General features: G+C 71.0%; 184 protein-coding genes and 1 pseudogene (1 of these 185 cut by a window edge). 113 read left to right on the top strand and 72 right to left on the bottom strand.

Annotated elements, in window-relative coordinates:
- The 4 genes in view from FCN18_RS03120 to FCN18_RS03135 are tightly spaced (at most 6 nt apart) and all read left to right on the top strand, a layout consistent with a single transcriptional unit that may run on beyond the window.
- Window positions 1-961: the 3' portion of a nitrate- and nitrite sensing domain-containing protein gene (locus tag FCN18_RS03120; RefSeq protein WP_112266309.1), read on the top strand. Its footprint begins 1,496 nt before the window's first position; the window shows 961 of its 2,457 coding nt (coding positions 1,497-2,457); the start codon falls outside the window, past its left edge; it ends in the stop codon at window positions 959-961.
- A 6-nt stretch (window positions 962-967) separates the two neighbouring features.
- On the top strand, window positions 968-1,378 hold the full coding sequence (locus tag FCN18_RS03125; protein ID WP_110334565.1) for a roadblock/LC7 domain-containing protein: 411 nt from the start codon (window positions 968-970) through the stop codon (window positions 1,376-1,378).
- Window positions 1,375-1,746, top strand: a complete 372-nt coding sequence (locus FCN18_RS03130; RefSeq protein WP_112266311.1) for a DUF742 domain-containing protein — start codon at window positions 1,375-1,377, stop codon at window positions 1,744-1,746. The genes FCN18_RS03125 and FCN18_RS03130 overlap by 4 nt, the downstream gene beginning before the upstream one ends.
- Window positions 1,727-2,323 (top strand): GTP-binding protein, encoded by a 597-nt coding sequence (locus FCN18_RS03135; protein WP_112266313.1) that lies wholly within the window; start codon window positions 1,727-1,729, stop codon window positions 2,321-2,323. Before FCN18_RS03130 ends, FCN18_RS03135 begins: the two co-directional genes overlap by 20 nt.
- Before the next feature lie 241 nt (window positions 2,324-2,564).
- Here the strand turns inward: FCN18_RS03135 and FCN18_RS03140 are convergent, their stop codons facing one another.
- The 4 genes from FCN18_RS03140 to FCN18_RS03155 are packed head-to-tail and all read right to left on the bottom strand — an operon-like array spanning window position 2,565 to window position 5,192.
- Window positions 2,565-3,116, bottom strand: a complete 552-nt coding sequence (locus tag FCN18_RS03140; RefSeq protein ID WP_112266315.1) for a DUF305 domain-containing protein — start codon at window positions 3,114-3,116, stop codon at window positions 2,565-2,567.
- 59 nt (window positions 3,117-3,175) lie between these two features.
- Window positions 3,176-3,544: a hypothetical protein gene (locus tag FCN18_RS03145; protein ID WP_113642652.1), complete on the bottom strand. Its 369-nt coding sequence runs from the start codon at window positions 3,542-3,544 to the stop codon at window positions 3,176-3,178.
- A 53-nt stretch (window positions 3,545-3,597) separates the two neighbouring features.
- Window positions 3,598-4,275 carry a 2OG-Fe dioxygenase family protein gene (locus FCN18_RS03150; protein ID WP_228713631.1) on the bottom strand — a complete coding sequence of 226 codons (678 nt, stop codon included), beginning with the start codon at window positions 4,273-4,275 and terminating at the stop codon, window positions 3,598-3,600.
- Window positions 4,276-4,322: 47 nt separating this feature from the next.
- Window positions 4,323-5,192 (bottom strand): helix-turn-helix domain-containing protein, encoded by an 870-nt coding sequence (locus FCN18_RS03155; RefSeq protein ID WP_112266321.1) that lies wholly within the window; start codon window positions 5,190-5,192, stop codon window positions 4,323-4,325.
- Window positions 5,193-5,576: 384 nt separating this feature from the next.
- Here FCN18_RS03155 and FCN18_RS03160 point away from each other — a divergent pair, with 384 nt between their 5' ends.
- The gene (locus FCN18_RS03160) at window positions 5,577-6,011 is read left to right on the top strand and encodes an SH3 domain-containing protein (RefSeq protein WP_112266323.1); all 435 of its coding nucleotides are present in this window, start codon (window positions 5,577-5,579) and stop codon (window positions 6,009-6,011) included.
- A gap of 28 nt (window positions 6,012-6,039) precedes the next feature.
- On the opposite strand, the gene FCN18_RS03165 is transcribed toward FCN18_RS03160, so the two are convergent.
- From FCN18_RS03165 to FCN18_RS03180, 4 genes are all read right to left on the bottom strand, one after another.
- Complete coding sequence (locus FCN18_RS03165; protein ID WP_112266325.1) at window positions 6,040-7,326, bottom strand: (Fe-S)-binding protein; 1,287 nt, start codon at window positions 7,324-7,326, stop codon at window positions 6,040-6,042.
- A complete protein-coding gene (locus FCN18_RS03170) occupies window positions 7,323-8,435 on the bottom strand; it encodes an FAD-binding oxidoreductase (protein ID WP_137093142.1) in 1,113 nt (370 codons plus the stop codon). Before FCN18_RS03170 ends, FCN18_RS03165 begins: the two co-directional genes overlap by 4 nt.
- Window positions 8,432-9,883, bottom strand: coding sequence for an FAD-linked oxidase C-terminal domain-containing protein (locus tag FCN18_RS03175; RefSeq protein ID WP_137093144.1), 1,452 nt, complete (start codon window positions 9,881-9,883; stop codon window positions 8,432-8,434). Before FCN18_RS03175 ends, FCN18_RS03170 begins: the two co-directional genes overlap by 4 nt.
- Window positions 9,884-10,063: 180 nt before the next feature.
- On the bottom strand, window positions 10,064-10,504 hold the full coding sequence (locus tag FCN18_RS03180) for an Hsp20/alpha crystallin family protein (protein WP_112266331.1): 441 nt from the start codon (window positions 10,502-10,504) through the stop codon (window positions 10,064-10,066).
- A 102-nt stretch (window positions 10,505-10,606) separates the two neighbouring features.
- Here FCN18_RS03180 and FCN18_RS03185 point away from each other — a divergent pair, with 102 nt between their 5' ends.
- From FCN18_RS03185 to FCN18_RS03195, 3 genes are read left to right on the top strand one after another with little or no spacing between them, the layout of a single operon-like run.
- Entirely contained in the window at window positions 10,607-11,209 is a 603-nt protein-coding gene (locus FCN18_RS03185; RefSeq protein ID WP_137093147.1) for an HSP18 transcriptional regulator, read from the top strand.
- Window positions 11,210-11,246: 37 nt separating this feature from the next.
- Entirely contained in the window at window positions 11,247-12,104 is an 858-nt protein-coding gene (gene ku, locus FCN18_RS03190; protein ID WP_112266335.1) for a non-homologous end joining protein Ku, read from the top strand.
- A gap of 48 nt (window positions 12,105-12,152) precedes the next feature.
- Window positions 12,153-12,359, top strand: a complete 207-nt coding sequence (locus FCN18_RS03195; RefSeq protein ID WP_110334578.1) for a hypothetical protein — start codon at window positions 12,153-12,155, stop codon at window positions 12,357-12,359.
- Window positions 12,360-12,411: 52 nt separating this feature from the next.
- On the opposite strand, the gene FCN18_RS03200 is transcribed toward FCN18_RS03195, so the two are convergent.
- Both FCN18_RS03200 and FCN18_RS03205 read right to left on the bottom strand, forming a co-directional pair.
- A complete protein-coding gene (locus FCN18_RS03200; RefSeq protein WP_137093149.1) occupies window positions 12,412-13,719 on the bottom strand; it encodes a cytochrome P450 in 1,308 nt (435 codons plus the stop codon).
- Window positions 13,716-13,922 (bottom strand): hypothetical protein, encoded by a 207-nt coding sequence (locus FCN18_RS03205; protein WP_112266339.1) that lies wholly within the window; start codon window positions 13,920-13,922, stop codon window positions 13,716-13,718. Before FCN18_RS03205 ends, FCN18_RS03200 begins: the two co-directional genes overlap by 4 nt.
- 153 nt (window positions 13,923-14,075) lie before the next feature.
- On the opposite strand from FCN18_RS03205, the gene FCN18_RS03210 reads away from it, so the two are divergent.
- Complete coding sequence (locus FCN18_RS03210; RefSeq protein ID WP_137093151.1) at window positions 14,076-14,561, top strand: hypothetical protein; 486 nt, start codon at window positions 14,076-14,078, stop codon at window positions 14,559-14,561.
- Here the strand turns inward: FCN18_RS03210 and FCN18_RS03215 are convergent.
- The gene (locus tag FCN18_RS03215) at window positions 14,507-14,920 is read right to left on the bottom strand and encodes a DUF6401 family natural product biosynthesis protein (RefSeq protein ID WP_112266343.1); all 414 of its coding nucleotides are present in this window, start codon (window positions 14,918-14,920) and stop codon (window positions 14,507-14,509) included. The genes FCN18_RS03210 and FCN18_RS03215 overlap by 55 nt on opposite strands.
- 77 nt (window positions 14,921-14,997) lie before the next feature.
- A complete protein-coding gene (locus tag FCN18_RS03220) occupies window positions 14,998-15,849 on the bottom strand; it encodes an alpha/beta fold hydrolase (RefSeq protein ID WP_113642648.1) in 852 nt (283 codons plus the stop codon).
- Between the two features lie 29 nt (window positions 15,850-15,878).
- Between FCN18_RS03220 and FCN18_RS03225 the strand changes: the two genes are divergently transcribed.
- The gene (locus tag FCN18_RS03225) at window positions 15,879-16,430 is read left to right on the top strand and encodes a CGNR zinc finger domain-containing protein (RefSeq protein ID WP_137093153.1); all 552 of its coding nucleotides are present in this window, start codon (window positions 15,879-15,881) and stop codon (window positions 16,428-16,430) included.
- Here the strand turns inward: FCN18_RS03225 and FCN18_RS03230 are convergent.
- From FCN18_RS03230 to FCN18_RS03245, 4 genes are read right to left on the bottom strand one after another with little or no spacing between them, the layout of a single operon-like run.
- Complete coding sequence (locus FCN18_RS03230) at window positions 16,421-16,975, bottom strand: TetR/AcrR family transcriptional regulator (RefSeq protein WP_137093155.1); 555 nt, start codon at window positions 16,973-16,975, stop codon at window positions 16,421-16,423. The genes FCN18_RS03225 and FCN18_RS03230 overlap by 10 nt on opposite strands.
- Complete coding sequence (locus tag FCN18_RS03235) at window positions 16,972-18,354, bottom strand: amidase (RefSeq protein ID WP_137093157.1); 1,383 nt, start codon at window positions 18,352-18,354, stop codon at window positions 16,972-16,974. The genes FCN18_RS03230 and FCN18_RS03235 overlap by 4 nt, the downstream gene beginning before the upstream one ends.
- 37 nt (window positions 18,355-18,391) lie before the next feature.
- Window positions 18,392-19,090, bottom strand: coding sequence for a DUF998 domain-containing protein (locus tag FCN18_RS03240; protein WP_112266353.1), 699 nt, complete (start codon window positions 19,088-19,090; stop codon window positions 18,392-18,394).
- Between the two features lie 59 nt (window positions 19,091-19,149).
- Window positions 19,150-19,917: a hypothetical protein gene (locus FCN18_RS03245; protein WP_137093159.1), complete on the bottom strand. Its 768-nt coding sequence runs from the start codon at window positions 19,915-19,917 to the stop codon at window positions 19,150-19,152.
- A gap of 67 nt (window positions 19,918-19,984) precedes the next feature.
- On the opposite strand from FCN18_RS03245, the gene FCN18_RS03250 reads away from it, so the two are divergent.
- Together FCN18_RS03250 and FCN18_RS03255 are read left to right on the top strand one after the other, a co-directional pair.
- On the top strand, window positions 19,985-20,194 hold the full coding sequence (locus FCN18_RS03250; RefSeq protein ID WP_110334589.1) for a helix-turn-helix domain-containing protein: 210 nt from the start codon (window positions 19,985-19,987) through the stop codon (window positions 20,192-20,194).
- Entirely contained in the window at window positions 20,194-20,727 is a 534-nt protein-coding gene (locus tag FCN18_RS03255) for a Clp protease N-terminal domain-containing protein (protein WP_137093161.1), read from the top strand. The genes FCN18_RS03250 and FCN18_RS03255 overlap by 1 nt, the downstream gene beginning before the upstream one ends.
- Here FCN18_RS03255 and yczE read toward each other — a convergent pair.
- A complete protein-coding gene (gene yczE, locus FCN18_RS03260) occupies window positions 20,722-21,363 on the bottom strand; it encodes a membrane protein YczE (RefSeq protein ID WP_112266359.1) in 642 nt (213 codons plus the stop codon). The two genes, FCN18_RS03255 and yczE, sit on opposite strands and share 6 nt — an antisense overlap.
- 62 nt (window positions 21,364-21,425) lie before the next feature.
- Between yczE and yczR the strand changes: the two genes are divergently transcribed.
- Window positions 21,426-22,880, top strand: a complete 1,455-nt coding sequence (gene yczR / locus FCN18_RS03265) for a MocR-like transcription factor YczR (RefSeq protein ID WP_206077791.1) — start codon at window positions 21,426-21,428, stop codon at window positions 22,878-22,880.
- A 532-nt stretch (window positions 22,881-23,412) separates the two neighbouring features.
- Here the strand turns inward: yczR and FCN18_RS03270 are convergent.
- Both FCN18_RS03270 and FCN18_RS03275 read right to left on the bottom strand, forming a co-directional pair.
- Window positions 23,413-24,507: a hypothetical protein gene (locus FCN18_RS03270; protein WP_137093163.1), complete on the bottom strand. Its 1,095-nt coding sequence runs from the start codon at window positions 24,505-24,507 to the stop codon at window positions 23,413-23,415.
- 115 nt (window positions 24,508-24,622) lie between these two features.
- On the bottom strand, window positions 24,623-25,825 hold the full coding sequence (locus tag FCN18_RS03275; RefSeq protein WP_113642643.1) for a pyridoxal phosphate-dependent aminotransferase: 1,203 nt from the start codon (window positions 25,823-25,825) through the stop codon (window positions 24,623-24,625).
- Between the two features lie 29 nt (window positions 25,826-25,854).
- Here FCN18_RS03275 and FCN18_RS03280 point away from each other — a divergent pair, with 29 nt between their 5' ends.
- Entirely contained in the window at window positions 25,855-27,150 is a 1,296-nt protein-coding gene (locus FCN18_RS03280) for a DUF445 domain-containing protein (protein ID WP_112266367.1), read from the top strand.
- 4 nt (window positions 27,151-27,154) lie between these two features.
- A complete protein-coding gene (locus FCN18_RS03285; protein WP_113642642.1) occupies window positions 27,155-27,871 on the top strand; it encodes a 5-formyltetrahydrofolate cyclo-ligase in 717 nt (238 codons plus the stop codon).
- An 80-nt stretch (window positions 27,872-27,951) separates the two neighbouring features.
- Here FCN18_RS03285 and FCN18_RS03290 read toward each other — a convergent pair whose 3' ends face one another.
- The gene (locus FCN18_RS03290) at window positions 27,952-28,413 is read right to left on the bottom strand and encodes a CGNR zinc finger domain-containing protein (RefSeq protein WP_137093166.1); all 462 of its coding nucleotides are present in this window, start codon (window positions 28,411-28,413) and stop codon (window positions 27,952-27,954) included.
- An 82-nt stretch (window positions 28,414-28,495) separates the two neighbouring features.
- On the opposite strand from FCN18_RS03290, the gene FCN18_RS03295 reads away from it, so the two are divergent.
- The gene (locus tag FCN18_RS03295; protein WP_137093168.1) at window positions 28,496-28,867 is read left to right on the top strand and encodes a VOC family protein; all 372 of its coding nucleotides are present in this window, start codon (window positions 28,496-28,498) and stop codon (window positions 28,865-28,867) included.
- 121 nt (window positions 28,868-28,988) lie between these two features.
- Here the strand turns inward: FCN18_RS03295 and FCN18_RS03300 are convergent, their stop codons facing one another.
- Together FCN18_RS03300 and FCN18_RS03305 are read right to left on the bottom strand one after the other, a co-directional pair.
- Window positions 28,989-30,173 (bottom strand): mandelate racemase/muconate lactonizing enzyme family protein, encoded by a 1,185-nt coding sequence (locus FCN18_RS03300; RefSeq protein ID WP_137093170.1) that lies wholly within the window; start codon window positions 30,171-30,173, stop codon window positions 28,989-28,991.
- Window positions 30,174-30,175: 2 nt separating this feature from the next.
- On the bottom strand, window positions 30,176-31,276 hold the full coding sequence (locus tag FCN18_RS03305; RefSeq protein WP_137093172.1) for a M24 family metallopeptidase: 1,101 nt from the start codon (window positions 31,274-31,276) through the stop codon (window positions 30,176-30,178).
- A 71-nt stretch (window positions 31,277-31,347) separates the two neighbouring features.
- Here FCN18_RS03305 and FCN18_RS03310 point away from each other — a divergent pair, with 71 nt between their 5' ends.
- From FCN18_RS03310 to FCN18_RS03320, 3 genes are read left to right on the top strand one after another with little or no spacing between them, the layout of a single operon-like run.
- Window positions 31,348-32,271, top strand: a complete 924-nt coding sequence (locus tag FCN18_RS03310; RefSeq protein WP_228713603.1) for a LysR substrate-binding domain-containing protein — start codon at window positions 31,348-31,350, stop codon at window positions 32,269-32,271.
- Complete coding sequence (locus tag FCN18_RS03315) at window positions 32,264-32,671, top strand: TFIIB-type zinc ribbon-containing protein (protein WP_112266379.1); 408 nt, start codon at window positions 32,264-32,266, stop codon at window positions 32,669-32,671. Before FCN18_RS03310 ends, FCN18_RS03315 begins: the two co-directional genes overlap by 8 nt.
- Window positions 32,672-32,681: 10 nt before the next feature.
- Window positions 32,682-33,347, top strand: a complete 666-nt coding sequence (locus FCN18_RS03320; RefSeq protein ID WP_199542827.1) for an AAA family ATPase — start codon at window positions 32,682-32,684, stop codon at window positions 33,345-33,347.
- On the opposite strand, the gene tgmC is transcribed toward FCN18_RS03320, so the two are convergent.
- A complete protein-coding gene (gene tgmC / locus FCN18_RS03325) occupies window positions 33,286-34,425 on the bottom strand; it encodes an ATP-grasp peptide maturase system methyltransferase (protein WP_112266383.1) in 1,140 nt (379 codons plus the stop codon). The two genes, FCN18_RS03320 and tgmC, sit on opposite strands and share 62 nt — an antisense overlap.
- 107 nt (window positions 34,426-34,532) lie before the next feature.
- On the opposite strand from tgmC, the gene FCN18_RS03330 reads away from it, so the two are divergent.
- From FCN18_RS03330 to FCN18_RS03355, 6 genes are all read left to right on the top strand, one after another.
- A complete protein-coding gene (locus FCN18_RS03330) occupies window positions 34,533-34,982 on the top strand; it encodes a helix-turn-helix domain-containing protein (protein ID WP_112266385.1) in 450 nt (149 codons plus the stop codon).
- A gap of 5 nt (window positions 34,983-34,987) precedes the next feature.
- Window positions 34,988-35,671: a hypothetical protein gene (locus FCN18_RS03335; protein WP_112266387.1), complete on the top strand. Its 684-nt coding sequence runs from the start codon at window positions 34,988-34,990 to the stop codon at window positions 35,669-35,671.
- 240 nt (window positions 35,672-35,911) lie between these two features.
- Entirely contained in the window at window positions 35,912-36,208 is a 297-nt protein-coding gene (locus FCN18_RS03340; RefSeq protein ID WP_112266389.1) for a DUF2516 family protein, read from the top strand.
- Window positions 36,209-36,236: 28 nt separating this feature from the next.
- Window positions 36,237-36,776 (top strand): YbaK/EbsC family protein, encoded by a 540-nt coding sequence (locus tag FCN18_RS03345; protein ID WP_112266391.1) that lies wholly within the window; start codon window positions 36,237-36,239, stop codon window positions 36,774-36,776.
- Window positions 36,777-36,793: 17 nt separating this feature from the next.
- Window positions 36,794-37,240 (top strand): SRPBCC family protein, encoded by a 447-nt coding sequence (locus FCN18_RS03350; protein ID WP_112266393.1) that lies wholly within the window; start codon window positions 36,794-36,796, stop codon window positions 37,238-37,240.
- On the top strand, window positions 37,237-38,250 hold the full coding sequence (locus tag FCN18_RS03355; RefSeq protein WP_113642637.1) for an NADP-dependent oxidoreductase: 1,014 nt from the start codon (window positions 37,237-37,239) through the stop codon (window positions 38,248-38,250). Before FCN18_RS03350 ends, FCN18_RS03355 begins: the two co-directional genes overlap by 4 nt.
- A gap of 149 nt (window positions 38,251-38,399) precedes the next feature.
- On the opposite strand, the gene FCN18_RS03360 is transcribed toward FCN18_RS03355, so the two are convergent.
- The gene (locus FCN18_RS03360) at window positions 38,400-39,341 is read right to left on the bottom strand and encodes a methionyl-tRNA formyltransferase (RefSeq protein ID WP_112266397.1); all 942 of its coding nucleotides are present in this window, start codon (window positions 39,339-39,341) and stop codon (window positions 38,400-38,402) included.
- A 168-nt stretch (window positions 39,342-39,509) separates the two neighbouring features.
- Here FCN18_RS03360 and FCN18_RS03365 point away from each other — a divergent pair, with 168 nt between their 5' ends.
- From FCN18_RS03365 to FCN18_RS03380, 4 genes are read left to right on the top strand one after another with little or no spacing between them, the layout of a single operon-like run.
- A complete protein-coding gene (locus tag FCN18_RS03365; protein ID WP_112266399.1) occupies window positions 39,510-40,847 on the top strand; it encodes a lysine N(6)-hydroxylase/L-ornithine N(5)-oxygenase family protein in 1,338 nt (445 codons plus the stop codon).
- A 25-nt stretch (window positions 40,848-40,872) separates the two neighbouring features.
- Complete coding sequence (locus tag FCN18_RS03370) at window positions 40,873-41,913, top strand: iron-siderophore ABC transporter substrate-binding protein (RefSeq protein ID WP_112266401.1); 1,041 nt, start codon at window positions 40,873-40,875, stop codon at window positions 41,911-41,913.
- 19 nt (window positions 41,914-41,932) lie between these two features.
- The gene (locus FCN18_RS03375; RefSeq protein WP_137093176.1) at window positions 41,933-55,375 is read left to right on the top strand and encodes a non-ribosomal peptide synthetase; all 13,443 of its coding nucleotides are present in this window, start codon (window positions 41,933-41,935) and stop codon (window positions 55,373-55,375) included.
- Complete coding sequence (locus FCN18_RS03380) at window positions 55,372-55,566, top strand: MbtH family protein (protein WP_137093179.1); 195 nt, start codon at window positions 55,372-55,374, stop codon at window positions 55,564-55,566. Before FCN18_RS03375 ends, FCN18_RS03380 begins: the two co-directional genes overlap by 4 nt.
- Here FCN18_RS03380 and FCN18_RS03385 read toward each other — a convergent pair.
- The 3 genes from FCN18_RS03385 to FCN18_RS03395 all read right to left on the bottom strand — a co-directional run bounded on the left by FCN18_RS03385 (window position 55,563) and on the right by FCN18_RS03395 (window position 60,009).
- Complete coding sequence (locus FCN18_RS03385; protein ID WP_137093181.1) at window positions 55,563-56,180, bottom strand: LysE/ArgO family amino acid transporter; 618 nt, start codon at window positions 56,178-56,180, stop codon at window positions 55,563-55,565. The two genes, FCN18_RS03380 and FCN18_RS03385, sit on opposite strands and share 4 nt — an antisense overlap.
- Before the next feature lie 404 nt (window positions 56,181-56,584).
- Window positions 56,585-58,336, bottom strand: coding sequence for an ABC transporter ATP-binding protein (locus FCN18_RS03390; RefSeq protein ID WP_137093183.1), 1,752 nt, complete (start codon window positions 58,334-58,336; stop codon window positions 56,585-56,587).
- A complete protein-coding gene (locus FCN18_RS03395; RefSeq protein WP_137093185.1) occupies window positions 58,333-60,009 on the bottom strand; it encodes an ABC transporter ATP-binding protein in 1,677 nt (558 codons plus the stop codon). The genes FCN18_RS03390 and FCN18_RS03395 overlap by 4 nt, the downstream gene beginning before the upstream one ends.
- Before the next feature lie 120 nt (window positions 60,010-60,129).
- Between FCN18_RS03395 and FCN18_RS03400 the strand changes: the two genes are divergently transcribed.
- From FCN18_RS03400 to FCN18_RS03410, 3 genes are read left to right on the top strand one after another with little or no spacing between them, the layout of a single operon-like run.
- Window positions 60,130-61,185: a FecCD family ABC transporter permease gene (locus FCN18_RS03400; protein ID WP_137093187.1), complete on the top strand. Its 1,056-nt coding sequence runs from the start codon at window positions 60,130-60,132 to the stop codon at window positions 61,183-61,185.
- A complete protein-coding gene (locus tag FCN18_RS03405) occupies window positions 61,182-62,237 on the top strand; it encodes a FecCD family ABC transporter permease (protein ID WP_228713605.1) in 1,056 nt (351 codons plus the stop codon). The genes FCN18_RS03400 and FCN18_RS03405 overlap by 4 nt, the downstream gene beginning before the upstream one ends.
- Window positions 62,234-63,070, top strand: a complete 837-nt coding sequence (locus FCN18_RS03410; protein ID WP_112266412.1) for an ABC transporter ATP-binding protein — start codon at window positions 62,234-62,236, stop codon at window positions 63,068-63,070. Before FCN18_RS03405 ends, FCN18_RS03410 begins: the two co-directional genes overlap by 4 nt.
- On the opposite strand, the gene purU is transcribed toward FCN18_RS03410, so the two are convergent.
- The 7 genes and pseudogenes from purU to FCN18_RS03445 form a co-directional block, all read right to left on the bottom strand.
- Window positions 63,023-63,862: a formyltetrahydrofolate deformylase gene (purU, locus tag FCN18_RS03415; protein WP_170200509.1), complete on the bottom strand. Its 840-nt coding sequence runs from the start codon at window positions 63,860-63,862 to the stop codon at window positions 63,023-63,025. The genes FCN18_RS03410 and purU overlap by 48 nt on opposite strands.
- Before the next feature lie 46 nt (window positions 63,863-63,908).
- Window positions 63,909-64,553: pseudogene (locus FCN18_RS03420) on the bottom strand (maleylpyruvate isomerase family mycothiol-dependent enzyme); the annotation flags it as partial.
- Window positions 64,450-65,235, bottom strand: coding sequence for a DedA family protein (locus FCN18_RS03425; protein ID WP_137093191.1), 786 nt, complete (start codon window positions 65,233-65,235; stop codon window positions 64,450-64,452). The pseudogene FCN18_RS03420 and the gene FCN18_RS03425, both read right to left, overlap by 104 nt.
- Window positions 65,228-65,911 (bottom strand): lysophospholipid acyltransferase family protein, encoded by a 684-nt coding sequence (locus FCN18_RS03430; RefSeq protein WP_206077800.1) that lies wholly within the window; start codon window positions 65,909-65,911, stop codon window positions 65,228-65,230. The genes FCN18_RS03425 and FCN18_RS03430 overlap by 8 nt, the downstream gene beginning before the upstream one ends.
- Before the next feature lie 68 nt (window positions 65,912-65,979).
- The gene (locus tag FCN18_RS03435; protein WP_137093193.1) at window positions 65,980-66,711 is read right to left on the bottom strand and encodes a GNAT family N-acetyltransferase; all 732 of its coding nucleotides are present in this window, start codon (window positions 66,709-66,711) and stop codon (window positions 65,980-65,982) included.
- A gap of 189 nt (window positions 66,712-66,900) precedes the next feature.
- Entirely contained in the window at window positions 66,901-67,725 is an 825-nt protein-coding gene (locus FCN18_RS03440) for a class I SAM-dependent methyltransferase (protein WP_137093195.1), read from the bottom strand.
- Window positions 67,704-68,207: a DUF2505 domain-containing protein gene (locus FCN18_RS03445; protein WP_113641978.1), complete on the bottom strand. Its 504-nt coding sequence runs from the start codon at window positions 68,205-68,207 to the stop codon at window positions 67,704-67,706. The genes FCN18_RS03440 and FCN18_RS03445 overlap by 22 nt, the downstream gene beginning before the upstream one ends.
- 25 nt (window positions 68,208-68,232) lie before the next feature.
- On the opposite strand from FCN18_RS03445, the gene FCN18_RS03450 reads away from it, so the two are divergent.
- Window positions 68,233-69,282 (top strand): UDP-N-acetylmuramate dehydrogenase, encoded by a 1,050-nt coding sequence (locus tag FCN18_RS03450; RefSeq protein ID WP_170200498.1) that lies wholly within the window; start codon window positions 68,233-68,235, stop codon window positions 69,280-69,282.
- A gap of 12 nt (window positions 69,283-69,294) precedes the next feature.
- On the opposite strand, the gene FCN18_RS03455 is transcribed toward FCN18_RS03450, so the two are convergent.
- On the bottom strand, window positions 69,295-70,026 hold the full coding sequence (locus FCN18_RS03455; RefSeq protein WP_137093197.1) for an SDR family oxidoreductase: 732 nt from the start codon (window positions 70,024-70,026) through the stop codon (window positions 69,295-69,297).
- A gap of 74 nt (window positions 70,027-70,100) precedes the next feature.
- Here FCN18_RS03455 and FCN18_RS03460 point away from each other — a divergent pair, with 74 nt between their 5' ends.
- The 17 genes from FCN18_RS03460 (at window position 70,101) to FCN18_RS03540 (ending at window position 86,490) form a co-directional block, all read left to right on the top strand.
- A complete protein-coding gene (locus tag FCN18_RS03460) occupies window positions 70,101-71,258 on the top strand; it encodes a L,D-transpeptidase (protein ID WP_137093200.1) in 1,158 nt (385 codons plus the stop codon).
- Window positions 71,259-71,353: 95 nt separating this feature from the next.
- On the top strand, window positions 71,354-72,196 hold the full coding sequence (locus FCN18_RS03465) for an alpha/beta fold hydrolase (protein ID WP_112266425.1): 843 nt from the start codon (window positions 71,354-71,356) through the stop codon (window positions 72,194-72,196).
- Window positions 72,197-72,200: 4 nt separating this feature from the next.
- Complete coding sequence (gene mshA, locus FCN18_RS03470) at window positions 72,201-73,496, top strand: D-inositol-3-phosphate glycosyltransferase (protein WP_112266427.1); 1,296 nt, start codon at window positions 72,201-72,203, stop codon at window positions 73,494-73,496.
- A complete protein-coding gene (locus FCN18_RS03475) occupies window positions 73,493-74,005 on the top strand; it encodes a type III secretion system chaperone family protein (RefSeq protein ID WP_137093202.1) in 513 nt (170 codons plus the stop codon). The genes mshA and FCN18_RS03475 overlap by 4 nt, the downstream gene beginning before the upstream one ends.
- 747 nt (window positions 74,006-74,752) lie before the next feature.
- Complete coding sequence (locus FCN18_RS03480) at window positions 74,753-75,502, top strand: phosphoglyceromutase (RefSeq protein ID WP_112266431.1); 750 nt, start codon at window positions 74,753-74,755, stop codon at window positions 75,500-75,502.
- A gap of 380 nt (window positions 75,503-75,882) precedes the next feature.
- The gene (locus tag FCN18_RS03485) at window positions 75,883-77,094 is read left to right on the top strand and encodes a sensor histidine kinase (protein WP_228713607.1); all 1,212 of its coding nucleotides are present in this window, start codon (window positions 75,883-75,885) and stop codon (window positions 77,092-77,094) included.
- Window positions 77,091-77,783, top strand: coding sequence for a response regulator transcription factor (locus FCN18_RS03490; RefSeq protein ID WP_112266433.1), 693 nt, complete (start codon window positions 77,091-77,093; stop codon window positions 77,781-77,783). Before FCN18_RS03485 ends, FCN18_RS03490 begins: the two co-directional genes overlap by 4 nt.
- 46 nt (window positions 77,784-77,829) lie before the next feature.
- Complete coding sequence (locus tag FCN18_RS03495) at window positions 77,830-78,801, top strand: Ppx/GppA phosphatase family protein (protein WP_112266435.1); 972 nt, start codon at window positions 77,830-77,832, stop codon at window positions 78,799-78,801.
- A gap of 52 nt (window positions 78,802-78,853) precedes the next feature.
- Window positions 78,854-80,161, top strand: coding sequence for a hypothetical protein (locus tag FCN18_RS03500; RefSeq protein WP_137093204.1), 1,308 nt, complete (start codon window positions 78,854-78,856; stop codon window positions 80,159-80,161).
- Window positions 80,162-80,164: 3 nt separating this feature from the next.
- Entirely contained in the window at window positions 80,165-80,959 is a 795-nt protein-coding gene (locus tag FCN18_RS03505) for a sugar phosphate isomerase/epimerase family protein (RefSeq protein ID WP_112266439.1), read from the top strand.
- 66 nt (window positions 80,960-81,025) lie between these two features.
- Window positions 81,026-81,952, top strand: coding sequence for a proline dehydrogenase family protein (locus tag FCN18_RS03510; protein WP_112266816.1), 927 nt, complete (start codon window positions 81,026-81,028; stop codon window positions 81,950-81,952).
- Entirely contained in the window at window positions 81,949-82,773 is an 825-nt protein-coding gene (locus FCN18_RS03515; RefSeq protein ID WP_112266441.1) for a thioesterase family protein, read from the top strand. The genes FCN18_RS03510 and FCN18_RS03515 overlap by 4 nt, the downstream gene beginning before the upstream one ends.
- A gap of 10 nt (window positions 82,774-82,783) precedes the next feature.
- Window positions 82,784-83,596: a pyrroline-5-carboxylate reductase gene (gene proC, locus FCN18_RS03520; RefSeq protein ID WP_112266442.1), complete on the top strand. Its 813-nt coding sequence runs from the start codon at window positions 82,784-82,786 to the stop codon at window positions 83,594-83,596.
- A 180-nt stretch (window positions 83,597-83,776) separates the two neighbouring features.
- Window positions 83,777-83,992: a helix-turn-helix domain-containing protein gene (locus FCN18_RS03525; protein WP_110334643.1), complete on the top strand. Its 216-nt coding sequence runs from the start codon at window positions 83,777-83,779 to the stop codon at window positions 83,990-83,992.
- A gap of 229 nt (window positions 83,993-84,221) precedes the next feature.
- Window positions 84,222-84,323: a 30S ribosomal protein bS22 gene (locus tag FCN18_RS03530; protein WP_005453035.1), complete on the top strand. Its 102-nt coding sequence runs from the start codon at window positions 84,222-84,224 to the stop codon at window positions 84,321-84,323.
- 167 nt (window positions 84,324-84,490) lie between these two features.
- On the top strand, window positions 84,491-85,525 hold the full coding sequence (locus tag FCN18_RS03535) for an NAD-dependent epimerase/dehydratase family protein (RefSeq protein ID WP_113641986.1): 1,035 nt from the start codon (window positions 84,491-84,493) through the stop codon (window positions 85,523-85,525).
- A complete protein-coding gene (locus tag FCN18_RS03540) occupies window positions 85,522-86,490 on the top strand; it encodes a lysophospholipid acyltransferase family protein (protein WP_137093206.1) in 969 nt (322 codons plus the stop codon). Before FCN18_RS03535 ends, FCN18_RS03540 begins: the two co-directional genes overlap by 4 nt.
- Window positions 86,491-86,575: 85 nt before the next feature.
- Here the strand turns inward: FCN18_RS03540 and FCN18_RS03545 are convergent, their stop codons facing one another.
- From FCN18_RS03545 to FCN18_RS03555, 3 genes are all read right to left on the bottom strand, one after another.
- On the bottom strand, window positions 86,576-87,529 hold the full coding sequence (locus FCN18_RS03545; RefSeq protein ID WP_137093208.1) for an HAD family hydrolase: 954 nt from the start codon (window positions 87,527-87,529) through the stop codon (window positions 86,576-86,578).
- A 60-nt stretch (window positions 87,530-87,589) separates the two neighbouring features.
- Complete coding sequence (locus FCN18_RS38975; RefSeq protein ID WP_158303027.1) at window positions 87,590-88,666, bottom strand: DUF5667 domain-containing protein; 1,077 nt, start codon at window positions 88,664-88,666, stop codon at window positions 87,590-87,592.
- A 75-nt stretch (window positions 88,667-88,741) separates the two neighbouring features.
- Window positions 88,742-89,395 carry a sigma-70 family RNA polymerase sigma factor gene (locus FCN18_RS03555; RefSeq protein ID WP_112266449.1) on the bottom strand — a complete coding sequence of 218 codons (654 nt, stop codon included), beginning with the start codon at window positions 89,393-89,395 and terminating at the stop codon, window positions 88,742-88,744.
- A gap of 192 nt (window positions 89,396-89,587) precedes the next feature.
- On the opposite strand from FCN18_RS03555, the gene FCN18_RS03560 reads away from it, so the two are divergent.
- From FCN18_RS03560 to FCN18_RS03590, 7 genes are all read left to right on the top strand, one after another.
- Entirely contained in the window at window positions 89,588-91,108 is a 1,521-nt protein-coding gene (locus FCN18_RS03560) for an AMP-binding protein (protein ID WP_137093210.1), read from the top strand.
- A 7-nt stretch (window positions 91,109-91,115) separates the two neighbouring features.
- Window positions 91,116-91,361 (top strand): glutaredoxin family protein, encoded by a 246-nt coding sequence (locus FCN18_RS03565; protein ID WP_137093212.1) that lies wholly within the window; start codon window positions 91,116-91,118, stop codon window positions 91,359-91,361.
- Window positions 91,362-91,418: 57 nt separating this feature from the next.
- Window positions 91,419-92,969 (top strand): molybdopterin-dependent oxidoreductase, encoded by a 1,551-nt coding sequence (locus FCN18_RS03570; protein WP_137093214.1) that lies wholly within the window; start codon window positions 91,419-91,421, stop codon window positions 92,967-92,969.
- Between the two features lie 294 nt (window positions 92,970-93,263).
- Window positions 93,264-94,100 (top strand): redox-sensing transcriptional repressor Rex, encoded by an 837-nt coding sequence (locus tag FCN18_RS03575; RefSeq protein ID WP_112266453.1) that lies wholly within the window; start codon window positions 93,264-93,266, stop codon window positions 94,098-94,100.
- Window positions 94,097-95,428 carry a glutamyl-tRNA reductase gene (locus FCN18_RS03580; protein WP_137093216.1) on the top strand — a complete coding sequence of 444 codons (1,332 nt, stop codon included), beginning with the start codon at window positions 94,097-94,099 and terminating at the stop codon, window positions 95,426-95,428. The genes FCN18_RS03575 and FCN18_RS03580 overlap by 4 nt, the downstream gene beginning before the upstream one ends.
- 58 nt (window positions 95,429-95,486) lie before the next feature.
- A complete protein-coding gene (gene hemC, locus FCN18_RS03585; protein WP_112266822.1) occupies window positions 95,487-96,413 on the top strand; it encodes a hydroxymethylbilane synthase in 927 nt (308 codons plus the stop codon).
- 84 nt (window positions 96,414-96,497) lie between these two features.
- A complete protein-coding gene (locus tag FCN18_RS03590; protein WP_112266457.1) occupies window positions 96,498-98,030 on the top strand; it encodes a bifunctional uroporphyrinogen-III C-methyltransferase/uroporphyrinogen-III synthase in 1,533 nt (510 codons plus the stop codon).
- Window positions 98,031-98,108: 78 nt separating this feature from the next.
- Here FCN18_RS03590 and FCN18_RS03595 read toward each other — a convergent pair whose 3' ends face one another.
- The gene (locus tag FCN18_RS03595) at window positions 98,109-99,227 is read right to left on the bottom strand and encodes a M20 family metallopeptidase (protein ID WP_137093218.1); all 1,119 of its coding nucleotides are present in this window, start codon (window positions 99,225-99,227) and stop codon (window positions 98,109-98,111) included.
- A 64-nt stretch (window positions 99,228-99,291) separates the two neighbouring features.
- Here FCN18_RS03595 and FCN18_RS03600 point away from each other — a divergent pair, with 64 nt between their 5' ends.
- The 8 genes from FCN18_RS03600 to FCN18_RS03635 all read left to right on the top strand — a co-directional run bounded on the left by FCN18_RS03600 (window position 99,292) and on the right by FCN18_RS03635 (window position 105,146).
- Entirely contained in the window at window positions 99,292-100,221 is a 930-nt protein-coding gene (locus tag FCN18_RS03600) for a nucleoside hydrolase (RefSeq protein WP_137093220.1), read from the top strand.
- Between the two features lie 82 nt (window positions 100,222-100,303).
- On the top strand, window positions 100,304-101,275 hold the full coding sequence (gene hemB / locus FCN18_RS03605) for a porphobilinogen synthase (RefSeq protein WP_112266463.1): 972 nt from the start codon (window positions 100,304-100,306) through the stop codon (window positions 101,273-101,275).
- A gap of 11 nt (window positions 101,276-101,286) precedes the next feature.
- Entirely contained in the window at window positions 101,287-101,805 is a 519-nt protein-coding gene (locus FCN18_RS03610; protein ID WP_112266465.1) for a hypothetical protein, read from the top strand.
- The gene (locus FCN18_RS03615) at window positions 101,802-102,242 is read left to right on the top strand and encodes a hypothetical protein (RefSeq protein WP_137093222.1); all 441 of its coding nucleotides are present in this window, start codon (window positions 101,802-101,804) and stop codon (window positions 102,240-102,242) included. Before FCN18_RS03610 ends, FCN18_RS03615 begins: the two co-directional genes overlap by 4 nt.
- Window positions 102,239-102,586, top strand: coding sequence for a hypothetical protein (locus FCN18_RS03620; protein WP_112266469.1), 348 nt, complete (start codon window positions 102,239-102,241; stop codon window positions 102,584-102,586). The genes FCN18_RS03615 and FCN18_RS03620 overlap by 4 nt, the downstream gene beginning before the upstream one ends.
- 24 nt (window positions 102,587-102,610) lie before the next feature.
- Window positions 102,611-103,912: a glutamate-1-semialdehyde 2,1-aminomutase gene (gene hemL / locus FCN18_RS03625; RefSeq protein WP_137093224.1), complete on the top strand. Its 1,302-nt coding sequence runs from the start codon at window positions 102,611-102,613 to the stop codon at window positions 103,910-103,912.
- Complete coding sequence (locus tag FCN18_RS03630; protein ID WP_112266473.1) at window positions 103,909-104,541, top strand: histidine phosphatase family protein; 633 nt, start codon at window positions 103,909-103,911, stop codon at window positions 104,539-104,541. Before hemL ends, FCN18_RS03630 begins: the two co-directional genes overlap by 4 nt.
- On the top strand, window positions 104,538-105,146 hold the full coding sequence (locus FCN18_RS03635) for a TlpA family protein disulfide reductase (protein ID WP_137093226.1): 609 nt from the start codon (window positions 104,538-104,540) through the stop codon (window positions 105,144-105,146). The genes FCN18_RS03630 and FCN18_RS03635 overlap by 4 nt, the downstream gene beginning before the upstream one ends.
- Here FCN18_RS03635 and FCN18_RS03640 read toward each other — a convergent pair.
- Window positions 105,051-106,115 carry a hypothetical protein gene (locus tag FCN18_RS03640; protein WP_228713608.1) on the bottom strand — a complete coding sequence of 355 codons (1,065 nt, stop codon included), beginning with the start codon at window positions 106,113-106,115 and terminating at the stop codon, window positions 105,051-105,053. The two genes, FCN18_RS03635 and FCN18_RS03640, sit on opposite strands and share 96 nt — an antisense overlap.
- Window positions 106,116-106,333: 218 nt before the next feature.
- Between FCN18_RS03640 and FCN18_RS03645 the strand changes: the two genes are divergently transcribed.
- The 4 genes from FCN18_RS03645 (at window position 106,334) to FCN18_RS03660 (ending at window position 110,968) form a co-directional block, all read left to right on the top strand.
- Window positions 106,334-107,083, top strand: coding sequence for a cytochrome c biogenesis CcdA family protein (locus FCN18_RS03645; RefSeq protein ID WP_112266824.1), 750 nt, complete (start codon window positions 106,334-106,336; stop codon window positions 107,081-107,083).
- On the top strand, window positions 107,080-108,696 hold the full coding sequence (resB, locus tag FCN18_RS03650; protein ID WP_137093228.1) for a cytochrome c biogenesis protein ResB: 1,617 nt from the start codon (window positions 107,080-107,082) through the stop codon (window positions 108,694-108,696). Before FCN18_RS03645 ends, resB begins: the two co-directional genes overlap by 4 nt.
- Window positions 108,696-109,664 carry a c-type cytochrome biogenesis protein CcsB gene (gene ccsB / locus FCN18_RS03655; protein ID WP_112266493.1) on the top strand — a complete coding sequence of 323 codons (969 nt, stop codon included), beginning with the start codon at window positions 108,696-108,698 and terminating at the stop codon, window positions 109,662-109,664. The genes resB and ccsB overlap by 1 nt, the downstream gene beginning before the upstream one ends.
- An 86-nt stretch (window positions 109,665-109,750) precedes the next feature.
- Entirely contained in the window at window positions 109,751-110,968 is a 1,218-nt protein-coding gene (locus tag FCN18_RS03660; RefSeq protein ID WP_112266495.1) for a MinD/ParA family ATP-binding protein, read from the top strand.
- Between the two features lie 30 nt (window positions 110,969-110,998).
- On the opposite strand, the gene FCN18_RS03665 is transcribed toward FCN18_RS03660, so the two are convergent.
- Together FCN18_RS03665 and FCN18_RS03670 are read right to left on the bottom strand one after the other, a co-directional pair.
- Window positions 110,999-111,184, bottom strand: coding sequence for a hypothetical protein (locus FCN18_RS03665; protein ID WP_112266497.1), 186 nt, complete (start codon window positions 111,182-111,184; stop codon window positions 110,999-111,001).
- Window positions 111,185-111,321: 137 nt separating this feature from the next.
- Window positions 111,322-111,531, bottom strand: coding sequence for a BldC family transcriptional regulator (locus tag FCN18_RS03670; protein ID WP_112266498.1), 210 nt, complete (start codon window positions 111,529-111,531; stop codon window positions 111,322-111,324).
- Window positions 111,532-111,723: 192 nt separating this feature from the next.
- Here FCN18_RS03670 and FCN18_RS03675 point away from each other — a divergent pair, with 192 nt between their 5' ends.
- Genes FCN18_RS03675 through cds1 form a run of 3 tightly spaced genes read left to right on the top strand, consistent with a single transcriptional unit; the run spans window position 111,724 to window position 113,548 of the window.
- The gene (locus tag FCN18_RS03675) at window positions 111,724-112,182 is read left to right on the top strand and encodes an Lrp/AsnC family transcriptional regulator (protein WP_112266500.1); all 459 of its coding nucleotides are present in this window, start codon (window positions 111,724-111,726) and stop codon (window positions 112,180-112,182) included.
- A gap of 11 nt (window positions 112,183-112,193) precedes the next feature.
- On the top strand, window positions 112,194-112,478 hold the full coding sequence (locus FCN18_RS03680; protein ID WP_112266502.1) for a DUF4229 domain-containing protein: 285 nt from the start codon (window positions 112,194-112,196) through the stop codon (window positions 112,476-112,478).
- Window positions 112,475-113,548: an L-cysteine desulfhydrase Cds1 gene (gene cds1 / locus FCN18_RS03685; RefSeq protein WP_112266504.1), complete on the top strand. Its 1,074-nt coding sequence runs from the start codon at window positions 112,475-112,477 to the stop codon at window positions 113,546-113,548. The genes FCN18_RS03680 and cds1 overlap by 4 nt, the downstream gene beginning before the upstream one ends.
- On the opposite strand, the gene FCN18_RS03690 is transcribed toward cds1, so the two are convergent.
- The 4 genes from FCN18_RS03690 to FCN18_RS03705 form a co-directional block, all read right to left on the bottom strand.
- Window positions 113,541-114,413 carry a 1,4-dihydroxy-2-naphthoate polyprenyltransferase gene (locus tag FCN18_RS03690; protein WP_113641998.1) on the bottom strand — a complete coding sequence of 291 codons (873 nt, stop codon included), beginning with the start codon at window positions 114,411-114,413 and terminating at the stop codon, window positions 113,541-113,543. The two genes, cds1 and FCN18_RS03690, sit on opposite strands and share 8 nt — an antisense overlap.
- Before the next feature lie 73 nt (window positions 114,414-114,486).
- On the bottom strand, window positions 114,487-115,599 hold the full coding sequence (locus tag FCN18_RS03695) for a hypothetical protein (RefSeq protein ID WP_137093230.1): 1,113 nt from the start codon (window positions 115,597-115,599) through the stop codon (window positions 114,487-114,489).
- A 75-nt stretch (window positions 115,600-115,674) separates the two neighbouring features.
- A complete protein-coding gene (gene menE / locus FCN18_RS03700; protein WP_113642000.1) occupies window positions 115,675-116,814 on the bottom strand; it encodes an o-succinylbenzoate--CoA ligase in 1,140 nt (379 codons plus the stop codon).
- Window positions 116,814-117,737: a 1,4-dihydroxy-2-naphthoyl-CoA synthase gene (locus FCN18_RS03705; protein WP_112266512.1), complete on the bottom strand. Its 924-nt coding sequence runs from the start codon at window positions 117,735-117,737 to the stop codon at window positions 116,814-116,816. The genes menE and FCN18_RS03705 overlap by 1 nt, the downstream gene beginning before the upstream one ends.
- A 48-nt stretch (window positions 117,738-117,785) precedes the next feature.
- Between FCN18_RS03705 and menD the strand changes: the two genes are divergently transcribed.
- The 3 genes from menD (at window position 117,786) to FCN18_RS03720 (ending at window position 121,623) form a co-directional block, all read left to right on the top strand.
- Window positions 117,786-119,456, top strand: coding sequence for a 2-succinyl-5-enolpyruvyl-6-hydroxy-3-cyclohexene-1-carboxylic-acid synthase (gene menD / locus FCN18_RS03710; RefSeq protein ID WP_113642001.1), 1,671 nt, complete (start codon window positions 117,786-117,788; stop codon window positions 119,454-119,456).
- Between the two features lie 186 nt (window positions 119,457-119,642).
- The gene (locus FCN18_RS03715; RefSeq protein ID WP_137093232.1) at window positions 119,643-121,151 is read left to right on the top strand and encodes a M1 family metallopeptidase; all 1,509 of its coding nucleotides are present in this window, start codon (window positions 119,643-119,645) and stop codon (window positions 121,149-121,151) included.
- A 22-nt stretch (window positions 121,152-121,173) separates the two neighbouring features.
- Entirely contained in the window at window positions 121,174-121,623 is a 450-nt protein-coding gene (locus tag FCN18_RS03720; protein WP_228713610.1) for a DUF3592 domain-containing protein, read from the top strand.
- A gap of 60 nt (window positions 121,624-121,683) precedes the next feature.
- Here the strand turns inward: FCN18_RS03720 and FCN18_RS03725 are convergent, their stop codons facing one another.
- On the bottom strand, window positions 121,684-122,526 hold the full coding sequence (locus FCN18_RS03725; RefSeq protein ID WP_112266517.1) for an inositol monophosphatase family protein: 843 nt from the start codon (window positions 122,524-122,526) through the stop codon (window positions 121,684-121,686).
- A 175-nt stretch (window positions 122,527-122,701) separates the two neighbouring features.
- On the opposite strand from FCN18_RS03725, the gene FCN18_RS03730 reads away from it, so the two are divergent.
- From FCN18_RS03730 to nuoN, 18 genes are all read left to right on the top strand, one after another.
- Window positions 122,702-123,820 carry a glycosyltransferase family 4 protein gene (locus tag FCN18_RS03730; RefSeq protein ID WP_206077792.1) on the top strand — a complete coding sequence of 373 codons (1,119 nt, stop codon included), beginning with the start codon at window positions 122,702-122,704 and terminating at the stop codon, window positions 123,818-123,820.
- Window positions 123,820-124,923 (top strand): glycosyltransferase, encoded by a 1,104-nt coding sequence (locus FCN18_RS03735; RefSeq protein ID WP_112266518.1) that lies wholly within the window; start codon window positions 123,820-123,822, stop codon window positions 124,921-124,923. The genes FCN18_RS03730 and FCN18_RS03735 overlap by 1 nt, the downstream gene beginning before the upstream one ends.
- A 10-nt stretch (window positions 124,924-124,933) precedes the next feature.
- Entirely contained in the window at window positions 124,934-125,650 is a 717-nt protein-coding gene (locus FCN18_RS03740) for a demethylmenaquinone methyltransferase (RefSeq protein ID WP_137093234.1), read from the top strand.
- Complete coding sequence (locus FCN18_RS03745; RefSeq protein ID WP_137093237.1) at window positions 125,647-126,915, top strand: geranylgeranyl reductase family protein; 1,269 nt, start codon at window positions 125,647-125,649, stop codon at window positions 126,913-126,915. Before FCN18_RS03740 ends, FCN18_RS03745 begins: the two co-directional genes overlap by 4 nt.
- 429 nt (window positions 126,916-127,344) lie before the next feature.
- Window positions 127,345-127,740, top strand: coding sequence for an NADH-quinone oxidoreductase subunit A (locus FCN18_RS03750; RefSeq protein ID WP_112266521.1), 396 nt, complete (start codon window positions 127,345-127,347; stop codon window positions 127,738-127,740).
- Window positions 127,741-127,745: 5 nt separating this feature from the next.
- A complete protein-coding gene (locus tag FCN18_RS03755; protein ID WP_112266522.1) occupies window positions 127,746-128,294 on the top strand; it encodes a NuoB/complex I 20 kDa subunit family protein in 549 nt (182 codons plus the stop codon).
- Complete coding sequence (locus FCN18_RS03760) at window positions 128,294-129,061, top strand: NADH-quinone oxidoreductase subunit C (RefSeq protein WP_113642045.1); 768 nt, start codon at window positions 128,294-128,296, stop codon at window positions 129,059-129,061. Before FCN18_RS03755 ends, FCN18_RS03760 begins: the two co-directional genes overlap by 1 nt.
- Window positions 129,062-129,095: 34 nt before the next feature.
- The gene (locus FCN18_RS03765) at window positions 129,096-130,469 is read left to right on the top strand and encodes an NADH-quinone oxidoreductase subunit D (RefSeq protein ID WP_112266523.1); all 1,374 of its coding nucleotides are present in this window, start codon (window positions 129,096-129,098) and stop codon (window positions 130,467-130,469) included.
- A complete protein-coding gene (gene nuoE / locus FCN18_RS03770) occupies window positions 130,466-131,326 on the top strand; it encodes an NADH-quinone oxidoreductase subunit NuoE (protein ID WP_112266524.1) in 861 nt (286 codons plus the stop codon). Before FCN18_RS03765 ends, nuoE begins: the two co-directional genes overlap by 4 nt.
- The gene (gene nuoF, locus FCN18_RS03775) at window positions 131,323-132,606 is read left to right on the top strand and encodes an NADH-quinone oxidoreductase subunit NuoF (RefSeq protein ID WP_112266525.1); all 1,284 of its coding nucleotides are present in this window, start codon (window positions 131,323-131,325) and stop codon (window positions 132,604-132,606) included. Before nuoE ends, nuoF begins: the two co-directional genes overlap by 4 nt.
- On the top strand, window positions 132,603-135,110 hold the full coding sequence (locus FCN18_RS03780) for an NADH-quinone oxidoreductase subunit G (protein WP_137093239.1): 2,508 nt from the start codon (window positions 132,603-132,605) through the stop codon (window positions 135,108-135,110). Before nuoF ends, FCN18_RS03780 begins: the two co-directional genes overlap by 4 nt.
- 29 nt (window positions 135,111-135,139) lie before the next feature.
- Entirely contained in the window at window positions 135,140-136,438 is a 1,299-nt protein-coding gene (nuoH, locus tag FCN18_RS03785; protein WP_112266830.1) for an NADH-quinone oxidoreductase subunit NuoH, read from the top strand.
- A complete protein-coding gene (gene nuoI / locus FCN18_RS03790; RefSeq protein ID WP_112266528.1) occupies window positions 136,425-136,991 on the top strand; it encodes an NADH-quinone oxidoreductase subunit NuoI in 567 nt (188 codons plus the stop codon). Before nuoH ends, nuoI begins: the two co-directional genes overlap by 14 nt.
- The gene (locus tag FCN18_RS03795; RefSeq protein WP_112266530.1) at window positions 136,991-137,875 is read left to right on the top strand and encodes an NADH-quinone oxidoreductase subunit J; all 885 of its coding nucleotides are present in this window, start codon (window positions 136,991-136,993) and stop codon (window positions 137,873-137,875) included. Before nuoI ends, FCN18_RS03795 begins: the two co-directional genes overlap by 1 nt.
- Window positions 137,872-138,171, top strand: a complete 300-nt coding sequence (gene nuoK, locus FCN18_RS03800; protein WP_112266532.1) for an NADH-quinone oxidoreductase subunit NuoK — start codon at window positions 137,872-137,874, stop codon at window positions 138,169-138,171. Before FCN18_RS03795 ends, nuoK begins: the two co-directional genes overlap by 4 nt.
- 10 nt (window positions 138,172-138,181) lie before the next feature.
- Window positions 138,182-140,080: an NADH-quinone oxidoreductase subunit L gene (nuoL, locus tag FCN18_RS03805; protein ID WP_112266534.1), complete on the top strand. Its 1,899-nt coding sequence runs from the start codon at window positions 138,182-138,184 to the stop codon at window positions 140,078-140,080.
- Window positions 140,077-141,624, top strand: a complete 1,548-nt coding sequence (locus FCN18_RS03810) for an NADH-quinone oxidoreductase subunit M (protein WP_137093242.1) — start codon at window positions 140,077-140,079, stop codon at window positions 141,622-141,624. Before nuoL ends, FCN18_RS03810 begins: the two co-directional genes overlap by 4 nt.
- Before the next feature lie 8 nt (window positions 141,625-141,632).
- On the top strand, window positions 141,633-143,201 hold the full coding sequence (nuoN, locus tag FCN18_RS03815) for an NADH-quinone oxidoreductase subunit NuoN (RefSeq protein ID WP_112266538.1): 1,569 nt from the start codon (window positions 141,633-141,635) through the stop codon (window positions 143,199-143,201).
- On the opposite strand, the gene FCN18_RS03820 is transcribed toward nuoN, so the two are convergent.
- The 4 genes from FCN18_RS03820 to FCN18_RS38980 are packed head-to-tail and all read right to left on the bottom strand — an operon-like array spanning window position 143,194 to window position 146,291.
- A complete protein-coding gene (locus FCN18_RS03820; protein WP_228713612.1) occupies window positions 143,194-143,874 on the bottom strand; it encodes an ESX secretion-associated protein EspG in 681 nt (226 codons plus the stop codon). The two genes, nuoN and FCN18_RS03820, sit on opposite strands and share 8 nt — an antisense overlap.
- Window positions 143,875-143,876: 2 nt before the next feature.
- Window positions 143,877-145,199 carry a PPE domain-containing protein gene (locus FCN18_RS03825; protein WP_137093244.1) on the bottom strand — a complete coding sequence of 441 codons (1,323 nt, stop codon included), beginning with the start codon at window positions 145,197-145,199 and terminating at the stop codon, window positions 143,877-143,879.
- A 1-nt stretch (window position 145,200) separates the two neighbouring features.
- Window positions 145,201-145,842 (bottom strand): DUF3558 domain-containing protein, encoded by a 642-nt coding sequence (locus FCN18_RS03830; protein ID WP_158303028.1) that lies wholly within the window; start codon window positions 145,840-145,842, stop codon window positions 145,201-145,203.
- The gene (locus FCN18_RS38980; protein WP_158303029.1) at window positions 145,839-146,291 is read right to left on the bottom strand and encodes a hypothetical protein; all 453 of its coding nucleotides are present in this window, start codon (window positions 146,289-146,291) and stop codon (window positions 145,839-145,841) included. The genes FCN18_RS03830 and FCN18_RS38980 overlap by 4 nt, the downstream gene beginning before the upstream one ends.
- Window positions 146,292-146,522: 231 nt before the next feature.
- Between FCN18_RS38980 and FCN18_RS03835 the strand changes: the two genes are divergently transcribed.
- Complete coding sequence (locus FCN18_RS03835; RefSeq protein WP_112266545.1) at window positions 146,523-147,542, top strand: polyprenyl synthetase family protein; 1,020 nt, start codon at window positions 146,523-146,525, stop codon at window positions 147,540-147,542.
- A gap of 16 nt (window positions 147,543-147,558) precedes the next feature.
- Window positions 147,559-148,812, top strand: a complete 1,254-nt coding sequence (locus FCN18_RS03840) for a sunset domain-containing protein (RefSeq protein ID WP_113642009.1) — start codon at window positions 147,559-147,561, stop codon at window positions 148,810-148,812.
- Window positions 148,813-148,910: 98 nt separating this feature from the next.
- Here FCN18_RS03840 and FCN18_RS03845 read toward each other — a convergent pair whose 3' ends face one another.
- From FCN18_RS03845 to FCN18_RS03855, 3 genes are all read right to left on the bottom strand, one after another.
- Window positions 148,911-149,975, bottom strand: a complete 1,065-nt coding sequence (locus FCN18_RS03845) for a 2-oxoacid:ferredoxin oxidoreductase subunit beta (protein WP_137093246.1) — start codon at window positions 149,973-149,975, stop codon at window positions 148,911-148,913.
- Window positions 149,975-151,891: a 2-oxoacid:acceptor oxidoreductase subunit alpha gene (locus FCN18_RS03850; protein ID WP_112266549.1), complete on the bottom strand. Its 1,917-nt coding sequence runs from the start codon at window positions 151,889-151,891 to the stop codon at window positions 149,975-149,977. Before FCN18_RS03850 ends, FCN18_RS03845 begins: the two co-directional genes overlap by 1 nt.
- Window positions 151,892-152,035: 144 nt before the next feature.
- Window positions 152,036-152,482: an Lrp/AsnC family transcriptional regulator gene (locus tag FCN18_RS03855; protein WP_112266550.1), complete on the bottom strand. Its 447-nt coding sequence runs from the start codon at window positions 152,480-152,482 to the stop codon at window positions 152,036-152,038.
- A gap of 73 nt (window positions 152,483-152,555) precedes the next feature.
- Here FCN18_RS03855 and ddaH point away from each other — a divergent pair, with 73 nt between their 5' ends.
- Entirely contained in the window at window positions 152,556-153,404 is an 849-nt protein-coding gene (ddaH, locus tag FCN18_RS03860) for a dimethylargininase (protein ID WP_228713614.1), read from the top strand.
- A 61-nt stretch (window positions 153,405-153,465) separates the two neighbouring features.
- Here ddaH and FCN18_RS03865 read toward each other — a convergent pair whose 3' ends face one another.
- Genes FCN18_RS03865 through FCN18_RS03880 form a run of 4 tightly spaced genes read right to left on the bottom strand, consistent with a single transcriptional unit; the run spans window position 153,466 to window position 156,959 of the window.
- On the bottom strand, window positions 153,466-154,344 hold the full coding sequence (locus FCN18_RS03865) for a metal ABC transporter permease (RefSeq protein ID WP_137093248.1): 879 nt from the start codon (window positions 154,342-154,344) through the stop codon (window positions 153,466-153,468).
- Window positions 154,331-155,218, bottom strand: a complete 888-nt coding sequence (locus tag FCN18_RS03870) for a metal ABC transporter permease (RefSeq protein ID WP_113642013.1) — start codon at window positions 155,216-155,218, stop codon at window positions 154,331-154,333. Before FCN18_RS03870 ends, FCN18_RS03865 begins: the two co-directional genes overlap by 14 nt.
- Window positions 155,215-155,964 carry a metal ABC transporter ATP-binding protein gene (locus FCN18_RS03875; protein WP_112266553.1) on the bottom strand — a complete coding sequence of 250 codons (750 nt, stop codon included), beginning with the start codon at window positions 155,962-155,964 and terminating at the stop codon, window positions 155,215-155,217. Before FCN18_RS03875 ends, FCN18_RS03870 begins: the two co-directional genes overlap by 4 nt.
- Complete coding sequence (locus FCN18_RS03880) at window positions 155,961-156,959, bottom strand: metal ABC transporter solute-binding protein, Zn/Mn family (protein WP_137093251.1); 999 nt, start codon at window positions 156,957-156,959, stop codon at window positions 155,961-155,963. Before FCN18_RS03880 ends, FCN18_RS03875 begins: the two co-directional genes overlap by 4 nt.
- Window positions 156,960-157,182: 223 nt before the next feature.
- Between FCN18_RS03880 and FCN18_RS03885 the strand changes: the two genes are divergently transcribed.
- Genes FCN18_RS03885 through FCN18_RS03925 form a run of 9 tightly spaced genes read left to right on the top strand, consistent with a single transcriptional unit; the run spans window position 157,183 to window position 166,545 of the window.
- Window positions 157,183-158,418 carry a class I SAM-dependent methyltransferase gene (locus FCN18_RS03885; protein ID WP_137093253.1) on the top strand — a complete coding sequence of 412 codons (1,236 nt, stop codon included), beginning with the start codon at window positions 157,183-157,185 and terminating at the stop codon, window positions 158,416-158,418.
- Window positions 158,415-159,212 carry a sugar phosphate nucleotidyltransferase gene (locus tag FCN18_RS03890; protein WP_112266556.1) on the top strand — a complete coding sequence of 266 codons (798 nt, stop codon included), beginning with the start codon at window positions 158,415-158,417 and terminating at the stop codon, window positions 159,210-159,212. Before FCN18_RS03885 ends, FCN18_RS03890 begins: the two co-directional genes overlap by 4 nt.
- Window positions 159,209-159,856, top strand: a complete 648-nt coding sequence (locus FCN18_RS03895) for a PIG-L deacetylase family protein (protein WP_112266557.1) — start codon at window positions 159,209-159,211, stop codon at window positions 159,854-159,856. Before FCN18_RS03890 ends, FCN18_RS03895 begins: the two co-directional genes overlap by 4 nt.
- A gap of 3 nt (window positions 159,857-159,859) precedes the next feature.
- Complete coding sequence (locus FCN18_RS03900) at window positions 159,860-160,882, top strand: NAD-dependent epimerase/dehydratase family protein (RefSeq protein WP_137093255.1); 1,023 nt, start codon at window positions 159,860-159,862, stop codon at window positions 160,880-160,882.
- Window positions 160,883-160,893: 11 nt separating this feature from the next.
- Window positions 160,894-162,177, top strand: coding sequence for a DUF4910 domain-containing protein (locus FCN18_RS03905; RefSeq protein ID WP_113642047.1), 1,284 nt, complete (start codon window positions 160,894-160,896; stop codon window positions 162,175-162,177).
- A gap of 3 nt (window positions 162,178-162,180) precedes the next feature.
- Entirely contained in the window at window positions 162,181-163,449 is a 1,269-nt protein-coding gene (locus FCN18_RS03910; RefSeq protein ID WP_137093257.1) for an MATE family efflux transporter, read from the top strand.
- Entirely contained in the window at window positions 163,446-164,669 is a 1,224-nt protein-coding gene (locus tag FCN18_RS03915; RefSeq protein ID WP_137093260.1) for a polysaccharide pyruvyl transferase family protein, read from the top strand. Before FCN18_RS03910 ends, FCN18_RS03915 begins: the two co-directional genes overlap by 4 nt.
- Window positions 164,666-165,214 carry a dTDP-4-dehydrorhamnose 3,5-epimerase family protein gene (locus FCN18_RS03920; protein ID WP_113642019.1) on the top strand — a complete coding sequence of 183 codons (549 nt, stop codon included), beginning with the start codon at window positions 164,666-164,668 and terminating at the stop codon, window positions 165,212-165,214. Before FCN18_RS03915 ends, FCN18_RS03920 begins: the two co-directional genes overlap by 4 nt.
- A 5-nt stretch (window positions 165,215-165,219) precedes the next feature.
- Window positions 165,220-166,545, top strand: coding sequence for a glutamate-1-semialdehyde 2,1-aminomutase (locus tag FCN18_RS03925; protein WP_112266567.1), 1,326 nt, complete (start codon window positions 165,220-165,222; stop codon window positions 166,543-166,545).
- Here the strand turns inward: FCN18_RS03925 and FCN18_RS03930 are convergent.
- Complete coding sequence (locus tag FCN18_RS03930; RefSeq protein WP_137093262.1) at window positions 166,517-167,194, bottom strand: phosphatase PAP2 family protein; 678 nt, start codon at window positions 167,192-167,194, stop codon at window positions 166,517-166,519. The genes FCN18_RS03925 and FCN18_RS03930 overlap by 29 nt on opposite strands.
- 113 nt (window positions 167,195-167,307) lie before the next feature.
- On the opposite strand from FCN18_RS03930, the gene FCN18_RS03935 reads away from it, so the two are divergent.
- From FCN18_RS03935 to FCN18_RS03955, 5 genes are read left to right on the top strand one after another with little or no spacing between them, the layout of a single operon-like run.
- On the top strand, window positions 167,308-167,559 hold the full coding sequence (locus FCN18_RS03935; RefSeq protein ID WP_137093264.1) for a PqqD family protein: 252 nt from the start codon (window positions 167,308-167,310) through the stop codon (window positions 167,557-167,559).
- The gene (locus FCN18_RS03940; RefSeq protein ID WP_137093266.1) at window positions 167,540-168,709 is read left to right on the top strand and encodes an asparagine synthase-related protein; all 1,170 of its coding nucleotides are present in this window, start codon (window positions 167,540-167,542) and stop codon (window positions 168,707-168,709) included. Before FCN18_RS03935 ends, FCN18_RS03940 begins: the two co-directional genes overlap by 20 nt.
- A complete protein-coding gene (locus FCN18_RS40480) occupies window positions 168,706-168,831 on the top strand; it encodes a hypothetical protein (RefSeq protein WP_267285351.1) in 126 nt (41 codons plus the stop codon). Before FCN18_RS03940 ends, FCN18_RS40480 begins: the two co-directional genes overlap by 4 nt.
- Window positions 168,828-169,247: a lasso peptide biosynthesis B2 protein gene (locus tag FCN18_RS03950; protein WP_228713618.1), complete on the top strand. Its 420-nt coding sequence runs from the start codon at window positions 168,828-168,830 to the stop codon at window positions 169,245-169,247. The genes FCN18_RS40480 and FCN18_RS03950 overlap by 4 nt, the downstream gene beginning before the upstream one ends.
- A 5-nt stretch (window positions 169,248-169,252) precedes the next feature.
- The gene (locus FCN18_RS03955) at window positions 169,253-170,194 is read left to right on the top strand and encodes a hypothetical protein (protein WP_137093268.1); all 942 of its coding nucleotides are present in this window, start codon (window positions 169,253-169,255) and stop codon (window positions 170,192-170,194) included.
- Window positions 170,195-170,392: 198 nt separating this feature from the next.
- Here the strand turns inward: FCN18_RS03955 and FCN18_RS03960 are convergent, their stop codons facing one another.
- Window positions 170,393-172,165, bottom strand: coding sequence for an ABC transporter ATP-binding protein (locus FCN18_RS03960; RefSeq protein WP_137093270.1), 1,773 nt, complete (start codon window positions 172,163-172,165; stop codon window positions 170,393-170,395).
- A 190-nt stretch (window positions 172,166-172,355) separates the two neighbouring features.
- On the opposite strand from FCN18_RS03960, the gene FCN18_RS03965 reads away from it, so the two are divergent.
- Both FCN18_RS03965 and FCN18_RS03970 read left to right on the top strand, forming a co-directional pair.
- Complete coding sequence (locus tag FCN18_RS03965) at window positions 172,356-172,493, top strand: lasso RiPP family leader peptide-containing protein (protein WP_112276666.1); 138 nt, start codon at window positions 172,356-172,358, stop codon at window positions 172,491-172,493.
- 279 nt (window positions 172,494-172,772) lie between these two features.
- Window positions 172,773-173,942, top strand: coding sequence for an asparagine synthase-related protein (locus tag FCN18_RS03970; RefSeq protein WP_228713620.1), 1,170 nt, complete (start codon window positions 172,773-172,775; stop codon window positions 173,940-173,942).
- On the opposite strand, the gene FCN18_RS03975 is transcribed toward FCN18_RS03970, so the two are convergent.
- The 4 genes from FCN18_RS03975 to FCN18_RS03990 form a co-directional block, all read right to left on the bottom strand.
- Entirely contained in the window at window positions 173,897-175,027 is a 1,131-nt protein-coding gene (locus tag FCN18_RS03975) for a nucleotidyltransferase family protein (RefSeq protein ID WP_158303030.1), read from the bottom strand. The genes FCN18_RS03970 and FCN18_RS03975 overlap by 46 nt on opposite strands.
- Window positions 175,028-175,031: 4 nt before the next feature.
- Window positions 175,032-175,892: a class I SAM-dependent methyltransferase gene (locus FCN18_RS03980; RefSeq protein ID WP_206077793.1), complete on the bottom strand. Its 861-nt coding sequence runs from the start codon at window positions 175,890-175,892 to the stop codon at window positions 175,032-175,034.
- 77 nt (window positions 175,893-175,969) lie between these two features.
- Window positions 175,970-177,637 carry a right-handed parallel beta-helix repeat-containing protein gene (locus FCN18_RS03985; protein ID WP_137093274.1) on the bottom strand — a complete coding sequence of 556 codons (1,668 nt, stop codon included), beginning with the start codon at window positions 177,635-177,637 and terminating at the stop codon, window positions 175,970-175,972.
- Between the two features lie 35 nt (window positions 177,638-177,672).
- The gene (locus FCN18_RS03990) at window positions 177,673-178,914 is read right to left on the bottom strand and encodes an O-antigen ligase family protein (protein ID WP_137093276.1); all 1,242 of its coding nucleotides are present in this window, start codon (window positions 178,912-178,914) and stop codon (window positions 177,673-177,675) included.
- 168 nt (window positions 178,915-179,082) lie between these two features.
- On the opposite strand from FCN18_RS03990, the gene FCN18_RS03995 reads away from it, so the two are divergent.
- Window positions 179,083-180,051: a glycosyltransferase family 2 protein gene (locus tag FCN18_RS03995; protein ID WP_112276676.1), complete on the top strand. Its 969-nt coding sequence runs from the start codon at window positions 179,083-179,085 to the stop codon at window positions 180,049-180,051.
- 20 nt (window positions 180,052-180,071) lie between these two features.
- Here FCN18_RS03995 and FCN18_RS04000 read toward each other — a convergent pair whose 3' ends face one another.
- The 8 genes from FCN18_RS04000 to FCN18_RS04035 all read right to left on the bottom strand — a co-directional run bounded on the left by FCN18_RS04000 (window position 180,072) and on the right by FCN18_RS04035 (window position 192,902).
- A complete protein-coding gene (locus FCN18_RS04000; RefSeq protein ID WP_137093278.1) occupies window positions 180,072-181,274 on the bottom strand; it encodes a glycosyltransferase in 1,203 nt (400 codons plus the stop codon).
- Window positions 181,271-183,256 carry a heparinase II/III family protein gene (locus FCN18_RS04005; protein ID WP_137093281.1) on the bottom strand — a complete coding sequence of 662 codons (1,986 nt, stop codon included), beginning with the start codon at window positions 183,254-183,256 and terminating at the stop codon, window positions 181,271-181,273. The genes FCN18_RS04000 and FCN18_RS04005 overlap by 4 nt, the downstream gene beginning before the upstream one ends.
- On the bottom strand, window positions 183,256-185,421 hold the full coding sequence (locus FCN18_RS04010; protein ID WP_137093283.1) for a bi-domain-containing oxidoreductase: 2,166 nt from the start codon (window positions 185,419-185,421) through the stop codon (window positions 183,256-183,258). Before FCN18_RS04010 ends, FCN18_RS04005 begins: the two co-directional genes overlap by 1 nt.
- Entirely contained in the window at window positions 185,418-187,322 is a 1,905-nt protein-coding gene (gene asnB, locus FCN18_RS04015; protein ID WP_137093285.1) for an asparagine synthase (glutamine-hydrolyzing), read from the bottom strand. Before asnB ends, FCN18_RS04010 begins: the two co-directional genes overlap by 4 nt.
- Window positions 187,322-188,923 (bottom strand): Wzz/FepE/Etk N-terminal domain-containing protein, encoded by a 1,602-nt coding sequence (locus FCN18_RS40485; protein WP_112276687.1) that lies wholly within the window; start codon window positions 188,921-188,923, stop codon window positions 187,322-187,324. The genes asnB and FCN18_RS40485 overlap by 1 nt, the downstream gene beginning before the upstream one ends.
- Window positions 188,920-190,275: a YveK family protein gene (locus FCN18_RS04025; protein WP_137093287.1), complete on the bottom strand. Its 1,356-nt coding sequence runs from the start codon at window positions 190,273-190,275 to the stop codon at window positions 188,920-188,922. The genes FCN18_RS40485 and FCN18_RS04025 overlap by 4 nt, the downstream gene beginning before the upstream one ends.
- A gap of 139 nt (window positions 190,276-190,414) precedes the next feature.
- Window positions 190,415-191,605 carry a glycosyltransferase family 4 protein gene (locus tag FCN18_RS04030; protein ID WP_137093289.1) on the bottom strand — a complete coding sequence of 397 codons (1,191 nt, stop codon included), beginning with the start codon at window positions 191,603-191,605 and terminating at the stop codon, window positions 190,415-190,417.
- Window positions 191,586-192,902 (bottom strand): nucleotide sugar dehydrogenase, encoded by a 1,317-nt coding sequence (locus FCN18_RS04035; protein ID WP_112276693.1) that lies wholly within the window; start codon window positions 192,900-192,902, stop codon window positions 191,586-191,588. The genes FCN18_RS04030 and FCN18_RS04035 overlap by 20 nt, the downstream gene beginning before the upstream one ends.
- Window positions 192,903-193,170: the final 268 nt, after the last annotated feature.

Raw genomic sequence — 193,170 nt, forward strand, 5'->3', positions numbered from 1 at the left:
CACGGCCGAGACCGAGGACTACAAGCGCGTCAAGGTGGGCAAGCTACCGGCGATCGCCGTCGCGGGCCCGGTGGTCGGTGACCTCGTGCACCTGCTCGCCGAGCTCATCGACAACGCCACGTCGTTCTCGCCGCCGTCGTCGCGGGTGGAGATCCGGGGCGAGATCGTCGGCCGCGGTGTGGTGATCGAGGTGGAGGACCAGGGCCTCGGCATCGAGCCGGAACGCTGCGACGAGCTCAACGAAATGCTGCGCAACCCGCCCGACTTCAGCTTCATGGCGCTGTCGGAGGAGCCGCGGCTCGGCCTGTTCGTGGTGGCGCGGCTTGCGGCCAAGCACGGCATCGTGGTGACCCTGCGCGAGTCGGCCTACGGCGGCACGCGTGCGATCGTGCTGGTGCTCTCGGACCTCCTCGGTCCCGTGCCGGAGCCCGAGGACGGCACGCGGACCGCCGTCGAGGAGGCCGTGCCCGCCCAGCAGACGCCGGTGCTGCGGCGCAGGCCGAGGGCCACGCCGAAGACCGAGCCACCCGCGCAGAACGGTTCGGGCCCGAGGGAACTGCCCAAGCGCAGGCGCGAGACGCCCCCGGCCGAGGCGGCGCCGCCGCGGGAGCTGCCACAACGGGAGAGTGTGTTCCGCGAGAACGGGGTTCTGGAGAACGGCGTGAGGGAGAACGCTCCACGGGAGTCCGCACCGAGGGAACTGCCGCAGCGGCAACGCCCCGCGCAGGACGCCCGCCCGCAGCAGCCCGGCGGGACGATGTCACCGGGAAGGCCGCCGCTGCCGCGGCGCCGCAGGCAGCAGAACCTGGTGCCGCAGTTGATGGAAACGGGTCCATCCACGGAGCAGACGGAGGTGGTCACCGAGCCGGAGCAGGCCAGGAGCCGGCTTTCCGCCTTCCAGCGCGGGACCCGGCAGGCACGCGCGCACGACCCGAGCCTCGACGAGCATTCTGGAGACTGAGACGCCATGGTGAACACGGGAGTCAACGAACTGGACTGGCTGCTGGACGACTTGGTGCAGCAGGTGGCCGGAGCCGATCGCGCCGTCGTGCTGTCCGCGGACGGCCTGCTCATCGGCAGGTCGAGCAACCTGTCCGAAGAGGACGGTGAGCACCTTTCCGCGGTGGCGTCGGCGTTCCAGAGCCTCGCGCGAGGAACCGGACGGCACTTCGGCGGGGGCCAGGTGCGCCAGACCGTCGTCGAGATGGACCACGCGTTCCTGTTCGTCACGGCTGCGGGCAGGGGAGCGTGCCTCGCCCTGCTCACGTCGGAGGACGCGGACATGGGCCTCGTCGCGTACGCGATGAACATGATGGTGAAGCGGGTCGGCGCGGTACTCAGCGCGGCTCCCAGGGTTGAGCAGCACAGTGCGCCATGAGCGGCCAGGACGAGGCGTGGTTCGACGAGGCGGCGGGGCCTCTGGTCCGTCCCTACGCCGTCACGGGCGGCCGCACGCGCTCGGACCAGTTCGGCCTCGAACTGATCACACTCGTCGTGGCGCTTCCCTCGGTCGCCGAGGCGGCCTCGCTCCCGCCTGAGTACGCGAAGATCGTGCGGTTGTGCCAGCGGCCGATGTCCGTGGCGGAGGTCGCCGCGCTGATCGACCTACCCCTGCCGGTGATCAAGGTACTGCTCAGTGATTTGATCGAGCAGAACTACGTGATCTTCCGTAGAGCTGCGCCCATGAGTGAAGCCCCAAACCAACACGTACTGCAGGCGGTTCTCGATGGCATCCGGAAACTCTGACCCGCGGCGTCGGCTCACCGCGACGGCGGTGAAGCTGTTGATCGCCGGTGGCTTCGGGGTCGGCAAGACCACGATGGTCGGCTCGGTCAGCGAGGTCCCGCCGCTGCGCACGGAGGAAGTGCTGACGTCCGCGTCGGAAGGCGTCGACGACCTCGCCGGCGTCGAGCGCAAGACCACAACCACCGTGGCGCTGGACTTCGGGCGCATCACGATCAACCAGGACCTGATCCTGTACCTGTTCGGCACTCCCGGCCAGGACCGGTTCTGGTTCATGTGGGACGAGCTGGCGACGGGCGCGCTCGGCGCCGTTGTGCTGGCCGACACCCGCAGGCTCGAGAGTTGTTTCCCCGCGGTGGACTTCTTCGAGCGACGCGGGCTTCCGTTCGTCGTGGGGGTCAACTGCTTCGACGGAGCCCACCGCTACGGCACCGAGGAGGTGCGCGCCGCGCTGGACGTGGACCCGACTGTTCCGCTGCTGCTGTGCGACGCTCGCGACCGGGAGTCGACCAAGCAGGTGCTGGTGACCCTCATCCAGCACGTCATGCGCAACGCCGACCTCGTTCCGGCCAGCAGCTGAGGACGTTGTGGAGAGCGACAGACCCTCAGCGGAGGTCCGCGAGCCGGGAACTGGCCGACAGCTCGGACGGTTCGGACGGCTCGGACGGCGAGGGCATCGTGGGTCGCACGATGCCCTCGCCGATGCCGGTGGCCGGTCGCTCGTGGTGGAGCGGCCGACGTTCGCGTTCTCCCTGGCGGAGTTCGTCAGGGCTCGCGCGCTGGTGCGGGCCGCACGCGGGTCTTGTGGAACGGGCCGCTGATCAGCCGTTGCCGAGCAGGCCCTGCATGGTGTCGATCTCGGCCTGCTGGGTGTTGATGACCTGCTGTGCGAGCCGCTTGAGCTCGGAGTGCACGCCATGTGCCAGCTGTGCGCGGGCCATCTCGATCGCGCCCGCGTGATGCTCGATCATCAGCTCGAGCCAGCGCCGGTCGAACGTGGCGCCGCTCATCCTGCCCAGCTCGGCCAGGTGCTCCTCGGTCATCATGCCCGGCATGGCGTGGCCGCCGCCGTGTCCCTCGTGCTCACCGGGAACCGCCTCGCCCCACTGCTGTAGCCACTCGGAGAGCTGTTCGATCTCCGGCTGCTGCGCCTGGCGGATGTCGTCGGCCAGCCCGCGCAGCCGTTGGTTCCCGGTGCGTTCGGTCACCAGCCCCGCCATCTCGATCGCCTGGCGGTGGTGGGGAATCATCTCGCTCGCGAACGTCACGTCCGCGTCGTTGTGGTCCGCTTGCTCGGTTGCGGTGCCGCAGCCCGCGAGCAGCACGATGGCGGCGATCGCGGGCAGCACGAATCGCCTCACGTTCTTGAACATGGTTCGTCTTTCCTGGCCTGAGAAATCGGATGGGTGGACGCTCGGGAGAAAGCGCCTCATCACACCCGGATCACGCAGGCGAGGTGCAGGATGTCGCGCCCGCCGCGCGGCGGGGCACGGGCCCCGGCCCGCAGCGGGATCGCGCGGCGGACGGGCGGCACGGAGCGGGCCACGCGGCCGAGGAACCACGCCGCGAGCAGGAGCCCGCCCACCGCGGCCAGTACGGCGAGGCAAAGGTGGAAGAGGTCGTGGGAGCCGTGGTCCGGTGCCGGATGGCCGTCTGCGACGGTGGCAGCGGCCACGGCCGGCATGCTCTCCGGCCCGTGCGCGGGCGGGGCGGAACCCACGTGGTGCATGGCGACGACGGCGAGCGCGAGCGCGCACAGCAGCGCCCACCTCGGCAACGGTCCCATCTCCCGCCGGAGCATGGCACCAATTTAACCGAGCGTGCCCGGGACTCGGTGAGCCCCGGGCACGACGGTCACCAGTCGAGCGCGTAGGTGTGGGCGTAGTTGACCGTGCACACGAGCGCGTCGCGCCGCGCCGCGCCGCCCGGAGGGTTCTCCAGCGGTGTCACGGTGTGCCGGAACCGGGCGTCCTCGAACACCATCAGGTCACCGGGGCTGAGCGTGCCCCGGAAGATCGGTTCGTGATCGTCCTCGCCGGGTCCGTAGAGCCAGGTCTCGGCGCCGTGCCCGACCTTGTCCACGACGTAGATGAAGATGAACCGCTCACCATCCTGGTGCGGCTTGGTGACGACGTTGGTGAACGTGCGGAAGAGGTTCACGCCGAACGTGCCCCTAGGGTCCCGCCAGTGCTCCGGCAGCAGTGCCAGCGCCTTGCGGATCCACGTTTCGAACAACCCGTCGGCGAGTACCTCGACGCGCCCGTACTCGCGGGCTTCCGGCCGCTCACCGCGATTCTCGATGGTGATGGTGTCGTGTTCGGACAGTCGGAGCTCGGTTCCTTCCCACTCGAAGCGGACGACGTCACGCGCCCGCTCCCTGTCCACGGGGAGGTCCTTCTCGTATCGGCGCAGCACTCCACTGTGGAAGAACGCACGGTGAAGGTGTGCGCGATCTTCGGCGGAGAAGCCGAACTCGGATTCGCTGAGGACGACATAGCCGTCGGTGCTGAGTTTCTTGTGACTCAACTTCACAGCTTCGGATGCCATTCAAAGAGTCCAATGCGGGGTTTGGGAAATGGCTAGGAGAACTGCTCGTTCCTGACAGTCCGGATGAGCGCCCTCGTCTCCTCGGGTGTCAGGGAACTGCGGTAGAGGGCGTCGTGGTACTCGCGGTACTTCTCGACTGCCTTCGTCCGCTCGATGTGCCGGATGCCGGCGTGGGTCTCGATGTGCACGACGTCGCGATCGATGTCCTCGCTGAACTCGAAGTAGGCGTACATGCACGTGCTCGTGAACAGCGGCTGCGTGGCGAAGGGGAATACGCGCAGCTCGATGTTGGGGGCGGTCGAGCTCTCGATGAGGTGGTCCAGCTGGGCGCGCATGATCTCGGGGCTGCCGACCAGTTGGCGGATGCTGGACTCGTGGGTCACGGCGACCAGCGTGAGCGGGGGTTGCCCCTCACGCTGGCGCAGGGCTCGCTGGCGTTTCATGCGCAGCTCGACGAGCTGCTCGATGTCGTCGGACGTGCGCCACGGCTCGGTACTGCGGTAGTAGGCGCGCGCGTAGTCGGCCGTCTGCAACAGGACCGGGATCGCGGGGATGGTGTAGACCCTGGCGACCGACGCCTCGGTCTCGTAGGCGACGTGCGCGCCGAGCTCGTCCGAGATCTGCCCGCTGTAGTCGGTCCACCAGCCCTGTGACTGGGACGCCTTCGTCCAGCGTTCGAGGCGGCTGGCGACCTGCGTGCCCTCGATCCCGTAGAAGCGGACGAGGTCCCGGATGTCGCGAAGCTGGGGACGGCCCTGCGCGTTCTCGAGGCGGGACAGCTTCGAGGTGGAGATCAGGAGAGCTTCGGCGACCTCTTCGAGGGTACGGCCTGCCTCGCCGCGGAGCCTGCGCAGCTCCTCGGCGATGCGGCGCCGCGGTACCACGGGGCCTGGATCAGCCATCGGACCTCGATCCGGGTGCTTAGAACCACGGGTGTTCCAGTGCGGGATGTCCTCGTGGGAATCCCAGACCGCAGATTGTAGGCCATGGCCGCAAGTCCTTCTCGGAGCGGCTTCAACCATGCAGGCGTATTGCGCTGAACGGGTGATAGCGAGGCCCCCTGGAGCGGCTTCGGAGGGCTGCCGCGCCGCGGTTCACTAGGCCACAAGAGTGGACTGCGTGGGATCGCAAAAATGGGAATTGCATGACGGTTGCCCATCACGGGACACTCAACATGTAGTTCCCAGAAGATCCCACCACGTCGCACAGGAAGGAGACGTCAGCACGAACGTCGGAGCGATCGAGGAGGGGACGCGGCAAACCCGTCGAGCAGAGGGAGGTCGACAATGTTCGTGTCGTTGCGAGTGGGCTTGTTCGTCCGTGTCCTTGTGGTGGCAGCGATGGTGGCCGCGGGGCTGATGCTCGTCCTCAGTTCCCGAGCGGAGCAGGGTGCCCCGCAGGGCGGTGACCGCCGAGCCGGGACCGAGCAGATCCAGGCGAGCGAGGCGGCGGAGACTCGCTACCGCGTTTCCGGGACCGATGGGGCAGGCCTGAACGTGCGGGCATGTCCGGACGCCGACTGCGTCAAAGTCGGCTGGCTCGACGAGGGCGCGCCCTTCGTCGGCACCTGCTGGGAGCCGGGCACGGCGGTTGCCAGCAACACGATGTGGGTCAGCGGCACCGTCGACGGCCGCACCGGGTTCGTCTCGGCCCACTACCTCCGACCCGAGTCCGGAGTGGGCGCACCCGCCTGCGAGGACCCGGTCGATCTCGCCCGGTGACCCCGGGCGCCCTGAGGGCGCCGGTCCCTCAGGGCAAAGGGCGACCCCGCAACGAGGCGTCGAGCACCTGCACCGGGTGGAACATGGGGACGTCGCCGTCCAGGTACCGGCCGATCTGCAACAGGCAGCCAGGGTTCGCGGTCACGAGCAGGTCCGGGTTCACGGCGCGGATGTTGCCCGCCTTGCGCTCGCCCAGCTCCGCCGCGGGTTCCGGCTGCACCATGTTGTAGATGCCGGCCGAGCCGCAGCACAATTCCGCTTCCGGCAGGTCGACGACGTCGAGCCCGGGGATCGTCCGCAGCACGGCCCTCGGCTGGGCCCGCACACCCTGGGCATGCCCGAGGTGGCAGGCATCGTGGTAGGCGACCTTCGCCTTCATCGGATGCCGCTTCGCCCGGGGCTCCAGCTCAGCCAGCAGCTCGGTGACGTCCCGCACCTTGGCGCTGAACGATTTCGCCCGCTCCGCCCACTCCGGATCGTCGGCCAGGAGGTCGGCGTACTCCTTCATCGACGAGCCGCAGCCTGCGACGTTCACGACGATGTTGTCCACCGGCAGCTTCTCGAACGTCTCGATGGTGCGCTTCGCGTGCTTGGTGGCGTGGTCCTCTCGCCCAGCGTGCAGCCCGAGCGCGCCGCAGCAGCCCTGGTCTCTCGGCGTCAGCACCTCGCAGCCCTCGGCCGCGAGCACCCGCTGGGTCGCGACGTTGACCTCGTGGAAGAACACGTCCTGCACACAGCCCGAGAGCATCGCGACCCGTCGGCGAACGGGACCGTCCGGCTTCACTCGGCGAGGCAGCGACGCGAACGCGTCCCGCAGCTTCACCGGCGGCATGAGCGCCTGTGTCGCGCGCAGCCGGGGCGGTAGCACCCGCTCGGCCACGCGGTCCAGCCGCAGTTTCTGGTAGACGAGCCCGAAGATCGCCGCCGCCCGCAACCGCCGCCGGTAGGGGAACAACGCGAAGATGCCGCCCCGGAAGAGCCGGTCGGAGCGCGATCGCTCGACGTTGCGCTCGATCTGCGGGCGCGTGGCCTCCAGCAGACGGTTGTACTGCACCCCGGACGGGCACGCCGTCACGCACGCCATGCAGCCAAGGCACGCGTCGATGTGCTCCGTGAAGGCGCCCTGGAGCTCGATCTCGCCACGCTCGGCCAGGTCCATCAGGTAGATCCGGCCACGCGGGGAGTCCATTTCCTCGCCCCACAGCTGGTAGGTCGGGCACGTGGGCAGGCAGAACCCGCAGTGCACGCAGTCGTCGAGCAGCTCCCGCGATGGTGGGTGCAGTGCGTCGAACCCCGGCTCCGTCCGCTCCGTCACGGGTTCTCCTCCCTGTTGCCGAACTCCCCGAACCACGACTCGAACCGGCCCGGGCTAAGCCGCCCGTGCGGATCCAGCTCGTTCTTCAGCGCTCGCAGCACCCGAATCGCCGAGGGCATCCGGCCCCACGCGCGCACCCCGCTCGGCGGTCGCTGGTGCGTCACCGACGTCCCGCCGATCGCCGTCACGGCGTCGTGCATCCCGTTGACCTCCGCGAACGGCAGCCCCACCGTGCCGATGCCCGTGCCCAGCCCTGCCACCGCGGGCCCACCGGGTGCGCCGATCAACCCCGCGAGCCTGCTGGGCCTGCAGCCGACACGGACCACTGCCGCGCCGGTCAGCTCCGCGTGCCTGGCCCACGCGGCGTCGGCGTCGTCCTCGGTGAGCACCGAGCCACCGATCAGTCCGGCGAGCTCCCTCGCCCTGGCCTCGGTGCCATCGGGTGTCCCTTCGAGCCGCGCGAGCAACGTGCCCTCGGCCCACTCCAGGCACACCGGTTCGAGCGCGCTGCCGAGCACCAGTGCGGCCCGTTCCGCGCCGACGTCCAGCGGGCACTCGAGCGACACCGTGCGCGCGGACGCGGGAACGGGGTGCAGCCGCAGCACGACCTCGGCCAGCAGCGCGAACCCGCCGTAGGAGCCGTGCAGCAGCTTCGCGAGGTCGTAGCCCGCGACGTTCTTGATCACGTGCCCGCCTGTGCGGGCGACCGTGCCGTCGGCGAGCACCACGGTCGCGCCGATCACCAGGTCTCGCAACGATCCGTACGCGAGCGCGAGCGGGCCCGAGTCGGCCGTGGCGACGAGCCCGCCGACCGTCGCACCCCGGGCGACGCGAGCGGCGTCGAACGCGACACGCTGGCCGTTGGCGGCGAGCTCGGCCTGCAACTCCGAGAGTGGGGTACCGGCCCGCACGGCGACCGTCATGTCGGAGGGGTTGTAGGCGAGTACGCCGGTCATCCGCGTGGTGTCGAGCACCGTGTCGGTGGGGAGCGCTGCGCCCGCCCACCCGGCCGCTGTCCCGGCGCCCTGGAGCTGGACGGTGCCCTCGGTGTCGGCGAGTGCTTCGTGCGCGCCCCGCAGATCCGTGGGCGCCAGCATGGTGGCGGTCATAGCCGTTCGATCACTCCCGCCTCCTCCAGCGGATGCGGCCGGTACCGGCCGGGACGCTCACCGCACAGGCGTGGGGTGGGCAGCAGCTTGCCGGGGTTGCACAGCTTGCCCGGGTCGAAGGCCGAGCGGACCCGGTCCATCGTCGCGAGGTCGTCGACGCCGAACATGCGCGGCATCGAGCACGCCTTGTCGGTACCGATCCCGTGCTCGCCCGACAGCGAACCGCCCAACTCTACGCACAACTCGGCGATGTCCTTCGACAGTTCCTCGGCTCGCTCCAGCTCGCCGGCGTCCTCGTCGAAGAGCACCAGGGGATGCAGGTTGCCGTCGCCCGCGTGGAAGACGTTCGCGACCCGCAGCCCGGCCGCCTGTCCCATCTCCTCGATGCGCCCGAGCACCTCCGCGAGCCGGGTCCTCGGCACCACGCCGTCCTGCACGATGTAGTCGGGGCTGATCCGGCCGACGGCCGCGAAAGCGGCCTTGCGCCCCATCCAGATCTTGGCCCGTTCGCCCGCGTCGCCCGCGATGTGCAGCCGCGTGCAGCCGTGCCGGTCGCAGATGGCCTTGACCTGTTCGAACTGGCTGCCACACTCGGCGGCGGGCCCGTCCAGCTCGACGACGAGCGCCGCGGGGGTGTCGAGCGTGTAACCGGCGCCGACCGCCTTCTCCGCGGCCTGGATGGCGAGGTTGTCCATCATCTCCACCGCGGCCGGGACGATCCCCGCGGCGACGATGTCGCTGACCACCTCGCCCGCCGCGCGCACCGACGGGAAGTCGGCGAGCAGCGTCCGCACGGTCTCGGGCACCCGCAGCAGCCGCACGGTGATCTCGCAGACGATGCCGAGCGTGCCCTCGGAGCCGATGAACACCCCGCGTAGGTCGGGCCCGAGCTGGTCGCCGGTGTCGCCGCCGAGCGTCACCACCTCGCCGTCGGGGAGCACGACGGTCATCGACAGCACGTGGTTGGTCGTGAAGCCGTACTTGAGACAGTGCGCGCCACCGGAGTTCTCGGCGACGTTCCCTCCGATCGTGCAGACCTGCTGACTCGAGGGATCCGGCGCGTAGTAGAGGCCCTGCGGCGCCGCCGCCTTCGTGATGTCGAGGTTCGTGACGCCAGGCTGCACCACCGCGCGCCTGTCGACGGGATCCACCTCCAGCACCTGCCGCAGCCGCTGCAGTGAGATCACCACGCCGTCCGCGACCGGCATGGCCCCACCGGAGAGCCCGGTGCCCGCTCCGCGCGCGACGAAGGGGACGCCGTGCTCGTGGCAGACCCGCACCGCAGCGGCCACGCTCTCGGTGTCCAGCGGCAGCACGACGAGCGCGGGTATCTGCCGGAAACCGGTCAGTCCGTCACACTCGTAACTGCGGAGCTGGACGGGATCGGAGAGCACGTTGCGCGCTCCGACCGCGCTGGCCAGCGCATCACGCACGGCCGCGTTGAGCATCCTTGCCCACCTTTTCGCTTTACGGAATCTGAATACCGTCTCGAGGAAAACGGTACAACTGTCCTGCGGGACCAAGGCAACCCTTCCCTGTCCCGCCGGTCAGGTGATGGCTCCGGTCGGGCGCCCCGGCCGGAGCCACCTTCGGGCGAGGAACCGAACGCGAACCGCTTGCGCGCTGGCTCAGGCGCTGATCTCCTTGTGCCCGCTGTCGCCACTCTCGATGGCGATCTTGCGCGGCTTCGCCTTCTCGGCGACCGGGATGCGCAGGGTCAGCACGCCCGAGTCGTACGACGCCTTGATGTTGTCGGCGTCGAGGGTGTCACCGAGGAACAACTGCCGGGAGAAGGCGCCGAGCGGGCGCTCGGACACCTGCATCTCGACATCCTCGTCGTGGGGCAGCGGGCGCCGTTCGGCCTTTACCGTGAGCACGTTGCGCTCCACGTCGAGCTCGATCGCGTCGGCGGAGACGCCGGGCAGGTCGAAGCACACGACGAACTCGTCGCCTGAGCGGTACGCGTCCATGGGCATCGGGGTCGGGCGGGACCACGTGCCCTGGGTGTGGCCGAACATCTGCTGGGTGAGCCGGTCCAGCTCTCGGAAGGGGTCGGTGCGCATCAACATCGTTCTTCCACCTCCTGCTTGTCGTTGCGGTCCTCATGCCGACGCGCACTTCATTTATAGCGCGTCGTCGTTCCGTTGACAAGAGGTGATGTCGTCGGCAAGATGACAAGCGTGAACAGATACGAACGACTGCGGGCGGCCGTCGAGGGAGCGGCCAACGGCGACGAGCTCGACGGCAACCAGGTGCTGGCCGCCCTCGTGCTCCTGCGGGAGCTGAGGGACGACCTCGCGGACTGGGAGCCGCAGCTCATCGCCGCCGCGAGAGAGCTGGGCACCAGCTGGGCGGAACTCGCGCCCGCCCTCGGGGTCGCGAGCAGGCAGGCCGCCGAACGCCGGTACCTGCGGCTGCGGCAGTCCGACTCGGGGGAGCCGACCGCCGACGGGCGCGTGCGTGCGGAACGCGACCGGCGCGCGGGCGATCGGGCGGTGGCCGAATGGGCGAGGGACAACTCGGCGACGCTGCGCAGGCTCGCGGCCATGGTCAGCGCGGCGGAAGGGCTCGGGGCACCCGCGCGGGGGTACGTCGATCGCGTGGAGAAGGCGCTCGGGGAGAGCGAACCGGTGATCCTGCTACAGCCGCTCGCGGGGGTGAGTCCGCATCTGAGGGACACCCATCCGGCGCTCGCCCAGCAGGTCGACGACATCACCGCGCGTTCCGAGCAGGTGCGCAGGGAGACGGTCGGCCGCAGAGAGGGAAAACGGTAACTGTCGATGAGCTGCGCAAACGCGTACCTTCACTCTCATGCGGGTTATGTGGAAGGGTGCGGTGTCGTTCGGGCTCGTCACGATCCCGATCCACCTCTACGCGGCCACCGAGAGCAAGAACGTCTCGATGCGTCAGGTCCACGAGGCCGATGGCGGGCGGATCCAGTACAAGCGGTTCTGCACGGTCGACGGCCAGGAGGTGCCGTACGCCGATATCGCGAAGGGCTACGAGCTCTCGGACGGTGGCATGGTCGTGCTCACCGACAAGGAGTTGGCCGAACTTCCGCTGTCGACGTCGCGCACCATCGACGTGCAGGAGTTCGTGCCGCTCGAAGCCATCGACCCGATCTACTACGACAAGAGCTACTACCTCGAGCCGCAGAAGGCCGCGCTCAAGCCGTACGTGCTGCTTCGGGACGCGTTGCAGAAGTCCGGGCAGGTCGCCATCGCCAAGGTCGCGATCCGCCAGCGCGAGGCGCTCGCGGTGCTGCGTGTGCTCTCCGACGTCATGGTGCTCACCACGATGCTGTGGCCGGACGAGGTGCGGGAGCCGGACTTCCCGTTCCTCAAGGAGGACGCCCCTCAGGTCCGCTCGCAGGAGATGACGATGGCGGCCTCGCTCATCGACTCGTTGTCCGACAGCGTCTTCGAGCCGTCGAAGTACGAGGACAGCTACCGGGAGGCGTTGCTGGCGCTGATCGAGTCGAAGATCGCGGGCGAGGAGACCACCAAACCGAAGGCGGCGACGGCTGAGGCCGAGGTGACTGACCTCATGGCGGCGTTGCAGGCAAGCGTCAGCGCGGCCAAGAAGTCGCGGCAACCAGCCAAGACGGCCAAGTCACGCAAGACGCCCGCAGCCAAGCGGGCGCCGAGGAAGCCGGCCAAGGAAGCCTGAGGGCGTGTCGCTCCCGGCATTGTCGGGGCGTGGTGGTACCAACAGGCTATGACGTGCACACACTGCCAGAGCGGACTCGACCACTGCCACGGCACGCTGGTGCAGCACGTTGCCGGTGGTGCTGAGTGCACCGACCAGGGTTGCACCGATTTCGAGCTGGTGCGCCACACCCTGGTCATCGAGTGCGAGTCGGTCGACGGCGGCTGTGCGTGCACCGAGCCCGTGTACTACGAGGAGCTGCTCCGGGCCTCGTAGGAGCCCGGTCACTCCTCGGAGGGCACGCCGCGCCTAGGCGGGCATGCCGCGCCTATTTCGGGGCTATGACCTTCGGGTCCACGGCGAAACGAAGGCCGAAGTTGTCGAGCGTCGCGGGCAGCGGGCGCTGCGGGCTCAATGTCCTCGGCGACAGCAGGCGGTAGTCGCCACGGCGCAACAGTTCTGCGAGCATCGTGCTGGTCACGAACAGCACCAGGTTTTCCCCTGGGCATCTGCCCGGGCCGTCGCTGAACGGCACGAGGGCGGGATGCTGCTCGGCGCGCCCGTCGAGCCACGCCTGAGGCTCGAACTCGTCGGCGAAGGGGATCGCCTCGGGATCGCGGTGGAAGTACGGCGTGAAGACGAAGAAGGTCGTGCCGGGCGGTAGCTGGGTGCCGTGCCAAGACGTCGCCGTGGCGCTCTCCCTGAGCAGCACCGGAGTGGTGGGCCACAGGCGCACGGTGTCCAGCACGCAGCCGCGCAGGTAGGAGAGCGCCGGGTCGTCGAGGTCCGCGTGTGCGTCGGTGTTCTGGCGCGGATGGGTGGCCAGCAGCGCGAGCGTGCGGAGGGTGGCCATGCCAGCGGCGTCGAAGGCGAACAGCCAGTGCGGCACCTGGCCTGCCGGGTCGATCCCGCTCTCGGTGGGCAACTCGGCGATCTTCGCCGCGAGGCTGCCGCTCTCGGCGCGGGCGAGCAGGTCGCCGATCCGTTGGTGCAGTGACTGCCGCGCGCGCTTGGACTTCGGCCACAGGTAGGCCCAGTTGGCGCGGAGGCGGAGGCGGGCGAGCTCGTCGGTGACGGCGTGCTCGTGGCGTGCGCCGTCGCCGAAGACGATGCGCCGGACGATCCGCCACCACGCGGTGTTGAAGGTGGCCCAGTCCAGCTCGGTCGTGTTCGCCAGGAGCCGCTCGGTCTCCTCGCGGACCACCGTGCGGGCCTGCCCGGCCAGCGAGTGCAGCTCGTGACCGGTCTCGAGCACGGCCTCATTGTACCGACGCCTCGGCTCACGCTCCGTGCTCTTCGTGGCGAGCACGGCGTGGGGCTGGAAGTGGTTGAGCGCGGCCCGCTTCTCGAGGCTCGCTGGATGGAAGGGGGACGGAGTATTCGCCAGTACCCGCTCGACGTCCTCGGCGTCGAGCATGAGCGCGATGGACCTGCCCGGCACGCGCAGTAGCAGCGGGCCAGGCCCGTGACGCGCGTGGAGCCTGCGCAGCAAGCCGACGGCGGTGCGGTCGAGCTGAAGCCGCTCCGCGAGCGCAATGACTCGCGGGCGGCGCTTGAGGACGCCACCCGCGAGCGTGGGCAGCACTACCCCACCCGCCACCCTGGCGGTGTCGGGAATGGTGGCCTGCCGCGTCATCGGTCGCGCTGAGTGGGGATCCGCCTGCCCTCTTCCGGGCTCAACCCGAGCGCCTCCAGCAGTTCGGCGCACTCGGTGGCGTCGGAGGCGGCGGAGGCGATGGCGCGGACCGCCCTGCGGCGCTGCTCCGCTGTCGGTTCCTCCGTCCGAGGCAGAGCGGGTTGTGGGTTCTGACTCGGAGCGGTCGGGCTGTATGCGTTCACGGCTACTCCCGAGGTCGAGATCACTTGGATCCCGCAGTTACCCCATAGGCAGGGCCCTTACACGTTCGGTTTCCGGTGATCGGCGCTCGGGTATCCCACCGGACGTGGCCCCGTGTCACGCAGCGAACCGTGTCACGCAGAAAGGAGTCTGAGGTGCCAACCGACGCTTATCTCGCGTTCCTCGGCCTGGGCCTCGTCATGATCGTCGCCGATGGGCAGATCCTCTACCACAGCGGTAAGCGGTATTTGTCCGATGTGGACACCGACATGTCGACGGCGGGCTCTCAGACCCGGCTCATCGCGGTGCTCTTCCACATCGTGATGCTGGGCTTCATGATGCTGCTGTCGGTGTTCAACTTCGACTTCGGCGGCGGGACGATCCGTGCGGTCGTCGGCAACCTCGGTGTACTGCTGCTCGTTCTCGGGCTCGTGCACGCGGTCACCATGGCCGTGTTGTCGAACATGCACGACAGCAAGATGGTCGAGGAGAGCATCAACAAGTCCGCTACGGCGTCCGGCGTACCGACAGCACGGACCACGAACGGCGAGCTCCAACGCGGCCCGGTGGTGGCTCCCGTGCCGGGTCAGCCGGGACGCGACCCACGGATGAGCCCGACGATCGAGAACCAGTCGCTGTGACGGCGAGCCGGTCTCGGCCCGCGCGGCTCGCGTGACGCGAGTTCGTAGCAGGCGAGCAGGCGCAGGCCGTACCATTCGTCGCTGGTCCAGTCGGCCTCCGTACTCGGGGGCTGCCAACCTTCACGAAGGGCCTGTCTGCGGATGTCGTAGGCGTGGCCGGCGATCAGCACCAGCTGCGTGGTGGGGACGGCGCGCTCGATCAGCTGCTCCTCATCACGCAGCGTGTCGGCGACCGCGTCGAGATGCTGGTCGAACAGTCGCCGAAGGGCCGGCTGCGCGAGCGCCTGCCAGCCGGACTGGAGTTCCTCGCCCATCCGGCCCAGCCAGCGGCGCGCAGAACGGTCCGTCGCCGAGTCCAACCAGCCCACACCTGATGATGCACACAGCGAGCGATTGATCGCTACTGGTACCTGCCAGTGGGTGACAACGATCGGGGTCACTCAGCCGCGAGGAACTTCCGCAGGTGGTCCACCACCGCCTCGGGCTGCTCCTCGGGCAGGAAGTGCCCGCAGTCGGCGATGGCCGCGGCGGTCACGTTGTCGGCGTACTCCCGCCAGATCTCCGCGCTCGGCAACGTGCCGAGCAGGCCCTTCTCTCCCCACAGTGCGAGCACCGGCAGCCTGAGCCTGCGTCCCGCGTCCGCGTCGGCGTCGTCGTGCTCGGCGTCGGTGGGAAACGAGGCCCGGTAGTCGTCGAAACCCGCCCGCAGCGCGCCCGGTGCCGAGAAAGCGCGGACGTACTCGGCGATCGCCTCCGGTTCCAGCCGGTCCCGCCGGTGGGTCCAGCGCTCGAAGAAGTAGCCGAGGTACCCGGCGACGTCCTGGCCCGCCAGCCGCTCCGGGAGATCCGGTTGCAGGTGGAACAACCAGTGCCAGTAACCGCGCGCGACTCCGCCGTCCAGCCGTCGCCACATCTCCCTGGTGGGGATGATGTCCAGCACCGCGAGCCGCTCGACCTGCTCCGGCCGGTCGAGCGCCCAGCGATGACCGACCCGGCCGCCCCGGTCGTGCCCGACGACGCTCACCCGGTCGAAGCCCAGCGCATCGATGAGCGCCGCGACGTCGGCGGCCATCGTGCGTTTGTCGTAGCCCTCGCGCGGCTTGTCGGTGAGCCCGTAGCCGCGCAGGTCCGGCACCAGCACCGTGTGCTCCCGCGCCAGCGGCTCGACCACCTTGCGCCAGCAGTGACCCGTCTGCGGCCAGCCGTGCAGCAGCACGACGGGCGGGCCGGAGCCCGCACGTCGGTAGTGCATTCGGATGCCGTTGACCTGCTCCATCCCGGTGTCCATGCCTGATTCTAACCAGTTAAGGTGGTTAGATGACCACGGCCGAATGGGTGTTCGACGGCGGCAGGCCCTGCCTCCACCTGGTCAACACGCTGCGCGATCGGCACAGGGGCGGCAGGGAACTGCTCACCACGCCCTCCGCGCTCACCGAATGGCTGGGCCTAGCCGGTTACGGCGGCAGGGCCACGGCGGCGGACCTGGCGACCGCGCGACAGCTGCGCGAGGCCGTCGATCGCGTCACCCGCGCGGTATCGGCGGGAGAGCGGCCCGGACGGGCGGACGTGGCCGTGCTCAACTCCGTGGCCGTCTCGGCGCCCGCGCCGGCGCTGCGCGTCGACGCCGACGGAACGCCTCACCGCACCGCTCAGGGCAGCGCCGGGCGGGTCGCGGCGTCGCTCGCCGCGCTCGCCGTCGACGCGATCGAACTGGTCACGAGCTCGCCGTGCGTGCGCGTCTGCGCGGCTGACGACTGCGGGCTCCGGTTTGCCGACTCGTCGCCGAAGCGCAACCGGCAGTGGTGCTCGATGGCCCGCTGTGGCAACCGCGCGAAGGCCCGCGCGCACTACGCCAGGCGTCAGCGCTGATCGCCGCCGATGAGCATCAGCAGCGCATCGCCCGCCGGCGTCGCCGGAGGAGCACCCGTGGCGAGCCTGCGCAGCTGCAGGCCTGCGATCAGCGCAACCACCGGCCCGGCGAGGCGCTCCGGGCCGGGCACCCCGAGTGCTCGCAGGATCGTCACAGCGAGGTCGTCGTAGGCGGCGAAACAGCGCCGGGTCGCGTCGCGCAACTCCGGATCCCGTCCCGCCTGCAGGTACAGCTCCAGCGACGCGATCTCGTCGATGCTCATCGGCATCGCCTCGAGCACCCGCTCGACCGTCGCGGCGGCGTCGGCGAGGCTCAGGTCCTCGGCGCGCTGCGCCTCGGCCAGCCCGGCGAGCCTGCCCGTCTCGTCCTCGACGAAGAGCAGCAGTGCCTCGCGCAGCAGTTCGGTCTGGCTGGGGAAGTGGTAGGTCAGCGAGCCGAGCGAGACCCCGGCCTCCGCGACGATCCGCCGGTTGGTCAGCCCGGCCACGCCCTGCTCGCCGATCACGCGCAGTGCGGCGCGCAGGATCGCCTCCCTGGTGTTCACGGTGTCCGATCGTGCCAGCGCTCGACGCCTTCCAGCTGCGCGGCCAGTGAGATCAGCAGGTCCTCCGAGCCGGCAGGCCCGGCGAGCTGGGCGCCCATCGGCAGCCCATCGGCCGTGAGACCGGCGGGGACGTTCACGGAGGGCCAGCCGAGCACGTTCCACGGCCACGCGAACGGGCAGGCGGCGACGATCGCGCGGTCGGTGCGCCAGTTCGGCAGGTCGGCGAACACGTCGGCCCGGGGCGGTGGGGTGGCTGTGGTGGGCGTGAGCAGCACGTCGACGCCTTCGCTGTCGGAGAACACCTTGCCGACCCGCCTGCTCCACAGCGGTTCCAGCCGCCGCGAGAGGGCGAGCAGCGGCCGCAGACGGGTGCCCGTGCGCCGGTTGGCGAGCGTGCGCGGGTCGAGCAGTGCGGGATCCGGCACGCGGTCGGCCCAGTCGGCGACGCCCGCGAGTGAGCGCGGGAGGAAGTCCAGCCCGATCAGCCCGTAGCGCGGTTCGGTCTCGACCACCTCGTGGCCGAGGTCGGTGAGCACGCCCGCGAGCCGGACGACCGCGGCGCGGACGCGTTCGTCGAGCCGCGTGTAGAGCGCCGTGAACGGAACGTTCAACGCGAGACCGATGCGCAGCGGGCGTGGTTCGCGCGCCGCCGCGGTGCGGAACCGGTTCGCTGTGCCGGCGAGGACATCGAGCAACAGCGCCGCGTCGCCCACGGTCCTCGCCAGTGGGCCGTGCCCGGTCAGGCCGTGGAACAGCTCCGGTTCGGGTGCGGTGGGCACCAGACCGCGGGTGGCCTTGATGCCGACGAGGTTGGTCCACGCCGCCGGGATGCGGATCGATCCGGCGCCGTCCGAGCCGACCGCACCCGCGACGATCCCCGCGGCGACGGCCGAGGCCGAGCCGCCGGAGGACCCGCCGGGCGTGTGGGCGGTGTCCCAGGGGTTGCGTGTCACGCCGAACCCCGTGCCCTCGGTGAACGGCCACTGGCCGATCTCCGGCGTGTTGGTCTTGCCCACGATCACGGCGCCCGCCCGGCGCAGGCGCGTGACGATCTCCGCGTCGGCGTCGCGAACGGGGAAGTCGCCGCGGCAGCCGAAGGCCGTGGGGAGGCCCGCGATGTCAGTGTCGTCCTTGATCGCCACGGGGACGCCGAGCAGCGGAGCCCGCTCGCCATCGGCGAGGCGGCGGTCGGCGGCCTCGGCCTCCCGGCCCGCCTCGGCCGCGCGGACGTGGCGGAAGGCGTTGAGCGTCGGCTGCGTCTCGGCGATGCGGCCGAGCACCGCCGAGGTGAGCTCTACCGCGCTGACGCGGCCTTCGGCCAGCAGCGTGGCCTGCCCGGTGAGGCCCGCGAATGCGATGTCCTGCTCGGTGTGTCGCATGGCGGCTCCACGTTGTTCGTTCGAACGAACGAGGATATCACCGACCGTCCGTCTGCTGTAGTCGCGCGGTGCGGATGGCGGTCACGAGCAGGGCCGCGAGCAGTAGGAAGTCCACGACGAACACGATCCGCTGGGTGAATCCCACCGGCAGGAGGGTCATGATCGTGGTGATCGCCGGAGTGGTCGGCAGTGCGTCCGCGACGTAGCTGACGCCGAACAGCCCGAGGCTCGCGAGGCCGATCCAGAGCAACCGCACCAGCATCACTCGGCTGGGGGTGAGCCCGGGCACCTCCTTGAACCGGTCGAGCAGCGAGAAGGCGATCGCGGGCAGGCACAGGAACGCGATGAGGCTCGCGTACTGGTGAATCCGGCCGCTGACCGGATCGATCTCGGGCGTGAACGTGGCCGGGAAGAGCGCGGCGCCGACGAGGCCGGTCGCCGTGGCGTAGATGAGCACAGACGTCGTGCGGGGGAACGTGATGCCCGAGGCGAGCAGGGCCCCGCGCACGGCGATCACCCCGACCGCGAACGACAGCAGGCTCGCCTCGAGCATGCCGCCGCCGTGGTCGCTGAAGGCGTAGCGGCTCAGCGGGTCGGCGAGCGGGTCGAAAGAGCTGACCAGGTGCAGGATCGTCAGCGTGAACAGCGCCCAGCCGAGGGACGCCCAGGCCGCGATCGCCCACACACGAGTGCGAGCGACCGCATTGGTGGCTGTTTTGGTCCCCAGGTTGGCCATGACTAAAGCTTGGCCCTACTTGGTCGACTTCGGATCCGGGGAAGACCCTGAGTCACCCCCTAATCGGGGGTGAAGTCGATCACGGCGAACGCCTGGTCGTCGTGGCGTTTCGTGCGCGGCCAGCGGGTGCCGTCGGGGTCAGCCTCCTCGGCCTCGCGTACGGCGTCGAGCACCGCCTGCGCGCCGTGTTCGCGGGCGATGCGGAGCACGGCGGGCCAGTCGAAGAGACCGTAGTCGTCGATTCCCACCGAGACGCCGTCCGTGGCGAGCAGTACCGTCTCGACATCGGCGAGCGCCCAGCTCGCGCGGAGCGCGTGCTCGGCGGCGGCCGGGTCCGCTTCGGCGACCCAGAAGCCGTTCTCCGCGTTGCGCAGCCGGTTGACGTCGGCGCGGGTGCGCAGGTGCCCGCCGTCGCGCAGGCGGCTGAGGCGCTGGTCGGCGAGCACACTGGTGCCCGTCCGTCCGAACGCGACGATCGGGCTGTCGGCGAGCACGAGCGCGTCCACACGCTCGGCGGTCCAGCGCAGCATGGCGACCGTGCTCGACGGTGAGTGACCCGGCCGCAGCCCGTGTTCGCTCGCGACGCCGGAGATCGCGGCGGCGAGCAGGTCACCGAGCTCGGCCTCGGGCGCGTCCGTCAGGCCGGCGTGGAGGTGTTCGGCGAGCCGGGACGCGTACCAGCCACCGCTGGGCAGCTCGACGCGGAACTCGGTGGCGCCGTCCAGCAGCACCACCGCGTTGGCGGTGGTCACCACGTGGTCCTCGGTCGGTCTCGGCCTGCCGTCGAGGCCGACGCCCGGCCGCTCGGCGATATCGATCTCGGGCACGGGATCGACACTAGCCAATCGTCAACTAGAGTTGACATCGGCGAGCATGTCAACCTAGATTGACGATATGACCGAAGCAACCGATCTGGCCGCGAGAGCGGGTGACCGCGACCCCAGGGTCGGCCTGCGTGCCGTGGCCGCGCTGCGAAGGCTGCTGGAGCAGCTCGAGGCCGTGCAGGTGCGCAGCGCGCGCGTGCACGGCTGGTCGTGGCAGGACATCGCCGACGAGCTGGGGGTCAGCAGGCAGGCCGTCCACAAGAAGTACGGGAGACGCTGATGTTCGAGCGGTTCACGAAAGACGCCCGCGCCGCGGTCAAGATGGCCGTGTGCGAGGCGCAGACGCTGCGTTCGCCGGAGATCGACCCGCTGCACGTGCTCGTGGCGCTCACCCGGTTCCCCGACGGCGGGGCCGGCCGGCTGCTCGCCACGCTCGGCGTCGCGCTCGACGACCTGGCCGCCCAGGCGCAGGAGGTCCGCCGCCGGGGCGGGGTGACCGAGTTCGACGCCGCCGCACTCGGCGGGCTCGGCATCGACGTCGACGCGATCGTGTCGCGAGTGGAGCAGGAGCACGGCCCCGGTGCGCTCGCGGGCGGCTGGCGGTGCGCGGGCGGGCACATCCCGTTCTCCGACAGCGGCAAGCGGGTCCTCGAACGGACCCTGCGTGAGGTGATCATGTTGCGGGGCAACGCGATCGGCGGCGAGCACATCCTGCTGGCGCTGGCCGCGGTGCCCGGCCCGGCGGCGGACGTGCTCGCCGGGCAGGGACTCTCGCCGGAGGCGATCAGGAACGCGCTGCGCGCGGCCTCATGACCGCGCTGAGCGCTGTCGCCACACGACGTAGGGCAGGAACAGCTGCGCCAGCGGGCCGATGGCCAGCGCATAGAGCACCGTGCCGAGGCCGACCGTGCCGCCGAGCAGCCAGCCGACGCCGAGAACCGTGAGCTCGATCAGGGTGCGGACGAGGCGCACCGAGCGGCCCGTTCGCGCCGCGAGGCCGGTCATGAGCCCGTCGCGCGGCCCGGGGCCGAGCCGGGCGCCGACGTAGACCGCCGTCGCGAGTCCGTTGAGGACGATGCCGCTCAGCAGGAACGTGACCTGCCAGCCCAGTGCGTGCTGGTCGGGCAGCACCAGCCGGGCCAGGTCGACCGTGATGGCGATGACGACCACGTTCGCGACGGTGCCGATTCCTGGCCGCTGCTTCAGCGGGATCCACAGCAGCAGCACGACCCCCGAGGCGAGCGCGGTGACCGTGCCGAACGTCAGGCCGGTCCGGTTCACCACGCCCTCGTGCAGCACGTCCCAAGGGTTCAGGCCGAGTCCGGCCCTGGTCATCAGCGCCATGCTCGTGCCGTAGAGCGCGAGGCCGAGCAGCAGCTGCGTGAGCCTGCGGGTGGGGCTGGCGGTGACGGGGACGGGACGGAGGTCGATCTGTTCTAGCTGAGCCACACAATCCAATATCTGTGACCAATGGCTGGTATGACCATAGCCAATCGGCAACAATTGGACTGATGAACGGTCAGTTCCCACTAGGTGGACGGATATCGGGCGGCCGGTTGGCCACGACGCTCGGCGATTGGCGGCAGAGCGGCTCCCGGCGCGGCGCCGCCGACCTGGCCTCCGCGATCGAGCTGCAGGTCCTCGACGGCCGGCTCCCGGTGGGCACCCGGCTGCCCGCGGAGCGGGAGCTGGCCGACGCGCTCGGCGTCAGCAGGACCCTCGTCGGCGCCGCGCTCGATCGGCTCCGCGAGCACGGGCTCGTCGCGAGCAGACAGGGCGCGGGCTCGTGGATCACGTTCCCGCAGGGTGGCCGTGGCCTGCGGCTCGCCCCCACCGACCGGCTCGACCTCATCGATCTCTCGCACGCCTCGCCGCCCGCGGTGCCCGCGCTTCCGCCGGCCTTCGACGCCGTGCGCGGGGTATTCGCGGCGGAGCTGCTCGACCACGGCTACCACGTGCGTGGCCTGCCGGTGCTGCGCGAGCGGATCGCGGACCGTTACACCGCGCGCGGCCTGCCGACGAGCCCGGAGCAGGTGCTGATCACCAACGGCGCCCAGCACGCGCTCGCGCTCGTGCTGCGCGCGCTGGTCGGCCCCGGCGACCGCGTGCTCCTCGAGCAGCCCTGCTACCCGAACACGGCGGGGGCCATCCGCGCCGCGCACGCGCTGTCGGTTCCCGTGGCCGTCGACCCGCATGACGGCTGGGACGTGCCCGGCATCGACGCCGCCCTGCGCCAGGCCGCGCCCCGGCTCGCCTGCCTCGCCGTCGACTTCCAGAACCCCACGGGTCACCTGCTCGGCGCCGAGGATCGCGAACGCCTCGGCGCCGCTCTGGCCAGGGCGAGGACGCCCGCCGTCGTCGACGAGACCCTGGCCGAACTCGACCTGCGCGACGGCGCGGAACCGGTGCCGCCGCTCGCCGCGTTCGCGCGCGACTGGGCGATCACCGTCGGCTCGGCGGCGAAGTCGTACTGGGGCGGGCTGCGGCTGGGCTGGATCAGGGCGCAGGAGGACCTGATCGACCGCCTGGCCGCCGCCAGGTGCACGCTCGACCTCGGTTCGCCGGTGCTGGAACAGCTGGCGCTCGCGGAGCTGCTCGCCGATCCGGAACCCGCGCTCCGTGCGCGCCGGACCGAGATCCGCGGGATGCGCGACGCCCTCGTGGCGGCGATGCGGGAGCACTGTCCGGAATGGACGTTCCGCGTGCCGGACGGTGGGCTGTCGCTGTGGTGCAGGCTGCCGGAGCCGATGAGCACGCGGCTGAGCGTGGCTGCCGCCAACCACGGGGTGCTCGTTGCGGAGGGCGCCCGATTCGGTGTGCACGGCGGACTCGAACGCTGGCTGCGGCTGCCGTTCTCGCTGCCGCCTGGACGACTGCGCGAGGCGGTGCGCAGGCTCGGCGTCGCGGCGGCCTCGGTGCTCTCGGCGGCGCCGGCGATCGAGACTTCGGCCGGTGCGGTGACCTGACCCCGGTGGTGCCTGCCGCGGTGGCACCAACTGCAGTGAAGGCCACCTTCACTGCGTTCAACGCAGTCAAGGTGGCCTTCACTGCAGTGTCGGGGTGACGTAGAGAGAGCCGGTGCGCTGGATGCGGGGGTGCCGTCACTCCAGGGATACGGGACGGTCGATCATCCAGCGCACCGGCTCCGGCCGTGCCCTGTTCGGGCACGGGCGCCGAGGGCCCTGCCCGGCATCGCCCCTCGCCATGCCGGGTGGGCCGCTCGGCTCAGGAGCGCATCGGGTGGCTGTTCCTGTTCGGCGCGGTGAACAGGAACACCCGACGCTGCTCCCGATCGGGTCCCGACGCCGCAGGGGCAGGGCGACGCCGGGACCAGGCCCCGTCACGACCGGGCGCGGTCGGTCGAGCGGGAAGACTTGAATGCACGGAAGAACCCCTAGGCAAACGACTGCGACCTGAACGTCGTCATGACCGGTGAACGGCGAACAACCAGAAGTTGATCTTGGTTTGGACGCACTGCTCCCGGTTTACCGGGCCGGGTCAGTCCGGGGTGGTGGTGGGCAGGGCGGCTTCCCTGCCAGCGCCGTCGGCGTCGTGATCGCGGCTGGCTCCGATGAGCCGGAGCTGGGTCAGGGTGGGCGCCCAGCTCAGGATGCCGTGGACCGACCGGCCCGCGGCGTTGTCCTGAGGGGCGGCGATGCTGCAGGAGCCGGTGGCGAAGCTGACAGGGCCCGCGGGCAGCGGGTTCAGGGGACCGCCTCCGCCGGGCGCCCCGCCGCCACCGGCCTCGGGGGCGTCGGTGGCGTTCGACTCGGCCGACGACGGCACCGGCGTGGTCGCCAGAAGCGTGGCGTCGGACTGCGCGGTCGCCTGCGGGGCCGCGGTCGCTGGCCGGTCCTGCGCGGGCGCACGCACCGGGGTAGGCCTGTCGGGCACGGTCGCGGGAACCGGATCGGCGGGCACCGCGATGACCGCGCCGTCGCCGCTGCCGGCCTCGGGCACCGAGGGCAGCGTGAGGTCGACCTCGGGCAGCGTGATGCCCAGCTCGGGCAGCGTGCCGGGCACGTCGACGATCGGGGCGATGCCCTCGATCGTGCCGTTGAGGGCGCCGGTGACGCCGTTGACGGTGGTCTGCACCGTCTGGGGCACGGTGCCGACCGTGTTGTGCACCGTGGTGGTGACGGTGCCGACGAGGTTGTTGACGGTCTTGTTGACCGTGCCGAGTAGCCCGCCGACCGGGTTCTGCGGGGTGTAGGTCTGCCGCGGCTCGGGAGCCACCGGAGCGGGAGGCTCGACTTGAGCGTCCAGGGGCGAAGTCTGCTCGGGCTCAGGCTCCGGTGCGGGCGGAGGGCCATCGACGGGCCCAGGCACGGGAGCCTGTTCCACCGGCCCGTCCGCGGTGGCGGCGTGCTCGGCCGCCTCCTCCGGCAGCACCGGTTCGGCTTCCTCGCGGGGCTCCGCAGGCTCGTCCTCGGAAACCGCGCTGGTCACGCCGGTGCCGTGGGCACAGGGCTCGTCGGTGCTCGCCAGCGCGGCGGAGGAAAGCAAGGCCGTCAGCAGCCAGCCTCCCGCGGCGACGCCCACGACGATCAGGAAGCGCGGCAGGGCAGCCGAAAGGAGTTCGGATGCGCGCACGCCACCCAATCTCCTCACCGGAACCACCGCCGTCTGCCAGTTGATCTTCCTGCGCCCCTCTGACCAGGCCGTGCCTAGGCCGGGACTGCTATTTCTAGCACCGGTGGGGAGTGTTTCACCTCGTGCGCGTTCGATCCACCCCGGACGGCCCAATCGTCGCGAGCCCATGGAGTCGTTCGATCGCTTCGTCGAGCACCTCGTCGCGCTTACAGAACGCGAAGCGGAGCACGTGATTCCACCCTTCCGGGTGGTCGGTGAACACCTTGACGGGCACCGCGGCGACCCCGACTCGCTCCGGGAGTTGCCAGGCCAGCTCGGCGGCGTCGGTGAACCCGAGCGGCCGGACGTCGGCGCACACGAAGTACGTGCCCGCGCTCGGCCACACCGCGAAACCGGCCTCGGCCAGGCCCTTCGTGAGCCGGTCGCGCTTCGCGGCGAGTGCCGTGCGCAGCTGCTCGACCCAGTCCAGCTCGTGTTCGAGCGCGTACGCGACGGCGGGCTGCAGCGGGCCGCCGGAGACGAACGTGAGGAACTGCTTGGTGGCCTTCACCGCGGCGACCAGCTCCGGGGTCGCGCACACCCAGCCGATCTTCCAGCCCGTGCAGTTGAAGGTCTTGCCCGCGCTGGAGATCGACACCGTGCGCTCGCGCATGCCCGGCAGGGTCGCCAGCGGCACGTGCTCGTTGTCGTCGAAGACGAGGTGTTCGTAGACCTCGTCGGTGATGGCCACGAGGTCGTGCTCGACGCACACCTCGGCGATGGCGGACAGCTCCGCGCGCGTGAACACGGTGCCGGTGGGGTTGTGCGGCGAGTTGACCAGTATCGCGCGGGTCGCGGGCGTGACGGCGGCACGCAGCGCGTCGGTGTCGAGTGCGAACCGGCCTTGCGCCGACACCAGCGACACGACGCGCCTGGTGGCGCCCGCCATGGCGACCGAGGCGGCGTAGGAGTCGTAGTACGGCTCGATGACGATCACCTCGTCACCCGGCTCGGTCAGCGCGAGCAGGCTCGCCGCGATGGCCTCGGTCGCGCCAGCCGTGACGAGGATCTCGGTGTCCGGGTCGTAGTGGGTGCCGTAGCGGGTCCGGTGCGCCGCGATGGCCGCGCGCAGCTCCGGCCTGCCCGGGCCGGGCGGGTACTGGTTGGCGCCGCCGAACAGCGCGTCCCTCGCCGCGTCGAGCATGCCCGAGGGGCCGTCGGTGTCGGGGAAGCCCTGGCCGAGGTTGACGGCTCCCGTCCGCACGGCCAGCGCCGTCATCTCGGCGAAGATGGTCGAGGTGAAGGGCTGCAGGCGGGGGACGAGTATCGGTTCACGCACGATCGCCCATCCTCACGGACAATGAGGGTGTGGAGCAACCGAGGTCCGTCACCGCGCCGGCCCAACCGCCAGGTGGGCTCGCGCGCGAGGAGAGCAAGCGGCGCGGTCTGCGCAGGATGAAGCTGGTCGCACTGTCGTTCCTGCTCGGCGCGACGGTGATCTTCCTGCTCACGAGCTGGGCGCAGTCGGCGGGCTGGGGTCCGTGGGTCGGCTACGTGCGGGCGGCCGCCGAGGCCGGCATGGTGGGTGCGCTGGCCGACTGGTTCGCCGTCACGGCGCTGTTCCGGCATCCGCTGGGGATCAAGATCCCGCACACGGCGATCATCCCGAACAAGAAGGACGTGCTCGGCGACAGCCTCGGCGATTTCGTCGGCTCGAACTTCCTCTCCGAGACCGTGGTTCGCGACAAGCTGCGCCGGGTCGAGATCGCGAGCAGGACGGGAGAGTGGCTCGCCAAGCCGGAGAACGCCGAGCGCGCCACCGCCGAGTTGTCCAACATCGTGCGCGGCGCGGTGACGATCCTGCGCGACGACGACGTGCAGGCCGTGCTGGAGCAGGCGGTGGTGCGCAGGGTGGTCGAGCGTGACTGGGGCCCGCCGCTGGGCAAGCTGCTGGAGCAGGTGCTCACCGATGGCGCCCACTACCGGCTCGTCGACCTCATGTGCGACCGCGCGTACGAGTGGGTGCGCACCAACCACACCACGGTGCTGCGCGTGGTGTCCGACCGCGCGCCGTCGTGGTCGCCGAGGTTCGTCGACGAGATGCTCGCCGACAAGGTCTACGGCGAGGTGCTGGCGTTCGCGTGGGCCGTCAAGACCGATGTCAACCACCCGATGCGGCTGGCGCTCGACAAGTTCCTCGGCGAGTTCGCGCAGGACCTGCAGAAGGACGCCGAGACGATGGCGCGTGCCGAGCAGGTCAAGCAGCAGCTGATCCAGCACCCCGAGGTGCAGAAGCTGATCGGCTCCGCGTGGTCGACGGCCAAGGACATGCTGCTCACCGCGGCCGAGGACCCGTCGAGCGAGCTGCGAAGGCGCGTACGGGAAGGGCTGCTCACGCTGGGTACGCGGCTGCAGTCCGACCCCGCGCTCGCGGGCAAGGTTGACGGCTGGGTGGAGAGCGCCGCGGCTTACGTGGTGACCCACTACTCCAAGGAGATCACCACGATCATCACCGACACCGTCGAGCGCTGGGACGCCGACGAGACGTCGCGCAAGGTCGAGCTCCAGGTGGGGCGCGACCTGCAGTTCATCCGCATCAACGGCACGGTGGTCGGCGCGCTGGCCGGGCTGCTGATCTACACGGTCGCCCAGATGTTGTTCTGACGCCATGGGCGACGTCGAGTCCGCGAAGCAGGAGGTCCGGCAGCGGGTGTGGGAGCTGCTGGAACGCGAGAAGCTCGCGCGGTTCCCCGGCGCGCGGGGCCGGATCCCGAACTTCGTGGGCGCCGACGAGGCGGCCGCCGCGCTGGCGGGGCTGCGCGAGTGGGCGACGGCCTCGGTCGTGAAGGCCAACCCGGACAGCCCGCAGCTGCCGGTGCGCTCACGGGCGCTCGCGGCAGGCAAGCTGCTCTACATGGCGGTGCCGAAGCTGACGGACGCGCGCCCGTTCGTGCTGCTGGACCCGGCGAAGGTGAGCGAGTCGTCCCGAAGGGCGGCGGCGAAGGACCGTGCGCTGCGGATGGGCTCCCCGGTGTCGGTGCCCGAGATGCGGCGGGTGGATCTCGTGGTGTGCGGGACGGTCGCCGTGAACCGCGAGGGTGTGCGCGTCGGCAAGGGCGGCGGGTTCTCCGACATCGAGTTCGGTCTGCTCGTCGAGGCCGGGCTGGTCGGCGACGACACGGTGATCGCCACGACGGTGCACTCGCGGCAGGTGCTCGACGAGCCGCTGCCGGAGACCGACCACGATTTCCGCGTGGACGTGGTGGTGACGCCGGACGAGGTGATCCGGGCGCCGCGCAGGAAGCGGAGCACGGGGATCCTGTGGGATCACCTGCCCGAGGAGAAGATCGCGGAGATTCCCGCGCTGGCGGCCCGCCGACCGTAGAGGGATCCCCCGGCCGAGGACACCCGGCTGGGGGAGGTTATCCACAGTTGGGGAAGTTATCCACCGAGTTATCCACAGGGTCATCGCTCTGTGGAGCGTTCGCGGAAGGCCCGCGCCTTCTGCCGGTTGCCGCACACCTTCATCGAGCACCACGTGCGTGAGCGGTTGCGCGACTGGTCGTAGAACGCCCACCGGCAATCATCGGCGGGGCAGATCTTCAGGCGGTCCCACTCGCCTCGAACGGCAAGGCGCGCCGCGGCGGCGAACACCGCGCCCACGGCCGAGGCGGCTGCCAGTTCCGGCCCCGCCGCCGACAGCGTGACCTCGACCGGTGCGCCGACCTCCGCGGGCATGGCGTCCGGGTCGCCGAGCGCGGCGCGGAGGGCGCCCCGGGCACGCACCGCGTCGGCGAGCGCGTCGGGGCGGAGGTCCCGTTCACGTGCCCACGCGTGCCAGTCCGGCTCCGTCCGCAGCACGTCGGTGTCCTGCTCGACGTCAACGGTGTTCAGGAAGCCGAGAACGAGGGAAACATCAGGGGACACGTCACCAGTGTATTGCCGACGGTGGTTGCCCAGGACGGGAAGTAACCACCATACTGCGTTGACAAGTTATGAGGAGGTAGTGATGAGTGCAGGTGTCAAGTTCGGTTGCGTGGCGCTCGACTGCCCGGACCCTTACGGGCTGGCGGGGTTCTACGGTGAGCTGCTCGGCTGGAAGATCCACGACGAGAACAAGCCGGGCGACCGATGGGTCACGCTCGTCAACCCCGACGGCGGCGCTGACATCTGTTTCCAGGAGGACCCCGCGTACCGGCCGCCGACGTGGCCGTCCAACGAGCGCGCGCAGATGCTGCACCTCGACTTCGACGTGCCCGACATCGACGCCGAGCACCACCGCGTGCTGGACCTCGGCGCCCGGCTGCTCGACGACGAGCCGAAGACGTTCCGCGTCTACGCCGACCCGGCAGGCCACCCCTTCTGCCTCTGCGCCTGCTGACCCTCACTGCGACCAAGGCCACCTTTGGTGCGTGGAATCGACACAGTGGCGCGTCAGCGTCTCCGTTTGGGCGGTGGGGGGAGACGGGCGGGCGCAACAAAGGTGGCCTTGGGGAGCGTTCTCAGAACTTGGGGAGGGCGTGCGAGCGCGTCAGCGCCAAGGAGTCGGTGAAGGCGAAGCTCGCGCCTTCCGCGCGGTACAGCTCCGCGTAGCGGGCGACCCGATCCGCGTCGAGGGTCACGCCCAGGCCGGGCGCCGTCGGCACCGGGACGCGGCCCCCTTCGTATCCGTCGATCCCGCCGCCGAAGCCCACCGTCACGTCGTCGGCCAGCAGCGCCCCGTACGCCTGGTTGGCGTAGGTGAAGTTCGGCGTCGCCGCGATCGCGTGCACGGCCGCCGCCAGCGCCACGCCCAGCTCGCCGAGGCTGTGCTTGACCACCGGCAGCCCGGCGGCCTCCGCGATACCGGCCGATCGTTTGAGGTTCAGCAGCCCGCCGTCCAGCTGGTTGTCCACGGACAGCGCGTCGGCCGCCCCCGCTCTGATCACCGCGAGCTGGTCGAAACGCGTCCAGCTCGCCTCGTTCGCCAGCAGCGGCACGTCGATCCGGCTACGCACGTAGGCCATTTCCGCCAGGTTCCGTCCCGACACGGGCTGCTCCACGAGCTCGAGCCCGAACCGCGCCAGCTCGCCGATCACGCGCACCGCCGTGCCCGGCGCCCACGCCTCGTTGGCGTCCACGCGCAGCCGTGCCTCGGGTCCCGCGCCGTCGCGCAGCGCTTCCACGCGCTCGACATCGGCATGCGGGTCGTCGGAGCCCACCTTCAGGTAGCAGGTGGAGAAACCGGACTTCACCGCGAGCCGCGCCTCGGCGGCCACCTGCTCCGGTTCCCCGCGCGCGACGTAGTAGAAGCACTCGACGCGGTCGCGGAACCGTCCGCCCAGCAGGTTCACCAGCGGCTGCCCGCACACCTTGCCCGCGAGGTCCCAGCACGCCATCTCCACCGCCGCGATCGCCGGACTCGTCGCCTTCAAGTGGTGCCACGTGCCCACCAGTTCGATCCGGCGCACCAGCCGTTCCACCGCGAACGGGTCCTCGCCGAGCACGAGCGGCTCGATGCCGCGCAGCACCGCGAGCACGATGTCCGCCGACGGGTACGCGGCCGCCTCGCCGAGCCCCGTGACGCCCTCGTCGGTTTCCACCTCGACGAGCACGCTCACCTGGCCGCGCCGTCTGCCGAACGCCCAGATCTCCTCGGCGCGGTACGGCACGGCCACCGGGGTCGCGCGGATCGCCGTGATACGCATCGTCAGCTCACCACCGTGAGGTCGCGGGAGGTACGGGTCAGGAACTCGGTGTGCTCGCTCGTGACGAGCGCGGTGTCGGAGACGACATGGCCAGGCACCCACGACATGAGGTGGAACGTCATGCCCGCCCGCACGCGGGTGTCGCCGCCGGGTCGGATGCCGAGCACCTCGCCACCACCGACCCAGCTCGGCGGGAACCCGATGCCGACGAGGTAGCCGCAGTGGTGCCGGGGCACGGTCACCCCCGCCGCCGCGTGCCAGGCCGCGTACACGTCGCCCGTGCGCACTCCCGGCCGGAGCGTCGCGCGCGCGGCCTCCAGTCCCGCGAGCGCGGCCGCGTGCGCCTCCGCCGCGCCCTCGGGTGGGTCGCCGACGTAGACCGTGCGGCTCAGCGGCGCGTGGTAACGCCGGACGCACCCCGACAGTTCGAGGAACAGGCCCGTGCCGCGGGTGAGCGTGCGCGGCCCCCACGACACGTGCTCCTGTTCCAGCATCCACAGTGGACGGATCATGGGGACGAAGCCAGGCTGCTGCCCTCCGGTGGAGTAGAGCGCGTGGTGCACGGCCGCGGCCACGTCGTGCTCGGCGGTGCCCTCGCGGGCGCGCGCCGTCCCGGCCGCCATCGCGGCGTCGGAGATCGCGGCGGCCGCGCGCACCAGCTCCACCTCGTCGGCCGTCTTCACCGCCATCGTGCCCGTGAGCAGCGGCGTGGCGTCGGTCCACCGCCGTCCCGGCAGCGCGAGGCGGGCGCGAGCGTGGATGGCGGGCGGGAAGAAGATCGCCGCGTCCTCGGTGGCGATGCGGCCACCCGCAGGCACGTCCGCGAGCGCGCCCGCCACCGCGGTCGCGGGGTCGGTGCCGTCGCCGAAGGTCACGTGGCGGCACTGCGGCACCTGGGCGCGTACGGTCGGCCGCTCCATCTCGCGCGTCACGAGCGCGAGATCGCCGTCCCTCGGCACCACAAGCAGCGTGAACGCGAAGTAGCCGTGGTGGTCGAGGCCGGTCAGGTAGTAGATCAGCTCGGGGCTGGCGAGCGCGACGGCGTCGAGGCCGTGCTCCGCCATCCGCGCCCGCAGTGAGGCGACTCGGGATTCGGGGATCACGACGTCAGGATGCGAGCGCCGCGGCGTAAGAACCAGTGACGATTCCTCAGGGTCGGAGTTAGTTTTTCTACATGCCCGCCGAGTTGTACGACGTGCGCAGGCTCCGGCTGCTGAGGGAGCTCTCACAGCACGGCACGATCGCCGCGACCGCCCGCGCCTGCTCGCTGACGCCGTCGGCGGTGTCCCAGCAGCTCTCCCTGCTGGAACGCGAGGTCGGCAGCAGGCTGCTCGTCCGCGACGGGCGGACGCTCGTGCTCACCGAGGCCGCGCGCGTGCTCGTCGAGCACACCGAGGGCATCCTCGCCGGGCTGGAGGCGGCGAGGGCTGGCGTCGCCGAACTGGCCTCCAGCGTCAGCGGGGTGCTGCGGCTGGCGGCGTTTCCCACCGCGGCCAGGGCGCTCGTGCCCGGAGCGATCGCGCGCTGCCGCGCCGAGCACCCCGACCTCCGGGTCCGGCTCACCGAGCTGCCGATGCCGGAGGCCGTCGCCGCCGTCAAGGCGGGCCACGTCGACCTCGCGCTCGTCTACGGCTACAGCCTCCTGCCGAAGCTGCGCGACCCGGGCGTGGAGACGGTGCCGCTGCTGCGGGAGCCGCTGCTCGCGGCGCTGCCCGCGGGCCTTGACGACGGCGAGGGCCCGCTCCCGCTGGCCCGGCTCGCCGACGAACCGTGGATCGCAGCCGACCGGGACGACGACCTGCACGAGCTGTTGCGCCGGGCGTGCGGCGTGGCGGGGTTCGTGCCGAGGCTCGACTTCACCAGCTCCGACTACACCGTGATCTTCGCGCTCGTGGAGGCCGGGCTCGGGGTGTCGCTCGTGCCGAGGCTGGCCTTCGAGTCGCTGTCGGCCGACGTCGTGTTGCGCGAGGTCAGCGAGCCGAGCGTGGAGCGGACGGTGTCCGTGGCGGTCAGGGCGGGCAGCGCGCGACAACCGCCCGTCGCGGCCGTGCTCGCGGCGTTGCGCGGGATCGCCGCCGAGGCAGGCGGATATGCGTAATCTGTCATCCGTGATTTGTCCCAAGTGCCAGAACCACATGACGACGGTCGACAAGAGCGGCATCCACATCGAGCAGTGCAACGGCTGCCGCGGCATCTTCCTCGATCGCGGTGAGCTGGAGCAGATCGTCAGCGCGGAGAACGCCTACTACGGAGGTCCCGCTGGTGCGCCGCCGCCGTACCAGGGCTCCGGCGGCCACGGGCCGACGAAGCACTACGCCGACTCGCCCCGTGGTTACCGCGGCCACGGCGGTGGCCACTACCGGGACTCCCCGCGCCCGTACGGGGGTCATGGCGGGCACGGCGGGTACCGCGACTCGCCGCGTCCCTACGGCGGGCACGGTTACGGCCACGGGAAGGGCCACCGCAAGCGCAGCTTCATCGAGAACCTCTTCGGCTGATCGAACGACCTTGCTCGACCTGAAGATCTGCCCGGGGTGCGGCGACCGTGCCGACGTTCCGACCGTGGAGCAGGGGCGGCTGGTGTGCCTGCGGTGCGAGCACCGCTGGGCGTTCCATCGGCTGCCCCTCTTCGCGCTGACCGGCCCGAGTGGCGGCGGCAAGTCGACCGTGGGGCCCGCGCTCGCGCGGCGCCTCGCGGGCGAGGCCGTTGTGCTGGAGCAGGACGTGCTGTGGACCGGCGGCCTCCGCGACGACGTTGACGGGCATCCCCTGTTCCGCTCCACGTGGCTGCGGATGGCCGCGATGATCCACCAGAACGGGCGGCCCGTCGTGCTGTGCGGCACGGTGGTGCCGCCCGAGTTCGAACCGTTGCCGGAGCGGGTGTTCTTCTCCGGCATCCACTACCTCGCGCTCGTGGCCGAGCCCGAGGTGCTCACCGCGCGGCTGCGGGCGAGGCCGGCGTGGCGCGAATGGGACGAGCCGCGCATCGCCGAGATGCTGGAGTTCAACGACTGGCTGCGCGCCGAGGCGGCGACGATGTCCCCTCCGGTGGCACTCTTCGACACCACCGACGCCCCGCTGGAAGCCGCCGTGGACCACGTCGCCGCGTGGGTCAGGCGAGTGGCCAGCGCTGCTCGCCGAAGCGGATCTCCTGGCGCTGCCCTGAAACGCTGACCCGGAACTCCTCGCGCGCCGGGCGGCCGAGCGACCGCCAGCGCTCGTAGGCGTGCTCGACGAGGTCCCACAGCCTGCGCCTGCCGCCCTGCTCCACCAGGAACTCGTCGTTGACCGTGCGGTGGCCTGCCCACGAGCCGTCGGGGTGCACGAGGAAGCACGTGTCCCCGCCGTCCGGGTCGAACGCCGCCGTGACGCCGGGCAGTTCGAGGCTCACGAAGAACTCGAACGGGCTCGCCGGGTCCAGGACCGTGTCCAGCGACAGCGTGGTCACACCCTTCGCGGAGGGCGGCCCGCGATGGCGCAGTACCGCGGTGCTGTCGGCGAGCCGGTGCGCGCGCATGGGCATGAAGCGGCCGTCGCGGGCGAGCACCTCGCCCTCGCCCGTCGCGCCCTCGCCGGCGACGAGGCGGATCAGCCCCGCGCCGATCGGGCGGTTGAGCGTGGTCAGCACCAGCCCGCCCGGTCGCGTCTGCTCAAGCCACGCGGGCGGGATGTGCGAGACCGAGCACGTGCAGAGCACGCGGTCGTAGGGCGCGCCCGGTTCGAACCCCTTCTCACCGTCGGCGACCTCGCACTCCGGTGCGTAGCCGATCGCGGCGAGCGCGGCCTTCGCGGCGAGCGACAGTGCCGGGTCGATGTCCACTGTGGACACATTCGCGTCTCCGAGGCGGTGGCACAGCAGTGCGGCGTTGTACCCGGTGCCGGTGCCGATCTCGAGCACGCGGTCGCCGTCGCGTACCCGCAGCTCCTCCAGCATCACGGCCATGATCGCGGGCATGCTCGACGACGACGTCGGCGTGCCGGTCACCGGGCCCTCGCGGCGGGCGACAGTCCAGCGCTCGGGGTCGTCGTCGAGCTGGGTCACGAGCACGCTGTCGGAGTAGACGGTGGTGAGCCAGCCGGGGTCGTCGCGGTCGAGCGCGGCCCAGAGCGGCCCCTTCGGGACGAAGAACCGGGGGAGGAAGACGTGCCGGGGCACCCGGCGGAAAGCGTCGATCCACCAGGGATCGGTCAGTGCGCCATCGCGGCGGAGCCGTTCCGCGAGGCGTCTTCGCTCTCGAGCCGCGGAGCTCATCTCGTAAGAGTAGTGCTTGCGACGATCGAGTGGCTGCAAGCAGAGTGCTTGCAATAGCTAGCACTCGCGCGTACCGTTGGTGGTGTCGCAAGGAGGTGGCACGGAGCTTGACCGAAGAACCACCGGTGGATGGCAACGGTGCGACAGGGCCGATCGACAAGGTGGCCGACCTGGGCCGCGACATCGGCGCCTACATCCGCCAGCAGCGCAACACCGCCAAGATCTCCCTGCGACAGCTGTCGAAGCTGGCGGGCGTTTCCAACCCGTACCTGAGCCAGATCGAACGCGGGGTCCGCAAACCGAGTGCGGAGATCCTGCAGCAGATCGCCAAGGGGTTGCGAATCTCGGCGGAGGCGCTCTACGTGCAGGCGGGGATTCTCGACCTGCCGGCAGGGGGGCCGGTGCCGGACGCGATCCGCGCCGACGCCGAGCTGTCCGAGCGCCAGAAGCAGGTGCTGCTGGACGTGTACGAGTCGTTCCGAAGGCAGAACAGCCAGAACAGCCAGAGCGCAGCCGAGCAAGCCGAGACCGAGAACGAACCCGAACTCAAGGAGTGAGCACGATGGCGAATGCCAGTTCCGAGGACGTCCGCAAGATCCTCAACACCGCTTTCGAGCAGGTCAAGACCTCCCTGCTGGCCGCGCTGGGCGCGGGCCAGCTCGCCAGCCAGGCCGTCACCGACGCGGTGGGCAAGGCCAAGGAGCGCGTGAACGAGAGCAGCGAGGTCGCCCGTCGCAACATCGAGGAGCTGCCCTCCGACGTGGACACGCTGCGCGAGCGCCTCGACCCGGCCGAGCTGCGCAAGCTGCTCGACGAGTACACCGAGGCCGCGCTGAAGCTGTACCACAAGCTCGCCGAGTCCGGTGAGCAGACGTGGGAGAAGTTCCTCGCCCAGCCGCAGGTCAAGAAGAACGTGGAGCAGCTGGAGGAGGCTCTGCAGACCGCGCAGGGCCGGGTCGACGAGCTCTCCCACGACGTGCGGGAGCGCGTCGACGAGGTCCTCTCCCGCGTGACCGGCCGCACTCGCGAAGCCGGTGAGGAGGCCGCGATCAAGGTCGAGGACGCCGCCGCCAAGGTCGAGCAGGTGAGCAGTGACGTGGCCGACAAGATCGAGGAGGCCTCGCCCGCGTCGCCGAAGACCACCACCAAGGCGACGCCGCGCACCGCGACCACCCGGCGCACCACCAGCACGGCCGCGAAGAAGCCGGCGGGCGGCAGCACCGCGCCGAAGAACAACACCAAGTAACCGCACGTCGCAGGGCCCCGGTACCCGCCAGGTGGGTGCCGGGGCACTGGCGTTTCCGGCAACGCCCGTTGCCTGGCGCGCGAGGCCCGGCGTGGCGGCCGGCCACGTTGCCGGGCAGGCCGGGGACGCCCGGTGCCGCCTGCCCTCCGCCTCGCCGGGCACCACGCCGGTCCCCGCTCGAGAGGCGTGGGTCACCGGACACGCCCTGGCCGGGTTGAGCCGCTGACGTAGTCTGGTGGGGTGCCGCTCCTCGCGCTATGGATCGTCTGGGTCATCGACTGGGCCGGGACCTTGGCTGGCCTGGTCGCGTTCGCCCACGCCCTCCTGCAGAGATCGGACGCCTACACCGCGGCCGACCGCATGACCAAGCCTGTCTGGCTCGCCATCACCGGCGGGTCGACCGCCGCCATGCTGCTGTTCGGCTTCTACGGTGCCGGCATGATCTTCTGGCTGGCGGGAATCGTCGCCTCGCTCGTCTACCTCGTCGACGTCCGCCCCAAGCTGATCGAGGTGCAGCGGGGCGGCCAGAGCTGGTGACGCCGGGACGCTGAGTACCGTTGCTCTCGTGAGCAACTGGAGCATCGCTGGAACACTGACCGTGGTGCCTGCCGCGCAGCGCACCGACCTCGTCGCGGAGCCGGTCGCCAAGGCACTCACCGCGATCTCCGAGCCGGTGGGGCTCGCCGAGATCGACCCCGGCCTCGCCGACACCGCCGAGTTCTGCGCCGCCTACTCCTCCCCGCTGTCGGCCTCGGCCAACTGCGTCGTCGTGGCGGGCAAGCGGGGCGGGGAGGCCCGCTACGCCGCCGCCATGGTGCTGGCCACCACCCGCGCCGACGTCAACAACGTCATCCGGCGCAGGCTCGACGTCCGCAAGGCCTCGTTCGCGCCGATGGCCGAGGCCACCGAGCTCACCGGGATGGAGTACGGCGGCATCACCCCGATCGGGCTGCCCGAGGGCTGGCCGATCCTGGTGGACAAGGCCGTTGCCGACTCACCGGAGCTGGTGATCGGCAGCGGCATCCGAGGAAGCAAGCTCCTGGTCACCGGCACGCTGCTGGCCTCGCTGCCCGGCGCCGAGGTGATCGAGGGACTCGCCAACTGATCCGAGAAGGGATTCCCATGGGCAAGGTCACGGCCACCGCTGAGCGCACGATCGACGCGCCCGCCGACAAGGTGCGCCAGCTCGTCGCCGACTACTCCGACACCAGGCCGAAGATCCTCCCCGAGCAGTACCGCGACTACGAGGTCACCGAGGGCGGCACGGGCGAGGGCACCACCGCGAAGTGGAAGCTGCAGGCCACGTCCAAGAGGGTGCGCGACGTCGCGGCCACCGTCAGCGAGCCGGAGCCGGGCACGCTCGTCGAGACCGACGCCAACTCGAGCATGGTCACGACGTGGACGGTGCGGGAGGCGGGCCCGCGCAGTCTCGTGCGCATCGAGACCACGTGGGAGGGCGCGGGCGGGATCGGTGGCTTCTTCGAGAAGACCTTCGCGCCCGGCGGCCTCAAGCGCATCTACGACTCGGTGCTCGCCAACCTCGACCGGGAGGTGCGGCAGAGCTCATGAGTGCGATCGAGATCCGGCTGGCGTCGCGCCCGCACGGCGCGCCGACGCTCGAGAACTTCGACCTCGCCGAGGTCGACGTGCCCGCGCCGGGACCGGGGCAGCTGCTGGTGCGTAACACGTGGCTGTCGGTCGACCCGTACATGCGCGGGCGGATGAGCTCGGCCAAGTCCTACGCGCCGCCGTACGAGGTCGGCAAGGTCATGCACGGCGGCGCGCTCGGCGAGGTCGTGGAGTCCGATGTGGACGGGTTCGCGCCCGGCGACACGGTGCTGCACGGCCTCGGTTGGCGCACCCACGCCGTGCTCGAGCCGAAGCACGCGGCCAAGGTCGACCCGGACGCCGCACCCGTCACGGCGTACCTCGGCGTGCTCGGGCTGACCGGGCTCACGGCCTACGCGGGCCTGTTCGACGTGGCTGGGCTGCGCGAGGGCGACACCGTGTTCGTGTCCGGTGCCGCCGGCGCGGTGGGTTCCGTGGCGGGACAGCTCGCGAGGGCCAGGGGCGCGAAGCGCGTGATCGGCAGCGCGGGCTCGGCGGAGAAGGTGCGCTGGCTGACCGAGGAGCTGGGCTTCGACGCGGCGTTCAACTACAAGGACGCGCCGGTGACGGACCAGCTCGCCAAGGCGGCTCCCGACGGCATCGACGTGTACTTCGACAACGTCGGCGGCGAGCACCTGGAAGCCGCGATCGACTCGCTGAACCTGCACGGCCGGATCGTGGTGTGCGGCATGATCTCGCAGTACAACGCCACCGAGCCGACTCCCGCGCCGCGCAACCTTTCCCAGATCATCGCGAAGCGGTTTACCATGCGCGGCATGCTGGTGGGCGATCACCAGCACCTGCGTCCGGAGTTCCTCGCCGAGGTCGCCCCGATGGTCACGGACGGCAGGCTCAAGTACTCCGAGACCGTCGTGGACGGCATCCGCAACGCCCCGCAGGCGTTCCTCGACCTGCTCGCCGGGGCCAACACGGGCAAGATGCTCGTCCGCCTCCAGGCACCTCCCCGCTGACCGCAGTGAAGGCCACCATGCCTGCGCCCGCCCGTCTCCCACCACCACCCAACCGGAGGCGCTCCGCGCCGCTGCGTTTGATTCCACGCAGGCATGGTGGCCTTCACCGCAGCTGGGCTGCCCACGCGAGCCCGAGGCTGGGAAGGCCTTCAGTGCGACGTGAGGTAGCCGCCCATCCTCGTGAAGAAGTCCGTGGCCGCGTACTCGGTGCCGTCGTCGGTCCGCACGCGTTCGATCGCGAGACCGTGGTTCCGCCCGAACCGCGCGTCGGCGCCGGCGACGATCACCACGCCCTTGCCCTCCGGGATGAACACGCGGCCCGGCGTGCCGCCGTAGCGGCCCTGCGACACTGACGCCTCCAGCACCCGGATGCGCTCGCCCTTGTAGAAGGTGAACGCATTGGGGTAGGGGTCCGACTGCGCGCGGACGAGCCGCTCGATGTCGGCGGCGGGCCACGTCCAGTCGATGCGACTGTCCTCGAGGGACCGTTTGTGGAAGAAGCTCGCCTTCGTCCGGTCCTGCGGGGTCCAGTCGGTGCGACCCGCCGCGATGAACGCGAGCGATTCGGACACAACGGGCTCGATGAGGTCGACGGTCTTGTGGAACAGGTCCGTCGCGGTGTCGCGCGGCCCGACCTCGACGGCCTTCTGGAGCACGATCGGGCCCGCGTCCAGCTCCCCGTCCATCATGTGGGCGGTGACGCCGACCTCCCGCTCGCCGTTGACGAGCGCCCAGATGAGCGGCGAGAAACCCGCGTAGGCGGGCAACAGCGAGTCGTGCACGTTCAGCGTGCCGTGCGTGGGCAGCGTGAAGATCTCCGGTGGAATCCACGTGCGCCAGTTGTTGGCCACGATGAGGTCGGGCTGGACCTCGCGCAGCCTGGCGGTGAGCGCGTCGTCGGGCCGGTTCGCCAGCACCACCTCCACCCCGTGCTCGGTGGCCAGCTCGGCGACGGAGTCGGCCCAGATCCGTTCGTAGGCGTGGTCGGACTTCGGATGGGTGACGACGAGTGCCACCTCGTGCTCCGAGTCCAGCAACGCCCGCAGGGTCCGGTGGCCCCACGTCTGGTAACCGAACATGACGACCCGCATCGGCCCCTCCGTGTCCTCGACGGCAAACGGCCTTAGTGAAGCAAGGCTTGCCTAACAAAGCAAGGGCTGAGCGGGGGATGAGGATCACCCTCGAAAAGACTAACTGAGGCACACCTAAGTTAGGTTAGGGTTGCCTGCGTCTGGCTGGAAATCGGCGATGGGACAGGTATGTCACAGGCAGAGCTGCAGGAGGGAACACCGGTCTACGACCTGGTAGGAGTGGGTTTCGGACCGTCCAACCTGGCGCTGGCGATCGCGGTGGCCGAGCACAATTCGGGCACTTCCGACACGGTGACCGCTCATTTCCTGGAACGGCAGGAACGATTCGGCTGGCACCGCGGAATGCTCATCGAGGACGCCACCATGCAGGTGTCGTTCCTCAAGGACCTCGTCACCCTGCGCAACCCGGCCAGCGACTTCAGCTTCCTGTCCTACCTGCACGCACAGGGCAGGCTGATCGATTTCGTCAACCACAAGAACCTCTTCCCGCTGCGCGTCGAGTTCCACGACTACTTCGAGTGGGCCGCCGCGCGGGTCGACGACATGGTCTCGTACGCCCACGAGGTGGTCGCGGTGCGACCGGTGTACGACGGCGGCGACGTGGCCTACTTCGACGTGGTGGCAGGCGACGGTGAGGTCTACCGCGCGCGCAACCTCGTACTGGCGACGGGACTTCGGCCGTACCTTCCCGAAGGGGTCGAGGTGTCGGACCGCGTCTGGCACAACAGCCAGTTGCTGCACCGGATCGACGAGGTCGACGAGGCGTCCCGGTTCGTCGTGGTGGGTGCGGGACAGAGCGCGGCCGAGGTGACGGCGTTCCTGCACGAGCGGTTCCCGAAGGCCGAGGTCTGCTCGGTGTTCTCCCGCTTCGGCTACAGCCCGTCCGACGACAGCGCCTTCGCGAACCGCATCTTCGACCCCGAGTCGGTCGACGAGTTCTACGCGGCGCCGGACGAGGTCAAGCAGCGGATCATGGGCTACCACGCCAACACCAACTACTCCGTGGTCGACCTCGACCTCATCGACGACCTCTACCGGCGGCTGTACCGGGAGAAGGTGCTCGGCAACGAGCGGCTGCGCATCTTCAACGTGTCGCGCCCCGTGGAGATCGTGGAGAACGAGCACGGCGTGCGCGCGACGATCGAGTCGCTCACCTCGGGCGAGAAGACCGTGCTGGACGCGGACATCGTCGTCTACTCGACGGGCTACCGCTGCGGTGACGTCTCGGCGCTGCTCGGCGACCTCGCCACGCACTGCCTCCGTGACGAGGAGGGCAGGCCGAGGGTCGAGCGTGACTACCGGCTCGGCACCGCGCCCGCGATCAGGGGCGGGATCTACCTGCAGGGCGGCGGAACCGAGCACACGCACGGCATCACGTCGTCGCTGCTGTCCAACAACGCCGTGCGGTCGGGCGACATCCTTCGCTCGATCGTCGGCAGGCGCGCCACTGGGGGAACCGACAAGCCTGCCGCGGAGTACGCGGTGAGCGGACCACGGTCCGCATGAGGAAGAAAACAGGAAGGTAGCCCCGATGTCCCCCATTTCCCTCAGGCCCGCGAAGGCGCGGGTGCGCCTGCCGGCGGCGTTGCTGGCGCTGGTGCTGGGTGTGGTGCTGGCCGGTTGTGGCAGCTCCGGTGACGGCTCCGGCAACGCCGGTGACTCGTCGCCCGCGGCCCAGAGCGGCGCGTTCCCGGTGACCATCGAGCACAAGTACGGCAAGACGGAGATCACCGAGAAGCCCGAGCGGGTGGTGACGCTCGGACTGTCCGATCAGGACGCCGTGCTGGCACTGGGCGTCAAGCCGGTCGGCGTGGTCGACTGGTTCAAGGAGCGCCCCTACGGCAAGTGGCCGTGGACGAAGGACCTGTGGGGCGACACGAAGCCCACGATCGTCGGCGAGCGCGACAGCTACAACATGGAAGCGGTCGCGAACCTCAACCCCGACGTGATCATCGCGCAGTACTCGGGCATGACCAAGCAGCAGTACGACACGCTGTCCGAGCTGGCCCCCGTGGTCGCGCAGCCGAAGAAGTACCCGGACTACGCGGCGCCGTGGCAGGACATGGCGCGCCCGATCGGCAAGGCGCTCGGCCAGGAAGACAAGATGAACCAGCTCATCGAGCAGATGGACCAGCGTTACGCGGAGGTGCGCCGCAACCACCCCGAATTCGCGCAGCAGACCATCGCCGTCGCCGACAGCTTCCAGGCCGGTACCTACGCCGCCTTCACGAGCACCGACCCGAAGGCGATCTTCTTCAGGGAGATGGGCTTCAAGCTGAAGGACGAGATCGACCGGATGGCCGAGCAGGGTATGAACGCCGCTGAGTTCAGCTCCGAGCGGCTCACCGTGCTCGACGTCGACCGGCTCGTGTGGGTCACCTCCAGCGAGGACGCGAACAACCGCATCAAGGCGGAGCCGCTGTACCAGAAGCTGAAGGTGCACCAGGAGGGCCGCGACCTGTTCGTGCCGTACGAGAACCCGGACATCGGCGCCGCGTTCTCGTTCAACACCGTGTTGTCGATCCCGTACGCCATCGATCAGATGGTGCCTCGGCTGACCGCCGACTCGTAGTCGAAAGGCGTTCCCCCCGATGTCGGGTGTTCCGCTCACCAGTGCTCAGTCCGGAATCTGGCTTGCCCAGCAGATCGCGCCGGACGATCCGGTCTACAACATCGCCTGGTATCTGGAGATCACGGGCCAGGTGGACCTCGACCGGCTCTCCGCGTCCGTGGCTAAGGCGATCGCGGAGACCGAGAGCGTGCACGTGCGCTTCGCCGACGTCGGGGGAACGCCCCGGCAGCTTCCGGCGCCGGCGGACCCGGCGCCGCGCGTGCTCGACTTCCGCGGTGAGGCCGATCCCGCCGCCGCGGCGACCGAGTGGATGCGCCGCGAGCGGCGGGCCGTCACCGATCTCGAACACGGCCCGGTGTTCGCCCACGCGCTGCTGCTGCTCCGCGAGCGGGTCTGGTGGTACCAGCGCTACCACCACCTGGTGATGGACGCCTACGGCTGTCTGCTCGTCACGCAGCGGGCGGGTGACCTCTACGCGGGGGCCGAGGGGCACCGGTTCGGCCCGCTGTCGGCGCTCGCCGACGCGGACGCCGCGTACCGCGGATCCGAGCGGTACACAGTGGACCGGTCCTTCTGGCACGAGCGATTCGCCGACCGGCCGGAGCCAGCACGGCTGCTGGACCGCGCGCCCGGCGCCGAGGTGCGCCGCCGGACGGTCGAGCTGTCCCGCGAGCGCACCGACGCCCTGCGCGAGCTGGGCGTCCGGTGTGGACAGCGGCTGTCTCGCGTTGCGCTCGCGGCCGTCGCCGCCTACACCCACCGCGCCACGGGCGCCTCCGACGTCGTGCTCGGCGTACCGGTGGCGGCGCGGCCCGAGCCGGAGACGCGCGTGGTGCCCGGCATGGCGTCCAACGTGCTGCCGCTGCGGCTCACCGTGCGGCCGTGGACCACGCCCTCGGACCTGATCGCCGCCGTGGACGAGGGCATCGCCGCGCTCACGGCACACGGCCGCTACCGAGGCGAGGACCTCGCCCGCGAGCTGGGATTCGCCGACGGGCTCGCGCAGCTCATCGGACCCACCGCCAACTTCATCAGCTTCGGCAGGGACCTCACGTTCGCCGGTGCCGCCGCCGACTTCCGCGACCTGGCGCTCGGCCCCGTCACCGACCTCTCCATCACGTGTTGCGAGCGCTGGGCCGACTACGGCCTGCTGATCGAGCTGGACGGCGCGTGTGACGACGCCGAGCTCGCCGAGCACGAGCGCCGGTTCCTCGCCGTGCTCGACGCGATGGTCGCGGGTCCGGGGCGCCCGCTCGGCGCGATCGAGCTGTTGCCCTCGGAGGAACGCACCCGCCTGCTCGAGGGCCTCGGCGCCGACGAGTGCGAGGTCGACGAGCTGACCTGGCCCGATGCCTTCGAGCGGCAGGTGCGTCGCACACCGGACGCGGTCGCGGTGGTGTGCGAGGACGAGCGGCTCACCTACGCCGAGCTGAACGCCGCGGCCAACCGGCTCGCCCGCTCGCTGCGCACCCGGGGTGTCGGCGCGGAGGACGTGGTCGGCGTCGCGCTGCCCCGCTCGGCGGATCTGGTGGTCGCACTGCTCGGCGTGCTCAAGGCGGGAGCGGCATACCTGCCGCTGGACACCGACCACCCGCGCGAGCGGCTCGACTACATGGTGGCCGACGCGGGAGCCAAGCTCGTACTGTCCACTGTGGATCACGAACGGCTGGCCGCGTACGACGACAGTGACCTGGGCCTGCCGATCGCGCTGCACCAGGCCGCCTATGTGATCTACACGTCCGGCTCGACGGGCAGGCCGAAGGGCGTCGTCGTGTCCCACGAGGGCGTCGGCAGTCTCGTCCAGACCGCGATCGCGCGGCTCGGCGTGGACGCCACGAGCCGCGTCGCGCAGTTCGCCTCCGTCGGCTTCGACGTCGCCGTGTGGGACCTCACGATGTCGCTGTGCGTCGGCGGGCGGAGCATCGTCGTGCCAACCGAGCGGCGCGTCGCGGGCCCCGAGCTCACGGAATACCTGACCGCGCAGGGCGCCACGCACATGATCCTGCCGCCGTCGCTGGTCGCCGCGCTGCCGGCCGAGTGCGAGCTGCCCGAGGGCGGCGTGCTCGTGGTGGGCACCGAGACCGTGCCGCCGGAGCTGATCACGCGCTGGGCCAAGCGGATGCGCGTGGTCGCGGCGTACGGCCTGACCGAGGCGACCGTCAACTCGACGCTGTGGCAGGCGGAGCAGGACTGGCTCGGCGCGGTGCCGATCGGTGTACCGGACCCGAACACGAGGGCCTACGTGCTCGACTCGTCGCTGCGGCCCGTGGGCGTGGGCGTGATCGGCGAGCTGTACGTCGGCGGCCGGGGCCTCGCCCGCGGCTACCGCGGCAGGCACGCGCTGACGGCGGAGCGGTTCGTGGCCGACCCGTTCGGCCCGCCGGGCGCCCGGATGTACCGCACCGGTGACCGGGTGCGGTGGCGTGCCGATGGGAACCTCGACTTCCTGGGGCGCTCGGACAACCAGGTCAAGATCCGCGGCTACCGCATCGAACCCGGCGAGGTGGAGTCGGCGCTGCTGAGCCATCCCGAGGTGGCGCAGGCCGCCGTCGTCGCACGTGAGGACCATCGCGGGGTCCGGCGCCTCGTCGGCTACGTCGTCGGCGACGCGGAGCCCGAGGCGGCGAAGGCGTTCGTCGCGGAGAGCCTGCCCGAGTACATGGTGCCCACGGTGGTGCTGCGCCTCGACGAGCTGCCTTTGACGCCCAACGGCAAGGTCGACCGGGCCGCGCTGCCCGCACCCGACTGGACGGGCCTAGCGGGCGGCACCGCACCCACGACGCCGAGGGAACGCACGCTCGCCACGCTGTTCGCGGAGATTCTCGACCTGCCGAGCGTCGGCGTGCACGACAGCTTCTTCGAGCTGGGCGGAGACTCGATCGTCGCGATCCGACTCGTCGCCGAGGCCCGCAAGGCCGGCCTGGCCCTGACGCCCCGCGACGTCTTCGCCCACCGCACGGTCGCCGCGCTCGCCGGGGTCGCGGGAGCCCCCTCGCGGGTGGGCGAGGTGGAGCTGGACGGCATGGACGACACAGCGTTGCCCGTGTCGTCGTTGCAGAGCGGGTTCTACTTCCACTCGCGATTCGACGAGACCGACTCCTACGTGGTGCAGGAGGTGCTCGACCTCGCCGAGGGCGTCGACCCCTCGGTGCTCCGGGCGAGGCTGCAGCGGCTGCTCGACCGGCATCCGCTGCTGCGGGCCGGGTTCCGTCAGCTGCCCGACGGCCGCGTGGTTCAGCGGATCCCCGAGCACGTGGAACTGCCGTGGCGAGAGGCGCCCGAACTGGAGGCGGCGCTCGAAGCGGACCGCGCCGACGGTTTCGACCTCGCCGAGCCGCCGCTGCTGCGCGCCACCCTGGTGGGCGGCACGCGACTGGTGCTCACGCTGCACCACATCGTCGCCGATGGGTGGTCGGTGTCGGTCATGCTCCGCGAGGTCGCCGCCGACGATCTCCCGCCCGCGCCCGATCACCGGCCGTACCTCGCGTGGCTGGCGAACCGCGACCACGACGCGGCGCTGGTCGCCTGGCGTTCCGCCCTGTCCGATGTGGAACCGACCCGCCTTGTGGAGCACGCGGCTGAGGAGCCGGGCAGCGTCGTCGTGGACGTCCCCGAGGACCTCACGAACGCGCTGACCGAGGTGGCCCGTTCCCGCGGGCTGACGCTGAGCACGCTGGTGCACGGCGCGTGGGGCCTGCTGCTGAGCGGGCTCACCGGCCGGTCCGACGTGGTGTTCGGCAGCACCGTCTCCGGCCGGGGTATCGACCTCGAGGGCATCGAGTCGGCGGTGGGCCTGTTCATCAACACCGTGCCCGCGCGGCTGCGCCTGCGAGGCGGTGACTCGCTCGGCACGGCACTGGAGCGCTGGCAGCAGGAGCAGGCCGCGCTGCTCGACCACCAGCACGTCGCCCTCGCCGACCTCCAGCGCGGCACCGGCGAGCTGTTCGACACGCTCGTGGTGGTGGAGAACCAGCCCGCGCACTCGGAACCGGGCCTGTTCACCGGCGTGGAGGTGCGCGACGCCGTGCACTACCCGCTCGCGCTCGTAGCGCACCCCGGGAAGCGGCTGCGACTGGAGCTCAAGCACCGCATCGGTGAGGCCGGTGCGCGCGAGATCGCCGACCGCTACCTCGGCGTGCTCGCCGCGCTCACCGAGCCGGACCGGCGGGTCGCCGACCTCGACCTTCGCACGGAGGCTGAACTCTCCACCGCCGATCGGACCGACCATCCGGTGCCCGATGGCACGCTCGCGTCGCTGTTCGCGGACCAGGTGGCCCGCACCCCGGACGCCACGGCCGTGGTCTTCGAGGACACGCGACTGTCCTATGCGGACCTGGATGCCCGCGCCGAGGCGCTCGCCCGCAGGTTGCGGGCCAGGGGAGCGGCTCCGGAGTCGCTGGTCGCCGTGGCCGTCCCGCGTTCGGCCGAGCTGATGGTCGCGTTGCTGGGCGTGCTCAAGTCCGGCGCCGCGTACCTGCCGGTGGACCTCGACTACCCCGCCGAGCGCATCGCCTTCATGCTCGCCGACTCCGGCGCGCGGCTCGCCGTGACCCTGCCGGGCACGGAGCTGCCGGGCGACATCGAGCGGGTGGTGCTCGGCGAGGACGAGACGGTCGCCGACTCACCCGTTGTCACCGCGAAGCCCGACGAGCCCGCGTACCTGATCTACACGTCCGGCTCCACCGGGCGGCCCAAGGGCGTGGTGGTGACCCACCGCGCGATCGTCAACCGGCTCGCGTGGATGCAGGGGCACTACGGGCTCGCGGCCGACGACCGCGTGCTGCAGAAGACGCCGTCGAGCTTCGACGTGTCGGTGTGGGAGTTCTTCTGGCCGCTGCTCGAGGGCGCGGCCGTGGTCCTCGCGCGCCCGGACGGTCACCGTGACCCCGCCTACCTCGCCTCGTTGATCGAGAACGAGCGCATCACCACGCTGCACTTCGTGCCGTCGATGCTCGCCGCGTTCCTGCAGGTGGTGAAGGACGCCGGATGGGCAGCGAGCCTGCGGCGGGTGTTCTCCAGCGGGGAGGCGCTGCCGGTCGAGTCGGCGACGCGCTGGCGGGAGCTGACCGGGGTGCCGTTGCACAACCTCTACGGGCCCACCGAGGCCGCCGTGGACGTCACGTGGTTCCCGTTCGAGGGTGACGCGGACGGGGCCTCGGTGCCCATCGGGTGGCCGGTGTGGAACACGCGGCTGTACGTGCTCGACGAGTTCCTGCGCCCCGTGCCAGACGGCGTGCCCGGTGAGCTGTACCTCGCGGGCGTGCAGCTCGCGCGCGGCTACCACGACCGGCCGGGTCTCACGGCGACGCGGTTCGTGGCGAATCCGTATGGTGACGGCCGCCTTTATCGCACCGGCGACCTGGTCCGACGTCGGCGCGCCGACGGGGCGATCGAGTACCTAGGGCGCACCGACCGGCAGGTGAAGATCCGCGGCAATCGCGTGGAGCTGGGCGAGATCGAGTCCGCGCTCTCGCGGCTGCCCGGAATCGCGCGGGCCGCGGTGGTCGCCCGCGACGGCGCGCTCGTCGGCTACGTCGTGCCGTCCGGGGAGCCCGCTGTCGAGGCGTGGCGCGAGGCACTCGAGGCGGAGCTGCCCGCGAGCATGGTGCCGAGCGGGCTCGTGGTGCTCGACGACCTGCCGCTGACGCCGAGCGGCAAGCTGGACCAGAACGCCCTGCCCGCACCGGAACTGGTGACTGTGTCCTCCCTGCCGTCGCGGCGGCCCCGGACCGAACGGGAACGGATCGTGTGCGACATCGTCGCGGCGGTGCTCGGCCTGCCCGAGGTGGGCGTCGACGACGACTTCTTCGTGCTCGGCGGCGACAGCATCACCTCGATCGCGGTGTCGGCGCAGGCGCGGGAACGCGGGCTCGACGTCTCGCCGAGGGATGTCTTCGAGCACCGGACCCCCGCCGCGCTCGCGGCACACGCCGGGGACGGCGTGCGGGAGATCCCCGCCGAGCTGGGCAGCGTTGAGCTCACCGAGCCGGAGCGGAGGAGCCTGCCCGCGCCCGACGTCGAGGACGTGTGGCCGCTCTCGCCGTTGCAGGAGGGCCTGTACTTCCACGCGACGTACGACGCCGAGGGTGTGGACGTCTACCAGTCGCAGGAGTCGCTCGACTTCGACCACCGGCTCGACGCCGACCGGCTGCGGGCCGCGTGCGCGTCGCTGCTGGCGCGCAACCCGAGCCTGCGCGCCGGGTTCGCCAGTGACGGGCTGCCGAGGCCGGTGCAGTTCATCGTGACCGGTGCCGAAGTGCCGCTGACCGAGGTGGACCTCACCGAGCGGCCGGAGGACCTCGACGGGCTGCTCGCCGAGGACCGGCGGCGGCGGTTCGACCTCACCAGCCCGCCGCTGTGCCGTCTGCTGCTGCTCCGGTTGCCCGGCGGGCGCGACCGGCTCGTCGTGACACACCACCTCGTGCTGTGGGACGGCTGGTCGGCGTGGCTGTTCCTGGAGCAGCTGTTCGCCCTCTACGAGCGGGCCGGCGACGACACCGGGCTCCCCGCGCCGGGCTCGTACCGCGACTACCTCGCGTGGCTCGGGCAGCAGGACTCCGGGCAGGCGCTCCTGGCCTGGCGGCAGGCGCTGCGCGGGCTGGCGGAGCCCACGCTCGTCGCCTCGGCCGACCGCGGCGGCGACCCGGTGATCCCGGCCGACTACGACGCCCTGTTGCCGAGGGAGACCAGCGACCGGTTGCGCGAGGAGGCCCGCCGGCACGGGCTGACGCTGCACACGCTGCTCAGCGCGGCGTGGGGACTGGTGCTGTCGGGCATGGTCGGGCGGCCGGACGTGGTGTTCGGCGCCGTCGTGGCGGGTCGGCCGGCCGAGGTGCCGAACGTGACGAGCGTGATCGGCATGTTCCTCAACACCGTGCCCTCGCGGGTGCGGTTCGAGCCGCGCGAGTCGGTGCTGGAGCTGTTGCGGCGGCTGCAGTCGGAACGGGCGGCGCTCATGCCGTACGAGTACGTCGGGCTCGGTGAGCTGCAGCGTGAGGCCGGGCACCGGCGGTTGTTCGACACGCTGTTCGTGCTGCGCACGGCCGATGGTGAGGAGCGGCTGGCCCAGCTGCACGACCTGCATGGCATCACGTCGGTGTCCAATGTGGATGGCACACACTTCCCGCTGACGCTGATCGTGACGCCGGAGGAACGGCTGCGGGTCACCCTCGCCGCGCGACCGGACATCTTCGACGCCGCCGAGGCGGGTCGCGTGCTGGAGCGGTTCACGACCGTGCTGGAACGGCTCGCCGCCGACGTGACGGCCCCGGTCGCGTCGCTCGACCTGCTGACCGAGGCCGAGCGCGCCGAGCTGCGCGGGCAGCCGGAGCGGCCGATCGGCGACGACACGATCGCGGATCTGCTCGCCGCGCAGGCCGCGCGCAGGCCGGGCGAGACGGCCCTGGTGTTCGGCGACGAGCGGCTGACCTACGCCGAGCTGGACGAGCGGATCAACCGCCTGGCCCGGCTGCTGCTGGCGCGCGGCGCGGGTCCGGAGCAGGTGGTGGCGCTCGCGCTGCCGCGCTCGATCGACATGGTGGTGGCCCTCTTCGCGGTGCTGCGCACCGGCGCGGCGTACCTGCCGCTCGACCTCGACCACCCCGCAGAGCGCCTCACCCACATGCTTGAGGACACGAACCCCCTCTGCCTACTCACCGCAACCACCGTGCCCCCGCTCGACGCCCCCCAAGGCCACCTTTGTTGCGTTCAACGCAACCAAGGTGGCCTTGGGGGAAGTTTCAGGGTCCTGCTGGATCACGTGGACGTGGTCGAGGAGTTGCGGAGGGTGTCCGGGGAGCCGATCGGGGACCACGAGCTTTCGTCTCGGTTCGCCAAGGGTGCCGCCGGACGGCTGGAGTACCCCGCATACGTCATCTACACGTCCGGCTCCACCGGGCGGCCCAAGGGCGTGGTCACGCCGTATCGCGGGCTCACGAACATGCAGCTCAACCACCGGGAGGCGATCTTCGCGCCCGCCATCGAATCGGCGGGCGGGCGGCGGCTGCGCATCGCGCACACGGTGTCGTTCGCCTTCGACATGTCGTGGGAGGAGCTGCTGTGGCTCGTGGAGGGCCATGAGGTGCACGTCTGCGACGAGGAGCTGCGCCGCGACGCCGAGGCGCTGGTCTCCTACTGCGATGAGCACCGCATCGACGTCGTCAACGTGACACCCACGTACGCCCAGCTGCTGCTGGAGGAGGGCCTGCTCGAGGGCCACGTGCCGCCGCTCGTGTTGCTCGGCGGCGAGGCCGTTTCCGACGCCGTGTGGAACACGCTCGCGCACACCGAAGGCACCTACGGCTACAACCTCTACGGGCCAACCGAGTACACGATCAACACCCTCGGCGCGTCCACAGCGGACAGCCCGACACCCGCAGTCGGCAAGCCCATCTGGAACACGCGCGCCTACATCCTCGACCCGTTCCTGCGGCCCGTACCGCCCGGCACCCCGGGTGAGCTCTACATCGCGGGCGTGGGCCTCGCCCGCGGCTACCACAACCGGCCGGGGCTCACAGCGGAGCGGTTCGTGGCGAACCCCTATGCACCGGGCCGCATGTACCGCACCGGGGACCTCGTGCGGCAGCGGCCGGGCAGCGGGGTCATCGACTTCCTCGGCCGCACCGACGACCAGGTGAAGATCCGTGGCTACCGTGTGGAGCTGGGCGAGGTCGAGGCCGCGCTCGCCGACCACCCGGCCGTCACCCACGCCGCCGTGGTCGTCAACGGACAGCGCCTCGTCGGCTACGTCGTGGCCGATGGCGAGTTCGACTGGCGCGAGCACCTCAAGGCACGCCTGCCGGACTACATGGTTCCGGCCGCGGTCGTGACCGTCGACCACCTGCCGTTGACCGTCAACGGCAAGCTCGACGTCAAGGCACTGCCCGCCCCATCACTCGATGCCGGGCGGGAGAGCAGGCCACCGCGCAACCACGAGGAAGAGGTGCTGTGCGAGCTGTTCGCCGAGTTGCTCGGCGCCGAGGGCGTCGGCATCGACGACAGCTTCTTCGACCTCGGCGGGCACTCGCTGCTCGCGACGCGCCTGGTGAGCAAGGCCCGCACGGCACTGGACGCGGAACTGTCCATTCGCGACCTTTTCGAGGCTCCGACCGTGGCCGAGCTGGTGAGCCGGATCGGTGGGCCCGCGCGGCCCGCGCTCACCGCCGCCGAGGACCGGCCCGCCGAGCTGCCTGCTTCCGCCGCGCAGCGACGGCTGTGGGTCATCCAGAACATGGCGGAGACCTCCGCCGCCTACAACTTCCCGCTCGTGGTCCGCCTGCGCGGGGCGCTGGACCTCGACGCGTGGCGGGCGGCGCTCGAGGACGTCGTCACCCGGCACGAGGCACTACGCACCGTGTTCACCGAGCGCGACGGCGTGCCCTTCCAACGTGTGGTCGAGGACGCCCAGCCGGCGGTGGAGGTTCGCGAAACCACCGAGCAGGCGCTGAGCGAGTTCGTGCGCGAGGCCGTGGCTCGGCCGTTCGACCTGGCCACGGAGCTGCCGATCCGGTGCACGATCGCGCGGCTCGCCGCCGACGACCACGTGGTGGTGCTTCTGCTGCACCACATCACCACCGACGAGTGGTCCGACCGTCCGTTCCTGCGCGATCTCTCCGCCGCCTACGCCGCACGCACCGCGGGAACCGCACCGGAGTGGAGCCCCCTGCCGGCGCAGTACGCCGACTACGCGCTGTGGCAGCGGCGACTGCTCGACGTGGTCGGCGAGGATCAGCTCGCCTACTGGCAGTCCACCTTGGACGGATCCCCCGAGGAACTGGAGCTGCCCACCGACCGGTCACGACCCGCCCGACCGACGTTCAGCGGCGCGGACCTCGAGATCGAGCTGGACCCAGCGACGTGCGAGCGGCTGCGCGCGCTCGGGCAGGACACCGGCGCAAGCATGTTCATGGTGCTGCACGCGGCCGTCGCGGCGCTGTTGCACCGCCTTGGCGCGGGTGAGGACATCCCGCTCGGCGCGCCCATCGCGGGCCGGGCCGACGAGGCGCTCGACGACCTCGTTGGCTTCTTCGTCAACACGCTCGTGCTGCGCACCGACCTTTCCGGCTCACCGAGCTTCGCCGAGCTGGTGCGGCGGGTGCGGGAGACCGACCTCGCCGCGTTCTCCCACGCGGACGTGCCCTTCGAGGCCGTCGTGGAGCGGCTCAACCCGGCCCGCTCGCTCTCGCGCAACCCGCTGTTCCAGGTGATGGTCGGCTACCACGGCCGCACGGGCGGGGAGCTGACGCTGCCCGGCCTGCGCGCGGAGTTCGTGCCGTACGCGACCGAGACGGCGAAGTTCGACCTCGTGTTCAGCTTCACCGAGCGGTTCGACACCGGGCGCGTCAGCTGCCGCATCGAGTACAGCACCGAACTGTTCGACGCCGAGACCGTGGAGCGGCTCGGCGAGCGGCTCGGCAGGCTCGTCGACGCCGTCGCGGAGCGACCGCGGTCGCGGATCGCTGAGGTCGACGTGCTCACCGACGACGAGCGGCACCTGGTTCTGGAGGGCTTCAACGCCACCGGGCGCGTGGTCGACGAGGCGTCGCTGCCGGAGCTGTTCGCCCGGCACGTCGCCGAGCAGCCGGAGGCCGTCGCCGTGGTGGAGCGCGACCGCCAGATGACGTACGCGCAGCTCAACGAGCGGGCGAACCGCATCGCGCGGCTGCTCGCCGAGCACGGCGTCGCCGAGGAGAGCGTGGTCGGTGTCGCCGTGCCGCGGTCGGTCGACACGATCGCCACGGTGCTCGCGACGGTGAAGCTCGGCGCGGCGTTCCTCCCGCTGGACCTCACACACCCGACCGAGCGGCTCGCCTACCTGATCGGTGACTCGGGCGCGCGGCTCGTGGTCGGCACGCCGGCGGTGGCGGACCGGATCCCAGACGTCGCACCGATGTTGTTGCTGGATGGCGAGATCGACCGCGACGGATCCGATGTGGACGTTCCGGCGCCTTCGCTGGACCAGGCGGCGTACGTGATCTACACGTCCGGCTCCACCGGCAAGCCGAAGGGCACCGTCGTGCCGCACGACGGCATCGCTAGCCTCGTCGCGACCGCTGTCGACCGCATGGGCCTCGAACCGACCTCGCACGTGCTGCAGTTCGCCTCGATCGGCTTCGACGTGTTCGTGTTCGAGCTGGCGATGGCGCTGTGTCACGGCGGGCGGCTCGTGCTGATCCCGGAGGAGGCGCGCGTCGCGGGCACGGCGCTCACCGACTTCCTGCGCGAGCAGGCGGTGACGCACCTGATCCTGCCGCCGTCGCTGGTGTCGGCGCTGCCGCCGGAGGCCGAGCTGCCGCGCGGGTCGACGATCCTGGTCGGCACCGAGACCGTGCCGCCGGACCTGATCGACCGCTGGGCGGGCAAGCTGAACCTGATCGCGGCGTACGGGCTGACCGAGGCGACCGTCAACTCCACGCTGTGGCCCGCGAAGCAGGGCTGGCGGGGGCCGGTGCCGATCGGCGTCCCCGACCCCAACACCGTCTGCTACGTGCTCGACGCGCACCTGCGCCCGGTGCCGCCGGGCGTGGTCGGCGAGCTGTACGTGGCGGGCCGGGGACTCGCCCGCGGGTACCTCGGCAGGCACGGGCTCACGGCGGAACGGTTCGTGGCGAATCCGTTCGGGGCTCCGGGTTCCCAGATGTACCGCACCGGTGACCGGGCGCGCTGGCGATCCGATGGGAACCTGGACTTCCTCGGCCGCGTGGACGGCCAGGTGAAGATCCGCGGCTTCCGCATCGAGCTCGGCGAGATCGAGGCAGCGCTCACCGCGCACCCCGGCGTCAGCCAGGCGGCCGTTGTCGCCGACCGCAAGGGCGACATCGTGCGGCTGGCCGGCTATGTCGTGGCGGACGAGGACATCGACTGGCGCGAGCACCTGCGTGCCCGGCTGCCGGAGTACATGATCCCGGCGCTCGTGATGCGACTCGACGGCCCGCTTCCGTTGACGCCCAACGGAAAGCTCGACCGGCGCGCCCTTCCCGCGCCGGACTGGGCGTCGCTCACGGGCGACGCGCGCCCGGCGACGGAGGAACAGCGCGTGCTCGCGGGGCTGTTCGGCGAGATCCTCGGGCTGGACGACGTCGGCGTGCACGACGACTTCTTCGAGCTGGGCGGGCATTCGATGTCGTCGATGCGGCTGCTGGGCCGGATCCGCTCGGCGTTCGGGGTCGACCTGACGATCAGGGACGTTTTCGACGCGCCGACCGTCGCCGGGATCGCGGGCAAGCTGGCCGGGGGATCGCGGCACCGGCCGGCACTGGTGCACCGGGAACGTCCCGCGACGGTTCCGCTCGCGCCAGTGCAGCGCTGGCAGTGGAAACTGCACCGCGAGCACCCCGGCTTCGACCACGCGCTCGCCCTGCGCTCGCGCGACGGCTTCGACGCCGAAGCGCTCGCGGCGGCGTGGAAGGACGTGGCCTTGCGGCACGAGCCGCTCCGCACGCGGTTCGAAGGCGGGTGCCAGCGGCTCGGTGAGCCACCGGAGCTGATGGCGGAGTCCGTTGTGGACGTCGAGGCACGGCTGGCAGAGCTGGCGGCGCAGCGGCCCGACGAGCCCGGCGTGCGGATCCACCTGCTGAAGGCCGAGTCCGAACAGGCCCTGTTGCTGACCATGCACTACCTTGCCGTCGACGAGTGGTCCGTGGTGCCGCTCATGCGGGACCTCAGCACCGCGTACGCGGCCCGATCGGCGGGGGAGGAACCGGCGTGGGAGCCGCTCCCGGTGACCTACGCCGATTACACGCGGTGGTCCGGACAGCTGCGAGCCGAGGTGGGGCGGGCCCAGCTCGACTACTGGCGGGAGACGCTGCGCGACGCCCCGCCTCTGGTGCTGCCCGGCGAAGGCGGACGCGGTGACGGTGGCGCGGGGGTGGTGCCGTTCGTGCTCGACGCCGAACTGCACGCCGCGATCGACCGGACCGCGAGGGCCAATGGCGCCAGCATGTTCATGGTGCTGCAGGCGGCGTTCACCACGGTGCTCGCCGCGAACGGAGCCGGAACGGACCTGCCGATCGGCACGATCGTCGCGGGCCGCACCGAGGAGGCGCTCACCGATCTCGTCGGGTGCTTCTTCAACACGGTGGTGCTCCGCACGGACGTGTCGGGCTCGCCGAGCGTCCCCGAACTGCTGGCGCGCGTGCGGCGGACCAACCTCGCCGCGCTCGATCGCCAGGACGTGCCCTTCGACGACGTCGCGAACGCGCTCGGCTGGCGGCCGAGGGTGCTCATGGTGCACCACGAGCAGGCCCGGCTCTCCGAACTGGAGGGCGGGCACGGCGAGCTGGTGGCTGTGCCGACGGGCGTCGCGAAGGCGGACCTCACCCTGAGTTTCTACGAGCCGCAGGGCGAGGGTGAGGTGCACTGCTATCTCGGTTACGCGACCGGTGTGCTGACCGCGGCGACCGTCGAACGGCTCGCCGGCGAGCTGCGCACCGTTCTGGAAGAGTTCACAAGGAGGCAATCGTGACCAACCCGTTCGAGGACCCGGACGGCCGCTACTACGTGCTCGTGAACGACGAGGAGCAGCATTCGCTGTGGCCGTCGTTCGTGGACGTTCCGGCGGGCTGGCGGATCGTGTTCGGGGAGGACACCCGCGACGCGTGCCTCACCTACGTCGAGGAGAACTGGACCGACCTGCGTCCGGCGAGCATTCGCTAGACGACGAGGTTCAGTGCGAGCGCCGTCACCACCGCGCTCGACAACAGGGCCGTGCCGAGGCGCCCGCGAGGGCTCGTGACGGCGCGGCCCAGCACGGCGCCACCGCACGCGAGGAGCAGCTGCCAGCTCGCGGAGGCGGCGAAGGCGGCGAGCACGAACGCGGTCGCGGTGGCCGGGTGCGCCGCGATGGTCGTGACGTCACCGAGCACGAGCGCGGCGAAGTAGACGATCGTCGCCGGGTTGAGCACGGTGATGCCGAGCAGGCTCGCGTAGGCCCGCGCCGCCGATGTCGCCCGGACCTCGGCGGGCTCGCCGAGCTCCCGGTGCCGCCGGATCGCCGAGACGGCGACGGCCGCCGCGATGGCGACGAGCACGATCGCCGAAGCCCAGCGCAGCGGCACCGTGATGGGCTCGATCAGCTCCGCGAGGGCGGACCCGCCGAGCACGGCGGCGAGCGCGTAGACACCGTCCGCGGTCGCGATGCCGAGCGCGGCGCTCACGCCGACGCGCAGCGAGGTGCGCGCGGTGAGCGCGACGAGGTACGCGCCGACAGCGCCAACGGGAATGGCGATGCCGTAACCGGCGACCAGGCCCGCGAGTAGCGCGGCGGTCACGGTCGCGTGGCTGTCGAGCTCCTCCGGTTGACGGCCTGCTGCTTCGCCGTCGCACAGGTGGCGGCGGTGGAGGGCAGCGGGCGATGTCCGGTGGTGGTCATGCGGCCGATGATGCGGGCCGGACGTGGGGTGGAGCAACCGGTTATCGAGGGGTGTTCGGTGTTCGGTATTGACCGAACACCGAACAGGAGTCGTTGCAGCGGATTCGCGGAGCAGGCGGTAGAGACGTCACGCTGGACGATGTCGACCTCGTGATGGAGCTGCTGAACTCCGCCGTGTCGCGCCTTTGACCGGCTGGTCGGGAACGCGCCACTCGCGGTCCTGAGCGCAGAACTCGGCGTCGGGAGCGCAGAACTCGGCGTCCTGAGCGGGGGACTCGCGGTCGGGAGCGGGGGACTCGCGCGTCAGCGGGTTCGCTGGTCGGACCAGGCGGCCCACAGGGCCGCGTAGCGGCCGTTCGCCGCCACCAGGTCGTCGTGCGTGCCGGTTTCCACCACCTTGCCGGCGTCGAGCACCACGATCCGGTCCGCCGCCGCGGCCTGCGTCAGGCGGTGGGCGACCACGAGGCCCGTGCGGCCCTCCAGTGCCTTCGCCGCCGCCTTCTCCAACACCTTCGCGCCCGCGCTACCCGCCTCCGCGGTCGCCTCGTCGAGGATGGCGATCGGCGGGTCTGCCAGCACCAGGCGCACCAGAGCCAGCTGCTGCGACTGGGTGACCGTCAGCCGGTGCGCGCCCTCACCCACCATTGTGGACAGTCCATCCGGGAGTGCGTCGACCCAGGGCAGAGCGCCGACCTTCGCCAGCGCCGCCCGCAGCTCCTCATCCGTCGCGTCGGGCTTGGCGAGGCGCAGGTCCTCGGCGAGCGTGCCCGCGAAGACGTGCACCTCCTGGCTGATGAGCGCCACCGTGCGGCGCGTGCCCGCGTGGCCGAGGTCGTCGAGAGCGACACCGCCCAGTGCGAGCGAGCCCGATGTCGGCCGGTGGATGCCGGCGATCAGCTTCGCGAGCGTCGTCTTCCCGGCCCCGCTCGCACCCACGAGGGCGACCCGCTCCTCGGGGGCGATGTCGAGGTCCACGTCGCGCAGTACGTCGTGGCCCGTGACGTAGGCGTGGCTCACCGCGGCGGCCTTCACCGACGCGTCCACCGGCACGCCCGCCTGCTCGGGCTCCCGTTCGGTCGGCAGGTCCGCGACGCCGACCAGGCGGGCGAGGCTCGCCGCCGCCGACTGGGCGTCGTCCACGAGCGCCAGCGCCGCGTTGATGGGGTTGAAGAGGCTGTGGAAGTACAGCGCGGCCGCCGTCGCCGTGCCGATCGTGGCGGTGCCGTTGCCCACCAGCACGAAACCGGCCACGAGGATGGCCGAGAGGCCGACGAACTCGGCGAGGTTGAGCCGCGAGAAGAACCGGGTCATCAACCGGACCGCGCGCATCGTCACGTCCACGACCGTCTGGGACCGGCCGCGCACGCGCTCGACGTGCTCGTCGGTGAGCCGGAACGCCCGAACCGTGCGCGCGCCGCCGACCGTGTCGAGCAGCTGCTGTTGCTGGGCCCCGTCCCGCACGCGCTGGTGGGCGTACAGCGGAATCGCGCGCCGCACGTACCAGCGCACCGTGTAGAGCTGGATCGGCGCCGCGAGCAGCGCGGCGAGCAGGAACCGCCAGTCCAGCAGTGCGAGCCCGCCGAGCGTGAGCACGATCGTCAGCGCGGAACGACCCAGCTCGGGCAGGGCCTCGCGCACCGACTTGGCGATCACGGCGACGTCGTTGGTGACCCGCGAGGTCAGATCGCCCGACCCGGCCAGCTCGACGCGTTCCAGCGGCTGGCTCAGCGCCCGCTCGATGAAACGTTCCCGCAGGCTCGCGAGCATGCTCTCGCCGAGCCGCGAGACCAGCGCGAGCCCCCACGCGTTGCCAGCGCCCCTGGCCAGCGCGACGACCACCAGCAGGACGACGGGCACCGTGAAGTCCGTGCTGCCCTCGTCCACCAGGTCGACGATGTGGCCGAGCAGCGGGGCCGTAAGCAGCCCGACGCCCGTCGCCGCGGTCAGCACGCCGAACGCGGAGAAGGCCAGCAGGCGCCGGGGCCGAAGTAGCTCGCCGACGGCGGCGGCCGTGCGCCTGCCCGTCGCGGTCGGCAGCAGCTCGCGATCGCTCATGACAGCACCGCCGATCGGTAGCCGGGGTTGGCGTGGACGAGTTCGGCGTGCGTGCCCTGCGCGCCAACCGCGCCACCGTCGAGCACGACGACGCGGTCCGTCACGGCGAGCAGCGCCGGGCTCGTTGTCACCAGCACCGTGGTGCGCCCCTGCCGGATCTCCCGCAGCTCACCGGCGATGCGGGCCTCGGTCACCGCGTCGACCGCGGTCGTCGGGTCGTGCACCACGAGCACGGGCGGGTCGGCGGCGAGCGCCCTCGCGAGCGCGACGCGCTGCCGCTGTCCACCGGACAGCGACCGCCCGCGCTCGGCGACGAGCGTGTGCACACCCTCGGGCAGGGTGCGCGCGACCTCGTCGGCCGCGGACGCCGTGAGCGCGCGATCGACGTCGCGGCCGGCGGTCACGACGTTGTCGAGCAGGCTGCCGTCGAACAGGTCCGCGTCGTGGGCCGCGACCAGCACGGCGCCACGCAGCTCGTGCGGGTCGAGCTCGGTGTAGGCCACGCCGTCCAGCTCCACCGTGCCCGCCGCCGGGTCGGCCTCGCGGCCGAGGCAGTCGAGCAGGTGCGAGGCGGCCGCGGGATCGGGCGCCACGACGCCGAGCAACTCGCCCGGCTCGACGTCGAGGTCCAGCGAGTCGAGGCTGCCGTGGGTCACACCGCGCAGGCTCAGCCGGCCCGGGCAGTTGCCGGAGGGCGCGCCGGAGCCGGAGGTCACCGCGGGCGGGGCGGCGAGCACCGACGCGACGCGCTCCGCCGACGCCCTGCCCTGCGCGAGCTGGCCGTTCACCCACGCGAAGATCTGGAACGGGCCGAGCAGGAACTGCGCGAGGCCCACGGCGGCGACGAGCTCGCCGACCGTGATCGAGCCGTTCGCGGCGAGGTGCGCGCCGACGAGGGCGACCACGGCGATGAAGATGCCGGTGAGCGCGAGGATCGCGCCGTCGTGGCCTGCGTGGGCCCTCGCGGCGCGCAGGGTCGCGGCGAGAGAGTCCTGGCTCGTGCGCCGGTAGCGGGCCACGGCGGCGGCCTCTGCGCCGATGCCCTTGAGCACCCGCAGGCCGGAGACCAGGTCGGCGGCGACGCCGGAGGCGTGCGCGGCGCGTTCCTGCTCGACGCTGCTGCGCCGCTCCAGTGGCTTGCCGACGAGGTGGGTGAGCCACAGCAGCGGCGGCGTGCCGAGCAGGACCAGCAGTCCGAGCGGCACCGAGATCCGCAGCAGCGACACGGCGCTCACGAGCAGGCCGACGAACCCGGCGACGGCGAACGGCAGCACCGTGTTGACGACACCGACGCGTTTGGCGTCGCCGGTCGCGATGTTGACGAGCGCGCCGGGGAGCCTGCCGGCCTCGGCGCCGCCGCGCGGATCCAGCACCCGCTGCGCGAGCCGCATGCGCAGGCCGTGCGCGGCCTGTTCCGACGCCCGTTCGGCTGCCCTCGCGGCGAACCGGTAGCTCATCGACAGCGCGCCGAACACCACGGCGAGCACCACGATCCAGCGCAGGAGCGCGCCGACCGATCCCGTGGAGACGGCCTGGTCGATCACGAGGCCGACGATCACGGGCACGAGCGCCTCACCGCCCTGGTGCACCGAGCCAAGGAAGGCGGCGCGGGCGAGCAGGCGCCGTTGCCCGGACACCGCGTCCCGCAGGATGCTCCTGCCGGTTGGCAACACTGGACCACCTCCGCGTCGGCTGCGGAGGTTAGGCTAGCTTAAGTTCACGCTCGGTCCAGGCCGGTGCGCGCGAACTTCGTCACGATGGACCACCCTCACTCGTTCGGTTAGCCTCACCTTATGTCCGTTGTCACGCCGTCACGGCCACAGTCACCTGACGTGGTGGCTCCTCGGCGTGCACCGAACGCGCTCAAGGGCGCGGGCCTGCTGATCGCGCTCGTCGCGCTGGTCGTCCTCGGGCTGCTCAGCATCTGGCTCGGCTCCAAGAGCATCCCGTTCACGGCGACGTGGGACGTGCTCTGGAACAACGACGGCTCCAACGACGCCGTGATCATCCACGAGTACCGGATCCCGAGAACGCTGCTCGGCCTGCTCGTGGGTGCCGCACTCGGTCTCGCCGGTGCGCTCATGCAGGCGCTCACCCGCAATCCGCTCGCCGACCCCGGCCTGCTCGGTGTCACGATGGGCGCCTCGACCGGGGTCGTGATCTCGCTCGGCTTCCTGGGCATCGCCTCGGTGCTCGGCTACGTCTGGTTCGCCTTCGCGGGCGCGGCCATCGCCTCGCTCGTGGTGTACGTGATCGGCTCGTCCGGCCGCGGCAGCGCCTCGCCCGAGCGGCTCGTGCTCGCGGGCGCCGCGGTGACGGCGGTGCTCTACGCCTTCAACAGCGCGGTGCTGCTCATGGACCCCGAGGCGTTCGACGAGTACCGCTACTGGCAGGTGGGCTCGCTGGCGGGCCGCTACTACGACGTGCTCGTGCCCGTGCTGCCGTTCATCGTCGTCGGCGTGATCGTGGCGCTGTTGCTGATCCGGCCGCTGAACGCGCTCGCGATGGGGGAGGAGCTGGGCCGCGCGCTCGGCGCGCACCCCGACCGCATCCGCGTGCTGGGAGCCGTCGCGATCACCTTGCTCTGCGGGGCCGCGACCGCGGCGGTGGGCCCGATCGCGTTCGTCGGACTCGCCGTGCCGCACATGGCCCGCCTGATCGCCGGACCCGACCAGCGCTGGGTGCTGCCCTACTCGCTGGTGCTGGCGCCGATCCTGCTCGTCGGCTCCGACATCGTCGGCCGCGTCGTCGCGCCGCCCTCGGAGGTGCAGGTGGGCATCGTGACCGCCGCGATCGGCGTGCCCGTGTTCGTCGCCCTGTGCCGCAAACGAAAGCTGGCGAGCCTGTGAGCCCCGTGATCACCGGCCGCGTCGTGCGGACCCGGCGCGAGACGCTGTCGGTGCGCGTGGATGCCAGGACCTTCACCGTCTGCGTCGTGACGGTGCTCGCCCTGCTCGCCGTGATGACGGCGACGCTGACGACCGGCGAGTACCCGCTTTCGGTCGGCGAGGTGCTCGGCGCCGTCACGGGCACCGGCGAGGGCGCGGCCGACTTCATCGTGAACACCCTGCGCATGCCGAGGCTGCTGACCGCGCTGCTCGTCGGCGCGGCCCTCGCGGCGAGCGGGGCGATCCTGCAGGGGCTCACCCGCAACTCGCTCGGCAGCCCCGACATCATCGGTTTCAACAACGGTGCCGCCACCGGCGCGCTGGTCGTGATCATCGTCGTCGGCGGCAGCATGTACCAGGTCGCGATCGGCGCACTGCTCGGCGCCGTGATCACCGCGCTGCTGATCTACCTGTTCTCGTTCACCCGTGGCGTGCAGGGGTTCCGGTTCGTCCTCATCGGAATCGGCCTCAACGCGCTCGCGCTGGCGGTGAACTCCTACCTCATCACGCGCGCGAACCTCTACGACGCGCTCTCGGCGCAGGCGTGGCTGCTCGGCAGTGTCAACGGGCGCGGGTGGGAACACGTCACCGCCGCGGCGCTCGCGCTCGCCGTGCTGCTGCCGCTCGCGCTGTACTACTCGCGGGCGCTCGCGATGATGGAGCTCGGGGACGACTCGGCGAAGGCGCTCGGCGTCGGTGTGCAGCGCAGCCGGGCCGTCCTGATCGTGACGAGCGTGCTGCTCGCCGCGTTCGCGACGGCGGCGGCCGGGCCCATCGCGTTCGTCGCGCTCGCGGCACCGCAGCTCGCCCGCAGGCTCACGCGCTCGTCGTCACCGGGGCTGGTCTCCTCGGCGCTCATGGGCGCGCTGCTGCTGGCAGCGGGCGACCTGCTCATCCAACGGGTGTTTCCCACAGCGCAGCTCCCGGTCGGCACGGCGACCGGTTGTCTCGGCGGGCTGTACTTGATCTGGTTGTTGGCGTCGGAATGGCGCGGGAAGGCTAGGTACGCATGACCCGGTTGTACGCCGAAGACCTGACGCTCGCTTACGAGCAGGCCGTCGTGGCGACCGACCTGTCGGTCGAGATCCCCGACGGCTCGTTCACGGTCATCATCGGCCCCAACGCGTGTGGCAAGTCGACCCTGCTCAAGGCGCTCGCCAGGATGCTCAAGCCCAAGACCGGCGGTGTGCATCTCGACGGCAAGCTCATCTCCTCCTACCGCTCTCGCGAGGTCGCGCGGCGCCTCGGGTTGCTGCCGCAGACGTCGATCGCGCCGAGTGGCATCACGGTCGGCGACCTCGTGGCCCGCGGGCGCTATCCGCACCAGAAGCTGTTGAAACAGTGGTCGTCCGAGGACGAGGCCGTGGTCACCGAGTCGATGAAGCTGACGGGCGTGCTCGAGCTGTCCGGCAGGCTCGTCGACGAGCTGTCGGGCGGTCAGCGGCAGCGCGTGTGGCTGGCCATGGTGCTCGCGCAGCAGACCTCGATCCTGCTGCTCGACGAGCCGACGACGTTCCTCGACATCGCCCACCAGGTCGAGGTGCTCGACCTATGCGCCGACCTGCACGAGGACAAGCGGCACACGCTCGTCGCCGTGCTGCACGACCTCAACCAGGCGTGCCGCTACGGCACGCACCTGATCGTCATGCGGCCAGGCGGCGAGATCGCCGCGCAGGGCAACCCCTCGGAGATCATCACCGCCGAGCTGGTGGAGGACGTCTTCGGCCTGCCCTGCCGCGTCATCGACGACCCGGAGACCGGTACCCCGCTGATCGTGCCCAACGCGCGGAAGAAGCGGTCAGAGGACCACGGTCCGGTTGCCGTGCACGAGCACGCGACCCTCTAGGTGCCAGCGCAGGCCGCGCGCGAGGGTCACCTTCTCGATGTCGCGGCCCTTGCGCACCATGTCGGCCACGGAGTCGCCGTGGTCGACGCGGATCACGTCCTGCTCGATGATCGGCCCAGCGTCCAGGTCCGCGGTCACGTAGTGGCACGTCGCGCCCACCAGCTTCACGCCCCGCTGGTATGCCTGGTGGTACGGGCGCGCGCCGATGAACGAGGGCAGGAAGCTGTGGTGGATGTTGATCGCCCTGCCCGCCCACGCCTCGCACAGCTCCGGCGGCAGGATCTGCATGAACCGCGCGAGCACCACCGCGTGCGGGTCGTGCTCGTCGACGAGCTTGGCCACCTCCGCGAAGGCCGACGCCTTGTCCTCGGCGAACGACACGTGGTGGAACGGGATGCCGTGTGCCCTGGTGATGTCGGCGAGCACCTCGTGGTTGCCGATCACCGCGCGCACGTCCACGTCCAGCTCGCCGGAGGCGACGCGGCCGAGCAGGTCGTAGAGGCAGTGCCCCTCCTTCGACACCAGCACCACGATCCGGCGGCGCTCCCCGGTGTCGTCCACGCGCCAGTCGGACTCCGCTCCCAGCGAGCGCGCGACGCCGGCGAACCGGGCGCGCAGCTCGTCGACGTCGAACGGCAGCGAGTCGGCCCGCACGACCTGGCGGGTGAAGAACCAGCCCGTGTCCGGGTCGGTGTGGTAGGCGGCCTCGACGATCCAACCGCCTGCCTCGGCGAGGAACGACGAGATGCGGGCGACGATCCCCGTGCGGTCGGGGCAGCCGAAGGTGATCACATACTGGCGGGAGTCAGGCACGGCTTCCCATTGTCGCCCCTCGCCCTCACGGCGGCGTGAGCGGCTCCAGTAGAGCGGTCTCGCCGGTGACCTTCGCCGCACTCGGCCTGCGCCACAGTGCCCGGTACACCTCGTCGGCGGTGCCCTCGACCGTCAGGGCGGGCTCGAACGGCTGCTCGGCACCAGCGCTGTACTGCGGCGCCTCGCCGGGCGCCAGCCGGACCGACCACAGCCTGCCCGCGTCCTCGGCGTGCACCAGCACCGAGCCCTTGGCGGTGAACTCGCTCCAGTCTGCCCGTCGGTACACGAGCATGGTCAGCAGCTCGTCAACGCCGTCGGCGGCGAACCCGGGCGGGAACGGCACCGTCTGCCTGCCGAGTGCCAGCTCGGCGTCCACGCGGTGCATCGCGGCCTCGTGGGCCTGCCGCCGTGCCCACGACGCCACCACCGGGTCGTAGGAGGGGAACGGCTGCCACGCGGGGGTGTCCGCGGGCGTGTCGAACGCGGCCCTCAGCTCGGCTCGCCGCTCGTCCCACCAGTCCAGCAGCGGCTCCCACCCGTCGGGCGGGGTCCCGGCGCGGACGTGCTCACCGCTCGGATCCGCCATCGCGGCGACCACCCAGGAATGCACCCTGGCGATGTGTCGCACCAGCCGCCTCACCGTCCACTTCGGACAGGACGGCACCGGGGCTTCCGGTCCGGCCTCGACCGCGGCGGCCCGCAGGCCGTCGCTGTGGGTCTCGATCGCCGCGAGGTACTCCGCGTACTCCACGGCGAGAGACTAGCCGTCGCCCGAGCTCGACGCACCCGACCGCGAGCAGTCCGATGCCGAAGGCGAACAGCAGGCCCTTCACCGGCTCGTCCGCGAACCGCGCGGAGCCGAGGTAGCCGACCAGCACGCTGTAGACCGCCCACACCGTGACGCCGATGGCGTCGAGCACCGCGAAGCGGCCGAGCGGGTAGCGCAGGCTGCCCGTGGCCAGCGCGGAGGCGACCCGGCCGCCCGGCAGGTAGCGCCCCGCGACGATGAGTACCGTGCCGTGGCGGTGCACCTTCTCCTTCGCCCACTCGTAGCGCCGTCGCCCCTGCTCGTTGCGTTGCAGCCGGCGCAGCGTCCCCGGTCCCGCGCGCCGGGCGATGCCGTGGCCGAGCAGGTCGCCCGCCCACGCTCCCGTCGCGGCGACCACGGTGAGCACGGCAAGCCCGGGAAGGTCGGGGCCCAGCAGCACCGCGACCGTCATCACCGTGGTCTCGCTCGGCATGAACGGCAGGAGCGCGTCCAGCCCGGCCACCACGAAGATGATCAGCCAGAGCCACGGCGAGTCGAGCTGCGCCTGCAGCATCGCCGTGAGGCGGTCGAGCAGCTCAAACATGGGCGGGCTCCGCGGCGAGCACCGCCCGCCGCGCCCGCGCCGCGAGTTCCCGCCGGTCGCCCTCAGGAGCCAGCGCGGGATGTGCCCGCACCCGCAGGGTCAACTCGCTCGCCTTCACGACCCGGCCGATGGAGCGGGCGAGCGTGTCGTCGCCAACGAACGCCGCGACCGTGCTGGGCTCCCCACCCTGGAGGTAGGTCAGCGTCACCGGCCGCACGGGCGCGCCCGCGTCGAGTGCGGCCTGGAACACCGCACGCCGGAACGGCCCGCCCGGCTCGGAGCAGTACGTGGTGGCCTCGGGGAACACCGCCACCGAGCGGCCCTCCCGCAGCCGCGCCGCCACGGCGTCGACGCTCTCCGGCAAGCCGCGCAGGGCCCAGCGATCCACGAACAGCGTGTCCAGGCGACGGGCCAGCCCGCCGACCAACGGCCAGTCCGCCACCTCGCGCTTGGCGAGAAAGGCGGCGGGCTCGACGGCCAGCAGGCCCACGATGTCGAGCCACGACACGTGGTTGGCGACGATCAGCGTGCCGACGGGGCCGGGAACGTGCAGCGGCCCTTCGTCGGCGTCGAGCGTGACGTCGAGCGCGTTCAGCACCGCTCTGGCCCGTCCGCGGAGTTCCCCGCCCCTCGCCAGCGAGGCCGCCAGCGCCACACTCCTGCCCACGGCTTCCATCGTGGTCACCGGCGGACGTTGGTGGGTGACGCAGTGTGGAGAGCATGGTGAATTCGCGCGCCACGGGTTCACCGGCCGTCTCCCAGGAAGTAACGCAGGTAGCGCTCGTCCACCCGGTCCAGCGGCAGCAGCACGAAGAAGTCGGCGACCCCGAACTCCGGGTCGTGGGCGGGCGGCCCGCACACCCACGCCCCGAGCCGCAGGTAGCCGCGCAGCAGTGGCGGCAGCAGGGCGTAGGTCGGCCGGTCGACGCCTTCGGCGGGCGTCCACGGCCGGTGCGGCTGCACGCGGTACTCGGCGGGCGCGGCGTGCCTTTCCTCGGCGATTCGCCAGGTCGCCGACGCGGCGCGGCCGCCGTCGGCGAGCGGCACCGACGCGCAGCCCGCGAGGTAACGGTGCCCCGACAGCAGCGTGTACCGCGCGAGCGCCGACCACATCAGGTTGATCACTGCTCCGCCGCGGTGGTCGGGGTGCACGCACGAGCGCCCCGCCTCGACCAGCGAGCCACGCAGCGGGTCGAGGTTCCCGACGTCGAACTCGCCGGCCGAGTAGAGCCGGTCGGTGCGTCCGGGCGGCAGCAGCCGGTAGGTGCCCACGACCTCGCCGGTCGGCTCGTGCTCGACGATCAGGTGGTCGCAGACGTCGTCGAAGGAGTCGGTGTCGAGCCCGCACGGCAGCGTCGCTCCCAGCTCACCGCCGAACACGGTGGTGCGCAGGCGCTGCGCGGCACGGATCTGCTCCGGCGTGTGCGCGATCGAGGCCGCGTAGGCCGTTCTCGGTACCGTGGAGAGCGAGGGCATGGGTGTCTCCGTTCGTCGCGAAGGGACCCCGTTCGGCGCGTGGACAGCGCTCAGCCGCACGGGGTGCTCATGTCTTCGGGGGTCGCCGAGTGGCCGCTCGGCGACCCCCTCCAGGTGATCGAGACTGGCACCCGTGATCGCGGGTGAACAGAGCCTGAGAGCAATCTCAGGGACAACTCAGGGCAGCCCCTACCTGCTGGCCCTACCTACTTCCGTGTGGCCGCCCGGTGCGACGGAAGACCAGGGCACGGTCAGCTCGCCGAGCCGCCAGCGGTCCCGGCGGCCGAGCACGGGCCAGCCGCGTTCCCGCAGCAGCCGCACCGACTCGGTCCAGCGCGCCCGCGCGCCGAACGCGCCGAAGGGTGCCGCGGTGTCCCAGCAGGCGTCCAGTGTGGACAGGAAGTCGTGCACGCGCTCACCGGGCACGTTCCGGTGGATGAGCGCCTTCGGGAGCCGCTCGGCCACAGTGGACGGTCGGTCGAGCGTGTCCACCTTGCAGGACAACGTCAGCGAGCGCGGCCCCTCGTGCGAGACGCTGACCCAGGAGCACAACCTGCCCACCTCGTCGCACGTGCCCTCCACGAGCAGCCCGCCGGGGGCGATGCCGGTGAGCATGGCCTCCCACGACGGCGCCACATCGTGCTCGGCGTACTGGCGCAGCACGTTGAACGCGCGGACGAGCACCGGCCGCGTGCCGGCCAGCTCGAAACCACCCCGGCGGAAGTCCAGCCGGGGCGGATCGGCCGCGTGCACGGCGGCGGCGACGCGTTCGGGATCCAGCTCCAGCCCCAGCACCCGCACGCCGGGGAACGCGGCGCCGAGCCGCTTGGCGAGCTCCACCGTGGTCACCGGCGAGGCTCCGTAACCGAGATCGACCACCAACGGCGCGGCAGCACCCGCCAGCGCCCGCGCGACTCCCGCGTCGGCGGTGAGCCAGCGGTCGATCCTGCGAAGTCGGTTGGGGTTGGTGGTGCCGCGCGTCGGTGCGCCGATCAGCGTTCGCGCGCGAGCCACTTCGCCGTGAACTTGGCCTCACTGTCGAGCAGGCTCGTCACCTGCTCGGCGATGAAGCCCTCGAGCTTGCCCCCGACGAAGGGGATGCGGACCTTGACCTCGCCGGTGGTGCGCTGCGCGCTGCCGCCATCGCCGTCGGCGGTCAGCTCGGTGCGCGCGGTGATCTCCCCGGGGATCCCGCTGACGTGGGCCTTGATCGTGCCGGTGTAGTGCTCGCCCGAGCCCGACCACGTGTGCTCGCGCTGCACGACGAGGTCGCCCTTGTGGATCGTGCGCACGGCCTGCGGCAGCTTCTCGGCGGGGACGCCCTGCAGCAGGGTGTACCGGACACCGTCGCCGGTCACGGTGTGATCCTTCAGCGTGGCGTTCTTGCCGCCGATCTCCGCGAGGCGGGCGCGCAGAGCGTCCTCACCGGACTGAGCGGCAAGCACGTCGGCGACGCCGTGCGGGAACGTCGCGCGGTGCTCGATACGGGAGGCCATGGCAGGGACAGTACCGTTGCGGGTTGTGAGTGCTGCTGAAACGGTCACCCAGGAGGCTTTGCGCGGGTACACGACGCTGCGGCTCGGTGGCCCAGCGCGGCGGTTCGTGGTCGCGACCACCGACGACGAGCTCGTGTCCACAGTGCGCGAACTGGACGCCGCCGGTGAGCCGCTGCTGCTGCTCGGCGGCGGGTCGAACCTGGTGATCGCCGACGAGGGCTTCGACGGCACCGTGGTGCGCATCGCCACCACCGGCTGGGACGGCGAGCGCGTGGCAGCGGGGCAGAACTGGGACGACTACGTCGCGGCCACGGTCGCCGACGGCATAGGTGGGCTGGAGTGCCTCTCCGGCATCCCCGGCTCGGCGGGGGCGACGCCGATCCAGAACGTCGGCGCCTACGGCTGCGAGATCAGCGAGGTGCTGCACTCGATCGACTTCTACGACCGGCGCACCGGCGAGGTCAGCACCATCCCGGCCGCCGAGCTGGGCTTCGCCTACCGCACCAGCGTGCTCAAGGGCACCGATGCCGGGATCGTCCTCGGCGTCCGGTTCGCCCTGCGTGCCGACGGCCTCTCGGCCCCGGTTCGCTACGCCGAGCTGGCCCGCACGCTCGGCGTCGACATCGGCGCGCGCGTGCCCGTCGAATCGGCCCGCGACGCCGTACTCGCGCTGCGCAGGGGCAAGGGCATGGTGCTCGACGCCGCCGACCACGACACGTGGAGCGCGGGCTCGTTCTTCACCAACCCGATCGTCCCCGACGCCGACGTCTCCGCGGTGCTCGCGCGGATCGCCGAGGTCGTCGGCGCCGACACCGCCGTGCCGCAGTACCCCGCGCAGGGTGGGGTGAAGCTGTCGGCGGCGTGGCTCATCGAGCGGGCCGGCTTCGGCAAGGGGCACCAGGGCCCCGGCGGCAGGGTGTCGCTGTCGACGAAGCACACGCTCGCGCTCACCAACAGGGGCACCGCGAGCACCGGCGACCTGCTCACACTGGCACGCGAGGTCCGCGACGGAGTGCGTGACCGCTTCGGCGTGACCCTGCACCCGGAACCCCTGCTGATCAACTGCACGCTCTGAGCCCGGAGCGGCTCAGGTGCGGTGGAAGCGGGAGCCGTCGAGCTGGGCCCTCGGCTTGATGACGATCTGGTCGAGGTTGACGTGCGAGGGCCGGGTCGCGGCGAAGGCGATCACGTCGGCCACGTCCTCCGCGGTCAGCGGCTGCAGACCCTGGTAGACCTTCCCGGCCCGCTCGGCGTCGCCGTCGAAGCGGTTGAGCGAGAAGTCCGTTTCCACCATGCCGGGCACGATCTCGGTGATCCGGACCGGCTCGCCGAAGTGCTCGGAGCGCAGCGTCCGGTGCAGCGCCGACTGCGCGTGCTTGGCCGAGGTGTAGCCAGCGCCGCCGTCGTAGACCTCGTGCCCGGCGACCGAGGTCACCGTGAGCACGTGCCCGTCGCCGGAGGCCACCAGTTTCGGCAGCAGCGCCTTCGTCAGGCGCAGAGTGCCGAGCACGTTGGTCTCCCACATCCAGCGCCAGTGCTCCTCGTCGGCGGCTTCGACGCGTTCGAGCCCACGCGCGCCACCGGCGTTGTTGACGAGCACGTGGCACTCTGGGATCTGGGCGACGAACGAGGCAACGGACTCCGCGTCTGTGACGTCCAGTTGATGTGCGGTCCCGGAGAGTTCCGCGGCCAGCGACCGCAGCCGGTCGAGCCGCCGCGCGCCAAGTACGACGTGGAAACCGGCCTTGGCCAGTGCCCTTGCGGTCGCCGCGCCAATGCCGGCGCTGGCTCCGGTGATGACAGCGGTTCGCGTGCTCATGGGGTGCATGCTGCCAGGTAACGTTGGACAGCTCACGCGCGGTTTCTCCAGCGGGTGCAACAGGAGGATGACAGGTGATCGAACGGCGCACGGTCTTCAGAGCCGCGATGGCAGCGGGCTCGGCCGGACTGCTCGCGGCCTGCTCGGGGCAGACAGGCGGGACGGCTGAGGTCAACCAGGCGCACGTGCCGCCCAAGGCTCGGCTGACCGCCGATCCGGCCGTCGACGCCAAGGACGTTTCCGTCGTGAAACCGGTCACGGTCACCGTGAAGGAGGGCACGTTCACGGAGGTGAAGCTCACCAACGCCGAAGGCGCCGAGGTGAAGGGCGAGCTGAACCCCGAGAAGACCACGTGGACGAGCGCGGAGCCGCTCGGCTACGGCAAGACCTACACCTACTCGGCCAAGGCCAGGGGCAGCGACAACAAGACCGCCGAGCTCACCGGCAGCTTCGCCACCGTCACCCCCGCCAAGGAGGTGCGGGCCACGCTGAACCCCGTCGACCACGCCGAGGTCGGCGTCGCCATGCCGATCAGCGTCAAGTTCGCCGAGGCCATCACCGACCGCGCCGCCGCGCAGCGCGCGCTCACGGTGGAGACGTCCACCGACGTCGAGGGCGCGTGGGCGTGGCTGTCCGACCGACAGGTGGACTGGCGGCCGAGGGAGTACTGGCCTGCCAACACTCAGGTCAACGTCAGCGCGAAGCTCTACGGCGTGCACTACGGCAACGGCGCCTACGGCAAGGCCGACGTCACCACCACGTTCACCATCGGCCGCAACCAGGTGGTGAAGGTCCACACCCCCGAGCACCGCATGCGCGTCTACCGCGACGGCAACGAGGTCGCCAACTACCCGTGCAGCAACGGCAGGGACGCCGACCCGAACCTCAACACCCCCAACGGCACCGTGATCGTCATGACCAGGGAGCCGACGTCGATCTTCGACAACGAGCGCTACGGCTACGCCGACCTCGAGAAGAAGTGGTGCTGCCGGATCTCCAACCACGGCGAGTACATCCACGAGAACGAGGAGAACCGCGCCAACATCGGCAGGGCCAACACCTCGCACGGCTGCATCAACCTGCTGGAGGCCGACGCCAAGGCCTACTTCGACTCGGCCCTGATCGGCGACCCGGTGGAGGTCACCGGCTCGAAGGCGAACTTCCCCACCACGTCGGACGTGATGGACTGGCTGCTCGACTGGGAGACCTGGAAGTCCATGTCGGCCCTCTGAGGGCTGGCCTGGCAGCCCCGGTGCCTGCTGCGCCCGCTCGCGACGGCAGTGGGTTGCCAGACCAGCGCTGGGGCCACCCATGTAGACAAGTACGCATGAGAACCGAGGTCGTCGGCGCCGGTGGCGTCCGCATCGGCGTGCGTGTCGAGGGCAACGAGAGCGCGCCCGCCATCCTGTTCGTGCACGGCTGGGCGCAGTCGGCCAGTGCGTGGGACCTGCAGTTCGCCGACCCCGAGCTGCGCAGACGCTTCCGGCTCGTCGCCATGGACCTGCGCGGACACGGCTCGTCGGACGTGCCGCACGGCGGCTTCGACGACCCGGCGACGTGGGCGGGCGACCTCGCTTCGGTGCTGCGTTTCGCGGGCGAGCCCGCTGTGGTGGTCGGCTGGTCCTACGGCGGGCTGGTGATCACCGACTATCTGCGCGTCCACGGCACTCGCGGCCTGTCGGGCATCGTGCTCGTCGGCGCGATCACCGAGATCGGCAGGAACCACCCCGGCGGCCTCGTCGGGCCCGCCATGCGGGCCGCGCTGCCGGCCGCACTGTCCGACGACCTCGCCGTCGCGCTACCCGCGCTGACCGCCTTCAGCGAGGGCATGGCCGCGAGGGAGGTGCCGGGTCCGCTGGCCCAGGCACTGCTCGGCACGGCACTCGCCGTGCCGCCCGCCGTGCGCGGCGCGCTGTTCCGGCGCGACGTCGACAGCGCGGACGTGCTGGAGTCGGTCGACGTCCCGACGCTGGTGGTGCACGGCACCGACGACGCCGTGGTGGACCCGCGCGCCGGTGAGTACGCGGCGGGGAAGATACCGGGGGCCGATTCGCGTTCTTTTCATGGTGTAGGCCATTTACCGTTCGTCGAGGCCGCGGAGGAGTTCAACACGAGCCTGCTCTCCTTCGCCGAGCAGCGGGCGTCCGCCGACGCCCGGACAGAAAGGTGATTCGGTGACGATCTCCTGGTACCGGACGGCATCGCTGCCGCGCCGGGTCGCGGTGCTGTCCGTGCACACCTCGCCGTTGGAGCAGCCGGGAACCGGCGACGCGGGTGGGATGAACGTCTACATCACGCAGACGGCCGTGGAGATGGCCCGCAGAGGGGTGAGCGTCGAGGTCTTCACCCGCGCCACCTCCTCCGACCAGCCACCGATCGCCGAACTGGCTCCCGGCGTGCTCGTGCGGCACATCCCGGCGGGGCCGTTCGAGCCGCTCGAACGCGGTGAGCTGCCCGCGCAGCTGTGCGCGTTCACGTCGGGCGTGCTGCGCACCGAGGCCTTCCACGAGCCCGGCTACTACGACCTGATCCACTCGCATTACTGGCTGTCCGGACAGGTCGGCTGGCTCGCGCGGGACCGCTGGGGCGTGCCGCTCGTGCACACCGCCCACACGTGGGCGAAGGTCAAGAACGCGGCGCTCGCCGACGGTGACTCGCCGGAGCCGCGCACGCGGGTGATCGGCGAGGAGCAGGTGGTGGCCGAGGCCGACCGGCTCGTGGTCAACACCGATGTCGAGGCCAGCCAGCTCATCGAGCTCTACGACGCCGATCCGGGAACGGTGAGCACCGTCTCGCCGGGCGTGGACCTGGAGCGGTTCCGGCCGGGCTCGCGAGCGCGGGCCCGCGACGCGCTCGGTCTGCCCCGCGATGCCGTGGTGCTGGCCTTCGCAGGCCGCATCCAGCCGCTGAAGGCGCCGGACGTGCTGCTACGTGCCGCCGCGGAACTGCTGGACCGCGACCCCGCCCTGCGCGACCGGCTCGTCGTGCTGGTCGCGGGAGGCCCTTCGGGCACGGGGCTGGAGCAGCCGCAGGCGCTCAAGGAGCTGGCGGACACCCTCGGCATCGCCGACCTGACCCGCTTCCTGCCGCCACAGGCTGGTGACGCGCTCGTGGACGTCTACCGGGCCGCCGACGTGGTGGCGGTGCCGAGCTACAACGAGTCGTTCGGGCTCGTCGCGCTGGAGGCGCAGGCGTGCGGAACACCGGTGGTGGCCGCCGAGGTGGGCGGGTTGCCGGTGGCCGTGAGCCACGGCGTGTCCGGGCTGCTGGTGCCCTCGCACCGGGCGCAGGACTGGGCCGGCGCGCTGCAGGAGGTCGCATTGGACCCACGCAGGCACGCGGAGCTGTCGAGGGGCGCGCTGAGCCACGCGAGCCGGTTCGCCTGGCAGCGCTCGACCGACGCGCTGCTCGACGCCTACGCCGAGGCGACGAGCGCCTTCCAGCAGGCCGCGCTCGGAGTGGCCGTATGACCGTGGACGACACCATCAAGGCCACGCTCGACAACGCTGAGCTCACCTACGACCGCAGGGGCGACGGCGTCTACTTCGTCACCCTGCCCGGCACGAAGAAGCTGCAGACCAACTGCTGGCTCGTCGCACGCGAGCACTCGTTCGCCATCGAGGCGTTCGTGTGCAGGCGGCCCGACGAGGCGCACGAGGAGGTCTACCGCTTCCTGCTGCGCCGCAACGCCAAGCTTTACGGCGTCCATTACACGATCGACGCCGTCGGCGACATCTACCTGGTGGGCAGGTTCGGCCTGGACACGGTCACCGAAACCGAGCTGGACAAGCTGCTGGGCCAGATCCTCGAGGCCGCGGACGGCGACTTCAACACCCTCCTGGAGATGGGCTTCGCAAGCTCGATCCGGCGCGAGTGGGACTGGCGAGTCTCCCGAGGAGAGTCGCTGGCCAACCTCCAGGCCTTCAAACACCTCATCGAACCGGAAACCCCGCACCACCCCGGCTCGCTAACAGACTGACGGCCGCTGCTCCCTCACCGACGGACCGCTGCCGGTCCAGCCGTGCCCAGCGCGCGCCAGGCTCCCTCACCGGGACCGCCGCTGGTCCAAGCAAGCCGTGCCCAGCGCGCGGACCAGGCTCCCTCATCGACGGACCGCTGCTGGTCCAAGCAAGCCGTGCCCAGCGCGCGGACCAGGCTCCCTCATCGACGAACCGCTGCTGGTCCAAGCAAGCCGTGCCCAGCGCGCGCCAAAGGTGAGGAGCTCGCACCGTGGGGGGTCCGGGGGGCTCGGCCCCCGGGTACAACGGCGAAGCGAGAAGCGAAGCCGCGAAGCGGCGAGCAGGGCTCCCCGTCGCGGAGCGGCTCGAGGGAGGGGGGAGTCGCGAACTCGAGCCGCCCCGCTGACGTTCCCGCCGCGTGGACCCGGTGGCGAGGGGGATGCCAACGGGGCCGGCGGGCGCAGCTCGGCAGGGGGGAGACGAGCTGCGTCTGTGCCCGCGTACGGCCGGGGAGTGCGTGGATTCCGGCCGCGCGGGTTGGTAGTCAACTTGTCAGACTCGGGACTGTAATCACAAGACTACTGGTTACCCCGATCGGGTGAATTTTCGACGTATCGTTAACGCAACGCGACACTGTTAACTCAGCCGAAATCTTGTTGGCGATCCGCCTAGCGAACGAGTGAACAGCCCGCCCTCACCCGTGCCACTCTCGGTAGAGCGCTGGCCAGGCCGTCTGGCGCGGTCGGCATTCTGGCAGGCTTGGCATCATGGCCGAACTTGGGACACTGGTGCTGCTGCGACACGGGCAGAGCACGTGGAACGCGGAAAACCTGTTCACGGGCTGGGTCGACGTGCCGCTGTCCGAGCTGGGCGAGGGCGAGGCTCGCCGCGGCGGTGAGCTGCTCGCGGAGACGGGTCTGCTGCCCGACGTCGTCCACACGTCCCTGCTGCGGAGGGCCATCTCGACCGCCAACATCGCGCTCGACGTGGCCGACCGGCACTGGATCGAGGTGAAGCGCGACTGGCGGCTCAACGAGCGGCACTACGGCGCGCTGCAGGGCAAGAACAAGAAGCAGACCCTCGACGAGTACGGCGAGGAGCAGTTCATGCTCTGGCGCCGCTCCTACGACACCCCGCCCCCGCCGATCGAGCCCGGCAGCGAGTACAGCCAGGACGGCGACGCGCGCTACGCGGGCCTCGGCGGTGAGATGCCGCTGACCGAGTGCCTCAAGGATGTGGTCGCGCGGATGCTGCCCTACTGGGACTCCGCGATCGTGCCCGACCTGCGCGCAGGCAAGAACGTGCTGGTCGCCGCGCACGGCAACTCGCTGCGTGCGCTGGTGAAGCACCTCGACGGCATCTCCGACAGCGACATCGCCGGCCTCAACATCCCCACCGGCATCCCGCTGCGCTACGACCTCGACGCCGACCTCAAGCCGACCAACCCCGGCGGCACCTACCTCGACCCCGAGGCCGCCAAGGAGGCCGCCGCCGCGGTCGCCAACCAGGGCCGCTGACCCACGCCCCAACCGCAGTGAAGGCCACCATGCCTGCGCCCAACGCAGTGAAGGCCACCATGCCTGCGTTCAACGCAGTGAAGGTGGCCTTCACTGCATCGGGGGTCGCCTCTCAGGGCCGCCATCAGCTCGGTCACTCTGCGGCCCGGCGCACCTGGAGCGGGACGTGGCCGCCGGGGCGTTATGACTCTCCGAACACGAGCTGTTGACGTTGAACTCGATCGAATGATCCGAATTTGGCGCCGAGATCGACGGAGTGCGACCGCCAGGTGAACCACGGCTGACGTGGGGGCGAACAAGTGCCCCGCAGGTGTCACGGCCGTCACGAGAAGGCAGCCAACACTAGGCCGACTACCCACTCGGGTGCTTACGATGCCACCGTGACGGCGCCTGCATGGTTTGCGCTGGCCACCGCCGCGCTGGTGGTCGGCCTTGTCGTCGGTTTCCTTTTCGGCCGGACCCGCTCCGGCGGCTCCGAGCGGAGGCCGACCGGCCCGACCGCGGCTGAGTTGCTCGAACGGTTCGTCCGCTCCTCGAACAACGGCGTCCTGATCCTCAACCGCTTCGGCGACCTGGTGCTGCACAACAAGCGCGCCGAGGCCCTCGGCCTCATCCGGCTCAACCAGGCCGACGCCCGCGCCCGCAAAGCCGCCGAGCAGGTGATCGAGACCGGCGACCCGCTGGAGATCGATCTCTCGCCGCTCGCGGTGCGCGGGCGCCAGCCCGAGGCCGTGGTCGCCGAGGTCCGGCCGCTGGACGACGGGTTCACGGTGGTCGAGGCCGTCGACCACTCCGAGGCCGTGCGGCTGGAGGCCACCCGGCGCGACTTCGTCGCGAACGTCAGTCACGAGCTCAAGACCCCGGTCGGGGCCATCGCGCTGCTGGCCGAAGCCGTGCTCGACGCCGTGGACGACACCGACGAGGTGCGCCGCTTCGGGGAGAAGATCCTGCGCGAGTCCACCCGGCTCGGCAAGCTCGTCACCGAGCTGATCGCGCTGTCGCGGCTGCAGGGCGCCGAGCGGCTGCCCGAACTGAACGTCGTGGAGGTCGACGCCGTCGTGCGTGAGGCGCTCGGCCGCACCAAGCTGGCCGCCGAGTCGGCCGAGATCACCGTTACCACCGACGGCCCCAGCGGGCTGCTCGTCGAGGGTGACCGCACTCTGCTGGTCACCGCGCTGTCGAACCTGCTGGAGAACGCCGTCGCCTACTCGCCGCAGGGCAGCCCCGTCTCGATCAGCAGGCGGCTCGTCGACTCCTTCATCGAGATCGCCGTCACCGACCGTGGCATCGGCATCGCCGAGGAGGAGCAGCAGCGCGTCTTCGAGCGGTTCTACCGCGCCGACAAGGCGCGCTCGCGGGCCACCGGCGGCACCGGCCTCGGTCTCGCGATCGTCAAGCACGTCGCCGCCAACCACGGCGGCGAGGTGCGCCTGTGGAGCAGCCAGGGGGTCGGCTCCACCTTCACGCTGCGCATACCCGCGCACGCCAGCGCCGAGAACGCGTCCGCGCCTGCCCCCAGGCAGGAACGCGAACCCGGGCCTCTGGTGGCGACCGGACCGGAAAGCGCCGAACAGGGAGGAACCACGCCGTGACGAGGGTGCTGATCGTCGAGGACGAGGAGTCGTTCGCCGACCCGCTCGCCTTCCTGCTGAGGAAGGAGGGCTTCACCGCCGCCGTGGCCACCAACGGCCAGCAGGCGCTCGACGAGTTCGACCGCAACGGTGCCGACATCGTGCTGCTCGACCTCATGCTGCCCGGGATGAGCGGCACCGACGTGTGCAAGCAGCTGCGCCAGCGCTCGGCCGTGCCGGTGATCATGGTGACCGCGCGCGACAGCGAGATCGACAAGGTGGTCGGCCTCGAGCTGGGCGCCGACGACTACGTGACGAAGCCGTACTCGGCGCGCGAGCTGATCGCCAGGGTCCGGGCCGTGCTGAGGCGCGGCGGCGAGACCGGCGGCACCGAAGGCGAGCTGGCACCGCTGGTGCTCGCGGCCGGCCCGGTGCGGATGGATGTCGAGCGGCACGTCGTGACCGTGGACGGCGAGGAGGTCTCGCTGCCGCTCAAGGAGTTCGACCTGCTCGAGTACCTGCTCCGCAACGTCGGCCGGGTACTCACGCGAGGGCAGCTCATCGATCGCGTGTGGGGCGCCGACTACGTCGGTGACACCAAGACGCTCGACGTTCACGTCAAGCGGCTGCGGTCCAAGATCGAGCCCGATCCGGGCTCTCCCCGGCACCTCGTCACCGTGCGCGGGCTCGGCTACAAGTTCGAGACGTGACCAGCGAGGCGCCGCACGGTCCCGAGGCCGGGTACCGTAGAACCTCGTGCGCCTAGGGGTACTCGACGTCGGGTCGAACACCGTCCACCTGCTGGTGGTGGACGCCCATCGGGGTGCCCACCCCACGCCGATGCATTCCGAGAAGACCGTGCTGCGGCTCGCGGAGCAGATCAACAAGAACGGTGAGCTGAGCAAGAAGGGCATCGACGACCTGGTCGAGGCTGTCGAGTCCGCGAAGGAGGCGGCGAAGCGGCTGGGGTGCGAGGAGGTCATGGCCTTCGCGACCTCGGCGGTGCGTGAGGCGAGCAACGCGGGCAAGGTCCTGCGGAAGGTGGCCGATGAGACCGGCGTCGAGCTGCGGGTTCTCACCGGCGAGCAGGAGGCCCGGCTGACGTTCCTCGCCGTGCGCCGCTGGTACGGCTGGTCGGCGGGACAGCTGCTGGTGCTCGACATCGGTGGCGGCTCGCTCGAGGTCGCGATGGGCATCGACGAGGAGCCGGAGCTGGCCGAGTCGCTGCCGCTCGGGGCGGGCAGGCTCACGCGGACCCGGTTCAGCAAGGACCCGCCGACGCGCTCGGAGCTGGTCGCGACATCGGCCTGGCTGGAGGACCAGCTCGGCGACCTCGCGAAGAGGATCTCCAAGCTCGGCGAGCCGGACCGGGTGGTGGCAACGTCGAAGACGTTCCGTTCGCTCGCGCGGCTCGCCGGTGCGGCTCCGTCCGCGGCGGGCCCCCGCGTGCGGCGGGTGCTCACCGACACGGCACTGCGGCAGCTCATCTCGTTCATCTCCCGCATGTCCTCCGACGACCTCGCCGAGCTGGAGGGCGTCAGCGCGGGAAGGGCACACCAGCTCGTGGCGGGGGCTCTCGTGGCGCAGGCCACGATGCGAGCCCTGTCACTGGAAACTTTGGAAATATGCCCTTGGGCACTGCGTGAGGGTGTGATTCTGCGACGGCTGGACCACTCGAACGGCGCGGACCAGACTGCATTGATGACCGGCCAGGGTCGGCACGGATGACGCCTGGGTTCACACTGGACGTAGACAACAGGCGACGGGCACGGTGGAAAGGATGACTCGAGACAGCGAGGGCGAGCGGCCCCAGAAGACGGTGGCCGAGCTACTCGCCCAACATGGCGGACAGGTCGGCGGCGCACCGCGCCGTCGGCGACGTCGCGCTGCCGACGATGACGACGCGCCGAGCATCAGCGACACGGCGCCCCAGGCGATCATCGACCGAGTGCGGGCCGAGGGCCCGCCACCTCCCGGTGTCGGCAGGCGCAACGGCGCCGCGCCGGCCCCGCCACCCCCGGCGGAGCAGACCGACGAGGCACCCCCGGCGCGGGGCGGCAGACCACCGAGGGTGCCCCCGCCCCCTCAGGGCGGCACCGGCGGCTATCCGGTTCCTCCTCCGCAGGCACCCGAGGAGGGGGGCAGGCCGCTGCCGCCGCGACCCCTCAACGGAACTCGCAACGGCATACCCGTTCCCCCCGCCGAGGCGCCGCCCGGCAGGCGTGGACCTTCGCCGGAGCCCCCGGGCTCGGAGGGCACGCTCTCCGCACGGCTCGACGGTCTCGAAGGGACCGCGGCGGACCAGGGCGGAATGGAACCACCCGCCCCGTCGCGCCCCGGCACGGGCAGGTTCCCGCTGCCACCGCGCAGGCGCAGGCCGCCGCGCGGCACCCCGCCGCCGCCCCCCGAGCCGAGCACGGAGCAGTTCCCCGCCGTCGCGGGCGCGCCGGACACCGACGTCCCGCACCCGGACGAGCCCCCAGCGGGGCTGGCGGGCTGGCGCCGCCGCAGGCAGGACACGCAGAACGAGGACACCGAGGTCGGCGTGATGCCCGTGGTGCCCCCGGCGCCAGCAGGGCCTGAAGAGGACGACGACGAGGGCCCGCCGACCGGGTTCTACACGCCGAACTTCGATGACGACGACGAGGCCGACGGCCCGGACGGCCGCTACCACGCCGGACTCCTCGAGGACGACCCGCTGGGCGAGCAGCGCCCGCACGACCCGTACGCGGCGGACTACGAGGACGACTACGCCTACGACGAAGAGCTCGACGACCGCGACGAGCTGGCGGGCAGCGACCTCGATGAGGACGAGGAGACCGCGTCGCCCGCCAAGCAGTGGCTTGCGCTGGCCGGTCAGCTCGCCCTCGGCGTCGCGGGCGGTGCCGCCGTGTGGCTCGGCTTCAACTGGCTGTGGGGCCAGCTCCCCGCGGCCGCGCTGATCGCCGCGCTGGTGGTCACGGTCGGGCTGGTGTGGATCGTGCGCAAGGTGCGCCGCGCCGAGGACCTGCAGACCACGGTGCTGGCACTGCTCGTCGGGCTCGTGGTCACCGTGTCGCCCGCCGCGTTGCTGCTCGTCTCCAGGTAGCGCGTGGCCGCAGCGATTCCCGTCGGGCTGTCGACGGCGTCGGTGTGGCCGCTGCGCGCCCGCACCGGGTTCGAGCTGGCCGCCGCACTCGGCTACGACGGCGTCGAGGTGATGGTGTGGGCTGACCCGGAGAGCCAGAGCGTGCCCGCGCTGCGCAGACTCCGCGACGAGACCGGCGTGCCGGTGCTGTCGATCCACTCGCCGTCGCTGTTGATCACGCAGCGCGTGTGGTCGCCCGACCCCGTGGTGCGCCTTCGCCGCTCGGTGGAGGCCGCGATGGAGCTGGAGGCCCGCACCGTCGTGGTGCACCCCCCGTTTCGCTGGCAGCGCCGCTACGGTGACGCCTTCGCCGACCTTGTCGCCGAGCTGGAGGAGAGCAGCGGCGTCGACATCGCGGTGGAGAACATGTTCAAGGTCCGCCCACCCGGGGGCAGCCGCAACGCGAGGGTGTCGGCGTTCCGCCCCTCGATCGACCCGACCGACGTCGGGTACTCGCACTACACCCTCGACCTGTCCCACAGCGCCGCCGCGGGCATGGACGCGCTGGAGCTGGCCGAGCGCATGGGCGAGGGCTTGACCCATGTGCACCTCGCCGACGGCACCGGGGTGCCGAAGGACGAGCACCTCATGCCGGGCCGGGGCAACCAACCATGCGCTGAGCTGCTCGAACACCTCGCCGCGACCGGTTTCGACGGGCAGGTCGTGCTCGAGGTGAACACACGCGGTGCGCGCAACCTGGCCGAGCGTGCCCGCATGCTCGGCGAGGCGCTGCTGTTCACCCGGCTCCACCTCGGCTGAAACCCAAGATCAACTCGTGCCCTGCCGAGACCTCGTTTCCGCGTATCGGCACGTATGGTCTTGACCGTGGAGCCGTTGCGTTCGTTGATCCTCGCAGCCGCAGGCAACGACACGATCCGGCGCCTGGTGGCCACCGCACCCGGCGCCAGGAGTGTCGTCGCGCGGTTCGTGGCCGGGGAGACCGTCGACGACGCCCTGGCCGCCGTCACGGCGCTCGCCGCCGACGGGCGCCGAGCGACGCTGGACCACCTCGGCGAGAACGCGGGCGATCCCGCGTCGGCGGAGTCGGCCGTCTCCGCCTACCTCAGGCTCCTCGAAGCGCTGCGAGTCAAGGCACTGACCGACCACGCCGAGGTGAGCGTCAAGCTCTCAGCGCTGGGCCTGCGTGCCGACGAGGGCGCAGCCCTCGACCGCGCCGCGCGCATCTGCGCCGCGGCCCACGAAGGCGGCACGACCGTGACCATCGACATGGAGGAGCACGACACCGTCGAAGCCACGCTGCGCGTGGTGCGGGAGCTGCGTCGGACGTGGCCCTCTGTCGGCGCCGTCCTGCAGTCGTACCTGCGCCGGACCGAGGCCGACGCCGCGGAGCTCGCCGTCGACGGCTCTCGAGTGCGGTTGTGCAAGGGCGCCTACGCTGCGCCCTCGACTGTGGCCTTCGCGACGGCGGGCGAAGTGGACCTGAGTTACGTTCGCTGCGCGAACATCCTGCTCGCTGGGGGCGGGTATCCGATGTTCGCCACTCACGACCCCCGGCTCATCGAGGTGCTGGGGGAACGGGTGCGCTGGTACGGGTGCCGCGAGGGCACCTACGAGTACCAGCTGCTGTTCGGGGTCCGGCCTGACGAGCAGCGCAGGCTGGCGGCGGAAGGGGAGACCGTGCGCGTGTACGTGCCGTTCGGCGAGCAGTGGTACGGATACCTGATGCGGAGGCTGGCCGAACGGCCCGCCAACACCGCGTTCTTCCTGCGAGCGCTGGCCAGCCGTTCGTGAGCACCATCGACTACGACCCGACGTCGTTCGGGTCCGCCTGCGAGACCAGGTCCCTCGGCGACGGCACGTTCACGGCGGACCTGCGGCACGAATGGTCCATCGGCGGCCACCCGCACGGCGGGTTCCTCGTGGCCCTGCTCGCCAAGGCCGCCGTCACCGTGCTCGCCGAGCGGGGAGAGCCGCCGATCGACCCCATGGTGGTGAGCGCCGAGTTCCTCCGGCCGCCCGCGATCGGCCCGGTGCTGCTGCGGGCCGACATCCGCAAGATCGGCCGCCGCGCCACCGTGGTCGCGGTCGTGCTGGAGCAGCGTGGCCGCAGCTGCGTCGAGGCCCGCGTGACCGCGGGCAGGCTGCCGGTGCGCAGGCCGGTGTGGAGCGACGTGCCTGCGCTGCCGGCGGAGCCGCCGGCCGGTGCGCACACGCTGTCGGGCGAGACCTCCGAAGGGGTCTTCCACCTCGCGAAGGGCTGCGACGTGCGTGTCGACCCGGCCACGGCCGGCTATCTCAGCGGTCGCACCGGCGACCCGCCGAGGATCCGGCTGTGGGTCCGGCCGCGCGACGGCGAGCCCGACCCGTACTTCGCGCTGCTGGCGGGCGACATCAACCCGCCCGTGGTGTTCAACCTCGGGCGCTTCGGCTGGGCGCCGACCGCGCAGCTCACGGCGTTCGTGCGCACGCGGCCGTCGGCAGGCTGGCTGCGGGTGCTGGCGGAGAGCAGATCGGTGCAGGAGGGCTGGTTCGACTCCGACGCGCTCGTGATCGACGCGCAGGGCCGCATCGTGTGCCAGGCACGGCAACTCGCCCTTTCACCATCGCCCTAGAGTCAGACGCATGGCAACTATCGCTGTACTGGGTGCCGGCAAGATCGGTGAGGCGCTGCTCTCTGGCTTGCTGCACGCGGGCCGCAAGCCGGAGGACCTGCTGTTCACCGAGCGGCATCCGGAACGCTCCGCCGAGCTGACCGAGCGCTACGGCATCGCCGGGGTCGAGGTGTCCGAGGCGGCCAAGCGCGCGGACGTGCTGATCGTCGCCGTGAAGCCGCAGGACATCGAGCCCGTGCTGGACGACCTGGCCCCGCTGGTGGGCCCCGGCTCGCTGGTGGTCTCGCTGTGCGCAGGCCTGCCGACGGCGCTGTACGAGCGCAGGCTCCCCGAGGGCACGCCGGTCGTCCGCGTCATGCCGAACACCCCGATGCTCGTCAACGAGGCGATGAGCGCCGTCTCCCCGGGCCGGCACGCCACCCCCGAGCACATCCGCGTGGTCGAGGACCTGCTCTCCAGCGTCGGCAAGGTGCTGGAGGTGCCGGAGTCGCAGCAGGACGCCGTCACCGCGCTGTCCGGCTCGGGTCCGGCGTACTTCTTCTTCCTGGTCGAGGCCATGATCGACGCCGGGATACTGCTCGGGCTCCCGCGCGCGGTCGCCGAGCAGCTCATCGTCCAGTCGGCGGTCGGCGCCGCCAAGATGCTCGCGGAGAGCGCCGAGCATCCGGTGATCCTGCGCGAGGCGGTCACCTCGCCGGCCGGTACCACGATCAACGCGATCCGGGAGCTGGAGAAGCACGGCGTCCGGGCCGCGTTGCTCGCCGCGATCGAGGCCGCCCGCGACCGTTCGGTTGAACTCGGCAAGGCGCACGAGGAGGACTGACCCGCGTCCGACGTGCGTACATCACGATGTGTGCTCGCGAGCACGGTACGTATTGCCCTCGACAGCCGTCGCAATAGTCCCACGCGTCCCGCTACCCTCGGTGGTAGCACGTGCGTGTCGATACCGTTCGGTGGGGAAGCCGAGCGGCGCGACACGTGTAAAGGACACGGTGAATGACCTATGCCGCCGAACAGGAAAGACGACGTGCCGGGCCCCCGGCAGGTCCAGTTCTTGACGGTCGCCGAGGTGGCGACGCTGATGCGGGTCTCCAAGATGACCGTCTACCGTCTCGTCCACTCGGGTGAGCTGCCGGCCGTACGCGTCGGCAAGTCCTTCCGGGTGCCCGAGAAGGCCGTTCACGACTACCTCGACAACGCCTACTTCGACGTCGGCTGACGGGTTTCTCGCAGGAGCCGTGCGTGGCGGTGCGGGTGGCGGAACCTCAGCCGCCTCCTCGCTGCGTAGCCGGATGACGGCCCACGCAAGCGGCTCCGCCGCTTCCGAACAGGCTCTAGTGGTAGCCGGAGACGAGCGCGAAAGAAGCCCCAGGTAACCTGATAGGCCGTTCGTGTGCTTGCCCCACGCGATTTTCACGACCGAACGTTCCGAACGTTAAGGAGCACCTGTGGGCTCGGTGATCAAGAAGCGCCGCAAGCGTATGTCCAAGAAGAAGCACCGCAAGCTGCTTCGCCGCACGCGGGTCCAGCGTCGCAAGCAGGGCAAGTAAGCGCGCCTGGAAACAACTGCTTCACGCACTCGGGTGAGCCCTGGTGGCCGGTAGGCGTAACCCCGGTTAACAGCATGTAAGAGGCGGTTCCGCGGCTCCTGCCACGGAGTACCATCCGGAATCGCCTCGCCTCTCTAGAAACCGTCGCCTTCCGGCCAGGGGGTCTGATGCCGTCCAACGTCGTCCTCGTCACCGGGGTCGCCGGCGAGCTGGGCGGAAGGCTCCTGGCCAGGTTGGGCAACAACCCGGAGCTGGAACGGGTGATCGGCGTCGACACGTCGGCGCCGCACCCGGACATCCTCCGCCGCATCGGCAACGCGGAGTTCGTCCGAGCCGACATCCGAAACCCGCTCATCGCGAAGATCATCAGCTCCGCGAGGGTCGACACGGTTGTGCACGCCTCGACGACGTGCCACCCCGCGGGCCCCGGCAGGCGGATGGCGATCAAGGAAGTGAACGTCATCGGCACGATGCGGCTGCTCGCCGCGTGTCAGCGTTCCCCGCTCGTGCGCAAGCTCGTCGTCAAGTCCACCGCCGCCGTGTACGGCGCCAGCTCGCGCTCGCCCGCGGTGTTCACCGAGGGCTCCGAGCTCATCCCGGCCTCGTCGAACGGCTACGCCAAGGACGCCGTCGAGATGGAGGGCTACGTACGCGGTCTCTCGCGCCGCCGCCCCGACATCACGGTGACCATGGGCCGCTTCGTCAACATCATCGGGCCGGAGGTCGACACCGTGCTCGCGCGCTACTTCGCGCTGCCGGTGGTCCCCACGGTGCTCGGCTACGACGCTCGCCTCCAGCTGTTGCACTCCACCGACGCGCTGAACGTTCTGGAGTGCGCGACGCTGCAGGACAAGCCCGGCGTCTTCAACGTCGCCGCCGACGGCGTCCTGACGCTCTCGCAGGCGATCCGCCGGGCCGGGAGGGTCGAGCTGCCGATGCCGCGTCAGGTGATGCCCTCGGTCAGCAGGCTGCTGCGGGGCGCCCGCGTGGTCGACTTCTCCTCCGACCAGGTGCGGCTGCTCAACTTCGGCCGGGTCGTCGACAACACGCGACTCAAGAACGAATTCGGGTACACACCCCGGTGGAGCACGCGAGAGGCCTACGACGACTACGTCCTCGGCCGCGGACTGCGGCCGGTGATCGACGGTGACCGTCTCGCGGAGCTGGCCACCACGGTCGACGGTTGGAGGGTGAAGCAGTGACAACCGGCTCTTCGGCGCAGGTCATCCCGCTGCACCGAACCAGAGACGACGAGCCGCGGCCGGCCTCCCCGAGGGAGCACGACGCCCCGGTGGTGGCCTTCCCCGGCGCCACCGCGGCCCCGGAGCAGCCTGGCCAGGGCGACCCGCTGACGCGCTTCCTGACGTTCCTGTGTCACCGGTTCACCGGCGACTACACCGTCGACGAATTCGGCTTCGACCCCGAGCTCACCGACACGCTCGTGCTGCCGCCCGTGCGCGTGCTGTACGAGAAGTGGTTCCGGGTGAGCACCCATGGCGTGCGGAACCTGCCCGCCGAGGGCGGTGCCCTGCTCGTGGCCAACCACTCCGGCGTACTGCCGATCGACTCGGTGATGACCGCGTTCGCCGTGCACGAGCAGCGTGGGCGGCATCTGCGCATGCTGGGCGCCGACCTGGTGTTCAAGACGCCGCTGCTGGGCACGCTCGCCCGCAGGTCCGGGCAGACGCTCGCGTGCGGACCCGACGCGGAGCGGCTGCTGCGCGCGGGTGAGCTGGTCGGCGTGTGGCCGGAGGGCTTCAAGGGCGTCGGCAAGCCGTTCTCGGAGCGGTACAAGCTGCAGCGGTTCGGTCGCGGCGGGTTCGTGTCGGCGGCGCTGCGCACGGGTGTGCCGATCATCCCGGTGTCCATCGTGGGTGCCGAGGAGATCTACCCGAAGCTCGCCGACCTGAAGCCGCTGGCCCGCCTGCTCGGGCTGCCCTACTTCCCGGTGACGCCGTTCTTCCCGCTGCTCGGTCCGCTGGGCGCGATCCCGCTGCCGACGAAGTGGCACATCGAGTTCGGCGAGCCGATCGCCACTGACGGCTTGGCGGCCGAGGCGGACGAAGACCCGCTGCTGATCTTCAACCTCAACGACCAGGTCCGTGAGGCCATCCAGCAGATGCTGTACCGCCGCCTCTCCCAACGCCGCGGCATCTTCCGCGACTGAGCCTTCCTCTACCGCCCCCCCAAGGCCACCTTTGCTGCGTTCAACGCAACAAAGGTGGCCTTGGGGGCCGTCGGCACTGCTCCGGTCAGGCGACGCGGCGGCGGTAGGCGATTCCCGCGGCGACGGCTCCGGCGACCGCGCCGGCTCCGAGCACCGACGGCACTCCGATCTTCGCGGCCTTGCGACCAGTGCGGAAGTCGCGGATCTCCCAGCCCCGGCCGCGCGCGACCTCGCGCAGCCCGGAGTCCGGGTTGACCGCCACGGCGGTGCCGACGACCGAGAGCATCGGCACGTCGTTCTGCGAGTCCGAGTACGCCGTGCAGCGGCGCAGGTTCAACCCCTCGCGGGCGGCCAGCGCGCGCACGGCGTGTGCCTTCGCCCTGCCGTGCAGCAGGTCCCCCACGAGCCGCCCGGTGTACACGCCGTCGACGCTCTCCGCGACGGTGCCCAGCGCGCCGGTGAGCCCGAGCCGCCGCGCGATGATCGCGGCCAGCTCGACGGGCGTCGCCGTCACGAGCCACACGCGCTGGCCCGCGTCGAGGTGCATCTGGGCGAGTGCACGCGTGCCGGACCAGATCTTGTCGGACATCAGCTCGTCGTAGATCTCCTCGCCCACGGCCACCATCTCGTCGACGGTTCGTCCCGCCACAAAGGACAGTGCCTGCTCGCGGCTGGACTGCATGCCCTGCTTGTCCTCGCGCCCTCCGATGCGGAACTTCACCTGCTGCCAGGCGAATCCGGCGAGGTCGGAGGTGGTGAAGTACTTGCGCGCGGCGAGTCCTCGCGCGAAGTGGAAGATCGACGCGCCCATCATCATCGTGTTGTCGACGTCGAAGAACGCCGCCGCGGTGAGGTCGGGCGGAGCCGGTGGGGGAGCGAGTTCACCGCCCTCGGGCGCCGGGACCTCGAGGGTCGCCAACTGCGCGGCTTCCATGGCCACGGCAGCGTCAGCCGAGGCTTCGCCTGCCAGTGCGGCGAGCCGCTCGCGTTCGTGCCCCTTACCGCGGGCCCGCCACAGTGCCACGCACACCGCCTCCACGTTCGAGTTGCACTCCGGTGCTGTGCACAGAGTAGCGAGGATACAACTGACGGCGGAGCGCTATCCGATGCTCACCCCCGGCAGTCCCGGCAGTAGCGGCGGAATGGACACGACCGGGGCCGGCGGGACGGTCGAGTCGGGCAGCCGTGGCCCCGTCGGCGCGGGGATGGGCGCGGGGACGGCGGTCTCGCTCGGCGTGGGCGCGGGCGTCGTCGGCGGCGGCGTCGGGGACGGCGTGACCACGGGCTCGGTCGTGGAGGTTCCGGCGCTCCTCAGCGGTTGCATCGCGGGTGACTCGGGTGGCTCGTAGGCGGGCGCGGGGACGGTGCCCGGTCGCCGGTACTCCCCGGCGCGCAGACTCTCCGGCAGGCCACACGTCCCCGTGGCGGGCAGCGCGCCCAGCTCGTCGAAGCTGCCCGAGGTGATCTCGTAGCAGCCCATCCGGTCGCTCAGTGCTGTGACGCGCTGGCGGACCCTGGTCAGCAGCTCCGCCGGTTCGGCGGCATCGGTGATATCCGCAGGGAGCACGGCGTGCAGCGCCGCGAGCCTGCTCGACTGCCGCGCCGCCCAGCCGCCCAGCGGCGCGAGCTGCCGTCCGTCCGAGCTGGTCGCCAGCGCGGTGAGCTGGACGACCCCGGCCCGTGTGTCACCGGTGAAGTCGGCCATGCCGATCGCGTACGCCCGTTCGTCGAACCGTCCTCGCTCGACGAGCACGGTCAGCTCGTCGATGCGGCGCTCGGCGTACTCGAGATGTTTGAGCCCCCTGGCCTCGTCGTCGAAGGTCAGCTCCAGCACGGCCGTCTCGCGCAGGCGCTTGAGGTCGTAGAGCGTCTCGCCGGGCAGGGCGTCGTCGGAGAGCAGCAGGGCGAGCCCGGACACGGCGAAGAGCAGCGCCATCAGTGCCGCGACGACGGGCACCGTGCGCGGCCGGCGCCTTGGCCGCCGCCCGGACGCCTCGATCCGGCCCGCGATGCGTGTGCGGGCCTCGTCGTCCAGTGCGGTGTCGGCGCCGAGTCTGCGCAGGGCCGCCACCACGGCCAGCTCGTCGCTGAACTCGTGCCCGTGCCCGTGCTCGACCGCGCGAGCGAAGCGCTCGTGTTCCCCGCGCCCCTGGCGCGGCCACGGAGGCCTCCACATGTCGCGCGCCTCCCGGCCTGCTCCGCCGAATCCTTCGCACTGGCAACGATCGGCGGGGTGCGGGGTTACGCGGAATCAGCGCAGGCCGGTGGGCAGGAGTTTCGCGAGCCTGCGGACGGCGCGGTGCTGCAGCGCCTTCACGGCGCCTTCGTTGCGCTGCATGATCTGCGCGGTCTCGGACACCGAGAAGCCCTGGATGAACCGCAGGATGATGCATTCCCGCTGGTCGTCGCCGAGTCCGGCGATGCAGCGCAGCAGTTCGTCGTTGGTGGTCTTGCTGATCACCTGCTGCTCGGGGCCCGGCGAGTGCTGCGCGGAGGAGCCGAAGGGCTGCGTGCCGGATTCGGTCACCTCGTCGGTGACGATCTCCAGGCGGAACCGGCTCGACTTCACGTGGTCGAGCACCAGGTTGCGGGCGATCGTCGTGAACCACGCGCCGACGTCTCGGCCCTGGTACGAGATCGACGTGATCCGGCGCAGTGCGCGCAGGAACGTCTCGCTGGTGACGTCCTCCGCGAGGTGACGGTCGCCGACCCGCAGCAGGACGTAGCGGTACACCCAGTCGACGTAGCGGTCGTAGAGCTTGCCGAAGGCAGCGGTGTCGCCGCTCTGCGCCGCGCGCACCAGGTCCCAGTTCTCGTCGACGCTCGCGTCGACGGGGGCGGCGCTCTCCACCGCACGGAGCCTCGCAGGCCCGGGACCTGCCGCAACAGCGATCGGCATGCTCATCGTGTTGCACCTCCTCCGGGCCCGTTCCCGGACTCCGCGTGATCATCGCCACTACGTCGCCTGACGGAGCATACGCGTTGTTACCGCGAAGTAGGTAGTGGTGTCTCCATTGCGAAAAGGAGACGAGGTCAAAACCACCTTGTGACGTCGCTCTCGGCTGGCACACTGGCCGGTGATCGAAAGGGGCTGGTTGTGGCTGCTGGGGCAGGCAGTGTCGCCGAAGTCGCCAACGTCGCGGACCTCGTCGCCGCGAACTCGCGCGAGCGGCCGGGAGCGACCGCGCTCGTCGACACCGTGGCCGAGACCACACTGACCTGGGCGGAACTCGACGCCGCCGTGGACACGCAGGCACGCCGCCTGCTCGAGGCCGGGCTGAGCCCCGGCGACCGCGTCGCGCTACGCCTGCCGACCTCCTCGGAGTTCGCGGTGTCCTTCTTCGCGGTGGCCAGGGCAGGCGGCATCGCCGTGCCCCTGTCGCCGCAGGCGCCGGAGGGCGAGTGGCGGCCCGTGCTCGCCGACAGCGGGACCCGGTTGCTCGTCGGCGCCGCCCCCGGGGAGCACGCCGACGTGCGGGTGCTGGAACCGGCGATCGACCCCTCGGCCGGCGAGCCGGTAGCGCCCACCAGGGCGGGCGAGGACGTCGCCGCGCTGTTCTACACCTCGGGCACCACCGGACCGCCGCGAGGCGTGATGCTGACGCATCGCGCGCTGCTCGCCAACGTCGCCCAGCTCGGACGGCTGCAACCGCCCCTGGCCGACCATGGCGACCGCCTGTTCGTGGCCATCCCGCTGCACCACATCTACGGGCTCGGGCCGGGCCTGCTCAACGCCGTCGCCGCCGGGGCGACCACCGTGCTCGCGCAGCGGTTCGACGCGCAGAAGGCGCTCGCCGCGTGCGCCGCCCACCGCGTGACCGTGATCGTCGGTGTGCCCGCGATGTACACCGAGCTCGCCGCGCTGCCGGCCGACGAGGTCGGCGAGTCGCTCTCGACCGTCCGACTGCTCGTGTCGGGTGCCGCGCCGCTGCACCCGAAGGTGCTCGCCGCCATCCGGGGCGCGACGGGGCTGGCCGTGTTCGAGGGCTACGGGCTCACCGAGGCCGCGCCCGTGGTGACGTCCACGCTGGTCACCGGCTACGCCAAACCGGGATCGGTCGGCCGCCCGCTGCCCGGCGTCGAGCTGCGGCTCGTGGACAGCGACGGCACCCCGGGCCCGGTGCCGCTCGACCCCGAGGACCCGGCCGACGCGTTCGCCGACGACACCGGCGGCACCGGACTGGTCGCGGTGCGCGGGCGGAACCTGTTCAGCGGGTACTGGCCCGACGGCGCGCACGGGCCGGACGACGAGGGCTGGTTCCGCACCGGCGACGTCGGCTACATCGACGTGGACGGCGACCTGCACCTGGTCGACCGCGCCAACGACCTGATCATCGTCAACGGCTTCAACGTGTTCCCGCACGAGGTGGAGGACGTGATCGGCGCCCTGCCAGAGGTCGCCGAGGTCGCGGTGGTCGGGGTGCTGGACGAGCGCAGCGGCGAGGCGGTGAAGGCCGTGGTCGTGCCGAAGCCGGGTGCGGCGCTGTCGGAGCAGCAGGTGGTGGACGCGTGCACGGCCACGCTCGCGGCGTACAAGGTGCCGCGCACGGTCGAGTTCGCGGAGACGTTGCCTCATTCGTCGGTCGGCAAGCTGCGCCGGTTCCGGTTGCGGGGATGATGGAGCCATGCATCGGGTGACCGTGATGACGAGGGTCGGCTGCCACGCGTGCGAGCACGCGGAGGAGGACGTGGCGCGGATCTGCGGCGAGCTCGGTGTCGAGTGGACCACGGCCGACGTCGACACCGACCCGGAGTGGCGGGCCGAGTACGGCGACCGCGTACCGGTGATCCTCGTGGACGGCGAGGAGCACGGGTACTGGAAGGTCGAGGAGGACCGGTTGCGGGCGGCGCTGCGCTCGCCAGGGTCGTAAGCCACTCGTAAGCGCCGGAAGGCAGTCCGGAAGCCGTTCGGCGCCGAACATGGGGACATGAGCGAAATCGCCGTCTCCGGACGCACCGACGGTCGCCTGCGGGCGTCGCACGCCGTGCTCTGCGGCCTGCTCGGCCTCGCCGCGGCATTGGCCGCGGGGCATCTCGTGGCGGCGTTCGTCGGCCGCAACGCCTCGCCGTACCTCGCGGTCGGCAACTCGGCGATCGACCTCACGCCCACCTGGCTGAAGGACTGGGCGGTGCGCACCTTCGGCACCGCCGACAAGCTCGTGCTGCTCAGCGGCATGGCCGTGGTGCTCGTGGCGGTGGCCGCGGGCGCGGGGCTGCTGTCGCGGCGGAGCCCGCTGGCCGGGACGGTGGTCATCGGGGTGTTCGGCGTGCTCGGCGGCATCGCGGTGTTCGCCCGGCCCGACCTCGGCCAGCTGGCGCTGGCCGCCCCCGCGGCGAGCCTCCTCGCGGGCCTGTGGACGTTCCGCTGGCTGCACGCGCGGGCGGCCGAGGACGAGGAGATCGGCTCGCCCGACCGGCGGCGGTTCCTGCTCGGCGCCGGTGCGGTCGCGGCCGGAGCCGGTTTGGTCGGCCTCGGCGGTCAGCTGCTCGGCTCCAGCCGCAGCGCGGACAGCTCGCGCGCGGCGGTCGGCGAGCTCGAACCGGCTCGGCGCGTGCCGCCCGTGCCCGCCGACGCCGACTTCACCAAGCTCGGCACGCCGTCGTTCCTCACGCCGAACGAGAGCTTCTACCGCATCGACACCGCGCTGATCGTGCCGCAGGTCCGCGCCGAGGACTGGAGCCTGCGCGTCCATGGCCTGGTGGAGCGCGAGCTGACGTTCACCTACGGCGACATCCGCGGCCGCCGCCTCGTCGAGCGCACGATCACGATGTGTTGTGTGTCCAATGAGGTCGGTGGGCCGCTGATCTCCACCGCGAACTTCATCGGCGTCGACCTCGCGGAGCTGTTGCGTGAGGCCGGTGTCCAGCGCGGCGCGCAGCAGCTGTACTCCACGAGCACCGACGGCTGGACGTGCGGTACGCCACTGGACGTTGTCCTCGAACCAGGAAGGGGCGCGTTGCTCGCGATCGGCATGAACGGCGAACCGCTGCCGGTGGAGCACGGTTTCCCCGCTCGCATGGTGGTTCCCGGGCTCTACGGGTACGTGTCGGGCACCAAGTGGGTCACCGACCTCGAGGTGACCACGTGGGAGGCGCGGCGGGCCTACTGGCTGGAGCGCGGCTGGGCCCGGGAGGCTCCCGTGAAGACGCAGTCGCGCATCGACTCGCCCAAGGGCTTCTCGACGTTGCCGCCCGGCCGCGTCGTGGTCGCCGGGATCGCGTGGGCACAGCACACGGGCATCGAGAAGGTCGAGGTGCGGCTGGACCGTGGGCCGTGGCGGGAGGCCGAACTGTCCACAGTGGTCACCGACGACGCGTGGCGGATGTGGCAGGTCGCGCTCGACGTCACCGAGCCGGGCAGCCACCAGCTCGCCTGCCGTGCCACCGACAAGTCCGGGTACACGCAGACCGAGCGACGCGCTCCCGTGCTGCCCGACGGCGCGACCGGTTGGCACACGGTCACCTTCACCACGCGTTAGCACCAAACCCTCCGCTGGGCGGCTCCGGGATGTGACCTGCCCCACCCGCAGTGAAGGCCACCCTCACTGCGTTGAACGCAGTGAGGGTGGCCTTCACTGCGTTCGCCCGAAAATGGTGACAGCGCGTCAGAAAAGGGCTTCGCGCGGCGATTTCAGGGGGTTAACCAGCCGCTTTGTGCCTGCGTTCACAAATGAACTACCGTATTGCCACCAAGCGCTGCGCCGGGTATCGAACACCGTCGCGCGCGCTCGGTCAAGGGTTGATCTCTCGAACTCGGCGACAGGAGAGCCAGCGTGGTGGCACAGCGGGGCCGGCGCAACGGAGCCGCCGCGCACAAGCGCACCCGAGGTGGAGCGACTCCCGACGCCGACAACGCCCCCACCGCCGAGATCCCCGCCGTCGCGGAGAACGGCGCCGACCCCGAGGTCCGCGCCAAGTCGATTCCCGAGGCCGCCGTCGCCCGCCTCGCCGTCTACCTGCGGATCCTCTCCGCGATGGCCGAGCAGGGCGCCACCACCGTCTCCAGCGAGGAGCTCTCCACCGCCGCCGGGGTCAACTCCGCCAAGCTCCGCAAGGACCTCTCCTACCTCGGCTCCTACGGCACACGTGGCGTTGGTTACGAGGTCGCCGTCCTCGTCGGCCAGATCGAGCGCGTGCTGGGTCTCACACGCCAGCACAAGGTCGCCGTCGTGGGAATCGGTAACCTCGGACATGCGTTGGCCAACTACGGTGGCTTCCCCGGAAGGGGTTTCCCGGTCGAGGCGCTCTTCGACATCGACCCGGACCTGATCGGGGTGCCGGTGGGCGGCATTCCGGTGACACACCTCGACGACATCCCGCAGGTGTGCGCCGATCGCCAGATCTCCATCGGGGTCATCGCGACGCCGCCAGCCGCAGCTCAGACGGTGTGCGACCGGCTCGTCGCCGGCGGGGTGCAGTGCATCCTGAACTTCGCTCCGGTGGTGCTGCAAGTGCCGGAACATGTCGAGGTGCGAAAGGTCGACCTGGCTGTGGAACTGCAGATCCTGTCCTTCCACGTCGCTCGGAGGGCGGACAACGAGCCGAACGGCAAGGTGGCCGACTCGGCCGTCAACAGCGCAGCCGGCAACGGGGCGGTGGTGTCGTCGTGAGCATCCTGGCGATCGGGCTGTCCCACCGGACCGCCGACCTCACCACGCTCGAGCGCGCCGCCGTGCCCGCCGCCGAGCTGGGCAAGGTGCTGCACGAACTCCAGCAGACCGACCACGTGTCCGAGGTCATGCTGCTGTCGACCTGCAACCGCATCGAGGTCTACGCCGTCGTCGAGACGTTCCACGGCGGCCTCGCCGACATCTCCGAGGTTCTCGCCCGCCAGGCCGGCATGGAGGCGCAGGAGCTCTACGACAACTTCTACGTGCACTACGCGGGGGCCGCGGTGGAGCACGTGTTCTCCGTCGCATCCGGGCTCGACTCGATGGTCGTCGGTGAGACCCAGATCCTCGGCCAGGTCCGCTCCGCCTACGCCACGGCCCGCGAGGCGGGCACGGTCGGCCGCGTACTGCACGAGCTGGTGCAGACGACGCTGCGCGTCGGCAAGCGCGTGCACACCGAGACGGGCCTCGACGCGCTCGGCGCTTCGGTGGTCTCCGAGGCGCTCGCCGCCGCCGGTGAGCTGGCCGGGCGGCGCGCGCTGATCGTCGGAGCCGGTTCCATGGGCGCGCTCGCGGCCTCGCAGCTGCGCAAGGCTGGCATCGGCGACATCGCCGTGGCCAACCGCACACTCGCCAACGCCGAGCGCCTCGCCGCGTCGGTCGCCGAGCACGGCGTGCCCGCACGCGCCGTGCCGATGGCCGGGCTCGCCGACGCGCTCGCGCAGGCCGACGTCGTGGTGGCGTGCACCGGAGCCAAGGGTGCCGTGCTCGGTGTCGAGCACGTCGCGCCTCGCGCGGACGCCCCCGTGGTGATCTGCGACCTCGGCCTGCCGCGGGACGTCGAGCCCGCCGTCGCCGACGTGGCCGGTATCAGCGTCGTCGACCTCGAGACCGTCCGCCGCCGGATGAGTGAGTCCGGCGGGGGCACCACCGAGCGGCAGACCGCGAAGGCAGCCGGCATCGTGCTCGACGAGGTGCGCGCTTACCTGGCCGGTCAGCGCAGCTCCGCCGTCACGCCCACCGTGACCGCGCTGCGCAAGCGCGCCGCCGAGGTGGTGGACGCCGAACTGCTGCGTCTCGACAACCGGCTGCCCGAGCTCGACGCGGCCGTCCGCGACGAGCTGGGCCGCACGGTCCGCCGGGTCGTGGACAAACTCCTGCACGCACCCACGGTGCGCGTGAAGCAACTCGCCGCCGAGACGCAGGACACCGACTACGCCAACGCGCTGCGCGAGCTGTTCGAGCTCGACCCGCAGGCGCCGAGCATCGTGTCCAGCCCCTCGGCAGGCTCCAAGCACGATCAGATCGACGGTGACAAGCGTGGCTGACAGTCCCTCCCGCCGCCCGACCGCCTCCCCTGGCGGAGCCGCTGCGCGGCGCAGTGTTATCCGGATCGGCACCCGCGGCAGCAAGCTTGCCGTGGCGCAGACCGGAACCATCGCGAAGAAGCTCGAGGACGCGGGCCAGCGCGTCGAGATCGTCACGGTGTCGACGCCGGGCGACCGGTCGAGCGCCCCGATCGCCGAGATCGGCGTGGGTGTGTTCACCTCCGCGTTGCGGGAGGCGCTGCTGGCCAAGCAGGTCGACGTGGCCGTTCACTCGTACAAGGACCTGCCGACCGCACCCGAGCACGGGATCTCGCTCGCGGCCGTGCCGCCGCGCGAGGACCCGAGGGACGCGCTGATCGCCCGCGACGGCCTCACCCTCGGGGAGCTGCCGCCCGGCTCGGTCATCGGCACCGGCTCGCCGCGCCGTACCGCACAGCTGCGTGCGCTCGGACTCGGCCTGGAGGTCGTGCCGATCCGCGGCAACATCGACACCCGGATCGGCAAGGTGACCTCCGGCGAGCTGGACGCCGTGGTGCTCGCGCGCGCCGGCCTTTCCAGGGTGGGCAGGCTCGACGTGATCACCGAGACGCTCGACCCGATCCAGCTGCTGCCCGCCCCCGCGCAGGGTGCGCTGGCTGTCGAGACCCGCGTCGACGACGTGGACACCGAACACCTGCTTCAGTCCATTGTGGATGACGAAGCGACACGGGCGGCCGTTGCCGCTGAGCGGGCTATGCTGGCCGCGCTCGAGGCCGGTTGCAGCGCGCCCGTCGGCGCACTGGCCGATGTCGTGGAGGACCTGGACGGTGATGGGGCTGTGATCGAACGCCTCTCCCTGCGTGGGATCGCCGCCACCGGGGTCGAAGGTGACTCCATCCAGATCCTCCGTGCCTCGGCCATCGCCGAGAAACACGAAGCGGACAAGCTCGGCCGCGACCTGGCCGCCGAGCTGCTCGACCTCGGTGCCGGGGCCCTGTCCCGCTGAGGTCCCGCTGAGTTCAACAGCACGCACGAAGAACGATTCGGCCGCTGCCGTGGTTGACGGCCGACCAGAGGAGAGACGAAGTAGATGACCCGCGCACGCAAGACCACGGGGCGCGTCGCCTTCGTGGGCTCGGGCCCCGGCGACGCCGGACTGCTGACCGTCCGTGCCCAGGAGCTGCTCGCGAAGGCCGAGCTCGTGGTGACGGACCCGGATGTGCCGGCAGGCGTGCTCGCCTTCGCGGGCCCGGAGGCGGAGGTCCGCCCCGCCGTCGGCGAGCCGGGTGACGTCGCCAAGGACCTGACCACCGAGGCGAAGGCGGGCCGCCTCGTGCTGCGCCTCGTCGCCGGTGACCCGCTGACCCAGCCCGCCGTGGTGTCCGAGGTGCAGGCGGTTTCACGCACGAGCGCCGTGTTCGACGTGGTGCCGGGTGTCTCGCCCGGTGCCGCCGTGCCCGCCTACGCGGGCGTGGCGCTGGGTGGCGCCCACACCGAGGTCGACGTCCGGGGCGACGTCGACTGGGCCGGGCTCGCCGGCACGCCGGGCACGATCGTGCTGCACGCGACGTCGAGCCACCTCGCCGAGGCGGCCTCCGCGCTGGTCGAGCACGGTCTCGCGCCGCAGACCCCGGTGGCCGTGACCTCCAACGGCACCATCAACACCCAGCGCACCGTGGACTCGACGCTCGCGTCGCTGGCCGCGGACGCGGGTGAGCTCGTCGGCCCGCTCGTGGTGAGCATCGGCTCCGTCGTCGGCAACCGCTCGAAGCTGTCGTGGTGGGAGTCGCGCGCACTGTACGGCTGGAAGGTGCTCGTGCCGCGCACCAAGGAGCAGGCGGGCGACATGGCCGACCGGCTCCGCAGCCACGGCGCGACGTCGCACGAGGTGCCGACGATCTCGGTGGAGCCGCCGCGCAGCCCCGCGCAGATGGAGCGCGCGGTGAAGGGCCTCGTCGACGGCCGTTACCAGTGGATCGTGTTCACCTCCACCAACGCGGTGCGCGCGGTGTGGGAGAAGTTCGCCGAGTTCGGGCTCGACGCCCGCGCGTTCTCCGGCGTGAAGATCGCCTGCGTCGGGGAGTCGACCGCGGAGAAGGTGCGCTCGTTCGGGATCATCCCCGAGCTGGTGCCCAGCGGTGAGCAGTCGAGCGAGGGCCTGCTCGCGGAGTTCCCGCCGTACGACGACGTGCTCGACCCGGTGGACCGCGTGCTGCTGCCGCGTGCCGACATCGCCACCGAGACCCTGTCGGCCGGGCTGCGCGACCGCGGCTGGGAGATCGACGACGTGACGGCGTACCGCACCGTGCGTGCCGCTCCGCCGCCCGCCGAGACCCGCGAGATGATCAAGACCGGCGGTTTCGACGCGGTGTGCTTCACCTCGTCGTCCACGGTCCGCAACCTCGTCGGCATCGCGGGCAAGCCGCACGCGCGCACGCTCGTGGCGTGCATCGGCCCGAAGACGGCCGAGACGGCGACGGAGTTCGGCCTGCGCGTGGACGTGCAGCCGGAGAAGCCAAACGTCATCGAGCTGGTGGACGCGCTCGCCGAGCACGCGGCCAAGCTGCGTGCCGAGGGCGCTCTCCCGCCGCCCCGCAAGGCCAAGCGCGCCCGCCGCTCCTGAGCGGCCCAACTGCAGTGAAGGCCACCATGCCTGCGTTGAACGCAGTGATGGTGGCCTTCACTGCATCCGGGGTGGGCCTCAGGTGCCGCACCAGGCGACGGCCACCCGCTCCAGGATCGCCACCGATTCGACGAGCTTCCTGATCGACACCCATTCGTCGGTCACGTGGGCCTGCTCGGCCTCGCCGGGGCCGCAGATCACCGTCGGCACCAGCCCGAACGCCGGCGTCAGCACCGAGGCGTCCGTGAAGTAGGTCGCCGCGCGCGGCGTCCCGTCGCCGTGGCCGGTGATCTCCCGCGCGATCTCGGCGACCGACGCCGCCCACGCGTCACCCGGCTCCGTCCACACCGGCGGCAGGTCCACGAGCGGGGCCAGGCGCACCTCGTCACCCGCCCGCTCGGCGAGACTCGCCAGCACGTCGCCGTGGTCCTGGCCGGCCACGGTGCGCACGTCCACGGTCGCCTCCGCGCTGTCGGGCACCGAGTTGGTGTTGAGCCCGCCGTGGAACGTCCCCACGTTCAGCGTCGGCCCGCCCATCACCGGATGCGGCCGCGCGTCGAAGGCGTAGGACTCCAGCCGCGTCACGGCCCGCGCGAGCTTGTAGACCGCGTTGTCGCCGAGGTGCGGCATCGAGCCGTGCGCCGTCACCCCGGCCGTCCTCGCCGACAGCCACAGCGCGCCCTTGTGGCCGTGGAAGACGGCGTTGCCGGTCGGCTCGGTGATCACGAGCGGTCCGCTTGGCCGTCCCGCCAGCCGCTCCGCGGCCAGCCGGGCACCGGCCGAACCGGTCTCCTCGGCGGCCGTCAGCACCAGCCGCAGGCCCGCCCGGCTCGGCCGGAGAGCGGCGATCTTCGTCGCGGCTGCGACGATCGCGGCCACCCCTCCCTTCATGTCGCTCGTGCCCCTGCCGTGCAGACGGTCGCCGTCGGGCTCGGCGTGGAACGGGTCGTGTTGCCACGACGCCGCGCCGAGCTGCACCGTGTCGACGTGGCCGGACAGGCACAGCGGCGGCTGGTCGAGCCCGGTGTGCCACTCCGCGATGAGCGTGCCCCGGCCCGGCTCGTGCTCGGCGACGTCCACGGTGAAGCCCGCCTTCTCCAGCAGCGGAGCCACCACGGCCAGCGCGGTGCTCTCGGCGTGGCCGATCGTGTCGACCGCCACGAGTTCCCTGGTGAGGTTCAGTACGTCGGCGCTCATCGGGCCAGACTAGGGCCGATCGCCGCCTTGCGGGGCCGTTGCGGGGCCGGTTGGCTCAGCGACCATGACGCCGATCATCCTCGACTGCGACCCAGGGCACGACGACGCGATCGCGATCATGCTGGCCGCGGGTGACCCGGCGCTGGAGCTGCTCGCGATCACGACGGTCGGCGGCAACCAGACGCTGGAGAAGACCACGCTGAACGCGCTGCGCGTGTGCACGATCGCCGGGATCACCGACGTGCCCGTCGCCGCCGGGTGCCCGCGCCCGCTGACCCGGCCGCTGCGGATCGCCGACGACGTGCACGGCGAGTCCGGGCTGGACGGGCCGACGTTCGGTGACCCCTCGGTGCGGGTGAGCGGCGAGCACGCCGTGGAGCTGATGCACCGGATACTGACCACGCACCCCGAGCCGGTGACGATCGTGCCGACCGGCCCGCTCACCAACGTCGCGCTGTTGCTCACGCGGTACCCGGAGGACGCGGAGCGCATCCGTGAGGTCGTGTTGATGGGCGGCTCGGCCGAACGCGGCAACGTGACGCCCTACGCAGAGGCGAACGTCTACGTGGACCCGGAGGCGGCGGCGATCGTGTTCGCCGCCGAGGTGCCGGTGACGATGTGTGGGCTGAACGTCACGCACCAGGCGCTGGTGACGCGCGAGGTGGTGGCCCGCTTCGAGGGGCTCGGCGGCGCGCTGGGGCGGACGTGCGTGGAGCTGATGACGTTCTTCGGCTCGACGTACCGGCGGCTGTTCGGCTTCGAGGCGCCGCCGCTGCACGACCCGGTGGCGGTGGCGCGGGCGCTCGACCCTGCGCTGGTGGAGTGCGTGGACGCGCACGTGGCCGTGGAGCTGCACGGCGAGTTCACGCGCGGGGCGACGGTGGTGGACCTACACGGCTACCTGGGCGAACCCCCGAACGCGAAGGTCGCCGTGACCCTCGACGCGGACCCCTTCTGGGACCGCGTCCTCGCCGCCGTCGCCCGCCTCGCCTGACCGCAGTGAAGGCCACCTTCACTGCGTTGAACGCAGGCAGGGTGGCCTTCACTGCAGATCGTGGCGGAGTAGCGTGTGCGGGGTGTTTCCTGAGCATCGGCCTCGCCGGTTGCGGGGTACGGCGGCCATGCGGCGCCTGGTCAGCGAGACCACGCTGCGGCCACGTCAGCTGATCCTGCCCATGTTCGTCGCGGAGGGCGCCGACTCGCCGCGCCCCATCAGCAGCATGCCGGGCGTCGTCCAGCACAGCAGGGACTCCCTGCGCAAGGCCGCCGTCGAGGCGGTGCGCGCCGGGGTCGGCGGGCTGATGCTGTTCGGCGTTCCGAAGGTCCACGACGCCGTCGGCTCCGGTGCCACCGACGAGAACGGCGTGCTCAACGTCGCGCTGCGAGACCTGCGCGCCGAGCTCGGTGACGACACCGTGCTGATGGCCGACACGTGCCTCGACGAGTTCACCGACCACGGCCACTGCGGCGTGCTCGACGAGGCGGGCGCCGTCGACAACGACGCCACGCTCGAGCGCTACGCCGAGATGGCGATCGCGCAGGCGAAGGCGGGCGCCCACGTGCTCGGTCCCAGCGGCATGATGGACGGCCAGGTCGGTGTGATCCGCAGGGCGCTCGACGACGCCGGCTACGCCGACACCGGCATCCTCGCCTACTCGGCCAAGTACGCCAGCGCGTTCTACGGCCCCTTCCGTGAGGCTGTCGACTCGCAGCTCAAGGGCGACCGCAAGACCTACCAGCAGGACCCTGGCAACGCCCGCGAGGCGCTGCGCGAGATCGAGCTCGACCTCGCCGAGGGCGCCGACGCGATCATGGTCAAGCCCGCGCTGTCCTATCTGGACGTGATCAAGGCGGCCGCGGAGCTGTCGCCGGTGCCGGTGGCCGCGTACAACATCTCCGGCGAGTACTCGATGATCGAGGCGGCCGCCGCCAACGGCTGGCTCGACCGGCGGCGCACGATCCTCGAGGTGCTGACCTCGATCCGCCGCGCGGGCGCCGACATGGTGCTCACGTACTGGGCGGCCGAGGCCGCGACCTGGCTGGACTAAGGTCTGCAGGCGTGACCGACTCAGACGAAACGGACGACCAGCGGCGCAAGAAGGGCCTGCCGCCCGCGCCCCGCTTCAGCGGCGAGGACCGGGAGCCCGTCAACCCGCCGACGCCGATCAAGGTGTCGTTCGTGCTGTGGCTGCTGTCCGGGCTCGTCCTGATCGCCGGCTTCGGGCTGACGCTCACGGCGAAGCAGGACATCATCGACCGGCTCGTCGAGATGAACAACGACCCGCGCATCTCCGAGGAGCAGCTTGCCTCGGGCGCCACTTCGCTGCTGTGGACGCTGTTCGTCGGCGCGATCGTGTTCGCGGTGCTCTTCGCGCTCTTCGCCTGGAAGGCCCGCGAGGGCACCCGCTCGGCGCGCACGATCCTCACCGTGCTGGCCGCGGTGTCGCTGATCTTCCAGATGGTGCTGTTCTCCAACATCATCACGCTCGCCTCGGCGCTCGTCTCGATCGTCGCCGTGGCGATCATGTACCTGCCGAGCGTGCAGGACTACTTCCCCAAGGTGCCCAAGACACTGTGACGACGGAGCTGTACTCCGAGCGCGGCGCGAGCGGCTGGCCCCTGGTGTGGGGGCCGCTGTTCGCGGTGCTCGGGTTTCTCTCCGAGCTGATCATCGGCGACCGCCCGCACACCCTCATGTGGATCGTCACCGGGCTCGGCCTGCTGTGGCTCACGGCGGTGTGGGTGTACGCGCGGCGCCGGTTCCTGGCCGTCAGGCTCACTTCGACGCACCTGACGCAGGGCCGGGAGCACCTGAGGATCGCCGACATCGCGTCGCTGCCGGACGAGGAGGCCAAGCCGGGCACGCGGGTGCTCGGCGGCGGGCTGAGCGTGCCGCGCAAGTACGCCGAGGTGCCGGTGAGGCTCAAGGACGGCACCAGGGTGCTGGCCTGGGCGAGTGACGAGGAGGCGTTTCGCGACGCCCTGCGCGAGGCCGTGAAAGACTGCACGCCGTGAGCGACGTCGTCTGGCCAGCGGTACCCGGTTACTCCACCGAGCGGCTCCACCAGCCGTGGCGGCTGTTCGTCGCCGCGTGTGAGGTCGTGGTGGCCGCCGTGGCTGTCTGGGTCGCGTTCCTCGCCTGGGACAACTCGCTCACCACCGTCACCGTCCGCCTCGACGACGGCACCGAGCTCGTCTCCCGCGTCTACGCGGGCAACTGGATCGCGCTCGCCATCGGACTCGGCGGGCTGGCCGGGATCCTGGTGGTCGACGCGATCCGGCAGGCACTGCTCGGCGTGCGCACGCGCAGGCGCAGGTACCGCAAGTCACGCGACAACGGGCAGGTCGCCGAAGGCTGACCCGGCTTTGCCAGACTGGCAGGCGTGACAGGAGTCGAGCAGAGCAAGTCCTGGTTCGAACGCGCCGCCTCGGCCACGCCCGGCGGGGTCAACTCGCCGGTTCGCGCTTTCGCCGCGGTGGGCGGCACGCCCCGCTTCATGGTGCGCGGCGAGGGCCCGCACCTGTGGGACGCCGACGGCAACCGCTACGTCGACCTGGTGTCGTCGTGGGGGCCGATGATCCTCGGTCACGCCCACCCCGACGTCGTCGGCGCGGCCCGCGACGCCGCGTCGTCCGGTCTCTCCTTCGGCACGCCCACCACCGGTGAGGTCGAGCTCGCGGAGGAGATCATTCGCCGGGTCGGGCCGGTCGAGCAGGTGCGCCTCGTCAACTCCGGCACCGAGGCGACGATGAGCGCCATCCGGCTGGCCCGCGGCTTCACCGGCCGCGCCAAGATCATCAAGTTCGCCGGCTGCTACCACGGCCACGTCGACGCGCTGCTCGCGCAGGCGGGCTCCGGTGTGGCGACGCTCGGCCTGCCGACCTCGCCCGGCGTCACCGGCGCGCAGGCGGCCGACACGATCGTGCTGCCCTACAACGACATCGAGGCCGTGCGGAAGTCCTTCGCCGAGAACCCGGACTCGGTCGCCGCCGTGATCACCGAGGCCGCCGCGGGCAACATGGGCGCCGTCGCCCCGCGCGAAGGGTTCAACGCCGCCCTGCGTGAGCTGGCCCACGAGAACGGCGCGCTGCTGATCATGGACGAGGTCATGACGGGCTTCCGGGTCTCGGCCGCGGGCTGGTACGGCCTCGACGGCGTGGCGGGCGACCTCTACACGTTCGGCAAGGTCATGTCCGGCGGGCTGCCGGCGGCCGCGTTCGGCGGGCGCGCCGACGTGATGGCCAAGCTCGCCCCGAGCGGCCCCGTCTACCAGGCGGGCACGCTCTCCGGCAACCCCGTCGCGGTCGCCGCGGGGCTCGCCACGCTGCGGGCAGCCGACGAGAACGTCTACCGGGCGCTCGACGCCAACGCGCGCAGGCTCGGCGACCTCTTCGGCCGGGCGCTCACGGCCGAGGGCGTGCCGCACACCGTGGCCTACGCGGGCAACCTGGTGAGCGTGTTCTTCACCGAGCAGCCGGTGCACGACTACGCGGGCGCCGCGGCGGCGGAGACCTGGCGGTTCGCGCCGTTCTTCCACGCGCTGCTCGACGGGGGCGTTTACGCGCCGCCGAGCGCGTTCGAGGCGTGGTTCGTCAACGCCGCCATGGACGACGCCGCGTTCGAGGTGATCGAGACCGCCCTGAAGCAGGCGGCGCGCGCGGCCGCGGCGGCGGAGCGCCCATGAGCAAGCAGACGCTGGTGCACCTGCTACGCCACGGCGAGGTGCACAACCCCGACGGCGTGCTCTACGGCCGGATGCCCGGGTTCGTGCTCTCGGAGCGGGGCCGGCAGCAGGCGCTGACCGTGGCCGAGGCGCTGGCCGGGCACGGGCTGGTGCACGTCGTGGCCTCTCCGTTGGAGCGCGCGCAGGAGACCGCGGCGCCGATCGCGGCAGCGCACCGGCTCGACATCGCCACCGACGAGCGGCTGATCGAGGCCGGGAACCGGTTCGAGGGCCTCAAGGTCGGCGTCGGCGACGGGGCGCTGCGCCAGCCCAGGCACTGGGGCAAGCTGCGCAACCCGCTCGTGCCGTCGTGGGGCGAGCCCTACGTGGAGATCGCCCACCGCATGCTCGGCGCCGTGTACCGGGCCCGCGCGCAGGCCGAGGGCTACGAGGCGCTGTGCGTGTCGCACCAGCTGCCGATCTGGACGCTGCGCCGGTTCCTCGAGGGCAAGCGGCTCTGGCACGACCCACGCAGGCGACAGTGCTCGCTCGCGTCGCTGACCACGCTCGTCTTCACCGGCGAGGAGCTCACCGACATCGTCTACAGCGAGCCCGCTGGCTCCACGGATCCCACGGTGACCGGCGCATGAGACGGGCACTGGCACTCCTGCTCGCGGCGGCGCTCGTCCTCGCGGGCTGCACCACGGGCGACGACGCCGTCTCGCGCGGCACGAGCTTCGAGTTCGTCGCGCCCGGAGGCAAGACCGACATCTTCTACGAGGGCGCCGATCGCCAGCCGGTGCCCGAAGTCTCGGGCGAGGACCTGTTCGACGAGAACAAGGAACTGTCCATTCGCAACTACCGCGGCAAGGTCGTGGTGCTCAACGTCTGGGGCCAGTGGTGTGGGCCGTGCCGCACCGAGGCCCCCGAGATGCAGCGGGTGCAGGACGAGCTCGGCGACAAGGTGCAGGTGCTCGGCATCGACGTCCGCGACCCGGACCGCTCCGCGCCGCAGGACTTCATGCGCAACCGGCAGTTGACCTACCCGTCGATCTACGACCCGTCGGGCAGGTCCCTGCTGCAGTTCTCCGGCTACCCACGCAACGTGGTGCCCTCGACGATCATCGTGGACCAGCAGCAGCGCGTGGCCGCGATCTTCCTACGCGACCTCCTCGCGACCGACGTGATTCCCGTGGTGAACCGGCTTGCCGCCGAGGGCGGCCAGGCGCCAGGCGTCGAGCAGCCGGGCGGCTGAGCCGCCGACCGGGCCCACCGCGTCGGCCAGCGTCCGCTCGTCGGGCAGCCGGGCGCCGGTGACCGCGGGTACCGCCTGCGTCGCGTCATCGACGGTCGACGAGCACACGTCGAGCAGGTACTGCGGCACCCGCAGCGCCGGGTCGGTGACGCCCACGAGCGGTGTGCCGACCGCCGCGATCAGCGGGAAGACCGTGCCGGGGATCCCGATGCACGCCTCGGCGCGCGCGGACGCCCGCAGGGTGGGCACGTCGCTGATCTCGAAGCGGTCCCACAGGGAGCGGTCCTCGCGCGGGTGCAGGCCGACGAGGATGTGCCTGCCCGCGGCGGCGAGCCGTTCCGCCGACTCCAGCAGCACCTCGGTGCCCGGCGCGGCGCCGCCCGTGCCGTCGGGGTGTGTGACGCTCGTCGCCACCAGCACCAGACCCGGCTCCGGCCTGCGTTCCGGGAGTTCGTCGGTCTGCGGGGAGCCGACCACGTGGATCTTGCGGCTGGTGCCAAGGTAGCTCGCGAACGCGCGGCCTTCGGCGGGCGAGGACGACGTGATCCGCCGCAGCCGCCTGCGCAGCCGGTGGGCCAGCTCGGCCTCGGCGGGGCCGAGGTAGGCGAGCGAGCTCACCGCGAGCGGGAGCCGGGGGAAGCGCTCGGCGCAGCTCACCGGCCATTCGCCCGCGCCCGTCACCACGAGCAGGTCGGCTTGACGCACCTGCTCCGGCGTCGCCACGGGCACGGGGTCCCCGGGCTCGATCCCGGAGAGGTCCGGCACGAGCTGGGTCAGTCGCCAGCCGCGGTGGGCGGCCTCGGCGAGCAGGGGTTCGACGTGGTAGGTGCCCCACGGCTCGTTGGTGGCCACGACCACGCGGAGCGGGCGCCGAGGCCGGGCGTGCGCGGTGCCGCCGAGGACGGCGAGCCCGGCGCCGCCGGCGGCGCCGAGTAGCAGTGAGCGGCGGGATACCCCAGAAGATCGCATGATCGGCAACGTAGCCAGCGGTGGTGAACAGCAGGGGAGCAATACGTGGCGGCAAGGTCGTGGCCGGCGGTCCTCCGCCGGGCGGCGAGGGATCAGCAGGGACCAGCGTGGTGTCTCGCGTGGCGGTGGACGGCATCGTCCAGACGCGACCCGGACCCTGCGACTTCACACGAAACCCATTCCTTACTCTGAAGGTCGTGGATCCGACCGCGCTGGCGATGTCCGGCCCGCTGCTGCTCGCGGCAGCCGTGGCCCTCCTGGCCGGCACGGTCTCGTTCGCCTCGCCGTGTGTCGTGCCTCTCGTTCCGGGCTATCTCGCCTACCTCGCCGCGCTCGTCGGCTCCGACGCGCCCGCCGTGCGGCCGGACGAGGATCGCAAGAAGGGCCGCGGCGCGGTCGTCGGCGCCGCCGCGCTGTTCGTGCTCGGCTTCACGGTGGTCTTCACCGCGGGCGTCGGCACACTGGTCTGGCTCGCCGACGCGCTGCTGACCAACGAGCAGACGCTGCAGCGCATCGGCGGCGTGCTCACGATCGCGATGGCGCTGGTGTTCCTCGGATTGATCCCCGGGCTGCAGCGCGACGTCCGTTCGCACCACGTGCCCAAGGCGGGGCTGTGGGGCGCGCCCGTGCTCGGCGCCGTGTTCGGGCTCGGCTGGACGCCGTGTATCGGGCCGACGCTGTCGGGCGTGCTCTCGATCGCGGCCGCGAGCGGCGGCACCGGCGCGCGCGGCTTCGTGCTCGTGCTCGTCTACTGCCTCGGCCTCGGCGTGCCGTTCCTGCTGATAGCCGCGGGCGCCAGGTGGGCGGTCGGCGCCACCGACTGGCTGCGCCGCAACGGCCGCCGCGTGCAGATCTTCGGCGGTGTGCTGCTGCTCGCCGTCGGCGTGCTCCTCGTCACGGGCCTGTGGGCGGAGCTGGTGGCCTGGATGCGCGACGCGTTCATCAGCGACGTGAGGCTCCCGCTGTGACGAGCACGGTCACGCCGGAGCGCAAGCAGTACCGGCCCACCCCCGCCCGCCGCGCGCTGGCGTTCCTTCGCAACACGTGGCGCGGCCTCACGTCGATGCGCACCGCGCTGGTGCTGCTGTTCCTGCTCGCACTCGCCGCCCTGCCCGGCGCGCTGCTGCCCCAGCACGACCTCAACGAGCCGAAGACGCGGGAGTACATCGCCAACCACGGCTGGTGGGGACAGCTGCTCGACCGGCTGCAGTTCTTCGACGTCTACTCCAGCGTCTGGTTCTCGGCGATCTACCTGCTGCTGATGGTGTCGCTGGTCGGCTGCCTCGCGCCGCGCAGCGTCGAGTACGTGCGCTCCATGCGGGCGAAGCCCGTGCTGACGCCGCGCAACCTCGGCCGCCTCCCGCACCACGTGCGCGCCGAGGTCGACGCCGACCCCGACGAGGTGCTCGCCGCGGCGGACCGGCGCCTGCGCGGCTGGCGCCGCGTTCAGCGCGACGAAACGGAGGGCACCCGCAGCATCAGCGCCGAGCGCGGGTACCTGCGTGAGACCGGCAACCTGTTCTTCCACTTCGGCATGCTCGGCGTGATCGTCGCGTTCGCCCTCGGCGCGATGTACTCCTACGAGGGCCAGGTGATCGTCTTCGCCGACGGCTCCGAGGCCTCCGAGTTCTGCAACTCCGGCATCTACGCCTACGACTCGTTCAACCCTGGCCTTCGCGTGGACGGCACCGAGCTGACGCCGTTCTGCCTGCGCGTCAACGACTTCGCGGCGACCTACGCCGACACCGGCCAGCCGATCGCCTACGAGGCGAACATCGAGTACCAGTCCGGAGCCGACCTCGCCGCCGACACCTGGCGGCCGTACCACCTCGAGGTCAACGAGCCGCTGCGCACCGAGGGCGACCGCGTCTACCTGCTCGACCACGGCTTCGCCCCGACGTTCACCGTCACCTTCCCCGACGGCACCAGCCGGACGCAGGCCATCCAGTGGCGGCCGGTGGACAACACCACGGGCCTCTCCGAGGGCGCGACGAAGTTCGAGCCGCCCGGCATCACCGACGCCGAGGAGCGCAGGCAGAACCAGCTCGCGGTGACCGGACTGTTCGCGCCGAACGCGCTGATGCACGGCGAGATCCTCACCTCGGCGGGCCCCCAGCTCACCAACCCCGCCGTGGCCGTCGACGTGATGCGCGGCGACCTCGGCGTCGACTCCGGCCGTGGCCAGTCGATCTTCGAGATCGACCAGTCGATGGTGGACAGCGGACGGCTGGAGCGCGTGGCGAGGGAGAACCTCGACGTCGGCGAGCAGCTGACCCTGGACGACGGCACGAAGGTGCGCTTCGACGGCGTCGACCAGTGGGTGTCGCTCCAGGTGTCGCACGACCCGACCCAGGTGTGGGTGCTGGGCTTCGCGATCGCGATGTTCGCCGGGCTCGGCGGCTCGCTGTTCATCAAGCGCCGGAGGCTGTGGGTCCGGGTGGCCCCGGTCGAGGACGCGGACGGGAAACGACGTACCGTAGTAGAGGTGGGCGGTCTCGCCCGCACGGATCAAGCCGGGTACGGCGAGGAGTTCGCCAAGATCGCCGACGACCTCCTGACCGGTGACAGAAAGGCACCCTGATGCCGGTGAACGAGACGCTGTCGCAGTACAGCGACTGGTCCTACACCACAGCGGTAGCGGTGTACGTGTTCGCGATGGTGTTCTTCCTCGTCGAACAGTCCTTCGGCCGCAAGGGGCGCCAGGCCGCCGCGCGCACCCGCTCGCGTGAGCTGGTCGGCGCGGGCGGCCCGAGCACCACGGTCACGCCGTCGACCAGCGAGGAGCGCCCGGCGCAGCCGCGCACCAGGGCCGAGCGCATCGGCCGCATGGGCGTGGCGCTGACCGTCCTCGGTGCCCTGCTCCACCTGGCCTCGCTCGTGCTGCGCGGGCTCGCGACGAGCCGCGCGCCGTGGGGCAACATGTACGAGTACATCGCGATCATCTGCTTCGTCACCGTGGTGACGTGGCTGGTGGTGCTGCGGAAGTCCCCGGTGCGGCACCTGTCGGCGTTCGTGCTGCTGCCGGTCGTGATCCTGATGTTCGTGGGCGGCACGTGGCTCTACACGATCGCCGCGCCGCTGCAGCCCGCGCTCCAGTCGTACTGGCTGGTCATCCATGTCTCCGCCGCCGCGGTCGGTTCGGGGATCTTCCTGATCCCCGGCGTGGCGAGCCTGCTGTACCTGGTGAAGGCACGCAACGAGAAGAACCCCGCCAAGTTCGCGCGGTTCGGCCCGAAGCTGCCCGCACTCGACGTGCTCGACCGGATCGCCTACCGCACCACGGTGTTCGCGTTCCCGGTGTTCACCTTCGGCGTGCTGTGCGGCGCGGTGTGGGCCGAGGCGGCGTGGGGCCGGTTCTGGGGCTGGGACCCCAAGGAGACCGTCGCGTTCATCGCCTGGGTCATCTACGCCGCGTACCTGCACTCGCGGGCGACGGCGGGCTGGCGGGGCAACCGGGCCGCGGTGATCAACGTGATCGGCTTCGCGGCGACGGTCTTCAACCTGTTCTTCGTGAACCTGGTGACGGTCGGTCTTCACTCGTACGCCTAGGCAACATGCTGTCTTGAGGTGGCACCGACTACCGTCGCGGGTGAAGGTAAGGGGGACAACCTCGCGACCATCGGAGGAATGACGCGGTGACCGGACCCATCGACCCGAACGGGCAGGACCAGCCGCTCTCGTCCGAGGCGAGCACGGATTCCACGCCCCACCCCGCCGTGCCGCCTGCGCAGCCGCCGCAGCGGCCCGCGTACCCGCCGCAGCAGCCGGCGTACGACCCGAACCTGCCCCCGCTGGCCCCGCAGGCGCAGCAGCCCGCTCAGCCCCGGCAACAGCACCAGCACCCGTACGCGCCGGCGCCACAGCAGGGCGGTCAGCAGTTGCCGCCGTTGCCGCAGCCGCAGCGCTCGCGGCACGCGCTCGGCAATGGCGCCGACCTCACCGGCGGCCAGTTCGTCAAGCGCATGAAGCGCACCCCGCAGTCGGGCTGGCGCAAGGCGCTCTACCTGGGCACGGGCAAGCTGATCAACCCGGGGGAGAGCCCGGCCGACCGCAGGCGCCGCGAGCTGATCTCGCGCGTCAACCAGCCGCTGCGGGGCTGCTACAAGATCGCGATGCTGAGCCTCAAGGGCGGCGTCGGCAAGACCACCACCACGACCACGCTCGGCTCCACGTTCGCGTCGCTGCGCGGCGACCGCGTGATCGCGGTGGACGCGAACCCGGACCGGGGCACGCTGTCGCAGAAGATCCCGATCGAGACCACGGCGACCGTGCGGCACCTGCTGCGCGACGCCGACCGGATCACGCGCTACAGCGACGTGCGGGCCTACACGTCACAGGGGTCGAGCAGGCTGGAGATCCTCGCGAGCGAGCAGGACCCGGCCGTCTCGGAGGCGTTCTCCGAGAACGACTACCGGCGCACGGTCGCGCTGCTGGAGCACTTCTACAACATCGTCCTCACCGACTGCGGCACCGGACTGATGCACTCGGCGATGAAGGGCGTGCTGGACTCGGCGGATTCGCTCGTGATCGTGTCGTCTGGCTCGGTCGACGGTGCGCGCAGCGCGTCGGCCACGCTCGACTGGCTCGACGCGCACGGCTACGGTGACCTGGTCAAACGTTCGGTCACGGTAATCAACTCGGTGCGCCCGAAGGCGGGTTCGGTCGACCTCGACAAGCTGGCCGCGCACTTCGCGGCGCGGACGAGGGGAGTCGTGCGGATTCCGTTCGACCCGCACCTGGAGGAAGGCGCGGAGATCGAGCTGGAACGCCTCGAGGAGGCCACCAGGCTCGCGCTGCTCGAACTCGCCGCGACGGTTGCCGACGGCTTCGCCGCCGACCGGATGGTGCGCTGAGGCCCAGCGGGCAGGTCAGCCGCGGCCAGGTCAGCCCTTGTCGTCCTCGTCGGGCTTCTTCGGGCGCTGCTCACCGAGCTTGCGAAGGAAATCCGGGTCGTCGTCGGGAGCGACGGCACTCGGGCGCTGCGGAACGCCGACGCGTTCGGCCCCGAACACCCGCCACAACAGGACGGCGATGGTCAGCGCGCCGATCGCTGCGAGCAGGTAGAGCATGCTCGCTCCCTTCGTATGCTGCGCGAGGTGGACTGTGCTTACCTCGAGATTAACCCTTTTGCCGGGTTCGGGGGGCGGAGGGTGCCCTGCGGCACTGGAGGGTTGCCCTCCGTCACCACCATCGCGCGGTCGCCGGATCAGGCGCGCTTGGGCTCGCTGGCGTCAGTGGTCAGCTCGGCGAGGAGCTCGTTGACCTCGGCCTCGCGGAACCTGCGGTGCCCTCCTGGGGTGCGGATCGAGCCGATCCGCCCAGCCGTCGCCCAGCGGGTCACCGTCTTCGGGTCCACCCGGAACAACGCGGCGACCTCGCCCGGTGTCAGTAGCCGTCCTCCCGTGGTCGCGGTCACTTTCCGCCTCCTTCACACCATCAGTGCCATACCGAGAGCGCGTCGGGCTTCACAACCGGCGTGCCTGGTCTTCGACGCCGCAATCGTTGCACTTCACCCGTCGGGTACTCGAACGGTTGTCAAAGGGTAAAGAGGTAGTAAGGGACAAAAGGGCCGGTTCGGACACGGTTCGCCTGGATCTAGCCTTGGCCCGTGGACCAACTCGACCGCAAGATCATCGCCGAGCTCCGGAACAACGGCAGGGCCACCTACGCCGAGCTCGGCAGGACCGTCGGCCTCTCCGCTTCATCCGTACACGAACGCGTCGGAAAACTCGAGGCCGCCGGGGTGATCACCGGCTATCACGCCGTGGTCGACCCGCGCAGAGTCGGCCTCGGGGTCACCGCGCTCGTCGGCATCCAGCCCACCGACACCGCCTCCGACGACGAGGTCGCCGTCGCGCTCGGGGAGCTGCCCGAGGTGGAGAGCTGCTACGCGGTCGCGGGCGACGAGGCGTTCGTCGTCAAGGTCAGGGTCGAGACGGTCGACGAGCTGGAACACACCCTCGGCAGGCTCCGCCGCATCGACGGTGTCGCGCGCACGCGCACCACGGTCGTGCTGTCGACCCGGTTCGAGGGCCGCCCCAACAACACCGGCCTCGACCAGGGGTAGCCTCGTAGAACGTGAGCGAACGACCAGGTGAGCACCTCGCCCGCGACCTGACCCTGTACGTGCTGGCGCGCTTCGTGCTGGTGGGCGTGGTGGCCGCGATTCTCGTGCTGGTGGGCGTGCCGCTGCTGGTGGCACTGGCGGTGGGCCTGGTCGTCGGCCTGCCGCTCGGCCTCCTCCTGCTCCGCAAGCTCAACGCCCGCGTCACGGCCGGGCTGGCCGCCCGCAACGAGAACCGGGCCCGCGAACGGGCCGCGCTGCGGGCGCAGCTGCGCGGTGACACCCCGGAGACGGAGTGAGCGAGAGCACCGCCGCGTGGGTCCGTGAGGCCATCCGGGTCCTCGAGGCCGACGCCAATCGCAGTGCCGACACGCACCTGCATGTCTTCCCTTTACCTTCCGAGTGGGGCATCGACCTCTACCTCAAGGACGAGTCCGTGCACCCCACCGGCTCGCTCAAGCACCGGCTCGCGCGCTCGCTGTTCCTCTATGGCCTCGTCAACGGCCGGATCGGGCCGGACACGGTGCTCATCGAGGCCTCCAGCGGCTCGACGGCGGTCTCCGAGGCCTACTTCGCCAGGATGCTCGGGCTCGAGTTCGTGACGGTGGTGCCGCGCAAGACGAGTCAGGAGAAGATCGACCTCATCGAGTTCTACGGCGGCCGGTGCCATTTCGTGGACGCCCCGCCCGCGATGTACTCCGAGGCCGAGCGGCTCGCCGCCGAATGCGGTGGGCACTACCTCGACCAGTTCACCTTCGCCGAGCGGGCCACCGACTGGCGCGGCAACAACAACATCGCCGAGTCGGTGTTCACGCAGCTGCGGTCGGAGCGGCACCCGGTGCCGTCGTGGATCGTGGTCGGCGCGGGCACGGGCGGCACGAGCGCCACGTTCGGCCGGTACGTCCGCTACCGCAGGCACCACACCAGGATCGCCGTGGTGGACCCCGAGAACTCGGCGTTCTTCGGCGCGTGGGAGACCGGCGCGATGGACTACGCCACCGGCATGCCGTCGCGGATCGAGGGCATCGGCAGGCCTCGCGTCGAGCCGTCGTTCGTGCCGGAGATCATCGACGAGATGTTCCAGGTCCCCGACGCGGGCTCGCTGGCGGCGATCAGGTTCCTGCGGGAGCGCACGGGGCACTGGGCGGGCGGTTCGACCGGCACCAACCTCTACGGTGCGTTCACGCTGATCTCGCGGATGCTCGCCGAGGGGGAGCAGGGCAGCGTCGTCACGTTGCTGTGTGACGGCGGGGAGCGCTACGCCAAGACCTACTACGACGACGCGTGGGTGGCCGAGCAGGGCCACGACCTCGCGCCGCACCGCGCGGCGATGGAGCGGTTCCTGGAGACGGGCCGGTTCCCTAGCTGAAAGCGAGCGCGCCGCCGGTCAGCACGGCCCAGGCCAGCATGGCCATGCCGGTGCCGCCGAGCACGGGGATCAGCGCCCTGCCCGAGCCGCCGCCCGCGATGGTGCGCACCGGAACGGCCAGCAGTGGCGCGGCGAGCAGGCCCACGAACGCGAGTGGGCTCGCGATGCCGAGCGCCACGGTGACCGCGAACGGAACGCTCACGAGCACGAGGTACAGCCGCCGGGTTCCGGCGTCGCCGAGTTTGACGGCCAGCGTGCGCTTGCCCGCCTCGCGGTCGGTGGGGATGTCGCGGAGGTTGTTGGCCACGAGCACCGCTGTGGACAGCGATCCGATGGCGACCGCGCAGCCGAGTGCCGCCCAGCTGACGGTGCCCGCCTGCACGTAGACCGTGCCGAGCACGGCGGCGAGGCCGAAGAAGACGAACACGGCCACCTCGCCGAGACCCGCGTAGCCGTAGGGCCTGCGGCCACCGGTGTAGAACCAGGCGCCCGCGATGCACGCGGCGCCCAGCAGGAGCAGCCACCACGTACCCGTCGCGGCGACGAGCACGAGCCCGAGCACCCCGGCGATGCCGAGCGAGGCGAGTGCGGCGGCGAGCACGACCTTCGGCCTGGCAACGCCGGAGCCGACCAGCCGCAGCGGGCCGACGCGCTCGGTGTCGGTGCCGCGCACGCCGTCGGAGTAGTCGTTGGCGAAGTTGACGCCGATGATCAGCGCGAGCGCCACGAGCAGGGCCAGCAGCGACTGCCACCACGAGAAGGCGCCGAGCTGCACGGTCGCGCCGACGCCGGCCAGGACGGGGGCGACGGCGTTGGGCAACGTCCGCGGCCGCGCCCCCTCGATCCACTCCGCAACGGTTGCCATACCGCCATTCTTCGCCATGCCGATCTCCACGCGGTGCCGACCGGGTGGCCGGTGCGCGGCGGGTGGGGTTGGCTCAGCACATGGGGGCGGGCAGGGCCTCGCGGATGTGGGCGGCCGAGACGTACATGCCGGGTGCGAGGCGGTACCAGCGGTTGGAGTGGCCCTGGGAGCCCGCCTGCCACTGCCCGACGGCGACGCACTCGATGCGCACCCGCGCGGCCGGTGCGGCGAAGCCCACCTGCGGCGCCGAGAGCGAGGGTCCGGTGCGCACGTTGAGCGCCCACGGCGCCTCGACGGTGCCCCACGGCCCGTGCCCGGTCCACTGGTAGGTCACGTTCACCCAGGCGTTGTCGGCGAGGCGAAGGCCGTCCCAGAAGGTGCCGTCGGCGAGGTCGATCCCCGCCGGGTTCTTCACCTTCCGCCCGAACTGGTCGCGGCCCCCGTTGTAGCCGTCCTGGTAGGCGGCCTGCGCCTGCGGCACGCCGTGCGGCAGGTCCCGCCACGACTCGCGGCCGGGGTTCCAGTGGTCGTCCTTGGTGTTCCACGGCCCGACGTCCCACACCGGCGCCCATTCACAGCGCTGGTTGCCGATGGTGCAGACCTTGACCGTGTAGTCGCCCCCGCCGCGGGTGGCGAGGCCGCGCCGGGAGGGCAGCGCGACGAAGTGGTCCCGCTCGGTGATCACGTGCCCGTTCGCGGTGGTGCCGCCGACGAGACCCTCGCGCGTGGCGAAGATCCGGAACGTCGTGCCGTGCGCCGTGTCACCGGCCTCCGCCGAGGCGTCGTGCCAGGCCGTGAGGGTCACCGGCTTCGGCTCACCCCCGGCGGTCGTCACCACGCGGGCCTGTACCGACGTCGTGCGCTCGGGTAGCACGGCCGGCGCGCTTTCACCGATCTCGATCCACTCCGACCACGTGCCGTCGGCGCGCAGCCCTCGCACGTCCACGGCCGCGCCGGGTCCGGGCGCCGTGGTGGTGACCGAGTTGACGCCGACGTCGAGGTGCTCGACGGGGTGGTCGGTGACGCCGAGTCCCAACGGGTCCGTCGTCGCGCGGGCGACGGGCCCGGGTGCAGGGTCGAGGGTCCAGCTGACCGTTTCGTCCGCATCGGCCATCGCCGCCGGGAAGGTCAGTGCCAGTCCGATGATCGCCGACAATGCGGCTGACCTGCGTCTTCGCTGCTTCATGCCCGCAGGAAAAGCCGCGGCCGCGGGCATGTCAACGAACCACGACGTGCCGTCGTAGAACGCCAGCCTGCCGGGTTACCCCAGCAGGGTGGACCGCACGGCGGCGCGGTCGATCTTGCCCGGCCCGATCAGGGGCAGCTCGGCGACGAACGCGAGCCGTTTCGGGACGCCGGGCGCGCCCAGCGCCTCGCGGACGAGCGCCTTCAGCTCCTCGGCCGGCGGCGCCGGCCCTTCGGGCACCACCGCCGCCGCCACGATCTGCCCCCACTCCGGGTCGGGCAGCGCCACCACGCACGCCGCGCGCACGCCCGCGTGCCGGGTGAGCGCCCGCTCCACGCTGCCGGCGGGCACCTTCACGCCGCCGGTGTTGATCACGTCGTCGGCGCGGCCCAGCACCTCCAGCCGCCCGTCGTCGTGGAGCCTGCCGACGTCGCTCGTGCGGAACCAACCGCCGGAGAACGCCTCGGCGGTCAGTCCGGGACGCAGCCGGTAGCCGTGCGCGAGGACGTCGCCCGCGAGCTCAACGCGGTCACCCGCCCCCAGCCGCACCCGCACCCCGTCGAGTGGCACGCCGTCGTAGACGCAGCCGCTCGCCGTCTCGCTCATCCCGTATGCCGACACCACCCGCACGCCCGCCTCGGCGGCCCGCTCCCGCAACCGGTCGTCGAGACGCGCACCGCCGAGCACGATCGCGTCGAACCCGTTCGCGCCTGAGCCGCCCGCGTCGAGCAGGCGGGCCAGCTGGGTGGGCACGAGCGCGGTGTAGTGCGGGCCCGGCGAAGCGAACAGCGTGGCCGCGGCCTCGGCGAACGCGGCCGGGTCGAAGCCGCGGGACGTGTCGAGCACCACCGGCTCCGAGCCCGCGACGTGCGCGCGCACGAGCACCTGGAGGCCGCCGACGTAGTTCGCGGGCGTGGCAAGCAGCCAACGACCCGGCCCGCCGAGCCGGGCATGCGTCGCGTGCGCCGAGGCGAGCAGCGCCTTCGGCGACAGGAGCACGCCCTTGGGGCCGCCCGTGGAACCCGAGGTCGGGATGATCACCGCCGTCCCAGGCTCGACGGGTGTGTCCGGCTCCATCGCCGCGAGCAGGCCGGGCGCGGCCGGATTGCGCGGGTCGAGCGGCAGGACGGCGGGGCCCCCGTCGAGCGCGGCGAGCAGCGCGGCCCGCAGCTCACCGATCGACGCGGGGTCCCCGCCGGTCCGGACGACGCGCATCAGTAGTAGTACGGGTAGTCCGACCAGTCGGGCTCGCGCTTCTGGAGGAACGAGTCGCGGCCCTCAACGGCCTCGTCCTGCATGTACGCCAGGCGCGTGGTCTCACCCGCGAACAGCTGCTGGCCGACGAGCCCGTCGTCGATGAGGTTGAACGAGTACTTGAGCATGCGCTGCGCGGTCGGCGACTTGCCGAGCACCTCGAACCCCCACTGCATCGCGGTCTTCTCCAGCTCCGCGTGCGGGATCGCGGCATTGACGGCGCCCATCTGGTGGGCCTCCTCGGCGGTGTAGGCCCGGCCGAGGAAAAAGATCTCGCGCGCGAACTTCTGGCCGACCTGGCGGGCGAGGTAGGCCGAGCCGTACCCGCCGTCGAACGAGCCCACGTCGGCGTCGGTCTGCTTGAAACGGGCGTGCTCGGTGGAGGCGAGCGTGAGGTCGCACACGACGTGCAGCGAGTGCCCGCCGCCCGCCGCCCAGCCCGGTACCACCGCGATCACGACCTTGGGCATGAACCGGATCAGGCGCTGCACCTCCAGGATGTGCAGCCGGCCCGCCCGCGCGGGGTCGACCGTGTCCGATGTCTCGCCACTCGCGTACTGATACCCGGACCTACCGCGAATACGCTGGTCACCGCCGGAACAAAACGCCCAGCCCCCGTCCTTGGGTGATGGGCCGTTCCCGGTGAGCAGGACGCAGCCGACGTCCGGGCTCATCCGGGCGTGGTCGAGCGCGCGGTACAGCTCGTCGACGGTGTGCGGCCGGAAAGCGTTGCGCACCTCGGGACGGTCGAACGCGATCCGGACGATGCGCTTGCCGGATCGGCTCTCCGTAGAACGGTGGTAGGTGATGTCGGTGAAGTCGAAACCCTCCAGCTGCGTCCACGCGGCGGGGTCGAACAGTTCCGATACCTGGGCGTCATGCACGCTTGGGAGAATATGCCGTTCATCCGTCAGGCCTGAGGGGGCTCGCTCGTGAACCCTTCCACCGCGCAGGCGAGGGTCATCGTCGACGAGCTCGTTCGCAACACGGTGTCCCACGTGGTGCTGAGCCCCGGGTCACGCAACGCGCCGCTGTCGCTGGCGCTCTACGAGGCGGCCGCCGAGGGCAAGCTCACCCTGCACGTCCGCATCGACGAGCGGAGCGGGGCGTTCCTCGCGCTCGGCATCGCGGCTCGCACGGGGCGGCCCGTCGCCGTGGTGTGCACGTCGGGCACGGCGGCGGCCAACTTCCACCCCGCCGTGCTGGAGGCCGACCGCGCCGGGGTGCCGCTCATCGTGCTCACCGCCGACCGCCCTCCGGAGCTGCGCGCGGCCGGGGCCAACCAGGTGATCGACCAGCACAACCTCTACGGCGACGCCGTCCGTTACTTCGACGAGCTCGCCGTCGCCGAGCGCAGGGCAGGCCAGAACGCGTACTGGCGCAGCCAGGTGTGCCGGGCGTGGAACGCCGCTTACGGCGAGTGGCGCTGCGGCCCGGTGCACCTCAACGTCCCCTTCCGCGAGCCGCTGGTGCCCGACGGGGACGACGAGTGGTACGAGTCGCTCGACGGCCGTCCGCAGGGCGCCCGCTGGACGGAGCTGCCCGACTTCGGCGCGCTGCCGTCGTTCGTGGTCCCCTCGGCCCGGCACGGGCTGGTGATCGCGTGCGACGCCGGGGTGCGCGCGGCGAGCGAGTGGGCCGAGCAGCATGGCTGGCCCGTGGTGTCGGAGACCGGCGGGCTCGGCCTCGGCGGCGCGACCGCGATCTCCGGCGGGGCGTGGGTGCTGGGCGTGGAGGAGTTCATCGCAGCGCACAAGCCCGAGCAGGTGCTGTGCATCGGGCGGCCCACGGTGTTCCGGCAGGTGCAGCGGTTGCTGTCGGACCCGTCGATCGAGGTGCTGCTGGTGCGGCCCGACTCGGACTGGCCCGCGCCCGCCCACAACGTCCGCCAGGTGGGGCAGTGGTTCGACGAGCCCACCAAGCCGTCGGACCCGGAGTGGCTCGCGCGCTGGCAGCGGGCCGACGCGGCAGCGACCGAGACCGTGCGGGACCTGCTCGCGGACGAGCCGTGGCCGAGTGGGCTGCGCGTGGCCGACGAACTGGTGCGGGGGCTGCCGCAGGACTCACTGCTGGTGGTCGGCTCCTCCAACCCGGCGCGCGACGTCGCGCTGGCCGGCGGGCAGCGGCCCGACGTGCTGGTGCACCGCAACCGAGGAGTCGCGGGCATCGACGGCACGGTGTCCACGGCGATCGGGGCGGCCACGGTGCATCGCGGCCCGTCGTACGCGCTGCTCGGCGACCTGACGTTCCTGCACGACATCAACGGCCTGCTCACCGGGCCCGCCGAGCAGCGGCCCGACCTCACGATCGTGGTGCTCAACGACGACGGCGGCGGCATCTTCTCGCTGCTGGAGCAGGGCGCCCCCGAGCACAGCGACGCCTTCGAGCGGGTCTTCGGCACGCCGCACGGCGCCGACCTCGCCGCGCTGTGCGCCGGGTACCACGTGCCGCACACGCTCGTCGAGACGCTCACGGAGTTCCGCGCCGCGCTGCGCCCGCGGCCGGGTCTGCGCGTGGTGGAGGTGCGAGTGGACCGTTCGCGGCACCGGGACCTGCACGCCCGCCTCCGCGCCGCGGTCGCCGACGCGGTCACCAGCTCCTGATCGACCGCAGTGAAGGCCACCATGCCTGCGCCCGCCCGTCTCCCCCCACCGCCCAGACGGAGGCGCTGCGCGCCGCTGTGCCTGATTCACCGCAGTGAAGGTGGCCTTCACTGCGGTCGGGCCTACGGGACAAGAGCCGCCTTTCGGCCGTGTTCCCCGTGTGAGATCGGCGCTAGTTTGCCCGCCATGCGCCTTCCAACACGCGCCGCCACCGGCGCAGTCGCGACGGGTCTCGCGACAGTTCTCCTGGCGACCACGGCCAGTGCGGCCCCCGCGCCCGGCGACCCCGGGCTCGGCGACCCGTACTACCCGGGCGCGGGCAACGGCGGTTACGACGTCGCCCACTACGACATCCGGCTCACCTACCAGCCGGACACCGACCAGCTGGCGGGGACCACCACGATCCTCGCCACCACCACGCAGGAGCTCTCCAGCCTCAACCTCGACTTCGGGCTCAAGGTCAACTCGGTGCGGGTCAACAACCAGCCCGCCCGGTTCGCCAAGGACCCCGACGACTTCACCGAGCTGGTGGTCACGCCGCGAAGGCCGCTGGCGAAGAACCAGTTCGTGACCGTCGTCGTCACCTACGCCGACGTGCCATCGAAGGTCACCATCGACGGCTACCAGGCGTGGAAGAAGACGCCGACCGGCGCACTCGCCGTCGACCAGCCGACCATCGCCGAATGGTGGTACCCCTCAAACGACCACCCGACCGACAAGGCGACCTTCGACATCTCGGTCGAGGTGCCCGACGACGTCTCCGCGCTGTCCAACGGCACGCTCGTGCGCAAGACCAAGCAGCGCAAGGACTGGACGCGCTGGAACTGGCGCAGCACCGAGCCGATGGCCACCTACCTCGCGTTCATCGCGGTCGGCGACTACGAGGTGCTGCAGTCGGAGACGCCGAGCGGCCAGCCGTTCGTCACCGCCTACGACCCGCTGCTCGGGCCCAGCCTGCCGGCCGCGAAGGCGAGCATCGAACGCTCGCCCGAGGTCGTCGAGTTCCTGGAGGGCTACTTCGGCCCTTACCCGTTCGAGGCGCAGGGCGGCATCGCCACCACGGGCCTCGGCTTCGCGCTGGAGAACCAGACGCGCTCGGTGTACGACGCGGCGTTCTTCCGCTCCGGCACCAACATGTCCGTGGTCGTCCACGAGAACGCACACCAGTGGTTCGGCGACTCCGTGGCGCTCGGTGCGTGGAGTGACATCTGGCTCAACGAGGGCTTCGCCACCTACGCGGAGTTCATGTGGTCGGAGTACGCGGGCGAGGGCACGGCCGACGAGCTGGCGCAGTACGTCTACGAGCTCTACCCGGCGGATGACGAGTTCTGGCAGGTCCTGCCCGGTGACCCAGGCCCGGAGAACCAGTTCCACGCCGCCGTCTACGACCGGGGCGCGCTCGCCGCGCACGCGCTGCGCAAGGCCGTCGGAGACGATGCGTTCTTCACGATCCTGCGGACGTGGCTGGAGAAGAAGAAGGACAGCCACGGCACGATCCCGGAGTTCGTGGAGCTCGCCGAGCGGATCTCCGGACAGCAGCTGGACGAGGTGTTCGAGACGTGGCTCTTCACCGCGGGCAAGCCCGCCGAGAGCCCGAACGGTACGCCCGCGACGGCACGCGCCGCGGCCGTGGCGCAGCCGGAGTCGTACCCCGAGATCCGGTTCACGCACGAGCAACTCGCCGCGGGCGAGTGATCGGGGCGGTTATGCTCGCCGCGTGCTAGGAATCCCGAACGAACGAGCGTTGCGCATCGGGGCGTGGGTGGTCCTCGGAGTGGCCGCTGTGATCACGCTGCTGTGCGCGACGCTCGTCTTCGGGGCCCTGCGCAACGACCGCGCGATCGCCGCCAACCACGGCATCGCGACGGCACAGGTCGACCAGGTGCTGTTCGACCGCACGATCATCCGCTTCGACACGCCCGACGGCGTCACGCACAGCCCGTCCAACGGCGTGCTCTACCCCGACGGGCTCAACGCGGGGCAGCTCGTGCGCATCGAGTACGACACCACCAACCCCGACCTGGCGAAGGTCGCCGGGCGCACGTGGTTGCTGACGCTGCTGCCGGTGGGCACCACGGCGCTGTTCACGTGGCTGGTCGCGGGGCCGCTGCTGTGGTGGATCCGCTCGCGCCGCCGCAAGCTCACCGAGGAACCCGTCGCCGCCTAGCCAAACCGCGGTGTGCCGCAACGCAGTGAAGGTGGCCTTCACTGCGGTCGGGGGTACGGCTCAGCGGGCCGCGGCCGGGACCACGCCCGACCACCAGCCCATCACCTCGTCGGCAACGCCCGGTGCGGCGACGAGCAGGCCGTCGGTGGGCAGGGCGGTGCCCTCGCCGCGCCGGTCCAGCACCACGGCGCCCGCCTCGATCGCCAGCGCGACCGCGCCCGCGACGTCCCACTCGTGATAGCTGTGCAGCACGGCCGCCGTCGCGTGGCCCAGCGCCACCTGGGCGATCGACAACGCCGCCGAGCCGAGCACCCGGACCCCGGCGTGTGCCGCGGCCGCGCGCTCGATGAACTCGCCCATGCCCGGCCACGGACCCGTGCGGGCCAGCTCGGTGCACACGATCGCGCCCGCCGTCCTCGTCCGCGCGGTGAGCTGTACCGGCTTTCCGTTGGCCCTCGCGCCCCGGCCCCTCGCCGCCGCGTAGATCTGCGCCCGGTACGGGTCGGCCACCACGCCGACCACCGGCCCGGAGGCGTCCACCAGCGCGAGGCTGTAGGCGCACCATGGCACCCCGGCGACGTAGTTCGCGGTGCCGTCGACGGGGTCCACCACCCAGCGGTACTCGGCTGCGTCGGCGCCCACGTCGGGCCCGTATTCCTCACCGACGACGGGGATGCCGGGGAACTCGGAGGTCAGCACCCGCCGCGTGTGCCGTTCGAGCGTGCGATCGGTGTCGGTGACCCAGTCGAACGGCGAATCCTTTGTGCCGGGTTGCGCACCCCGTCCGGCCGTCGCGGTGATCACGTCCGTGGCGTCGTTGGCCAGGCGGCCTGCGACCTCGAGGGCCTTGGAGAGCAGGCCCGGTTCGACCGGCCGCGCCCGGCGGGAGGACAAGAGGGTCATGCCTCTCTAGCGTGGCGGCGCCGAGTGTCCGGCACGCGACGCGCAGATGAAGGGTCGCTCGCCATTCGTGAACGACTACGCTTTGTGACGCCCCGGGCGAAGAGTTTCGGCACCGTTGGCTCATCCGTTACGTGTCCGTGGTTCCGCTGCCCGGGACCGCTGCGAGAGTCGGTACGTGCGAGTCGCCATCGTCACCGAGAGCTTCCTGCCCCAGGTGAACGGCGTGACCAACTCCGTGCTCCGGGTGGTGGAGCATCTGGGCGAACACGGTCACGAGGTCCTCGTGATCGCACCGGGTGCGGGCCAAGAGGAGTACCGGGGTGCCCCCGTGGTGCGGGTGCCCGCCGTGGACCTGCCCGTCGTCAACTCACTGCCGGTCGGCGTGCCGACCAGGACCGTGCTCACCGCGCTCGCGCACTTCGTGCCGGACGTGGTCCATCTGGCGTCACCGTTCGTGGTCGGGGCGCGCGGGCTCGCCGCGGCGCGGCGCCTCGGGGTGCCGGTGGTCGCGGTCTACCAGACCGACATCGCCGGGTTCGCCACTGCGTACGGGCTCGGCCTCGGCGCTCGCGCCGCTTGGCGCTGGGTGCGCCGCCTGCACAGCAAGGCCGACCGGACGCTCGCGCCGTCCACCCACTCGGTGCGGGAGCTGCGGCTGCACGGCGTGCCGCGCGTCTACCGCTGGGGCAGGGGCGTCGACATCGAGCGGTTCTCCCCGGCGCACGCCGACCCTGCCCTGCGCGCCGAGCTGGCCCCGAACGGTGAGCTGCTCGTCGGCTTCGTGGGCAGGCTGGCGCCGGAGAAGGAGGTCGACCGCCTGACCGCGCTCGCCGGGATCGAGGGTGTGCGGGTGGTCGTGGTCGGCGACGGCCCCGAGCTCGACGGCCTGCGCGCGAGCCTGCCCGGCGCGGCGTTCCTCGGCGCCCGCTACGGCGAGGAGCTGGCCACCGCGTACGCGAGCCTCGACGTGTTCGTGCACACCGGCCCGCACGAGACGTTCTGCCAGGCCGTGCAGGAGGCCATGGCGTCGGGCCTGCCCGTGCTCGCGCCCGCCGCGGGCGGCCCCCGGGATCTCGTCGACCACGGCTCGACTGGTTTCCTGCTGTCACCGGAGCGTTCGCGGTTCGCCGCCGAGTTGCGGGCGCGCGTCGACGAGCTGCGGGACGGCGACCTGCGCGCCCGGCTCGGCACGCAGGCGCGGCGCGGCGTGCTCGGGCGCACCTGGCCCGCCGTGTGCGACCAGCTCGTGGGTCACTACGAAGCGGTCCGGGGCCACGTCTTACGGGCCGCGTGATGCACATCGTGCAGCTCGCGAACTTCTACGGCCCCCGCTCCGGCGGGCTGCGGACCGCGCTGCACCATCTGGGCGCGGGCTACGTCGCGAGCGGGCACCACGTGACCCTGGTCGTGCCCGGTGCCCGGCACGCCGACGAGACGCTGCCCAACGGCGTGCGCCGCGTCACACTGCCCGCGCCGCGGATCCCCGGCACCGGCGGGTACCGCGCGGTCGACCCGTACCGCGTTCGGAGCCTGCTCCGCGTGCTGGAGCCCGACCGCCTCGAGGTCTCCGACCGGCTCACGCTGCGCGGCATGGGCCGCTGGGCCAGGGACCGGGGCGTGCCAAGCGTCGTGATCTCCCACGAGCGGCTCGACCGGTTGCTGGAGCAGTTCCTGCTGCCCGGCCCGGTGGCCCGCCGGGCCGCCGATGCGGCGAACCGGCGCATGGCTGCCGGCTACGACAAGGTGGTGTGCACCACGGCGTTCGCGCGCGCCGAGTTCGACCGGATCGGCTCGCCCAACGTGCAGCGCGTGCCGCTCGGTGTCGACCTGCGAGCGTTCACGCCGACCCTGCGTGACGACGGCTGGCGGCACACGCTCTCCGGCGGCGCCGACGCGCTGATCGTGCACTGTGGACGGCTGTCGCCGGAGAAGCACGTCGAGCGCAGCGTCGACACGGTGGCCGAGCTTACCGAGTCCGGGGCGAAGGTCCGGCTCGTCGTCGCCGGTGACGGGCCGAGGCGCAGGGCGCTGGAGCGCAGGGCCCGCGGGCTGCCGGTGACGTTCCTCGGATTCCTCGCCGACCGCAACGAGGTCGCCAGGCTGCTCGCGACCGCCGACGTGTCGCTGGCCCCCGGCCCGCACGAGACGTTCGGGCTCGCGGCGCTGGAGGCGCTCGCGTCGGGCACGCCCGTGGTGGTGTCGGCCTCGTCGGCGCTGCGGGAGATCGTGCGGCCGGGCTGCGGTGCCGCCGTCGCCGACCACGCGCCCGCCTTCGCCACGGCGGTCACTGGCCTGCTGGACGAGCCGGAGCCCCACCGCAGGGCGGCGGCACGGGCGAGGGCGGAGGAATTCGCGTGGCCGGTCGCGGTGCGGGGGATGCTCTCGGTTCTCGCCTAGACTCGCGGGCATGTCACGAGCGAGCCTGGACAAGGATCCTCGCGAGGTCGCCGCCATGTTCGACGGAGTCGCGGCGGGATACGACCGCGCGAACTCCGTCATGACGTTCGGCTTCGACCGGCGCTGGCGCATCACCACGGCCAGAGTGCTGGAGGCGCGGCGCGGGGAGGCGGTGCTCGACCTCGCGGCCGGCACCGGGGTTTCGACCAAGGAGTACTCGCGGGGAGGCGCCTACTGCGTCGCCGCGGACTTCTCGCTGGAGATGCTGCGCAACGGCAGGCAGCGCGGTGTGCCGATGGTCGCCGCCGACGCCCTGCGCCTGCCGTTCGCCGACGAGAGCTTCGACGCGGCGACGATCTCCTTCGGCATCCGCAACTTCGTGGACACCAAGGCGGCGCTCACCGAGATCGCCCGCGTGGTCAAGCCGGGTGGGCGGCTGGTGATCTGTGAGGTGTCCACGCCCACGTTCCCGCCGATCCGGTTCCTCTACCGCAAGGTGATCCTGCGCGCGATGACGTGGCTCGGCAGGCGCGCATCGTCCAATCCGGACGCCTACGGCTACCTGGCCGAGTCGATGCTCACCTGGCCCGACCAGCGCGCGCTCGGCGAGATCATCGCCTCGGCGGGCTGGACGAAGGTGGAGTGGCTCAACCTAACCTTCGGTGTCGTGGCCATCCACCGTGCTCGCAAGCCCGCCGCGGACTCCTCCGTAAACTCGGACGCATGAACAACGATGCCGAGGTCATCGTCGTCGGTGCGGGTCCGGCCGGCTCCACGGTGGCCACGTACCTCGCCCGCGCCGGTGTGGACGTGTTGCTGCTGGAGAAGACCACGTTCCCGCGCGAGAAGGTGTGTGGCGACGGCCTCACCCCGCGCGGCGTGAAGCAGCTGATCGACCTCGGCATCGACACGAGCCGGGAAGCGGGCTGGGTGCACAGCAGGGGCCTGCGCATCCTCACCGGCGACCTGACGCTCGAGCTGGACTGGCCGGACCTGACGAGCTATCCGCCCTACGGCGTGGCGCGGACCCGGCACGACTTCGACGACCTCCTCGCGAAGACGGCAGTCAAGGCCGGTGCGCGGCTGTACGAGCGCACCACCGTCACGGGCGCGATCACCAACGCGGCCGGCCGTGTGGTCGGCGTGGAAGCCAAGGTGGGCCCCGAGAAGACGCCGGTCAGCTACCGCGCGCCGCTGGTGCTCGCGTGCGACGGTGTCTCGGCACGGCTCGCGCTCTCGGTGTGTATCGACAAGGACGAGAAGCGGCCGATGGGGGTGGCCGTACGCCGCTACTACAAGAGCCCGCGCCACGAAGATCCCTACATCGAGGGTCACCTGGAGCTGTGGGACCGCAGCGATCCCCGCCGGCCCAAGCTGCTGCCCGGGTACGGCTGGGCTTTCCCCCTCGGCGACGGCACCGTGAACGTCGGGCTGGGCATGCTCTCGACGTCGGCGTCGTTCCGCAACACCGACTACCGCGCGCTGTTGCGGTCGTGGCTCGACTCGACGCCGGAGGAATGGGGCTACCGCGAGGAGAACGCGGTCGGCAAGATCGGCGGCGCCGGCCTGCCGATGGGCTTCAACCGCACGCCGCACTACCGCGACGGGCTGCTGCTGCTCGGCGACGCGGGCGGCATGGTGAGCCCGTTCAACGGCGAGGGCATCTCCGCGGCGATGGAGTCGGCGCAGCTGGCCGCCGAGCACGTGGTGCAGGCGCTGGCCCGGCCGGAGGGGCCCTCGCGTGAGCGTGCGCTGAGCGGCTACCCGCGCGCGCTGGCCGATCTCATGGGCGGCTACTACCGGCTCGGCAACGTCTTCGCCAAGGCCATCGGCAAGCCGAAGGTGATGCGCGCGGCGACGAAGTACGGCCTGCGCGTCAACCCGCTGATCCCGCTCGTCTACAAGGGGCTCTCCGGCTGCTACGACGCGAAGGGCGGCGACGGCGTCGACCGGCTCATCTCCCTGCTCGCGCGCGTCACGCCCAGCGCCTGACGGGCACGTGGGATAGCTCACAGTACGCCTGTACTTTGTGCTGTGCGCACGGCGCCGTTCGTCGCTTTTGCGCAGGTGACCGGGGTTCACGTGGCACTGCGTGTGCACTCTGTGGCACAGCAAGTTAGGTAACCCTTATAGCACGGGCACTAGCGACAAGCATGTGAGTCGAGTCCTACACTGCCCCCATGCTTTGTGAACGGCTTCACAACTTCGACGAGAAGCTTGTGAACTATTTCACAAGCACCCTTGTGCTCTCGGGCGGAGACAGGGGTGGTTGACCACACGGGGTAAGGGTGGCCTAACCCTCAGCGGTGTGACTCAGGTCCCTTAGGGTGCCGCCCAGAAGTCGCACAGAAACACACGTCCGTAACGCAGCGGCGCGGAAAGGATGGTGCCGCAGTGAACTCATCGGTTGCCTCGGCAGGGATGGTGCTGGCACAGGGCGGTGCGGAGGCCGGCATCGGTGTCTACCTGCCGCTGGTGCTGATCTTCGTACTGGCGCTGGCCTTCGCCGTGTTCTCCGTGCTGCTGGGCCCGCTGGTCGGGCCGAGCCGCTACAACAAGGCCAAGCTCTCGGCCTACGAGTGCGGCATCGAACCGTCGCCGCAGCCGCTGGTCGGCGCGGGCCGCATGCCCGTCGCCTACTACGTGACGGCGATGCTGTTCATCCTCTTCGACATCGAGATGGTGTTCCTGTTCCCCTACGCGGTCTCGGCCGACGCGCTCGGGCTGTGGGGCGTCGCGGCGGCCACCCTCTTCATCGCAACCTTCTTCATCGCCGACGCCTACGTATGGCGGCGCGGCGGGCTGGATTGGAACTGACGGCTATGGGTCTCGAAGAGAAGCTCCCCAACGGCATCCTGCTGGCCAAGCTCGAGGGCGTGGTGAACTGGGCTCGCAAGAACTCGTTGTGGCCCGCGACGTTCGGACTCGCCTGCTGCGCCATCGAGATGATGACCACCGGCGGATCCCGCTACGACATCGCGCGGTTCGGCATGGAACGCTTCAGCGCCACACCGCGCCAGGCCGACCTGATGATCGTCGCGGGCCGGGTGACCCAGAAGATGGCCCCGGTCCTGCGCCAGATCTACGACCAGATGGCCGAGCCGCGCTGGGTGCTGGCGATGGGCGTGTGCGCCTCCTCCGGCGGCATGTTCAACAACTACGCCGTGGTGCAGGGCGTCGACCACATCGTCCCGGTGGACATGTACCTGCCGGGCTGCCCGCCCCGGCCCGAGATGTTGCTCGACGCGATCCTCAAGCTGCACGCCAAGATCCAGGACGAGCCGATGGGCCCGCGCCGTGCCGCGGCCAGGGCCGCCAGCGGCGAGCAGACCGCGATCGTGCCCTCGTCGATCAAGTTCGCGAAGAAGTGATCCCAGTGCCTGAAGAGAAGCCAGAGACCGGAGCCGAACAGTCGAGCGCCGAGCGGCCGGAGAGTGGGCTCGAGCCGCGCGGATCCGAACCCGCCCGGCCTGCCGAGCCGGTGGTCGCGGGCCGGGAGCGCAAGGGGATGTTCGGCGTCTCCGGCACGGGCGACACCTCCGGCTACGGCGGCCTGCGGCTGCCCGCGTACTCACCGCCACCGGCCGAACGGCCCTACGGGGGTTGGTTCGACGACTTCGCCGACGAGTTCTACGCGGCGCTGGCCGACAACGGCATCCCCGCCGAGGCGATCCTGCAGGTGACCGTCGACCGCGGCGAGATCACCTTCTACGTCGCCCGCGAGCACCTGGTCGCCATCTGCCGCACGCTGCGCGACGACGCCGGCCTGCGGTTCGAGCTGTGCAGCTCGGTGTCCGGTGTGGACTACGGCGTCGACGTGCCGCAGCGCCTGCACTCGGTGTACCACCTGACGTCGATGACCTACCGGCGCCGGATCCGCCTCGAGGTGACGCTGGACGTCGAGGATCCGCATGTGCCGTCCATTGTGGACGTCTACCCGACGGCCGACTGGCACGAGCGCGAGACCTACGACATGTTCGGGATCGTCTACGACGGGCACCCCGCGCTCACCCGCATCCTCATGCCGGACGACTGGGACGGGCACCCGCAGCGCAAGGACTACCCGCTCGGCGGGATCCCGGTGGAGTACAAGGGCGCGGAGATCCCGCCGCCCGACACGCGGAGGTCGTACTCATGACACGGCCGAAGCACTCTTTCCCGCTGGAGGCGCAATGACAACGAGCGATCGTCTCGCCGACGCGACGACCGGCACCGACACCACACCCGAAGGTGCCGACAGCGTCGGCTACGCCGCACACCGCGAGACCACCGAGGGCCGCGTCTACACGGTCAGTGGTGGCGACTGGGACGACGTCCTCTCCGACGCCGCGCACGACGAGCGCATGGTCATCAACATGGGCCCGCAGCACCCGTCGACCCACGGAGTGCTGAGGCTCGTGCTGGAGATGGAGGGCGAGACCGTCACCCAGCTCCGCTCGGTGATCGGCTACCTGCACACCGGCATCGAGAAGAACTGCGAGTACCGGACGTGGACCCAGGGCGTCACGTTCGTGACGCGCATGGACTACCTCGCGCCGCTGTCCAACGAGATGGGCTACTGCCTCGCCGTCGAGAAGCTGCTCGGCATCGAGGCGCCTCGCCGCGCGCAGCTGCTGCGCGTGCTGCTGCTGGAGCTCAACCGCATCGGCTCGCACCTCGTCTACATCGCCACCGGCGGCATGGAGCTCGGCGCCACCACGGCGATGACGCTCGGCTTCCGCGAGCGCGAGGAGGTGCTGCACCTGCTGGAGCACCTGACCGGCCTGCGCATGAACCACGCGTTCATCCGGCCCGGCGGGCTCGCGCAGGACATGCCGGAGGACTTCCACGAGGCCGTCACCGAGTTCTGCAAGGTGATGGACGAGCGGCTTCCGCTCTACGACAAGCTCTTCACCGGCCAGCCGATCTGGCGCAACCGGCTCAAGGGCGTCGGCTACCTGCCCGTCGACGCGTGTCTCGCGCTCGGCGTCACCGGCCCGGTGCTGCGCTCCGCCGGCCTGCCGTGGGACCTGCGCAAGGTGGAGCCGTACTCCTGCTACGACGAGTTCGAGTTCGACGTGCCGACCTCGAACGACGCCGACTGCTGGGCGCGCTACCTGATCCGCGTCGAGGAGATGCACCAGTCGCTGCGGATCGTCCGGCAGGTGCTGAAGAAGCTCGAACCGGGTCCGGTGATGGTGGAGGACAAGAAGATCGCGTGGCCCGCCCAGCTGTCGATCTCCAGCGACGGCATGGGCAACTCGCTCGAGCACGTCCGCAAGATCATGGGTCAGTCGATGGAGTCGCTGATCCACCACTTCAAACTCGTGACCGAGGGCTTCCACGTCCCGCCGGGCCAGGTGTACGTGCCGGTGGAATCGCCGCGCGGGGAGCTCGGCTACCACCTCGTTTCCGACGGCGGCACCCGGCCGCTGCGCGTCCACGTGCGCGAGCCGAGTTTCGTGAACCTGCAGTCGATGCCGGCGATGTCGGAGGGCGGCCTCGTCGCCGACGTGATCGCCGCGATCGCCTCGATCGACCCGGTGATGGGGGGAGTGGACCGATGACCACGCCGTCGGAGACGCCGCGGCCGGGCAAGGAGCCCGCCAAGCAGACCTTCGCCGCCGCGGGCGAGGACGTCGACGTCGTCGCGATCTCGCCCGTCCGCGAGGAGGGCATGCTGGCCGACGACGCGCTGGCCGACCCGTTCGGCCCCGACATCGAGGCCAAGGCAAAGGAGCTGGCCGCCCGCTACCCGCAGTCGCGTTCGGCGCTGCTGCCGATGCTGCACCTGGTGCAGTCGGTGCAGGGCTACGTGAGCCAGGAGGGCATCGCCTTCTGCGCCCACCAGCTCGACCTCTCCGAGGCCGAGGTCAGCGCGGTGGCCACGTTCTACACGATGTACAAGCGCAAGCCCTGCGGCGAGCACCTGGTGAGCGTGTGCACCAACACGCTGTGCGCCGCGCTCGGCGGCGACGCGATCTACAAGCGGCTCCAGGAACACCTCGGCGAGGACGGGAAACCGCTCGGGCACGAGGAGACCGCGGGCACGCCTGGCGAGCCGGGTTCGGTCACCATCGAGCACGCCGAGTGCCTCGCCGCGTGCGACCTCGGCCCGGTGCTGCAGGTCAACTACGAGTACTACGACAACCAGACGCCCGAGAAGGCGGTGGAGCTCGTGGACGCCTTGCGGCGCGGGGACAAGCCCGCCCCTTCGCGCGGCGCCCCGCTGTCGGACTTCAGGTCGGTGGAGCTCCAGCTCGCCGGGTTCTTCCCCGAGGACGACGAGGCGTTCCGCATCGACGTGGACGGCCCCTCGCAGGCCGTCGAGACGCTGCGGGGGGCGCAGCTGGCCGCGGAGCGCGGCTGGACGGCGCCAGCGATGTCCGATGACGTACCCCTGCCGGAGGTGGAGGCGAAATGACGGCCGATCCCGTTACCCCGGTACTCACCAAGAGGTGGCTGTCGCCGCAGTCGTGGCGGCTGTCGACCTACGAGAAGCTCGAGGGCTACACGGCGCTGCGCAAGGCGCTGAAGGGCACGCCGGAGCAGCTCGTGCAGCTGGTGAAGGACTCGGGCCTGCGCGGTCGCGGCGGTGCCGGGTTCCCCGCGGGCGTCAAGTGGTCGTTCATGCCGCCCAACGAGGACAAGCCGCACTACCTCGTCATCAACGCCGACGAGGGCGAGCCGGGAACCTGCAAGGACATCCCGCTGATGATGGCCGACCCGCATTCGCTCATCGAGGGGTGCGTCATCGCCTCGTACGCGATGCGCTCGCACCACTGCTTCATTTACGTGCGCGGTGAGGCACTGCACTGCATCCGCAGGCTCAACGCCGCCGTGCGCGAGGCGAAGGCGGCGGGCTACCTCGGCACCGACATCCTGGGCTCCGGTTTCGACCTGGAGATCACCGTCCACGCGGGAGCGGGCGCCTACATCTGTGGCGAGGAGACGGCGCTGCTCGACTCGCTCGAGGGCCGTCGCGGCCAGCCGCGGCTCAAGCCGCCGTTCCCCGCCGCGGCGGGCCTTTACGCCGCGCCGACGACGGTGAACAACGTCGAGACGATCGCGAGCGTGCCCTACATCGTCAACGGCGGTGCCGACTGGTTCCGCCAGATGGGCAGCGAGAAGTCGCCGGGGCCGAAGATCTTCTCGATCTCCGGCCACGTCGAGCGGCCAGGTCAGTACGAGGCCCCGCTGGGCACCACGCTGCGGGAGCTGCTGGAGCTGTGCGGGGGCATGAAGGACGGCATCCCGCTCAAGTTCTGGACGCCGGGTGGTTCGTCGACGCCGCTGTTCACCGCCGAGCACCTGGACGTGCCGCTCGACTTCGAGGGCGCCGCCGAGGCGGGGTCGATGCTCGGCACCACCGCGGTGCAGGTCTTCAACGAGACCGTCTCCGTGCCGTGGGCCGTGATGAAGTGGACGCAGTTCTACGAGCACGAGTCGTGCGGCAAGTGCACCCCGTGCCGCGAGGGCACGTACTGGCTCGCGCAGATCCTGGAGCGCATGGTCTCCGGTCACGGCACCGAGGAGGACATCGACACCCTCCTCGACGTCTGCGACAACATCCTCGGCCGCTCGTTCTGCGCACTCGGTGACGGCGCGGTCAGCCCGATCACCAGCGGCATCAAGTACTTCCGGGACGAGTTCCTGGCGCTGTGTGAGAGCAACAGGCGTGAGCTGGTGGGAGCGCAAGCATGACGATGGCACCAAGCCACAAGGACGAGGTGACTGAAACCCCGCCGGGTTACGTCAAGCTGACGATCGACGGGGAAGAGGTCATCGCCCCCAAGGGCGAGCTGATCATCCGCACCGCCGAGCGGCTCGGCACCGTCATCCCGCGGTTCTGCGACCACCCGCTGCTCGACCCGGCCGGCGCGTGCCGCCAGTGCCTCGTCGAGGTGGAGATGGGCGGCAGGCCGATGCCGAAGCCGCAGGCGTCGTGCACGATGACGGTCGCCGACGGCATGGTGGTCAAGACGCAGCGCACCTCGCCCGTCGCCGACAAGGCGCAGCAGGGCGTGATGGAGCTGCTGCTGATCAACCACCCGCTGGACTGCCCGATCTGCGACAAGGGCGGCGAGTGCCCGCTGCAGAACCAGGCGATGGCGCACGGGCGGCCGGATTCGCGGTTCCGGGACAAGAAGCGCACGTTCCCCAAGCCGCTGCCGATCTCGACGCAGGTGCTGCTCGACCGCGAGCGGTGCGTGCTGTGCCAGCGCTGCACGAGGTTCTCCGCGCAGATCGCGGGCGACCCGTTCATCGAGCTGCTCGAACGCGGGGTGCACCAGCAGATCGGCACCGCGGAGACGGCCGACGTGCTGGACATGGCGTCGCGGACCACCAGCGGCAAGCCGTTCCAGAGCTACTTCTCCGGCAACACCATCCAGATCTGCCCGGTCGGCGCGCTCACCAGCGCGCAGTACCGGTTCCGGTCGCGGCCGTTCGACCTCGTGTCGTCGCCGAGCGTGTGCGAGCACTGCTCGTCGGGCTGCGCGGAGCGCACGGACTTCCGGCGCGGCAAGGTGATGCGCAAGCTCGCCGGTGAGGACCCCGAGGTCAACGAGGAGTGGATCTGCGACAAGGGCCGCTTCGCGTTCCGGTACTCGACGGCCGCCGACCGCATCCGCACCCCGCTCGTGCGCAACGCCGAGACCGGTGAGCTGGAGCAGGCGTCGTGGACGCAGGCGCTCCGCGTTGCCGCCGAGGGGCTCGCGAAGGCTCGCGACGGCAAGGGCGTCGGGGTGCTGCCCGGCGGACGCTCGACGGTCGAGGACGCCTACGCCTACAGCAAGTTCGCCCGCGTCGCGTTGCGCACCAACGACATCGACGCCCGCGCGAGGGCGCACTCGCCCGAGGAGCTGGACTTCCTGGCCTCGCGCGTGGTGGGCACCAGCCCGGAGAACGGCGTCACGTTCAACGCGCTGGAGCACGCGCCGCTGGTGCTGTGCGTGGCGTTCGAACCGGAGGAGGAGGCCCCGGCCGTCTACCTGCGGCTGCGTAAGGGCGCGCGCAAGCACGGCACCAAGGTGGTCCACATCGGACAGTGGTCCACGCCCGCGGTGACGAGGACGTTCGGCGAGCTGCTCGCGTGCGTGCCCGGCGGCGAGGCGAGCGCGGTGGAGGGCATCGCCCAGCACGCGCCCGACCTCGACGAGGGGCTGCGGGCCGAGGGCGCCGTGGTGCTCGTCGGTGAGCGGGCCGCCGAGGTGCCCGGCCTGTTCTCCGCGCTGCACCGGCTCTCGGAGCGCACCGGTGCCCGGCTCGCGTGGATCCCGCGCAGGGCGGGCGAGCGAGGCGCGGTGGAGGCCGGCGCGCTGCCGACGCTGCTGCCCGGCGGCCGGTCCGTCACCGACGCTGCGGCCCGCGCGGAGGTGGAGCAGGCATGGAACCTCGCCGAGGGCGCGCTGCCCGCCGAACCGGGGCGCGACACCACGGGCATCCTGAACGCGCTGGTCACCCGCGACCTCGACGGCCTGCTCGTCGGCGGCGTCGACCCGGACGACCTGCCGGACCCGGCGCTGGCGCGCAAGGCGCTCGCGGCGGCGGGTTTCGTGGTGAGCCTGGAGCTTCGGCCGAGCGCGGTGACCGAGCACGCGGACGTGGTCCTGCCGATCGCCCCTGTCGACGAGAAGGCGGGCAGCTTCCTGAACTGGGAGGGTCGTCGTCGCGAGTTCTCGGTGACGCTGGAGGGCACGGGCGCGCTGCCCGACTGCCGGGTCCTCGACACCCTGGCCGTCGAAATGGACGCCGACCTCTTCACCCAGACCCCGGCCGCCGCGGCAGGCGACTTCGCGCGACTGTCCCCCAAGGCCACCTTGGGTGCGTTGAGCGCAACAAAGGTGGCCTTGGGGGCCGCTCCGGACGTCCCGAACGGAGCCGTGGCGACGCCGGGTGAGGGGCAGGCGGTGCTGGCGACCTGGCGGCAGCTGATCGACGACGGCTCCCTGCAGGTCGACGAGCCGCACCTGGCGGGAACCGCGCGCCCCGTGGTCGCCAGGATGTCCGCCGCCACCGCGGAAGGGCTGAACGGGCACGTGACCGTCTCCACCGACCGCGGCTCGATCACGCTGCCCATCGAGGTCGCCGACCTGCCGGACGGCGTGGTCTGGCTGCCCGGCAACTCGCCGGGCTCGAAGGTCCGTGCCACGCTCGGCGCCGGGCACGGCGCCATGGTCTCCATCGCGGCCGGAGGTGCACAGTGACCCCGCTTCTCGCCCAGGCGCAGGAGTCCATGACCAGGGCGGAGCTGCTCGCGGACGATCCGCTCTGGCTCATCCTGATGAAGGCCGTCGTGCTCATGCTCGTCGGCCCGATCCTCACCGTTGTCCTGATCGTCGGCGAACGCAAGATCGTCGGCCGCATGCAGAACCGGCCCGGTCCCAACCGCGTCGGACCGTTCGGGATGCTCCAGTCGATCGCCGACGCGATCAAGCTGCCGTTCAAGGAACAGGTCATCCCCGACACGGCCGACCGCAAGGTGTACTTCCTCGCGCCGGTGATCGCCGTGGTTCCCGCGCTGATCGGCCTCGCCGCGATCCCGTTCGGCCCCGAGGTGTCGATCTTCGGGGAGCGCACGGTCCTGCAGCTCGTGGAGCTGCCCGTCAGCGTGCTGCTCGTGCTGGCGGGCGCTTCGGTCGGCGTCTACGGCATCGTGCTCGCCGGCTGGGCGTCGGGCTCGCCGTACCCGCTGCTGGGCGGCATGCGCTCGGCGGCGCAGGTGATCTCCTACGAGATCGCGATGGGTCTGGCCATCATCGGCGTGGCGCTCTACGCTCAGTCGCTCGCCACCGGTGACATCGTGGAGGCGCAGGCCAGCGGCTGGTACTTCTACCTGCTGCTGCCGAGCTTCGTGATCTACCTGATCTCGATGGTCGGCGAGACCAACCGCGCGCCGTTCGACCTGCCCGAGGCCGAGTCCGAGCTCGTCGGCGGCTTCCACACCGAGTACAGCTCGATGAAGTTCGCGATGTTCTTCCTCGCCGAGTACACGAACATGGTGATCGTCTCGGCGTTCGCGACCACACTGTTCCTCGGCGGCTGGATGTTCCCGTTCGTCGGGCTCGACTCGCCGCTCAACCAGGGCTGGTGGCCGGTCCTCTGGTTCTTCGCCAAGATGGCCGTGCTGCTCTTCGGCTTCATTTGGCTGCGCGGCACACTCCCGCGTTTCCGCTACGACCAGTTCATGAAGCTGGGCTGGAAGGTCCTCGTGCCCGCCGGCCTCGTGTGGCTCGTGCTCATCGCACTGGTGCGAGCGATCCGCAACGACGGCAACGTCTCCACGGGGCAGATCCTCGTGATCGGCGGCATCGCCATCGTGGTGGTCGTGCTGCTGACGCTGTTGATCCCGGAGAAGCGCGTGGAGGACGACGACTCGGTACCGATCACCGGCGGTGGCCACCCGGTGCCGCCGCTGGACCTGAAGGTGCCGGAGACCACCCCGCGCAGCAAGGCGCTCAAGGCAAAGGCCAAGTCCGCCAAGCGAACCGCCGCGCTCGCCTCGACCAAGGAGGGTTCCGATGGGGATCTTTGATCCCATCAAGGGCTTCGGCGTCACCTTCGGGATGATGTTCAAGAAGGTGGCCACCGAGGAGTATCCGGAGATCGGCGCGCCCGCGGCTCCCCGCTACCACGGCAGGCACCAGCTGAACCGGCACCCGGACGGGCTGGAGAAGTGCGTCGGCTGCGAGCTGTGCGCCTGGGCGTGTCCCGCCGACGCGATCTTCGTCGAGGGCGGCGACAACACCGACGAGGAGCGCTACTCGCCGGGTGAGCGGTACGGCAAGGACTACCAGATCAACTACCTCCGCTGCATCGGCTGCGGCCTTTGCGTTGAGGCGTGCCCGACCCGGTCGCTCACGATGATCAACTTCTACGAGCTGGCCGACGACGACCGGCAGAAGCTGATCTACACCAAGGAGGACCTGCTCGCGCCGTTGCTGCCAGGCATGGAGCAGCCGCCGCACCCGATGCGGCTCGGCGACGACGAGCAGGACTACTACGTGCACGGCCCCGAACTGGCCCGCGGCCGCGGTGTCCCGTCCGGCGAGACCGTGGAGACGTCCGAAGAGAAGGCCATGCAGTGATGACGCAGAGTGCTCTTTTCCTCGCGCAGGCGGGCGCCGAGGCGACCGTCTCCACCGGGGAGGCCATCTCGTTCTGGGTACTGGGGCCGATCGCGGTCGCAGGTGCGCTGGGCATGATCTTCGCCCGCAACGCGGTGCACTCGGCGCTGTGGCTCGTGCTCACGATGCTCTCGCTCGGGATGCTCTACCTGATCCAGCAGGCGCCGTTCCTCGGCTTCACGCAGATCATCGTCTACACCGGCGCGATCATGATGCTCTTCCTGTTCGTGCTCATGATGGTGGGCAGGGAGTCGTCGGATTCGGTGGTCGAGGTCCTGCGCGGGCAACGGCTCACCGCGGCGGTGCTCGGCATCGGCGTCGCCGGGGTGCTCGCGGGCGCGCTCACCCGGGCGCTCACCGACGTCACCCCCGCGCCGCCGCTCGACCCGTGGTCGCCGGAGGGCGGTGGCGCTGGGGGCCTCGGCAGGCTGATCTTCACCGACTACCTGTTCCCGTTCGAGCTCACGTCGGCGCTGCTGATCACCGCTGGGATGGGCGCGATGGTGCTCACGTTCACCGATCGGCACGCCAAGACGGGCAAGCGCTCCCAGCGTGAGCTGGTGGTGGCCAGGTTCCGCGGTGAGTACGAGCGCCCGTCGCCGAAGCCCGGCCCCGGCGTGTTCGCCACCTCCAACTCCGTCGCGACGCCCGCGCTGCTGCCCGACGGCTCCGTGGCACCCGAGTCGCTGTCCGAGCTCATCGAGTCGACCTCCGCGGCCCGGCTGGAGGCCGAGCGCAAGCAGGTGACCGGCGAGACGCCGCAGCCCGACGCGCACGCGCTGGTGGGCTCCGAGCAGGACGCCGCGAAGTCCGCCGAGGCCGAGAGGGAGGACGGCGACCGATGACACCGACGTACTACCTGCTGCTGTCGGCGCTGCTCTTCACCATCGGCGCCGTCGGCGTGCTGGTGCGGCGCAACGCGATCGTCGTGTTCATGTGCATCGAGTTGATGCTCAACGCCGTGAACCTCACCCTCGTGACGTTCGCGCGCATCAACGGCGACATCGACGGCCAGGTGATGGCGTTCTTCGTGATGGTCGTCGCCGCCGCAGAGGTCGTGGTGGGGCTCGCGATCATCATGGCGATCTTCCGCACCCGCCGCTCGGCCTCGGTCGACGACACCAACCTCCTGAAGTACTAGGGGACCAACCTTGATCGCATCATCGTGGCTGCTGGTCGCGTTCCCGGCGCTCGGCGCGCTCATCCTGCTGGCAGGCGGTAAGCGGACCAACGCGTGGGGGCACCTGCTCGGGTGCGCGACGGTCATCGCGTCATTCGTCTACGGCCTGGTGCTGTTCTTCTCCGAGTCCTTCGAGCAGGCCGGTGACACCACGGTCTACTCGTGGATCCCGGTGGAGGCGCTGCAGGTCGACTTCGGACTGCGCATCGACGCGCTGTCGGTGACGTTCGTGCTGCTGATCACGGGTGTCGGGTCGCTGATCCACATCTACTCGATCGGCTACATGGCCGACGACGCCGACCGGCGCCGGTTCTTTGGCTTCCTGAACCTGTTCGTCGCCTCGATGCTCGTACTGGTGCTGGGTAACAGCTTCGTGACGCTGTACCTCGGCTGGGAGGGTGTCGGCCTCGCGTCCTACCTGCTGATCGGCTGGTACCAGGACCGCCCGTCCGCGGCCACCGCGGCGAAGAAGGCGTTCCTGATGAACCGCGTCGGTGACGTCGGCCTCGCGCTCGCGATCTTCCTGATGTTCAAGTACATCGGCAGCACCGGCTACGAAGAGGTGTTCGCGGGCATCGGCGACGTCTCGCCTGCCGTGGTCACCGCGATCGGCCTGCTGCTCCTGCTCGGCGCGTGCGGCAAGTCGGGCCAGTTCCCGCTGCAGGCGTGGTTGCCAGACGCGATGGAGGGCCCCACCCCGGTGTCGGCCCTGATCCACGCGGCGACGATGGTGACCGCCGGGGTCTACCTCGTTGCCCGCTCGGCGCCGATCTACAACCTCACCGAGGACGGCAGGCTCGTCGTCACCCTAGTCGGCGCGTTCACGCTCCTGCTCGGGTCGATCATCGGCTGTGCCTACGACGACATCAAGAAGGTGCTCGCGTACTCCACGGTGAGCCAGATCGGGTACATGATGCTGGCCGTCGGGCTCGGCCCGTTCGGCTACGCGCTGGGCATCGCGCACCTGCTCACGCACGGCTTCTTCAAGGCGGGGCTCTTCCTCGGGGCCGGTTCGGTCATGCACGCCATGAACGACGAGGTCGACATGCGCAAGTTCGGCGGCCTCTACAAGAAGATGCCGATCACGTTCGCGACGTTCGGACTGGGTTACCTCGCGATCATCGGCTTCCCGTTCCTGTCCGGCTTCTACACCAAGGACGCGATCATCGAGGCCGCGTTCGGCCAGGAAGGCTGGCGCGGCTGGGTGTTCGGCGGCTCGGCGCTGCTGGCGGCCGGGATCACCGGTTTCTACATGACCCGCCTTGTGTTGCTGACGTTCTTCGGCAAGGAGCGCTGGCGCCAGACGAAGTCGGCCGACGGCAGGGAGTTCCACCCGCACGAGTCGCCCGCGGTGATGACCGCACCGATGATCGTGCTCGCGGTGGGCTCCGTCGCCGCCGGTGCGCTGCTGATCAGCGGCGACACGCTCGCCGACTTCCTGGCGCCCTCGGTGGGCGAACTGGCCGAGGGCGAGCACGGCGTGCTGCCGCACGCGCTCGTCCCGTGGCTCACCGTGCTGATCTCCGCGCTCGGTGTGGGCCTCGCCTGGATGTTGTTCGGCCGCAGGGACACCGCGATCGAGCGTCCGCGGAACGTGGCGTGGCCGGTGCGGGCCGCTCGCAAGGACCTGTACGGCAACGCGCTCAACGAGGCGCTGGTCGCCACGCCGAGCCTGTGGGCTACGCGCTTCGCGGTGTTCCTCGACAACCGGGGCGTTGACGGCGCGGTCAACGGGCTCGCCGCCGCGCTCGGCGGCGGGTCGGGCCGAATGCGCAGACTCCAGACCGGGTTCGTCCGCTCGTATGCGCTGTCGATGCTCGGCGGCTCGGTGCTGATCGTCGCCGCACTGCTGATGGTGAGGTTCTCATGACCTGGCTACTGGCCCTGATCCTTCTGCCGCTGGCCGGCGCGCTCGTCGTCGCCGGGCTGCGGTCAAACGACCGGCTGGCGACGCTTGCCGCGCTCGCGGTGTCCACTGCGGAACTCGCGCTGATCGTGCCGTTCTGGCTCGCCTACGACCCGGCGGGCGAGCGCATCCAGCAGGCGTCCTCGATGGAGTGGATCCCGACCTTCGGCATCCACATCTCGTTCGGCACCGACGGCATCTCGCTCATCATGATCGCCGTGATCGCGCTGCTGGTGCCGATCATCATCGGCACGCTGAACTCCACCGGGAAGCTGCCGGAGGGGCGTAGCGCGGGCGGGTTCCTCTCGCTGGTGCTGGTGCAGGAGGCGCTGACCATCGCCGTGTTCGCGGCGACCGACGTGTTCCTGTTCTACGTGCTCTTCGAGATCATGCTGATCCCGATGTACTTCCTCATCGGTGGCTACGGCGGCGCCAACCGCCAGTACGCGGCGGTAAAGTTCTTCCTCTACTCGTTCCTCGGCGGCCTGATCATGCTGGCCTCGGCGATCGGCGCGTACTCGCTCGCCTCCGACGAGCTGGGCCAGGGCACCTTCGACTGGGCCACGCTCGTCGAGGTGGTGCGCGACGCCCCGGCGAGCACGCAGATCTGGCTGTTCCTCGGCTTCTTCCTCGCGTTCGCGATCAAGGCGCCGCTGGTGCCGTTCCACACCTGGCTGCCTGACGCGGCCGGGCAGGCGCCGATCGGCGTCACCGTGCTGCTCGTCGGCGTGCTCGACAAGGTCGGCACGTTCGGCTTCCTGCGCTACTGCCTGCCGATGTTCCCCGAGGCCAGCGAACGGCTCGCGCCGCTCGTCCTCGTGCTCGCCGTCGCCGGTGTGATCTACGGCTCCGTGCTCGCGGCGGGCCAGCAGGACATGAAGCGCTTCGTCGCCTACGTCTCCATCGCGCACTTCGGCTTCATCGCGCTCGGGATCTTCGCGTTCACGCCGCAGTCGGTGGTGGGCTCGGCGACGTACATGCTCAACCACAGCCTCGCCACCGGCATGCTGATCATCGTCGTCGGCATCATCGCCGCGCGCGGCGGTTCCACGCGGATCTCCGACTACGGCGGCATGGCGAAGGTGACCCCGATCCTCGGCGGCATGCTCCTGATCGCCGGTCTGTCCACATTGTCCCTGCCGGGCACGAACTCGTTCATCAGCGAGTTCCTGGTCCTGCTTGGCTCGTTCGAAACGAGGCCCGTCTACGCGATCATCGCGACGGTCGGCATGGTGCTCGCCGCCGCGTACGTGCTGTGGCTGTACCAGCGGATCATGACGGGTCCGGTACGTGGTGACGCGCTCATCGGCGCCGGCGGGGGACCCGGGACGGCGGTGGCCCCCGAAGCCGGGGCGAAGAAGGCCATCCGTGATCTGTCGGTGAAGGAGATCGCGGTACTCGCGCCACTGGTGGTGCTGATCGTCGGCCTCGGCTTCTACCCGAAGCCGGTGCTCGACACGGTCACGCCGTCGGTGGAAGCGACCCTCACAGCGGTGCAGGAAAGGTAATCCCAGCCGTGAACGTTTTTCTCGCCCAGCAGGCGGACCGCATCGAAGCGCCCGCCATCGACTACGCGGCCATCCTGCCGATGCTGATCATCCTCGGCGCCGCGTGCATCGGCGTGCTGTTCGAGGCGTTCCTGCCCAAGCACCAGCGGTGGCCGGGGCAGGTCGTGCTGAGCCTGCTCGCCATCGCCGCGGCCGGGGTCGCACTCGGCGCCTACGTCGGCGACTCGCCCGCACGCGGCGTCACCACTCTCAGCGGCACGCTGTCGGTCGACAAGCCCGCGCTGTTCCTCTGGGGCACGCTGCTCGCGCTCGCGCTCGGCGCGGTGCTGCTGATCGCCGACCGGTCCATCGAGCCGGGCGGCGCGTTCGTGGCGCAGGCCGGGATCTCGCCCGGCACCGTGCAGGACCGCGCGCAGGTCGGCTCCACCGGCATGCAGACCGAGGTGTTCCCGCTGGCGCTGTTCGCGCTCGGCGGGATGATGGCGTTCTGCTCGGCCAACGACCTGCTGACGATGTTCATCGCGCTCGAGGTGCTGAGCCTGCCGCTGTACCTGATGTGCGGGCTCGCGCGCCGGCGGCGGCTGCTCTCGCAGGAGGCCGCGGTCAAGTACTTCCTGCTCGGTGCGTTCGCGAGCGCGTTCTTCCTCTACGGCCTCGCGCTGCTCTACGGCTACGCGGGCTCGGTGCGGCTCGCCGACATCGCCAACGCCACCGCGGGCACCGACCGCTCCGACACGCTGCTCTTCGCCGGTCTCGGCCTGCTGATGGTCGGCCTGCTGTTCAAGGGCTCTGTGGGCCCGTTCCACACCTGGACCCCCGACGTCTACCAGGGCGCGCCGACGCCGGTGACGGCGTTCATGGCGGCGTGCACGAAGGTCGCCGCGTTCGGCGGGATGCTGCGGGTGCTGACGGTCGCTTTCGAGTCGACCAGCTGGGAGTGGCGCGGCGTACTCTGGGGCGTCGCGATCATCTCGATGGTGATCGGCGCCGTGCTCGGCCTCACCCAGACCGACGTCAAACGCATGATCGCGTACTCGTCCATCGCGCACGCCGGGTTCCTGCTGGTCGGCACGATGGCGCTGACCGAGGACGGCCTGTCCGGCACGCTGTTCTACCTGCTGGCCTACGGCTTCACCACCATCGCCGCATTCGGTGTGGTCTCGCTGGTGCGCGACTCCACAGGCGAGGCGACGCACCTGTCGGCGTGGGCGGGCCTGGCGAAACGGTCGCCCCTGCTCGCCGCCGTGTTCACGTTCCTGCTCCTCGCACTCGCCGGCATCCCGCTGACGAGCGGTTTCGTGGGCAAGTTCGTGGTGTTCTCGGCGGCCCTTTCCGACGGCATGGCGCCGCTGGTGGTGATCGCGCTCGTGTTCAGCGCCGTCGCGGCGTTCTTCTACCTGCGTGTCGTGGTGCTGATGTACTTCTCGGAGCCGGCCCCGGACGGTCCGACGGTCACCGTGCCCGGCGCGTTCACCACGGCCGCGATCACGCTCGGCGTGGTGGTGACCCTGCTGCTCGGCGTGCTCCCGGCGTTCGCGCTGAACTGGGCGGGCGCCGGCGGCTTCGCCCTCAGCTGAGGCCGGCCCTGACGGCGGCGAGCCGGGCGGCCAGCTGCCCCGGCTCGCCGGCGAACACCGTCAGGTGCCCGCCTTCGGTGTGCGCGAAGCCGAGCCTGCCGGTGTCGCTGTCGAGGTAGCCGACGGGCGTCGGTGCCTCCACGCGCTCCCCGCCGCCCGCGCGGCGAGCGACGTGCAGGAAGCCCATGCCATGGGGACTCTCCAGCAGTCCGGCGAGGCCGCCGAGATCGTCCTTCGGCAGGGAGAACGTCTCGACGTGCGCGGGCCGGTAGCGGGGGAGCTGCCCGGCGAGCACGGTCGGGTAGTCGCGGTCGCCGAGCGAGCGCAGGTGAACCGTCCGGTCGCGGTGCCGGGCGAGGACGGCAGAGCGTCCCCGGATGGCGACGAGCACGCCGTACTGCGCGTCTCCGTTGCGGATGTGGGCGAAGTACTCGGTGTGTGGCCGGTCGAGCACGTGCAGCACGTCCTCGAAGTCCGGATCGAGACCCTTGCCGACCGTGAGCCCCTGTTCGGTGAGTTGCTCGAACGCCTCGCGGTCCACCCGCCGGGCCGCCGAAGGCGGGACATAACGGGCACCGCCGGAGAAGATCGCGTGCGGCTCCCCGCAGCCGGCCCACGTCATGGCCGTGAGCAGGGTGTGCAGCGGCAGCTCTGCCGCACCCGTCCAGAACACGGCTAGTTGGTCTTGCGCTCGCCGAGCACCGGCGGCGTGATCTTCTCGACCGGCCCCGCGAACGTCTCGTCGGGATCGGGGTTGCGCAGGTACGCAGGCGGAGTGCGCTCCTTGTCCTCCTCCTTGCCGCGTCCGCCGCCGACGGCGCCCATGGGCATGCCGGTGGAGCCGCGTGGACCGGCTCCGGCGCTCTGGGCGGTGCCACCGCGGGTGGCCGTCTCGCCCGGCACCCCCGTGCCGGTGGCCCGGCCGGGAGGGGGCGCGGCCTGCCCGCCCTGCCCCGGAGAGCCGGGAGTGCCCGGTGCGCCGGGTATGCGGGCGAACCCGTTGCCGGTGCCTGTTCCGGGTCCTGCTCCTGTTCCCGCTCCCGCGCGTGGGCCGGTGCCGGGGGCGGGTGGGTAGCCGGCGTAGGGATTGGGCGGAGCCCACGGCCCGTTGCCGGTGTTGAGGTGGTTGATGGGCTTGCCGGTGGGTCCGAACTGGTAGTCGGGCTGGGAGGTGACCGGCGGGTTGACGGGCTGGGGCCGGTAGGCGGCGGCGTGGGTGCCCTCGTCGGCGGAGGTGTCCCCGGCGTGGCCGCCGGTGTTGCCCCCTGGAACGTCGCCGACCCTGCCGCCGGTGCTGCCGACCGGCGTGGTGGTGCCGCCGACCGGCGTGGTGGTGCTGCCGACCGGCCTCCCCTGAGGGCTGCCGACGCTCCCACCGGTGACCGGAGCGGGCCGCACGCCGCCGACGACGGGAGCCGAGGTGGTGTCCCTCGTCGTGGTGGCTTCCTTGCCGGAGGTGCCGTCGATGATGCCGACGGGTGCGCCGAGGTCAGCGAGGGAGGCGTAACTGGCGGGCATGGTCTCGCCGTTGGCGGTACTGGCCTGGTGGTAGGCGGCGAACGCCTGCACGTTGGCCTGGCTGTCGGTGTTGTACTGGTCGAGCTTGGCCTGGTAGGAGTTCTGCCCCTGCATGAAGGAGACGAAGTCGTCTGCGGTGATGGCGGGCGGATCGGCGGAAACGGGCACCACGCTGTTGCTCACGGTGCCGAACGCGCTGATCTGGTCGGTGACGGCCCGATCGGCGATGTCGAGGTACTTGCTGTCCACATCGGACGCCTTGGCGAGCGGCCAGGCGGCATTGGCGGCGGCACTCCCACCCTCACCCTGCCACCCGGCGTCGATCTGCCCGGCAAGCTTGGCAACCTCGTCAGCACACTCCTGCAGCTCCTTGCGGAGGTCGGCGTTGACACTTTGCGCCGACTGGAGTGGGTCGGTGCCGACGCCCCCTGTGATCTGCTCGTAGATCTCGGCAGCGGTCAGTGGTCCTTCGGTCGCCATGTCAGTTCCTTGCCTTGATATTGCCGATCACCGCGGTCGTCACTTCATATGCGGCCTCGCAGGGGTCGACCTGCCCGACCTTGTCCTCGCCGAGCAGGACATTGACGTTCACACTGGTTTCGTCGCTGGTCCCGACGCGCACCGTGCAATCGCCACCGGCGCGGTTGTCGTCGAGTTGATAAGCCACGGCCGGATAACCGTTGGCAGGTGGGAGCTCTTCGAAGTACTCGTAGGCATCACGGTTTGCGTACAGAGCTCGAAGGCCGGTGTTCGTCGCGTCGGGGAGCGCGACGTGGATGCCGGATACGCTAGTTCCCTTGCGCCAAGCACACTCCGGGCCTGCGGACGCCTCAAGATCGGGTGTCGCCACGTTGCCCTCACCGAAGAATTCTTCGACTTGCTCGGGTGTCAAGGCTTCGCAGGGCGCCGCGCGTAGGTAGGAGATGTCGAGTGGCTGGTCGATAGCAGGTATCGCTGAGTCGGGGGTCGAAGCCGTCTCCGTCGGAGTGCTGGTGGAGGAATCTGCTGGCCTGGCCTCCCCGGGCTCCGGATTCGAGCACGCTGCGATCGGTAGCAAGCCGAGGGTGGCTGCTCCGACCAGAGCAAGACAGCGCCACGACGGCGTTGCACAGCGGACGCTCACCCGAACTTCCCTTCCGATTTGCCTCCGGTGATCGTGGCCTCTTCGTCGGCGACGCGATACGCCGAGTTGGCGGCGCGGAATCGCTCCGCCATGTCTTCGCAATACCGCGTGCGTTGCTGAAGTGCGCGGGCGAGTTCGCGGGCCGAGGATCGAACGCGTTCGGCGTTGCCCTCACTCGCGTACTCGAGGCCCGGTCCGTTGACTTCATTCAGCATCTCCGCGCGAACCCGGGCGTTGCGGAACTTGTCCGCCAGGTCGTCCCACTTGTTCGCCAGGGCCTTGAGCTGTTCCGCGTCGAAGGCGAAGCCTGGACCCGTGTTCGGGCCGCTGCCGCCTGCCTGGGACGCCCACGGGACCGTGCCGCCGGACTGGTTCGGTGCCGGGTCCTGCGGGGTCGGCACGTAGACCTTCGGGTCCGGCATGGCATGGCCCCGGATTTCCTTGGCCATCGCGCCCCCTCCACTATGACCGTTACGCCGTGAATACGCTCTGTGCCCGTCCTCGCAACGTAGCACGCTATCCACACTCGCACTGCCGATTCCGCGAGGTTGGCGCGCAAGCGCTTGCGCCGACATGTCGCCAGCATCACGATTCCGCTGGTCCGGAGGGTCATCGACCGTTGATCCGTTGCCATTAGGCTGGTGGCGATCGTTACCCAGTGCCGAGAGGGCGGAACCGACGTGTCAGTGCGTGATGGCGCCATCGAGGACTTGCGCGCCGCGGTCGGGCTGCAGATCGCCGACGAGGAACTGCTCCGAGACCTCGCGGGTGGCTTGCACGACGTCGAGGAACTGCTGCGCGAGGTCGTCCGCAGTGACGTGCAGGCCGTCAACGAGGCCGCTCGGCACCTGGTCGAGGCCGGTGGCAAGCGCTTCCGCCCACTGTTCACGCTGCTGGCGTCCCAGTTCGGCAAGGGGGGCCGTGAAGCGGTGATCACCGCCGCCGCCGCGGTCGAGCTCGTGCACCTCGCCACGCTCTACCACGACGACGTGATGGACGAGGCCACCATGCGGCGCGGCGCCCCGAGCGTCAACGCCCGCTGGGACAACACCGTCGCCATTCTGACGGGCGACTTCCTCTTCGCCCACGCGTCGCGCCTCGTGGCCGATCTCGGCACCGACGCGGCGCGCATCACCGCCGAGACGTTCAGCGAGCTGGTGACCGGCCAGATGCGCGAGACGGTAGGGCCCGGCGACGGCGAGGATCCCGTCGCGCACTACCTGTCGGTGATCGCGCAGAAGACCGGTTCCCTGATCGCCACGGCCGGCCGCTTCGGCGGGATGCTCTCCGACGCCTCGCAGGAGCACATCGACGCGCTGCGCCGCTTCGGCGAGATCATCGGTACCGCGTTCCAGATCTCCGACGACATCATCGACATCGACTCGCCGTCCCACGAGCTGGGCAAGTCGCAGGGCACCGACCTCCGCGAGGGCGTGCGCACACTGCCGATGCTGTACGAGCTCGCCGAGGACCGGCCCGACCCGAGGCTTGCCGAGCTGCTTCGCGGGCCACTCGACGACGACGCGCTGATCGAGGAGGCGCTCGGCCTGCTTCGCACGTCGCGCGGTCTCGAGCGCGCGAGGGCCACCCTTTCCGACTACGCTCAGCGCGCGAGGACGGAGCTGGCAGCGTTGCCGCCGTCTCCGGCGCGGGATGCCTGCGAGTCGGTGGCCGACTACCTCGTCGCACGCACCCACTAGGGAGGACAGCGCGAGTATGTCCATTTTCGGGCAGGTCTGGGTGTTCAGCGCGGTGGCGTTCGTGCTGGGCGCTCTGCTGGCCTGGCTCTTCCTGGTCAAGCCGGCCCAGAAGCGCATCCGAGAGCTGGAGCGCAGACTCGCCGCGGCCGAGAGCGCACCCGTTCCCGCCCCGGTCAACGCTCCGGCTCCGGCTCCCGAGACCAGGACGCTCGCGCCCCCGGCTGAGCGGGAGGCGGAGGAGCCGGTGGCACCCATGCCGTCGACCCGCCACTTCGAGCCTGCCGAGTCGGAGCCCGAGGCCGCCGAGATGACGCAGCACATCGCCCCGGTGACCGACTGGCCCGAGCGCGACAGCCTCCAGGAGTACCGGTCGCGGCAGCCGAAGCAGGATGAGCGGCAGCCCGCCGAGGACGACTTCCACCTGGCCGACCAGCCGTGGGACCTGGAGCCGCAGGAGCAGGCCGGCGTCTCCTCGGTCCTCGACGGCGGCCGCGACACCGGGCAGGGACGGCACGGGCAGCCCGAGGAGCAGCCGGCTGACCACAGCGAGCCGGAGCCGTACGAGGAGCAGCCTGCCGGCCGGCACAGCGAGCGGGAGCCCGAGCCGCACCACGAGCCCGAGCCCTATCGCGAGCCCGAGCGGTACGAGGAGCCAGAGGCCTACCGCGAGCCGGAGCCTGAACCGCAGCCCGAACCGGAACCTCGCCCGGCTCCCCGCAAGGCCCCCAGCCTGTTCGAACCGGTGCCGTTCGACCTGGAGGACGAGCAGCCCGAGCCGGAGCGCCGGGAGCCCGAGGCCCCACCGACGTACGCCTTCGGCGAGCCCGGTGCCACGCCCGATGCCGAGGACGCCGTTGAGCAGACGCAGGTGCTGCCCAAGCGCCAGCCGAGGAAGTCGCCGCTCGGTGGGTTCGAGCCGCCGAGGCCGATCCAGCCTTCGATGCGTCCGGTCGAGCGGCGGGAGCCGGAGTCCGATGGCGGCATGCACAGCGGCTCGCTCTTCGAGCCCGCGGTGGCCCCCGGCGGCGCGGCGCCGCCTGCCCGTGAGTCCACACCGGACAGTGAACTTCCCCCTGGTCCCTTCGGACCCGGCTCGGCGATGCCGCGTCCCGGTGGTGGGAGGCCGTCGGAGGAGTTCGCCGTCAAGGCCAGCGTCACGGCGCTGCGCTACTGCACGGAGGACTCGGCGCAGTTCCCACGCATGGTGGCCGAGGTGTGGTTCCGCACGCCCGCCGACGCCGAGCGCGTCGGCTTCCGCCCGCTGTCGTAGAAGCTCCACCGGCGCAGTCCTCAAAAGCCCCCAAGGCCACCTTTGTTGCGCTCAACGCAACGAAGGTGGCCTTGGGGGCGTTGGCGGGTCCAGCGGGGTCAGGCGACCGTCCAGGTGTCCTTGCCGGTGAGGAGTGCCTGCAGGTTCGGGGCCTTGGCCTGTGCGGCCTGCTCGACCTGTGCGCGGGCCTGGTCGTCGTAGGTGGGCCGCTCGACCTGGCGGAAGACGCCGGTCGGCGTGTGGTTGAGGTTCTGGTCGCCGATCCGGGACAGTGCGAACGCGTAGGACGTGTCCTGGATCGTCGGGTCGTGGACCACGAGGTCGTTCTCGCCGATGTCGGCGACCTTGCCGACCTCGAAGCCGCCCCAGCCGCTGCGCGTGACGCCGTACTCGCCCTCGGGGCCGAAGCGGATCGGCTCGCCCGGCTTGAGCGGGATGATCCGCTGGGCGGCCTCGTCCTTGTCCTTGAGCACGTCGAACGCACCGTCGTTGAAGATCGGGCAGTTCTGGTAGATCTCCACGAACGCGGAGCCGCGGTGCTGGGCGGCGGCGGTCAGTACCTCGGTGAGGCCCTTCTTGTCGCTGTCGAGCGCGCGGCCCACGAACGACGCCTCCGCGCCGATCGCGAGCGAGACGGGGTTGAACGGCGTGTCCAGCGAGCCCATGGGGGTGGACTTGGTGACCATGCCCTGGTCGGACGTCGGCGAGTACTGGCCCTTGGTCAGCCCGTAGATCCGGTTGTTGAACAGGAGGATCTTGAGGTTGACGTTGCGGCGCAGCGTGTGGATCAGGTGGTTGCCTCCGATGGAGAGCGCGTCGCCGTCACCGGTCACGACCCACACGGAGAGGTCCGGACGAGTGGTGGCGAGGCCCGTGGCGATCGCGGGGGCCCGGCCATGGATGGAGTGCATCCCGTACGTGTTCATGTAGTACGGGAAGCGGCTGGAGCAGCCGATGCCCGACACGAACACGATGTTCTCGCGCTTGAGGCCCAGCGTCGGCAGGAACGACTGGATGGTGTTGAGCACGACGTAGTCGCCGCAGCCGGGGCACCAGCGCACTTCCTGGTCGGACTTGTAGTCCTTGGCCTTCTGCGGTTCGTCCGTCGTGGGGACGAGGTCCAGCCCGCCGAGACGGGGTAGGCCAAGGTCGGTGGCGGTCATCAGCGCGCGACCTCCTTGCTGCTGGTGATGATGTCGGTGAAGACGCCCTCGAGCTCCTCGGCCTTGAACGGAAGCCCGGCGATCTTCGTGTAGGAGTTGACGTCCACGAGGTACTTGGCGCGCAGCAGCATCGCCAGCTGGCCGAGGTTCATCTCCGGCACCACGACCGTGTCGTAGCGGGAGAGGACCTCGCCGAGGTTCGCGGGCAGCGGGTTGAGGTGGCGCAGGTGCGCCTGCGCGATCGGCAGGCCCTTCTTGCGGACCCGCCGAGCCGCCGCGCCGATCGGTCCGTAGGACGAGCCCCAGCCCAGTGCCAGCACGCGCGCCTCGCCACCCGAAGGGTCGTCGACCACGACGTCGGGCACGTCGATGCCGTCGATCTTGGCCTGGCGCAACCGCACCATCTTCTCGTGGTTGTCGGGGTCGTAGGAGATGTTGCCCTTGCCGTCGGCCTTCTCGAGGCCACCGATGCGGTGTTGCAGACCAGGCGTGCCGGGCACCGCCCACTCGCGGGCCAGCGTCTCCGGGTCGCGCACGTACGGCCAGTGCTCACCGGAGCCGTCCGGCGCGTTCGGTTCGGTGGCGAATTCCACCGAGAGGTCCGGCAGCGTGCTGACATCGGGGATGAGCCACGGCTCGGAGCCGTTGGCGATCGCGCCGTCGGACAGCAGCAGCACCGGGGTGCGGTAGGTCAGCGCGATCCGGGTGGCCTCGAGCGCTGCGTCGAAGCAGTCCGCCGGCGAGCACGGCGCGATGATCGGCACCGGCGACTCGCTGTTGCGTCCGAACATCGCCTGCAGCAGGTCGGCCTGCTCGGTCTTGGTCGGCAGACCCGTCGAGGGCCCACCGCGCTGCACGTCGATCACGATCAGCGGCAGTTCGGTCATCACGCCGAGGCCGATGGTCTCCGACTTGAGCGCGATCCCGGGGCCCGAGGTGGAGGTGACTCCCAGCGCACCGCCGTAGGCGGCGCCGAGCGCGGCGCCGATGCCGGCGATCTCGTCCTCGGCCTGGAACGTGGTGATGCCGAAGTTCTTGTGCTTCGACAGCTCGTGCAGGATGTCCGACGCCGGGGTGATCGGGTAGGTGCCGAGCAGGATCGGCAGCTTGGCGAGCTGGCCGGCCGCGACGATGCCGTAGGCGAGCGCCGTGTTGCCGGTGATCTGCCGGTAGGTGCCCTGCTCGAGTTTCGCGGGGGCCACCTCGAAGGTCGTCGCGAACGACTCGGTGGTCTCGCCGTAGTTCCAGCCAGCGCGGAAGGCCAGGATGTTGGCCTCGGCGATGTCGGGCTTCTTGGCGAACTTCTCGCGCAGGAAGCGTTCGGTGCCCTCGGTCGGCCGGTGGTACATCCACGACAGCAGACCCAGCGCGAACATGTTCTTGCAGCGCTCGGCGTCCTTCTTGCCGAGGCCGGTGTCGGCGAGCGCGCCCTGCGTGAGGGTCGACATCGCCACGCGGTGCACCTCGTACGCCGAGAGCGAGTCGTCGGCGAGTGGGTCGGAGTCGTAGCCGACCTTGGTGAGGTTGCGCTTGGAGAACTCGTCGGTGTTGACGATGACGGTCCCACCGTGTGGAACGTCGCCGAGGTTCGCTTTCAGCGCGGCGGGGTTCATCGCCACCAGCACGTCGGGGCGGTCGCCGGGCGTGAGGATGTCGTAGTCGGCGAAATGCACCTGGAAGCTCGACACGCCGGGGATCGTGCCCTGGGGCGCCCTGATCTCGGCGGGGAAGTTCGGCAGGGTCGCCAGGTCGTTGCCGAAGGCCGCCGCCTCCGAGGTGAACCGGTCGCCCGTCAGCTGCATGCCGTCGCCGGAGTCACCGGCGAAGCGGATGACGACTCGATCGAGCTGGCTGACCTCGGTGGGTCGCGTCGCCGACAGCGCGCCAGTGCCACTGCCGTTCGCACTCGTGCTCATGGGCCAGGAAATCCCTCTCTCACGACTGGGCGCGCACAGCGCTAATACTTCGAGATTACTTGCTGTTTGGGTGGGGCCGAGAGCGGTGTGATCTGCCTTACCAGCGAGCGGCGGTGGCGGCCCGGCGGATCCCAGTGCATGAGATCACGTCTCAGGGTTCGGCGGCCGCTCCAGCAGGGTCGAGAGCACCACGGTGGACACGGTGCGGTCGATGATCTCCAACCCGCGTAGTCGCTCCAACGCGGATTCGAGGTGGTGAATGTCGGCTGCCCGCAAGTGCACGATCGCATCGGCTGCTCCGGACACAGTGTAGGCCGCAACGACCTCGGGCAGTGGTTCGAGGTGCGTGCGGATCCTGGCAGGTGAGACGTTGCCCTGGCAGTGGACCTCCACGAACGCCTCGGTGCCCCAGCCGAGCGCCTCGGGATCCACCACCGCCGTGAAGCCGCGCAGTACGCCCGTGTCGACCAGCCGGTCGACCCGGCGTTTCACCGCGGGAGCCGACAGCCCCACCACCTTGCCGATCTCCGCGTAGCTCGACCGCGCATTGGAGACAAGGCACGAAACGATTCGCTGATCCAACGTGTTCATGCGCAACATTCTGCACATATACGCGCAATCAACATCGATTGCTTGCGGGTTCGGGCGAGCATACATTCGAATCATGACGGAAGCCCCGCCGCTGCCCGTGCGTGTCCCGACGCCTCGCCACTACCTGATGTGCCCGCCGCGGTACTTCGCCGTCGAGTACGCGATCAACCCGTGGATGGACCCGAGCATGCCCGTCGACGTCGACCGCGCGCTCGCGCAGTGGACGGAGCTGCGGGACACCTACCGCAGGCTCGGGCACACCGTCGACGAGGTGCCGCCGGAGCCGGGGCTGCCCGACATGGTGTTCGCCGCCAACTCGGGCACCGTGATCGACGGACGCGTGCTCGGCGCGCGGTTCCGTGCGCCGCAGCGGGCCGCTGAGGCCGAGCACTTCCGCCGCTGGTTCGTGGAGCACGGCTACCGCGACGTGACGATGCCGAGGCAGGTCAACGAGGCCGAGGGTGACTTCGCCTGGACGGGCAGGCTGCTGCTCGCGGGCACGGGGTTCCGCACCGACCCCGCGGCGCACGCGGAGGCGCAGGAAACGCTGGGCGTTCCGGTGGTGTCGCTAAGGCTCACCGACCCGCGCTACTACCACCTGGACACGGCGTTGTTCGTGCTCAGCGAGGCCACCGAGGCGGCGCCCGCGCGCGTGGCGTACTACCCCGGGGCGTTCTCGCGCGGCTCCCGCCGAGTGCTGGAGCGGCTGTTCCCCGACGCCGTGCTCGCGACGGCGGCCGACGCCGCGTGCTTCGGGCTCAACGCGGTGTCCGACGGCCGCAACGTGGTGCTGCCGGTCGAGGCGACGGCGCTGGCCGACCGGCTCGCCGCGCTGGGCTACGAGCCGGTGTTCGTCGACATCTCGGAGCTGCGCAAGGCCGGCGGCGGCCCGAAGTGCTGCACGCTGGAGCTCCGCAAGTAACCCGTCACCCCGACCGCAGTGAAGGCCACCTTCACTGCGTTGAACGCAGGCATGGTGGCCTTCACTGCGGTTGGCGGAGCCGGGTGAGGCGTCTGGTGAGCAGGCCTTTGCGCGGGGCGAAGAGGAGGGCCAGCAGGAAGAGGGCTCCCGCGGTGAGTCCGATGGTGCCCGGGATGGACGTGTCGAACGTGACCGCGGCGCGCTGGCCTCCGAACGCGCTGAGCCAGCCGACCGCCACGGCGACCACGAGCATCGTGCCGACGCGCCGCACCAGCAGCCGTGCCGTGGACGCCGGCATCACGAAGAACGTGATCACCAGGATCGCGCCGACGCTGTCGAAGGCCACCACCGCGAGCCCCGCCACGGCCACCAGCAGCACCTGGTTCACCAGCCGCCCGCGCAGGCCGCCCAGTTCGGCGAAGTCCGGGTCGAACGTGCTCGCCTGCAGCGGCCGCCACAGCAGGGTCACGAGGAGCACCGTCGCGAGCGTCGCGCCGCCGGTGATCACCAGCGAGCGGGGCACGTCGGCGCCGGCGATCTCGATCGTGCGCAGCGGCGCGAACGTCACGTCGCCGAAGATCGCCGAGTCGAGGTCGATGTGCGCGCCCGAGGCGAACCGGCTGATCAGCAGGATTCCCATCGAGAACAGGGCGGGGAAGACGAGTGCGAGTGCCGCGTCGGAGCCGACGATGCCGGTGCGCCGAAGCCAGTCGAACCCGGCCACGCAGGCGACGCCGAACGCCGTCGCGCCGAGCACGGTCGCGAGCGACGCGCGCTCGCCGGTCAGCAGGAAGATCAGCACGATTCCCGGCAGCACCGCGTGGCTCACCGCGTCGGGTAGCAGCGCCTGCCGCCGCAGCACGAGAAAGCTGCCGAGCAGCGCACAGGCCGTGGAGAGCAGCCCCGTGATCACGACGATCATGACGTCATCGGGCGACACGGGTCCTCCTCCGCCTCATCCTCGCGACGATGCCCCTGCGCGGCGCGAACGTCACCGACAGCACCGCGACGGCGGTCGCCAGCAGCACGATCACCGGCCCCGCCGGGAGTTCCGCGCGTCCGGACAGGACCCCGCCGACCGCACCGCACGCTGCGCCCACCGCGCCGGAGAGTGGCACGAGCGTGGAGAGCCGCTTGGTGAGCTGTCGCGCCGTCACCACCGGGGCCACGAGCAGCGCCACCATCAGGATCGCGCCGACCGTGCGCACTCCGAGCACCACGGCGAGGGCGAGCAGGCCGGTGCTCGCGGCGTCGACCGCCCACGTCGGCACCCCGGCGACCGACGTGAACCCGGGGTCGAACGTCGCGGAGCGCACCAGCCGGAAGCCCACCAGCAGCACGGCGAGCGCCGCCGCGCCGAGCGCGAGCGCGAGCACGATGTCGCGTTCGGTGAGGCCCGCGGCCTGGCCGAGCAGGTAGGAGTTGAGCCCGGCCTGCTCGCTGTTGCCGCTGCCCGCGATGTGGGTCAGCAGCACGATGCCGAGCGTCAGCGACACCGAGAGCACCACGCCGATCGCGGCGTCGGGCCGCAGCCGGCCCGTGCGTTCCAGCGCGATCATCGCGAACGCCGCGAGCGCGGCGGAGATCGTGGCGCCGAGCAGCAGCACCTCGGGCACCTTCGCGCCCGTGACCAGGAACGCGACCGCGACACCCGCGAGCGTGCCGTGGCTCATGGCGTCGCCGAACATGCTGCGCTGGCGCAGCACCGCGAGCGGACCGAGCGCGCCGGCGACGAACCCGACCACGGCGGTGCCGACCACCACCACCGCGTCGGGGTAGGACAGCGGGAGCGCGTCGAGGAGCCAGCCGATCATCGGTTCAGCGCCAGCGGGGCCATGCCGTAAGCGCGCTCCAGGTGCTCTGCGGTGAGTACGTCCGCCGGCGCGCCCGCGGCGATCACGGTGCCCGCGAGCAGCACGGCGTGGTCGAACCGGTCGAGCACGGTGCGCAGGTCGTGGTGCACGGCGATCACGGACCGGCCGTTCTCGCACAGCGACGTGAGCACCTCAAGCAGCGCCGACTCCGTGCGCGCGTCGACGGCCGTGAACGGCTCGTCGAGAATGATCAAATCCGCGCCCTGCGCGAGCGCGCGGGCGAGGAAGACCCGCTGCCGCTGCCCTCCGGACAGCTCGTCGATGGGGCTGTCGGCGAGGTCGGCTACGTTCACCTGCTCCATCGCGGCGGCCACCAGCTCGTCGTCGTGGCGGGTGAGCCTGCGCAACCAGCCCCGGTGCGGGTAGCGGCCCATCTCCACCACCTGGACGGCGGTGATGGGGAAGTCCTGCGCGACGCTGTCCTGCTGCGGCACGTACGCGACCCGGCGGCGGACGCGCCGCAGCGGTTCGCCGAGCAGCGCGACGTGCCCGCGCACCGACGGCACGAGCCCCAGCGCGGCCTTGACCATCGTCGACTTGCCGGCGCCGTTGGGGCCGACGACGGCGGACAGCGTGGCGGGAGGGATCTCCACGCTGACGCCGTCGAGCACGGTGCGTCCGCCGTAGGAGGCGCTCACCTCGTGCAGTGCCAGCGCGGACGGTGGCCGCACCACGGTCGTTGTCATCGCAGTCCCTCCACGAGCGTCTCGGCGTTGGCGCGCACCATGCCGAGGTAGGTGCCCTCGGGGGTGCCGTCGGCGCCGGCGGCGTCGGAGAACAGCTCGCCGCCGATCCGGATGTCGCTGCCTTGCCTGCGGGCCGCCGCGAGCACCGAGTCGAGCGTCTGTCTCGGCACGCTCGACTCGACGAACACCGAGCGCACCCCGCTCGAGGCGATGTCGGCGGCGACGCGCGAGATGTCGGCCGTGGTCGCCTCCTGCTGCGTGGAGATCCCCTGGATCGCGACGACTTCCATGCCGAATGCCCTCCCGAAGTAGCGGAACGCGTCGTGCGAGGTGACGAGCTGCCGGTGCGCCGGCGGGATCCGCTCGATCATCCTGTGCACCTGCGCGGCCATCGCGAGCACGTCGGCGCGGTAGGCGGCGCCGTTGCGGCGGTAGTCCACGGCGTGCTCGGGGTCGAGCTTCGCGAGCTCGTCGGTGACGGAGTCGACCACGTGGACCCACAGGTACGGGTCGAACCAGACGTGCGGGTCGTGCTCCTCCTCCGGGGCCGCGCCTGCCGGAGGGGAGAGCAGCTTCTCCTTGGGAATGGCCTCGCCCGCGAAGAGCACCGGTTTGGTCCTGGCGATCTCGTCCAACGTCTGTTGCAGCGACCCTTCGAGGTAGAGCCCGACGGCGACCACCGCGTCCGCCTCGCGCATCTCGGTCAGGTCGCTCGCCTTGGCCTGGTACAGGTGGGGGTCGACCCCGGGGCCCATGAGCCGCACGGTCTCGACGTGCTCGCCGCCGATGCGGCGCACGGTGTCGTCGAGGAAGTTCGTGGTGGTGACCAGGCGCAGGCCCTCGTGCGCGGGATCGGCGCCCGGCTGCATGGCGTAGCCGACGGCGCAGGAGAGGGCCAGCACGAACACGGCCGCGAGCGCGACGAGCAGCCGCGCGTCGCGCCTGCGCGCGTGCCGCCTGCGGCGCGCGCTCTCACTGATCCGCTCGGTGTCCATCGCCCTTCCCAAAGTTCGGTATGCCGAACTTTAGCGTACGCCGCGTCGAAGACAACCATGGCGGCGAATGTCTCACAGTCATTCCCCGTTTTCGGAAATGCGGAAACGAGACAGGTCTCATTTGGGAATCGCATTGCCGCGCTGTCCGAATTCGCTGTAACAACGGCCTACTGGCCCGCGAATCAGGCTTTGCACGGACACCGCGCGCCAAGGAGCCAAGTAGATGACAACATGCCGATTGTGCGGCTCCGCGAGCATGGCAGGTGTCGTGGACCTCGGGGCGACGCCGCCGTGTGAGCGGTTTCTGACGCGGGACCAGCTCGACGAACCGGAAGTCACGTATCCGCTGCACCTGCGCGTCTGCACCGAATGCTGGCTCGCGCAGATCCCGCCGCTCATCACGCCGGAGGACACGTTCACGGAGTACGCCTACTTCTCGTCGTACTCCCAGTCCTGGGTGGATCACGCGCGCCGCTTCGTGGAGAGCGCCGTCGAGCGTGCCTCGCTGGACGAGAACTCCTTCGTCGTCGAGGTCGCCAGCAACGACGGGTACCTGTTGCAGCACGTGGTGTCACGGTCGATGCGCTGTCTCGGGATCGAGCCCTCGGTGAACGTCGGCCAGGCCGCCCGCGACAAGGGAGTCCCAACGCTCACGGCATTCCTCGGCCCAGAGACGGGAGCGCAGGCCCGCGCCGAGCACGGACCCGCGAACCTGGTGGTGGCCAACAACGTCTACGCGCACATCCCCGACGTCGCCGGCTTCACCCACGGCCTGCGCGCGCTGGTGGCCGACGACGGCTGGGTGTCGATCGAGGTGCAGCATCTGCTGACGCTGATCCAGAAGGTGCAGTACGACACGATCTACCACGAGCATTTCCAGTACTACACCGTGGAGTCGGCGCGAAGGGCGCTCGCGGTGGGCGGTTTGTCCGTTGTGGACGTCGAGCTGCTGCCGACCCACGGCGGTTCCATCCGGCTCTGGGCACGACCGGTCGAGGTCGCGGGCGAACCGAGCTCGCGCATGGTCGATGTCCTCGCGCGCGAGAAGGCCGCCGGCCTGCACGAGCTGAGCGGCTACACCGCGTTCGCCGCCGAGGTGGACCGCGTGCGGCTGGACCTGCTGCGGTTCCTCACCGAGGCCGCCGCGAACGGCAGGACCGTGGTGGGCTACGGCGCGCCCGGCAAGGGCAACACGCTGCTGAACCACTGCGGCATCCGGCCGGACCTGCTCGCGTACACGGTGGATCGCAACCCCTACAAGCACGGCCGGTACACGCCGGGCACGCGGATCCCCATCCTGCCGCCCGAGCAGATCGCACTCGACCGGCCCGATTACGTGCTCGTGCTCCCGTGGAACCTCAGGGAAGAGCTCACGGAGCAGTTGTCCTATGTAGACGAGTGGGGCGGACGGCTGGTGTTCCCGATCCCACGACTGGAGATCGTCGAGGTGACATCGTGAAGGTCGTTCTCTTCTGCGGCGGCTACGGCATGCGCATGCGCAACGGCACGGCCTCGGACGTGCCAAAGCCCATGCAGATGGTGGGCCCGCGCCCGCTGATCTGGCACGTGATGCGCTACTACGCGCACTTCGGGCACACCGAGTTCATCCTGTGTCTCGGCTACGGCGCCCACCACATCAAGGACTTCTTCCTCAACTACGAGGAGACCACGTCCAACGACTTCGTGTTGCGGGGCGGCAAGGCGGAGCTGCTCTCCACCGACATCTCGGAGTGGTCGATCACGTTCGTGCAGACGGGCATCGAGTCCGCTATCGGGGAGCGGCTGCGGCGAGTGCGCCACCACCTCGACGGTGACGAGATGTTCCTCGCCAACTACGCCGACGTGCTCACCGACGCGCCGCTGCCCGACATCATCGAGCGGTTCTCGGCCTCGGACGCGGGCGCTTCGATGATGGTCGTGCCGCCGCAGTCGTCGTTCCACTGTGTGGAGATGGACGAGGGCGGCATGGTCGGCGCCATCACGGCGGTGAGCGAGATGCCGCTGTGGGAGAACGGCGGGTACTTCGTGCTGCGCCAGGAGGTGTTCGACCACATCCCGCAGAACGGCGACCTCGTGGGCGACGGCTGCGCCGAGCTCGCCAAGCGGGGCAGGCTGCTCGCCTACCCGTACCGGGGCTTCTGGAAGCCGACCGACACGGTCAAGGAGCGGGCCGCGCTCGACGAGGCCTACGCCCGCGGCGAGCGCCCGTGGGCGCTCTGGGAGAACGAGCGAGAGGTCGCGAGGACGGCGTGATCCGACTGCTCGCCGGCCGGCTCACGCGGGTCGTTGCGCTCGGCGCCCACTGTGACGACATCGCGATCGGCGCCGGGGGCACGTTGCTGACCCTGTGCTCGGCGTGGCCGGGGGTGCGGGTCGACGCGCTCGTGCTCTCCGGCGGCGGCACCGACCGCGAGGACGAGGAGCGGGCCGCTCTGGCCGCGTTCTGCCAGGGCGCCGACGTGGACGTCACGGTCCTGAAGCTGCCCGACGGGCGGCTGCCCGCGCACTGGGACGAGGCGAAGTCCGCGCTGGAGGAGCTGCGCAGGCGCACCGAACCGGAGCTGGTGATCGCGCCGAGCACCGGCGACGCGCACCAGGACCACCGAGGCCTCGCACAGCTCGTGCCCACGGTGTTCCGCGACCACCTCGCGCTCGGCTACGAGATCGTGAAATGGGACGGCGACCTCGGCACGCCGTCGGCCTACCAGCCGCTCTCGCGCGAGCTCGCGGAGAAAAAGGTGCGGTTGCTGCAACAGCACTACCCCTCCCAGCGACATCGTCCTTGGTATGACCGGGAGGCCTTCCTCGGGCTGGCCCGGATCCGCGGCATCGAGTGCGGACACCACTACGCCGAGGGCTTCTACACCCACAAGTTCACTCTTGCCCTGGAGGGCTGAGACATGCGTGTGCTGCTGACCGGCCACAAGGGCTACCTGGGCACGGTGATGGCCCCGGTGCTCGCCGCCGAGGGCCATGAGGTCATCGGCCTCGACTCCGGCCTCTTCGACGACTGCGTGCTCGGCCTGCTGCCCGGCGACCCGCCCGCCCACACCGTGGACCTGCGCGATGCCGGGCCCGAGCACGTGTCCGGTGTGGACGCGGTGATTCACCTGGCCGCGCTGTCCAACGATCCGCTCGGCGCGCTCGCCCCGCAGCTCACCTACGACATCAACCACCACGCCGCCGTGCGGCTCGCCGAGCTGGCCAAGGCGGCGGGGGTGAGCCGCTTCCTCTACGCCTCGACGTGCTCGGTGTACGGCGCTTCCGGCGACTCGGGGCTCGTCGACGAGGAGGCACCGCTGCGGCCCGTGACGCCCTACGCCGAGTCGAAGGTCAAGGTCGAGGGCGATGTCGGGGCGATGGCCGACGACGACTTCACGCCGGTGTTCATGCGCAACGCGACCGCGTTCGGCTACTCGCCGCGGCTGCGCGCCGACATCGTGCTCAACAACCTCGTCGGGCACGCGGTGCTCTCCGGCGAGGTGCTGGTGCTCTCCGACGGCACGCCGTGGCGGCCGCTCGTGCACGCCGTCGACATCGCGCGCGCGTTCGCCGCAGCGCTCGCCGCGCCGCGGGAGGCCGTGCACAACCGGGCCTTCAACATCGGCACCGAGCGCAACAACGTCACCGTCGCCGAGATCGCCGAGCAGGTGGTGGAGGCCGTGCCGGGCGCGCGGCTGCGGATCACCGGCGAGGCGGGCGCCGACCCGCGCTCGTACCGCGTGGACTTCTCGCGCTTCCGCGAGGCCGTGCCCGGCTTCGACTGCCAGTGGAGCGTCAAGGACGGGGCCGTGGAGCTGGTGGAGGCCTACCAGCGTTTCACGCTGACCCCGGAGGACTTCGCGCGGCGCTTCACGCGGCTGGCGTGGCTGCGTGACCGGATGGAAGACGGCACCGTCGACGACACCCTGCGCGGGCAGTGATGAACACGGGGATGAACACGGGCGCCGAGATGCACGCGCTGGTCGAGCGGCTCTACCCGCTCTGCCGCAGCATCACGGGCGACGGAGTGCGCCGGACGCTGGAGATCGTCGGCGAGTACCTGCCGCTGCGGCTGTACGAGGTACCCACCGGCACGCAGGTCTTCGACTGGACCGTTCCGAAGGAATGGAACATCTCCGACGCCTGGATCGCCGACTCCGAGGGCAAGCGGGTGGTGGACTTCGCCGAGTCCAGTCTGCACGTGGTGAGCTACAGCGTGCCGGTGTCGGCCACGATGAGCCTCGCCGAGCTGCGCGAGCACCTGCACACCCTGCCCGACCAGCCGTCGCTCGTGCCCTACCGCACCAGCTACTACTCGCCGGACTGGGGTTTCTGCCTCTCGCAGAACGCGCTCGACGCCCTGCCGGACGGTGACTACGAGGTCCGCATCGACTCGACGCTGGAGGACGGGCACCTGACCTACGCGGAGCACGTCGTGCCCGGCGAGGTCACCGACGAGGTGATCGTGTCGTGCCACGTGTGCCATCCCTCCCTGGCGAACGACAACCTCGCCGGGATCGCCGTCGCCACGTTCCTCGCCCGCGAGCTGGCGCAGCGGGAGCCGTACTACACCTACCGGTTCCTGTTCGTGCCCGGCACGATCGGCTCGATCACGTGGCTGGCCCGCAACGCCGAGCGCATCGGCAAGGTGAAGCACGGGCTCGTGCTCGCGTGCGCGGGTGACCCTGGGTCGTTGACGTACAAGAAGAGCAGGCGCGGGGACGCCGAGATCGACCGTGTCGTCCAGCACGTGCTCGCCGAGCGCGAGCACACGGTGGTGGACTTCTCGCCGTACGGCTACGACGAACGGCAGTTCTGCTCACCCGGGTTCAACCTCGGCGTCGGCTCGCTGACGCGCACGCCCTACGCGGGCTACCCCGAGTACCACACGTCGGCCGACAACCCGGACTTCGTGACCGCGCAAGCCATGGCCGACACGCTCGCCGCGTGCCGGGACGCGTTCTCGGTGCTCGACCGCAACCGCCGCTACGTGAACCTGAGCCCGTACGGCGAGCCGCAGCTCGGCAAGCGCGGGCTCTACGGCTCCCTTGGGGGCCGCAGTGACGCCAAGCAGGCCCAGCTCGCGATGCTGTGGGTGCTCAACCTCTCCGACGGCGACCACACGCTGCTCGACATCGCGCAGCGCTCGGGCATCGCCTTCGACGCGGTGGCCGCCGCCGCCGACGCGCTGTACGCGGCCGGGCTGCTCGCCCCGGCCCCGCCCGCGAGGGAGTGAGCGATGCGGCAAGGCGTGCGCGCCATGGCGGGGCGGCTCAGCTGGGGCCTCGGTGACCAGGCGGTGTCGAGCCTGTCCAACTTCGCGGTCGGCATCGTCGTCGCCCGCGGTCTCGGCGTCACGGGCTTCGGCGTGTTCACGCTCGCGTGGGTGACCTACGGCGTGCTGCTCAACGTCTCACGCGGCCTCGCGACCGACCCGCTCGTGGTGCGTTTCAGCGGCGCCGCGGACGAGCGATGGCGTTCCGCCGTGGCACGCTCGTCGGGCACGGCGCTGCTGATCGGCCTCGGCTCGGGCGCGCTGAGCGTCCTCGCGGGACTCGCGCTCGGTGGAGTGATCGGCTGGGCGTTCCTAGGGCTCGGCGTCGTTCTCCCTGGCCTGCTGGTGCAGGACTCGTGGCGGTACGCGTTCTTCGCGGCGGGACAGGGGCAGAAGGCGTTCCTCAACGACATCGTGTGGGCGGCCGCCATGGTGCCCGCGCTGTTCCTCGCGGCGAAGTCGGGCACCGTGTTCGCCTTCGTGCTCGCGTGGGGCCTTTCCGCCGCGCTTGCCGCGGGCTACGGCGCGCTCCAGTCCGGGGTGCTGCCGAGCGCGGGCGGAGCGCGGGAATGGGTGTCACGCCACCGCGACCTCGGCTCGCGCTACCTCGTCGAGAACGTCAGCAACAGCGGCGCCTCGCAGCTGCGGATGTACGGCCTCGGCGCGATCGCGGGCCTGTCCGCCGTCGGTGCCATCCGGGGTGGCGAGCTGCTGCTCGCGCCGTTCCTCGCGCTGCTGATGGGCGTGAGCCTCGTCGCGGTGCCCGAGGCGGCGCGGGTGCTCAAACGGTCCCCGGCCCGGCTGCCCGCGTTCTGCCTCGTGCTCGGTGGAGGGCAGGCCGCCGCGGCGCTGGTGTGGGGCCTCGGGATCCTGCTGTTCCTGCCCGATTCGCTTGGCACGCTCGTGCTCGGCGAGGTATGGGGACCTGCCGAGGAGCTGATCCTGCCGATCACGCTCTCGGTCACCGGCGCGGGCGTGGTGGCCGGTGCGACGGCGGGGCTGCGTGCGCTCGGGGCGGCGAAGCTGAGCCTGCGGGCCCAGCTGTTCGCCTCGGCAGGCTACCTCGGCGGCGGGCTCGCCGGAGCCGCGCTCGGCGGGGCCCTCGGCGCCAGCTGGGGCTCCACGATCGCGATGTGGTGCGGTGCGGCCGTCTGGTGGTGGCAGCTGCGGGTGGGTTTCCGCCAGTACGTCGTGCCCGAGCCGGACCAGCCCGAGGAGATGAGGACGCGATGAGCAGGACCGCGCCACCGCGAGTCGGCCTGTTCGGCCTGCTCGGCTCCGGAAACATCGGTAACGACGGTTCCCTCGAGGTGATCCTCGACTACCTCCAGCGGGAACATCCCGACGCCGTGCTCAGTGGCTTCTGTTCCGGCGCTGCGGTGGTGCGCGAGCGCTACGGCCTGCCGACCGCGTCGCTGCACTGGTTCTACGGCCGCCCCCGCCCACGTACCCGTGTCGGCGTGTTCGTCGCGAAAGCGCTCGGGAAACTGCTCGACCCGATTCGGGTCCTGCGTTGGGTCCGCGGACAGGACGTGGTGATCGTGCCCGGCGCGGGCGTGCTGGAGACGACGCTTCCCTTGCGCGCCTGGGGTTTCCCCCTGTCGCTGTTCCTGCTCACTGCGGCGGGGCGGCTGACGGGCACGCCGGTGGCGCTGGTGAACGTCGGCGCCAACGTGATCAAACAGCGCGCCACCCGGCTGTTCATCGGTTCGGCGGCGAAGCTGGCTCACTACCGGTCGTTCCGCGACGTCCGCTCCCGCGCCGCTCTACAGGAGATGGGAGCCGACACGGTGGCGGACGACGTCTACCCGGATCTCGTGTTCGCGCTGCCCGAGCCCGAGGCGTCGACGGACACCGGCACGCCGGTGGTCGGGGTCGGGCTGATGGCCTTCTCCGGTTCGAACGACGACCGGCGCGATGCCGCCCGCATTCGCGCCACCTACGTCACCGCGATGAAGGAATTCGTGTGCAGGCTCATCGACCGGGGCTACCGGCTGCGCCTGTTCACCGGTGACATCTACGACGACGCTGTGGTCGCCGATGTGCTTGCCGACCTGCGCGAGCAGCGCCCCGGACTGCCCGCGTCCGCCGTGGTGGCCGAACCCATGACCACGCTCAGGGAACTCATGCGGCAGATGGCCGGGGTCGACTTCGTGGTGGGCACGCGCTACCACAACGTGCTCTGCGGGCTCAAGCTCGCCAAGCCGACGATCTCCATCAGCTACTCGGCCAAGAGCGACGATCTCATGGCCGAGTTCGGGATGGCGGAGTTCTGTCAGCCCGCCAAGGCCGTCGACGTCGACCGGCTCGTCGCGCAGTTCACCGAACTCGAACGGCGCGCCGATGAGCTGCGCCCCGCGCTCGCCGAGCGCAGCCGGGCGTGCAGGGAACGGCTGGAGCAGCAGTACTCCGTGTTGTCCAAGGCTCTCTTTCCGAACGGAGGGCGACGATGAAGGCCATCCCCGTCCCGGCCATCGCCGGGGCCTACCTTTTCGAACCGACGCCGCACGTCGACGCGCGCGGGTTCTTCTCCCGCACGTTCGACCGGGAGGTGGTGCGTTCCGTGGGCATCGACCCCGACGGCTTCGCGCAGGACAGCCTCTCCCGCTCCGCCAAGGGCGTGATTCGCGGTATGCACCTGCGTTCGGGCCGCGGCGAGGCGAAGCTCGTCCGCTGCTCCTACGGCGAGGTGTTCGACGTGGTCGTTGATCTGCGGCCCGATTCGCCCACCCACCGCAACATCGAGTTCTTCCAGCTTTCCGGCGACACGCAGGTGACCGTGTACGTGCCCGCGGGCTGCGCGCACGGCTTCCAGGCGCTGACCGAACCCGCCGACGTGTCCTACCGCATCGACCGGCCACACGATCCAGCCGAGGACGTCGCGATCGCCCACGACGACCCGGAACTGGCCATCCCGTGGCCACTGCCACCCACCCTGCTGTCGGAGCGGGACAGGCTCGCCCCCTCGCTCGCCGACGCGCTCAGGAAGCCGAGGTAACCGACATGGACACCGAACGGACGCTTCCCCGCTCCAACGTGGCCAACGAGCGGCTGCACCAGCTGATCCCCGGTGGCGCGCACACCTACGCCAAGGGCGACGACCAGTACCCCGAGTGCCTCGCGCCCGTGATCTCCCACGGCGTCGGCGCGCACGTGTGGGACGTCGACGGCAACCGCTACATCGAGTACGGCGCCGGCCTGCGCTCGGTGAGCCTCGGGCACGCGCATCCCCGCGTCACCGAAGCGGCGCGGCGCGAACTCGACCGGGGCTCCAACTTCGTGCGTCCCGGCATCCTCGAACTCGAGGCGGCGGAACGGTTCCTCACCACCGTGCCCACGGCGGACATGGTGAAGTTCGCCAAGAACGGCTCCGACGTCACCACCGCCGCCGTGCGGCTCGCGCGCGCCGCCACCGGACGCCAGCTGGTGGCCATCTGTGCCGACCAGCCGTTCTTCTCCACCGACGACTGGTTCATCGGCACAACCGCGATGGACGCCGGCATTCCCGCCAGGACCAGGCCGCTCACGGTGACGTTCCCGTACGGCGACCTCGCCGCGACGGAGGAGCTGCTGCGGCGGCACGACGGGCAGATCGCGTGTCTCATGCTCGAGGCGGCGTCGGGGCAACTGGAACCCCCACCGGGCTACCTCGAAGGACTGCGCTCGCTCGCCGACACCTACGGCTGTGTGCTGATCTTCGACGAGATGATCACCGGTTTCCGCTGGTCGGAGGCCGGGGCGCAGGGCTTGTACGGCGTGACGCCCGACCTGTCGACGTTCGGCAAGGCGCTCGGCAACGGCTTCGCCGTGTCGGCGCTCGCCGGCAAGCGTGAGCTGATGGAGCTCGGCGGTCTTCGTGGCCGGGGCGACCGTGTCTTCCTCCTCTCCACCACGCACGGCGCTGAAACGCACTCGCTCGCCGCGGCGATGGCCGTGCTGCAGACCTACACCGAGGAGGGCATCACCGCGCGGCTGCACGACCTCGGCGAGCGGCTGGCCGCCGGTGTGCGGGAGGTCGCCGAGGGTATGGGCGTCGGCGACCACGTCCTCGTCCGTGGCCGCGCGAGCAACCTGGTCTTCGCGACGCTGGACGAGCACGGCAGGCCCTCGCAGCAGTACCGGACCCTGTTCCTGCGGCAGCTGGTTTGCGGCGGCGTGCTCGGCCCCTCGTTCGTGGTCAGCAGCGCGCTGTCCGGCGAGGACATCGAGCGGACCGTCGAGGTCGTCTCGCAGGCGTGCGCGGTGTACCGGAAGGCACTCGACGCGCAGGATCCCACGGCGTGGATGGGCGGCCGCTCGGTCAAGCCGGTGTTCCGCCGCCGGGCCTGACCAGCGCGGCCCTTTCGGCGACGACGTCGATCGCCACGGCCAGCACGGGCACGAACACGAAGGCCGTGGCGAAGCCGCCGAGCGTGTCCGTGGCGTAGTGGGCGTCCAGCGACGTCTGCGCCCACGCCATCTCGGCGCCGCCAAGCAGCGCCGTTCCCGCGACCACGGCGAGCGCCGCCCTGCCGCCGACGCGGAAGACGTCCACCACGAGCAGACCGAACACGATCCCGATGGCGGTGGCGAACGCCGTGTGCCCGCTGGGGTAGGCGAGGTGGCCGTCGTTGATCGTGCGATCGAAGACGTCCTTCAGCGGCGTGGTGGCGAACGCGGGCACGAGGCACGCGACGGTGAGGATCGCGAGCCGGAACCGCCGCAGCGCCAGGCACATCCCGGCCAGCACGGCCACGAGGATCGCGGCGCCCACGGGTTCGCCGCCGAAGTCGACCATGAGCGCGACCTCGCGTCTCGGCCCGACGGGCTCGCCGACGAGGGACTCGACCCACGCGTCCACGCCGCTCGCCGTCGACTCGCCGGCGTGGAGAAACCCGAGCAGGAGCACCACGAGCACGCCGATTCCCGCCGCCATACCGAGCGGCAGTCGTAGCCGCCTCGGCAGGGCGAGCCCGCCGTCCTCGCTCATCGGTTCCATGCGCACACCACTAAGTCGGCGTTGCCGGATCGTTCGTTTCGGACACGGCCTTTCGGCGTAACGATCTTGTGCCCCAACGCGAATCCAATATGGAACCGCGGAGGAGGGACCCCATGCGCCTGCGATCCGCCGAGCTGTCCACGCGAACCATCGGTGACGAGACGATCGTGCTGAGCCTGCCCACCTCCCGGTACTTCACGATCACCGGTGTGGGCACACGGCTGTTCGAACTGCTGACCGAGGAGACGTCGGTCGACGCACTCGTCGGCACGATCGTGGCCGAGTACGACGTCGACGACGCCACCGCGCGCCGGGACGTCGAGGCTTTCGTCGAACGGCTGCGCGATGCCCAGCTCCTGCACTGACGAGCGGCCCACCGTGCTGCCGACGCTCTCGGCGCGGGAAATCGCGCTCGGGTGCCCGGTCGGCGCCGTGCCGCTGCTGCTCGCGAGGGCCGCGCGGGTCGACCCGGATCCGGTGCGCGCGCTGCGCGATGCCGTGCGGCCCGCGCTGCTGCGCCCGCCGTGCGTCGTCGCCTTCTCGGGAGGAAGGGACTCCGCGCTGCTGCTGGCCGTCGCCGCCGATCTAGCCGCGCGCGAGGGCCTGCCCGCGCCGATCGCGGTGACGTTCCGCTATCCAGGCGATCCCGCCGCCGACGAGACGGCATGGCAGGAGAAGGTGCTGGCCCACCTGGGTTCGCGGATCGAATGGATCCGCCGCGACATCACCGGCGAGCTGGACGTGCTCGGCCCGCTCACGACGCCCGTGCTGCGTGAGCACGGGGCGCCGGTGTACCCCGCCGCTGTCGGCAACACGGTGCTGCTCGCGCGGTACGCGCGCGGCGGCAGCCTCGTGACGGGCAACGGCGGTGACGAGGTGCTCGGCGGGCATCGCGCGGCGCTGCTTCGTGCGGTGGTGCGCAGGCGAGGGCGCGGGCTCACCGGCGCCGACTGGCGGCTCGCGGCGACCTGTGCGGCGCCCGCGCCGGTGCGCAGGCACCGGGCCCGGCGAGTGCTGGGTGACGCGCCGTGGCTGCGCCCCCCGCTGCGCCGGGCGCTCGGTGTGGACGGTGCCGCGCGGCCCCTGCGCTTCGACCGCAGTGTGTGGTCCGCTCTGGCGCCCCGCGCGGTCCTGGTCGGCAGGCGCACGCGGGCCGCCGTCGCCGGGCAGTACGACTGCGCGCTCGTCGAACCGCTGGGGGCGGCGGACTTCGTCGCGTCGTACGCGGCGTTCGGCGGGCCGTGGGGTGGGCTGACGCGCGCTGAGGGCACCCGGCTGCTGGCAGGTGAGCTGTTGCCGCCGGAGGTGGTCTCGCGGCGCGACAAGGCGTACTTCAACGCGTCGCGGTTCGGCGCCGTGTCGCGTGCCTTCGCGCGAGAGTGGGACGGCGGCGGGGTCGATCAGGACCTCGTCGATCCGGTGGCCCTGCGGGCGGCGTGGCTGTCGGAGGTCCCGCCCGCGTCCACGGCGCTGCTGCTGCAGCAGGCGTGGCTGGCGAGCGCGGAGGAGCGGTGAGCGTGCGGGGAGTGGTGCGGTTCGTGGCGGAGGTGCCGGGCGCGGTCGTGACGTTGGTGCGGGTGGGGCTGGCGCCCGGGGATGTGGCGCTGGCGTGGCTGGCGGACGAGGAGGAGCGGTGAGCGTGCGGGGAGTGGTGCGGTTCGTGGCCGAGGTGCCGCGCGCGGTCGTGACGTTGGCGCTGATCGAACGGAGCCTGCGCACCGAAGATCTGCCGTCGACGTGCCTGCGGCTCGGCGTCGGCTGGGATCTCGACAGCGCGGCGCCGCCCGCGCGCGAGCGGGCCGTGCTGCCGCGGCGCACGCGTCCGGCCGTGGTCGCGACGAGGCTCGTCGCCGCGTGCTGGCCCGCGGGGGACACGTGCCTGCGCCGGTGCCTGCTGATCGGGCACCGCCTGCGTGAGCTGGACCCGGTGCTGCGGATCGGCGTGCGGCGTGAGGACGGCGCGTTCTTCGCGCACTCGTGGCTGGAGATCGGCGGCCGCTCGCTCGACCCCGGCGCGTCGGCGTTCGCGACCCTCGGCGCTGCGGGGCGGTGAGCGGCGTGGCGTACCGGTACCGGGCGCACGGCTTGGGGATCGTGAGCGACCTGGAACTGCCGCTGCCGCCCGGTGATGGCCGCCACGAGGTGACCCTTCGCCTCGGCGAGGCGGTGGACGTCCCCCATCGGCGGCCGGAGGGGAAGCCGCTGGCGGAGCTGTCGCGCGAGGGCGGGCGGATGTTCTACGCGCTCGCTCGCGAGGGCGAGCGGACGGTGCTGCGTTACCCGGAGCTGGCCGAGTTCGCGGGCGACGCGGACCTCGCGGACGTGACCGCGCATCCGCAGCGCGGCGCCGATCCGGGACTGCTGTCGGTGCTGGCGTCGGGCACGCTGCTGGCGGTGCAGCTGCTGCTTCGAGGGCACCTAGTGCTGCATGCGAGCGCCGTGGAGGCCGAGGGGCGGGCCATCGCGTTCGTCGGCGCGTCGGGCATGGGCAAGTCGACGCTCGCCGCCGCGCTCTGCGGAGCCGGGTGCGGACTGGTGGCGGACGACGTGCTGCGGGTCGACCCCGCCGGCGCGAACGGGTTCGTGGCGCATCCGGGAAGCACCGAGAGCCGGCTGCGCCCGAACGCGCGGCAACTGGCCGACTCGGCGCCTGGGTCTGCGGTGCGCCCCACCGCGGACGGCAGGCTGGCGCTGCGACCCGGTTCCCGTGCGGGTGGGCCGCTGCCGCTCGCGGCGTGCGTCGTACCCCGGCCGAGCCGGGAGGCGGGCGACGTCGTGGTGCGCCGGGTACCCCCTTCGAGGGCGCTGTTGTGGCTGTGCCGGTTCCCGCGCGTGCTCGGGTGGTCGGACCCCTCCTCGCTGGGGCACACCTTCCAGGCGCTCGGTGACCTCGTCGAACGCGTACCCCTCTTCGAGGCGACCGTCCCGTGGGGCCCGCCCTTCCGCCCGGAGATCCCGGGTCGCCTGCTGGCGGCCCTGGCGGAACCGGCAAGGGTGTGACCGCGCGAGTCCCCCGCTCTGACCCGCGAGTCCCCCTTTCCGGTCTGCGAGTTGCCCCTTCCGGTCTGCGAGTTGCCCCTTCGGGCCCGCGAGTTCCCCATTCGGCGGCCGTCGGGAGCGGGCAACTCGCGGTTGGGAGCGGGGGACTCGCGGGCTGGAGCGGGGGACTCGCCGGCTGGAGCGGGGGACTCGCGGGCGTCAGCGGTAGGCCGCCGATTGGAGGGTGTACAGCTCGGCGTACTGGCCTGCCCTCGACATGAGCTCGTCGTGGGTGCCGCATTCGACGACGCGGCCACCATCGAGAACGTAGATGCGGTCGGCGAGACGCGTGCTGGAGAACCGGTGCGAGATGAGCAGGGCCGCGCGGCCCCCGAGCATGGCCCGCACGTCGGCGAACAGCTCGTACTCGGCACGCGGGTCGAGGGACGCGGCGGGCTCGTCGAGCACCACCAGCCCCGTGTCGCGGTACAACGCTCTCGCCAGGGCCACCCGCTGCCACTGCCCACCGGACAGGTCCACACCCTCGTCGAGGTCGCGGCCGAGCATCGTGTCGAGCCCGTCGGGCAGTTCCCGCGTCGCCGCGAGCAGGCCCGCGCGCTTGGCGGCGTCCTCGAGGTCGGCGTCGTCGCGGTACCCGTCGCTGATCACGATGTTCTCGCGCAGCGTCAGCTGGTAGCGCACGAAGTCCTGGAAGATCACGGTCACCGACGCCCGCACGTCGGCGGCGGGCACGACGGCGCCGTCCCACCGGCGGGAGCCCGTGTCCGGCGCGTACAGCCCGGCCGCGATCTTGGCGAGCGTGGTCTTTCCGGAGCCGTTCTCGCCGACCAGCGCCACGACCTCGCCCGCGCCGATCCGGATGTCGACCCCGTCCACCGCGGGCCGCTCCTGACCCGGGTAGCGGAAGGTGACGTCGCACAAAGCGATCCCCTCGGTGAGCGTTCGCTTGCGCCCGCGCGGCGCGGCCGGCGGCACCGAGGCGACGAACCGTTCGAGATCCGCGAGGAACGGGGCCGACTCGAACAGGCCCCCGATCGATGTGAACAGCGTGTTGAGCTGCCCGGACAGCAACCGCACGGCGATCGCGGCCGCACCGGCCTCCGGTAACCCGATTCGTCCCTGCCGCACGAGCGCGACGATCGCGAGCAGCGCACCCGTCAACGCCGCCGCGACCCCGAGCGTGGTCAGCGCGGCGATCAGCTGCCGGTGCCGCACCTGCCCGCGCAGGCCGGCGTTCACCTCGTGGTTGAGCTCTGCGTGCTTCTCCCGCAGCCGTCCGGCCGAGTCGAACGCGCGCAGCTCGGCGGCGTAGGGCCGCTGCGTGAGCAGCTGCCGCAGGTAGTTGCGCCGCCTGGCGAACGGCGTGAGCCGGTGGGCGAACGCGAACTCGGTGCGGCTCGCCCAGCGCGAGAGCAGCACCGCTGGCAGCCCGGCCGCGAGCAGGATCGGCACCAGCAGCGGCTCGACGCCGATCAGCACCGCCGACAGCGTCACCACGCCGAGCAGGCTGCCGGTGAGCCCCAGCAGCGAGGTCGTGACGGTGAACGGCCTCGTCAGCGCGTTCTGCTGGATTCGCTCGAGCGAGGTCGCGAAGCCGGACGACTCGTAGGTCACCAGGTCGGCGCGCGCGGTGGTGTCGAGCAGCCGGTCCCACACCCGCTGCGAGACCCGCTCACCGAGCAGCCGGTGCTGCTGGGTCTGGAGTGGACCGACCGACCCGGACAGCGCGGTCGCGAGCGCGAGCAGCAGCAGCGACGGGGTGATCCCGAGTGCGGCGTCCTCGGGCTGCAGCAACGCGTCGAAGGTGAGCTTGCCCGCGGCGACCACGCCGAGTGCCGCGGTGGCGCCGATGATCTGGTACACCGAGGCGACCACCGCCCCCAGTGGATCGGCACGGCGAACCTCGCGCGCGGCGGCCGCGATCAGCCGCGGGGTGTTCACCGAGGCTCTGGCCACTTTTCGCAGGCGCACCAACCGATCTTATCCGCGGCGAGTGCGAAAACCGAGCCGCGCACAATACCTCAGCGGTACCGGTTTCGTTGCCGAGTGGACACGTTATCCGTCCAGGCGTAACGAATGCGCCGAAAGTACGAATGGTCTGCTAGGCGCGATGGTGTGCCTGTTTCGCCGTGGTTCCAATTGTTCGGAAAGGGGGTGCGGAATGAAAGAAGTTTACACCGCTCCCGCGCTCGAAGAGATCGGTTCGGTAGCCGAGATCACGCTCGGACAGTCGCAGGGGAGCCGGCTCGACGCCGACTTCGCGGCGGGCACCGTCTTCGGTGACCTGACCTTCTCCTGAGGAGTTTGCCACTTCGACACACGGAGAGGAGGTGTACCCCAATGCGCCAGCCGTACGTGCCACCCGAGCTCACCACTCTGGGGACGGTCGTGGAGATGACGCAGTCCGCTATCGGCGGGGACAACGCGGACAATTTGTCCTGGCTTCCGGTCCTCGGGCCGATTTTCGGCGACGATACATTCTCCTGACGGATCAGCCACGGGGCCGAAGAATGTGCACGGCCCCGTGGCCCGTTGGCGTGTCACGAATTCGAACGGCTGCCCGAAAGAAAGGTGCTCCATGGGCAACCTGTACACAATGGACGAGCTGGAGATCGTGGGTGGCTGGGTCAACGGCTACGAGCGGGTGCCGCTGCCACAGCCTCCGTACGGCTCGCCGCGGCAGGTGCTCGACCGGATCCTGCTGACGCACCTGACCCGCTCGCCCTGTCTGCTCGCGTTCTCCGGGGGCAGGGACTCGTCGGTGCTGCTCGCGGCGGCGGTCCACGCCGCGCGCCGGGAGGGTCTGCCGTTGCCGGTTCCGGTGACACTCACCTACCCGAACGCGCCCGCCACCGACGAGGCGCAGTGGCAGCAGGCGGTGCTGGACCACCTGGGCGTGCACGAACGTGTGGTGCTCTCGGTGCTGGACGAGCACGATCCGATCGGCCCCGTCGCCGCGCCGCTGTTACGCGAGCACGGTCTACTGTGGCCACCCAACATCGCGCCAACGTGGCGCATGATGAACCTCGCCCGCGGTGGGGTGCTGCTCACCGGCGAGAGCGGCGACGAGGTGTTCGGCCTCAAGCGCATCACGCCGTTGACGAAGGTGCTCAAGGCCAGGGGCAAGGTCCGCCCGCAGGTCTATCCCTACATCGCGCGGGCGTTCGCTCCGGCGGTGGTGCGCAGGCGCTGGGCGCTGCGCCACCACTACCGCAGGCCCTGGCTGCGGGACGACGTCGCGCGGCTGCTCGCGCGCAGGGACGCCGACGACATCGCCGCGTCGTCGCTGCACGCCGGGCAGCACGCCTGGCAGTTCGCGACGCGCCGGAGCGTGCGCCGCGCCTACGAGACGGTCCGCACGCTCGGTGAGTCGATCGGGGTCACCTACGTCCAGACCTTCGGTGAGCTGGAGTTCGTCGCCGCAGTGCGCGAGGCGGCCGGGTTCTGGGGCTGGAGCGGCCGTACCGACGCGATGCGCTCGCTTTTCGGTGACCTGTTGCCGCGTACGGTCCTGGAGCGTGACAGCAAGGCCGCTTTCGCCTCGGCGTTGTTCACCAGCCACACGCGTGAGTTCGCCGAGAGCTGGGCCGGTGACGGGGTCGACGCGGACCTGGTCGACCCCGGCGTGCTGCGGCGCATCTGGCTCTCCGATACGCCCTCGGCGCCTTCGATGACGCTGCTGCAGCAGGCGTGGCTGTCCACTCAGGACCGGGCCGCGCGGCCTCTGCGCACCTCGCGCACGGCGTAGCCGAACCGGCTCAGCGCCGAGCGGTGCCTGCCCGCGACGTACTCGGCGTCCGGCAGCAGCAGCGCCCGCACGTACGCGGTCCGGTCGCGCCACGGCAGCACCCGCACCGTGGCGAGCGCCTGCGCGGCGAACGTCTTGTTCGCGTGGGTGTGCAGGGCCAGCCACGACACCTCGCGCCTGGTGGGCACGTAGCCGGGTGCCCATCGCGTCAGCTCGCCGTTGGCAGGCAGCCCGAGCAGCCGGGTGCAGTCGGCGACCGCAGCGGCGACGACCGCCTGGATGCCCCACTCGCGCGCGATGCTCAGGATCGCCGCGCCATCGGGGTCGGCCCAGCGCAGCATCTCCGCGATGTCGCGCAGTGAGCCGAGCCGCAGCGGCCAGTCGCCGAGCGCGGCGTGGTAGCAGGCGTGCAGGAAACGGTTGCGGCGCGAGAGCGCGCGCAGCTGGTGGCCGCCGAGCTCGAACGCCTCGCCTTCGTCCCACAGCGACTCCAGCCGCACCAGCCTGCCCCACGGCCCGAGCACGAAGGTCCGGTGCAGGTCGAGCTCGTAGCCCGCGGCGTGGCGAAGTGTGGTCCCCTTGTCGAAGCGGCGGTCGAACCCCGGCGACGGCTCGGCGAGCGTCCTCACGAGGCCCGCCGTGCCGAGCGTGGTGACCGCGCGTTCGAAGTCGGCTGCCCGCACGAGCACGTCGAGGTCGATGAACGAGCGCAGCGCGGGCTCGCGGTAGTCGAGCCGCGCCACCGCGCTGCCCTTGAGCACCCTGCTGTCGATGCCTGCCTCGCCGAGCAGGCGCACGAGGGAGAGCAGCGCCTGCTCCAGCGACAACACGCGCAGCAGGCCGGCGCGGTGGAGGGCGCGCGCGTCGGCGGCCTGCCGGTCGCGCGTTGGCAGGCGCCCTTCCCCGACGGCCTGGCGCAGCGGGCCGAGCACACGGTGCTCGCGTGCAGCGGCCAGCAGCGCGGTCCACGCCTTGTCGCCGAGCGGTTCGGCGGGAAAGATGCGCGCGGCACCGGGCAGGCCGTGACCTGCGACGGCGAGCAACGTGGCTGGGTAGTGCTCCTCACCGCAGACCCGACGCGCCATCGCCTCAGCCCTTGCCGTACCAGGCGATGCCGGTGCCGTCGCCCGGATGCCAGTGGTTCTCGGGCCGCTCCTGGAAGTACAGGAACCGGCGGCCGGTCTTCTCGGCATGCTGGATCAGCACGTCGGTCTCGGCCGCGTTGTCGGTGACCAGCAGCGCGTTCTCCGCGAGCTTGTCCTCCATGAGCGTGAACTCGGCGCTCTCGTGCTCGGGGCTGTGCCAGCTGTCGTGGATGAAGAGGTCGACGGGCTCGGTCAGCGCCGGGATGGTCTCCAGCGAGTCGCCCCTGCGCACGTCGACCACCTCGCGGTAGGGGCTCTGGATCAGGTACCCGGCGTCGGGGTTGATGTCGAGTGCGCTGAGCCTGCCGGGGTGTCCGTCGGCGGCGTTGCGCAGCAGGGCCGATGCGATGAGGCACGAGCCGAGCCCCTTGTCGATGCCCGACTCCACCACGTGCTTCGGCCGGAGGGCGCGCACCAGCGCGTACCAGCCGATGCGGCGGCCGTAGCGCACCACCTCGTCGGCGAGGCCGCGCCGGTCGCTCGTGGCGACGCCGTGGGCGACCAGCGTGCGCAGCGCGTCGTCACCTTCCACCTCGTCGAGCCAGTTGCGGAAAGCACTGACGTCCAGCCCGGTCACGGCCGAGAGGAACCACGCGAGGTGCTCCCGGTTGCGGGGCGAGAGGTCGTAGGTGAAGTTGTGGTGTTCCCTGGAGGTGAAGAGCCAGCGCGCGGACTTCCCGACCACCTGCGCGTCGTGTTTGAGCACGCTCATCGCGCGGATGGGGAACGCCGCGACCGGGGCCAGTCTGCTGCGCGCGATCCTGCGGCTCAGGGCACTGGATTGGCTGAATGCACCTGTTCTCACTGTCGGTTTCCGTTCTTCGAGGCAACTGGTGCGAGCGTTGCTGGTCGTTCGGGTTTCCGGGGCGGGTGTTTCCGGTTTCAGGGCGTGATCGAATAAGTGCTTCCCTGGTCCTGGCCGAAGGTCTCGGGGCGATTGTCGTGGGTGAAACCCTCGGGCACGGCCGGCGCCGGCGAGGTCCATTCCTCCCAGCTCACCCGGCCACCGTTCGGTTTGCTTGGTTGGAAACCGGCGAACTGCCAGTCGCCGTGGTACTGGTTGTTCCGGAACACGTTTCCCTGTTCGAACGTGGCCCGCCACATCACCTCGTAGCCGGGGAATCCCGGAAAGGTCCCATACCCGGCGAACAGGCCGTTGAGACCGCAGTAGTCGCGCTTCGCGCAGCCCTCGCCGATCGCGTCCTTGTCGATGCGGAACACGTTGTTCTCCACCACGTTGTTCTCGGTGGACCACCGGCAGCGGTACTTGTCGCCGATGCTCTCCGGGATCACGTCCTCGACGTCGGTCTCGCACTGCGCGTCGTCGTAGAGATCCACCTTGATCGTGCAGAACGGGGGATGGGTGTGCGCGGTCGAGCCGCAGTAGCGGTCCGCGCTCTCCCAGAGCGTCACGCCGCCCCAGTTGTTCTCGAAGTTGTTGTGGCTGATGACGGTGGGCACGCTCTTCAGGCCGTAACCCCGAGGGCTGCCGTTCTCCGACACGTAGATCGCGCCGATCGGGAACGGGTCGGCCCGGCTCTGGAACTCCCGGCCCGTCACGATCGCGTTGCGCTTGATGTTGTTGTAGCGCACGCGGGCGTCATAGCCCGCCTCCAGGAAGATGGCGTTGCCGTCGTTGTTGGCGATGTAGTTGTGCTCGATCACGAACCCGCTGTTGTTGTTGTCGAGCCACAACCCGGTACCGCGATTGTCGTGTACCCAGTTGTTGGTGACCGTGACGTTGTCGTTGATCCAGAACTTGACGCCGCCGGTACAGCCGCAGCCCTCGACCTTGTTCTCCCAGTCGCCGGTGTTGTTGCCGGTGATCTCGTTGTGGTCGAGCACGAGGTTCTCGACCGGCTCGGCCTCGGTGCCGCAGCAGGCGTTGATGCCGTACTGGCCGTTGTCCTTGATGCAGTTGTAGCGATAGGTGTTGCCGGGTGCGCCCGCCATCAGCCCGGCGCCCTCGTTCTCGGTGATGGTGCTGTACTCGACGAGCCAGTTGGTGCCGTCGTTGTGGTTGACCACGCCCTCGTTCATGGGGGCGACGAAGTTGCGCACGGTCAGGTAGCGGATGGTCACGCGGTCGGCCTCGCCGGTGAAGGCGTAGCGGTTGATGCGCTTGCCGTCGAGGACCGCGCCGGGTGCGCCCACGAATGTGCTGCCGCTGCCGGGGATGATCTGGCCGAACTCGTCGGGCGAGAGCGTGTGCACGCCGGGGGCGAACCAGAACGTGGTGTTCTCCGCCTGCAGGTCGAGTTCCAGCGAGCTGTTGTCGCCGGCCGGGATCACGACGGCGCCCTGCGGCGGCTCGGCCGGGCCCTTGCCGAGGATCGCCTGGTTGCCGCACACGCGGGCGGGTGGTTCGGCAGGCCAGCCTGCTGCCGTGGGATTGAGGTCCGACCGCGCCTGCCCGCCGGGGCCGCCGCTGCCCGCACCGGGGTCCCGGCCGAGCGCGACGATCGTGCCGACGACGACGAGAACCAGCACGCCCAGCACGGCAAGCGTCTTACGTTGCCTCAGGACGGTGTCGATTCGCCGCATGGCCATGTGCTCCGTCTCCCTCTGCCCGGTGCGGGCAGTGTTCAGGCTCGGTCGTAACTGTGGAGGGTTCGCTGGTCACCGGACGAGGGCGTCAGCAACGCGGCCGCCACGACGAAGTGCAGCAGGTAGCCCGTCACGTCGCCGAGGCCGACCTGCGTGTACGACGCGATGAGGCCGTAGACCACCAGGAAAACGGCGCACGCGCGGGCGGGCGACGGCGGCCGGGTCGCCATGGCGAACAGGAGCCCGAGCAGCATCAGCACCACGATGCTGATGCCGACGATGCCCTGCTCGTGGTACACGGCGAGCCACGTGCTGTCGATCGGCAGTCCGCCGAAGGACTTGTCGGTGAGCCCGACGCCGAGTATCTGCTCGCGGACCGTCCGGTCCTCGGCGAGCAGCGCGTCCCACACGAACTGCCGCCCGGTGAGGTTGGAGAACGAGTCGTCGTCCTGCCCGCGCTGGAACCATGTCGTCAGCGCTGTGGAGAAGGCCACGGCGAGCACGGTCGCGCCCACGGTGATCGCCGCGATCGTCTTGCGGGCGCGGGCATTCGTCAGTGCCAGCGTCAGCCCGGCCACCGGAACGCCGGCGAGCAGGCCGACGGTCGCCGTGCGGGTGTGGGTGAGCAGGAGCAGGAACACGGCGGGCACGGCGATGAACAGCACGCTTCTGGCCGTGGTCGCGCGGGCCAGCCACAGCACGACTGTGAGCCCGGCGACCACGGCGGCGTAGTCGGCCACCTGGGTCGCGGTGATCGGCCACAGCACGCCGACGAGGCGGCCGTCGAAGTCGGCGGGCATCGCGGTGCCGGGGGAGAGCACGAGGCCCGCCGCCACCACCGCGAGCACCGCGGTCAGCGCGCGCACGTGGTGGCGTACGAACGCAAGGCCCCCGTCCCACCACCGCGTCAGCAGCCACAGCGTCGCGATGAAGACGGCGAGCCGGGCACAGCGGAACAGCGCGCCGAGACCGGAGTCGAGGAAGGAGCTGGAGACGAAGCTGACCACCGCGAGCAGGCTCAGCAACAACAAGAACGCGTTCGGACGGATGCGCAGTTTGCGATTGAGCAACAGGGCCAGCACGAAAGCGACACAGAGCGAGCCCATGGTGATCACCTGCAGCAGCCTGCGCGGGATCGGCACGATCGTGTCCACGCCGAGCGAGCCGAGCGTGTTGATCACCAGCAGGCCCCAGATCAGCCCGATCACCCAGGAAACGCCGCGCTGGCCCGGAAAATCCGGCTCAGCCAGTGGGCGTGCGGTGCTCGTGGAAGCTGTCACGGCCGGCCTTCTTCTCTGTGTTTGCCCGACCTAGGTGAAGTCGTGGCGCCGCACCGCTTGTTACAGCCCGGAAGGGTGGCCGCGTAACGGCTCGCCGCTCGCCGCCGACTGTGCCTGTGACACCTCGCAAGGGAATCTCCCTCGGTGCGGCGAAGGGATTGAGGGCTCGTGAGTTCTGTTCCGCGGCTGAGCATCGGCCTACCCATCTACAACGGCGAGCGTTACCTGGCCGAGTCCCTCGACGCGCTGCTGGGGCAGACCTACGAGGACTTCGAGCTGATCATTTCGGACAATGCCTCCACCGACGGCACGCAGGAGATCTGCCGCGAGTACGCCGCGCGGGACGGCCGGATCCGGTACCTCCGGCAGCGCACCAACATCGGCGCGTGCCCGAACCACAACGTCACCGTGCACGAGGCACGCGGCGAGCTGTTCAAGTGGGCCTCCCACGACGACCTCTACGGCAGGGACCTGCTGAAGGTGTGCGTCGACGCGCTCGACGAACGTCCCGACGTGGTGCTCGCCCATTCGTACAAGGCGCTCATCGACGAGCACGGCGCCGTGACGCGGCCCGTCGAGTACACGCTCACCACGGACTCGCCGAGCGCGCCCGAGCGGTTCCGGAGTGTCCTTTTCGGAGTCGGCGGGGACGACTTCTACGGCGTGATCCGCACCGACGTGCTGCGCAGGACCCCGCTCAACGGCAGCTACCACCACTCCGACCGCACGATCACCGCGGAACTCGCCCTGCTCGGCCGGTTCCACCAGGTGCCGGAGCTGCTGTTCTTCCGCCGCGACCACCCCGGCCGCGCCGAACGGGCGAAGCCGACCATCCGCGCCCGGTGCGCCAACATGGACCCGATCCGGGCCGACCGGCTGCGCCACCCCACCGTGCGGCTGCTCGGCGAGTACGTGTGGGGCTTCATCGACGCGATCCGCCGGACGCCGCTTTCGCAGGCCGACCGCTGGAAGTGCTACGGGCACCTCGCGCACTGGGCGGCGAGCCGCGTGCGCATCGGCAGCGGCGAGCGGGCCGAGGACGCCGCGCCCGTGGAGCTTGACGTGCCCATCCTGGTCGAGACGATCGTCGCGGGGCAACGGGAGCGCGCACACCGCCAGGCCGAGCCGCTGGGCTGAATCTCCTGAGTTCGCCATCGTCATACCCGCTCGGGAAAGGCGGGTGTGCCGATGGCCGCGCGGTAGCCCGCGATGAGCCCGGTGAGCCCCGCCCTGGGGTCGAAGTCACGCTCGTAGCGCCTGCGGGCCGCCGCGCCCAGCGCGCGGTTGCGCTCCGGTGAGTCGACGATGCGGCGCAGGCCCTCGGCGAGCGACTCGGCATCGCCCGGCCGGTGCAGCAGCCCGGTCACGCGGTCGTCGACCAGCTCCACGAACGCGCCGTGTCCCGCCGCGACCGACGGCACGCCCGCCGCCATGGCCTCCACGACCACGAGGCCGAAGCCCTCCAGCCACTGCGACGGCGCCACGAGCGCCGCCGCGCGAGCGGTCAGCTCGGCGCACTCCTCTCGGGTGCGCAGGCCCAGGTACCGCACGTCGGTGCGATCGCGGGCCCACGTGGCCACCTCGCCGTCGAGCGGCCCCGAGCCGGCCACCACGAGCGGCAGGCCCACGCCGCCGCGCGCCCTGAGCAGGTCCCACGCCGCCATGAGCAGGCGCACGCCCTTCTCCTCGGTCAACCGTCCGATGTAGAGCAGGTACTCGCCGTCGCCGTCGCGCCGACGGCGGGGCTCCGCCACGAAGTTGTACTTGACCGCGAGCCGTTCGGCGGGCATCCCGGCCTCCACGAGCACCCGCCGCAGCGCGCCGGAGATGCAGAAGAACCGGGTGACACCCGACCACCAGCGCCGCCGGTTGACCGCGAGGCTCAGCGCCAGCGGCGCCGTCGCGAGCGGCGAACCCCGGTAACAGCCGTGCCTGACGGCGGGCAGCGGCGTGCCGCCAACGCAGTCGGTGCAGATGCGGCCGTCGCGGTACAGCGTGCCGGGCGCGCACACCTGCTGGTAGTTGTGCAGGGTCGCGACCGACGGCACACCGGCGTCAGCGCACGCGGCCACCACCGACGGGCTGAGCAGCGGGAACGTGCTGTGTAGGTGCACCACGTCGGGCCGCACGTCCAGCAGTGTGCGCCTCAGCTCGGTTCGCGCGGCCGGATTCCACGGCACCAGCAACGGCACGGCGGCCTTGCGGGCGAGGGACATCCCGGCGATGTCGTCGCTGCGCCGCTCGAAGAGCACCACCTCGTGCCCGGCCGAGGACAGCAGCGCCGTCTCCTGGTCGACCACGCGGTCCTCGCCGCTCGGGTGCTCGGAGCGGTACCGGTTGTGCACCACGACGATCCTCATTCCCGGGCCCCTTCGAAACGCAGGGTCGTGGCGAGGCCGGTGGCGGGCTCGGCGGTGCCCGTGCCCAGCAGCGTCACGGCGGGCTCGCGCACCCCGAAGCCGGGCGAGTACCAGCCCAGTGGTGGGTCGGTCTCGCCCCGGTGCCAGGTCCAGCTCAGTTCGGGCGGCAACTCCAGCACCGCGGTGCGCTCGCCGTCCTCACCCGGCCAGCGCAGCCGCGCGGTGCTGCCGTCGAGGTCGGCCTCGACCGCGGGCCCCAGGTGGAACGCGAGCCGGCACGGGTGCCGCTCGGAGCCCAGCACCTCGTCGAGCACGCGCAGCTCGCCCGTGGCGTCGTCCAGCTCGACGGAACGCCGGTGCAGCGCGGGGCCGTTGGTGTGGGAGTAGCCCTCGTGCTCGGCACACCACCTGGCGACGCCCGTGCGGGGCGTGTGCACCACGAGCACCTGGCTCTCGGCGTGCCGCGTCCACAGGAACGGGCCGCCCGAGACCGACTGGTCGGCGCCGTCGAGCTCCAGAGTGTTGTGCGCGAGCGTGGAGCGGAAGTACCGCCGCCACTCCGGTTCGCCGTGATAGCAGTAGGTGCCCGGGTCGGCGAGGATGTCGACGCCGCCGTGCCGCACCTCCAGCGAGAGGGCGTCGGCGTGCGCGTGCGCCGCGATCGAGAGGAACCCGTGCGGGCCACCGTCGCAGCGGCACCAGATCTCCTCGTTCCCGGCACCGGCGCGCAGGATCGTGAGCCCGGCGTCGGCGAAGTGCGCCGGCCGCCCGGCGGGGCGGTCGCCGGTCAGCTCGGGCGGGGCCGCGAGCGAGCCCACGAGCGCGGTGAACACGTCGGCCTCGGCGACCTTCGGCCACCAGCCGAGCCGCCCGAACAGCACCTCGCCCGTGGTGAGCAGGGCGGCCCAGCGGTCGCGGCCCTCGCCGTCGAGCACGAGGCCGTAGCCGTCGTCGGCGTCGCCCTGCCTCGGTGGCCGCAGCCGGGTGTCCACAACGGCCGCGAGCGCGTCGGTCATCCGGCGCAGCGTCAGCCACGCCGACCGGGGCACGGCCATTCCGGCGCGGCTCGCCTCGGTGAGCCCGGCGAGCCCGAGTTCGAGCACGAGCCCGTGGTACTCGGTCGCCAGCTCGCGGTTGAGCCCCGAGCCGAACGTGTTGTGCCGCAGCTGCTCGTCGAGCGAGCGCAGCGCGTCGGAGCGCCAGCGCGGGGAGTCGGGGAACCAGCCGAACGCGCACGCGGCGGCGAGCTGACCCGCGTCCTCGGCGATCACGTGGTTGTTGGCCGACGAGCCCCGGCTGCGGAACGTCGCGAGCCAGCGCTGGTGCCAGTAGATCTGGTGCAGGGCGACGGGGTTGTGCTCGAACAGCTGCGCCGCGCCGGGCCAGCCGTCGAGCAGCCTGCGAACCCACACCCACGACAGCAGCCGGATGCCCAGTTCGATGCCGCTGACCCAGTGCACGCCGTACATCGGCGGGTTGGCCGCCCACCACGACTTGAGGTGGTCGGCGATCCGCTCGGCGTAGCGGTCCTCGCCGGTGACCGCGTAGGCGGCGGCGAGCACGGTGAGGTGCTGGTGCCGTGAGGGTTCCCAGATCTGCTTGACGTCGCCGATGGCCTCCTCGTCGCGGTACGGGACGTCGAAGGCGTAGACGTCGGCCGGTGCCCTGCGCCCGGTCTTGGGGTCGAACGACCAGTCCGGGGACACCAGGTCGTCGCGGGTGCGGCCGAAGTACTCGGCGTAGCCGTCCATGATCCGATCGGCGCTCGCGACGAGCCGCTGCCGCGCGGCGGGTGGGACGGAGGCGAGCGCCGCGCCCGGCACCGTGGCGGCGAACCGGCGCTGCTCGTGCCACACCGTCGTGACGGGCGCGGTCAGCACCCGCCGCCACCGGCGCCTGCGCACGGCGTCGCCGACGCGGCCCGCCACCTCGGCGGGCCCCATGCGCGAGAGCCGTCGCAGGTACCACCCCGCGCTGGTCATCAGCGCGACTCGATCCGCACGGGCGCTCCGGTCGCGAGGCTCGTGTGCACGGCCAGGGTCGCGAGCGTGGTGGAGACGAGCGACGACAGCGGCACCGGCATCGGCCCGCCGGAGCGCACGGCCTCGACGAACGCGCCCAGCTCCGCGGCCTGCCCCTTGTCCCTGCCCTGCGGCAGCTTCGGGCTCACCGAGCGTTTGCGGCCGTAGAGCGAAGCGCGCTGGAAGTCGTCGAAGCGGAGCACCTTGCCGTCGGCGGTGACGTCGATGGTCTCCTTCGGGAAGGTCGACGCGCCGGAGGTGGTGTACCCGATCGACGCGGTGGAGCCGTCGTCGTAGCGGAGCAGGATCTGCAGGTCCGCCTGGCCCGGCGTCGCGCACGCGTACACCGAGACCGGATCGGCGCCGAGCAGCCAGCTCACCGTGTCGATGAAGTGCCCGCCCTCGCCCGCGAAGCGCGAGCCCTCGGTGTCCTGCTGGTTGTACCAGCTGCCGTGTTCCAGCCGGCCCGCGTTGACGAGGTAGCGCACCGAGGCCGGGCCCACGCGCGTGCCGAAACGGTTGCGGGCCTGGTTCAGCAGCGGCGCGAAGCGGCGGTTGAAGCCCACCTGAAGGCGGTCGTTGCCGGACTCCTCTACGGCGGCGAGCACCTTCTCCAGCTCGGTCTCGCTCAGCGCGAGCGGCTTCTCCACGAACACGGCCTTGCCCGCCAGGAGCGCCTGCCGGGTCAGCTCCGCGTGCGAGCTGTGCCGGGTCACGACGAAGACGGCGTCCACGGCACCGTCGGTCAGCAGCGCGGCGGTGTCGGTGGACGCCTCAGCGAAGCCGAACTTGCGCTGGGCGTTGGCGCCCGAGAGAGCCGAGGTGGTGACCACCCGGTGCAGCTCCACGTCCTCGCGCTCGGCCAGGTGCGGCAGCAGCATCGACGACGCGTAGTTGCCCGCGCCGACGAAACCGACTCGGATGCGGTTCTTCGGTGCCACGCGAGCGGGCGCGGGGCGCGGAACCGTGGCCGACGTGACCGTTTCCGAGGGGGCCGGGGCAGCGCCGGGGTAGCGGAACAGCACGGCGACAGCCTTCAGCTCGCCTTCGGACAGCTGCCGGTAGGTCTCCACGGCGTCGCCGAAGTCGGCGACGTGCGACACGAGGGGCTCCACGTCGAGCCGTCCACGCGCGAGCAGGTCGATGAAGCACTCCAGGTTGCGGCGCTCGGTCCAGCGCACGTAGCCGATGGGGTAGTCGCGCCCCTCCAGCTCGTACTCCGGGTCGTAGCGACCGGGCCCGTACGAGCGGGAGAACCGGACGTCCAGCTCCTTCTCGTAGTAGGCGTTCCATGGCAGGTTCAGGCTGCACTTGCCGATGTCGACCACGGTGGCGCGGTCGCGCGCGAGTTTCGCGGCCAGCTCGACCGGCTCGTTGCTGCCTCCGCCCGCCGCGAGGTAGACCTGGTCGACGCCGTGGCCGCCGGTCAGTTCACCGACCGCGGTGTCCACGAGCCCAGAGCCGGGGTCCGCGCACACGAGCGCCCCGAGCCGCTCGGCCAGCCGGCAGCGCGCGGCCGCCGGGTCGACGCCCACCACCCGCACGCCCGAGGCGACCAGCAGCTGCACCACCAGCTGGCCGATGAGCCCGAGCCCGATCACCAGCGCGACGTCACCGAGTCGCGGTTCGCCTCGGCGCACGCCCTGCAGCGCGATCGAGCCGACCGTGCCGAACGCGGCGTGCCGGGGGTCGACGTTCTCGGGCACGCGGCTGTAGAGGTTCTTCGGTACCCAGTTCAGCTCGGAGTGCAGCGCGTGCTCGTTGCCCGCGCAGGCGACGAGGTCGCCCACCGCGACGTCGTTCACCCCGGCGCCGACCTCCTCCACCACACCGCACAGCGAGTAGCCGAGCGGGGTGTAGGAGTCGAGCTTGCTCGTCACCTTGCGGTAGGTGGCCGAAACACCGTTCGTGGCGACGCTCTGCATCACCTTTGCGACCTGGTCGGGCCGAGCTTTCGCCTTGCCGAGCAACGACATTCCGGCCTCGGATACCTTCATCAGCTCGGTGCCGGTGGAGATCAGCGAGTACACCGTTCGCACGAGGACGCCACCCGGTTTGCACGCGGGTGCGGGCACGTCGAGCAGTGTCAGCTCTCCGCTCTTGTAGTTCTGCACGACCTGCTTCACGAAGACGCCCCTTCTGTGGCACCGCGATACCAGTACTCGAGAGTCAAGATGTGCCAGAGGTGCTTCGAGCGGTCCTGCTGGCCGGAGGCGTCCTCGGCGACGAGCCGTCGCAGTGCCTCGCGCCGCAGCAGCCCCGACTTCACGAGCACGCCCTCGTCGACGACCTCGCGCACCAGCGGCGCGAGGTCACGGCTCATCCACGCCCGCAGCGGTGCGCTGAACAGGCCCTTCGGCCGGTGCACGATCTCGCTGGGCAGGATCGACGACGCGGCGTCCTTCAGCGCGACCTTGCCCTGCCTGCCGACGATCTTGCGGTTGCCGGGCAGGCTGAACGCGGCCCGCACCACATCGACGTCCACGAACGGCACCCGCACCTCGGTGGAGGCGGCCATGCTGGAACGGTCGGTGTAGGCGAGGTTCAGTCCCGGCAGGAAGAGCCGCGAGTCCGCGAGGCACATGCGGTTGACGAAGTCGGTGAGCGCCGTGTCGTGGTAGGTGTCGGCGTGCTCGGTGAGCACGTCGTCGACGGCGGACGCGAGGTCGGGGTTCACCAGGCCCAGCAGCTCGGTGCGGTCGTACATCGTGTAGCTGCGCCGGAACGCCGTCTCCTCCGGCAGCTCCGCGAACGACAGGAACCGCTTGGCGAAGCGCACCGAGCGCAGGCCCCGCTTCGCGGTCGCCACCGGCAGACGATCCACAATGGACTGCACGGGCGCGCGTACCGCGTGTGGCACCCGCTGGTAGCGCAGGGCCAGCACGTTCGCCAGGTGCTTGCGGTAGCCGGCGAACAGCTCGTCGGCGCCCATGCCGGAGAGCATCACCTTCACCCCGGCGTCGCGCGCCGCCGTGCAGATGAGGAACGTGTTGATGGCCGCGGGGTCGCCGATCGGCTCGTCGAGGTGGTAGGTCATGCGCGGCAACAGGTCCAGCACCTGCGGCGCGATCTCGATCTCGTGCAGGTTCACGCCGAAGCGCGCGGCCACCTGCCGCGCGTAGCGCAGATCGTCCGGCATGGCCTCGAACTTGGCGTCCTCGGCGCGGAAACCGATGGTGTAGGCGGAGATCCCCGGCTGCTCCCGAGCGGCCAGCGCGGTCAGGTAGCTGGAGTCGAGGCCGCCGGAGAGGAACGTCGCCACCGGGACGTCGGAGAGCAGGTGCTTGCGGGTGGATTCGGCCACCACTTCGGCGAGGTCGGCCTCCGGCCCCTGCGCGGCCTGCTCGGCGACATCGCGAATGGAGTAGTAGCGCCCGCGCCGCACGCTGCCGTCCGGCAGGCACCGCAACCATGTGCCCGGCGGCAGCTTCTCCGCCTCGCGGTAGGCGCAGCGCCCATCGGGGACCCAGTAGTAGAGCAGCGAGGCCACGAGCGCGGTCTCGTCGACCCGCAACGAGCCCCCGAGCTCCGTCGCGAGTGCCTTCAGCTCGGACGAGAACACCACGCCCCGGCCGCGGCGCAGCAGGAACAGCGGCTTGATGCCGAGCTGGTCGCGCACGAGCGTCAGCTCACCGGTGCGCTCCTCGAAGACACCGAACGCGAACATCCCGCGCAGCCGGGGCAGGCAGTCGGCGCCCCAGCGCCGCCACGCCTGGAGCACCACCTCGGTGTCGGACGTGCCGCGGAAGCGCACGCCCGCGTTCTCCAGCTCCGCCCGCAGCTCGGGCGCGTTGTACAACTCGCCGTTGTAGGTCAGCGCGAAGCCGTCGAGCACCATGGGCTGCGCGCCGGTCTCCGAGAGGTCGAGGATCGAGAGCCTGCGGTGCCCGAGGTGCACCTCGCCGTCCGCGACCGCCCTCGCGTACCGGCCCGAGCCGTCGGGCCCCCGGTGGGCGAGCCGCTTGGTGAGCCGGTCGGTCAGTGGGCCGCCGTCCGGCCACAGGTACGTCCCCGCGATACCGCACATCAGGACACCTCCGCGTCCTTCGGCCGCACGGGGGCGAACCGCTTGGTGGGCAGGTCGTCGACGTGCGACAGCCCGTTCTCGGGCTGGACCGGGCCGAACACCTCGGTCTCCTGCCCGGTGGCCCTGGCGGGTATCGCGCGCTCCGCGCGGGCGGCGGGCAGCTCGCGCCCGGCCCGGCCGCGCAGCGCGGTGTGCAGGCCGTCCCACAGCGTCCCGTCGGAGCGGTCCTTCGGGTCCGGCCCGACGAGCACGACGCCGATGATCGGGATCCGCGCGTCGGCCAGCTGCCTGGCCACGGTGTGCAGCCACAGGCTCGTGGCGTGCCCGGCCTTGACCACGAGCACGGTCTCGGTGCCGAGCCGCGCGAGGTCGGTCCACGCGGTGCCCGGCGACACGGAGCCGACGCCGACGTGCAGCTCCTCCGGCCAGACCGGCAGCGGTAGGTCGGCGGCGTCGACGATCCGGTACGGGTGTGGGCCGTCGCCCGCGAGGTCGCCGAGCCTGCCGCCGGGCAGGTCGTCGATCAGCACGACCTTGCCGTCGGCGGCCAGATCCATCGCCAGGTCCAACGCCAGCGCCGCCGCGGTCTCGGGGCAGCCCAGCTCCAGCACCGACACCGGTTCGGAGTCCTCGCGCACGAGCCGCGCGAGCGTCCCGGCTACCCGCTTGCGGTCCTGGACGGTGCGCGAGTGCCGCCACAGCTTCGCGGGTCCCCGGTGGGGTGGCGGCAGCTCCGCGATCACCGACGCGCCGAGGTCCTCCGCGACCTCCCTGCGCAGCACCGGCCGCTCGCGCACGACGCTCAGCACGGCGGTGAGCCCGAGCCCCGCGGCGAGCCCGAACGCGAGGCCGATGAGGGCGTTCATGCCGACGGCGGCGACCAGTGACGCGGTGACCGGCCTCGGCGCGTCCACGATCTGCGTGCCGGCCAGTACGCCGGGCGCGCCGATCCTGGCCTGCTCCGCCTCCTCGTTGAGCTGGGAGATCTGCGACTCCAGCTCGGCGCGCCGGGCGTAGAGGGTCTCCAGGTGCGCGGCGGCGCTCGCGTCACCGCTGGCGGTCAGCTCCGCGACCGTGCCGTTCACCTGGTCGAGGTCGCCCTGCGCCCGGTCACGCTGGTCGATCAGGGCCTGCGCCTCGGCGTCGGCCGCCGTCCGCACCCGCTCCCGGTAGTCGGCGATGAACGTGTCCGCGAGCGCCTGCGCCCGCCTCATCGCCTCGTCTTCGCTGGCTGCCTGGACGCTGATCTCCATGATGTTGTTGGTGACCGGCGTGCCCTGGTAGGTCTTCAGGAACGCTTCGGGCGACTCGTTCGCGCCGAGCCTGCGCAGGGTCTCCTCGGCGACCCGGGTGGTCTCCAGCAGCGCCACGTCGGTCGCGACGAGCGTGCCGCTGTCGGTCGGGGTGTCCGCCTCGTGCACCACCAGCAGCCGCGTCGCCGCTGACGGCGGCGGGGGCATGAGCACCGCCAGCGCGGCGCCGAGCACGAAGCCGAGCAGCCCCAGCGAGAGCCAGAAGCGCCTGCGCCTGCGAACGGTCATCCCGAGCCGCTGCAGATCGAGCAGTGGCTGGGCTGTCTGGGTGTTCTCCGTCGCCGTCACACTGACCCCGCCATCGCATCATCGGTAGTGGGCTCGGGCGTCTGTCGCTCGCGTTGCGCCCGCGTGCGGTAGGTGACCACCGCGCCGATCACCCGGTGTCCCGCGTCGGCACACGCCTCAGCGATGCCGACCAGCTCCCAGCCCGTGCGGCTGCCTGCCGTGAGCACCACGAGCACGCCGTCCGCCTCGGTGCGGTCCGGCACGGTCGGCCTGCCCGCGGACACGTCGATGACCCGCAGCGTCGTCCTGTGCCCGCCCGGCCGGGTCTCGGCCGCGGCGGCGAGTCCGGCTGCCGCCGCCTGCGCCGGGCCGTCGTCGTCGGCGGCGAGCACCAGCAGGCGCCCCGTCCGTCCCCCCTCGGGCAGCTTCGCGAGGATGCGCCGCAGCCGCAGGCTCCTGCTCTCCTCGTCACCGGTGAGCAGCAGCGGGGCCAGGTCGAGTGGCTGGTCGTCCCACATGAGCCTGCGCAGCCGCGCCCACCCGCTCGCCTCCGGCCGCTGGACCGACCTGCCGTCGCCGGGCACGTCGGCGATGCCGAGCACCGGTGAGCCGAGCGCGGCCGCGATGTCGGACTCGCGGCGCAGCCGCCGGTCGGTGCGGATCGCCAGCAGCTGGCCGAACACCCCGAGGAGCAGGAAGGCGAGCACGCCACCGCCGACGAAGTGGAGCATCGTCGGGCTCGCCGGGCTGGACGGCATGGGCGCGGGACCCATGATCACCATGTTCGAGCGGCTCGAGGTCGCCTCGGTCTCGTTGAGCGTGGTGATGGCCTGGGCCAGGGAGCTGCGCAGCGCCTCGAGGTCGGTGCGCATCTGGACGTCCTCGACGGTCAGGTTCGGCGCGGCCGCGTGCAGCTCGGTGATGCGGCGGTTGGTCTCGGCGACCTGCCGGCGAAGCGTCTCCTGCTGCTGGCGCACCAGCCTGCTGGCCGCGTCGCTCGAATTGTTGGCGAGCTGGCCCGAGTAGCGCACGAACTCCTCGGCCACGGTGTCCGCGATGCGCTGTGCCCGTGCGGGATCGTCGGCGCTGCCGGTGATCTGGATGACGCCGCCGTCCACGACCTCCGCCGTCACCGAGTCCCGCAGCTCGCTGCCCCCGCCGGGGCTGCCGAGCGCGAGCGCGGCGCGGTCGAGCACCGCCGAGCTCATCGCCACCTGCTCCTGCGTCAGCAGCTCGTTCTCCTCGCGCGGGCCCTGCAACAGCACGCTCGTGGTCGTCTCGTATCCCGGGGAGAAGACCACCGAGGCGCCGGCACCGACGAGCCCACCGAGCACGGCGAGGACGACGAGCGGCCGCCACCGCCTGCGGAGGACCTCCCAGACCATGGACAACCGAACCGGTTCATCACTCAACGCCGGAGCCTCCCCTCTCGTTTATCGAGTGCCGTATCGGACTGGTATTCACCCACCAGGTCGCGGTTTTTAGGCCATTGGTTACAACCACGGCGCAGTCTTGTTCAAAACGCGACCTGGAAAACCGTTCGGTAATGAGTTATTTGCTTGCGGCGGCATACGCGGCGAGCAGCGCCTTGGCCGAGTTCCGCCACGAGAGCGGCCCGTTGACCCGCTCGTGCCCCAGCGCGCCCATGCGGGCCCGCTCCTCGGGATCGTCGAGCAGCCGCGCGGTGAGCTTGGCGAACTCGCGGACGTCGTTGGCCGGCGCGTAGACGGCGGCGTCGCCCGCCGAGACCCGCGCCTCCTTGAGATCGAACGAGACGATCGGGCGGCTCATCGCCATGTACTCCATGATCTTGTTCATGGTGGACACGTCGTTGAGCGGGTTCAGCGGGTCCGGCGAGAGGCACACGTCGGCCGTGGAGAGATAACGAACCAGGTCGGTATCCGGAATACGACCGGTGAACTCCACGTGGTCGGCCAGCCCGAGCTCGCGCGAGAGGGTCACCATCGCGTCGAACGTGTCGCCCGAGCCGATGAACGCCGCATGCCAGTCGGTGCGGCCGAGGTCGTCGCGCAGCGAGGCCAGCGCGCGCAGCGCGTAGTCCACGCCGTCCTGCGGGCCCATCACGCCGAGGTAGCACAGCAGATGTGGCTTGCCGTGCTTGAGCTCCGGCTCGGGCGGCACCTGGTGGAACCGCTCGATCGCCGGCGCGCTGCGCACCACGAACACGTCCTCGGGAGACTTGCCGCCCCTGGTCAGCGCCACCGCGCGGTAGCTCTCGTTGGTGGCGATCACGACGTCCGCCGCGCGGTAGGTCGCCCGCTCCAGCGCGCACACGCCCCGGTAGAGCAGGTCCTTCCCCCGGTCGAAGCGGGAGAGATACAGCTCGGGCACCAGGTCGTGCTGGTCGAACACGAACCGCGCGCCGCGCCGCTTCAGCATGCGGGCCACGAGGAACAGCAGGTCGGGCGGGTTGCAGGCGTGCACCACGTCGACGCGGCCGACGCGCCGCGCGATCCGCAACGTGTGCCACAGCGCGGATCCATACTCCTGGACGTACCCGGCCGGCCCGCCCGTCGCGGCGCGCAGCGGGTAGCGGTGGATGCGCACACCATCGATGATCGTTTCGCGCTCGGTGTCCCGTTTCGTCCCCTGTGGACAGATGACGTGGACCTCCCAGCCCGCGTCGCGCAGCGTCGTGCACTCCTGCCACACGCGCCGGTCGAACGGGACGGAGAGGTTCTCGACGAGGACCAGAGCTTTCTTACCAGGCAAGGCCAACATACCCCTCTTCGGTCCTGCGCACGTCGGCGTCGGGAAGGCGGACGAGGTCGATGAGCACGCGCTCGCCGCCGTGCGGCAGTGCTGCCAGCACCGACGAGTCCGTGCTGCCGATCAGGCACACCTCGGCGTGCTCGAGCACTTCCTCGACCGATCCGGCGAGTAGTTGACCGAGGTGCGGCAGCCGGCTCTCGATGTACTCCCGGTTGGCGCCGAGAAGTCGCGAGAGGCTCACGTTGGCGTCGTAGATCCTGAGGTCGTAGCCCTTGCCGAGCAGCCGTTCCGCCAGCTCCACGAGCGGGCTCTCGCGCAGGTCGTCGGTGCCGGGCTTGAACGAGAGCCCGAACAGTCCAACCCGCCGCTTCCCGGTGCGCACCACGAGGTCGACGGCGCGCCGCAGGTGCTCCTCGTTGGAGGGCAGCACGTGCGACAGGATCGGCACGGACACGTCGGCCCTGTGCGCGGCGTGGACGAGGCCACGCAGGTCCTTCGGCAGGCACGAGCCGCCGAAAGCGAAGCCGGGCCGCAGGTAGGCGGGACTGACGTTGAGTTTGCGGTCGGCGAGGAACACGTCCATCACGCGGTGGGAGTCGAGTCCGAGTGCCCGGCAGATCGCGCCCAGCTCGTTGGCGAAGCCGATCTTGAGGCCGTGAAAGGCATTGTCGGCGTACTTCGTCATCTCGGCAACGGGCACCGGGACGCGGAACACCTCGCCGGGCAGGCCCTCGTACAGCGCGGCCACGGCGTCGCCGCTGGCGGTGTCGAACTCGCCGATCACCGTCTTCGGCGGGTCGAAGAAGTCCTTGACACTGCTGCCTTCGCGCAGGAACTCGGGGTTCACGGCCACGCCGAAGCCGACCCCGGCCGTGCGGCCCGATGCCTTCTCCAGGATCGGCACCAGCAGTTCGAGGCACGTGCCGGGCAGCATCGTGCTGCGGAAGACCACGGTGTGCCGGTGGTCCACCTCGGCCAGCGCCATGCCGATCTCCTCGGTCACGCGCTCGAGGTATGCCGTGGAAAGGCTGCCGTTGGGGGCTGACGGCGTGCCGACGCACACCAGGGAGATCTCGCTGTTCGCGATCGCGTCGGCGACATCCGTGGTGGCTCGTAACGCGCCCGAGGCCACGACCTGCGCGGTCAGCTCACCGATGCGTTCCTCCACGACGGGCGCCTTGCCTGCGCGCACCAAGTCGATCTTGATCGGGTTGACGTCGACGCCGATGACCTGGTTACCGCGGTCGGCAAGGCACGCGGCGGACACACAGCCCACGTAGCCGAGCCCGAAGACACTGATCTTCATGTGGCTCTCCTCCCGCCACCGCCTGCCCGGGCGGCCGCGACTCTCCTGCTGATTCGCTGGGCGAGTGGAGGTCGTTACGCGATTTATCGAGTGGTGATGTCGAAAAGATCCGGTGAAAAAGAATCGAGCGAATGCGCTTGTCGGTGAACAACGCACTCGCCCGGAAAATGGTGGCCGATCCGAAGTGGACCAACCGTTCCCACAATTCAGCCACCAGCCGCAGTGAAGGCCACCATGCCTGCGCCCAACGCAGTGAAGGCCACCATGC

The organism is Prauserella endophytica, from assembly GCF_005146945.1.
Classification (GTDB): domain Bacteria; phylum Actinomycetota; class Actinomycetes; order Mycobacteriales; family Pseudonocardiaceae; genus Prauserella_A; species Prauserella_A endophytica.

Coding starts and splice junctions, on each gene's coding strand:
- FCN18_RS03555 (WP_112266449.1), bottom strand. CDS start 89,395: ATGAGCATGCCGATCGCTGTTGCGGCAGGTCCCGGGCCTGCGAGGCTC.
- FCN18_RS03985 (WP_137093274.1), bottom strand. CDS start 177,637: ATGGCCATGCGGCGAATCGACACCGTCCTGAGGCAACGTAAGACGCTT.
- FCN18_RS03740 (WP_137093234.1), top strand. CDS start 124,934: ATGTCACGAGCGAGCCTGGACAAGGATCCTCGCGAGGTCGCCGCCATG.
- nuoF (WP_112266525.1), top strand. CDS start 131,323: ATGACGGCCGATCCCGTTACCCCGGTACTCACCAAGAGGTGGCTGTCG.
- FCN18_RS03970 (WP_228713620.1), top strand. CDS start 172,773: ATGGGCAACCTGTACACAATGGACGAGCTGGAGATCGTGGGTGGCTGG.
- FCN18_RS03525 (WP_110334643.1), top strand. CDS start 83,777: ATGCCGCCGAACAGGAAAGACGACGTGCCGGGCCCCCGGCAGGTCCAG.
- FCN18_RS03795 (WP_112266530.1), top strand. CDS start 136,991: ATGACGCAGAGTGCTCTTTTCCTCGCGCAGGCGGGCGCCGAGGCGACC.
- FCN18_RS03600 (WP_137093220.1), top strand. CDS start 99,292: ATGACGCCGATCATCCTCGACTGCGACCCAGGGCACGACGACGCGATC.
- yczR (WP_206077791.1), top strand. CDS start 21,426: ATGAACGGTCAGTTCCCACTAGGTGGACGGATATCGGGCGGCCGGTTG.
- FCN18_RS03480 (WP_112266431.1), top strand. CDS start 74,753: ATGGCCGAACTTGGGACACTGGTGCTGCTGCGACACGGGCAGAGCACG.
- FCN18_RS03375 (WP_137093176.1), top strand. CDS start 41,933: ATGTCGGGTGTTCCGCTCACCAGTGCTCAGTCCGGAATCTGGCTTGCC.
- FCN18_RS03665 (WP_112266497.1), bottom strand. CDS start 111,184: ATGCTCTACCTGCTCGCAGCGATCGGCGCGCTGACCATCGCCGTCCTG.
- FCN18_RS03255 (WP_137093161.1), top strand. CDS start 20,194: ATGTTCGAGCGGTTCACGAAAGACGCCCGCGCCGCGGTCAAGATGGCC.
- FCN18_RS03885 (WP_137093253.1), top strand. CDS start 157,183: ATGACAACATGCCGATTGTGCGGCTCCGCGAGCATGGCAGGTGTCGTG.
- FCN18_RS03930 (WP_137093262.1), bottom strand. CDS start 167,194: ATGGAACCGATGAGCGAGGACGGCGGGCTCGCCCTGCCGAGGCGGCTA.
- FCN18_RS03900 (WP_137093255.1), top strand. CDS start 159,860: ATGCGTGTGCTGCTGACCGGCCACAAGGGCTACCTGGGCACGGTGATG.
- FCN18_RS03370 (WP_112266401.1), top strand. CDS start 40,873: ATGTCCCCCATTTCCCTCAGGCCCGCGAAGGCGCGGGTGCGCCTGCCG.
- FCN18_RS03845 (WP_137093246.1), bottom strand. CDS start 149,975: ATGACCGCCACCGACCTTGGCCTACCCCGTCTCGGCGGGCTGGACCTC.
- FCN18_RS03535 (WP_113641986.1), top strand. CDS start 84,491: ATGCCGTCCAACGTCGTCCTCGTCACCGGGGTCGCCGGCGAGCTGGGC.
- FCN18_RS38975 (WP_158303027.1), bottom strand. CDS start 88,666: ATGTGGAGGCCTCCGTGGCCGCGCCAGGGGCGCGGGGAACACGAGCGC.
- tgmC (WP_112266383.1), bottom strand. CDS start 34,425: ATGAGCTCCGCGGCTCGAGAGCGAAGACGCCTCGCGGAACGGCTCCGC.
- FCN18_RS03200 (WP_137093149.1), bottom strand. CDS start 13,719: ATGACGCGGCAGGCCACCATTCCCGACACCGCCAGGGTGGCGGGTGGG.
- FCN18_RS03975 (WP_158303030.1), bottom strand. CDS start 175,027: ATGGCGCGTCGGGTCTGCGGTGAGGAGCACTACCCAGCCACGTTGCTC.
- FCN18_RS03130 (WP_112266311.1), top strand. CDS start 1,375: ATGAGCGGCCAGGACGAGGCGTGGTTCGACGAGGCGGCGGGGCCTCTG.
- FCN18_RS03925 (WP_112266567.1), top strand. CDS start 165,220: ATGGACACCGAACGGACGCTTCCCCGCTCCAACGTGGCCAACGAGCGG.
- FCN18_RS03780 (WP_137093239.1), top strand. CDS start 132,603: ATGACGATGGCACCAAGCCACAAGGACGAGGTGACTGAAACCCCGCCG.
- FCN18_RS03435 (WP_137093193.1), bottom strand. CDS start 66,711: ATGCCCTCGCTCTCCACGGTACCGAGAACGGCCTACGCGGCCTCGATC.
- FCN18_RS03500 (WP_137093204.1), top strand. CDS start 78,854: ATGACTCGAGACAGCGAGGGCGAGCGGCCCCAGAAGACGGTGGCCGAG.
- FCN18_RS03185 (WP_137093147.1), top strand. CDS start 10,607: ATGACAAGCGTGAACAGATACGAACGACTGCGGGCGGCCGTCGAGGGA.
- ku (WP_112266335.1), top strand. CDS start 11,247: ATGCGGGTTATGTGGAAGGGTGCGGTGTCGTTCGGGCTCGTCACGATC.
- asnB (WP_137093285.1), bottom strand. CDS start 187,322: ATGTGCGGTATCGCGGGGACGTACCTGTGGCCGGACGGCGGCCCACTG.
- FCN18_RS03155 (WP_112266321.1), bottom strand. CDS start 5,192: ATGGCTGATCCAGGCCCCGTGGTACCGCGGCGCCGCATCGCCGAGGAG.
- ccsB (WP_112266493.1), top strand. CDS start 108,696: ATGCCGGTGAACGAGACGCTGTCGCAGTACAGCGACTGGTCCTACACC.
- FCN18_RS03180 (WP_112266331.1), bottom strand. CDS start 10,504: ATGTTGATGCGCACCGACCCCTTCCGAGAGCTGGACCGGCTCACCCAG.
- FCN18_RS03365 (WP_112266399.1), top strand. CDS start 39,510: ATGTCACAGGCAGAGCTGCAGGAGGGAACACCGGTCTACGACCTGGTA.
- FCN18_RS04000 (WP_137093278.1), bottom strand. CDS start 181,274: ATGAGGATCGTCGTGGTGCACAACCGGTACCGCTCCGAGCACCCGAGC.
- FCN18_RS03220 (WP_113642648.1), bottom strand. CDS start 15,849: ATGGACACCGGGATGGAGCAGGTCAACGGCATCCGAATGCACTACCGA.
- FCN18_RS03690 (WP_113641998.1), bottom strand. CDS start 114,413: ATGGCAACCGTTGCGGAGTGGATCGAGGGGGCGCGGCCGCGGACGTTG.
- FCN18_RS03905 (WP_113642047.1), top strand. CDS start 160,894: ATGAACACGGGCGCCGAGATGCACGCGCTGGTCGAGCGGCTCTACCCG.
- FCN18_RS03750 (WP_112266521.1), top strand. CDS start 127,345: ATGGTGCTGGCACAGGGCGGTGCGGAGGCCGGCATCGGTGTCTACCTG.
- FCN18_RS03755 (WP_112266522.1), top strand. CDS start 127,746: ATGGGTCTCGAAGAGAAGCTCCCCAACGGCATCCTGCTGGCCAAGCTC.
- FCN18_RS03310 (WP_228713603.1), top strand. CDS start 31,348: ATGCCCGCCGAGTTGTACGACGTGCGCAGGCTCCGGCTGCTGAGGGAG.
- ddaH (WP_228713614.1), top strand. CDS start 152,556: ATGACGGAAGCCCCGCCGCTGCCCGTGCGTGTCCCGACGCCTCGCCAC.
- FCN18_RS03145 (WP_113642652.1), bottom strand. CDS start 3,544: ATGCTCCGGCGGGAGATGGGACCGTTGCCGAGGTGGGCGCTGCTGTGC.
- FCN18_RS03855 (WP_112266550.1), bottom strand. CDS start 152,482: ATGAACACGTTGGATCAGCGAATCGTTTCGTGCCTTGTCTCCAATGCG.
- FCN18_RS03355 (WP_113642637.1), top strand. CDS start 37,237: ATGAGTGCGATCGAGATCCGGCTGGCGTCGCGCCCGCACGGCGCGCCG.
- FCN18_RS03725 (WP_112266517.1), bottom strand. CDS start 122,526: ATGACCCTCTTGTCCTCCCGCCGGGCGCGGCCGGTCGAACCGGGCCTG.
- FCN18_RS03295 (WP_137093168.1), top strand. CDS start 28,496: ATGAGTGCAGGTGTCAAGTTCGGTTGCGTGGCGCTCGACTGCCCGGAC.
- FCN18_RS03810 (WP_137093242.1), top strand. CDS start 140,077: ATGACCTGGCTACTGGCCCTGATCCTTCTGCCGCTGGCCGGCGCGCTC.
- FCN18_RS03390 (WP_137093183.1), bottom strand. CDS start 58,336: ATGAGCGATCGCGAGCTGCTGCCGACCGCGACGGGCAGGCGCACGGCC.
- FCN18_RS03140 (WP_112266315.1), bottom strand. CDS start 3,116: ATGTTCAAGAACGTGAGGCGATTCGTGCTGCCCGCGATCGCCGCCATC.
- FCN18_RS03635 (WP_137093226.1), top strand. CDS start 104,538: ATGAGACGGGCACTGGCACTCCTGCTCGCGGCGGCGCTCGTCCTCGCG.
- FCN18_RS03735 (WP_112266518.1), top strand. CDS start 123,820: ATGCACATCGTGCAGCTCGCGAACTTCTACGGCCCCCGCTCCGGCGGG.
- FCN18_RS03430 (WP_206077800.1), bottom strand. CDS start 65,911: ATGGAAGCCGTGGGCAGGAGTGTGGCGCTGGCGGCCTCGCTGGCGAGG.
- FCN18_RS03875 (WP_112266553.1), bottom strand. CDS start 155,964: ATGACAACGACCGTGGTGCGGCCACCGTCCGCGCTGGCACTGCACGAG.
- FCN18_RS03125 (WP_110334565.1), top strand. CDS start 968: ATGGTGAACACGGGAGTCAACGAACTGGACTGGCTGCTGGACGACTTG.
- FCN18_RS04030 (WP_137093289.1), bottom strand. CDS start 191,605: ATGTTGGCCTTGCCTGGTAAGAAAGCTCTGGTCCTCGTCGAGAACCTC.
- FCN18_RS03940 (WP_137093266.1), top strand. CDS start 167,540: ATGCCCAGCTCCTGCACTGACGAGCGGCCCACCGTGCTGCCGACGCTC.
- FCN18_RS03455 (WP_137093197.1), bottom strand. CDS start 70,026: ATGAGCACGCGAACCGCTGTCATCACCGGAGCCAGCGCCGGCATTGGC.
- FCN18_RS03475 (WP_137093202.1), top strand. CDS start 73,493: ATGACCGTGGACGACACCATCAAGGCCACGCTCGACAACGCTGAGCTC.
- nuoE (WP_112266524.1), top strand. CDS start 130,466: ATGACCACGCCGTCGGAGACGCCGCGGCCGGGCAAGGAGCCCGCCAAG.
- FCN18_RS03935 (WP_137093264.1), top strand. CDS start 167,308: ATGCGCCTGCGATCCGCCGAGCTGTCCACGCGAACCATCGGTGACGAG.
- FCN18_RS03410 (WP_112266412.1), top strand. CDS start 62,234: ATGACCCGGTTGTACGCCGAAGACCTGACGCTCGCTTACGAGCAGGCC.
- FCN18_RS03715 (WP_137093232.1), top strand. CDS start 119,643: ATGCGCCTTCCAACACGCGCCGCCACCGGCGCAGTCGCGACGGGTCTC.
- FCN18_RS03695 (WP_137093230.1), bottom strand. CDS start 115,599: ATGAAGCAGCGAAGACGCAGGTCAGCCGCATTGTCGGCGATCATCGGA.
- FCN18_RS03235 (WP_137093157.1), bottom strand. CDS start 18,354: ATGCGACACACCGAGCAGGACATCGCATTCGCGGGCCTCACCGGGCAG.
- FCN18_RS03765 (WP_112266523.1), top strand. CDS start 129,096: ATGACAACGAGCGATCGTCTCGCCGACGCGACGACCGGCACCGACACC.
- FCN18_RS03640 (WP_228713608.1), bottom strand. CDS start 106,115: ATGCGATCTTCTGGGGTATCCCGCCGCTCACTGCTACTCGGCGCCGCC.
- FCN18_RS04005 (WP_137093281.1), bottom strand. CDS start 183,256: ATGACCAGCGCGGGGTGGTACCTGCGACGGCTCTCGCGCATGGGGCCC.
- FCN18_RS03570 (WP_137093214.1), top strand. CDS start 91,419: ATGAGCGAAATCGCCGTCTCCGGACGCACCGACGGTCGCCTGCGGGCG.
- FCN18_RS03160 (WP_112266323.1), top strand. CDS start 5,577: ATGTTCGTGTCGTTGCGAGTGGGCTTGTTCGTCCGTGTCCTTGTGGTG.
- FCN18_RS03850 (WP_112266549.1), bottom strand. CDS start 151,891: ATGAGCACGAGTGCGAACGGCAGTGGCACTGGCGCGCTGTCGGCGACG.
- proC (WP_112266442.1), top strand. CDS start 82,784: ATGGCAACTATCGCTGTACTGGGTGCCGGCAAGATCGGTGAGGCGCTG.
- FCN18_RS03465 (WP_112266425.1), top strand. CDS start 71,354: ATGAGAACCGAGGTCGTCGGCGCCGGTGGCGTCCGCATCGGCGTGCGT.
- FCN18_RS03825 (WP_137093244.1), bottom strand. CDS start 145,199: ATGGCGACCGAAGGACCACTGACCGCTGCCGAGATCTACGAGCAGATC.
- FCN18_RS03175 (WP_137093144.1), bottom strand. CDS start 9,883: ATGCTCAACGCGGCCGTGCGTGATGCGCTGGCCAGCGCGGTCGGAGCG.
- FCN18_RS04035 (WP_112276693.1), bottom strand. CDS start 192,902: ATGAAGATCAGTGTCTTCGGGCTCGGCTACGTGGGCTGTGTGTCCGCC.
- FCN18_RS03910 (WP_137093257.1), top strand. CDS start 162,181: ATGCGGCAAGGCGTGCGCGCCATGGCGGGGCGGCTCAGCTGGGGCCTC.
- FCN18_RS03315 (WP_112266379.1), top strand. CDS start 32,264: ATGCGTAATCTGTCATCCGTGATTTGTCCCAAGTGCCAGAACCACATG.
- FCN18_RS03240 (WP_112266353.1), bottom strand. CDS start 19,090: ATGGCCAACCTGGGGACCAAAACAGCCACCAATGCGGTCGCTCGCACT.
- FCN18_RS03870 (WP_113642013.1), bottom strand. CDS start 155,218: ATGATCGGCTGGCTCCTCGACGCGCTCCCGCTGTCCTACCCCGACGCG.
- FCN18_RS03630 (WP_112266473.1), top strand. CDS start 103,909: ATGAGCAAGCAGACGCTGGTGCACCTGCTACGCCACGGCGAGGTGCAC.
- FCN18_RS03880 (WP_137093251.1), bottom strand. CDS start 156,959: ATGGACACCGAGCGGATCAGTGAGAGCGCGCGCCGCAGGCGGCACGCG.
- FCN18_RS03170 (WP_137093142.1), bottom strand. CDS start 8,435: ATGACCGCCACCATGCTGGCGCCCACGGATCTGCGGGGCGCGCACGAA.
- nuoH (WP_112266830.1), top strand. CDS start 135,140: ATGACCAGGGCGGAGCTGCTCGCGGACGATCCGCTCTGGCTCATCCTG.
- FCN18_RS03840 (WP_113642009.1), top strand. CDS start 147,559: ATGTCCATTTTCGGGCAGGTCTGGGTGTTCAGCGCGGTGGCGTTCGTG.
- FCN18_RS03445 (WP_113641978.1), bottom strand. CDS start 68,207: ATGGCCTCCCGTATCGAGCACCGCGCGACGTTCCCGCACGGCGTCGCC.
- FCN18_RS03335 (WP_112266387.1), top strand. CDS start 34,988: ATGGCGAATGCCAGTTCCGAGGACGTCCGCAAGATCCTCAACACCGCT.
- FCN18_RS03645 (WP_112266824.1), top strand. CDS start 106,334: ATGTCCGGCCCGCTGCTGCTCGCGGCAGCCGTGGCCCTCCTGGCCGGC.
- FCN18_RS03565 (WP_137093212.1), top strand. CDS start 91,116: ATGCATCGGGTGACCGTGATGACGAGGGTCGGCTGCCACGCGTGCGAG.
- nuoI (WP_112266528.1), top strand. CDS start 136,425: ATGGGGATCTTTGATCCCATCAAGGGCTTCGGCGTCACCTTCGGGATG.
- FCN18_RS03965 (WP_112276666.1), top strand. CDS start 172,356: ATGAAAGAAGTTTACACCGCTCCCGCGCTCGAAGAGATCGGTTCGGTA.
- FCN18_RS03425 (WP_137093191.1), bottom strand. CDS start 65,235: ATGTTTGAGCTGCTCGACCGCCTCACGGCGATGCTGCAGGCGCAGCTC.
- FCN18_RS03920 (WP_113642019.1), top strand. CDS start 164,666: ATGAAGGCCATCCCCGTCCCGGCCATCGCCGGGGCCTACCTTTTCGAA.
- FCN18_RS03135 (WP_112266313.1), top strand. CDS start 1,727: ATGGCATCCGGAAACTCTGACCCGCGGCGTCGGCTCACCGCGACGGCG.
- FCN18_RS03595 (WP_137093218.1), bottom strand. CDS start 99,227: ATGAGCGCCGACGTACTGAACCTCACCAGGGAACTCGTGGCGGTCGAC.
- FCN18_RS03915 (WP_137093260.1), top strand. CDS start 163,446: ATGAGCAGGACCGCGCCACCGCGAGTCGGCCTGTTCGGCCTGCTCGGC.
- FCN18_RS03400 (WP_137093187.1), top strand. CDS start 60,130: ATGTCCGTTGTCACGCCGTCACGGCCACAGTCACCTGACGTGGTGGCT.
- FCN18_RS03745 (WP_137093237.1), top strand. CDS start 125,647: ATGAACAACGATGCCGAGGTCATCGTCGTCGGTGCGGGTCCGGCCGGC.
- nuoK (WP_112266532.1), top strand. CDS start 137,872: ATGACACCGACGTACTACCTGCTGCTGTCGGCGCTGCTCTTCACCATC.
- FCN18_RS03360 (WP_112266397.1), bottom strand. CDS start 39,341: ATGCGGGTCGTCATGTTCGGTTACCAGACGTGGGGCCACCGGACCCTG.
- FCN18_RS03250 (WP_110334589.1), top strand. CDS start 19,985: ATGACCGAAGCAACCGATCTGGCCGCGAGAGCGGGTGACCGCGACCCC.
- FCN18_RS03350 (WP_112266393.1), top strand. CDS start 36,794: ATGGGCAAGGTCACGGCCACCGCTGAGCGCACGATCGACGCGCCCGCC.
- FCN18_RS03285 (WP_113642642.1), top strand. CDS start 27,155: ATGGGCGACGTCGAGTCCGCGAAGCAGGAGGTCCGGCAGCGGGTGTGG.
- FCN18_RS03225 (WP_137093153.1), top strand. CDS start 15,879: ATGACCACGGCCGAATGGGTGTTCGACGGCGGCAGGCCCTGCCTCCAC.
- FCN18_RS03590 (WP_112266457.1), top strand. CDS start 96,498: ATGACCCGCGCACGCAAGACCACGGGGCGCGTCGCCTTCGTGGGCTCG.
- FCN18_RS03195 (WP_110334578.1), top strand. CDS start 12,153: ATGACGTGCACACACTGCCAGAGCGGACTCGACCACTGCCACGGCACG.
- menE (WP_113642000.1), bottom strand. CDS start 116,814: ATGCGCGTCGTCCGGACCGGCGGGGACCCCGCGTCGATCGGTGAGCTG.
- FCN18_RS38980 (WP_158303029.1), bottom strand. CDS start 146,291: ATGGCCAAGGAAATCCGGGGCCATGCCATGCCGGACCCGAAGGTCTAC.
- FCN18_RS03300 (WP_137093170.1), bottom strand. CDS start 30,173: ATGCGTATCACGGCGATCCGCGCGACCCCGGTGGCCGTGCCGTACCGC.